The 224,297-nt window shown below is 71.7% G+C and carries 209 protein-coding genes, 2 tRNA genes, 4 pseudogenes and 1 riboswitch (1 of these 216 running past the window's edge); of the genes and pseudogenes, 102 read left to right on the forward strand and 113 right to left on the reverse strand.

Annotated elements, in window-relative coordinates; all coding sequences use genetic code 11:
* Positions 1-2,562: cyclophane-containing RiPP biosynthesis TPR protein HaaT (haaT, locus tag ACFYZB_RS06265; RefSeq protein ID WP_388754944.1), on the reverse strand; the 2,562-nt coding region annotated here is incomplete at its 3' end.
* A 628-nt stretch (positions 2,563-3,190) separates the two neighbouring features.
* Here haaT and ACFYZB_RS06270 point away from each other — a divergent pair.
* The 11 genes from ACFYZB_RS06270 to ACFYZB_RS06320 all read left to right on the forward strand — a co-directional run bounded on the left by ACFYZB_RS06270 (position 3,191) and on the right by ACFYZB_RS06320 (position 12,560).
* A complete protein-coding gene (locus ACFYZB_RS06270; RefSeq protein ID WP_388754947.1) occupies positions 3,191-3,670 on the forward strand; it encodes a hypothetical protein in 480 nt (159 codons plus the stop codon).
* Positions 3,671-5,331: 1,661 nt separating this feature from the next.
* The gene (gene mycP / locus ACFYZB_RS06275; protein WP_388754950.1) at positions 5,332-6,699 is read left to right on the forward strand and encodes a type VII secretion-associated serine protease mycosin; all 1,368 of its coding nucleotides are present in this window, start codon (positions 5,332-5,334) and stop codon (positions 6,697-6,699) included.
* 145 nt (positions 6,700-6,844) lie between these two features.
* A complete protein-coding gene (locus tag ACFYZB_RS06280) occupies positions 6,845-7,297 on the forward strand; it encodes a hypothetical protein (RefSeq protein WP_388754953.1) in 453 nt (150 codons plus the stop codon).
* 9 nt (positions 7,298-7,306) lie between these two features.
* Positions 7,307-8,023 (forward strand): hypothetical protein, encoded by a 717-nt coding sequence (locus ACFYZB_RS06285; protein WP_388754955.1) that lies wholly within the window; start codon positions 7,307-7,309, stop codon positions 8,021-8,023.
* A gap of 63 nt (positions 8,024-8,086) precedes the next feature.
* A complete protein-coding gene (locus tag ACFYZB_RS06290) occupies positions 8,087-9,157 on the forward strand; it encodes an alpha/beta hydrolase (protein WP_388754957.1) in 1,071 nt (356 codons plus the stop codon).
* Between the two features lie 113 nt (positions 9,158-9,270).
* Positions 9,271-10,101: a hypothetical protein gene (locus ACFYZB_RS06295; protein ID WP_351206165.1), complete on the forward strand. Its 831-nt coding sequence runs from the start codon at positions 9,271-9,273 to the stop codon at positions 10,099-10,101.
* Between the two features lie 281 nt (positions 10,102-10,382).
* Complete coding sequence (locus ACFYZB_RS06300; protein ID WP_351206167.1) at positions 10,383-10,763, forward strand: hypothetical protein; 381 nt, start codon at positions 10,383-10,385, stop codon at positions 10,761-10,763.
* Entirely contained in the window at positions 10,763-11,095 is a 333-nt protein-coding gene (locus tag ACFYZB_RS06305; RefSeq protein WP_388754960.1) for a hypothetical protein, read from the forward strand. Before ACFYZB_RS06300 ends, ACFYZB_RS06305 begins: the two co-directional genes overlap by 1 nt.
* Before the next feature lie 9 nt (positions 11,096-11,104).
* On the forward strand, positions 11,105-11,641 hold the full coding sequence (locus tag ACFYZB_RS06310) for a hypothetical protein (protein WP_388754963.1): 537 nt from the start codon (positions 11,105-11,107) through the stop codon (positions 11,639-11,641).
* Between the two features lie 370 nt (positions 11,642-12,011).
* The gene (locus ACFYZB_RS06315; protein ID WP_388754966.1) at positions 12,012-12,242 is read left to right on the forward strand and encodes a hypothetical protein; all 231 of its coding nucleotides are present in this window, start codon (positions 12,012-12,014) and stop codon (positions 12,240-12,242) included.
* A gap of 242 nt (positions 12,243-12,484) precedes the next feature.
* A tRNA-Arg gene (locus ACFYZB_RS06320) sits at positions 12,485-12,560 on the forward strand.
* Positions 12,561-12,615: 55 nt separating this feature from the next.
* Here ACFYZB_RS06320 and ACFYZB_RS06325 read toward each other — a convergent pair.
* The 7 genes and pseudogenes from ACFYZB_RS06325 to ACFYZB_RS06355 form a co-directional block, all read right to left on the reverse strand.
* Positions 12,616-12,779, reverse strand: a pseudogene (locus ACFYZB_RS06325) (tyrosine-type recombinase/integrase); the annotation flags it as partial.
* Positions 12,780-13,356: 577 nt separating this feature from the next.
* Entirely contained in the window at positions 13,357-14,277 is a 921-nt protein-coding gene (locus ACFYZB_RS06330) for an undecaprenyl-diphosphate phosphatase (RefSeq protein WP_351206198.1), read from the reverse strand.
* A 180-nt stretch (positions 14,278-14,457) separates the two neighbouring features.
* Entirely contained in the window at positions 14,458-15,099 is a 642-nt protein-coding gene (locus ACFYZB_RS06335; RefSeq protein ID WP_388754969.1) for a phosphatase PAP2 family protein, read from the reverse strand.
* Between the two features lie 179 nt (positions 15,100-15,278).
* Complete coding sequence (locus tag ACFYZB_RS06340; protein ID WP_388754971.1) at positions 15,279-16,223, reverse strand: M56 family metallopeptidase; 945 nt, start codon at positions 16,221-16,223, stop codon at positions 15,279-15,281.
* A 33-nt stretch (positions 16,224-16,256) separates the two neighbouring features.
* Positions 16,257-16,646 carry a BlaI/MecI/CopY family transcriptional regulator gene (locus ACFYZB_RS06345; RefSeq protein WP_388754973.1) on the reverse strand — a complete coding sequence of 130 codons (390 nt, stop codon included), beginning with the start codon at positions 16,644-16,646 and terminating at the stop codon, positions 16,257-16,259.
* A gap of 167 nt (positions 16,647-16,813) precedes the next feature.
* The gene (locus ACFYZB_RS06350; RefSeq protein WP_388754975.1) at positions 16,814-17,521 is read right to left on the reverse strand and encodes an SDR family oxidoreductase; all 708 of its coding nucleotides are present in this window, start codon (positions 17,519-17,521) and stop codon (positions 16,814-16,816) included.
* Positions 17,522-17,625: 104 nt separating this feature from the next.
* Positions 17,626-18,123, reverse strand: coding sequence for an aminoacyl-tRNA deacylase (locus tag ACFYZB_RS06355; RefSeq protein ID WP_388754977.1), 498 nt, complete (start codon positions 18,121-18,123; stop codon positions 17,626-17,628).
* A 266-nt stretch (positions 18,124-18,389) separates the two neighbouring features.
* On the opposite strand from ACFYZB_RS06355, the gene ACFYZB_RS06360 reads away from it, so the two are divergent.
* The gene (locus ACFYZB_RS06360; RefSeq protein WP_388754980.1) at positions 18,390-18,920 is read left to right on the forward strand and encodes a hypothetical protein; all 531 of its coding nucleotides are present in this window, start codon (positions 18,390-18,392) and stop codon (positions 18,918-18,920) included.
* Positions 18,921-19,027: 107 nt separating this feature from the next.
* Positions 19,028-19,876 carry a slipin family protein gene (locus ACFYZB_RS06365; RefSeq protein ID WP_388754983.1) on the forward strand — a complete coding sequence of 283 codons (849 nt, stop codon included), beginning with the start codon at positions 19,028-19,030 and terminating at the stop codon, positions 19,874-19,876.
* On the opposite strand, the gene ACFYZB_RS06370 is transcribed toward ACFYZB_RS06365, so the two are convergent.
* On the reverse strand, positions 19,800-21,011 hold the full coding sequence (locus ACFYZB_RS06370; RefSeq protein WP_388754986.1) for an MFS transporter: 1,212 nt from the start codon (positions 21,009-21,011) through the stop codon (positions 19,800-19,802). The two genes, ACFYZB_RS06365 and ACFYZB_RS06370, sit on opposite strands and share 77 nt — an antisense overlap.
* A gap of 114 nt (positions 21,012-21,125) precedes the next feature.
* On the opposite strand from ACFYZB_RS06370, the gene ACFYZB_RS06375 reads away from it, so the two are divergent.
* The 3 genes from ACFYZB_RS06375 to ACFYZB_RS06385 all read left to right on the forward strand — a co-directional run bounded on the left by ACFYZB_RS06375 (position 21,126) and on the right by ACFYZB_RS06385 (position 23,860).
* The gene (locus ACFYZB_RS06375) at positions 21,126-22,127 is read left to right on the forward strand and encodes an ArsR/SmtB family transcription factor (RefSeq protein ID WP_388755643.1); all 1,002 of its coding nucleotides are present in this window, start codon (positions 21,126-21,128) and stop codon (positions 22,125-22,127) included.
* A 266-nt stretch (positions 22,128-22,393) separates the two neighbouring features.
* Positions 22,394-22,882: a glutathione peroxidase gene (locus ACFYZB_RS06380; protein ID WP_388754989.1), complete on the forward strand. Its 489-nt coding sequence runs from the start codon at positions 22,394-22,396 to the stop codon at positions 22,880-22,882.
* Positions 22,883-22,966: 84 nt separating this feature from the next.
* Positions 22,967-23,860, forward strand: coding sequence for a MerR family transcriptional regulator (locus ACFYZB_RS06385; RefSeq protein ID WP_388755646.1), 894 nt, complete (start codon positions 22,967-22,969; stop codon positions 23,858-23,860).
* 99 nt (positions 23,861-23,959) lie between these two features.
* On the opposite strand, the gene ACFYZB_RS06390 is transcribed toward ACFYZB_RS06385, so the two are convergent.
* From ACFYZB_RS06390 to ACFYZB_RS06400, 3 genes are all read right to left on the reverse strand, one after another.
* Positions 23,960-24,151, reverse strand: a complete 192-nt coding sequence (locus ACFYZB_RS06390) for a DUF397 domain-containing protein (protein WP_351206218.1) — start codon at positions 24,149-24,151, stop codon at positions 23,960-23,962.
* A gap of 188 nt (positions 24,152-24,339) precedes the next feature.
* A complete protein-coding gene (locus ACFYZB_RS06395; RefSeq protein ID WP_351206220.1) occupies positions 24,340-25,197 on the reverse strand; it encodes a helix-turn-helix transcriptional regulator in 858 nt (285 codons plus the stop codon).
* A gap of 294 nt (positions 25,198-25,491) precedes the next feature.
* Entirely contained in the window at positions 25,492-26,247 is a 756-nt protein-coding gene (locus tag ACFYZB_RS06400) for a GPP34 family phosphoprotein (protein ID WP_388754992.1), read from the reverse strand.
* 334 nt (positions 26,248-26,581) lie between these two features.
* Here ACFYZB_RS06400 and ACFYZB_RS06405 point away from each other — a divergent pair, with 334 nt between their 5' ends.
* Both ACFYZB_RS06405 and ACFYZB_RS06410 read left to right on the forward strand, forming a co-directional pair.
* Positions 26,582-28,708, forward strand: coding sequence for a D-alanyl-D-alanine carboxypeptidase (locus tag ACFYZB_RS06405; RefSeq protein ID WP_388754994.1), 2,127 nt, complete (start codon positions 26,582-26,584; stop codon positions 28,706-28,708).
* A 224-nt stretch (positions 28,709-28,932) separates the two neighbouring features.
* Positions 28,933-30,813 carry an MFS transporter gene (locus ACFYZB_RS06410; protein WP_388754996.1) on the forward strand — a complete coding sequence of 627 codons (1,881 nt, stop codon included), beginning with the start codon at positions 28,933-28,935 and terminating at the stop codon, positions 30,811-30,813.
* On the opposite strand, the gene ACFYZB_RS06415 is transcribed toward ACFYZB_RS06410, so the two are convergent.
* Positions 30,806-31,654: a hypothetical protein gene (locus ACFYZB_RS06415; RefSeq protein ID WP_388754999.1), complete on the reverse strand. Its 849-nt coding sequence runs from the start codon at positions 31,652-31,654 to the stop codon at positions 30,806-30,808. The two genes, ACFYZB_RS06410 and ACFYZB_RS06415, sit on opposite strands and share 8 nt — an antisense overlap.
* Before the next feature lie 74 nt (positions 31,655-31,728).
* Between ACFYZB_RS06415 and ACFYZB_RS06420 the strand changes: the two genes are divergently transcribed.
* Together ACFYZB_RS06420 and ACFYZB_RS06425 are read left to right on the forward strand one after the other, a co-directional pair.
* A complete protein-coding gene (locus ACFYZB_RS06420) occupies positions 31,729-32,517 on the forward strand; it encodes an SDR family oxidoreductase (protein WP_388755002.1) in 789 nt (262 codons plus the stop codon).
* Positions 32,518-32,645: 128 nt separating this feature from the next.
* Positions 32,646-34,205 carry a sodium:solute symporter family protein gene (locus tag ACFYZB_RS06425; RefSeq protein WP_388755004.1) on the forward strand — a complete coding sequence of 520 codons (1,560 nt, stop codon included), beginning with the start codon at positions 32,646-32,648 and terminating at the stop codon, positions 34,203-34,205.
* A 13-nt stretch (positions 34,206-34,218) separates the two neighbouring features.
* Here ACFYZB_RS06425 and ACFYZB_RS06430 read toward each other — a convergent pair whose 3' ends face one another.
* Positions 34,219-35,334 carry an ADP-ribosylglycohydrolase family protein gene (locus ACFYZB_RS06430; protein WP_388755006.1) on the reverse strand — a complete coding sequence of 372 codons (1,116 nt, stop codon included), beginning with the start codon at positions 35,332-35,334 and terminating at the stop codon, positions 34,219-34,221.
* Positions 35,335-35,655: 321 nt separating this feature from the next.
* A complete protein-coding gene (locus tag ACFYZB_RS06435) occupies positions 35,656-36,180 on the reverse strand; it encodes a lactococcin 972 family bacteriocin (RefSeq protein WP_388755009.1) in 525 nt (174 codons plus the stop codon).
* A gap of 155 nt (positions 36,181-36,335) precedes the next feature.
* Between ACFYZB_RS06435 and ACFYZB_RS06440 the strand changes: the two genes are divergently transcribed.
* Positions 36,336-36,842: a DUF2165 domain-containing protein gene (locus ACFYZB_RS06440; RefSeq protein ID WP_388755011.1), complete on the forward strand. Its 507-nt coding sequence runs from the start codon at positions 36,336-36,338 to the stop codon at positions 36,840-36,842.
* On the opposite strand, the gene ACFYZB_RS06445 is transcribed toward ACFYZB_RS06440, so the two are convergent.
* From ACFYZB_RS06445 to ACFYZB_RS06455, 3 genes are read right to left on the reverse strand one after another with little or no spacing between them, the layout of a single operon-like run.
* A complete protein-coding gene (locus ACFYZB_RS06445) occupies positions 36,835-37,398 on the reverse strand; it encodes a hypothetical protein (protein ID WP_388755013.1) in 564 nt (187 codons plus the stop codon). The two genes, ACFYZB_RS06440 and ACFYZB_RS06445, sit on opposite strands and share 8 nt — an antisense overlap.
* Positions 37,399-37,457: 59 nt before the next feature.
* A complete protein-coding gene (locus ACFYZB_RS06450) occupies positions 37,458-40,043 on the reverse strand; it encodes a bifunctional FO biosynthesis protein CofGH (protein WP_388755016.1) in 2,586 nt (861 codons plus the stop codon).
* Between the two features lie 24 nt (positions 40,044-40,067).
* Positions 40,068-40,937 carry an LLM class F420-dependent oxidoreductase gene (locus ACFYZB_RS06455; RefSeq protein ID WP_388755018.1) on the reverse strand — a complete coding sequence of 290 codons (870 nt, stop codon included), beginning with the start codon at positions 40,935-40,937 and terminating at the stop codon, positions 40,068-40,070.
* 160 nt (positions 40,938-41,097) lie between these two features.
* Between ACFYZB_RS06455 and ACFYZB_RS06460 the strand changes: the two genes are divergently transcribed.
* Positions 41,098-42,615, forward strand: a complete 1,518-nt coding sequence (locus tag ACFYZB_RS06460; protein ID WP_388755021.1) for a CehA/McbA family metallohydrolase — start codon at positions 41,098-41,100, stop codon at positions 42,613-42,615.
* Positions 42,616-42,634: 19 nt separating this feature from the next.
* Here the strand turns inward: ACFYZB_RS06460 and ACFYZB_RS06465 are convergent, their stop codons facing one another.
* From ACFYZB_RS06465 to ACFYZB_RS06495, 7 genes are all read right to left on the reverse strand, one after another.
* Entirely contained in the window at positions 42,635-43,108 is a 474-nt protein-coding gene (locus ACFYZB_RS06465) for a hypothetical protein (RefSeq protein WP_388755023.1), read from the reverse strand.
* Positions 43,109-43,223: 115 nt separating this feature from the next.
* Positions 43,224-44,693 (reverse strand): aldehyde dehydrogenase family protein, encoded by a 1,470-nt coding sequence (locus ACFYZB_RS06470; RefSeq protein ID WP_388755025.1) that lies wholly within the window; start codon positions 44,691-44,693, stop codon positions 43,224-43,226.
* A complete protein-coding gene (locus ACFYZB_RS06475; protein WP_388755027.1) occupies positions 44,690-46,420 on the reverse strand; it encodes an amidohydrolase family protein in 1,731 nt (576 codons plus the stop codon). Before ACFYZB_RS06475 ends, ACFYZB_RS06470 begins: the two co-directional genes overlap by 4 nt.
* Before the next feature lie 13 nt (positions 46,421-46,433).
* On the reverse strand, positions 46,434-47,552 hold the full coding sequence (locus ACFYZB_RS06480; protein WP_388755030.1) for an LLM class flavin-dependent oxidoreductase: 1,119 nt from the start codon (positions 47,550-47,552) through the stop codon (positions 46,434-46,436).
* An 87-nt stretch (positions 47,553-47,639) separates the two neighbouring features.
* Positions 47,640-48,410, reverse strand: a complete 771-nt coding sequence (locus ACFYZB_RS06485) for an SDR family oxidoreductase (RefSeq protein ID WP_351206258.1) — start codon at positions 48,408-48,410, stop codon at positions 47,640-47,642.
* Positions 48,411-48,440: 30 nt separating this feature from the next.
* The gene (locus ACFYZB_RS06490) at positions 48,441-49,358 is read right to left on the reverse strand and encodes an LLM class F420-dependent oxidoreductase (RefSeq protein ID WP_388755649.1); all 918 of its coding nucleotides are present in this window, start codon (positions 49,356-49,358) and stop codon (positions 48,441-48,443) included.
* Between the two features lie 5 nt (positions 49,359-49,363).
* Positions 49,364-50,587 (reverse strand): amidohydrolase family protein, encoded by a 1,224-nt coding sequence (locus ACFYZB_RS06495; RefSeq protein WP_388755032.1) that lies wholly within the window; start codon positions 50,585-50,587, stop codon positions 49,364-49,366.
* 190 nt (positions 50,588-50,777) lie between these two features.
* On the opposite strand from ACFYZB_RS06495, the gene ACFYZB_RS06500 reads away from it, so the two are divergent.
* Together ACFYZB_RS06500 and ACFYZB_RS06505 are read left to right on the forward strand one after the other, a co-directional pair.
* On the forward strand, positions 50,778-53,753 hold the full coding sequence (locus ACFYZB_RS06500) for a BTAD domain-containing putative transcriptional regulator (protein ID WP_388755035.1): 2,976 nt from the start codon (positions 50,778-50,780) through the stop codon (positions 53,751-53,753).
* Between the two features lie 201 nt (positions 53,754-53,954).
* Positions 53,955-54,119, forward strand: a complete 165-nt coding sequence (locus tag ACFYZB_RS06505) for a hypothetical protein (RefSeq protein ID WP_351206264.1) — start codon at positions 53,955-53,957, stop codon at positions 54,117-54,119.
* Positions 54,120-54,208: 89 nt separating this feature from the next.
* Here the strand turns inward: ACFYZB_RS06505 and ACFYZB_RS06510 are convergent, their stop codons facing one another.
* Positions 54,209-55,840 (reverse strand): FadD3 family acyl-CoA ligase, encoded by a 1,632-nt coding sequence (locus tag ACFYZB_RS06510; RefSeq protein WP_388755038.1) that lies wholly within the window; start codon positions 55,838-55,840, stop codon positions 54,209-54,211.
* A gap of 91 nt (positions 55,841-55,931) precedes the next feature.
* Between ACFYZB_RS06510 and ACFYZB_RS06515 the strand changes: the two genes are divergently transcribed.
* Genes ACFYZB_RS06515 through ACFYZB_RS06525 form a run of 3 tightly spaced genes read left to right on the forward strand, consistent with a single transcriptional unit; the run spans position 55,932 to position 58,285 of the window.
* The gene (locus ACFYZB_RS06515; RefSeq protein ID WP_388755041.1) at positions 55,932-57,086 is read left to right on the forward strand and encodes a lipid-transfer protein; all 1,155 of its coding nucleotides are present in this window, start codon (positions 55,932-55,934) and stop codon (positions 57,084-57,086) included.
* Positions 57,087-57,101: 15 nt separating this feature from the next.
* Positions 57,102-57,512 carry an OB-fold domain-containing protein gene (locus ACFYZB_RS06520; RefSeq protein WP_351206270.1) on the forward strand — a complete coding sequence of 137 codons (411 nt, stop codon included), beginning with the start codon at positions 57,102-57,104 and terminating at the stop codon, positions 57,510-57,512.
* Positions 57,509-58,285 (forward strand): enoyl-CoA hydratase/isomerase family protein, encoded by a 777-nt coding sequence (locus ACFYZB_RS06525; RefSeq protein WP_388755044.1) that lies wholly within the window; start codon positions 57,509-57,511, stop codon positions 58,283-58,285. The genes ACFYZB_RS06520 and ACFYZB_RS06525 overlap by 4 nt, the downstream gene beginning before the upstream one ends.
* Positions 58,286-58,402: 117 nt before the next feature.
* Here the strand turns inward: ACFYZB_RS06525 and ACFYZB_RS06530 are convergent, their stop codons facing one another.
* Positions 58,403-60,754, reverse strand: a complete 2,352-nt coding sequence (locus tag ACFYZB_RS06530; RefSeq protein WP_388755047.1) for a PQQ-binding-like beta-propeller repeat protein — start codon at positions 60,752-60,754, stop codon at positions 58,403-58,405.
* Between the two features lie 179 nt (positions 60,755-60,933).
* Positions 60,934-61,719, reverse strand: a complete 786-nt coding sequence (locus ACFYZB_RS06535; RefSeq protein WP_388755050.1) for a VOC family protein — start codon at positions 61,717-61,719, stop codon at positions 60,934-60,936.
* 134 nt (positions 61,720-61,853) lie between these two features.
* On the opposite strand from ACFYZB_RS06535, the gene ACFYZB_RS06540 reads away from it, so the two are divergent.
* Positions 61,854-62,489: a TetR family transcriptional regulator gene (locus tag ACFYZB_RS06540; protein WP_388755651.1), complete on the forward strand. Its 636-nt coding sequence runs from the start codon at positions 61,854-61,856 to the stop codon at positions 62,487-62,489.
* Between the two features lie 88 nt (positions 62,490-62,577).
* Here ACFYZB_RS06540 and ACFYZB_RS06545 read toward each other — a convergent pair whose 3' ends face one another.
* On the reverse strand, positions 62,578-63,030 hold the full coding sequence (locus ACFYZB_RS06545) for an Lrp/AsnC family transcriptional regulator (RefSeq protein ID WP_351206276.1): 453 nt from the start codon (positions 63,028-63,030) through the stop codon (positions 62,578-62,580).
* 82 nt (positions 63,031-63,112) lie between these two features.
* Between ACFYZB_RS06545 and ACFYZB_RS06550 the strand changes: the two genes are divergently transcribed.
* Positions 63,113-63,730: a LysE family translocator gene (locus ACFYZB_RS06550; protein ID WP_388755053.1), complete on the forward strand. Its 618-nt coding sequence runs from the start codon at positions 63,113-63,115 to the stop codon at positions 63,728-63,730.
* A gap of 83 nt (positions 63,731-63,813) precedes the next feature.
* Here the strand turns inward: ACFYZB_RS06550 and ACFYZB_RS06555 are convergent, their stop codons facing one another.
* The gene (locus tag ACFYZB_RS06555; RefSeq protein ID WP_388755055.1) at positions 63,814-64,290 is read right to left on the reverse strand and encodes a nitroreductase family deazaflavin-dependent oxidoreductase; all 477 of its coding nucleotides are present in this window, start codon (positions 64,288-64,290) and stop codon (positions 63,814-63,816) included.
* Complete coding sequence (locus ACFYZB_RS06560; RefSeq protein WP_388755058.1) at positions 64,287-65,489, reverse strand: acyl-CoA dehydrogenase family protein; 1,203 nt, start codon at positions 65,487-65,489, stop codon at positions 64,287-64,289. Before ACFYZB_RS06560 ends, ACFYZB_RS06555 begins: the two co-directional genes overlap by 4 nt.
* 75 nt (positions 65,490-65,564) lie before the next feature.
* Here ACFYZB_RS06560 and ACFYZB_RS06565 point away from each other — a divergent pair, with 75 nt between their 5' ends.
* The gene (locus tag ACFYZB_RS06565; protein WP_351206285.1) at positions 65,565-66,734 is read left to right on the forward strand and encodes an acetyl-CoA acetyltransferase; all 1,170 of its coding nucleotides are present in this window, start codon (positions 65,565-65,567) and stop codon (positions 66,732-66,734) included.
* 17 nt (positions 66,735-66,751) lie between these two features.
* Here ACFYZB_RS06565 and ACFYZB_RS06570 read toward each other — a convergent pair whose 3' ends face one another.
* Positions 66,752-67,726, reverse strand: coding sequence for a CorA family divalent cation transporter (locus ACFYZB_RS06570; protein ID WP_388755061.1), 975 nt, complete (start codon positions 67,724-67,726; stop codon positions 66,752-66,754).
* Positions 67,727-67,861: 135 nt separating this feature from the next.
* Here ACFYZB_RS06570 and ACFYZB_RS06575 point away from each other — a divergent pair, with 135 nt between their 5' ends.
* Entirely contained in the window at positions 67,862-68,527 is a 666-nt protein-coding gene (locus ACFYZB_RS06575) for a pyridoxal 5'-phosphate synthase (protein ID WP_388755064.1), read from the forward strand.
* A gap of 82 nt (positions 68,528-68,609) precedes the next feature.
* Here ACFYZB_RS06575 and ACFYZB_RS06580 read toward each other — a convergent pair whose 3' ends face one another.
* Genes ACFYZB_RS06580 through ACFYZB_RS06590 form a run of 3 tightly spaced genes read right to left on the reverse strand, consistent with a single transcriptional unit; the run spans position 68,610 to position 70,375 of the window.
* Positions 68,610-69,476 (reverse strand): GNAT family N-acetyltransferase, encoded by an 867-nt coding sequence (locus ACFYZB_RS06580; protein WP_388755067.1) that lies wholly within the window; start codon positions 69,474-69,476, stop codon positions 68,610-68,612.
* Positions 69,477-69,530: 54 nt separating this feature from the next.
* Entirely contained in the window at positions 69,531-69,926 is a 396-nt protein-coding gene (locus ACFYZB_RS06585) for a Zn-ribbon domain-containing OB-fold protein (protein ID WP_388755653.1), read from the reverse strand.
* Positions 69,926-70,375, reverse strand: a complete 450-nt coding sequence (locus ACFYZB_RS06590; protein ID WP_388755070.1) for a DoxX family membrane protein — start codon at positions 70,373-70,375, stop codon at positions 69,926-69,928. Before ACFYZB_RS06590 ends, ACFYZB_RS06585 begins: the two co-directional genes overlap by 1 nt.
* 202 nt (positions 70,376-70,577) lie before the next feature.
* Between ACFYZB_RS06590 and ACFYZB_RS06595 the strand changes: the two genes are divergently transcribed.
* The 3 genes from ACFYZB_RS06595 to ACFYZB_RS06605 all read left to right on the forward strand — a co-directional run bounded on the left by ACFYZB_RS06595 (position 70,578) and on the right by ACFYZB_RS06605 (position 74,872).
* Positions 70,578-71,774, forward strand: a complete 1,197-nt coding sequence (locus ACFYZB_RS06595) for a flavin-containing monooxygenase (protein ID WP_388755073.1) — start codon at positions 70,578-70,580, stop codon at positions 71,772-71,774.
* 96 nt (positions 71,775-71,870) lie between these two features.
* Entirely contained in the window at positions 71,871-74,093 is a 2,223-nt protein-coding gene (locus ACFYZB_RS06600; protein ID WP_388755076.1) for an acetate--CoA ligase family protein, read from the forward strand.
* Complete coding sequence (locus ACFYZB_RS06605; protein ID WP_388755079.1) at positions 74,090-74,872, forward strand: enoyl-CoA hydratase/isomerase family protein; 783 nt, start codon at positions 74,090-74,092, stop codon at positions 74,870-74,872. Before ACFYZB_RS06600 ends, ACFYZB_RS06605 begins: the two co-directional genes overlap by 4 nt.
* A gap of 25 nt (positions 74,873-74,897) precedes the next feature.
* On the opposite strand, the gene ACFYZB_RS06610 is transcribed toward ACFYZB_RS06605, so the two are convergent.
* Complete coding sequence (locus ACFYZB_RS06610; RefSeq protein WP_388755081.1) at positions 74,898-75,824, reverse strand: hypothetical protein; 927 nt, start codon at positions 75,822-75,824, stop codon at positions 74,898-74,900.
* An 82-nt stretch (positions 75,825-75,906) separates the two neighbouring features.
* Here ACFYZB_RS06610 and ACFYZB_RS06615 point away from each other — a divergent pair, with 82 nt between their 5' ends.
* Entirely contained in the window at positions 75,907-76,500 is a 594-nt protein-coding gene (locus ACFYZB_RS06615) for a flavin reductase family protein (protein WP_388755084.1), read from the forward strand.
* Positions 76,501-76,627: 127 nt separating this feature from the next.
* On the opposite strand, the gene ACFYZB_RS06620 is transcribed toward ACFYZB_RS06615, so the two are convergent.
* Complete coding sequence (locus ACFYZB_RS06620) at positions 76,628-77,938, reverse strand: MFS transporter (protein ID WP_388755086.1); 1,311 nt, start codon at positions 77,936-77,938, stop codon at positions 76,628-76,630.
* Positions 77,939-78,009: 71 nt separating this feature from the next.
* On the opposite strand from ACFYZB_RS06620, the gene ACFYZB_RS06625 reads away from it, so the two are divergent.
* Positions 78,010-79,005, forward strand: a complete 996-nt coding sequence (locus tag ACFYZB_RS06625) for a helix-turn-helix domain-containing protein (protein ID WP_351206307.1) — start codon at positions 78,010-78,012, stop codon at positions 79,003-79,005.
* On the opposite strand, the gene ACFYZB_RS06630 is transcribed toward ACFYZB_RS06625, so the two are convergent.
* From ACFYZB_RS06630 to ACFYZB_RS06640, 3 genes are all read right to left on the reverse strand, one after another.
* Entirely contained in the window at positions 78,995-80,044 is a 1,050-nt protein-coding gene (locus ACFYZB_RS06630; RefSeq protein ID WP_388755090.1) for a Zn-dependent alcohol dehydrogenase, read from the reverse strand. The two genes, ACFYZB_RS06625 and ACFYZB_RS06630, sit on opposite strands and share 11 nt — an antisense overlap.
* Positions 80,044-81,192, reverse strand: a complete 1,149-nt coding sequence (locus ACFYZB_RS06635; protein WP_388755093.1) for an acyl-CoA dehydrogenase family protein — start codon at positions 81,190-81,192, stop codon at positions 80,044-80,046. Before ACFYZB_RS06635 ends, ACFYZB_RS06630 begins: the two co-directional genes overlap by 1 nt.
* A 97-nt stretch (positions 81,193-81,289) precedes the next feature.
* Positions 81,290-82,204: an SDR family NAD(P)-dependent oxidoreductase gene (locus tag ACFYZB_RS06640; RefSeq protein ID WP_388755100.1), complete on the reverse strand. Its 915-nt coding sequence runs from the start codon at positions 82,202-82,204 to the stop codon at positions 81,290-81,292.
* A gap of 86 nt (positions 82,205-82,290) precedes the next feature.
* Between ACFYZB_RS06640 and ACFYZB_RS06645 the strand changes: the two genes are divergently transcribed.
* On the forward strand, positions 82,291-83,217 hold the full coding sequence (locus ACFYZB_RS06645) for a cyclase family protein (protein WP_388755103.1): 927 nt from the start codon (positions 82,291-82,293) through the stop codon (positions 83,215-83,217).
* A gap of 241 nt (positions 83,218-83,458) precedes the next feature.
* On the opposite strand, the gene ACFYZB_RS06650 is transcribed toward ACFYZB_RS06645, so the two are convergent.
* The 4 genes from ACFYZB_RS06650 to ACFYZB_RS06665 form a co-directional block, all read right to left on the reverse strand.
* Positions 83,459-83,980 (reverse strand): ATP-binding protein, encoded by a 522-nt coding sequence (locus ACFYZB_RS06650; RefSeq protein ID WP_388755656.1) that lies wholly within the window; start codon positions 83,978-83,980, stop codon positions 83,459-83,461.
* Between the two features lie 553 nt (positions 83,981-84,533).
* On the reverse strand, positions 84,534-85,463 hold the full coding sequence (locus ACFYZB_RS06655; RefSeq protein WP_388755106.1) for an acyl-CoA dehydrogenase family protein: 930 nt from the start codon (positions 85,461-85,463) through the stop codon (positions 84,534-84,536).
* Between the two features lie 115 nt (positions 85,464-85,578).
* Positions 85,579-86,712 (reverse strand): acyl-CoA dehydrogenase family protein, encoded by a 1,134-nt coding sequence (locus tag ACFYZB_RS06660; protein WP_388755109.1) that lies wholly within the window; start codon positions 86,710-86,712, stop codon positions 85,579-85,581.
* The gene (locus ACFYZB_RS06665) at positions 86,712-87,905 is read right to left on the reverse strand and encodes an amidohydrolase family protein (protein ID WP_351206321.1); all 1,194 of its coding nucleotides are present in this window, start codon (positions 87,903-87,905) and stop codon (positions 86,712-86,714) included. Before ACFYZB_RS06665 ends, ACFYZB_RS06660 begins: the two co-directional genes overlap by 1 nt.
* A gap of 85 nt (positions 87,906-87,990) precedes the next feature.
* On the opposite strand from ACFYZB_RS06665, the gene ACFYZB_RS06670 reads away from it, so the two are divergent.
* Positions 87,991-89,496: a class I adenylate-forming enzyme family protein gene (locus tag ACFYZB_RS06670; RefSeq protein WP_388755113.1), complete on the forward strand. Its 1,506-nt coding sequence runs from the start codon at positions 87,991-87,993 to the stop codon at positions 89,494-89,496.
* Positions 89,497-89,507: 11 nt separating this feature from the next.
* On the opposite strand, the gene ACFYZB_RS06675 is transcribed toward ACFYZB_RS06670, so the two are convergent.
* On the reverse strand, positions 89,508-90,020 hold the full coding sequence (locus ACFYZB_RS06675) for an EF-hand domain-containing protein (RefSeq protein WP_388755116.1): 513 nt from the start codon (positions 90,018-90,020) through the stop codon (positions 89,508-89,510).
* Positions 90,021-90,196: 176 nt separating this feature from the next.
* Entirely contained in the window at positions 90,197-90,571 is a 375-nt protein-coding gene (locus ACFYZB_RS06680) for an STAS domain-containing protein (protein WP_351206327.1), read from the reverse strand.
* Positions 90,572-90,913: 342 nt separating this feature from the next.
* On the opposite strand from ACFYZB_RS06680, the gene ACFYZB_RS06685 reads away from it, so the two are divergent.
* A complete protein-coding gene (locus tag ACFYZB_RS06685; protein WP_351206329.1) occupies positions 90,914-91,486 on the forward strand; it encodes a sigma-70 family RNA polymerase sigma factor in 573 nt (190 codons plus the stop codon).
* Complete coding sequence (locus ACFYZB_RS06690) at positions 91,483-92,910, forward strand: zf-HC2 domain-containing protein (protein WP_388755120.1); 1,428 nt, start codon at positions 91,483-91,485, stop codon at positions 92,908-92,910. The genes ACFYZB_RS06685 and ACFYZB_RS06690 overlap by 4 nt, the downstream gene beginning before the upstream one ends.
* 164 nt (positions 92,911-93,074) lie before the next feature.
* Here ACFYZB_RS06690 and purU read toward each other — a convergent pair whose 3' ends face one another.
* Positions 93,075-93,953, reverse strand: coding sequence for a formyltetrahydrofolate deformylase (gene purU, locus ACFYZB_RS06695; protein ID WP_351206335.1), 879 nt, complete (start codon positions 93,951-93,953; stop codon positions 93,075-93,077).
* A gap of 46 nt (positions 93,954-93,999) precedes the next feature.
* A complete protein-coding gene (locus ACFYZB_RS06700) occupies positions 94,000-94,500 on the reverse strand; it encodes a hypothetical protein (RefSeq protein ID WP_388755124.1) in 501 nt (166 codons plus the stop codon).
* Positions 94,501-94,617: 117 nt separating this feature from the next.
* Here ACFYZB_RS06700 and ACFYZB_RS06705 point away from each other — a divergent pair, with 117 nt between their 5' ends.
* Positions 94,618-95,943: an ABC transporter substrate-binding protein gene (locus ACFYZB_RS06705; RefSeq protein ID WP_388755127.1), complete on the forward strand. Its 1,326-nt coding sequence runs from the start codon at positions 94,618-94,620 to the stop codon at positions 95,941-95,943.
* A 29-nt stretch (positions 95,944-95,972) separates the two neighbouring features.
* Here the strand turns inward: ACFYZB_RS06705 and ACFYZB_RS06710 are convergent, their stop codons facing one another.
* Positions 95,973-97,538 carry a hypothetical protein gene (locus tag ACFYZB_RS06710; RefSeq protein ID WP_388755130.1) on the reverse strand — a complete coding sequence of 522 codons (1,566 nt, stop codon included), beginning with the start codon at positions 97,536-97,538 and terminating at the stop codon, positions 95,973-95,975.
* A 199-nt stretch (positions 97,539-97,737) separates the two neighbouring features.
* Positions 97,738-99,126: a transcriptional regulator gene (locus ACFYZB_RS06715; protein ID WP_388755133.1), complete on the reverse strand. Its 1,389-nt coding sequence runs from the start codon at positions 99,124-99,126 to the stop codon at positions 97,738-97,740.
* 263 nt (positions 99,127-99,389) lie between these two features.
* Here ACFYZB_RS06715 and ACFYZB_RS06720 point away from each other — a divergent pair, with 263 nt between their 5' ends.
* From ACFYZB_RS06720 to ACFYZB_RS06730, 3 genes are all read left to right on the forward strand, one after another.
* Positions 99,390-100,055, forward strand: coding sequence for a bifunctional DNA primase/polymerase (locus ACFYZB_RS06720; protein ID WP_388755135.1), 666 nt, complete (start codon positions 99,390-99,392; stop codon positions 100,053-100,055).
* A gap of 116 nt (positions 100,056-100,171) precedes the next feature.
* The gene (locus ACFYZB_RS06725) at positions 100,172-100,948 is read left to right on the forward strand and encodes an ABC transporter ATP-binding protein (RefSeq protein ID WP_388755137.1); all 777 of its coding nucleotides are present in this window, start codon (positions 100,172-100,174) and stop codon (positions 100,946-100,948) included.
* The gene (locus ACFYZB_RS06730) at positions 100,945-102,531 is read left to right on the forward strand and encodes a transporter (protein ID WP_388755140.1); all 1,587 of its coding nucleotides are present in this window, start codon (positions 100,945-100,947) and stop codon (positions 102,529-102,531) included. The genes ACFYZB_RS06725 and ACFYZB_RS06730 overlap by 4 nt, the downstream gene beginning before the upstream one ends.
* A gap of 150 nt (positions 102,532-102,681) precedes the next feature.
* On the opposite strand, the gene ACFYZB_RS06735 is transcribed toward ACFYZB_RS06730, so the two are convergent.
* Positions 102,682-103,581 (reverse strand): alpha/beta fold hydrolase, encoded by a 900-nt coding sequence (locus tag ACFYZB_RS06735; protein ID WP_388755143.1) that lies wholly within the window; start codon positions 103,579-103,581, stop codon positions 102,682-102,684.
* A gap of 90 nt (positions 103,582-103,671) precedes the next feature.
* On the opposite strand from ACFYZB_RS06735, the gene ACFYZB_RS06740 reads away from it, so the two are divergent.
* Entirely contained in the window at positions 103,672-103,887 is a 216-nt protein-coding gene (locus tag ACFYZB_RS06740) for a hypothetical protein (RefSeq protein WP_388755146.1), read from the forward strand.
* Positions 103,888-103,965: 78 nt separating this feature from the next.
* Here the strand turns inward: ACFYZB_RS06740 and ACFYZB_RS06745 are convergent, their stop codons facing one another.
* Positions 103,966-104,658: a metal-dependent transcriptional regulator gene (locus ACFYZB_RS06745; protein ID WP_069780244.1), complete on the reverse strand. Its 693-nt coding sequence runs from the start codon at positions 104,656-104,658 to the stop codon at positions 103,966-103,968.
* 281 nt (positions 104,659-104,939) lie between these two features.
* On the opposite strand from ACFYZB_RS06745, the gene ACFYZB_RS06750 reads away from it, so the two are divergent.
* Positions 104,940-106,391, forward strand: a complete 1,452-nt coding sequence (locus ACFYZB_RS06750; RefSeq protein WP_388755149.1) for a PAS domain-containing protein — start codon at positions 104,940-104,942, stop codon at positions 106,389-106,391.
* 15 nt (positions 106,392-106,406) lie between these two features.
* On the opposite strand, the gene ACFYZB_RS06755 is transcribed toward ACFYZB_RS06750, so the two are convergent.
* Positions 106,407-107,162 carry an SIS domain-containing protein gene (locus ACFYZB_RS06755; RefSeq protein WP_388755152.1) on the reverse strand — a complete coding sequence of 252 codons (756 nt, stop codon included), beginning with the start codon at positions 107,160-107,162 and terminating at the stop codon, positions 106,407-106,409.
* 386 nt (positions 107,163-107,548) lie between these two features.
* The gene (gene pdxH, locus ACFYZB_RS06760; RefSeq protein WP_388755153.1) at positions 107,549-108,235 is read right to left on the reverse strand and encodes a pyridoxamine 5'-phosphate oxidase; all 687 of its coding nucleotides are present in this window, start codon (positions 108,233-108,235) and stop codon (positions 107,549-107,551) included.
* Between the two features lie 165 nt (positions 108,236-108,400).
* On the opposite strand from pdxH, the gene ACFYZB_RS06765 reads away from it, so the two are divergent.
* Complete coding sequence (locus tag ACFYZB_RS06765) at positions 108,401-109,501, forward strand: citrate synthase 2 (RefSeq protein ID WP_351206360.1); 1,101 nt, start codon at positions 108,401-108,403, stop codon at positions 109,499-109,501.
* 122 nt (positions 109,502-109,623) lie between these two features.
* On the opposite strand, the gene ACFYZB_RS06770 is transcribed toward ACFYZB_RS06765, so the two are convergent.
* From ACFYZB_RS06770 to ACFYZB_RS06840, 15 genes are all read right to left on the reverse strand, one after another.
* Positions 109,624-110,670 (reverse strand): isopenicillin N synthase family dioxygenase, encoded by a 1,047-nt coding sequence (locus ACFYZB_RS06770; RefSeq protein WP_388755155.1) that lies wholly within the window; start codon positions 110,668-110,670, stop codon positions 109,624-109,626.
* A gap of 233 nt (positions 110,671-110,903) precedes the next feature.
* On the reverse strand, positions 110,904-111,524 hold the full coding sequence (locus ACFYZB_RS06775; protein WP_351206364.1) for a TetR/AcrR family transcriptional regulator: 621 nt from the start codon (positions 111,522-111,524) through the stop codon (positions 110,904-110,906).
* Positions 111,525-111,528: 4 nt separating this feature from the next.
* On the reverse strand, positions 111,529-112,263 hold the full coding sequence (locus tag ACFYZB_RS06780) for an enoyl-CoA hydratase family protein (RefSeq protein ID WP_388755158.1): 735 nt from the start codon (positions 112,261-112,263) through the stop codon (positions 111,529-111,531).
* Positions 112,260-113,831: a 4-coumarate--CoA ligase family protein gene (locus tag ACFYZB_RS06785; protein ID WP_388755160.1), complete on the reverse strand. Its 1,572-nt coding sequence runs from the start codon at positions 113,829-113,831 to the stop codon at positions 112,260-112,262. The genes ACFYZB_RS06780 and ACFYZB_RS06785 overlap by 4 nt, the downstream gene beginning before the upstream one ends.
* Positions 113,832-113,852: 21 nt before the next feature.
* Positions 113,853-115,013, reverse strand: coding sequence for an acyl-CoA dehydrogenase family protein (locus tag ACFYZB_RS06790; protein WP_388755163.1), 1,161 nt, complete (start codon positions 115,011-115,013; stop codon positions 113,853-113,855).
* 7 nt (positions 115,014-115,020) lie between these two features.
* Positions 115,021-116,874: a biotin carboxylase N-terminal domain-containing protein gene (locus ACFYZB_RS06795; RefSeq protein WP_388755166.1), complete on the reverse strand. Its 1,854-nt coding sequence runs from the start codon at positions 116,872-116,874 to the stop codon at positions 115,021-115,023.
* A gap of 26 nt (positions 116,875-116,900) precedes the next feature.
* Positions 116,901-118,499 (reverse strand): acyl-CoA carboxylase subunit beta, encoded by a 1,599-nt coding sequence (locus ACFYZB_RS06800; protein ID WP_388755169.1) that lies wholly within the window; start codon positions 118,497-118,499, stop codon positions 116,901-116,903.
* On the reverse strand, positions 118,496-120,172 hold the full coding sequence (locus ACFYZB_RS06805; protein WP_388755171.1) for an acyclic terpene utilization AtuA family protein: 1,677 nt from the start codon (positions 120,170-120,172) through the stop codon (positions 118,496-118,498). The genes ACFYZB_RS06800 and ACFYZB_RS06805 overlap by 4 nt, the downstream gene beginning before the upstream one ends.
* Complete coding sequence (locus tag ACFYZB_RS06810) at positions 120,169-120,963, reverse strand: TIGR03084 family metal-binding protein (protein WP_388755173.1); 795 nt, start codon at positions 120,961-120,963, stop codon at positions 120,169-120,171. The genes ACFYZB_RS06805 and ACFYZB_RS06810 overlap by 4 nt, the downstream gene beginning before the upstream one ends.
* Positions 120,964-121,060: 97 nt before the next feature.
* The gene (locus ACFYZB_RS06815; protein WP_388755176.1) at positions 121,061-121,999 is read right to left on the reverse strand and encodes a DMT family transporter; all 939 of its coding nucleotides are present in this window, start codon (positions 121,997-121,999) and stop codon (positions 121,061-121,063) included.
* Positions 122,000-122,111: 112 nt separating this feature from the next.
* The gene (locus ACFYZB_RS06820; RefSeq protein WP_388755179.1) at positions 122,112-124,082 is read right to left on the reverse strand and encodes an ABC transporter ATP-binding protein; all 1,971 of its coding nucleotides are present in this window, start codon (positions 124,080-124,082) and stop codon (positions 122,112-122,114) included.
* Positions 124,083-124,180: 98 nt separating this feature from the next.
* Complete coding sequence (locus ACFYZB_RS06825) at positions 124,181-124,312, reverse strand: hypothetical protein (protein ID WP_388755181.1); 132 nt, start codon at positions 124,310-124,312, stop codon at positions 124,181-124,183.
* A gap of 204 nt (positions 124,313-124,516) precedes the next feature.
* Positions 124,517-125,638 (reverse strand): lipid II:glycine glycyltransferase FemX, encoded by a 1,122-nt coding sequence (locus tag ACFYZB_RS06830; RefSeq protein ID WP_388755184.1) that lies wholly within the window; start codon positions 125,636-125,638, stop codon positions 124,517-124,519.
* A 42-nt stretch (positions 125,639-125,680) separates the two neighbouring features.
* Complete coding sequence (locus ACFYZB_RS06835; RefSeq protein WP_388755187.1) at positions 125,681-126,448, reverse strand: metallophosphoesterase family protein; 768 nt, start codon at positions 126,446-126,448, stop codon at positions 125,681-125,683.
* A gap of 55 nt (positions 126,449-126,503) precedes the next feature.
* Positions 126,504-129,416 carry an FAD-binding and (Fe-S)-binding domain-containing protein gene (locus tag ACFYZB_RS06840; protein WP_388755189.1) on the reverse strand — a complete coding sequence of 971 codons (2,913 nt, stop codon included), beginning with the start codon at positions 129,414-129,416 and terminating at the stop codon, positions 126,504-126,506.
* Between the two features lie 156 nt (positions 129,417-129,572).
* Here ACFYZB_RS06840 and serC point away from each other — a divergent pair, with 156 nt between their 5' ends.
* Positions 129,573-130,691 carry a phosphoserine transaminase gene (gene serC / locus ACFYZB_RS06845; protein WP_388755191.1) on the forward strand — a complete coding sequence of 373 codons (1,119 nt, stop codon included), beginning with the start codon at positions 129,573-129,575 and terminating at the stop codon, positions 130,689-130,691.
* A 274-nt stretch (positions 130,692-130,965) separates the two neighbouring features.
* The gene (locus ACFYZB_RS06850; RefSeq protein ID WP_388755194.1) at positions 130,966-131,730 is read left to right on the forward strand and encodes an alpha/beta hydrolase; all 765 of its coding nucleotides are present in this window, start codon (positions 130,966-130,968) and stop codon (positions 131,728-131,730) included.
* A gap of 93 nt (positions 131,731-131,823) precedes the next feature.
* Here ACFYZB_RS06850 and ACFYZB_RS06855 read toward each other — a convergent pair whose 3' ends face one another.
* Positions 131,824-132,804 carry a WD40 repeat domain-containing protein gene (locus ACFYZB_RS06855; RefSeq protein WP_388755196.1) on the reverse strand — a complete coding sequence of 327 codons (981 nt, stop codon included), beginning with the start codon at positions 132,802-132,804 and terminating at the stop codon, positions 131,824-131,826.
* A 111-nt stretch (positions 132,805-132,915) separates the two neighbouring features.
* Here ACFYZB_RS06855 and ACFYZB_RS06860 point away from each other — a divergent pair, with 111 nt between their 5' ends.
* The 3 genes from ACFYZB_RS06860 (at position 132,916) to ACFYZB_RS06870 (ending at position 135,506) form a co-directional block, all read left to right on the forward strand.
* On the forward strand, positions 132,916-133,599 hold the full coding sequence (locus ACFYZB_RS06860; RefSeq protein ID WP_388755198.1) for an SGNH/GDSL hydrolase family protein: 684 nt from the start codon (positions 132,916-132,918) through the stop codon (positions 133,597-133,599).
* 88 nt (positions 133,600-133,687) lie between these two features.
* Positions 133,688-134,275 (forward strand): Uma2 family endonuclease, encoded by a 588-nt coding sequence (locus tag ACFYZB_RS06865; protein WP_388755200.1) that lies wholly within the window; start codon positions 133,688-133,690, stop codon positions 134,273-134,275.
* A 235-nt stretch (positions 134,276-134,510) separates the two neighbouring features.
* Positions 134,511-135,506, forward strand: coding sequence for an aldo/keto reductase (locus ACFYZB_RS06870; RefSeq protein ID WP_388755204.1), 996 nt, complete (start codon positions 134,511-134,513; stop codon positions 135,504-135,506).
* Between the two features lie 195 nt (positions 135,507-135,701).
* Here the strand turns inward: ACFYZB_RS06870 and thpR are convergent, their stop codons facing one another.
* Complete coding sequence (gene thpR, locus ACFYZB_RS06875) at positions 135,702-136,274, reverse strand: RNA 2',3'-cyclic phosphodiesterase (protein ID WP_388755206.1); 573 nt, start codon at positions 136,272-136,274, stop codon at positions 135,702-135,704.
* A gap of 39 nt (positions 136,275-136,313) precedes the next feature.
* Between thpR and ACFYZB_RS06880 the strand changes: the two genes are divergently transcribed.
* Positions 136,314-136,838 (forward strand): GNAT family N-acetyltransferase, encoded by a 525-nt coding sequence (locus ACFYZB_RS06880; RefSeq protein WP_388755209.1) that lies wholly within the window; start codon positions 136,314-136,316, stop codon positions 136,836-136,838.
* 33 nt (positions 136,839-136,871) lie between these two features.
* Here the strand turns inward: ACFYZB_RS06880 and ACFYZB_RS06885 are convergent, their stop codons facing one another.
* The 3 genes from ACFYZB_RS06885 to ACFYZB_RS06895 form a co-directional block, all read right to left on the reverse strand.
* Positions 136,872-138,020 (reverse strand): TIGR03118 family protein, encoded by a 1,149-nt coding sequence (locus ACFYZB_RS06885; protein WP_388755211.1) that lies wholly within the window; start codon positions 138,018-138,020, stop codon positions 136,872-136,874.
* A gap of 127 nt (positions 138,021-138,147) precedes the next feature.
* Entirely contained in the window at positions 138,148-139,494 is a 1,347-nt protein-coding gene (locus tag ACFYZB_RS06890; RefSeq protein WP_388755213.1) for an MFS transporter, read from the reverse strand.
* Positions 139,495-139,521: 27 nt separating this feature from the next.
* Positions 139,522-139,959, reverse strand: a complete 438-nt coding sequence (locus ACFYZB_RS06895) for a MarR family transcriptional regulator (RefSeq protein ID WP_351214011.1) — start codon at positions 139,957-139,959, stop codon at positions 139,522-139,524.
* Positions 139,960-140,113: 154 nt separating this feature from the next.
* On the opposite strand from ACFYZB_RS06895, the gene ACFYZB_RS06900 reads away from it, so the two are divergent.
* Complete coding sequence (locus ACFYZB_RS06900; protein ID WP_351214013.1) at positions 140,114-140,296, forward strand: ribbon-helix-helix protein, CopG family; 183 nt, start codon at positions 140,114-140,116, stop codon at positions 140,294-140,296.
* 19 nt (positions 140,297-140,315) lie between these two features.
* Here the strand turns inward: ACFYZB_RS06900 and ACFYZB_RS06905 are convergent, their stop codons facing one another.
* Positions 140,316-141,767: an NCS2 family permease gene (locus ACFYZB_RS06905; RefSeq protein WP_351214015.1), complete on the reverse strand. Its 1,452-nt coding sequence runs from the start codon at positions 141,765-141,767 to the stop codon at positions 140,316-140,318.
* Positions 141,768-141,937: 170 nt separating this feature from the next.
* Between ACFYZB_RS06905 and ACFYZB_RS06910 the strand changes: the two genes are divergently transcribed.
* Positions 141,938-142,204, forward strand: coding sequence for a DUF2530 domain-containing protein (locus ACFYZB_RS06910; protein ID WP_388755217.1), 267 nt, complete (start codon positions 141,938-141,940; stop codon positions 142,202-142,204).
* A gap of 46 nt (positions 142,205-142,250) precedes the next feature.
* Positions 142,251-144,644, forward strand: a complete 2,394-nt coding sequence (locus ACFYZB_RS06915) for an HAD-IC family P-type ATPase (protein WP_388755220.1) — start codon at positions 142,251-142,253, stop codon at positions 144,642-144,644.
* Positions 144,645-144,651: 7 nt separating this feature from the next.
* Here ACFYZB_RS06915 and ACFYZB_RS06920 read toward each other — a convergent pair whose 3' ends face one another.
* From ACFYZB_RS06920 to ACFYZB_RS06930, 3 genes are all read right to left on the reverse strand, one after another.
* On the reverse strand, positions 144,652-145,494 hold the full coding sequence (locus ACFYZB_RS06920; RefSeq protein ID WP_388755223.1) for a hypothetical protein: 843 nt from the start codon (positions 145,492-145,494) through the stop codon (positions 144,652-144,654).
* A 131-nt stretch (positions 145,495-145,625) separates the two neighbouring features.
* Complete coding sequence (locus ACFYZB_RS06925; RefSeq protein ID WP_388755225.1) at positions 145,626-146,492, reverse strand: hypothetical protein; 867 nt, start codon at positions 146,490-146,492, stop codon at positions 145,626-145,628.
* 129 nt (positions 146,493-146,621) lie between these two features.
* A complete protein-coding gene (locus tag ACFYZB_RS06930) occupies positions 146,622-149,774 on the reverse strand; it encodes a sacsin N-terminal ATP-binding-like domain-containing protein (protein ID WP_388755227.1) in 3,153 nt (1,050 codons plus the stop codon).
* A gap of 101 nt (positions 149,775-149,875) precedes the next feature.
* Here ACFYZB_RS06930 and ACFYZB_RS06935 point away from each other — a divergent pair.
* The 4 genes and pseudogenes from ACFYZB_RS06935 to ACFYZB_RS06950 form a co-directional block, all read left to right on the forward strand.
* Positions 149,876-150,037 (forward strand): annotated as a pseudogene (locus tag ACFYZB_RS06935) (hypothetical protein); the annotation flags it as partial.
* The gene (locus ACFYZB_RS06940) at positions 149,968-150,237 is read left to right on the forward strand and encodes a DUF6177 family protein (RefSeq protein WP_388755659.1); all 270 of its coding nucleotides are present in this window, start codon (positions 149,968-149,970) and stop codon (positions 150,235-150,237) included. The pseudogene ACFYZB_RS06935 and the gene ACFYZB_RS06940, both read left to right, overlap by 70 nt.
* Positions 150,221-150,838: a DUF1877 family protein gene (locus ACFYZB_RS06945; protein WP_388755230.1), complete on the forward strand. Its 618-nt coding sequence runs from the start codon at positions 150,221-150,223 to the stop codon at positions 150,836-150,838. Before ACFYZB_RS06940 ends, ACFYZB_RS06945 begins: the two co-directional genes overlap by 17 nt.
* 137 nt (positions 150,839-150,975) lie before the next feature.
* A complete protein-coding gene (locus tag ACFYZB_RS06950) occupies positions 150,976-151,590 on the forward strand; it encodes a hypothetical protein (protein WP_388755233.1) in 615 nt (204 codons plus the stop codon).
* 54 nt (positions 151,591-151,644) lie between these two features.
* Here the strand turns inward: ACFYZB_RS06950 and ACFYZB_RS06955 are convergent, their stop codons facing one another.
* Both ACFYZB_RS06955 and ACFYZB_RS06960 read right to left on the reverse strand, forming a co-directional pair.
* Positions 151,645-151,833 carry a DUF397 domain-containing protein gene (locus ACFYZB_RS06955; RefSeq protein WP_388755235.1) on the reverse strand — a complete coding sequence of 63 codons (189 nt, stop codon included), beginning with the start codon at positions 151,831-151,833 and terminating at the stop codon, positions 151,645-151,647.
* Positions 151,830-152,675: a helix-turn-helix domain-containing protein gene (locus ACFYZB_RS06960; protein WP_388755237.1), complete on the reverse strand. Its 846-nt coding sequence runs from the start codon at positions 152,673-152,675 to the stop codon at positions 151,830-151,832. The genes ACFYZB_RS06955 and ACFYZB_RS06960 overlap by 4 nt, the downstream gene beginning before the upstream one ends.
* Before the next feature lie 112 nt (positions 152,676-152,787).
* Here ACFYZB_RS06960 and ACFYZB_RS06965 point away from each other — a divergent pair, with 112 nt between their 5' ends.
* Positions 152,788-153,252, forward strand: a complete 465-nt coding sequence (locus tag ACFYZB_RS06965) for an ATP-binding protein (protein WP_388755240.1) — start codon at positions 152,788-152,790, stop codon at positions 153,250-153,252.
* 196 nt (positions 153,253-153,448) lie between these two features.
* On the forward strand, positions 153,449-154,312 hold the full coding sequence (locus ACFYZB_RS06970; RefSeq protein WP_388755242.1) for a helix-turn-helix domain-containing protein: 864 nt from the start codon (positions 153,449-153,451) through the stop codon (positions 154,310-154,312).
* 29 nt (positions 154,313-154,341) lie between these two features.
* Here the strand turns inward: ACFYZB_RS06970 and ACFYZB_RS06975 are convergent, their stop codons facing one another.
* The 3 genes and pseudogenes from ACFYZB_RS06975 to ACFYZB_RS06985 all read right to left on the reverse strand — a co-directional run bounded on the left by ACFYZB_RS06975 (position 154,342) and on the right by ACFYZB_RS06985 (position 156,988).
* Positions 154,342-155,316, reverse strand: coding sequence for an esterase/lipase family protein (locus tag ACFYZB_RS06975; protein WP_388755244.1), 975 nt, complete (start codon positions 155,314-155,316; stop codon positions 154,342-154,344).
* 250 nt (positions 155,317-155,566) lie between these two features.
* Positions 155,567-156,033: pseudogene (locus ACFYZB_RS06980) on the reverse strand (GNAT family N-acetyltransferase).
* A 28-nt stretch (positions 156,034-156,061) separates the two neighbouring features.
* The gene (locus ACFYZB_RS06985; protein WP_351214041.1) at positions 156,062-156,988 is read right to left on the reverse strand and encodes a DUF3027 domain-containing protein; all 927 of its coding nucleotides are present in this window, start codon (positions 156,986-156,988) and stop codon (positions 156,062-156,064) included.
* A 256-nt stretch (positions 156,989-157,244) separates the two neighbouring features.
* Here ACFYZB_RS06985 and ACFYZB_RS06990 point away from each other — a divergent pair, with 256 nt between their 5' ends.
* The 4 genes from ACFYZB_RS06990 to ACFYZB_RS07005 all read left to right on the forward strand — a co-directional run bounded on the left by ACFYZB_RS06990 (position 157,245) and on the right by ACFYZB_RS07005 (position 160,861).
* Positions 157,245-158,651 carry an MFS transporter gene (locus ACFYZB_RS06990; protein ID WP_388755247.1) on the forward strand — a complete coding sequence of 469 codons (1,407 nt, stop codon included), beginning with the start codon at positions 157,245-157,247 and terminating at the stop codon, positions 158,649-158,651.
* 134 nt (positions 158,652-158,785) lie between these two features.
* Positions 158,786-159,283: a DUF2771 domain-containing protein gene (locus ACFYZB_RS06995; protein WP_388755250.1), complete on the forward strand. Its 498-nt coding sequence runs from the start codon at positions 158,786-158,788 to the stop codon at positions 159,281-159,283.
* Complete coding sequence (locus tag ACFYZB_RS07000; protein WP_388755252.1) at positions 159,256-160,011, forward strand: futalosine hydrolase; 756 nt, start codon at positions 159,256-159,258, stop codon at positions 160,009-160,011. Before ACFYZB_RS06995 ends, ACFYZB_RS07000 begins: the two co-directional genes overlap by 28 nt.
* Positions 160,001-160,861: a 1,4-dihydroxy-6-naphthoate synthase gene (locus tag ACFYZB_RS07005; protein ID WP_388755255.1), complete on the forward strand. Its 861-nt coding sequence runs from the start codon at positions 160,001-160,003 to the stop codon at positions 160,859-160,861. The genes ACFYZB_RS07000 and ACFYZB_RS07005 overlap by 11 nt, the downstream gene beginning before the upstream one ends.
* An 88-nt stretch (positions 160,862-160,949) precedes the next feature.
* Here ACFYZB_RS07005 and ACFYZB_RS07010 read toward each other — a convergent pair whose 3' ends face one another.
* Positions 160,950-161,333 carry a cold-shock protein gene (locus ACFYZB_RS07010; protein ID WP_351214051.1) on the reverse strand — a complete coding sequence of 128 codons (384 nt, stop codon included), beginning with the start codon at positions 161,331-161,333 and terminating at the stop codon, positions 160,950-160,952.
* 165 nt (positions 161,334-161,498) lie between these two features.
* Between ACFYZB_RS07010 and ACFYZB_RS07015 the strand changes: the two genes are divergently transcribed.
* Positions 161,499-161,750, forward strand: a complete 252-nt coding sequence (locus ACFYZB_RS07015; protein ID WP_351214053.1) for a hypothetical protein — start codon at positions 161,499-161,501, stop codon at positions 161,748-161,750.
* Here ACFYZB_RS07015 and ACFYZB_RS07020 read toward each other — a convergent pair.
* Both ACFYZB_RS07020 and ACFYZB_RS07025 read right to left on the reverse strand, forming a co-directional pair.
* On the reverse strand, positions 161,726-162,352 hold the full coding sequence (locus ACFYZB_RS07020; protein ID WP_388755259.1) for an HAD family hydrolase: 627 nt from the start codon (positions 162,350-162,352) through the stop codon (positions 161,726-161,728). The genes ACFYZB_RS07015 and ACFYZB_RS07020 overlap by 25 nt on opposite strands.
* Before the next feature lie 70 nt (positions 162,353-162,422).
* The gene (locus ACFYZB_RS07025) at positions 162,423-163,448 is read right to left on the reverse strand and encodes a hypothetical protein (protein ID WP_388755262.1); all 1,026 of its coding nucleotides are present in this window, start codon (positions 163,446-163,448) and stop codon (positions 162,423-162,425) included.
* A gap of 133 nt (positions 163,449-163,581) precedes the next feature.
* Between ACFYZB_RS07025 and ACFYZB_RS07030 the strand changes: the two genes are divergently transcribed.
* Together ACFYZB_RS07030 and ACFYZB_RS07035 are read left to right on the forward strand one after the other, a co-directional pair.
* Entirely contained in the window at positions 163,582-166,221 is a 2,640-nt protein-coding gene (locus tag ACFYZB_RS07030) for a helicase-associated domain-containing protein (protein ID WP_388755264.1), read from the forward strand.
* A 65-nt stretch (positions 166,222-166,286) separates the two neighbouring features.
* Complete coding sequence (locus ACFYZB_RS07035; protein WP_388755267.1) at positions 166,287-167,930, forward strand: DNA repair helicase XPB; 1,644 nt, start codon at positions 166,287-166,289, stop codon at positions 167,928-167,930.
* Positions 167,931-167,934: 4 nt separating this feature from the next.
* On the opposite strand, the gene ACFYZB_RS07040 is transcribed toward ACFYZB_RS07035, so the two are convergent.
* Complete coding sequence (locus ACFYZB_RS07040) at positions 167,935-168,117, reverse strand: hypothetical protein (protein ID WP_351214064.1); 183 nt, start codon at positions 168,115-168,117, stop codon at positions 167,935-167,937.
* Between the two features lie 437 nt (positions 168,118-168,554).
* On the opposite strand from ACFYZB_RS07040, the gene ACFYZB_RS07045 reads away from it, so the two are divergent.
* The 7 genes from ACFYZB_RS07045 (at position 168,555) to ACFYZB_RS07075 (ending at position 176,090) form a co-directional block, all read left to right on the forward strand.
* Positions 168,555-168,668: a keywimysin-related RiPP gene (locus tag ACFYZB_RS07045; protein WP_351214066.1), complete on the forward strand. Its 114-nt coding sequence runs from the start codon at positions 168,555-168,557 to the stop codon at positions 168,666-168,668.
* 26 nt (positions 168,669-168,694) lie between these two features.
* Positions 168,695-170,542 carry a lasso peptide isopeptide bond-forming cyclase gene (locus ACFYZB_RS07050; protein ID WP_388755271.1) on the forward strand — a complete coding sequence of 616 codons (1,848 nt, stop codon included), beginning with the start codon at positions 168,695-168,697 and terminating at the stop codon, positions 170,540-170,542.
* Positions 170,543-170,582: 40 nt separating this feature from the next.
* Positions 170,583-170,837 (forward strand): lasso peptide biosynthesis PqqD family chaperone, encoded by a 255-nt coding sequence (locus ACFYZB_RS07055; RefSeq protein ID WP_351214070.1) that lies wholly within the window; start codon positions 170,583-170,585, stop codon positions 170,835-170,837.
* A complete protein-coding gene (locus ACFYZB_RS07060; protein ID WP_388755273.1) occupies positions 170,834-171,259 on the forward strand; it encodes a lasso peptide biosynthesis B2 protein in 426 nt (141 codons plus the stop codon). Before ACFYZB_RS07055 ends, ACFYZB_RS07060 begins: the two co-directional genes overlap by 4 nt.
* Entirely contained in the window at positions 171,256-173,079 is a 1,824-nt protein-coding gene (locus ACFYZB_RS07065) for an ABC transporter ATP-binding protein (RefSeq protein WP_388755276.1), read from the forward strand. Before ACFYZB_RS07060 ends, ACFYZB_RS07065 begins: the two co-directional genes overlap by 4 nt.
* 120 nt (positions 173,080-173,199) lie before the next feature.
* The gene (locus ACFYZB_RS07070) at positions 173,200-175,263 is read left to right on the forward strand and encodes a HelD family protein (protein ID WP_388755279.1); all 2,064 of its coding nucleotides are present in this window, start codon (positions 173,200-173,202) and stop codon (positions 175,261-175,263) included.
* A gap of 50 nt (positions 175,264-175,313) precedes the next feature.
* Positions 175,314-176,090, forward strand: a complete 777-nt coding sequence (locus tag ACFYZB_RS07075) for a hypothetical protein (protein WP_388755282.1) — start codon at positions 175,314-175,316, stop codon at positions 176,088-176,090.
* A gap of 37 nt (positions 176,091-176,127) precedes the next feature.
* Here ACFYZB_RS07075 and ACFYZB_RS07080 read toward each other — a convergent pair whose 3' ends face one another.
* Positions 176,128-176,820, reverse strand: a complete 693-nt coding sequence (locus ACFYZB_RS07080; protein ID WP_388755285.1) for a copper homeostasis protein CutC — start codon at positions 176,818-176,820, stop codon at positions 176,128-176,130.
* Between the two features lie 128 nt (positions 176,821-176,948).
* On the opposite strand from ACFYZB_RS07080, the gene ACFYZB_RS07085 reads away from it, so the two are divergent.
* Together ACFYZB_RS07085 and ACFYZB_RS07090 are read left to right on the forward strand one after the other, a co-directional pair.
* Positions 176,949-177,593 (forward strand): hypothetical protein, encoded by a 645-nt coding sequence (locus ACFYZB_RS07085; protein WP_388755288.1) that lies wholly within the window; start codon positions 176,949-176,951, stop codon positions 177,591-177,593.
* A 27-nt stretch (positions 177,594-177,620) separates the two neighbouring features.
* Entirely contained in the window at positions 177,621-178,688 is a 1,068-nt protein-coding gene (locus ACFYZB_RS07090) for a GNAT family N-acetyltransferase (protein WP_388755291.1), read from the forward strand.
* On the opposite strand, the gene ACFYZB_RS07095 is transcribed toward ACFYZB_RS07090, so the two are convergent.
* The gene (locus ACFYZB_RS07095; protein WP_388755293.1) at positions 178,670-178,948 is read right to left on the reverse strand and encodes a DUF4031 domain-containing protein; all 279 of its coding nucleotides are present in this window, start codon (positions 178,946-178,948) and stop codon (positions 178,670-178,672) included. The two genes, ACFYZB_RS07090 and ACFYZB_RS07095, sit on opposite strands and share 19 nt — an antisense overlap.
* Positions 178,945-179,328, reverse strand: coding sequence for a hypothetical protein (locus tag ACFYZB_RS07100; protein ID WP_351214088.1), 384 nt, complete (start codon positions 179,326-179,328; stop codon positions 178,945-178,947). Before ACFYZB_RS07100 ends, ACFYZB_RS07095 begins: the two co-directional genes overlap by 4 nt.
* 56 nt (positions 179,329-179,384) lie before the next feature.
* Here ACFYZB_RS07100 and ACFYZB_RS07105 point away from each other — a divergent pair, with 56 nt between their 5' ends.
* From ACFYZB_RS07105 to ACFYZB_RS07120, 4 genes are read left to right on the forward strand one after another with little or no spacing between them, the layout of a single operon-like run.
* The gene (locus tag ACFYZB_RS07105) at positions 179,385-180,290 is read left to right on the forward strand and encodes a MurR/RpiR family transcriptional regulator (protein ID WP_388755296.1); all 906 of its coding nucleotides are present in this window, start codon (positions 179,385-179,387) and stop codon (positions 180,288-180,290) included.
* A gap of 45 nt (positions 180,291-180,335) precedes the next feature.
* Entirely contained in the window at positions 180,336-181,259 is a 924-nt protein-coding gene (gene murQ / locus ACFYZB_RS07110; protein WP_388755299.1) for an N-acetylmuramic acid 6-phosphate etherase, read from the forward strand.
* 16 nt (positions 181,260-181,275) lie between these two features.
* Positions 181,276-182,661: a PTS transporter subunit EIIC gene (locus ACFYZB_RS07115; protein WP_388755302.1), complete on the forward strand. Its 1,386-nt coding sequence runs from the start codon at positions 181,276-181,278 to the stop codon at positions 182,659-182,661.
* Between the two features lie 31 nt (positions 182,662-182,692).
* Positions 182,693-182,932, forward strand: a complete 240-nt coding sequence (locus ACFYZB_RS07120; protein WP_351214096.1) for a hypothetical protein — start codon at positions 182,693-182,695, stop codon at positions 182,930-182,932.
* Positions 182,933-182,956: 24 nt separating this feature from the next.
* On the opposite strand, the gene ACFYZB_RS07125 is transcribed toward ACFYZB_RS07120, so the two are convergent.
* Complete coding sequence (locus ACFYZB_RS07125; protein ID WP_388755305.1) at positions 182,957-183,628, reverse strand: class I SAM-dependent methyltransferase; 672 nt, start codon at positions 183,626-183,628, stop codon at positions 182,957-182,959.
* A gap of 38 nt (positions 183,629-183,666) precedes the next feature.
* On the opposite strand from ACFYZB_RS07125, the gene ACFYZB_RS07130 reads away from it, so the two are divergent.
* The gene (locus tag ACFYZB_RS07130; protein ID WP_351214098.1) at positions 183,667-184,236 is read left to right on the forward strand and encodes a hypothetical protein; all 570 of its coding nucleotides are present in this window, start codon (positions 183,667-183,669) and stop codon (positions 184,234-184,236) included.
* Between the two features lie 6 nt (positions 184,237-184,242).
* Here the strand turns inward: ACFYZB_RS07130 and ACFYZB_RS07135 are convergent, their stop codons facing one another.
* The 3 genes from ACFYZB_RS07135 to ACFYZB_RS07145 form a co-directional block, all read right to left on the reverse strand.
* Positions 184,243-185,772 carry a carboxylesterase/lipase family protein gene (locus ACFYZB_RS07135; RefSeq protein ID WP_388755309.1) on the reverse strand — a complete coding sequence of 510 codons (1,530 nt, stop codon included), beginning with the start codon at positions 185,770-185,772 and terminating at the stop codon, positions 184,243-184,245.
* 78 nt (positions 185,773-185,850) lie between these two features.
* The gene (locus tag ACFYZB_RS07140; RefSeq protein ID WP_388755311.1) at positions 185,851-186,975 is read right to left on the reverse strand and encodes an NADH:flavin oxidoreductase; all 1,125 of its coding nucleotides are present in this window, start codon (positions 186,973-186,975) and stop codon (positions 185,851-185,853) included.
* Positions 186,976-187,089: 114 nt separating this feature from the next.
* Positions 187,090-187,380 (reverse strand): hypothetical protein, encoded by a 291-nt coding sequence (locus ACFYZB_RS07145; RefSeq protein ID WP_388755314.1) that lies wholly within the window; start codon positions 187,378-187,380, stop codon positions 187,090-187,092.
* Positions 187,381-187,495: 115 nt separating this feature from the next.
* Here ACFYZB_RS07145 and ACFYZB_RS07150 point away from each other — a divergent pair, with 115 nt between their 5' ends.
* Both ACFYZB_RS07150 and ACFYZB_RS07155 read left to right on the forward strand, forming a co-directional pair.
* Positions 187,496-188,335 (forward strand): Scr1 family TA system antitoxin-like transcriptional regulator, encoded by an 840-nt coding sequence (locus tag ACFYZB_RS07150; protein WP_388755317.1) that lies wholly within the window; start codon positions 187,496-187,498, stop codon positions 188,333-188,335.
* The gene (locus tag ACFYZB_RS07155; protein ID WP_388755319.1) at positions 188,319-188,528 is read left to right on the forward strand and encodes a DUF397 domain-containing protein; all 210 of its coding nucleotides are present in this window, start codon (positions 188,319-188,321) and stop codon (positions 188,526-188,528) included. The genes ACFYZB_RS07150 and ACFYZB_RS07155 overlap by 17 nt, the downstream gene beginning before the upstream one ends.
* Here the strand turns inward: ACFYZB_RS07155 and ACFYZB_RS07160 are convergent.
* Together ACFYZB_RS07160 and ACFYZB_RS07165 are read right to left on the reverse strand one after the other, a co-directional pair.
* Positions 188,504-190,120, reverse strand: coding sequence for a transglycosylase domain-containing protein (locus tag ACFYZB_RS07160; protein ID WP_388755321.1), 1,617 nt, complete (start codon positions 190,118-190,120; stop codon positions 188,504-188,506). The two genes, ACFYZB_RS07155 and ACFYZB_RS07160, sit on opposite strands and share 25 nt — an antisense overlap.
* On the reverse strand, positions 190,117-191,196 hold the full coding sequence (locus ACFYZB_RS07165; RefSeq protein ID WP_388755323.1) for a sigma factor-like helix-turn-helix DNA-binding protein: 1,080 nt from the start codon (positions 191,194-191,196) through the stop codon (positions 190,117-190,119). Before ACFYZB_RS07165 ends, ACFYZB_RS07160 begins: the two co-directional genes overlap by 4 nt.
* Positions 191,197-191,309: 113 nt before the next feature.
* On the opposite strand from ACFYZB_RS07165, the gene ACFYZB_RS07170 reads away from it, so the two are divergent.
* Together ACFYZB_RS07170 and ACFYZB_RS07175 are read left to right on the forward strand one after the other, a co-directional pair.
* Positions 191,310-191,825, forward strand: coding sequence for a SigE family RNA polymerase sigma factor (locus tag ACFYZB_RS07170; protein ID WP_351214112.1), 516 nt, complete (start codon positions 191,310-191,312; stop codon positions 191,823-191,825).
* Positions 191,815-192,498, forward strand: a complete 684-nt coding sequence (locus tag ACFYZB_RS07175; RefSeq protein WP_388755327.1) for a hypothetical protein — start codon at positions 191,815-191,817, stop codon at positions 192,496-192,498. The genes ACFYZB_RS07170 and ACFYZB_RS07175 overlap by 11 nt, the downstream gene beginning before the upstream one ends.
* Before the next feature lie 137 nt (positions 192,499-192,635).
* On the opposite strand, the gene groL is transcribed toward ACFYZB_RS07175, so the two are convergent.
* The 4 genes from groL to thrC all read right to left on the reverse strand — a co-directional run bounded on the left by groL (position 192,636) and on the right by thrC (position 196,779).
* Complete coding sequence (gene groL, locus ACFYZB_RS07180; RefSeq protein ID WP_031170937.1) at positions 192,636-194,258, reverse strand: chaperonin GroEL; 1,623 nt, start codon at positions 194,256-194,258, stop codon at positions 192,636-192,638.
* Positions 194,259-194,585: 327 nt separating this feature from the next.
* The gene (locus tag ACFYZB_RS07185; RefSeq protein WP_019057200.1) at positions 194,586-194,792 is read right to left on the reverse strand and encodes a cold-shock protein; all 207 of its coding nucleotides are present in this window, start codon (positions 194,790-194,792) and stop codon (positions 194,586-194,588) included.
* Positions 194,793-195,223: 431 nt separating this feature from the next.
* A complete protein-coding gene (locus ACFYZB_RS07190) occupies positions 195,224-195,499 on the reverse strand; it encodes a MoaD/ThiS family protein (RefSeq protein WP_159667017.1) in 276 nt (91 codons plus the stop codon).
* Positions 195,496-196,779, reverse strand: a complete 1,284-nt coding sequence (gene thrC / locus ACFYZB_RS07195; protein ID WP_388755331.1) for a threonine synthase — start codon at positions 196,777-196,779, stop codon at positions 195,496-195,498. The genes ACFYZB_RS07190 and thrC overlap by 4 nt, the downstream gene beginning before the upstream one ends.
* Before the next feature lie 17 nt (positions 196,780-196,796).
* Positions 196,797-196,948, reverse strand: a riboswitch (SAM riboswitch).
* 129 nt (positions 196,949-197,077) lie between these two features.
* On the opposite strand from thrC, the gene ACFYZB_RS07200 reads away from it, so the two are divergent.
* Both ACFYZB_RS07200 and ACFYZB_RS07205 read left to right on the forward strand, forming a co-directional pair.
* A complete protein-coding gene (locus tag ACFYZB_RS07200) occupies positions 197,078-198,022 on the forward strand; it encodes a glucosyl-3-phosphoglycerate synthase (protein ID WP_351214120.1) in 945 nt (314 codons plus the stop codon).
* Positions 198,023-198,095: 73 nt separating this feature from the next.
* Entirely contained in the window at positions 198,096-199,538 is a 1,443-nt protein-coding gene (locus tag ACFYZB_RS07205) for a trehalose-6-phosphate synthase (RefSeq protein ID WP_388755334.1), read from the forward strand.
* On the opposite strand, the gene otsB is transcribed toward ACFYZB_RS07205, so the two are convergent.
* The 3 genes from otsB to ACFYZB_RS07220 all read right to left on the reverse strand — a co-directional run bounded on the left by otsB (position 199,526) and on the right by ACFYZB_RS07220 (position 202,018).
* Positions 199,526-200,359 carry a trehalose-phosphatase gene (gene otsB, locus ACFYZB_RS07210; RefSeq protein WP_351214124.1) on the reverse strand — a complete coding sequence of 278 codons (834 nt, stop codon included), beginning with the start codon at positions 200,357-200,359 and terminating at the stop codon, positions 199,526-199,528. The two genes, ACFYZB_RS07205 and otsB, sit on opposite strands and share 13 nt — an antisense overlap.
* Before the next feature lie 142 nt (positions 200,360-200,501).
* Entirely contained in the window at positions 200,502-200,726 is a 225-nt protein-coding gene (locus ACFYZB_RS07215; protein WP_351214126.1) for a DUF3263 domain-containing protein, read from the reverse strand.
* A 47-nt stretch (positions 200,727-200,773) separates the two neighbouring features.
* Entirely contained in the window at positions 200,774-202,018 is a 1,245-nt protein-coding gene (locus tag ACFYZB_RS07220; RefSeq protein WP_388755338.1) for an extracellular solute-binding protein, read from the reverse strand.
* A 159-nt stretch (positions 202,019-202,177) separates the two neighbouring features.
* Between ACFYZB_RS07220 and ACFYZB_RS07225 the strand changes: the two genes are divergently transcribed.
* The 3 genes from ACFYZB_RS07225 to ACFYZB_RS07235 all read left to right on the forward strand — a co-directional run bounded on the left by ACFYZB_RS07225 (position 202,178) and on the right by ACFYZB_RS07235 (position 205,375).
* Entirely contained in the window at positions 202,178-203,167 is a 990-nt protein-coding gene (locus ACFYZB_RS07225) for an ROK family protein (protein ID WP_388755662.1), read from the forward strand.
* On the forward strand, positions 203,167-204,312 hold the full coding sequence (nagA, locus tag ACFYZB_RS07230; protein WP_388755341.1) for an N-acetylglucosamine-6-phosphate deacetylase: 1,146 nt from the start codon (positions 203,167-203,169) through the stop codon (positions 204,310-204,312). The genes ACFYZB_RS07225 and nagA overlap by 1 nt, the downstream gene beginning before the upstream one ends.
* 133 nt (positions 204,313-204,445) lie before the next feature.
* Complete coding sequence (locus ACFYZB_RS07235) at positions 204,446-205,375, forward strand: 1-phosphofructokinase family hexose kinase (RefSeq protein WP_388755344.1); 930 nt, start codon at positions 204,446-204,448, stop codon at positions 205,373-205,375.
* A gap of 26 nt (positions 205,376-205,401) precedes the next feature.
* Here ACFYZB_RS07235 and ACFYZB_RS07240 read toward each other — a convergent pair whose 3' ends face one another.
* The 3 genes from ACFYZB_RS07240 to cdgB all read right to left on the reverse strand — a co-directional run bounded on the left by ACFYZB_RS07240 (position 205,402) and on the right by cdgB (position 208,548).
* A complete protein-coding gene (locus ACFYZB_RS07240; protein ID WP_351214134.1) occupies positions 205,402-205,680 on the reverse strand; it encodes a hypothetical protein in 279 nt (92 codons plus the stop codon).
* A 159-nt stretch (positions 205,681-205,839) separates the two neighbouring features.
* Positions 205,840-206,772, reverse strand: coding sequence for a carbohydrate-binding protein (locus ACFYZB_RS07245; protein WP_388755347.1), 933 nt, complete (start codon positions 206,770-206,772; stop codon positions 205,840-205,842).
* Positions 206,773-206,889: 117 nt separating this feature from the next.
* Positions 206,890-208,548 carry a diguanylate cyclase CdgB gene (gene cdgB / locus ACFYZB_RS07250; protein ID WP_388755350.1) on the reverse strand — a complete coding sequence of 553 codons (1,659 nt, stop codon included), beginning with the start codon at positions 208,546-208,548 and terminating at the stop codon, positions 206,890-206,892.
* 336 nt (positions 208,549-208,884) lie between these two features.
* On the opposite strand from cdgB, the gene ACFYZB_RS07255 reads away from it, so the two are divergent.
* Positions 208,885-209,457, forward strand: coding sequence for a flavin reductase family protein (locus ACFYZB_RS07255; RefSeq protein ID WP_351214140.1), 573 nt, complete (start codon positions 208,885-208,887; stop codon positions 209,455-209,457).
* A 55-nt stretch (positions 209,458-209,512) separates the two neighbouring features.
* Here the strand turns inward: ACFYZB_RS07255 and ACFYZB_RS07260 are convergent, their stop codons facing one another.
* Together ACFYZB_RS07260 and arfB are read right to left on the reverse strand one after the other, a co-directional pair.
* The gene (locus ACFYZB_RS07260) at positions 209,513-210,373 is read right to left on the reverse strand and encodes a sigma-70 family RNA polymerase sigma factor (protein WP_388755353.1); all 861 of its coding nucleotides are present in this window, start codon (positions 210,371-210,373) and stop codon (positions 209,513-209,515) included.
* A gap of 132 nt (positions 210,374-210,505) precedes the next feature.
* Entirely contained in the window at positions 210,506-210,943 is a 438-nt protein-coding gene (arfB, locus tag ACFYZB_RS07265; RefSeq protein ID WP_388755356.1) for an alternative ribosome rescue aminoacyl-tRNA hydrolase ArfB, read from the reverse strand.
* A gap of 156 nt (positions 210,944-211,099) precedes the next feature.
* Between arfB and ACFYZB_RS07270 the strand changes: the two genes are divergently transcribed.
* Complete coding sequence (locus tag ACFYZB_RS07270; RefSeq protein WP_351029214.1) at positions 211,100-211,675, forward strand: TerD family protein; 576 nt, start codon at positions 211,100-211,102, stop codon at positions 211,673-211,675.
* Positions 211,676-211,758: 83 nt separating this feature from the next.
* Positions 211,759-211,866: pseudogene (locus tag ACFYZB_RS07275) on the forward strand (DNA mismatch repair protein MutT); the annotation flags it as partial.
* Positions 211,867-211,906: 40 nt separating this feature from the next.
* On the opposite strand, the gene ACFYZB_RS07280 reads toward ACFYZB_RS07275, so the two are convergent.
* Positions 211,907-213,298, reverse strand: coding sequence for a M1 family metallopeptidase (locus ACFYZB_RS07280; protein WP_388755359.1), 1,392 nt, complete (start codon positions 213,296-213,298; stop codon positions 211,907-211,909).
* A gap of 78 nt (positions 213,299-213,376) precedes the next feature.
* Here ACFYZB_RS07280 and ACFYZB_RS07285 point away from each other — a divergent pair, with 78 nt between their 5' ends.
* On the forward strand, positions 213,377-213,877 hold the full coding sequence (locus tag ACFYZB_RS07285; protein WP_351214150.1) for a hypothetical protein: 501 nt from the start codon (positions 213,377-213,379) through the stop codon (positions 213,875-213,877).
* 24 nt (positions 213,878-213,901) lie between these two features.
* On the opposite strand, the gene ACFYZB_RS07290 is transcribed toward ACFYZB_RS07285, so the two are convergent.
* A complete protein-coding gene (locus ACFYZB_RS07290) occupies positions 213,902-214,591 on the reverse strand; it encodes a pentapeptide repeat-containing protein (RefSeq protein ID WP_388755363.1) in 690 nt (229 codons plus the stop codon).
* Between the two features lie 174 nt (positions 214,592-214,765).
* On the opposite strand from ACFYZB_RS07290, the gene ACFYZB_RS07295 reads away from it, so the two are divergent.
* From ACFYZB_RS07295 to ACFYZB_RS07305, 3 genes are all read left to right on the forward strand, one after another.
* Entirely contained in the window at positions 214,766-215,950 is a 1,185-nt protein-coding gene (locus ACFYZB_RS07295; RefSeq protein WP_388755366.1) for an NAD(P)-binding protein, read from the forward strand.
* Between the two features lie 67 nt (positions 215,951-216,017).
* The gene (locus tag ACFYZB_RS07300) at positions 216,018-216,989 is read left to right on the forward strand and encodes a zinc-binding dehydrogenase (RefSeq protein ID WP_388755369.1); all 972 of its coding nucleotides are present in this window, start codon (positions 216,018-216,020) and stop codon (positions 216,987-216,989) included.
* Between the two features lie 89 nt (positions 216,990-217,078).
* Positions 217,079-218,593 carry an MFS transporter gene (locus ACFYZB_RS07305; protein WP_388755373.1) on the forward strand — a complete coding sequence of 505 codons (1,515 nt, stop codon included), beginning with the start codon at positions 217,079-217,081 and terminating at the stop codon, positions 218,591-218,593.
* 16 nt (positions 218,594-218,609) lie between these two features.
* Here ACFYZB_RS07305 and ACFYZB_RS07310 read toward each other — a convergent pair whose 3' ends face one another.
* Together ACFYZB_RS07310 and ACFYZB_RS07315 are read right to left on the reverse strand one after the other, a co-directional pair.
* Positions 218,610-220,016, reverse strand: coding sequence for an NAD(P)/FAD-dependent oxidoreductase (locus ACFYZB_RS07310; RefSeq protein WP_388755376.1), 1,407 nt, complete (start codon positions 220,014-220,016; stop codon positions 218,610-218,612).
* Positions 220,017-220,026: 10 nt separating this feature from the next.
* Positions 220,027-220,680: a rhomboid-like protein gene (locus ACFYZB_RS07315; RefSeq protein ID WP_388755379.1), complete on the reverse strand. Its 654-nt coding sequence runs from the start codon at positions 220,678-220,680 to the stop codon at positions 220,027-220,029.
* 357 nt (positions 220,681-221,037) lie between these two features.
* Between ACFYZB_RS07315 and ACFYZB_RS07320 the strand changes: the two genes are divergently transcribed.
* Entirely contained in the window at positions 221,038-222,936 is a 1,899-nt protein-coding gene (locus ACFYZB_RS07320; RefSeq protein ID WP_388755382.1) for a hypothetical protein, read from the forward strand.
* Positions 222,937-223,041: 105 nt separating this feature from the next.
* Positions 223,042-223,455, forward strand: a complete 414-nt coding sequence (locus ACFYZB_RS07325) for a DUF3592 domain-containing protein (RefSeq protein WP_388755385.1) — start codon at positions 223,042-223,044, stop codon at positions 223,453-223,455.
* 56 nt (positions 223,456-223,511) lie between these two features.
* On the opposite strand, the gene ACFYZB_RS07330 is transcribed toward ACFYZB_RS07325, so the two are convergent.
* Positions 223,512-223,585 (reverse strand) — tRNA-Thr (locus ACFYZB_RS07330).
* Positions 223,586-223,799: 214 nt separating this feature from the next.
* Here ACFYZB_RS07330 and msiK point away from each other — a divergent pair.
* Positions 223,800-224,297, forward strand: the 5' end (the start) of a protein-coding gene (msiK, locus tag ACFYZB_RS07335) for a diacetylchitobiose ABC transporter ATP-binding protein MsiK (RefSeq protein ID WP_351214166.1). The gene runs 639 nt beyond the window's last position; 498 of the gene's 1,137 nt are visible here — the first part of the coding sequence; its start codon is at positions 223,800-223,802; the stop codon falls past the right edge of the window.

Here is a 224,297-nt window from a genome sequence, read left to right on the forward strand (position 1 = left end):
CGTGCCTTCGTGCCTTCGTGCCTTCGTGCCTTCGTGCCTTCGTGCCTTCGTGCCTTCGTGCCTTCGTGCCTTCGTGCCTTCGTGCCTTCGTGCCTTCGTGCCTTGGTTCAGGACCTCTGCCTCACCACAGCGATCGCCGAGTTCGCGGAGGATGTCGAGGCTCTGCTCGAACGCACCGACAGCCCCGTCTCGGTCACCGACAGCCGCACGAGTGGCCCCCAGCTCGCCGAGCGCGGCGGCCTCGCCGCCGCGGATCCCGAGGGCGCGATATGCCTCCAGGCCTTCTTCAAGCTCGCGGATCGCCGTCGTCGCGTCCCCGGTGAGACGGTCCAGCACCCCGAGGTGGCGGATGCAGTTCGCGCGCCCGAACCGTTCGCCGAGTTCGGTGAAGTACTCCAGAGCCCGCGTGTGGGCTTCGCGAGCGCCGTCGAGGTCCCCGGTGAGCCGCCGTACGACGCCCAGCTCGTTGAGGGCGTACGCCTGGTGGACCCGGTCGTCGAGTTCTTCGTAGATACCGAGTGCTTCACGGTGCCGTTGCGCGGCCCGCTCGTACTCGCCCGTGAGGCTGTGCACGACGCCGAGATCCCGCAGGGAATTGGCCTCCCCGTATCGGTCGCCGAGCTCACGGTAGAGCGACAGAGCTTCGGACTGGGCCTCGACGGCCGCGTCGAAGGCGCTGGTCTGGCGTCGCACCATGCCGAGATCGGCGAGGGCGTTGGCCTGTCCGAGCCGGTGGTCGATCTCGCGGTACAGGGCCAGGGCCTCGGTTTGGGCGCGGGCGGAGGCATCGTTGTCCGCGGTCAGGTACCAGACGATGCCGAGCTGGTTCAGGGCGTCCGCCTTGCCGCAGTGGTCGCCAACCGCGTCGTACTGCGTGACGGCCTCGTTGAGGGCCTCTGTCGCCTCGGGATAAGCGGCCATGAAGCGCCGTATGACGCCGAGTTCGGTCAGTGCGTCGGCAAGTGCCCGCTGGTCGCTGGCGTGCCGGGCGGCCTCGGCGGCCGTCCGGTGCAGTGCGACGGCCTGGTCCCAGGGGCCGGCCTGCCGCAGGAAGGGTGCCATGGCCGCCGCGAGGCGGATCACCAGGTCGTACAGGGCGAGGGCGTTGGCCCGCCGGATGCAGGCCAGGATATTGGGCCGCTCGTCCTCCGGCCAGCCCAGTGCAGCCGGACGCGACTCCAAGGGCGGGGTTTCCACCTCTCCCGCATCGTCCGGCGGAGGTGGAGCGACCGCGCCGTTTCGGACGATGTGGTCGTTGGCGACGGCGAGAGCGGCCAGATAGTAGGTGCCCACATGCCGGACGGCCTGTACGTGGTCCATGCTGTCTCCTTCGTCAGCGAGACCGCGGGCGTAATCGCGCAGGAGGTCGTGAAGCCGGTAGCGGCTTCCCGGATGCTCGTCGATCAGGTGGGCGTCGTAGAGCGCGTCGAGCTGGTCGCGGGCGTCCGCCACCGTGACCGCGGCGAGCGCCGCCCCGACGTACGCGTCGAGATCCGTACCGGGGTAGTGACCGAGGGCCCGGAAGAAGCGCTGCAACTCTGCTGCGAGGTCCTGGTAGGGCAAGTCGAAGGTCGCGGCGACCGCACGCTCCCCGGCCCGCAGCTCGCCCAGCCGGTCCCGGGCTGCGACGAGCCTCGCGTGTAGATCTGCAGCACTCCACGACGGGTGATGCCGAAGCCGTGCGGCGAGCAGCGACACCCCGAGCGGCAGGTACCCGCACAGCCGCACCAGTTCCCCGAGCACGTCCCGGTCGAGTGCATCAGCAGGCCGGCCGCTGAGCCGTACGAACAGATCCACCGCGTGATCCGGGGGCAGCGCCCCCACCGGCAGCACCACCTCCTCCTGTGCGGCCAGCCGCTTGCGAGACGTCACCAGGACCAGGCATTCGTCCCCGCCGGAGAGCAGCGGTTCCAGCTGCCGGTAGCTACCCGCGTTGTCGAGAATGAGCAGCGCCTTCTTCCCCGCGAGCTGGCTGCGCCACATGGCCGCCCGGGCCTCTGTGACTGCTCCGACGTCGTCACCGACGGGGATCTGCTGCGTCGGCACACCGGCGGCGGCGAGCAGCGAGGCCAGAGCCTCGGTGGCCTGCACGGGGCTGCGTCCGGGAGTGTGCCCGTTGAGGTTCACGAAAAGCTGTCCGTCCGGGAACCGCTCCGAGAGGACGTGCCCCGCGCGCACGGCGAAGGCGGTCTTCCCGACGCCCGGCATCCCGTCGATCACATGGACCGGGAGACCTTCGCCGGCCTCCTGCGCGGCACGGACCGACTGGACCAGCGACTCCAGCTCGGCCGACCGGTTGGTGAAAGCCGAGGTGTCGCGAGGCAGCGACCGCGGCACCAGGGCGGCGCCGGGCGGGCCCGCTCCATCGTCCGCTCGGACCACTGGCTCAGGGCCCTGATGCGAGGGCGGGCGATCGTCCAGCAGAGTGAGGACCGCCGCCAGCGCGGCCGCGATCACCCCCAGGAGGACGAACGACAGCCAGGGATGCTTTTGCAGCCATCCCAACCAGGACGGCCAATGAGACTGCGCCGACACCGCGTTCGTCACCAGACCCACGAGCATCGTGGTGATGGCGCCGCCACCGGCGACGACGGCGAGCGCCGCGCCGCATCCTCATGCCGGCAGCTCCGCCGTGTCGCTGTGCGAATAGCGTCTCGGTGGCGGCGTATCCCGATCCCGTGGGGCTCCTGACCCGGGCACCCTTCGTGTCGCGGTGCGGAGTGAGCCGCGAGTTGGTCGGCACGGCACATACAGGTGCACCCAGATCACGTACACACCCCCGGATCGCGCTGATCTCGACGCCACATCGGTAGTAAGCCGACCAGCCGTAACGGACCTGGTCAAGGTCACCTCTGCGCCACCCAGTGTCGGGTATCGGCCATTCAGAACTGCCGAACGCCCGCATCTGAGTACAAGTGCTCATGCGCTTCATCACGCCGGGGTGTTGGGTGGTGGCATGCCTGATGAGTCCCTGGAACTCGTGGTTGCGAGCGGAGCGGCCCCGCATTGATGGTCTTCTCTCGGCCGCTCGCCGCTACAGGCCGTCTGTGGCCTGTCACCGCTGGTAGCTAAAGTTGCTGGTGCGGATGTGAGCGGTCGGTTGTTCTGACGATGCGGGGAGGGTGTTGTGCTTCCGAGCGATGGCGGGTCGACGTCGGGCACGTCGTCGTGGGTGTCCGGCCTGTTCGACGTGGCACGCGAAGCCGTCTCTGATGTGGCCACCGAACTGTCGTCCTTCACCACCTTCCAGAAGCGCGTCGACGCCCTGATCCACGATCTGAAGGGCTCGCAGGCGGGTCCGGGCAAGATTGGGCAGGAGCAGCTCGCACGCCATCAGTTCGGGGGCGGGGCCGGTGCGTGGGCGGAGGCGGCCGGGCTGTTCAGCACGTACGAGACGGTGATCAGCGAGCTGGAGACGCTGTCGAAGCTGCTGTCGGACTCCATGGAGGGCATGGGCATCGCGGTCATGGCCTCGCACAAGGGCTACCAGAACGTCGACCTGGACGTCCGTGACCGCATGGCGGCGATCAGCGCGGAGACGACGAAGTACTACGGCGACGGTTACGACCCCGAGAGGCCGAGCAAGGGTCACGGCGGCGGGAACGGGACGCAGGCGGGGCAGCCGTCGACGCCGGCGCCGGCGGGTCGCGACGCGGGCGGTTCGATCTGATGGACCTGGGGGAACGGACGGGGACGGGGGAGTTCTGATGCCTCGCAAAGGATCCGGGGGCGGTACGTCCTTCGAGGACATGAGCCACGAGCAGATGCTGGCGTGGCTCGACCAGGCCGACGCCGGCACGGTCCAGGCCGCCGCGGACCGACTCACCGCGGCCGCCGCGGAGATCCGCAAGATCGCCGAGGAGCTCAAGGTCCGCCCGCAGTGGGTGGAATGGAAGGGCGAGGGCGCGCACGCGTTCCGCACCTGGTCTGCCGACCTGGCCAACTCCACCTTGCGGCTAGGTGACTTCAGTGAAGGCGCTGGGAAGTGGCTGAGGGAGGCTTCCGCAGCGATCGCGGAGGCGCAGACATCCATTCCGCGCGACACCAAGGGCGCGCAGCCGAACCCGGACGCGGCAAAGGCAGCGCACAAGAGCGAGCTGGCTGCGCTGGCGGTGCACAAGGAGAGGGTCCGCCTGGAGGCAGCGGCGCAGATGCGGAAGCTGGGGCAGACCTACGAGTGGTCGGCCACGCAGATGAACAGGCTGGAGCGGCCGAAGTTTCCGCCGCCGCCGAAGGCGATTGTGCCGGGAGGAACTCAGTCGATTGACGGTGGTGGAGCCAAGGCTCGCCCCGGCGATTCCGCTCCGGGAGCCGCCTCATCCCTTGATGGCACCGCCGCCGTACACGTGACGCAAGGCCGGGAGAGTCCTGCTGGTGTTCCCGCCCCCGGCAGCGAGCGAAAGTCCCCCGTTGGGGCACCACCTGCGCACGTCGTGCCGGTGGAGCACGTCGTGCCGGTGGAGGTGGAGCACCCCACTCGGATGGGGATCGACTCCGTCACCTCGCTGCCGCAAGTGCAGCACACGCCGAACATCACGGGCGGTCTTCCGGGCGCAAGCCATGCAGATGCAGTCGCCCCACCGGCCACGCCGGCGACGGGGACGCCTCCACCGCCGTTCGCTAGCAGTCCGAGCCTGCCCTCGGGCCCGTTGAGCCCAAAAATGCCATCGGGCCGGTTGAGCCCCGGCGCGCCCTCGGAGCCAACCGGCCCGCGGCAACCAATCGGAGGCCGGACCCCGACCGTGCCCGGACTCGGAGGCCGGACCCCGGCTCTGCCTGAGCAGAGAGCAGTGACGTCCGCGCCAGGCCGTGTGCCGAGCGGTAGCCGCGGCGTCATCGGCGGCCGACCGCTTCCGTCCCCTGCGGGCAACTCGCCGGGTGCCATCCCCAGGGGGACGGTCGTGGGCGCCGAGGGACCGACCGCTAGTGGTCAGGTGGGGCCTGCCACAGGCGCTCGATCTTCGGGGCAGGTTGCAGGGCGCCAAGCAACAGGCTCGGGCGGCCGTGTCCCCGTGCCGAACAGGGGTGTGGTCGGCGCCAACACGCAGCAGCCGGGGCGTTCGGGTGCTCGTACGGCTTCCCCGGCAAGTGGCGCTGTGGAGCGAGGCGGAATCTCAGGCGGAACGCCTGCCGCCGCTACGCGAGCCGCTGGTGCGAGTAGCGGCGGCACGCCGCAAGCTCGTCAGGCGGCAGGCGCCCGACGTGAAGACTCAAGACGGAGCAGACGCAACAACGGCACCGGAAGCGACGACGAAGCACAACGGCAGAAGGACCGTCGCAACGTGCCGTCCGTGGTCGACTGACAGGTCAGTAACAGGTAGAGGGATATACATGCTCACCAGCGGAGTGCGCCACCGGCACCGTCAGGCTGCCGTATCGGCGGCCCTAGGATTGCTCTTTGTGGGCGCCGCCGCAGCACCGTCGCAAGCGGAGTCGACGCGCAGTGAACAGTGGTTCCTCGACGCCATGAAGGCCGAGCAGATGTGGCAGACCAGCACCGGCAAGGGCGTAACGGTCGCCGTGATCGACACCGGCGTTGATCCCACGAATCCCGACCTGAAGGGCCAGGTACTCAAGGGCAAGGACCTCGCCCCGAACCAGCCAGGCGACGAGCACACCGATTACGAAGGTCACGGCACCGGCATGGCCGGCCTGATTGCAGGAACCGGCGCATACGGCGGCGGAAACGGCGCCTTCGGGCTCGCCCCAGGCGTCAAAATCCTCCCCATCCGCCTGCCCAAGGGAGATTCAGCAGCCAACCAGGCCGAGGGAGACAAACGCTTCAACGAGGCTGTCGCACGAGCGATCCGATACGCCGCCGATGAGCACGCCAAGGTCATCAACATCTCCCAGGCCGCGCCGGAGGGCTCACCGCAGCTGACTGCGGCGGTCACGTACGCCCTCGAAAAGGGATCGTTGATCTTCGCCGGGGTCGGGAATGACGGAGGCGGGGCCAACGAGGTCATGTACCCAGCCGCCACGCCGGGCGTCGTCGGTGTCGCGGCCGTGGGCAAGGATCTCCACAGGACCGCCGAGTCCGAGACCGGGCCCCAGGTGGACATGGCAGCACCGGGCGAGGACATGGTTCACGCCTGCGGTAGCAAGACGGGGCTATGCGATACCCATGGGACAAGCGACGCCACCGCCCTCGCCTCGGCAAGCGCCGCCCTGATCTGGTCCAAGCACCCGACTTGGACCAACAACCAGGTCCTCCGCGTCATGCTCAACACCATCGGCGCCCCCACCAACGGTGCCAAGCGCAACGACTCCATCGGCTACGGCATCGTCCGCCCCCGCATCGCCCTGCAGAACCCAGGCGACCCCGGCCCTGCGAATTTGTACCCGCTCCCGGACTTCAAAGCAGCTACATCTCAGTCGGCTTCACCGGCAGGTTCGGGCGCCGAAGGCTCCGATGCTCAGGCAAAGGGTGGCAACTCGCCTGCGGCAGTGGCAGCGTCCGAGAGCAACAGCAACCACTGGATCACGCTGGGCGTCGGTGCCGTCGCACTTCTCGGAGTGGGGATCGCGGCTGCCATCGCCGTCCGGAAGCGTCGGACAACCTCAGCGCCGCTCCCAATGACGGCGCCCACCCCGGGCCAAGCGCACTACGCCGCCCGTGGGTTCACGCCGTCGTCGTACGCGCCCCCGGTCCCACCGGACAACGTCCCCCCGTCCGATCGAGGGCCGGGTGCTGACTGAGTACGCATACTCAGACGGGCTGGTGGCCGATACGGATGGGGCACTCGACGCAGCGTCACTACTGTGCTTCTCGACCACCACAGCGTTGCGGTCGGACGTTCACCACAAATCGGCGGCGTACAACGAGACACGGGGAGAGGCGCGCATGGCGTGGGACGAGTGGGAACAGCTCAAGGCCGCCGCAGCGGAGCGGAGCACCGGTCGGATGCAGATCGACCACTTGGCTGACCCGGTGGGTGGAGGAAGCGGCGTACCCGGCAAACTCAGGTCTGACAAGGCCGCCTGGTCCAAGACAGGTGCCGACGTCGGCGACCTGCGGGACAACATCAGCAAGGCGCTGGCAAAGCTGGAGGATGGTCAGAAGGGCCTCGGCAAGGATTCCGGGTGCCTGACCGCCGCTGCCCAGCAAGAGGTCCACACGTCCTGGGAGCGCTACGTCGGCAACGTGAGCAGCCGCTGCGAGAAGCTGTCCGGCCTGCTGGAGAAGGTGGGCAACGACCAACTCAGGACGGACGAGGCCATCAGTGCCGAGATCGCGAAGCTGAAGACCGAGTACAAGGACACGCCGGCGGTCGGCGGTCAGTCCAAGGGCCGGTGATCGGATCTCATGGACTACAAGACGCTGACGGCTTTGAAGCCGTCCGAGTACTCGGATGCGGCGAACGGGTTCCGCGCGGTGAGCGACATGGCCAGCGCGGCCAAGGACCGTATCGACATGCAGATCATCGGCGCCATGAAATCGGCCAACGAGGGTGAGGCCGCGACTGCGGCTGAGGGCCAGTTACAGGAGCTGGCGAAGAACTTCCATTACACGCAGGCCGAATGCGGCCTGATCAGTACGGCGCTCGACGGATTCGCATACGACATGGGGGCGGCCAAGAGGAAGCTGGACGCCGCCGTCGAGGACGCGCACGCCAAGAACTTCACTGTGAACTCCGACGGCTCGGTCAGCTACCCGTCGGCCGGCGAGAAGACCGACGGCAAAATCCCGGAAGGCGGTACCGTGACCGCCCTGATCGGGGACCCGGCCGCAGATGCGATCGGCCGCCAGGCAGCCAGATTCAATCCCAATCCGAACGCTCGGTACGCCCAGGAGTACGCCGACCGCATCGCCGACGCCCTCAAGGAGGCTACGGCGGCCGACGAGAAGTGGGCGCCGAAGCTGCGGGCGCTGAAGGCCGACGATGACCTGACCGTCTCCGACCGGGACTGGGTGGACGTCAAGAAGGACACCGCCGGTGTTCTCGAGGGAGCCGAGGACTACCTGCATTCGATCAAGGAGCTCCCCAAGCACGGAACTCCCAAGGAGAACGCGCAGTGGTGAAAAAGCCTTACCGACCAGCAGCGGGCTGACTACGTGGCTGTCCACCCTGACTCGATCGGGTGGATGGACGGCCTTCCCACCACTGTGCGTGATGAGGCGAACCGTACCGTGCTTGCCGAGGCTCGCGGCTCCGCTCAGGTCGACCTGGACGCCTGGATGGCGAAGGAGCCCGCCCGCTTTCAGACCATGCACCAGCTCAACCCCAACACGGGTGGAGAGGTGGACGTCCCGGTAACGACCCCTGAAAGCGAAGCCGCATGGCAGAAATGGGAAGCGAAGCGGAAGGAGTTGCAGGGGCGGATCGACGGCATGGATGCGATCCAGAACCGTTACGACGACTTCGTCGGAGACGAGAGCACTCGACCTTATCTGCTCGGATTCGACAACAAGAATCTCGGGCACGCTGTCGTCTCCATCGGAAATCCGGACACGGCCGATAATGTGGTGACATACGTGCCGGGAACTGGCTCGAACCTGAACGGCGTCGATGGTCTCATTTCAAGAGCTGAGGTGCTTCAGGACCAAGCGAGCACCACGGATCCCACGCATTCGACGGCTTCGATAATGTGGCTTGGTTACGATGCCCCGCAGAGTCTCGTGCCCGACGCGACTTACGACACCCACTGGGCCGACAATGCGCGCGCACCTCTAAGCAACTTTCTGGCTGGCCTCGATACAGCCCATCATGGAGGGCACGCGAATTCCACTCTCCTGGGACACAGCTACGGCTCTCTTGTGGCAGGCGAGACGATGCGTGACCATCCGGACCTGCCGGTGAACAACGCGATCCTGGTCGGAAGCCCGGGCACTGGGGTCAGTCACGCCAAGGACCTGCACATTCCCGCAGATCACGTTTGGGCGGCAACTGCTCAGAACGACCTGGTCAACATGGCCCCACCGGATGCCGGTCCGCTGGCGCCGCTGAACCCGAACGCATACAGGCACCTCTTTGACGACCACTCGGCCATGTATGGGACGGACCCGACATCTGACGAATTTGGTGGACGCACCTTCAAGGTTGGCAATGGACATCTTCCGGGTTGGGATTGGAAACTCATGCCTGCCCACTCCCAGTACTGGGAAGGGGATTCACTGAAAAATATGGCAAAGATCGCAACCGGAGGAACCGGGTGAAACCGAACCGAATCATGTCAGCCATTGCGTTGTTGTGCACGGCAGTCGCCATCACGGCTTGCGGGAGCCAACAGGACAGCGGGAATGGCGCAACGAAATCCAAGCAGGCCACTATGGATGAGCAGCAAGCAAGTGCACGCGCAGAGGAGATCGTTCGTCAGGCGGTGGAGGGTATGTCACCCAAGCCGACCCTCAAGCGTACTGGCCTTCGCCCTTTGGGCGCATGCATCGCCCGGGATGACGGCGGCCCAGACGACCGTGTGCAGTACCGACTCACCTATCAGCTGACCGGGGTTCCCGGTAGCGACGCCAAGACGCTGGTACGGCAGGCTCGGGACGCCTGGGTGAAGCTGGGCTACAAGTTCCAGTCACAGGATGGCAACTGGTCCGATCCGTTCCCCTCCGTCAGCATGCGTACCGAACCTGATGACTTCTGGATGACAGCTCTCACCGGTGTCGTGAATCGTGCCAAAGGCGAGGGACTCGCAGCCATCTCCGTGACTTCACCCTGCTTCGCCCCCAGTCAGGGATCCTCGGCCGACTCCACGGCCTTCCACCGCACGCGGGTCGACGAGAACGCCAAACATCTGGCTCTCGCCCACTCCAGCCGGATCTACGATGCACTCTATGTGCGACATGCCCCAGCGCAGGAGGGGGACGGAATCAGCGTTTACCAGGACGCCGAGGGCACCTATGTCCACCATGCCTGGTCGACCCAACCGCTCTCGGAGGAGGAGACAACTCAGGCGCTGGCGCGTGTGCGAACCTACTTCGAGAGTACGGGCTGGACCGTGCGTGATGTCCTGACAGAGGCCGGCGTTCCCGCGCTCGTTGCACGTAACGTCAACGATGAGAGCGTGGCTCAGGTCGCCCCATCAGCCACTGGCGCTGTGCGCGTCGCAGTGACGACGCCGGTGGCACCCGAGAAGTCCGCCAGCATCTGAATCACCAACGGGCGAGAAGCGGCCCTTTCGGAACGAACTCACAAGTCGAGTAGGAGGGGACGTCCGGGTGCCTTCGGAAACGAGGGATCGCCGGAATCGGCGGTTGCAAGTCAGGTAGTGTCCCGTCCCTGCTGTAGACGAGGTCTCTACGAGCGAGATCGTCGTCGCCGAGAGCAAAGTCCCACGGGAACCGGCCCTTTCGTTCCACCCAGCTCCACACCGGCGAAATCGGCCTGACCGCCACCACCGATCTGGATCTCGACAACTCTCGGGTCTGGGCGGTGGGCGCTGCCCGGATCACCGCCCGTTATTGCCCGCTCGAGGATCCGTGGAGCCGGGAGGTCCTCCGCCTGCGCGTCGAGTATGTCCAGCACCAGGCGAGCTGCGACCGCCCCGAAACACTCACCACGAACGGTCTCGCCCCCGCAAACCAACTGCAGTCCAGTGTGTGCACGGCCTTCGGCGAGGTCGTACGCCCCAGCGGAATCGCCCCGGAAGGCCGGTCCGCCACACCGCGGGACGTCTCCAGCTGGCTCGCTGCGAAGATCCACTCGGAAACCGGTCAGATCGCGGATGTCGCGCTGCGCCTCGGGCTCTCCTCGTTGGACCGCGCCGCAAAGCTCGCCGGCTACGAATGGCGGCCATCAGGGACGGGGGCCTGATGGGGGCGCCGAAACGACGCCCCGCCGTCTCCAAGCCCAAACCCAGAACCAAGAAGAAGCCGGACTACGTCATGGGCCCGACGCCCAAGGACGTCTTCAGCTTCAGCCGCCCCGAACCTCCCGGCCCTTCTGCCCGGCCCCTCCCCGCGCTGGAACGTCTGGAACTCCTCGTCGCCAACCCTGACCTGTACGACGTGGCGGACAAGGTCTACCCCGGACGCGCTCCGGGAACGCCAGGCCGTCGCCCCGTGTACTCCCCGTTTATCTACCTGATTCTTCTCGCCTCCATCTCGATCTTCGACACCGCCGAGATGGCCTGTGCCAACTTTTAGCTCGAGCACATGTGGAAGATCGTCCGCGAGGGCGTCCGACAGCACCGCGGCGACGCCGCAGCCGACGGCCTGCCCGAGACGGGCCCTCAGCGCCATCACTGGCACGACTTCAGGCCCAAGATGCTCGACGCGCTACAGGACCTCCGAGAAGCCAGCCGAGACGCCTGGATCAACCAGGCCCTCGCGCAGGGAATGCTCGCCAAGAAACGGCGAGGCACCCCGGTCCGCCCCCACCCCAGCCAAGTCATCACCGGCGACGGAACAGTCGTACGGCCCGCCTCGGACCAGACCGAAGAGTTCACCATTGACGAGAGGACCGGGGTGCCGCGGCGCCACCGGGTCGATCCGGACGCCACCATCCAGTTGGAGGGCGGCGATCGAGAAATCTACGGCAACAAACTCGTCTCATTCTCTATCCGCGACGAATGCTCGCCGCACAGCCGAATCATTCTCAACACGGATACCGCTCGGCACCAATCCAAGGAATTGGAAAGCCAGAGTGACCGACCGTCTCGCCATGGAGATTCGCACACGCGCCCCTGGTAACCACACACTGGTCTACGACAAAGCTTGGCGCGGCATGCACCGATCTCAGCTGATCAGAGCGGGGTTCCTGGTGTTCACGCGTCAGTACGACGGACTCAGACCCCAACCCCTGAAGAAGTATCGCTATGAAGCCACCGGATGCACCCATGACGTCTACGCGGCCGAAGGACGCGCTTGCGAGCGCCTGATCACCATGGAAGGGAAAACTCTATACACGCCGATCCCCGTTCGGGAGATCGAATACAGAAATGGAGGAGAGAGTCGTTTTTATCACGTCCTTGAGGTGCATTGCCGAAATGGTCCTCACGTGGAGAGAATTCCAGTTTACGAAACTCAGGAAGATAGATCACTGGACCCAAGGACGAAGCGCATGAGGTTCAACAGGACCGAGCACCTCCGAATCATTCCGCCAGGCACCGAAGCTGGAGAACGCCTCATCGGGTTCCGCCAGGACAGCGAATCCGGATTCTCCACCCTGGATGAGGCACACCGCCTCCGGCGGATCCCCGCGTACGGAGCCGACGGCGCTCTGCTCATCTACATCGGGTACGCCTGGGCCAAGAACTCCGTGGCCCTCGGCATCACCCGCCGGACACGGTAGCCACGAGGCCCGGTCGGTGCACGTCAGCGCACGACACACTCCGCCGGCCGGCACAAGGGGCTCGTCACACAGGGGGCGGGGCCACACAACAGCAGGGCATGACGCCTCGGTGCGCTGCCGCAACCGCTAGACTGTGCGCGGTGCACCACTCTGGTGGGGCGCCCTGTGGATGTCTGGGGCCCTCAGGGGTCGGGATTCGTCCGATGCGGGCGGATTTCCAGCACCTTTGCCCACACATCCCTGCCTTCGTAGCTCAGGGGATAGAGCACCGCTCTCCTAAAGCGGGTGTCGCAGGTTCGAATCCTGCCGGGGGCACCAGCGCAAAGGCCCCGGACCGATCATGGTCCGGGGCCTTTGGCATCCACGCGTGCCGGCTCATGGCCTCACGTTGGGTGTCCTCGACGTGGGTGTAGACGTCCATGGTGATGCTGATCTGGGAGCGACCCAGACCCCCCTCACGACGCGGGGCGCGGCTCCGGCATCCGTGAGGAGGGTGGCCGTGCCGTGTCGGGCGTCGTGCCGGCGGATGACGCGGAGGCACTCGGTGTCCGTTTCCGGGGCCCACGGTTCGCGAGGACGGCGAAGAGACCGCAATCAAGGTCCGCGTCGGCGAACTGAGCGGCGCCTAGAAGAACATGACGGGCGGCATCGAGGCCCCGGCACGGCCACGCCGCGCAGACAACCGCTCCCGGTACCCGAGGAGCGCTCTGCGCCGTGACGTCTTGCAGTCGGCCAAGGACCCAGGTCGAGCTTCTCCATGCGTGCGCGATGCGTGAGCGGACTGCCCGGCACAGAACGTCATGAGCGGGATCGAGCAGGAAGCAGCGCGGTGCTGATCAGGCAAAGCAGCACCGCGTGGCAGCATCGGTCACCACCCGGCAAGGATCCCATGAGGTGGCGCGGGCGCATGGACGTACGGCCCGGCCCACGCGAGGGGTCACGGAGGTTCACCGTGCGCGCCGCAGTCCTTCCAGCGGCTGTTCCTCTTCGCCGGCTCGGCCGAGGTGAACTCGGTGTTGCCGGGGCTCATCGGCCGGCTCCTGCGTGAACTTGTCGCAGGGGGCGAGGAGTTCCGTGCCGGCGGAGGACCGGGCGGCGGGCCTCGGTTCGCCGGTCAGCCGAGGGTGAAGTAGGCCAGGCTGCCGAGGCCGGCGAGGGTGCAGTAGACGGCGAACGGGATGAGGGTGCGGTGCTCGAAGTACCGGACCAGGTAGCGGGTCGCGAGGTAGGCCGCCACGAACGCGGCCAGGCTGCCGGCCAGCAGGGGGCCGCGCAGCCCGTTGCCCTCGGGTCCCAGCAGTGGGGGCAGCTTGAGCAGGGCCGCTCCGCCGATCACCGGGGTGGCGAGGAGGAAGGCGAAGCGTGCGGAGTCCTCGTGGTCGAGGCCGCGGAAGATGCCCGCGCTGATGGTGGAACCGGACCGGCTGATGCCGGGCAGGAGGGCGAGGATCTGGGCGGCGCCGATCGTCACGGCCTGCCGGATGGTCATCCGGGTGATCCGCTGGTCCGACAGCTCGTCCGGCGTCAGGTGCTCCTCGCCGGGCGCGGGGGCGGCGCCTGCCCGCCTGCGGCCCGTCCCGCCGCGGCGCAACTGCTCGGTGACGAACAGCACGATCCCGTTGAGCGCCAGGAAGATCGCCGTGGGAACGGGCCGGCCGAGCGTCGTACGGAACACCTTGTCGAGCGCGACGCCGGCCACGGCCACGGGGATGGTCGCCGTGATGATCAGCCAGGCGAGGCGCTGGTCCACCGTCTCGATGCGCCGCTGGGTGATGGACGTGACCAGGCCACGGATGACCCGGACCCAGTCCCGCCGGAAGAAGACGACGAGGGCCAGCGCGGTGGCCAGGTGGAGGCCCACCAGCTCGTTGAGGTAGAGGGACCCGTCGGCGGAGACGTCCAGGTCGCTCTTCCAGTGCCCGCCCAGGAGGGCGGGTATCAGGATGCTGTGCCCGAGGCTGGAGACCGGGAACAGCTCGGTGACTCCTTGCAGGAGGCCGACGCCCACGGCTTCGGGGTAGGTCAGGACGGACATGGTTGGCCTTTGGCTCGAACTGCACGCGAGGCCGGGCTCCGGACAACGCTTGCAGCAGCTCCGGCCAACCAAAACCTATGACACGCGTGTAAAACTCAGGCCAAGCATTGGGTGTGTTCACCTCGCCGCCGTGCACTGTTCATGTCCGCGGGGCGTCGGCGCCCGGAATGTCTCCGCCGCTCACCGCGCGGCGGCGGGGTGAGCCGTGAGGAGGGGCTGGAGTGCGCCGCCGGTGCGCAGGCGGGCGACCAGGGGGCGGATCAGGGCGCGCAGGACCACGCCGGCGACGAGGGCCACGGGAGTGGCGATGAGGATGGCACCGAGAACGTCGTGCGGGTAGTGGTCGCCGACGTAGACGCGGGTGAAGCCCTCCAGCACCGTGCAGACCGCGGCTATGGCGGCGAGGCGGCGGTCGAGGAGGAAGAGGGCTGCGGCAGTGGCGGCCGCGGTGGTGGTGTGGCCGCTGGGGAAGGCGTAGTCGGTGGGCGCCGGGCAGCTGTTGACGTAGAAGTCGTGCGGCAGGGCGCGGCAGGGGCGGGGCTCGGCGACCAGCTTCTTGACGACCTCGGTGACGGCGAAGGCGGCCACGACCGCCACCGGGGCGGCCAGGGCGACGGCCATGGCGGAGTCGTCGCCGCGGCGGGCCCGCCACCAGCCGATCACCATCAGGACGGCGAAGACGCCGAGGCCTAGGTTGGTCGTCAGCGCGATCGGGGCGTTGAGCCAGTGGGTGTCACGGGCGAAGTCGGTGACCGAGGTGAACAGCGAGCCGTCGATGCGGGAGCCGTCGAAGGCGAGTTGCGCCGTGGCGTGAGGGGTCATCAGGCGATGTCTTTCGGGCAGGTGGAGACCGCGAGAACACCAGGATGCGGCAAGGTGAACGGCAGCCTAACATCTACACGCGCGTAAAAAATCACGGGAGGGCTCGGGGGCTCGGGGCCTCGAGGTGGCCCTGCTGGACGTGGAGCCGGTCGCCGCGCCGCACGCGTGCGGCCGACCGCTCACGAGGCGCCGATCGTCTCCAGCAGCTTGTGAAGGTCGTGGGCGGCCTCGGCACTCGACCAGGTGGCGGTGAGCAGGACGGCGGCGGTGGCGGCGGCCAGCAGGCGATGGCGGCCGAGGGGCGGCGCGAGCAGGGCGGCCACCCGGCGGGGCACGGGACCGGCCGTCGCGAGGCGGGTGCGGCGGCGGCCGAGGATGCCCAGGGCGGCACCGGGGAGACGGGAGCGGGCAGGGGTGTCACGGGCGGCGAGTGCGGCCTTGGCGACCGCTCGCGCGACCCGGCCGCGGTCGCCCGTGACGACGGCGGCGTTCTCGTCGGCCCAGCGTTCGGTCGTGTACGTGACCGCGGTGGCCAGCGGGCGCAGCAACGGGTTGGCGGCGGCACCGAGCTGGGCGAGGGCGACGAACGCGTAGTGGTGCGCGGCCAGATGGGCCCGCTCGTGGGCGAGCAGGATGGCGTGCTCGGCCTCGTCCAGGGTGTGCAGCATGCCGGTGGAAACGACGACCCGGCCGGGCAGTCCGGGCAACGCGAAGGCGTCGGGTGCCGGGTCGTCGACGACCACGAGTCCGTCACGCGACGGCATACAGGCCGCGTCCAGCGCGGCCGCGGCCAGCGACCCGGCACGGCGCCACAGCATCCGGGCGGCCATGACCAGCGCGCCACCGAGCAGCAGCCCGGCGAGCACGGCGACGGAGAGCTCGGTGGGGTCGTCGCGCCGCGCGGTGCTCAACGACCAGTGGCCCGGCCCGGCGATCAGCGGCACGCGGGTCAGTCCCGTGACGGCCAGCAGTCCGAGCGAGAGGGTGCTCGCCACCGCCAGGACCAGCGAGGAGACGGTGAGCAGCCAGGTCGCCAGGCGCGGCTCGCACCGCTCCGACAGCTGCCGGGCACCCAGCGGGGCGAGCAGGGGCAGCAGCAGCGGGAGGTAGACGAGGATGCGCATCCGGGGCCTCTTCGGGGTGCAGCGGTCGACGGCTCAGCGACTGGCGTCGGACTCGGGGCCGAGCAGCTGCCGCAGCAGGTCGGCGTCCGTGTCGGACAGACCGTCGGCGAAGCGGGCCAGCACGGCCTCCCGGTCGGGCCGCTCCTCCAGGACGGTACGCATGCGCCGGGCGGCGAAGCCGGCGTCGTCGGTGGCCGGGGCGTAGGCATACGCCCGTCCGCGCCGTATGCGGGTGAGCAGCTGCTTCGTATGCATACGGGTCAGGATCGTCACCACACTGCTGTACGTCAGCTCACCGCCGAGGCGCTCGGTGACCTCGCCCGGGGTCAGCGCGCCCTCGGCCCGCTGCAGCAGGGCGAGGATCTCGGCTTCCCGCGCGCCGTTGGGCAGCTTGGAGCCCCGCCCGTGTGTGTCGCCGTCCATCGGGTTCGTCGTTTCCTCGTCCGTCCGTTGCCTCGTCCACGGTCACGCAGAACTTCTACGGCCGTGTAAAGGATGCCGTACGAGGAGTCTGCCATGCGGCTCGCCGGCGGATCGCCCGCCGGGCCACGGACATGCCCGTGCCGTGTCTGTCGGCGGACGGCCCGGGGTCACGGCCGGTGGGGGGATGCGGTGGTGCCGGGAGGGAGGCTCAGGGCCGCCTTGGTCTGCCGGGTGCGTTCGTCGGCGAGGACTTCCGTCCGGCCCGCCTCGACGGCGTCGAAGGTCTGTCGGGCGATGACTTCCGGGGTGTTCTTGGCGCCGGTGACATGGGCGGCCATGTCCGTGTCGATGTAGCCGCAGTGGACGCCGACGACGAGGATGCCGGTGTCGTGGAGTTCGCCGCGGATCCCGTTGGTCAGGGCCCAGGCGGCGGCCTTGGAGGCGCTGTAGGAGCCCATCGCCGGGTTGGTGAACCAGCTCGCGATGGACAGCACGTTGACGATGGCGCCGGGCGCGTTGCCGATGAGCAGGGGTGCGAAGGCGCGGCACATGGAGAGCGTGCCGAAGTAGTTGACGTCCATCTCCGTGCGGGCGGCGTCCAGGTCGGGCGCGCCCAGCAGGGGGCTGTCGGTCAGCACCCCGGCGTTGTTGACCAGCAAGGTCACGTCCGAGCACGTCCCGGCCGCCGCGGCCACCCGGGCGGGATCGGTGACGTCGAGGCGGACGGGGATCACACCGGGCTCCACGACCGTCCGCGGGTCCCGGGCCCCGCCGTAGACGCGCCGGGCGCCGCGTTGCAGGAGCATCCGGGCCATCACCTGCCCGAGCCCGCGGTTGGCGCCGGTCACCAGCGCCGTCGACCCATGGATCCGCATGCCTTCACCCCTTGCCACGCGCGGCCGAATTCAGCGATCAGTCACCGGGAACCCGGCCTGGCCGTCGATGCCGACGGCGTCCGAGGCCGCGGCGTCGCCGATGCTCATGCCCGCCCGTCCTCGGGGTTGCCGGCGATCGGGGCCGTCCTGGCCGACGGAACGGCGGCCAGGAGCTCCGCCGCTTCGATCTCGATGCTGATGTCGGGCCGACCGCTGCCGCAGTGCACTCGGCCCAGGCCGCTGACAGTCTCGTCGAACACCACCACCGCAGCCCCCTCCGCGGACACGGGGCACACCCCGCCCGGCCGCATCCCCGCCCGAGCCAGCCGGCCGGCGTCGGCGGGGGACAGATCGGTGCGGCGGAGCCCGGCGGCGCGGGCGAGGGCGCCGTACCGCAGCCGTGTGTGGCCGGGCAGTGCCGCCAGGAGGAGACGGTCCTCGGGCGTGACGAATGCCAGCGTCTTGACGGTCCGCTCCAGCGGGACACCCAACGCGGCGCACACCTCCACCGGGCTGATCACGTCAGGGTGCTCATGCAGCCGGAAGGACACGCCGAGCGCGGTGAGGACCTCCGGCGGACCGAGGGGAGCGGGAGCGTTCACCTCGCCGAGATTACCGCGCGCGGACGGGAGCTGATCGCCCATTGGCCGATCGCCCGCCGCGGTGCGGAAGCCGGCGCCACGTGCTCCACGGGCCCGATGCCTCCCCGCCTCGGGCTCATCCCGTCACACCTGAGGCATGCCCGAAATGCCAGCTATGGAAGCTCTCGGTACGTTCGTCGCAGATCGGTCGTCCGGCCGACGCCCGTGACACAGAGAGAAGTGCCATGCCCTCGCGTACTTTTGCCGTGGTCGGCGCCGGAGTCGGCGTGACCGTCCTTGCAACCGCCGGCATCACCTATGCCTCGGCCGTCGGATCCGCCCCGGCGTCCCCGGCTGTCCACCGGGCGGCCCAACCCCGCCCCGCCCACCGGGCGGCTCAGCCCGCCCACCGCGCCGCCCGGCCTGCCCGGCCGGCGGCCCAGCCTCCCCAGCAGGCCGCTGCTGCCGCCGCTTCCTCGGGTGGCAGGGGCGAGGGACGCGACGGTGGCGGGCGCGGACGGGGTCGCGGGGAGGGCGGGAGGATCTACTTCAACGAACGGACGTACTCCGCCGAAGCCGAGGGCTGCATCACCGCCGGCGGATCGGGCTCCAGCTTCAGCGTTTTCAACGACAGCCGGAAGACCGTCGAGGTCTTCCGGGGCTTCAGCTGTGACAACGGCTCTCCGGTCGCCGTCGTGGGTCCCCACGGCGAGACCAGTGGCGTGGCGCCCCGCGCCGTCCACGAGGGCCTGTTCGGTTTCGGTGACGACGGCGTGGTGGGCAGCTTCCGGGTGGTCTGCGACCACGACGAGTGGTGACGGCGGCTCCGGGAAGCTTGACGTATTCATGACGCGGGCGACCGCATCCATCCGGCCACCGCCGGTGTCCTTCCCGGTGTCCGTGCCGTTGCGAGGAATGGAGTGCCATGGAAGGCACCGTGGTGGCGGTCGTCGTGGTGGCGCTGTTGGCGCTGCTCGTGCTCAAGAGCGGGATGCGGGTGGTCAACCAGGTGGAGCGCGGGGTCGTGTTCCGGTGGGGAAAGGCGCTGCCGGGCCACCGGCAGCCGGGCATCACCTTCCTGATCCCCTTCGCCGACCGCATGCGCAAGGTGAACGTCCAGGTCGTGACCATGCCCGTGCCCACCCAGGAGGGCATCACCAAGGACAACGTGTCGGTGAAGGTCGACGCGGTCGTCTACTTCCGGGTGACCGACCCCGTGCGTGCGGCCATCGAGGTGCAGGACTACGTCTTCGCCGTCGGGCAGGTCGCCCAGTCCTCGCTGCGGTCCATCATCGGCAAGAGCGATCTGGACGACCTGCTGAGTGACCGGGAGCGGCTGCACGAAGGGCTCGCGCTGATGATCGACAGCCCGGCCGCCGGGTGGGGCGTCCACATCGATCGCGTCGAGATCAAGGACGTCCAACTGCCCGAGTCCCTGAAGCGGTCCATGTCCCGGCAGGCCGAGGCCGAGCGGGAGCGGCGGGCCCGGGTCATCACCGCCGACGGTGAGTTCCAGGCCGCGCAGCAGCTCGCCAACGCCTCCAGGATCATGTCCGACACGCCGGAGGCCATGCAGCTGCGGCTCCTCCAGACCGTCGTCGAGGTCGCCGCCGAGAAGAACTCGACCCTCGTGATGCCCTTCCCCGTCGAGCTGCTGCGCTACTTCGACCGCGCCGTGCAGAAGATCGACGCCGACCTCAGCGTGCCCCGGCAGCAGCAGGCCCCCGCCCCGACTCCGGAGAGCTCCGCTCCGGAGAACGCCGGGCAGCCGTAGCCAGGGCCAGCGTCACGCACACCGAGCCCGCCGCCATCACCGTCATGCCCGCGGCGGGCGAGGTGAGTTGGGCCACCGCGCCCGCCAGCGAGGCGCTCACGCCCTGCATCGTCAGCATGCCGGAGGAGTGCAGGCCCAGGGCCTGGCCCGCGAGTTCCCCGGGGGTCAGGTCCATCAGCCGCTCCTGCTGGACCAGACTCGCGCAGAAGCCGGCCGAGGCGATCGTCACGCACACCGTCGCCACCGGCAGCGGGGGGTGCGCCGCGAACACCAGGTACGGCGTCGCCAGCAACAGCAGGAGAGGCGTGGCCAGGCGGCGCCGTACCGCGGGCGGCAGCAGTCGGCCCACCGTCACGTCCCCCGCGAACATGCCGAAGGCCCCGCAGGCGAAGAGGGTGCCGGCGGCGTGCGGCGCGTACGACACGTACAGGGACTCGCAGCCGACGACCAGGCCGTTGGGCAGCCACAGGCCCAAGTAGGTGAGGCGGCGCGGGCGGGACGACCACAGCAGGGCGTTGGTGCGCCAGGTCGCCGACGGGGAGGGACGGCCCCCGGCGCGGGGCGGGCGGTCGGTCAGGCCGAGGCGCAGGGTGAGCGCGGCCGGCAGGTACAGCGCCGCCGACAGCAGCAGGCAGACACGCGGGGAGAGCATGCCGAGCAGGGCGCCGCCGGTGCCGAACCCGGCGATCTGCATCAGCCCGTTCATCATGTTGAACAGCGAACGCCCGGGCAGATAACCGTCCTTGGCGAGGATCTCGTTCAGCAGGCCCCAGCGGACCCCGCCGCCGAGGGAGGCCACCAGGCCCAGGAGCAGTACGACACCGAAGAGCGCGCCCGTCGGCAGGCCGGGCACCGCCTGCACGGCCGTACCGGCCGAGAAGGCCAGCGCGATCACGGACAGCGCCGTACGCGGAGGCAGCCGGTCGGCGCCGGACAGCAGGAGGGTCGCGCCGAGCACCTGGGCGAGCGACGGGCCGAACATGCTCACCGCCGACAGCAGCGGCGAGCCGGTGGCCCGGTACACGAGCGTGGCCAGGGCCAGCCCGCCGAGGGTCTGCGCGGCGGTCTGCGCGGCCGAGCCGAGGAAGAGCGGGGTGAACTCCGGGGTGCGGAACAGGGACCGGTAGCTGGACATGCGGGGAGTTTCGGCAGATCGCGGGCGGCCTCGTTATTGTTTCGCCACAGCGCGAAAGGAAGAATGCGAAAGAAACAGCGCGCAAGGTCGTACGGCCGTCCGGGGGGTGCCGAGGTGGGGCTGTGGCAGCTCAACGCGGACACGCTCGCCCTCAGCCGGTTCGTCGTCTCGCCGCTCGCCGAGACCTTCGCCGGTCTGAAGCTGCTGCACACGCAGGACGCCGCGCATCCCGGCGAGCAGCAGTGGCTGCGCACCCATCTGCCCGCCTACCGCGCCCGGCTGGCGGCGGACCCGGTGACGGCGCTGCTGGTGCGGGCCGGGCTCGGCCGGGAGTGGATCGCCGACTTCCTGACGCCGGCGCCGCGGGACGGTGAGCGGTTCGCCGACGCGGTCGGCCGGGTGCGGGCCACCCCGCCCGACGCCGCCCGCGCCCATCTGCGCACCGCCCTCGCCGGCCCGCTCCCCGCCGAACTCGACCGGGAGGACCTGCCGGAGCGGGCGGCCGTACTCCTGGAGTGGGTGTGGGAGGCGACCGTACGGCCGTCCTGGGAGCGGCGCCGGCGGGTGCTGGAGGCGGACGTGGTCGCGCGGACCGCGCAGGTGAGCCGGGGCGGCTGGGTGAGAATGCTCGACACGCTGCGGCCCGGCCGCACCCGCTGGCTCGGCGGGAACCGGCTGCAGATCAACCTGCACGCGTACCCGCCCCGGGAGATCTCCGGGGCGGAGCTGGTCTTCGTGCCGGTGACCGTGCAGCGGGCGGGCTGGGTCGCCTGGGAGGACGGGGTGCGCTACGCGGCGGTCTACCCGTGCGCGGGCGTCCTCGCCGACGCCGGCGACCGGGTCGTCCCGGCCGCACTCCGCTCCCTGCTCGGCCCTGCCCGGGCCGAGGTCCTGCTCCTTCTCGCCTCGCCCATGAGCACCACCCAGCTGACGGCGGTGACCGGGCAGGGGCTGGGCTCGGTGGGGCGCCATCTGAGGGTGCTGCGGGAGGCGGGGCTGGTGGGGCGGAGGAGGGCGGGGCGGTCGGTGCTGTACGCGAGGACGGCGGCGGGGGACGTCCTGGCGGAGGCACCGGAGTCGGTGCGGGCCGGGGGCCGGGACGCCGGCCGGTGCTAGCCGGGTGCCGCCGCGCTACGAAACCGACGGCACTGCGGCACCCTCTTGGCCGTCTAGGGCCTGTCTGACAATTCGCGTCGTCGCCCGAAGGGCGGCCGCGCGGCGTCAGGTGCGTGCTCTGGGGGTCCCCCCGGCCGAAGGCTGGGGGAGTGCCGGCCCCAGACCCTCGTACTGGGCGTACTTGGGTCTGGGGCCGGTGCGGCGAGAGTGCGTGCATGGCGTCGCGCGGCAGACGGGAATTGTCAGACAGGCCCTAGGCTCCCTGTATGACCAACGTACTGAATGTCGAAATCGGTGCCCTGCAGGGCGGCCCCGCCGACCTCGCCCAATACGCCGGCCAGGCGGTCCTCGTCGTCAACGTGGCCTCCAAGTGCGGCCTGACCCCCCAGTACACGGGCCTGGAGAAGCTCCAGGAGCGGTACGCCGACCGCGGCTTCACCGTGCTGGGCGTGCCCTGCAACCAGTTCCTCGGGCAGGAGCCCGGCACCGCCGAGGAGATCGCGGAGTTCTGCTCGGCGACGTACGGCGTGACCTTCCCGCTCACCGAGAAGGTGGAGGTGAACGGCGAGGGCCGGCACCCGCTGTACGAGCGTCTGGTGGGCGTCGCCGACGCCGAGGGGCACAGCGGCGACATCCGCTGGAACTTCGAGAAGTTCCTGATCGGGCGGGACGGCACGGTCGTCGCCCGGTTCTCGCCGCAGACCGAGCCGGAGTCGGACGCGATCGTGGCGGCCATCGAGGCCCAGCTCGGCTGAGCACGGCTTGACCTTGCCCCTGGGGCAGGGCCGAGCGTCCCTGTCACCGGGCGGCGGATCCGCCCGGTGACGGAGGATGACACGGTGGACGACGACCAGCTCACCGAGGACGGGCTCGCCGAAGGCCGACTCACCGACGACCTGCTGACCATCGGCGCGTTCGCCGCGCGGGCCCGGCTGTCGGCAAAGGCGCTGCGCCTGTACGACCGGCTCGGCCTGCTGGCACCGGCGCATGTCGACGACAGCAGCGGCTACCGCTACTACCGCGCCGGCCAGGTCGAACGCGCCCGCCTGGTAGCCCTGCTGCGGCAGCTGGACATGCCGCTGGCCCGGATCGCCGAGGTGCTCGGGGCCGAGGGGCCCGAGGCCGCCGGCCGGCTCGCCGCCTACTGGGCGGACGTGGAGAGCCGGGTCGCCGGGCAGCGGACGCTCGCCGAGTACCTCCGTGGACGGCTGTCCGGGAGGAGCTGCGAGATGTACGAGAAGTTCGTGATCGAGACCGTGGACGTGCCGGCGCAGGTGGTGATCACCGAGTCGCGGCACACGCTGGCGGACGAGCTGCCGACCTGGATCGGCGCGTCGCTGGGCCGGCTGGAGGAGGCGGCGCGGGAGTGCGGGGGCATGACGGGCGCGCCGTTCGTGGTCTACCACGCCGAGGTGTCGATGGAGAGCGACGGCCCGGCGGAGTCCTGTGTGCCGGTGGCCGACGAGGCGGCGGCGCGGGCGTGGGCCGCCGGGCGGGGGCGGGCCTGGGAGACGACGGTACGGGTGGAGCCTGCGACCCGGCTGGCCTACACACGGATCGCCAAGGCGCAGGTGGCGCATCCGCAGATCCTGGCCGCCTTCGAGGCGGTGGAGCAGTGGATGGCCGGGGAGGGCCTGGAGATGGCCGGCCCCTGCCGCGAGGTCTACTTCGCCGACTGGGACGCGGCGGGCCCGCAGGACCCGGTGTGCGACGTGGCGTTCCCGGTGCGATAGCGGGTTCAGGGCCGAGCCCTCTCGGCAAGGACGGCGACTCGTCGAGAGGGCTCTTCTGGTGGTGCGTGTGCAGTTGTCGAGATGGTCAGGGAGATCCCCTTACGCCTTGACCGAGGTCACGAAGGCGTTCCACGCGTCGGTGGGGAAGGCCAGGATCGGGCCCTCGGGGACCTTGGAGTCACGGACGGCGAGTTCGGCGGCGGTGGGCGACTTGACCTCGACGCAGGCGCCGTTGCCCGCGGAATAGGAGGACTTCATCCACGTCTCCGAAGCGCCCTGAATCAGTGCCATGTCCACTCCTGTTGCGAGTTGCGATAGTGCGGTTCACGCCAACCTTGTCGTCTGATTGGCGTGATCGACGCTACCGGGCAACCGCCTCCGCTGGAGTAGTCGTTCACTCAACCGGATGGCATATTCCAGGGGAGCCTTCCATTGAAGTGGACCTTCGGTGTACGATCCGGCGCCCTCCGTGACGGCCCTCATTCCGCGTAGAGCTTTGCCACCTTCGCAATGAACTGCCGGGATTGCTCCACATTGAGGGACTGTGCCCGCAGATGTTCGTACATCACGGCGTACTTCTGCACGTCCTGGGCCTTCTCCAGGTACAGGTCGCTGGTGACGCCCTCCAGGTACACCACGCTGGAGTCGGCCGCGTCGGCGAACTCCAGGATCGCGTACTGGCCGTTGAGCCCCGGATGCGCGCCCACCTCGAACGGCAGCACCTGCACGGTGACGTGCGGCAGCTGGGACATCTCGATCAGATGGTCCAGCTGCTCCCGCATCACCAGCCTGCTGCCCACGACGCGCTTCAGCGCCGCCTCGTCGAGCACCACCCACAGCCGGAGCGGGTTGTTCTCGGCGGTGATACGTTCCTGTCGGCGCATGCGCACCTGCACACGCTTCTCGATCTCGGCCGTCGACGTCTCCGGCAGCGCGCCCTGCACCAGGGCCTCCGCGTAGGCGCGGGTCTGCAACAGACCGGTGACCAGCTGGGGTTCGTACACCCGCAGCGACTCGGCGTCGGTCTCCAGCCCGATGTACACGCTGTAGGGGATGTCCCCGAAGGTGTGCCACCACCCCTGCTGCCGCGAGTCCCGGGCCATCTCCATCAGCGAGTCGACGATCCGCTGGTCCTCGACCTCGTACACCCCGCAAAGGTCGCGCACATCGCGCTGACTGATGCTGCGCCGGCCGTTCTCCAGCCGGCTGATCTTCGACTGCGACACCAGCAGTCGTTCCGCCACTTCCTCGGCCGTCATGCCCTTGAGCTCGCGGAGCCTGCGCAGCTCCTGGCCCAGCCGGCGCCGCCTGACGGTGGGATTGACATTGGACGCCACGGGACGTGCACCTCCGGCTGCCTGCCTGTTGCTTAACACTTTCCGTATCTGCTGCTGAGCAGACTGCCACCAAGGTGCTTTCTACCGCTGGGAAATGGTGGATATGCGGCGCGTACGCGTCAGTTCGCCACGGCTCGCCACCCGATGGGGTGCCCGGACGCGGTCGAGCGGGACGGCGAGGTCCCGGGGAAGGACCTCACCGCCCCGCTCGACCAGCGGCTCCCGAACCGGGTCTGGGGCGAACCGGGGTTACGGCTCAGAACCGGAGTTGCGGCTCACGGCCGGGTTCACGGCTCAGTGGGCCACGGCGCGTGCCATGGATCCGTGGCGCGGCTGCATCGGAACCCCGCGTGCCGGTTCCGGCGCGGACCTGGCACCGGCCGCGCCCTGCCGCCCTGTGGCGGCTGGGCCCCTGCGTGGCTGTGCGACAGCGCCGTTCTGCACGTCCATCACGGCGTGCGCGACAAGACCGCCCATGGGGTCGTGCCGGATGAGATCCCGCAACCGGGACCGGGACGAACGTCCCTCGTTCCCCGGGTACAGGTGCTTGCCGAGTCCGACGGCGTGCGCCAGGGCGGCGAGCGCCGCGGTCCGCGGGTCCGGCGGTACGCCGGTGCGGATCGCGGAATCCAGCCGGGCTCGGATCTCCCGGCTGATGGCGGTGTCCGTCGCCTGATAGCGCGTCGTCGGCAGCACCCCGCACATCTGCCCCGGTACGGCGGCGACCATGCCGCACCGCTCCAGATGCGAAAGGTACGTCTGACGGAGCCCCAGCCGGGGCCCGCCGATCCAGTGGACGGCACGCACGGGAGCGCCACGCCTTCGCAGCAACTCCAACGCGCAGTCCAGAGTCGGATCTCCAGTCGGCCGTGGCACCACCACGGCGATACGATCCCCGTCTGGGGCTATCCGTCCGGCCAGCGCCAGCTCCACTAGCTGTGCTCCGGCCAGACCGAGGTCGAGCGACTGCGGCTGCGCAGTGGTACCCGTGGCCGGGTCCAGTGCCAGCAGCAGAAGCTCCTCCGGAAGTGTTCTGCGGCTCCTGCCCATCCATGCCTCCCCGCGTGGATGAATGACAGGGTGACCCCTCTCACATTGGTCTGTCGAGGGTGCGTGACCGGTTCGTGAGGGAACCGGTAGGTATGTCGTTCTCGTCTACCGCAGGGGCCAAGCCCTCACACAGGACACTGGTACATGGTTCGGACAGGGCGCGCGCGTGGGCGGGCGCCGCACGGAGGAGGCATCGGTGGCGGGCGAGTCCCCCGACAGGTCGAAGCAGCGCGCGTCGTCGGCAGAACCGACGTCGGGGAGCGCGGGTCCGGTTCCCGAGGCACGCGATCCGCGCCTCGCCGTCTCGCGACAAAAGGATTCCTCGCCCAGCGGCGTGGACACCGCGACGAAGGTCCTGTCGGTCCGTGACATGAAGACCCCCGCCCCGGAAGCCCCGTCGGAGGACACCGACCTCCGCGAGGCGGTCTCGTCCTGGGTCCGCGACGCGGCCCCCGCAAGTCCCGAGCGGCCGACCGAGGATGAGCCGGAGGCGGAGAAGACCGGGACCGGGGCCGAGGAGGCCGAGACCGCCGACGAGAAGGCCGACGCGGACACGGAGACGAGCGCTGACGCGGCCTCGGACACGGACACGAGCGCTGACGCGGCCTCGGACACGCAGGCGGAGGCGGAGGCGGAGAGCGAGGCGGACGCCGACCAGGACGCCGGGCAGACCGACGAGCCCGAGGAGAAGGCAGCCGCGGAAGCGAAGTCCGAGGCAGATCCGGAGGCTGACACGGACGCGGAGGCCGAGGCCGACACGGACGCGGAGGCCGAGGACGCCGACGGCGGGGACGCCCCACAGGGGCCACCCGCAGCCGACGACGAGAGCCACACGGGTGGTGCGGAGGGGAACACGGACGCCGAAGGCGAAGCCGAGGCGGAGCAGGACGAGGACGGGCCCGAGGACGCCGACGGCGGGGACGCCCCGCAGGGCGACCAGCCCACCACCGTCTTCAAGGCCGTCACGCCCAAGCCGCAGGTCGACCAGCCCACGACCATGCTCAAGGTCGGCGGCAAGCCGAAGACCCCCAAGTCCCCGGAGTCCGACCCCGAGCGCACCAGCAAGTTCGTCGCGCTCAAGAACGACATGGCCCCGGCCGCGAAGCCCGCTGCCGCGCCGGACGCCACCACCCCCGTCCCCCAGGTCGGCCCCGAGCGCACCACCCAGCAGCCGCTCCCCCCGAAGCCCCCGCTGGACCTCCTGGCGGAGCTGACGAACACGCCGCCGCCTCCGGAGACCGCGGTCCGCACGATCGTGCGCCGGATCAAGATCTGGACCCCCCTGGTCCTGCTCCTGGCGATCGTCTTCGCGGTCGTACAGACCCTCCGTCCGCTGCCCGACCCCACGCTCGACCTCACCGCGAAGGACACCTACACCTTCGCCGGCGGCAAGGTCGGCATCCCGTGGCCGACCACCGGCCAGGCCGCGCTCGACGTCCAGGGCATCGGCACGTTCGGCAACTCCGGCGACCAGAAGCCCGTACCGATCGCGAGCGTCGCCAAGGTGATGACCGCGTACCTCATCCTGCGCGACCACCCGCTCAAGAGCGGCCAGGACGGCCCGAAGATCACGATCGACAAGGCCGCCGAGCAGCAGTCGGACGCGGGTCAGGAGTCCACCGTCCGCGTCACGGCCGGTGACCGGATCTCCGAGCGCGAGGCCCTGGAGGCCATCCTCCTGCCCTCCGCCAACAACGTGGCCCGGCTGCTCGCCCGCTGGGACTCCCGTTCGGAGCAGGCGTTCACGGAGAAGATGAACGCCGCCGCCAAGAGCCTCGGCATGACCAACACCAAGTACACCGACCCCTCGGGCCTGACCGCCTCCACGGTCAGCACGGCGGTGGACCAGGTGAAGCTGGCCCGGAGGGCGATGCAGCAGCCCGTCTTCCGCGAGGTCGCGGCGATGATGTCGTACGACGACTACAAGGGCGTGAACCACCCCAACTACAACCGCCTGGTCGGCCACAACAACGTCGTCGGCATCAAGACCGGCACCACGCCCGCCGCCCTCGGCAACCTCGTCTTCGCGGCGAAGCAGCAGGTCGGCGGCGAGACCCGCACCATCATCGGGGCCGTGCTGCGCCAGCCCGCCGGCGGCTTCGACCACACCATCATCAGCGGGGTCCTGGACGCGGGCGACAAGCTGATGCGGGCCGCTCAGGGCGCCCTGGAGTCGGTGGCGATCGTGAAGAAGGGCGATGTGGTCGGGTACGTCGACGACGGCCTCGGCGGCCGCACCCCGGTCGTGGCGACGAAGGACGTCACGGCGGCCGGCTGGTCGGGGCTGACGGTGAAGCTGTCCTTCACCTGGGGCAAGGTGCCGCACACCGCGAAGGCCGGCACGAAGGTCGGCTCGCTCACCGTGGGTGACGGTACGGCCGGTGCCGTCGCGGTGCCGGTGGCCCTGCAGAAGGATCTGGCCCAGCCCGGCTTCGGCGCCAAGCTGACCCGTCTGGGCTGAGTCCGCACCCGGTCGTCACCGGTACGCACCCCGCCGACGGAGACCCGCGGCGGGGTGCGTACTCCCCGGAGGCGAGCCGCGCCGGGAAAAGGCGCGCGTGCTAGCGTCACGAATCGGGGCAGGTCGCCGGTTCGGGGACAGGGCCGCGAACTGGACGGGAATCAGCCGGGAACACCGTGGAACACGGCCGAGAACAGAAGACGGGACACGGGGAGTGCCTTCAGGTGGCCACAGCCGAGCCGACACGCGCCGACGACGCCGATCCGGGCCCGGGATCCGGCCCGCGAATACGCCTGTCCGAGGCTGACCCGGACGGTCGCGAGGAGCGCACCGACCGCCCGGACGGCCGTACCGACGGTGACGGCCCCGACGCGCCCCCCGGCAGGGTCGCGCGTCTCCTCGTCTCCGCCGAGCCCCTGCGGCAACGGCTGCTCCGGCACCCCGTGCTGTCCGTGACGGCCCTCGCCGGGGTCCTGCACATCGCCTGGTTCTTCACGTTCGCGAACAGTGGTGGCGATCTCGCGGCGCAGGACGCCTGGGCGGAGTTCGTCGGCCGGCACCCGGACTCGGCGTACAACCTCGCCTGGTACGGCGGCATGCACCCGGTGTCGTACAGCGTGGTGTCGCCGTATCTGATGGCGGTCCTCGGCGTCCGTACGACGATGATGATCGCCGGGACCGTGTCGGCGGGTCTGCTGACCATGGTCCTGATCCGCAGCCGGGCGGTGCGGAACCCGCTGTGGGCCTCGCTCGCCGGGGTCGTCGCGCTGCTGTGCAACGCGATCTCCGGCCGGGTGACCTTCGGCCTGGGCACGATGTTCGCGCTCGGCGCGGTCGCGGCCGTCTTCTGCTGGCCGCACAAGTGGCGGTACAAACGCTGGGCGAAGGCCGCGGTGGCCGCCCCGCTGGCCGGTCTCTCCACCATGGCCTCGCCCGTCTCCGGCCTGTTCGTCGGGCTGGTCGCGGTGGCGCTGTTCCTGCAGAAGCGGCGGCCGGGCGCCTGGGCGCTGGGCCTCGCCCCGACGGTGGTGGTCGCCGCCTCGTACTTCCTCTTCCCGTTCTCGGGCACCCAGCCGATGACCATCGGCTCGGTGATCCTTCCCCTGGCGTACGGACTGCTGTGCCTGTTCCTCGTCCCCCGGGAGTGGGTGACGGTCCGGCTGGCGGCGGCCGTCTACAGCATCGGCGTGGTCCTGGTGTGGCTGATCAGCTCGCAGATCGGGTCGAACATCTCCCGGCTGCCGATGCTGTTCGCGGGTGCGACGCTGGTGGCCGCGCTGCCGTTCACGGTGCCGAAGTCACGCAAGTGGTACACGACCGTGCTGGCGCTCCTCGGCTTCGCCGGCTGGATCGGCTTCAAGTCGGTGGACGACATCATCCATACGACGCCGGCCGCGTCCTGGGCCCGCGAGCTCGCCCCCCTCGTGCACCAGCTGCAGAAGGCCGGTGCCGAGAAGGGCCGCGTCGAGGTGGTCCCGGCCCGCTCGCACCGGGAGGCCTCCGCACTCGCGCCGTACGTCAACCTGGCCCGCGGCTGGAACCGGCAGGCCGACATGGAGCGCAACCCACTCTTCTACGACGACACCCTCAACTCGGCGAACTACCACGAGTGGCTGCAGCGCTGGGCCGTCCACTTCGTCGTCCTGCCGAAGGACAACCCGGACGGCGACGGCGGTGAGCGCGAGCGGCAGCTTCTCCAGCGCGGCATGCCGTATCTGAAGCAGGTGTGGGGCGACGCCAACTGGCAGCTGTTCCAGGTGACCGATGCGACGCCGCTCGCCGAGCCCCACGCGGTGGTGGACCGCGCCGAGCAGGGCGAGATGACCCTTCAGGTGCGCAAGGCCGGGCGGATCCTGATCAGGATCCCCTACTCGCCGTGGCTGAGCATCGTCGACGAGCACGGCAAGAGCCTGAAGCCGCCGCAGCTGGTCTCCTCCGGTCCGCCGAAGACGTACCGGAACGTCAACGGGTGTCTGACGGAGACGCCTCAGGACGCGAACGGGGACAAGTGGACGATGCTGCTCGCTCCGCGGGCCGGCACCTACCGGCTGGCCGCGCCGTACCAGCTGCCTCGCGGTACGCCGTGCCCCGACGAGCTCAAGTAGAGCTGCGCAGCTCGGCGACGTAGGTGTCCGTGCCGGGAATGGTCGGGATGAACGGCGCCACCAGCTCCACCCTCCCCAGCCCCGACTCCGCGACCTCCGTGTCCAGGCCCGTGAAGTGCTGCTCCCAGCACTCCCGTGGGTCACGCTCCAGGAACCACAGCAGCGTCACCCGGGTGTCCACGCCCTCGACCTGCTTGACGTAGGTCATGCGGTCGCCGGGCAGCGGGGTCGGCCGGAAGACGGTGACCATCGCGGCCGGGGAGCCGGACAGCCGCTCCGGCAGCCGGCGGTCGCGCAGCCGGCGGAGCAGTTCCGCCCGCTGCCGCGGCGACTCGCTGTCGATCACCTCCAGCACCAGCCCGGCGTAGGGGTGGTCGAGGGCGTGGACGTCGCGCGGGCCCGCCGCACCGTCGCGGTAGACCGTGGTCTCGTGGTCCTGGAAGGCCGTGAAGACGTGGGTACGGTCGTGACAGACGCGGGCGTCGCGGTTCAGGCGCCTGTTGATGGCGACGGTCCACTTCATGTGGTCGTCGTAGCGGCCGGCGGTGATCCAGTAGGTGGAGAGGTAGCAGCCGGCCGTGACGGGCTGGGCGACGGCCGACTTCTCGGGGTACCGCAGGAGTTGCAGATCCCGGGTCGCGACCCAGCGGCGGCCCGCGTACATCCAGGGCATGGCCATCGCACCGGCGTAGTAGTGGTCGTCCTCGTACCAGCGGTTGTAGGCGTACTCGTGGCCGGGGTGCGGCTCGACCATGGTGATCAGGGCGTGGCCGGGCCGGACGCCGTACGGCCCTACGGCGGCCAGCTCGCCGTACACCTCGCTGCGGGTGTCCTCGCTCATCCCGTTCCCCTTTCCTGCGGTGGGCCATACTCTGACGCTCCGTCAGATAAAGCGCCATACTCCGGGAGGCACCGATGTCCCTGCTCGCAGGCAAGACAGTGGTCGTATCGGGAGTGGGCGCCGGGCTCGGCCACCAGGTCGCCGCGGCCGTCGTCCGGGACGGCGGGAACGCGGTGCTCGGGGCGCGCACCGAGGCGAACCTCGCCAAGAGCGCGGCCGAGATCGACCCGGCCGGCGGGCGTACGGCGTACCGGGCGACGGACATCACCGACGAGGCGCAGTGCGCGGCGCTGGCGGAGCTGGCGCGGGAGCGGTTCGGCGGTGTCGACGCGGTGGTCCATGTCGCGGCCTGGGACTCCTACTTCGGCGGACTCGAGGACGCGGACTTCGCGACCTGGCAGTCGGTCGTCGACGTGAACCTGCTGGGCACCCTGCGGATGACGCGCGCCTGCCTGCCGGCGCTGCGGGCGGGCGGGGGCGGGTCCGTCGTCTTCATCGGGACACAGTCGGCGGTGGCCGCGCCCTCGCAGGTGAAGCAGGCAGCGTACGCCGCCTCGAAGGGGGCACTGACCAGCACGATGTACTCGCTGGCGCGGGAGCTCGGGCCGTACCGGATCCGGGTCAACACCGTGCTGCCCGGCTGGATGTGGGGGCCGCCGGTGCAGGCGTACGTCACGTTCACCGCACAGACGGAAGGGGTGCCGGAGCAGGAGGTCCTGGCCCGGCTGACGGAGCGGATGGCGCTGCCGGAGCTGGCGACGGACGGGGACGTGGCGGACGCGGCGGTGTTCCTGTCCTCGGACCGGGCGCGGGCCATCACCGGGCAGTCGCTGCTGGTCAACGCGGGGGAGCTGATGCGGTGAGGCAACTCGCGGCCTCCAAGGAGGGTGTTCATGTGAGTGAACGACAATCAACAAGTCGAACATCTTTACTCTGACTTGACCTTACAGTTGCTTGTCGCGTTCATGCGGCCGCACCCACGATCGAGCACATGAACAGTCTCGACTGGGCCGTACTCATCGGCTACTTCGGTGTGATGGTCGCGATCGGCGTCTGGTCGCACAAGCGCGTGGACAACGTTGCCGACTTCTTCACGGCCGGCGGCAGGATGCCCTGGTGGCTCTCCGGCATCTCGCACCACATGTCGGGCTACAGCGCGGTCATGTTCACCGGGTACGCGGGCATCGCCTACACCTACGGCGTCACCTCCTTCGTCACCTGGTCCTTCCCCATCGCGCTCGGCATCGCCATCGGGTCGAAGCTGTTCGCGCCCCGCATCAACCGACTGCGCTCCAGGCTCCATGTGGCCTCCCCGCTGGAGTACCTGAAGAACCGTTACAACCTCTCCACCCAGCAGGCGCTCGCCTGGTCCGGCATGCTGCTGAAGATCGTGGACGTGGGCGCCAAGTGGGCGGCGATCGCCACCCTGTTGTCGGTGTTCACCGGGGTCACCCTGAACCAGGGCATCCTCGTCACCGGTGCGACCACCGCCGTGTACTGCACGATCGGCGGGCTGTGGGCGGACGCGCTGACCGAACTCGGCCAGTTCGCCATCCAGTTGCTGGCCGGCGTCTCGATGTTCGTCGCGGTCGTGCTGAAGCTGAACGACAGGCACATCGGCTTCTTCGACGCCTGGAACCAGCCGGCGCTGCACGGCCACGGCAAACCACTGGTCGGCCCCTACGGCACGGTGTTCCTGCTGGCGTTTTTGTTCATCAAGCTCTTCGAGTACAACGGCGGCATGCTCAACCAGGCCCAGCGGTACATGGCGACGAGCAGTGCGCACGCGGCGGAGCGGTCGGCCCGGCTGTCGTCCGTGCTGTGGCTGATCTGGCCGGTGGTGCTGTTCTTCCCGATGTGGATGTCCCCCCTCCTGGTCCACGCCCAGAAGCCGGACGGGTCCGACTCGTACGGCCTGATGACCGAACAGCTGCTGCCGCACGGTCTGTTGGGGCTGGTCGTCGTCGGCTTCTTCTCCCACACGATGGCCATGTGCTCCTCCGACGCGAACGCCATCGCGGCGGTGTTCACCCGTGACGTGGCGCCGGTGCTGTCGTCCCGGGCCCGGGGGTGGGGCGATCGCTCCGGTCTGATCGCGGCCCGGGTGACGACCCTGGTCTTCCTCGGCCTGTCCATGGCGGTGGCGACACAGGTCGACTCGCCCACGTTCAAGGACATCATCACGGTCGTCATCAAGTGGGTCGCCGGTCTGATGGGCCCGATCGCGATCCCGATGATGCTGGGCCTGCTCCGCCCGTTCCGCCGCTCCGGCCCGACGGCGGCGCTCACCAGCTGGGCGGCGGGCCTGCTGGCGTTCTGGCTGGTGAACTACCCCGTCAACTGGAACGTCTCCGGCGGGGTCCCGCTGCAGTACCAGGTCTCGGTCCCGCTGGCGGTGTCCCTCGTCCTGTACATCGGCATCGGCTGGCTGAAGCCGGAGGAGACGCCGGAACGCCTGGCGGTCATCGAGAAGGTGAACACGGACGGGGACGCGGTGGCGGCCGTACCGGTCCCCGCGGGGGCCGGCGACGACGTGGTGGGGGCGCCGTAGAGGTACCTGCGGCTCAGGCCCGCGGGTACCGGGCCAGCCACCCCGGCGACGACCCCGCGGGCCCGTGCAGAGCCGGTCCCTGGGTCATCTCCATCGCAAAGTCGTCGGCGAGTTCGAGAATCGTCGGCCGCCCTTCCAACTCGGCCAGCCATCCCGGGGGAAGGGCGGTCTCGCCGTGCAGGGCGCCCAGGAGGCCTCCGGTGAGCGCGCCGGCCGCGGCCGAGGGCCCGCTCTGGTTCACCGCCAGGCACAGCCCGTGCCGCACGTCCTCCCCGACCAGCGCGCAGTACACCGAAGCCGCCAGCAGCCCGTCGGCGCTACCGTCACCCGCCAGTTCCTCCACCCGCGTCGGGCTGGGTATCCCCTGCCGTACCGCTCCGAGGGCGTGCTGCAGGGCGTCCGAGACGGGCTGGTGGCCCGGCCGCGCCGAGAGCAGGGAGAGGGCCCGCTGCACGGCGCCGTCCAGGCTCTCGCCCCGGGCCAGCGCATGCACGATCACGGCGTACGCGCCCGCCGAGAGGTAGGCGAGGGGGTGCCCGTGGCTCTGGGCGGCGCACTCCACCGCCAGCTGCGCGACGAGCTGCGGCTCCCAGCCGACCAGCAGCCCGAACGGCGCGGAGCGGGCCACGGCCTCCGGGCCCAGCTCGCCGGGGTTCTTCGGTGCCTCCAGCGTGCCCATGGTCTCGTCGCCGAACCCGACGAGCAGCGGCCGGGTCGGATCCCGGCGGGCGTAGAGCCACTCCTCGCGCGCCAGCCAGCCGTCGTCCTTGCGGCGCTCGTCGGGTCCCCAGTCGTGCTGGGTGGCCACCCAGCGCCGATACGCCCGGTGCAGATCGGTCGGCGGGTGCCAGGCTCCGGTGTCCCGGCGTACCTGGGCCCTTATCAGCCCGTCCATGCTGAACAGGGTGAGCTGGGTGTGGTGGGTGACCGTGCCGCGCCGCCCGTGCCCGAAGGCCAGGTCGAGCAGCCCCTCGGGGCCGTACGCGGCCCGGATCTCCTCCAGGGACAGCTGGTCGGCGGGCCCGCCGAGCGCATCGCCCACGGCGGCCCCGAGCAGGGTGCCGCGCACCCGGCTGCGGTAGTCCTGCTGCTCGGCTCGGCCCCAGACGGCGCCGGTTGTCGCACTCACCCAGACCTCCCCACAGCACCCGTCCGTCCGTACGACGCTAGGCACTGTAATCGACGGGGAACGATCCGTTCACGGGGGCAAATCGCCCCCCAGGGGGCATTCCAGCTCAGCTACGACGTCCGGTCAGGCACGTTTCGGCGCCACACGGTCATGAGCCACGATCACGAGGGGGAGCGTGAGCTGGGAAGGAAAGCGATACGGCCCGGTGCGTGAGAAATTGCCGGCGACCGCGCAGACGGCCCCCAGGAGGCAGGCGACCACACACCAGAGCCCGATCCATGCCGGCGAAATAGGCCACTGCGGCATACGCCCACCCAGCACTCAACGTGACAGAGATGATCTGGCCGGCGTGCCCGTGAGCGAGCGGCAGAGACGCGCGGTCCGGCCGCCACCCCGCAGAGGGTGGCGGCCGGACCGCGAGCCATTGCACCCTGTAGGTGCCGCGTCCTGGTAGACGCCCCAGTAGGCGTCGCACGTGTGGGCTGCACCGGCCGTGGCGTACGCCTTGGCCCAGATGTCCGCCTCGCGGACGTCCTTGTCGGTGGCATTGGCGATGGAGACGCTGGCCGAATGCTTCTTCGACGGGTGGATGTAGTTCGAGTAGCAACCCTTGGAAGTGCCGTCAAGGTTGGTGCCGTAGTTCCACGTGCCGCCGCCCTTGGCCACGCTCGGGGCTATCAGGCCCTTTGCGCCCAGCTTCGCACCCAGCGGGTAGGACGCCACGCCCCACTCCTTGGGCTTCTCGCCGTGCGGGCCGATGAGCGCCGCCGGAGGCTTGTCGCCGTGGGCGGCGGAAAAGGTCCGCACCTGCACCGGGGCCGGGTCGGCCGCCGTCGTGGGTGCCACGGCGATGAACGACCCAAAAGCTGCCAGCCCCAACTCAACACCCCGGCGGCGCACCCGGCTTGGCCGGTCGAGGGCGGCGCGGGCCACACCGTGAGGCCTCAATCTGGCGCAATGCCCACGCGATAACCGGGCCTGCGGCAGGGGAGAATCCCGCCATGACCACCACCCCCACACGCAACACCGGCCTCAGCCTGGCCGCCGGCGTGCTCACCGGCATACTCGCCCTCTACATCGCCCTGGTCGCGCTCGGGAACATCACCGACTTCGGGACCAACCAGCAGTTCGTACGGCACGTACTGGCGATGGACACCACGTTCAAGGACCACGACCTGATGTGGCGGGCCGTCACCAGTACCGGTCTTCAGGACACCGCGTACGTCCTCATCATCGTATGGGAGACCGTGGCGGCCCTCGTGCTGATCTGGGGGACCGTCCTGTGGGCGTGGCGCAAGGAGGACCTCGCCCGGCGCATCTCCACCTACGGCCTGCTGATGCTGCTGCTGCTCTTCGGCGCCGGGTTCATCGCGATCGGCGGCGAGTGGTTCTCGATGTGGCAGTCCAAGACCTGGAACGGGCTGGAGGCCGCGACCCGGGTGTTCCTGCTCAGCGGAGTGGCGCTGATCGTGAATCTGCTGCCCTCCCGGCGGGATGACGCTATCTGACGACCGACACCTTCGTGTCGGTGTCGCCGAAGGCCCACAGGGCGGCGCCGTCTTCCTTGTGGAGGCGGATGCCGCCCAGCTTCTGGCCGTTGGCCGGGGGTGGCGAGGCGCCGTCCAGGGCATTGGAGAAGGCCACGTTCACGCCCTGCACCTTGGTTATGTACATGACGTGCTCGATCTCGACGCCGTCCGAGCCCTTGAGGGACTGCCGGCGCGCGATGACCGAGTAGGAGCCGGGCTGCGGACTCACCGTGCCCGGCCACACCGTGAACGTGCGGGTCGCCTTCCCCGTGGCGTCGACCAGCCAGACCCGCTTCTCGCCGAGCGAGTACACGATCCGGCGGCCCTCGCCCGACCCGTCCGGCAGCGCGTGCTGGGCCGTGGAGTGCGGCGCGGCGGAGCCGTGGGCGCTCGCCGACGCCGACGGGCGCGGCTCGGCCACGGCAGCCGTGGGACGCTGCCCGTGGTCCGCCTGCACGGCGAGGGCGACGACGGCCGCGGTCGCGCCCGCCGTCAGGCCGGTGACCCAGGCCCAGGAGGGCAGTCGGGCAGCCACGGGTACGCATCTCCTCCGCTACGGGGCCCCCGCTCGGACCGGGGGTCGGATCATCGTACTCAGTCCAGGACGGGCAGCAGCTCGGGCAGGTGGCCGTCGGAGGCCTCCGCCGCCCGCTGCCGTTCCGCCGGGACCTCGCCGTAGAGCGTGGTGCGCGGTTTCGCCGGGCGGCCGGCCGCCTCGGCCACGGCGACCAGGTCGCGGACCGACTTGTACGAGCCGTAGGACGAGCCCGCCATGCGGGAGATCGTCTCCTCCATGAGGGTCCCGCCCAGGTCGTTCGCGCCGGAGCGGAGCATCTCCGCCGCGCCCTCCGCGCCCAGCTTGACCCAGCTTGTCTGGATGTTGGGGATCCAGGGGTGGAGGAGGAGGCGGGCCATCGCCGTCACCGCCCGGTTGTCGCGCGTGGAGGGGCCGGGGCGCGCGATGCCCGCGAGGTACACCGGGGCGTTGGTGTGGATGAAGGGAAGGGTGACGAACTCGGTGAAACCGCCCGTCTCCCGCTGGATGGCGGCCAGGGTGCGCAGGTGGCCCAGCCAGTGGCGGGGCTGGTCGACATGGCCGTACATCATCGTCGAGGACGAGCGGATGCCCAGCTCGTGGGCCGTCCGCACCACCTCGATCCAGGTCGCCGTGGGCAGCTTGCCCTTGGTGAGCACCCAGCGGACCTCGTCGTCCAGGATCTCCGCCGCCGTGCCGGGGATCGTGTCCAGACCGGCCTCCTTGGCCGCGGTCAGCCACTCGCGGACGGACAGCCCGGTGCGGGTCGCGCCGTTGACGACCTCCATCGGCGAGAAGGCGTGGACGTGCATGCCGGGGACGCGCTCCTTGACCGCCTTCGCGATGTCGAAGTACGCCGTGCCCGGCAGGTCCGGGTGGATGCCGCCCTGCATGCACACCTCGACCGCGCCCACGTCCCAGGCCTGCTGCGCGCGGTCGGCGACCTGCTCCAGCGACAGCGTGTACGCGTCCGCGTCCGTGCGGCGCTGGGCGAAGGCGCAGAAGCGGCAGCCTGTGTAGCAGACGTTGGTGAAGTTGATGTTGCGGGTGACGATGTAGGTCACGTCGTCCCCGACCACCGATTGACGCACGTCGTCCGCGATGCGCGTGAGGGCGTCCAGCGCCGGGCCGTCCGCGTGCAGCAGGGCCAGGGCCTCGGCGTCGGTGAGCTGCGTCGGGTCGTCGGCCGCGGTGCGCAGGGCCTGGCGCACGTCGGTGTCGATGCGCTCCGGCGTCATGCCTGGGGCGGCCGCCTCGCGCAGCGCCGCCCAGTCGCCGTACACCTCGTCGAAGTCGTCACGCCGGTCGCCGCTGCGGCCCTCGGTGTCGATCGTGCGGTGCAGGTCGGTACGGCCGGACGGCACGAAGGCCTCCTCCGGCTCCTGCCACGGCCGGCCCTCGACGGTCGCGTCCGGGAGGGCCAGGCCCGTCTCCGGGTCGGCCAGCGCACTGACGTGCGGGCGCAGGCGCGGGTCCAGCCAGGGCTCGCCGCGACGCACGAACTCGGGGTAGACGCAGAGGCGTTCGCGCAGTTCGAAGCCGGCCGCCCGGGAGCGTTCGGTGAGTTCCTCGATCTGCGGCCAGGGCCGTTCGGGGTTGACGTGGTCGATGGTCAGGGGCGACACCCCGCCCCAGTCGTCGATGCCGGCGCCGATCAGCCGCTCGTACTCCGAGTCGACCAGGTTCGGCGGGGCCTGGAGGCAGGCGGCCGGGCCCATGATGTGCCGGGCCACGGCCACCGTGGCGACCAGGTCGTCCAGTTCGGCGTCCGGCATGCCGCGCATCGCCGTGTCCGGCTTGGCGCGGAAGTTCTGGATGATCAGTTCCTGGATGCCGTGGTAGGCACGCGAGATCTTGCGCAGGGCGAACAGGGACTCCGCCCGCTCCTCGTACGTCTCCCCGATGCCGATGAGCAGGCCGGAGGTGAACGGGACGGACGAGCGGCCCGCGTCCTCCAGCACCCTGAGCCGTACGGCCGGTTCCTTGTCCGGGGAGCCGTGGTGCGGGCCGCCGGGCTCGGACCAGAGCCGGGTCGCGGTCGTCTCCAGCATCATGCCCATGGAGGGCGCGACGGGCTTGAGCCGCTGGAAGTCGGTCCAGGTCATGACGCCGGGGTTGAGGTGGGGCAGCAGCCCCGTCTCCTCCAGGATCCGGACGGAGACGGCACGGACGTACGCGATGGTGTCGTCGTAACCGTGCGCGTCGAGCCATTCGCGCGCCTCGGGCCAGCGGTCCTCCGGCTTGTCGCCGAGGGTGATCAGGGCTTCCTTGCAGCCGAGGGCGGCGCCCTTGCGGGCGATGTCCAGCACCTCGTCCGGGGACATGAACATGGCGTGGCCGGCCCGGCGCAGCTTGCCGGGGACGGTGACGAAGGTGCAGTAGTGGCACCTGTCCCGGCACAGCCGGGTGAGGGGGATGAAGACGCTCTTCGAGTAGGTGATGACGCCGGGTCGGCCCGCCTGTTCGAGACCCGCGTCGCGCACCCGGGCGGCGGACGCGGCGAGGTCCGTCAGGGCCTCGCCGCGGGCCTGGAGCAGCACCGCCGCCTCGGCGACGTCGAGGGCGACGCCGTCCCGTGCGCGTTTGAGGGCGCGACGCATGGAGTTCTCGGTCGGGCCGGTTCCGGAGGTCGCGGAAGTCGTCATCCTTCGAGGATACGTTCGGGGTGATCAGCGCAAAGGGCTGCGCCCGGCCTGCAGAAAACTCGCGTGGTCGTCCAGCACCCGCAGCACCTCCGCCTCCCCCGCCGACGGCAGCTGGACCACCACCTCCTCGATGCCCAGGTCGGCATAGTGAGCCAGCTTGCCCGGGGTGGGCTGGACCGCGTACGGGACGACCTGGAGGGCGGCCGGGTCGCGGCCGGCGTCCGCCCAGGCCGTGCGCAGCACCGGCAGGGACTCGGTGAGACCCCGGCCGCCGATCGGCAGCCAGCCGTCGGCGTAGTCGGCGATGTGGGCGAACAGTTTCGCCCCGGCCGTCCCGCCGACGAGCGTGCGCGGGCCGACGACCCGGCCGCGCGGCTTCTGCACCGGCTTGGGGTGGGCGTGGCTGGCCCGTACGGCGGCGAACTCCCCGTCGTAGGAGGTCGGTTCCTCCGACCACAGTGCCTGCATCAGCCGCACCCGGTCCCGGACCAGTTCCCGGCGGGTGCGCCACGCCACCCCGTGGTCGGCGGCCTCCTCGACGTTCCAGCCGTAGCCGAGGCCGAGGGTGAAACGGCCGCCGGACAGGTGGTCGAGGGTGGCGATCTGCTTGGCCAGGGCGATGGGGTCGTGCTGGGCGAGGAGGGTGATCCCGGTTCCGAGGCCGAGGTGCTCGGTGACGGCCGCGGCCTGGCCGAGGGCCACGAAGGGGTCGAGGGTGCGGCCGTATGCGCGGGGCAGGTCGCCGCCGGCCGGGTAGGGAGTCGTCCGCTCCACCGGGATGTGGGTGTGTTCGGGGAGGTAGAGGCCGGCGTAGCCGCGCTGCTCGAGCTCGCGGGCGAGTCGCACCGGCACGATGGTCTCGTCGGTGAGGAAGATGGTGACGGCGATACGCATGGCCCATCTGTACCGGTCCGGGCTTCCACTGTCCATACCGACTGGTCGGCACCGCATGGTCCCGGCGACGCCCGGGTGTCGCGCACGCGAAACTCGGTTCTCGGACAACAACTCCCCTCCCTTTCACCGGAGTTCACGCCCGGGTGGGAGACTCGCCACCATGGGTGACGACACGCACGACCAGGCTCACGGCATCGGCAGACGCGCACTGTTCGTGACGGGCGCCGCCGCTGCCCTTACGTTGGGAAGCGTGAGCTTCGCAGCGGCGGACGGTCAGCGCGAGGAGACCCGGACGGTGGACGGCACTCTGCCACCGGGCTCCCCCGACTTCGTGTACGTACCGGTCGAAGTCCCCGCCGGCGTACGGGAGATCAAGGTCGCCTACACCTACGACAGGCCCTCGGTCCCGGCCGGCACCCAGGGCAACGCACTCGACATCGGCCTGTTCGACGAACGCGGCACCGAACTCGGCGGCCGGGGCTTCCGCGGCTGGTCGGGCGGCGCCCGCACGGAGTTCTTCGTCCGCGCCGACGACGCGACGCCGGGCTACATCCCCGGCCCGGTGCGGGAGGGCACCTGGTACGTCGCGCTGGGCCCGTACACGGTGGCACCGCAGGGCCTGACGTACGAGCTGACGATCACACTGACCTACGGCGAGGCGGGCCGGACCCCGCGGCCGGTGTATCCGCCCTCCCGGGCGAAGGGGCGGGGCCGGGCCTGGTACCGGGGGGACTGCCATCTGCACTCCTGGTACTCCGACGGCCGGCGGACCCCGGCCGAGATCGCGGCCCTCGCGCGGGCGGCGGGCCTGGACTTCATCAACTCCTCCGACCACAACACCCACTCCTCGCACCCCCACTGGGCGGACCAGGCGGGTGACGACCTCCTGATCATGCTCGGTGAGGAGGTCACGACCCGGAACGGCCACGTGCTGGCGCTCGGCACCGAGCCCGGCACGTTCGTGGACTGGCGCTACCGGGCCCGGGACAACCGCTGGGCCCGCTTCGCCCGGGACATCCGCCGCGCCGGCGGCCTGGTCGTCCCCGCCCACCCGCACGCCACCTGCGTCGGCTGCGGCTGGAAGTTCGGCTTCGGCGAGGCGGACGCCGTGGAGGTGTGGAACGGTCCCTACACCCCGGACGACGAGGTGACACTGGCCGACTGGGACAACCGGCTGGTCGCCTCCGTACGGCAGGGGCGGCCCTGGCTCCCGGCGATGGGTAACAGCGACGCGCACCGGGACCCGGACACGGTCGGCATGCCCCAGACGGTCGTGCTCGCCGACGACCTGACCCGGGAGGCGATCCAGGAAGGCATCCGCGCGGGACGGTCGTACGTGGCCGAGTCGAAGAACATCACCCTCACCTTCACGGCGGCGGGCGGGCGCGGGCAGCAGGCGGGCGTCGGAGAGCGGCTGGAGGTGGCCCCCGACACCCCGGTGACCGTACGGCTGGAGGTGTCGGGCGCACCGCGCTGCTCGGTGCGTTTCGTCACCGACCAGGGGGTGCTGTTCACCAGCGATCCGCTGCCGGTGTCGGGCACGGGCACGGTCGAGTGGCGCACGACTCCCGCCTACGCGGCCTACGTACGCGCCGAGCTGCGGCACGAGGCGGCGCTCGGGCCGGTGCCGGGCGCGCTGGCGGCGTTCACCAACCCCGTCTTCCTCGGAGCTGCTTGACCCCGCGTCGGGGTCCGGTTCAGCGGACCCTGACGGTGTACAGGAAGTAGGCGGCGTTGCCGTCCGGCGTTCCGGTGGCGGTGGGGACCGGGCTCGCCGAGGCCGCGGCCTGGGCGGCGCTGCTGCACCGGGCCATCGGGCAGTGCAGCAGCTTCACCGTCGTGGTGCCCTTCTTGCGCGCGGTGAAGTCGAAGTACTCGGTGCCCTTGCCGCCGCCCTCCACCCCCTTGGGGCTCCCGTGCGCGTCCTCCCACTTGCCGCGGTACCTCAGCACACGCCTGCTCGGCCGCGGGTCGGCCAGGTACCAGTGCTCGCCCAGGGCGGGATCGGCGGGCACCGAGAGGGTGAACTTGGCGCCCGCGCGGACCCTGATGGAGTGCTCCTGGACGCCGTACTCGTGGTGCCCCGCACCGCCGACGAGGCCGCAGCCGGCCAGAGCGAGGAGCAGGAGGGACGAGGCCGCGAGCCGGCGGGCCACTGTCGGTCGGTGCACGGTCAGTCCTGGTCGCTTGCGGTCGGTTCCGGTTGACGTGGACGGTGTCACCGGTGATCAAGATCGCGGAGGAGGCTAGCACGCGTCCCTCTTCACACCGAGGGCCCGGGCGGCCCTACCCCGGCCACACGATCGCCTGTACCTCGCTGTACGCGTGCAGGGCGTACACGCCCACGTCCCGGCCCACCCCGCTCTTCTTGAAGCCGCCGAACGGGGCCTCCATGTTGCGGCCGACGGTGTTCACCCCCACGCCCCCGGCCCGCAACTGCCGGGCCACCCGGAACGCCCTGGCCACGTCACCGGACCAGACGTAGTCGATGAGCCCGTACTCGGAGTCGTTGGCGAGGGCGATGCCCTCGTCCTCCTCGTCGAAGGGAATCACCGCGACCACCGGCCCGAAGATCTCCTCCCGGGCCACGCGCATGTCGTTGGCGCAGTCGGCGAGAAGGGTGGGCGAGACGTAGAAACCCCGGTCCAGTGAGGGCCGTTCGCCGCCCACGACCACCGACGCGCCCTCCTTGCGGCCGAGTTCGACGTACGACTCGACCCGCGCCCGGTGCTCCGCCGAGATCACCGGCCCGACGACCGTGTCCGGCTCCCGCGGATCCCCTACCTTCAACCTCCGTGCGTACGCGGCGAGTTGCTCGACCAACCGGCCGTACACCCCGCGCTGGGCCAGCACCCGTGTCGGTGCCGTGCAGATCTGCCCGCTGTAGAAGGAGAAGGTGGTGCCGATGCCGGCGGCGGCCGAGCCGAGGTCGGCGTCGTCGAACACGACCGCCGCGCCCTTCCCGCCCAGCTCCATCAGCTGGCGTTTCATCTCCCGCCCGCACACCTCCGCGATCCGCCGGCCGACGGCCGTGGACCCGGTGAAGCTGACCATGTCGACGTCGTCGGACGCCACCGCCGCCTCACCCACGGCCGTCTCCCGCCCGGAGACGACGTTCACCACCCCCGGCGGCGCCCCGGCCGCCTGGAGCGCCTCGGCCATCCTGTAGACGGACAGCGGATCCTGCGGGGCGGGCTTCACGACCACCGTGTTGCCCATGGCCAGGGCCGGCGCGACCTTGCCGGCCGGGTTGGCCCACGGGTTGTTGTAGGAGGTGATGCAGGTGACGACCCCGACGGGCTGCCGCAGAGCCAGCGCACCCATCACCCCGGCCCGCCCCATCGGCCCGGCCTCGTTGATCTGGGGCGCGATCGCCCACTCGGCGGGCTCCGCGCGCGCGTACCGGCGGAACCGGGCGGCGGCCACCCCGACCTGCATGGCCCGGGCGGTGCCCGTGGTCGCGCCGGTCTCCGCGCGGGCCAGCTCGGTGTAGGGCCCCATCCGCTCGAGGATGAGGTCGGCGGCCCGGCCCAGCACCGCCGCCCGCTCCTCCGGCCGGGTCCGCGACCACGCCCCCAGCGCCTCCCGGGCCGCCGCACAGGCCGCCCGGACCTGCTCCGGCGAGGCCTCCGGCGCCAGGCCCACGGTCTCCTCGGTGGCCGGGTCGGTCACCGCGTAGTACCCGCCGTCCGGCGCCACCCACTCCCCGCCGACGAACAGCCGCTGCCCGTCGCTCACCGGATCCGCCGGGCTCACCGGGTGCTCACCGTCCGCGTGTCGGTCCCCGACCGCAGCACCTTGCCCGGCACGGCACCGGTCACCACGTCGTCCCGGATCGCCTCAACGCCGTTGACCCACACGGCACGTACCCCGATCGCCCGCGAGTCCAGGCGCGGACTGTCACCCGGCAGGTCGTGCACGAGCCGGGCCCGGCCGGCGTCGATGCGCTCGGGGTCGAACAGGACGAGGTCCGCGTGCCAGCCCTCCCGCACCCGTCCCCGCTCCCGCAGCCCGAAGAGCCGGGCCGCGTCGTCGGTCAGCATCTTCACGGCCTGCTCAAGACCGACCAGCTTCCGGCCGCGCAGACAGTCCCCGAGGAACCGGGTGGTGTACGGCGCCCCGCACATCCGGTCCAGGTGCGCGCCCGCGTCGGAGCCGCCGAGCAGCACGTCCTCGTGGCCCCAGGTCTCGGCGCGCAGCGCCCAGGACGCCGGGTCGTTGTCGGTCGGCATCGGCCACAGCACCGTACGCAGCTCGTCGGCCGCGCAGATCTCCACCAGGCAGGCGAAGGGGTCCTGCCCCCGCTCCTCGGCGATGTCCTGCACGACCCTTCCCGTGAGCCCGCGGTTGGCCTCGCTGTAGGTGTCCCCGATGACGTACCGCCCGAAGTTCGCCAGCCGCCGGAAGACGCCCGCCTCCTTCGAGCGGGCCCGCCGCAGCATCTCCGCCCGGACGGCGGGGTCCCTGAGCCGGGCGATCCGCTCCGGCACCGGCAGCCCGAGGACCGGCCCCCAGCCCGGGATGAGGTTGAGGGCGCAGAACGTGCCCAGGGACATGTTCATCGGGGTGAGGATCGGCATGGTGAGCGCGACCACCCGCCCGCCCGCCTTCCGGGCCCGCTCGCTCGCGCCGAGCTGCCGCGGTACCCGCTCCGGCACGGCCGCGTCGATGGTGAGCACGTTCCAGTTGAGCGGCCGCCCGGCGACCGCGCTCATCTCCACGAGCAGGTCGATCTCGTCGTCGCTGAACTGGTCCAGGCAGCCGGCGACGATCGCCTCGATCTGCGTCCCCTCGTGCTCGCCGACGGCCTTCGACAGCGCCAGCAGCTCCGCCGGCCTGGCGTGCCGGGACGCGACGGGCTGCCCGTCCCCGTCCGCGTGCGTGCTCGACTGCGTGGTGGACAGCCCCCAGGCGCCGGCGTCCATGGCCTCGTGCAGCAACCGCGCCATCCCGGCGAGCTGCTCCTCGCTCGGCTGCCCCCCGACCGCCTCCGGCCCCATGACGTGCCGCCGCACCGCGCAGTGTCCCACCATGAAGCCCGCGTTGACGGCGATCCGCCCGTCGAGGGCGTCCAGGTACTCCTCGAAGGAGTGCCAGTTCCAGGGCGCCCCCTCCTCCAGCGCCACCAGGGACATCCCCTCCACCCTGGACATCATCCGGCGCGTGTAGTCGGCGTCCTCGGGGCGGGCGGGGTTGAGCGGCGCGAGGGTGAACCCGCAGTTCCCGGCGGCGACCGTCGTCACCCCGTGGTTGAGCGAGGGCGTGGCGTAGGGATCCCAGAAGAGCTGGGCGTCGTAGTGGGTGTGGGGGTCGACGAAGCCGGGGGCGAGGACGAGACCGGAGGCGTCCTCGGTGGTGCGGGCGTCCTCGGTGACGGTGCCGACGACGGCGATACGACCGTCCCGTAGGCCGACGTCGGCGGTGTATGCGGGCGCACCGGTGCCGTCCACGACGGTGACGCCCTTGATGAGATGGTCCAACATGCCCGGAACCCCCTCAGACGGCCTGACGGAACCGGCTGGTCCGGTGCACCGGATCCGTGTCGATCTTCGGAATCACGTGCTCCCCGATCAACCGGATCGTCTGCAGCGTCTCCTCCTTCGGCACCCCGACGGGCAGACCGAAGCTCAGCTGGTCCGCCCCCGCCTGCTCCCACCGCTTGCACTGCCGCAGCACCTCGTCGGGATCGCCGCAGATGAGCAGCTCCTCTTCCACGAGCAGCTCCACGAACTCCGGCGTGTACCGGGGCAGGGTCTCCGGCCACACGGGGAAGCCCTCGGGGCGCGGGAAGGTGTCGTGGTACCGGAAGACGAGCGAGGGGAGATAGTGCAGTCCCCCGTTCACCGCGATCTCGATCGCCTCCGCGTGCGTGGGCGCACAGATCGCGGTCGTCGTCACCATGACGTTGTCGTTGACGAAGTCCCCGACCGGTTCCGCGTTGACGATCGCCGTCTTGTACTGCTCCAGCACCCACTCCATGTCGGACACCTTCTGGATGCTGAAGCCGAGCACGCCGAGCCCCTTCTTCGCGGCCATGGCGTACGACGGCGGGGAGCCGGCCGCGTACCACATCGCCGGGTGCGACCTCCCGTACGGCTTCGGCAGGACCTTGCGCGGCGGCAGCTGCCAGTGCTTGCCCTGGAAGCCCACGTACTCGTCCTGGAGCCACATCTTCGGGAACTCGGCGATGGTCTCCTCCCAGATCTCCTTGGTGTAGTTCATATCGGTCACACCCGGTATGAACCCGAGGATCTCGTGGGACCCGGCGCCCCGCCCGCTGCCGAACTCGAAGCGCCCCTCGCTGAGGTGGTCCAGCATGGCGACCTTCTCGGCGACCTTCACGGGGTGGTTGACCTGGGCGAGGGGATTGAAGATCCCCGACCCCAGATGGATCCGCTCCGTCGCGTGCGCCAGATACCCAAGGAACACGTCGTTGGCCGACAGGTGCGAGTACTCCTCCAGGAAGTGGTGCTCGGAGGCCCAGGCGTACTTGAAGCCGGACCTGTCCGCCTGGATGACGTACTCGGTCTCCTCCATCAGCGCCTTGTGCTCGGCCAGCGGGTCGGTCTCGGCGCGCTTGCCCACGTATCCCTGTACAAAGAGCCCGAATTCCACGGTGGTTCACCGTCCCAGTCCAGGTGGTCCCTACGAGTCCTACGACTTTCTGACGTACCGTCAGATTCGTCAATAGGTGACGAACCGTCAGATCACGCTGACCCCCGACAGCCATCCGCCGTCGATCACGAACGGCTGCCCGGTGATGTACGACGAGTCCGCCGAGGTCAGGAACAGCGCCAGCCGGGCCACCTCCTCCGGCTGCCCGACCCGCCCGAGCGGCACGAGCTTGCGGTACAGCTCGTCCAGGGCCCGGCTCATCTCCTCCGGGTCGGCGTCCGGGTCGAGCCGCGCCGGGTTGGACATCGGGGTGTCGATGGCGCCCGGACAGATCGCGTTGACCCGGATGCCCCGGCCCGCCAGCTCGAGCGCGGCCACCCGGGTCAGCCCCAGCACGGCGTGCTTGGTGGCGGCGTACGTCCCGACGGCCGCCATGCCGGTCAGGGCCGTGTAGGAGGCGGTGTTGACGATGGTCCCGCCGTCGGCCAGCTCCGGCGCCACCGCCTTCATCCCCAGGAAGCAGCCGACCTGGTTGACCTGCACGACCTGCATGAACTCGTCCAGCGGGGTGTCCACGAGGGCGTTGAAGCGCAGGATCCCCGCGTTGTTCACCAGCCCGTCGATGTGCCCGTACGCCTCCTTGACCCGCCTGACGGCCTCCCGCCAGCCCTCCTCGGTGCCGACGTCGAGATGGACGTACAGCGCGCCTATCTCCTTGGCCAGGGCCTCCCCCTGCTCGTCCAGCACGTCGGCGACCGCCACCCGCGCCCCCTCGGCCCGGAAGAGCCGCGCCTCCTGCTCGCCCTGTCCGCGTGCCGCCCCGGTGACGATGACGACCCGTCCGTCCAGCTTGCCCATGCGACTCCTCCTCGGTCCGGCAGGGCTTCCTCAGTCCAGCAGGGGCGCGACCTCGGCCCCGAACATGCCGATCTGCTCGATGAGTTCGGTGCGGCTCCGGCTGCGGAACCGCACCTGGACCTGGTCCACGCCCATCGCCCGGTAGGCCCGCAGTGACTCGGCGATCTCCTCCGGCGTCCCGGTGCGGGTCCGCCGTCCGACCTCCCAGCCGGGCCGCCCGACGTACAGCGGCTCGGTGAGGGCGCCGACGGTGAACGGCCCCTCGATGCCCGCGTCCGCCCGCAGGTGCCGTATCCGGTCGATCTGCGCGGGCAGCCGCTCCCGCGGATCCCCCTGCGGCAGCCAGCCGTCCCCCTTCAGCGCGGCCCGGCGTACGGCGGCGGGCGAGGAGCCGCCGACCCAGAGGGGGACCTGCGGCTGCACGGGCCGGGGACGCTGGCCGAGCCCTGCGAAGTCGTACAGCTTCCCGTGGTGCTCGGGGAACTCCTCCGCACCCAGGGCGGCCCGCAGCGCGTCGATCACCTCGTCCAGCACGGCACCCCGCCGCTCGAAGTCCACCCCGAGTGCCTCGAACTCCTCCCGCACGTGCCCGGCGCCCACCCCGAGGACCAGCCGGCCGCCGGAGAGGTGGTCGAGGGTGGCGTACTGCTTGGCGGTGAGCAGCGGATGCCGCAGCCCCACGACGGCCACGTGGCTGAGCAGGCGCACCCGCTCGGTGACGGCGGCGAGGTGGGCGAGGGTGGCGACCGGGTCGTACCAGACCGTGCCCATGGCCTGGGCGAGCCGGCGCGGGACGGCGACGTGGTCGCAGGCGGCGAGGTAGTCGAACCCGGCCCGGTCCACGGCCCGCGCGACGGCCACCAGGTCCTCCGGCCCGGCCCCCGCCTCCCACCCCTCCGCGAACAGGGTGCTCTGCGCCTGGACGGGCAGCTGGATGCCGTACGCCAGGGCGCTCACCGCCACAGCCCCTCGGGGGTGAGCCCCAGCAGCTCGATGGCGTTGCCGCGCACGATCCGCTCGACCACGTCCGCCGGCAGATGGCCCATCTGAGCCTCACCGACCTCGCGGGACTTGGGCCAGGTGGAGTCGGAGTGCGGGTAGTCGGTCTCGTACAGCACGTTGCCGACCCCGATGGCGTCCAGGTTCCTGAGCCCGAAGGCGTCGTCGAAGAAGCAGCCGTACACGTGCCCGGCGAACAGCTCGGACGGCGGCCGGGTGACCTTCCCGGCGACCCCGCCCCACCCCCGGTTCTCCTCCCACACGACGTCGGCGCGTTCGAGGATGTACGGAATCCACCCGATCTGCCCCTCGGCGTACATGACTCTGAGGTTCGGGAACCGCTCGAACTTGCCGCTCATCAGCCAGTCGACCATCGAGAAGCAGCAGTTGGCGAAGGTGATGGTGGAGCCGACGGCGGGCGGGGCGTCGGCGGAGGTGGAGGGCATACGGCTGCTGGAGCCGATGTGCATGGCGACGACCGTGCCGGTCTCGTCGCAGGCGGCGAGGAACGGGTCCCAGTCGTCGGTGTGGACGGACGGCAGGCCGAGGTGCGGGGGTATCTCGGAGAAGGCGACGGCCCGGACGCCCCGTGCCGCGTTCCGCCGTACCTCCTGGGCGGCCAGCTCGGCGTCCCACAGGGGGATGAGGGTGAGCGGTATCAACCGCCCGTGCGCCTCGGGCCCGCACCACTCCTCCACCATCCAGTCGTTGTAGGCGCGCACGCACAGCAGCGCGAGCTCCTTGTCGGCGGCCTCCGTGAAGGTCTGGCCGCAGAAGCGCGGGAAGGTGGGGAAGCACAGGGCGGACTGCACGTGGTTGACGTCCATGTCGGCGAGCCGCGCGGGCACGTCGTACGACCCGGCCCGCATCTGCTCGTAGGTGATGACCTCCAGCTTCACCTCGTCCCTGCTGTACCCCACGGCGGTGTCGAGCCGGGTGAGGGGCCGCCGCAGGTCCTCGTAGGCCCACCAGTCGCCGAGGGGCCCGTCGGTGCTGCCGGGTTCGCCCATGACGGGCTTGAAACGCCCGCCGAGGAAGCTCATCTCCTTCAGCGGGGCGCGCACGATCCGGGGCCCGGAGTCCCGGTATTTCTTCGGCAGCCGGTCCTGCCAGACACCGGCGGGCTCAACGGTGTGGTCGTCGACGGAGATGATCAGCGGGAACTGTGTGGTCTCCATGGCCCTCACGGTAGCGCTGATCTGACGGTCCGTCAGCTCCCGTGCTCCGGCCGGATGCTTGCGAAGAGGGTGTGAGGGCTTTGTGTGCTGGAACGCGCCGCCCTGTGATCGGTGTCTCCCACGGCTGACGCAACCGCCCGGAACAAGGCAAACTGACGGGGTTGTTCGTGATGCCGAGGGGGACGAACGCATGGACGGTGGGCCGCGAGTGCCTGAGCAGCGGCGTCCCGGCTCCGTGACCGTCGCGGAGCAGGAGGCGCTGCGGTTCGGCGTGCTCGGTCCGGTACGGGCCTGGCGCGGCGAGGAGCAGCTCAGCACGGGCTCGCCCCAGCAGCGCGCCCTGCTGGCCGCCCTGCTGCTGCGCGCGGGCCGTACGGCGACGGCGGCGGAGCTGATCGACGCCCTGTGGGGCCCGGAGCCCCCCTCGCAGGCCCTGGCGGCGGTGCGCACCTACGCGTCCCGCCTGCGCAAGATCCTGCCCCCCGGCGTGCTGGTCAGCGAGTCCGGCGGTTACGCGGTGCGTTCGCTGGGCGAGGGCACCCTGGACCTGGCCGTCGCGCAGGACCTGGCGGCGGATGCGGAGAAGGCACGGGCGGCGGGCGACCTGTGCCGGGCCCGCGACCTGCTGAACCAGGCCCTCGGCATCTGGGACGGCGAGGTCCTGGCCGGCGTCCCCGGCCCGTACGCCGAGACCCAGCGGGTCCGCCTGGAGGAGTGGCGCCTGGGCCTGCTGGAGTCCCGCCTGGACATGGACCTGGAGCAGGGCTGCCACGTGGAGGCGGTCTCGGAGCTGACGGCACTGACGGCCGCGCACCCCTTGCGTGAGCGGTTGCGCGAGTTGCTGATGCTGGCCCTGTACCGCAGCGGCCGGCAGGCGGAGGCCCTGGCGGTCTACGCCGACACGCGCCGTCTGCTGGCGGAGGAGCTGGGGGTCGATCCGCGGCCCGGACTGCGGGATCTCCAGCAGCGGATCCTCCAGGCGGACCCGGCGCTGGCGGAGCCGTCGTCCCCGGCGGCGGAACCCGCGATGGTCCCGGTCCGCCCGGCGCAGTTGCCCGCGTCGGTCCCGGACTTCACGGGCCGTACGTCCTTCGTGTCCGAACTGAGCGAGGTCCTGTCCTCGGCGTCGGAGTCCCCCGACGCCGGAGGCCCGGTGATGGCCGTGTCGGCCCTGGCCGGCATCGGCGGCGTGGGCAAGACGACCCTGGCGGTGCACGTGGCCCACCGGGCGCGGGGAGCCTTCCCGGACGGCCAGCTGTACATGGACCTGCAGGGCGCGGGCCCCCGCCCCGCAGAGCCGGAGACCGTACTGGGCTCTTTTCTGCGCGCCCTGGGCACGGCGGACTCGGCGATCCCGGACTCCCTGGACGAACGGGCGGCGCTGTACCGCTCGGTCCTGGACGGCCGCCGGGTCCTGGTGCTGCTGGACAACGCGAAGGACGCGGCACAGGTACGCCCGCTGCTGCCCGGCACGGAGGGCTGCGCGGCCCTGGTGACGTCCCGGGTCCGCATGGTCGACCTGGCCGGGGCCCACTTGGTGGACCTGGACGTCATGTCGCCGGACGAGGCACTGGCGTTGTTCACGAAGATCGTCGGCGAGGAGCGGGTGGCGGCGGAGCGGGAGGCCGCACTGGACGTGGTCGCGGCCTGCGGCTTCCTCCCGCTGGCGATCCGCATCGCGGCGTCCCGCCTGGCGGCCCGCCGTACGTGGACGGTCTCGGTGCTGGCGGCGAAGCTGGCGGACGAACGCCGTCGGCTCGATGAGCTGCAGGCCGGCGATCTGGCGGTGAAGGCGACCTTCGAGCTGGGGTACGGGCAGCTGGAGCCGGCCCAGGCCCGGGCGTTCCGGTTGCTGGGCCTGGCCGACGGCCCGGACATCTCCCTGGCGGCCGCGGCGGCGGTCCTGGACCTGCCGACGGAGGAGACCGAGGACCTGCTCGAATCCCTGGTGGACACGTCACTGCTGGAGTCCGCGGCGCCCGGCCGCTACCGCTTCCACGACCTGGTCCGGCTCTACGCGCGTGCCTGCGCGGAACGGGACGAGCAGCCGCCCGGCGAGCGCGAGGCCGCCATGTCCCGCCTGCTGGACTTCTATCTGGCCACGGCGGCCCAGGTCTATGCGATGGAGCGGCCGGGGGACCGGGTCGTGGACCATCTGCAGTCGACCGAGTACCCGGGGCTCGGGTTCGAGGACCGGCACGGAGCCCAGGACTGGCTGTACGCGGAGGCCGTGTCGCTGCTCGCGTGTGTGCGCCAGTTCGCGGGACCGGGCACCCTGCTGCGCGCCATCGACCTCCTGTGGGTCGCCGTCGATCTGACCGAGTCCGGCGCCAATTCGCGCGAGTACGACGCCGCCGCCCTCGCCCTGCTCGACGCGGCGCGGGCGTGCGGCGACCGGCGCGCGGAGGTACGGGCCGCGGTGGTGCTGGCCAACGCCCACCAGCTCTCGGGGCGGTTCGCGGAAGCGGACGACGCCGCCCGCCAGGCGCTGGAGCTGGGAGAGGCACCCGACCACCCGCTGGCACGTTGCTGGGCCGAGAACTGCCGGGGTGCCATGGCCTTCTACCAGCGGCGGTACACCGACGCGGAGAAACACTTCAAGCAGGCGCTCGCGGACTTCCGGGACTGTGGGGACCGGGCCGGCGAAGCCAGTGTCCTGTGCAACCTGTCACGCATCCACGTGGTGACCGGGCGCCCGAGGAGCGCCGTGGAACTGGCCCAGCAGGGCGTCGACATGTACGAGACCCTGGGCCACGCCGTGAAGAGCGCCAACGGACGGTACGCCCTGGGCATGGCTCTCACGCAGAACGGCCGGCACGTCGAGGCGACGGAGCGGTTCCAACAGGCGCTCCAGGTCTTTCGTGAGAGCCGCCAGCGGCTGTGGGAGGGCATGACCCTGTTCCGGCTCGCGGAACTCGACCTCGAGACCCAGCGGCACGCCCAGGCCTCCGCCAACGCCGAAACCGCACTGACCGTGCTCCGCGGGATCGGTGGTGAGTGGCGCAGGGGGAACGTACTGACCGTTCTGGGCCGTGCCCTGCACGGGATCGGACAGTCCGGGCGGGCCCACGTGTGCTGGCAGGAGGCCCTTTCCCTCTACGAGGCGCTCGGTTCGCCCGAGGCCGACGCGGTCCGCGCGCTGCTGTCACCGGCCGCCACCGTGTGAGCCCGCCGCACCGTTCATCGTTCGTTTATCGCCGGGCGCCATTCTCTTGTTGTCGGACCGTCGTGTCGGGGGGCAGGCGGACCGCCGGTGAGGACGTCCCTCAACGATCTAGTGTGGGGCGACCAGTTGTTCGTCCGGCCGTCCATCGGGGGAACGGCCGGACGAACGCAGCCGAGTTCAGCACCCAGGGAGGGAAGCACCATGAGCGAGACCAAGAAGGACCAGACGGTCCAGCCGGACAACATCCACATCACCGACGCCAAGGACGACGGCACGGTGACGCCGGACAACATCCACATCACCGACGCCAAGACCGAGGCCACGGTCACCCCGGACAACATCCACATCACGTCCGAGCCCGCCTGATCCACAGGCCGACGGGGGACCGGCCGCGACGGCGCCGAGGGGGAGCCGTCGCGGCCGTCGCGTTTCCCGGTCACCGCCGGCGCTCCTCCTCACCCCCTCCCCCGCAAAACCCCCTTCACCACCTTCCCGCTCGCGTTTCTCGGCAGTTCTCCCACGAACTCCACGGCCCTCGGCACCTTGTAGTTCGCCATCTCGCGGCGGGACCAGGCGATCAGGTCGTCGGCGGTGAGGAGGGAGTCGGGTCTGCGGACGACGAACGCCTTGGCCACCTCGCCCAGGCGGGGGTCGGGGACGCCGATCACGGCCGCCTCACGCACATCCGGATGCGTGCCCAGCAGCTGCTCTATCTCCGCCGGGTAGGCGTTGAAGCCGCCGACGATGAACATGTCCTTGAGGCGGTCCGTGATGCGCAGGTTGCCCGCCCCGTCCAGGACGCCCACGTCGCCCGTCCTCAGCCAGCCGTCCGGAGAGATCGCCTCGGCCGTCGCCGCCGGGTCGTCGTAGTAGCCGCGCATGACGTTGAAGCCGCGGACCAGGATCTCGCCCGCCTCACCGGGCCGTACCGGCTCGCCCGTCGCGTCCACCAGCCGTACCTCCGTCCCCGGGATCGGGCGGCCCGACGTCGACGCGATCACCGACGGGGCGTCGCCGCGGCGGCACATCGTGACGATGCCGCTCGCCTCCGAGAGGCCGTACGCCGTGAGGACCGTCTCCACGCCCAGTTCGCCGCGCAGGCGTTCCACCAGCCGCAACGGCACGACCGCCGCCCCCGTCACCACCAGGCGCAGGGCGGAGAGGTCGTGGGCGTCCCGCGTCGGGTGGTCCAGCAGGGACTGGTGGAGGGTGGGTGGGCCGGGGAGGACCGAGATCCGTTCCGCCGCTATGTTCGCCAGGGCCGTCTCCACGTTGAACACCGGCTGCGGGACCATCGTCGCCCCGCGCATCAGACAGGCGATCACGCCGGCCTTGTAGCCGAAGGTGTGGAAGAAGGGGTTGATGATCAGGTAGCGGTCGCCCCTCCGCAGTCCTGCCAGGTCCGCCCAGATCTCGTACGCCCGGAGGGTCTGGGTGTGCGTGATCACCGCGCCCTTCGGGCGGCCCGTCGTTCCCGACGTGTAGATGATGTCCGACAGTGCCGAGCCGTCCAGCTCCCGGGACCGGGTGCGTACCTCGGTCGCCGACACCTCCTCCCCTCCCGCCAGGAAGTCCTTCCAGGTACGGAAGTCCGGTGGCGCGTCCTCCGACAGGACCACCACCTGCTCCAGGGCCGGGAGGCCGGGGAGCGGTCCCGGGCCCGTCGGCACCCCCTCCCCCGCCGCCCGGCGCAGGCTCGCCACGTACGACGCACCCAGGAAGGTGCCCGTCACGAAGAGCAGGCGGGCCCCGCTGCGGCGCAGTACGTCCGCCGCCTCCGTGCCCTTGAAGCGGGTGTTGAGAGGGACGAGGACGGCGCCCGCCGTGACCGCGCCCAGTGCGGCGGTGATCCAGTCCAGGGAGTTGGGGGCCCAGACCGCCACCCGGTCGCCGACCCGCACCCCGCTCGCCAGGCAGGCCGCCGCCGCCCGTTCCACTCGGGCGCCCAGTTCGGCGTACGTGATCCTGGTGCGGCCCTCGACCACCGCCTCCGTGTCCGCGTACCGCTCGGCGGACCATCGGACCAGATCGGGGATGGTGTCCCAGTGGCCCCGGCCTCCGTCGCCCCCGTCGCCCCAGTCGCTCATCACAGGCCCCCTGTGCCGCATAGCTGACTGACCGTCAGATTAGCTGTAATCTGACGGACTGTCAGGATGCCAGGAAGAGGGGGAGGACGGCATGGCAGCAACCGGGCTCAAGGACGCCACCGCCATCGTCGGGATCGGGCAGACCTCGTTCGCCAGGCAGCTTCCGGAGGACGAGAAGACGCTTGCCTGCCGGGCGGTGCTCGCCGCGCTCGACGACGCGGGGATCGCGCCCGGTGAGGTCGACGCGCTCGCCTCCTACACCATGGAGGAAACGGACGAGGTCGAGCTGGCCAAGGCCGTGGGGTTCGGGGATCTGACCTTCTTCAGCAAGGTGGGGTACGGCGGGGGTGGGTCCTGTGCCACCGTCAGCCACCTCGCCGCCGCGATCGCCTCCGGGCAGGCCACCGTCGGCGTCGCCTGGCGGTCGCGGAAGCGGGGCAGCGGGCCCCGGCCCTGGACCAACACCGCCGTCCAGCTCCCCACGCCCGCCCAGTGGACCCGGCCCTTCGGGCTCCTCCGGCCCGCCGACGAGATCGCCATGCTGGCACGGCGGTACATGCACGAGTACGGCGCCACCCGCGACCATCTCTTCAACGTCGCCCTCGCCTGCCGGAACCGGGCCAACCAGAACCCGGCCGCCGTGATGTACGAACGGCCGCTGACCCGCGAGATGTACATGACCTCGCGCTGGATCAGCGAGCCGCTCTGCCTCTTCGACAACTGCCTGGAGACGGACGGGGCCCTCGCCTGTGTCCTCGTGTCCAGCGAGCGCGCCCGGGACTGCGCCCAGCGGCCCGTGTACGTCCACTCCGCCGCCCAGGGGCTGCCCGCCCAGCACCACGGCATGGTCAACTACTGGAACGACGACCCCCTCACCGGCCCCGCCTGGACCGCCGCCCGGCACCTGTGGAAGCACGCCGACCTCACGCCGGAGGATGTCGACGTGGCGCAGATCTACGACGCCTTCAGCGTCCTCATACCGCTCTCGCTGGAGGGCTACGGCTTCTGCGGGAGAGGCGAGGGCGGGGCGTTCACCGAACACGGGGCCCTGGAGATCGGCGGGCGGCTGCCCCTCAACACCGGCGGCGGCGGGCTCAGCGAGGCCTATGTGCACGGCTTCAACCTCATCAACGAAGGGGTGAAGCAGTTGCGCGGGACCAGTACCGCCCAGGTGCCCGGTGCCGCCACCTGCCTGGTCACGGCCGGCGAGGGCGTGCCCACCTCCGCTCTCCTCCTCAGGAGCTGACCGAAGGAGCCGATCATGCTGACCCCCGTCACCGACACCGACGGCGCGCCCTTCTGGGAGTACGCGGCCCGCGGTGAACTGCGCGTCCAGGCCTGCGGCGACTGTCACGAACTCCGCTTCCCGCCCCGCCCCTGCTGCCCGCACTGCCAGTCCTTCTCGAGCGAGTGGCGGCTCACCGGCGGGCGCGGGCGCGTGTGGTCGTACGTCGTGCCGCATCCGCCGCTGCTGCCCGCGTACGCGGAACAGGCGCCGTACAACGTCGTCGTGGTGGAGTTGGAGGACGCCCCGCGGATCCGGCTGGTGGGAAACCTGGTCGCCCGCGCCGGCGCACCCCTCAACTCCCTTGATCCACACAGGCTCAGGGTCGGCGCGCGGGTGCAGGTCGTCTTCGGTGACGGCGGGCTGCCGCAGTGGGTGCTCGCGTGAGCGCCGTACGGGTCGACACCGACAAGGACGACGGGGTCGCCGTCGTCACCCTCGACCGGCCGCACCGGCTCAACGCCATCGACCTGGACATGGCTCACGAACTGGCCGCCGTCTGGAGGGCGTTGCGGTTCGACGACGCCGTGCGGGCCGTCGTGCTCACCGGGGGCGGGGAGCGGGCGTTCTGCACCGGGATCGACCGGGATGTGGATGTGCCGCAGCCCTCGTCGCCGTACATGCAGGACGATCCGCTGCTGACCGTCGGGCCGAAGGCCAACGACCTGTGGAAGCCGGTGGTCGCGGCCGTGCGCGGGATGGCCTGCGGAGGTGCCTTCTACCTGCTGGGCGAGTGCGAGTTCGTCCTCGCCGACCCGACGGCCGTCTTCTTCGATCCGCACACCACGTACGGCATGGTCAGCGCCTACGAGTCGATGCTGATGGCCGCGCGGATGCCGTACGGGGAGGTGGCCCGGATGGCGCTCATGGGGAACGCCGAACGGATCTCCGCCCGGCGGGCCCATGAGATCGGGCTCGTGTCGGAAGTCACGCAGGAGGGTGCGGTGTTGGCGGCCGCCGTGCGCTGTGCCGCCGTCGTCGCCGGGTATCCGCCGACAGCCGTCCAGGGCACGGTACGGGCGTTGTGGGCGGCCAGGCAGGCGGCCCTGGCCCACGCGTTCACGCAGGCCCCGCCGCTCATCGCCCTGGGCAACCTGCCGGCCGGACGGCAGGCGGAGCTGTTCGGGAACCGGGACCGCAGCGGGCCGCGGACACGGTGAGTGACCGTATGGCGGGGAACGCGCACCCGGGGTAGCGTCAGCCCTGGGACGGCCGCCGTCTGGAGCCCTTCCGTGACACACCGGTACGACGGCCGTCGCACAACTCCGGCGCGGAGCTCACGCCGTGCGGGCCGTGCCCGTGCCCTTCTCCGCGTCCAGCGCGTACACGCACCGGTCCTTGCTGCACGCGTACACCACACCGTCCTTGACCACCGGGGAGCCGGTGATCTCGCCGCCGGTCGCCAGCTTCCAGCGCAGGCGGCCGTCGTCCGCCTTCAGCGTGTACAACAAGTGGTCCGTGGAGCCGAAGTGGATGCGGCCCTCGGCCACCGCCGGGGCGCCCACCACGTCGCCGCCCGCCTGGAAGCGCCACTTGGGCGTGCCGGTGACCGCGTCCAGGGTGTACAGGCCCTTGCCGCTGCCCACGTGGACGTGGCCGGCGGCGACCAGCACCGGTTCGACGGAGGAGCGCGCCTCCGTGGCGATGCGCCAGCGGTCGCGGCCGTCGGTGGCGTCGAGGGCGTAGACCGTGCCCAGGTAGTCCGCCAGGTAGACGCCGCCGCCCGTCACCGCCGGGCCCGGCGCGAAGGCGGGCGGCCCGAGGAAGACGGCGGGGGCCTCGAAGTGCCAGCGGACCATGCCGCTCGCCGCCTCGATGGCGAGGACGCGGGTGCCGGCGGCGACGTACACATAGCCGTCGGGGGCGGGGGTCAGGCGGACCGGCACGCCGCCGCAGGAGGCCGCGTCGCCGACCGGGTACGACCAGCGCTCCTCGCCGGTGCGGGCCTCCAGGGCGCGCAGCCGGGCGTCCTGCCAGACGTAGACCGTGCCGTCGTGGACGAGGGGGCCCGCTTCCGGGGACTCGAAGTCGGTCTGGCAGCCGGCGATCTCCCACAGCTTCTGCCCGTGCGCGGCCTCCCAGGCCTGCACGCCGCCGCCGCGGGTGCCGGTGACGACCGTGCCGTGGTCGGCCTTCAGGGAGTACACCCAGGCGTCCGTGGACAGCCGCCACAGGTCGGTGCCCTCGCGGGCGTCCAGGGCGAACAGGGTCGGTCCGTCGGAGGCGTGGACACGGCCGTCGGCCACCGCCATCGACCAGGCGACGTCCCGGGTCTTGAAGCGGCGCCGGCCGGTGGCGACGTCCAGGGCGTGCACCTCGAAGGAGGTGACGTAGACCAGGTCGCCGTCGACCGCGGGGGTGCCCCAGACCTCGTTGGACATGCGGAACCGCCAGGGCCGCCAGCCGCTCGCCGTCTCCGGGGGCTGGGGCGGTGCGGGCGGGACGTTCGGGTCGGGGCCGGTGACGCCGGGGCGCGGGCGGGACCAGCTGGCGACCAGGCCGGCCTCCGGCGGCGGCGCCTTGACGGCGGCGGCACGGGCGTCGGCGACGCGCGGGCCGGGCCCGATGGGCACCTGGGCGCCGGCCAGCCGTACCGGGCCGGTGTCGGGCGCGGCGGAGGGGGCGCCGACGGGGACGGGGGCCGGGGGGTCGTACGGCGGCGGCGGGGGTACGGCCGACCGGCCGCCGCTCCTCGGGCCGCCGGCCGGGGCCGGGGAGGGCTTGGCGGCGGGGCGGCCGCCGCGGCGGGCCTCGATGAGGGCGACCGCCTTCTCGGGCAGCCAGGCGGAGGCGGTGCCGCTGTCGTCGGAGCCGGAGCCGAAGAGATGGGGCGCCAGCTGGGCCTGGAGGTCGGCCGGGGTGGGCCGGGCGGAGGCCTCCATCTGCATGCAGACCTCGATGAGCGGGCGCAGCTCGTCGGGCAGGCCGGTGAGGTCCGGGCCCTCGCGGAGCAGCATGAAGACGGTCTCGACCGGGTTGGCGCCGTGGAAGGGCGGGTGGCCGGTGGCGGCGAAGACCAGCATGGAGCCGAGCGAGAAGACGTCGCTGGCGCCGGTGACGCTGCGGGAGTCCTTGGCCTGCTCGGGGGACATGTAGGCGGGGGTGCCGACGGCGACGTTCGTCATGGTCAGCCGGGTGTTGGAGACACCCGAGGCGATACCGAAGTCGATCACCCGGGGGCCGTCCTCGACCACGAGCACGTTGGACGGCTTCAGGTCGCGGTGGACCAGCCCCGCGCCGTGGATGGACTGCAGCGCTTCCGCCACTCCCGCGGCGAGCCAGCGCACGGCCTGGGCCGGGAGCGGCCCGCAGTCGTTCACTATCTCCTCGAGCGAGGGCGCCGGGACGTAGGCGGTCGCGAGCCAGGGCACGGCGGCGCGCGGGTCGGCGTCGACGACGGCCGCCGTGTAGAAGCCGGAGACCGCGCGGGCCGCCTCCACCTCACGGGTGAAGCGGACCCGGAAGAGCTGGTCCTCGGCCAGCTCGGTGCGCACCGTCTTGATCGCCACGCGCCGGCCGGACGCCGAGCGCGCGAGATAGACCAGCCCCATGCCGCCGGCGCCCAGCCGGCCCAGCACCTCGAACGGCCCGATCCGCCGCGGATCGTGCTGCGTCAGCTGATCCACCACTTGCCTGCCACCTCCCCGTACGAGCCGCGTCACCCACATATGTACGCGACCGAAGTGCAGCGTCTCACCACCGCACCGCCGTGGCGGCACGCACCCCAGATTCTTCCTGGCCGGGCGGCTGGTTGCGAACCCGGTGATATTCGGGGTGTCTCGGTACCAATCATGGCAAAGCGGACGGATCAGCGCTGCAACAGTGCGAACGACGCCCCCTGATTGTCGGTGACGACGGCCACTCGTCCGTACGACGTCTCGAAGGGTGGCGCCTGCACCCGGCCGCCGAGTCGCTGTACGGCCCCGAGGGCGTCGTCCAGGCCGGTGACACGGAAGTGGATGAGGAAGTGCGGGGGATACTCGGCCGGAAAGACGTCGGTGACGTCGGCCCGGCCGAAGTCGGGCCGGGCACCCGCACCGAACAGGGCGTCGTGGAAGAGGCCGCCGTAGAAGGCGTTGGCGGCGGCGATGTCCCGGGTGTACAGCTGGGCCCAGACGAAGGTGCCGGGCTGGTGCCGCCGGCCGAAGCCCCGGAGCCTGCCCGGCTGCCACAGCCCGAACACCGCGCCCTCGGGGTCGGCGGCGAGGGCGGCGACCCCGAGGTCGCCCACCGGGAACGGGGCCATGACCAGCTGGCCGCCGGCCGCGGTGATCCGCCGGCCGAGGGCCACGGCGTCGGGGGTGGCGAAGGACACGGTCCAGACGGTGGGCATACGGCCGTCGATCTTGGGCGCCAGCGAGGCGACGGGCTCCCCCGCCAGCCGCGCCCACACGGAGGAGCCGTACGCACCCTCGAAGGTCCACCCGAAGAGCTCACCGTAGAACCGTTTGCCCGCCTCGACGTCGGCGAGCTGGGCGTCCACCCAGCAGGGCACACCCTCCCCGTAGCCCTCTTCAGCCTCCACCACCTCTGCATCTATCACCTCTTCCGCCTCTTCCGCCCCTTCGTGCCCGGATGCCCTGTTTTCGGCCATGCCGTCAAAGTAACCGCGCCGCACGCACCGCGCAGACCAGGCACACCACCCTCAGAGCACCCGTGCACCCCATTTGCAGTCGGCCGAATCGCGCTCCGATCACCCCTCGGTAAGCTGACGGCATGACAGGACAAGTGCGTACCGTCGACGGCCGCGTGGCCGGCCGGCGTGGGCAGGCGACCCGGCAGAAGCTGCTCGACTGCCTCAGCGAGATGCTCAGCTCCTCCCCCTACCGGGACGTCAAGGTCATCGATGTCGCCCGGAAGGCAGGAACTTCACCCGCGACCTTCTACCAGTACTTCCCCGACGTCGAAGGCGCCGTCCTGGAGATCGCCGAGCAAATGGCGGCTGAGGGCGCCGGATTGACCGAACTGGTCCAGGGTCGCACCTGGGCCGGTAAGTCGGGATGGCAGACGGCACAGGAACTCGTGGACGGGTTCCTGGAGTTCTGGCGCAGGAACGACGCGATCTTGCGGGTCGTCGACCTCGGCGCGGCCGAGGGGGACAAACGGTTCTACAAGATCCGCATGAAGATCCTGAACTCGGTGAACAACTCCCTCGTGGACTCCATCACCGAGCTGCAGTCCAAGGGCAGGGTCGACAAGGACGTGAACCCGGCGGCGGTGGCCGGCTCACTGGTCGCGATGCTCGCGGCGGTGGCGGCGCACCAGAAGGGTTTCCAGTCCTGGGGTGTGAAGCAGGCCGAACTGAAGCCCAACCTGGCGCTGTTGGTGCACCTGGGTGTGACCGGAAAGAAGCCGAGCAAGTAACACACGGGCTCGGCCCCTCACTTTTCCTGTACCCAAGTCCTGTCTGGCGGGCGGTAGTTCACTCTGCGGTGAGCCACTGCCTGCTGTGCTATGCGGGCAGCGGACGGTCCCGTACGACGTGCTTCATCACCAGCGTCGACGTCAGCCGCTGCACTCCCGGCAGGGTCGCCAGCCGCTCGTCGTACAGCCGCTGGAAGGCCGCGAGGTCGGCGGTCGCCACCCGGAGCAGATAGTCGGGCTCGCCGAACAGCCGCTGGGCGTCGAGCACGTGCTCCAGCTCGCCGACCGCCCGCTCGAACTCGGCGACCGTGTCCCGGTCCTCCTGCCGCATCGACACGAAGACCAGCGCCTCGAAGTTCAGCCCGAGCGCCCCCGCGTCCACCACCGCCCGGTAGCCCTGGATGGCACCGGAGCGCTCCAGCTCGCGCAGCCGGCGGTGACAGGGGGAGACGCTGAGGCGCACCCGGGCGGCCAGCTCGGTCACGGTCAGCCGCCCGTCCTGCTGCAGCTCGGCAAGGATTTTCCGGTCCACGTCGTCCATGAGGAAGATCTTCCCCCAGAACGGCCCCCTACGGGCAAACTTCGGGAACACTTTCGGGCCATACACGCCTAATGTCCCCACCATGGACTCGGGACTGCTCTTCTCCTTCCTCGCCGTGGACCTGCTGCTGGTGTGCGTACCGGGCGCCGACTGGGCGTACGTGATCGCGACCGCGCTGCGCCGCGGCTCGGTGCCGCGCGCGGTGGCCGGCCTGGTCTGCGGCTACGCGCTGCACACGGCCCTGGCGACGGCGGGCCTCGCGGTCCTGGTGGCGGGCTCGCCGAAACTGCTGACGGCCCTGACGGTGGCGGGCGCCGGTTACCTGCTGTGGCTCGGCTGGAGCGTGTTGCGCCGACCGGCGGTGCCGGGCGCCACGGAGGAGGTGTCCGCCGACGGGCGCCTCTTCCTCCGCGGCGCCACGATCAGCGGCCTCAATCCCAAGGGTCTGCTGCTCTACCTGTCCGTCCTCCCCCAGTTCCTCACCCTGCGCGGCACCCACCTGCCCGTCCCCGCCCAGACTGCGGCCCTCGGCCTGCTCCACATGGCCTGCTGTGCGGCCGTCTACCTCACGGTCGGTGTCCTCGCCCGGGTCCTGCTCGCCGCGCGTCCGGCGGCGGCCCGTGCGGTGACGCGTACGTCGGGGGCGGCGATGCTGGGGATCGGCGCGGTGCTCCTGGCGGAGCGGCTGGTCACGCTGTAGGTTCGGCCGTCTTTCGGCTGCGGTTTCGTCGTGGTTGCCCGCGCCCACGCGGCGGAGCCGCACATGGATACGGCCCCGCGCCCCTATCGGTGCGCCCTCGTGAGCCGGAACAGACGGATTTGCCTCGTCACCCGGGCCTGATAAGTGGCGTACGGCGGCCAGAACTCCAGGAGTGCCGTCCAGGCCTCCGCCCGCTCCTTCCCCGCGAGCAGCCGGGCGGTGACCGGGATGTCCCTGCCCTTCCAGCTGATCGAAGCCTCCGGGTGGGCCAGCAGATTGTGGCTCCAGGCGGGATGGCCGGGCCGCCCGAAGTTGGAGCCGACCAGCAGCCAGCCCTTGCCGTCACCCTCCGGCATGCAGGCCAGCGGAGTGCGGCGGGGCAGGCCGGTGCGCGCGCCGGTGGAGGTGAGGATCAGACCGGGCAACATCTGAGTGCTGAGCAGGTACCGCCCCCCGGTGAGCCGGTGGACCGCCCGGTCGAGTGCCGGGATCACATGGGGTGCGACCTTCGCGAACCCGCGCGTCGAAGACACCCTCTGCACCATCCGGACGCCGATCACACCGTCACCGCCCCACCCTCGAAGAGACCGGTGGCCTCGGCGGCCCGGTCCCGCAGCCGGTGCACGGGCCCGAAGAGCAGTTCGTCCCCGGCGGCCCGCTTGAAGTACAGCTGGGCATCGTGCTCCCAGGTGAACCCGATCCCGCCGTGCAACTGGATCCCCTCGGCGGCGGCGCACCGCAGCGCCTCCAGCGCCTGCGCGAGCGCGAGCCCGCCGGATCGCTCCGTCCGGGCACCGGCGCCGCAGGCCCACGCGGAGCAGTACGCCGCCGACCGAGCCGCCTGCACCCCCACATACACGTCCGCCAGCCGGTGCTTCACCGCCTGGAAGGACCCCACCGGCCGCCCGAACTGCTCGCGCTGCCCGACGTACTCCACGGTCCGCTCCAGGACCCGCTCCGCCGCCCCGACGGCCTCACACGCGAGCACCGCGGCGACCTGGTCCCCCAGCGCGGCGAGGGCGGGCAGTACGGCCGCCTCCCCCGCACCCTCCTCCCCGAGCAACTCACCGCGCACATCGCGCAGTTGGACGCGCCCCTGGGGTCGGGTGGCGTCGAGCGCGGTCTGCCGGGCCCGTACGACACCGGGCGCGTCCCCCGCCACCAGGAACAGCAGGGTCCGCGACCGCGCGAAGCCCCCGGTGTGCGCGGCGACGAGCAGCAGCCCCGCGCTGTGTCCGTCCAGCACCTGGTCGACCTGCCCGTACAGCCGCCAGTCACCGTCGCTGCGCCGGGCCTGGACACCTCCGGCCCGCCCACCCCCGGCGGAGAAGGCCTCGTTTCCGCAGGTCAGAGCGAGGGCCGCGGTGAGGGTCGGGCCGGGGACGGCGAGGGTGGCGGTGAGGGTGCCGGCGGCCAGGCGGGGCAGCAGCCCGGCGCGCTGGGCCTGGGTGCCGAGGGCGAGGATCAGCGGGGCGGTGAGGACGGAGGTGGCGAGCAGCGGGGAGGGGGCCAGCGCCCGCCCGGTCTCCTCGCAGGCGAGGGCCAGTTCGGTGACCGAGCAGCCGACGCCGCCGTACCGCTCGGGCAGGGCGAGCCCCGGCAGGCCGAGCCGGTCGGCGAGGGCGGACCACAGGAGGGGGTCGTGGCCGGCGGGGCTGTCGACGGCGGACCGCAGCTCCGGTGATCCGCACCGCTTGTGCAGCAGCTCGCGCAGGGTGCGGCGGATCTCGTCCTGCTCGGGGGTCAGGCGCGTGTCCATGCTCTTCCCTCTCTATCTGACGGTCCGTCATATTAGGAGTGCCATAGCGAGATGCACAGGGGGAGGAGCCCTCGTATGAGCCGTGGGAGCCGGAAGGTCGCCGTGGTCGGTGTGGCCCTGTCCGACTGCGGGCGCGTGGACGACGCGACGGCCTACGCCCTGCACGCCCAGGCGGCCCGCCGGGCCCTGGCCGACGCGGGCCTGGACCGCTCGGTGGTCGACGGTTTCGCCTCCGCCGGGCTTGGCACCCTGGCCCCCGTCGAGGTGGCCGAGTATCTGGGCCTGCGCCCCACCTGGGTGGACTCCACCTCGGTCGGCGGCTCGACCTGGGAGGTCATGGCGGCGCACGCGGCCGACGCGATCGCGGCGGGCCACGCGAACGCCGTCCTCCTCGTCTACGGCTCGACAGCACGCGCGGACATCAGGGCGGGACGCAGGACGGGCGACCTGTCCTTCGGCGCCCGCGGCCCGCTGCAGTTCGAGGCCCCCTACGGCCACACCCTGATCGCCAAGTACGCGATGGCCGCCCGCCGCCACATGATCGAACACGGCACGACCGTCGAGCAGTTGGCCGAGGTCGCCGTCCAGGCCCGGGCCAACGCGGCGCTGAACCCGGAGGCGATGTTCCGCGACCCGATCACGGTCGACGACGTCCTGGCCGGCCCGGTGATCGCCGACCCCTTCACCAAGCTGCACTGCTGTCTGCGCTCGGACGGCGGCGCGGCGGTCCTGCTGGCGGCCGAGGAGTACGTGCGGGACTGCCGTACGGCGCCCGTCTGGATCCTCGGCACCGGGGAACACGTCTCGCACGCGGCGATGTCCGAGTGGCCGGACTTCACGGTGTCACCGGCGGCGGTGAGCGGGCGGCTGGCCTTCGGGCGGGCCGGGGTGGGGCCGCGGGAGATGGACTTCGCTCAGATCTACGACGCCTTCACCTACATGACCCTGGTGACCCTGGAGGACCTGGGCTTCTGCGGGAAGGGCGAGGGCGGGGCGTTCGTGACGAAGGGCCGGCTGCTGGTGCGGGGCGGGGAGCTGCCGGTGAACACGGACGGGGGCGGCCTGTCGGCCCAGCACCCCGGCATGCGGGGGCTGTTCCTGCTGGTGGAGGCGGTGCGGCAACTGCGCGGGGAGGCCGGGGAGCGGCAGGTGCGCACGCGGGACGGGCAGCCGCCGAGGCTGGGGGTGGCTTCCGGGACGGGCGGCTGGTTCTGCTCGTCGGGGACGGTGGTGCTGGGCCGGTGAGGGTCCCGGGTCCCTCGTCACTCCTTGTCCCGCAGTGTGCGCCAGATGCGGGTGCGGTGCAGGAGGTAGAAGGAGCCGATCAGGGCGAGGATCTGCAGCCCCACGGCGAGCAGCCAGAACTCGTCCTTGGTCTCCAGCCGGTTCGTCAGGAACGTGAAGTTCATGCCGAAGAAGCCGGTCAGGAACGACAGCGGCAGGAAGATCACCGACACGATGGCCAGCCGGTTGATCACGCCGTTCTGCTCGCCCGCGACGAGCGAGGAGTAACTGGCGAAGGCCCGGCGGGTGGCGTCCTGGAGGGACTCGATGTCGGCCAGGACCAGCCTTCCGGCGTTCTGGAACCCCTGGGCACGCCGTTGCCGGTCCTCGGGGAAGGCGGGGCTCATCATCCGGCGGGTGAGGATCTCGTCGGTCGCCTGGAGGTAGGGCAGCAGGGAATGGTGCAGGAGTGCGGAGCGCCGCCGCAGCTGCGCGAGACGGTAGACGTGCTCGGTGCGCCGGTTCTCGAACATGTCGTCCTCGAGTTCCTCGGTCTGCAGCAGCTCCCGCACGGCCGCCCGGCGGAAGGTGTCCAGAGCCTCCTGGAGCAGGAGGAAGAGCAAGGCCACCGTGTCGTCGGGCCGCTCGTGCCGCAGGGCCACGGCGAGGTCCTTCGCCAGTCCGGCCTGCCCCCGGTGCACGGTGACCAGGAACCGCTCGGTCACCACCACATGGAGGTGGACGATCTCCTCCCCGTGCACCACCGGCACCACGAAAGCGGCCCGGTCCCCCAGGAACTCGGCCCGCGCGGGCTCGTCCTTGCTGCCGAACCAGTCCAGTTCCTCGCCGTCCAGGCCCAGCTGATCGGCGACCGGGGTGGCAGGCGCCGGGGCGTCCTCCGGCAGCTCGACGTCGACGAGCAGGAAGGAGGCGGCGGCCAGCCGCTCGCGCGCCTCCGACACATCCGTACGGGTGACGGCCACCTCCGGCATCGACACCACCGTTACGATCATCGCCCCTCACCGACGTTCCCGAAGCCCGTGACTCCGAGCGTCCCCGGCTTCGGGCGGTCCCGCACGCGGAGGCACTCGTGTGCGTCGCGGGACGGCTGCCGAACGGATGACGGCGCCGGTGGCGATACTCGGCACATGGAAACGGATCTCCACGCGACTCTGAGGTCGCTGCGGGTATGGGACCCGGACGTCACGGACCTGCGCTCCTTCGCCCCGGACACCGCCCCGCCGACCCCGCTGCCCCTGTTCACGAGCTGGCTGGCGGAGGCGGTGGCGGCCGGGCAGCCGGAGCCGCACACGATGTCGCTGGCCACGGTGGACGAGGAGGGCAGGCCGGACGTGCGGATCGTGATGCTGCACGGCGCCGACGCCGACGGCTGGTCCTTCGGCACGCACGCCACGAGCCGCAAGGGCCGGGCCCTGAGCGCGCACCCCTGTGCCGCCCTGGCCTTCTACTGGCCGGTGCTGGGCCGCCAGGTCCGGGTGCGCGGTCCGGTGACCGCGGCGCCGTCCCGGGAGAGCCAGGCCGACCTGCACGCCCGCTCGACGGGGGCGCTGGCCGCGGCGCTCACCGGGCGGCAGAGCGAGGAGCTGTCCTCGCTGGAGGAGCTGCGGCGGGCGTCCCGGGCCGCGTGGGAGCGGGCCCGCGAGAACCCGACCGAGCCGTCTCCCACCTGGACCCTCTACCGGGTTCACCCGGAGACGGTGGAGTTCTTCCAGGGGGACCCGGACCGGCAGCACGTGCGGCTGGAGTACCGCAGCACGGAGTTCGGCTGGAACAGGGTCCTGCTGTGGCCTTAGCCGGGCACCCACCGGCCGGGCGATCCTCGTGAGCCCGGCCCCGGCGATCGCGGCCCCGGCCGGGTTCCGGGTAGCCCGGACGTCACCTCTCGGCGCCCTCGAACGTCCACGTCGCGAAGTCCGCGACCGGGCGGTAGCCGATGCGCTGGTACAGCCCGTTGCTCGTGGGGTTGGCGAGGTCGGTGAAGAGGAGGATCTCCGCAGCTCCGGCCTCGCGGGCGGCCCGGCTCACCGCCGCCGTGGCCGCACCCGCGTATCCGCGCCCGCGCAGGCCGGCCGGGGTGTAGACGGGGGCGATGCGGATCTGGCCGGCGATCTCCGGGGTGGCCCCCGCCATGGAGACCGGGGTGCCGTCGGCCTCCTCCCAGAGGGTTGCGCCGCCCTCGGCGATACGCGCGTCGGCCCACGCGGCGGTGTCCGTGCCGACGCCGTGGCCGGTGTCCGTGTCGAACTCGGCCTTCCAGCGGCCCAGCAACGCGCGGTCCTCGGGCCCCGCGATCCGCGCGCGGCCCTGCGGCCTCGGCTCCGGTACGGTCAACTCGTCCAGCCGGTACAGCCGTTGGCGCCGGCCCGGCGCGACCGGCGTACCGGTGTGCCGCTGCCAGGCCGCCGCGAAGACCTCCGCCGTCTCCCGCGGTCCGGAGATGCCGGGCGCCGGGCGCCCCAGGTCGGCGAGCCGGACGGCCAGGGCGTCGGCCCCCTGCGCGGTGAGCCGGGTGACATGGAGGGGGAACGGCGGCGTGTGGATCAGGGTCGCGCGGACCGTGCCGTCGTCCAGGACGCCGAAGAGCGGTACCTCGGCGCTGTAGAAGTGCAGCCCGCGGCGGCGCAGCGCGTCCCCCACCGTCAGCGGGACCGTGTGCAGGGCGGGCCGGGAGCGCAGGAAGTCGCCGGCGAGGGCGAGGAACTCGTCGAGGTCTTCGGTGAGATGCCAGTCGTCAGGGCGCATACGGCCCATGATCGGCGCCAACGTCCGGGCGGCGCACCGGTTTTCCTCGCCGGCTCAGCCCTCCGGACGGAACACCGGCCTGCCGTCCGTGAACGTCACGCGCAGGGGCAGCCCGGCCCGCAGCTCCGCTTCCGCGCACTCCACCACCTGCGTCATCATCCGCGGGCCCTCCGCCAGATCGACCACCGCGGCCACGTACGGCGCGCGCTCGCGGAAGGGCGGCAGGTCGTTGCGGTGGACGGTGGACCAGGTGTAGAGCACGGCCCGGCCGCTCGCCTGCTCCCAGGTGACGTCCTCGCTCCAGCAGTGCGGGCAGAACTCGCGCGGGTAGTGGTGGGCCCGGCCGCAGGCGCGGCAGCGGCGGATCAGCAGCAGGCCCCGCTCGGCCGCCTCCCAGTAGGGGCGCGTCAAGGCGTCGGGCTCCGGGAGGTCGTGGCGGACCGCGCCCATCAGAACCATCCCAGCCATGCGTCGATCGACCAGCTCTGCCAGGCCATCGCGAAGAACCCGACGAGCGAGATCAGCGCCATCATCGAGTTCTGGCCCTGTTCCGCCCAGTCGTGGATCATCAGGACGAAGTAGGTCGCGTTCAGCAGCAGTGCGCCCAGCAGCGCGACCGGGGTCAGGAAGCCGAGGATCAGGCCGAGACCGAGGGCGAGTTCGGCGTAGGCGACGACGTACGCCATCAGCTTCGGGTGCGGTTTGACCACCGTCTCGAAGCCGGCCCGCACCGGCGCCCAGCGATGCTTCTGCGCGATCTCCGCCGCCCACGCGATGCCGCTGCCCCGCTCGAACCACGCCTTCTTGTCCTTGTGCCGCCAGCTCTCCAGCCACCACAGACCGAGACCGATCCGCAGCACCGCCAGCCACTCCGCACCGCCGAGCCATATCGAGTCCATGACATCTGACGGTACGTCAGATTCGGTGGCTTGCCGAGACCTGCGGAAGCAGGCGGGAGGAGCGGGACCGATCTCCGTACCGCCACAACCAGGTGTCCTACGTCACCGGTCCCACCCACTCCTCCTACACCCGTGATCAATCCGCAACCAATTCCGGTCTTGACCGAGACCCATCAACCGGATGCGTGGTTACGCTCCGGGCATGACCGACTCCCGTTCCGCTTCCGTGCCGCTCTCCGCCACGCCCGCCGACCGCCCGGTCTACGTCATCGGCGCCGGTCCGGGCGGTCTGGCCGCCGCGTACGCGTTGCGGGCACGGGGCATACGGGCCGTGGTGCTGGAGAAGGCCGACCGCGTGGGCGCCTCCTGGCGCGGCCACTACGACCGGCTGCATCTGCACACCACCCGGCGGCTTTCCGCGCTGCCCGGCCTGAAGATCCCCCGGAAGTTCGGGCGCTGGGTGTCCCGCGACAACGTGGTGCGCTATCTGGAGAAGTACGCCGAACACCACGAGCTGGAGATCGTCACCGGTGTGGAGGTCTTCCGTGTCGAGCGGGCCGGGGACGGCACCGGCTGGCTGCTGCACGCCTCCGGCGGGCGCGAGCTGACCGGCAGCGCGGTGGTCGTCGCCACCGGCTACAACCACACCCCGCGCATCCCCGACTGGCCCGGACTCACGGAGTACGGCGGGGAGTTCCTGCACGCGGGCGCCTACCGCAACGCCGAGCCGTACGCCGACCGGGACGTGCTGGTCGTCGGCGTCGGCAACACCGGCGCGGAGATCGCCGTGGACCTGGTGGAGGGCGGGGCGGCGCGGGTGCGGCTGGCGGTGCGCACCGTCCCGCACATCGTGCGCCGTACGACGCTCGGCTGGCCCGCGCAGTACTCCGGCGTGCTGGTACGGCATCTGCCGGTGCGGCTGGTGGACCGGCTCGCCAGATCGGCGGCCCGGCTCGGCGTGCCGGACCTGTCGGCCCACGGGCTGCCGCGCCCGGACACGGGGATGTACAGCAGGGTCCTGCAGGGCGCCGTCCCGGTGCAGGACGTCGGCCTGATCGACGCCGTGCGCAAGGGGAAGGTGGAGATCGTGGCCGCCGTCGAGTCCTTCGAGGACGGGAACCCCGGAAAGGTCGTCCTCGCCGACGGCACCCGGATCGAGCCGGACGCGGTGATCGCGGCGACCGGCTACACGCGGGCACTGGAGGGGCTGGTCGGGCATCTCGGGGTGCTGGACGGGCGCGGGAAGCCGGTCGTGCACGGCGGCCGCACGCCCGCGCAGACACCCGGCCTGTACTTCACCGGCTACACCAACCCGATCAGCGGGATGTTCCGGGAGATGGCGCTCGACGCCGGGAAGATCGCGAAAGCGGCGGCCAGGCACCTCCGCACCCGCCGGTGACTTCGCGAGGTCCGACCGGTTCCTGACACAGCGTCAGTTCAGTAATCTGACAGAGCGTCAGTTTACTTGTGCTGTCTCACAGGAGCGGGCGGACCGATGCTTGGATCAACCCACGGCACCCTCACCACCGACTCCCGCCGGGCCCGGGTCATCGCGTGCGGCGAGCAGCGGCCCGGCCCCGTCGTCCACGACCGGGTCGACGACCTGGACGTCAGCGGGCGGCCGCTGTACGCGGACGTCCCCGACCTGACCCGCTTCTTCCGGCCCGAGTCGGTCGCCGTGATCGGCGCCTCGGACGCGGAGGGACGCCCCAACACCGGGATCACCCGGCAGCTGCTGGCCTGGGCCGAGCGGGTGGGGGCGCGGGTGCATCCGGTGCATCCGTCCCGCCCCTCGGTCTTCGGCATCCCCTGCGCCGCCTCCGTCGCCGAACTGCCCCCCGGGCAGGTCGATCTGGCCGTGCTGCTGGTGGCCGACCCGCTGCCGGTGGTCGAGGAACTGGCCGACGCCAAGGTGAGGTTCGCGGTCGCCTTCGCCTCCGGCTTCGCCGAGACCGGGGAGGCCGGCGCCGAGGCCCAGGAACGGCTCGCGGACGCCGTACGGCGCTCGGGTCTGCGGCTGCTCGGCCCCAACACCAACCTCAACGCCTTCGAGCACTTCCGGGACGACCTGACCGGCCCGGCGATCGCGCTGATCACCCAGTCCGGGCACCAGGGCCGCCCCGTCTTCGCCCTGCAGGAGCTGGGCATCCGGCTCTCCCACTGGGCGCCCACCGGCAACGAGGCCGACCTGGAGACCGCCGACTTCCTCTCCTGGTTCGCCGAGCAGCCCGAGGTCGGCGCCGTCGCCTGTTACGTGGAGGGCCTCAAGGACGGCCGCGCCTTCCTGCTGGCCGCCGACCGCGCCGCCCGCCGCGGGGTGCCGGTGGTCGCGGTGAAGGTGGGCCGCACCGAGACCGGCGCCCGTACGGCGGCCTCGCACACCGGCAAGCTCACGGGCGCCGACGACGTGGTGGACGCGGCGATGCGCCAGTTCGGGGTCGTACGGGTCGACGGTCTCGACGAACTCCAGGACACCGCGGCCCTGTTGGCGCGGGCGCGGGCCCCGCTGGCGGAGGGGGTCGCGGTGTACTCGATCTCCGGTGGCACCGGTGCGCACGCGGCCGACCTCGCCACGGCAGCCGGACTCCACCTGCCCCGGCTGTCGGAGTCGAAGCAGGCCGAGCTGCACCAGTGGATACCGGAGTACCTGAGCGTGGCCAACCCGGTGGACAACGGCGGGCACCCGGTCGGCGACCACCGCGGCCGGAAGATCATCGACGCCCTCCTCGCCGACCCGTCGGTCGGCGCCCTGATCTGCCCGGTCACCGGCCCGTTCCCGCCACTGAGCGACAGGCTCGTGACGGACCTGGTCGCGGCGGCGGAGGAGACGGACAAGCTGGTGTGCGTGGTGTGGGGTTCGCCGGTGGGCACGGAGGCGGCCTACCGCGAGGTCCTGCTCGGCTCCTCCCGCGTGGCCACCTTCCGCACCCTGGGCAACTGCCTCGGGGCCGTCCGCGCCTGGCTGGACCACCACCGCTTCGTGAGCGACTACCGCTCCCCCTTCGACGAGGCCCCGCGCACCCCCTCACCGTCGTACCGCAAGGCGGAGGCGCTGATGCGTCCCGGCCAGCAGCTGAGCGAGCACGCGGCCAAGCAGCTGCTGCGCGCCTACGGCATCCGGGTGCCGCGCGAGCAGCTGGTGACCAGCGCGGCGGCGGCCGTCCGGGCGGCGGCCCAGGTCGGCTACCCGGTGGTGATGAAGGCTTCGGGCGCCCAGATCGCCCACAAGACCGAACTCGGCCTGGTGAAGATCGGTCTGACCTCGGCCAGCCAGGTCAGGGACGCCTACCGCGAGCTGACCGACATCGCCCGCTACGAGGGTGTCCCGCTGGACGGGATCCTGGTGTGCCAGATGGTCGAGCAGGGCGTGGAGATGGTGGTGGGGATGACCCACGACGACCTGTTCGGCCCGACGGTGACGGTGGGCCTCGGCGGGGTCCTGGTCGAGGTCCTGCACGACGCGGCCGTGCGCGTCCCCCCGTTCGGCGAGGACCAGGCCCGCGCCATGCTCTGCGAGCTGCGCGGCCGGGCGCTGCTGGACGGCGTCCGGGGCCGCCCTCCGGCCGACCTCGACGCGCTGGTGGAGGTGATCCTGCGGGTCCAGCGCATGGCGCTCGAACTGGGCCGGTCCGTCTCGGAGTTGGACGTCAACCCGCTCATGGTGCTGCCACGGGGACAGGGCGCGGTGGCGCTGGACGCGCTGGTGGTGTGCCGATGAGCGAACTGGAGACCGAGCGCGGCGGCCAGGTGTCGTACGTGACGTTGAACCGCCCCGATGCCCTCAACGCCCTCACTCCGGCTCTGCGGGACCGGCTGATCGACCTGCTCACGGAGGCCTCGGCCGATCCGGACGTCCGGGCGGTGGTCCTGACCGGCACGGGGCGGGGCTTCTGTGCGGGCGCGGACCTGCGGGGTGGCGTCGGCGGCGACCGGGTCCCGGGCGACGTGGCCCGCGTTCTCCGCCTCGGCGCCCAGCGCCTGATCGCGGCCGTCCTGGACTGCGAGAAGCCGGTGATCGCCGCCGTGAACGGTACGGCGGCGGGCCTCGGCGCGCACCTGGCGTTCGCCTGCGACCTGGTCCTGGCCGCCGAGTCGGCCCGGTTCATCGAGGTGTTCGTACGGCGGGGGCTGGTGCCGGACGCCGGTGGGGCGTACCTGCTGCCCCGCCTGCTGGGCCCGCAGCGGGCGAAGGAGCTGCTGTTCTTCGGCGACGCGGTGCCGGCGCCGGACGCGGAACGCCTGGGCCTGGTCAACAGGGTCGTACCGGATGCCGACCTGCCCAAGGCGGCCCGGGAGTGGGCGAACCGCCTGGCCGCCGCCCCGACCCGCGCCCTGGCCCTGACCAAGCACCTGGTGAACAGCTCCCTGGAGTCGGACCGGGCCACCGCCTTCGCGGCGGAGGCCTGGGCCCAGGAGATCAACATGACGACCGAGGACGCCCGGGAAGGACTGAGGGCGTTCGTGGGGCGCCGGGAGGCGGAGTTCCGGGGGCGGTGAGGACCGGTCCCCGGTGCGGTGAGGGTCAGTCCCCGGTGCGGTCGAGGATGCGCAGGACACCCGCGTCGGGGTCGCCGAAGAGGATGAACAGCCGGGGTGCGTCCCCGGTGCCGCTGACGGACCAGCGGGTGTCCTCGCCACAGGCGGTTCCGAGGTGCAGCAGGACGCCGTCCCGTCCGGTGTCGTCCGTGCGGGGGTCGGGCTCCCACGTGCCGGAACCCGCGCAGATCACGTAGTCCTTGTCCGGGTCCCCCCAGTCGCCCTCGGCGGGTTCGGCGGGGAGCTTGTGGGCCTCGGCCCGCCCGTCGGCGCCGAGGCGCAGCTCGGCGCCGTCGCCGTCCCGCCAGACCCCGACGAACTGGGCGCGGGTCAGCCGGGGCGGCTCGTACTGCGGGATCAGACCGGCCGCGGAGGCCGCGATCCCGCCGCCGAGCGCCAGCGCGAACAGGACGCCCGAGCCGAGCGCGGCCCGCCACCAGGGGCCCCACCGCCGCCAGGCGCGCCGGCGCACATAGGGCACGCCGAGCGTGGGCAGCAGGCCGACGGCGGTGAGCACCGGGACGGTCGTCGTGAGCGGCCAGTGCCGGAGCAGGGCCGCGAGCAGCCCCCAGAAGGCGGCCGGGCCCAGCGGCGCCAGCAGGTGGCGGAGCCGGCCGGGGCCGGGCAGCGCGCGGGCGAGCCACACGGAGGGCAGGGTGAGGACGAACGCCTGCACCACGCCGAGGAACGGCAGGATCAGCGGGGCGAAGAGGAGCATGCAGAGCAGGCCGACCACGGCCGGCGCCCCGCCGAGCCCGACGCCGTAGTCGTCACGGCTGAAGCTCTGGATCCACACCAGCACCGCCACGGCCGGCAGCTGCGCCGCGCCCAGTGCCGCGGCCGCGTTCAGATCACCGGACGCCCGGGACACACCGCTGTCGCCGGGTCTTTCCCGTTTCTTTCCCCACCCCACGGCCGCAGCTTACGGACGGCCCGTAGGGGGTCCGCCGCCGACCTTCCCATCTGATGGGCCGTCAGCTTCAATGGATGGCGTGATGGGACATGCAGGGGCGGCGGCCGCCGCCGTCCGGTATCTGGGGCGCAGGCCCGTGGAGCCGTTGCCGCGGCCGGAGTTGCGGTGTGTGCGGGAGGACGAGCGGGCGCCGGTGGAGCCGGGCGAGTTCCGGCGGGTGCTGGGGAACTTCGCGAGCGGCGTGACGGTGATCACGGCACCACCCGCCGACGGGGAACACACCCCGGCCGGCTTCGCCTGCCAGTCCTTCGCCTCCCTCTCCCTCGAACCGCCCCTGGTCTGCTTCATGGTGGGCCGTACGTCGACCACCTGGCCCCGGATCGCCCGCGCGGGAGTCTTCTGCGTCAACGTGCTCAGCGCCGGCCAGGACGAACTGTGCCGGGCTTTCGCGGTGAGCGGCGCCGACAAGTTCGCCGGCGTGCCCTACGACCCGGCACCCGCCTCCGGCTCCCCACGCCTGGCCGGCGCCGCCGCCTGGATCGACTGCACCGTCCACGCCGTGCACACCGGCGGCGACCACCTGATCGTCGTGGGCCGGGTGGCCGCCCTCGGCACAGCGGAACCGGGCGACCCGCTGCTCTTCCACCGGGGGCGGTTCGCCCGGCTCGGCCGCTGAGGCCCCAGCGGCCGGACCTGCGGGGCGGAGCCTGCGGCGGGTCGGCCCGTGCAGTTCGGGACGGGTACCGCTGCCGGCGCAGTTGGTGGACGGTGCAGTCGTTTCCACCCGACGGCAGACGACCGCTTCAGGACACGGCGACCGCCGGAATCGCAGGAGCCGTCCGGCGGATCACCAGGGACATCAGGGCCGCCGCCGCGCACAGGGTGCCGGAGGCGTACCAGACGAGGTCGTAGGAGCCGAAGACGTCGCGGGCGAGGCCGCCGAGGTAGGCGACGAGGGCCGCGCCGATCTGGTGGGAGGCGAGCACCCAGCCGAAGACGATGGCGCTGTCCTCGCCGTAGTTCTCCCGGCACAGGGCGAGGGTCGGCGGGACGGTGGCCACCCAGTCCAGGCCGTAGAAGACGATGAAGAAGAGCATCGGGGGGTGGACGGCCGGGCCCAGCAGCATCGGCAGGAAGACCAGGGAGAGGCCGCGCAGGGCGTAGTAGACGGCCAGGAGGCGGCGCGGTTCGAAGCGGTCGGTGAACCAGCCGGAGGCGATCGTGCCGGCCACGTCGAACACGCCGACGACCGCGAGCAGGGAGGCCGCCGTCGTGACCGGCATCCCGTGGTCGTGTTCGGCGGGCACGAAGTGCGTCTGGATCAGGCCGTTGGTGGAGGCGCCGCAGATCGCGAAGGTGCCGGCGAGCAGCCAGAAGGTGCCGGTGCGCACGGAGGTGGAGAGGACCTTCAGGGTGCGGCGGGCGGCGCCCGTGACCGGCGGGGGCTTGGGAACGAACTCCGTTGCGCCGTAAGGCTTCTGGCCGATGTCGGCCGGGTGGTCGCGCAGCAGGATCCAGACGAAGGGGACGACGGCGAGCGCGGCCAGGGCGACCGTCACGGCGGCCGGGCGCCAGCCGTGGTGCTCGGTCAGCCAGGACAGCACCGGCAGGAAGATCAGCTGGCCGGAGGCGGACGCGGCGGTGAGGATGCCGCTGACCAGCCCGCGCCGCTCGGTGAACCAGCGGTTGGTGACCGTCGCCGCGAACGCCAGGGCCATCGAGCCGCTGCCGAGACCGACCAGCAGGCCCCAGCACAGCCACAGCTGCCAGGCCGCCGTCATCCACACGGTCAGGCCCGAGCCGGCCGCGATCACGGTCAGCGCCACGGCGACCACCCGGCGGATGCCGAAGCGGTCCATCAGCGCGGCGGCGAACGGCGCGGTGAGGCCGTAGAGCGCGAGGTTGATGGAGACGGCCGCGCCGATCGTGCCGCGCGACCAGCCGAACTCCTGGTGCAGCGGGTCGATGAGCAGGCCGGGCAGGGAACGGAAGGCGGCCGCGCCGGTGATCGTGACGAAGGTGACGGCGGCGACGAACCACGCCCGGTGCACACGGCGGCGCCGGGCGGGCGGGGCGGCCTGGACGGGGGCTGCGGCTGGGCTTGTCTGAGTCACGTCATCGAGGGTCCGCTTTTCTTGACCGCGCATCGAGTGGCCCGGTGGACAGCATTCGCTAGGATCGGGCCATGAGTGGTTCCGAGGGTTTCCGTCCGCACCGGATCGTCGTGCTCGCCCTCGACGGGCTGCTCCCCTTCGAGCTGGGCATACCCCACCGCATCTTCGGCCGCCCCAAGGACGAGCACGGCAGGCCCCTGTACGAGGTCGTGACCTGCTCGGTACGGCCGCCCGGTCCGGTCGAGACCGACGCCGACTTCGCCGTGCACGTCCCGAACGGCCCGGAGGCCCTGGCCGGTGCCGACACGGTGATCGTCCCGGCGTCGTACGAGCTCGGTCCCGTCTTCGAGGAGGGCCGCCTCACCGAGGAGCTGTCCGCCGCCCTCGCCCGCATCCGCCCCGGAACCCGGCTCGCCTCCATCTGCACCGGCGTCTACGTCCTCGCCGCCGCCGGTTACCTCGACGGCCGCCCGGCGACCACGCACTGGGCCGACGCCGAGCGTTTCCAGCGCATGTTCCCGCGGGTCAGGCTGGACGCGGACGTGCTGTTCATCGACGACGGGGACGTGCTCACCTCGGCCGGCGTGGCCGCCGGGATCGACCTGTGCCTGCACATGGTGCGCCGCGACTTCGGCACGGCGGTCGCCAACGACGTCGCCCGGCGCACGGTCGTACCGCCGCACCGTGACGGCGGCCAGGCCCAGTACATCCACCGCCCGGTCCCGGACCCGCAGCTGGCCACGACGACCGCCGCCCGCGCCTGGGCGCTCGGCCGTCTCCACGAGCCGATCCAGCTGCGGGACATGGCCGAGCAGGAGGCCATGTCGGTGCGCACCTTCACCCGCCGCTTCCGCGAGGAGGCCGGCATCAGCCCCGGGCAGTGGCTCACCCAGCAGCGCGTCGAACGCGCCCGCCATCTGCTGGAGACCACCGACCTGTCCATCGACCAGGTGGCCCGCGAGGCGGGCTTCGGCACGGCCCAGTCGATGCGCCAGCATCTGCAGCAGGCGCTGGGGGTGACCCCCACGGCGTACCGGCGGACCTTCCGGACCGGGGTCAGAACGTGAGCACCGCCCGCGCCACCCGTCCCGCCTCCGCGTCCGCGCGGGCCCTGGCGAAGTCCTCCACCGGATGGACGGCCGTCACCAGCTCGTCGAGCAGCAGGCGGCCCCGGCGGTAGAGGTCGGCGTACAGGGCGATGTCCCGCTGCGGGCGGGAGGATCCGTAGCGGCAGCCGAGGACGGACTTGTCCAGGTAGAGGGAGGAGACGAGGAAGGACGCCTCGGCCGTGGCGGGCGGGACACCGAGGAGGATCGCCTGGCCGTGCCGGTCCAGGAGGTCGATCGCCTGCCGGATCAGCTCCACCCGGCCCACGCACTCGAAGGCGTGGTCGGCGCCCGTGGGCAGGATGTCCTTCACGCCGTCCGTGGAGGTCAGGAAGTCGGTCGCGCCGAACTGCCGGGCCACCTTCTCCTTGGCCGGGTTGGCGTCGACGGCGACGATCCTGAGCGCCCCGGCGAGCCGGGCGCCCTGCAGCACGTTCAGCCCGATCCCGCCGGTCCCGATGACGACGACGCTGTCCCCGCGGTCCACCCGTGCCCGGTTCAGCACGGCCCCGACTCCCGTGAGCACCCCGCACCCGATCAGCGCGGCGGACTCCAGGGGGATGTCCTTGGGGATCCGCACCGCCTGTACGGCCTTGACGACCGTGCGCTCGGCGAAGGCCGAGTTGGCGGCGAACTGGTGCAGGAGCGTGCTCCCCCGCGTGAACGGCTTCCCCGGGCGCCCGATGGCCTGCCGGCACATCGTCGGCCGGCCCCGGTCGCACTCCGCGCACGTGCCGCAGTTGGCGAGCGTGGACAGCGCCACATGGTCGCCGGGCGCGACATGGCCGACGCCCGCGCCGACCGCCTCCACGACCCCGGCGCCCTCGTGCCCCAGCACCACCGGCACCGGGAACGGGATGGTGCCGTCCACCACGGACAGATCGCTGTGGCACAGCCCGGCCGCCGCGATGGCCACCAGCACCTCACCCGGCCCCGGATCCCGCACCACCAGGTCGTCGACCACCCGCACCTGTGTGCCGTCGAACACCACACCACGCATCACACGGCCCCCTTGGGCTCTCTGGGCAGACCGAGCACGCGCTCGGCGATGATCGTGCGCTGGACCTGGTCCGAGCCGCCGTAGATGGTGTCGGCCCGGGAGAAGAGGAACAGGTGCTGGTCCGCGCCGAGTTCGTACGGCGCCGTGGCCGACCAGTCCACCGGCCCGACGGTGGCCGCCGCCCCCCTGACCTGCATCGCCAGCTCTCCGAGCCGCTGGTGCCAGCCCGCCCACAGCAGCTTGGCCACGCTGGCGGCCCCGGCGTCGGCCGAGCCGCCGAGGGTGCGCAGGGCGTGCCGGCGCATGGTCCGCAGCTCGGCCCACTGCCGTACGAGCCGCTCCCGTACGACGGGGTCCGTGGCCGCTCCCGTCTCCAGGGCCGTGCGTACGACCTGGCCCAACTCCTCGGCGAACCCGATCTGCTGGGCGAGGGTGGACACCCCGCGCTCGAACCCGAGCAGACTCATGGCCACCGGCCAGCCCCGCCCCTCCCCTCCCACGAGGTGATCCACGCGCGCGTACGCCCCGTCGAAGAAGACCTCGTTGAAGTCGCTGGTCCCGGTCATCTGCCGGATGGGGCGGACCTCGATGCGGCCGGGCTGGTCCATGGGGACGAGCAGAAAGCTGAGGCCGTGGTGGCGCCTGGACTCGGGATCGGTACGCGCCAGCACGAAGCACCAGTCGGCCTCATGGGCGAGCGAGGTCCAGATCTTCTGTCCGCTGATCCGGTAGCGGTCACCTTCGCGGACCGCCGACGTCCGCACCCCGGCCAGGTCCGACCCCGCCCCGGGCTCGCTGTATCCCTGGCACCACAGCTCCTCACCGGCCGCGATCGGGGGGAGGAAGCGGGCCTTCTGCTCCTCGCCGCCGTGGGCGATGAGCGTGGGCGCGAGCAGGTTCTCCCCGATGTGCCCGGAGCGCGGGGGCGCCACCGACCGGGCGTACTCCTCGGCCCAGACGACCTGCTGGGTGAGGCCGGCCGTACGGTTCCCGTAACCCGGCTCCGGCCAGCCGAGCCCGATCCAGCCGGATCGACCGAGGGTGCGTTCCCAGGTACGGCGGTCGACGGCCGGGTCCGCGTTGGCAGCCAGCCACGCACGGGCCTCCGCGCGGAACATCTCGTCCTCCGGACTGAACCCGAAATCCATGAATCCCCCTCAGCCTGAGCGCCCCGTCAGGGGCGCGGGGAACTGCGCGAGAAACCACAACGAACCCGCAGCCGCCAAAGCCACAACGCGCCCCGAGCTACCGGGCGTTCGGCCGATTACCGATCCGCGCCGCCTCTTCCATCGCCAGTAGCTGGGACAGCATCGGCATCGGATCCACTCCCACAGATCCCGGCAGAAACTCCGCGATCTTTTCCGGCGTCCAACCACCCGGGGCATACGCCGAGCGCAGCTCACGGGGCTGTGCCCAAACTGCGATCTTCGGCCCGGCGACGGTGTACACCTGCCCGGTGATGCCCAGCGCAGCGGCCCCGTCGGACAGCAGGTAGACCACCAGCGCGGCCACGTCCTCCGGCTCGCCGATCTCCGTCAGCTCCATGGGGACGTTCGCCGACATCCGGGTACGGGCCACCGGCGCCACCGCGTTCGCGGTCACCCCGTACTTGTGCAGGCCGAGCGCGGCGCTGCGGACGAGCGAGATGATCCCGCCCTTCGCCGCGCTGTAGTTGGCCTGGGACACGGAACCCTGGTGGTTGCCACTGGTGAAGCCGATCAGTGTGCCGGAGCGCTGCCGGCGCATCACCGCGGACGCCGCCCGGAAGACGGTGAAGGTGCCCTTGAGGTGGGTGGCGAGCACGGGGTCCCACTCCTCCTCGGTCATGTTGAAGAGCATGCGTTCGCGCAGGATCCCGGCCACGCACACGACCCCGTCGAGCCGGCCGTACGAGGCCAGCGCCACGTCGACCACCCGCTGCCCGCCCGCCATCGTGGAGATGTCGTCGGCGACCGCGACCGCCTCCCCGCCCGCGGCCTCGATCTCCTTGACGACGGCCTCGGCGACCTCGCTGGTGGGCGAGGCGCCGTCGACGGAGACGCCGTAGTCGTTGACGACGACCTTGGCGCCCTCGGCGGCTGCCGCGCGCGCGACCGCCCGTCCGATGCCCCGCCCGGCGCCCGTCACGGCGACGACCTTTCCAGCCAAGAAGTTCCCCACGCCCGGCCCCTTCCCGCAGTTTCTGACGGTCCGTTAGATTTTATGGCGCGCCGGACGCACGGACACAAGCCCCGGGGAGGAACCGGATGGCACTGCCGGAGGAGTTCCACGAGATCGCCAAGCGGGTGAACAACTGGGGGCGCTGGGGAGCGGACGACGAGATCGGCACCCTCAACCTGATCACCGACGAGGTCGTCCGCGAGGCCGCCGCCTGCGTCCGGGCCGGCCGCCGCGTCCCCCTCGCCCTCCCCCTTCGGCCGGACGGGGTGCAGACGGGAGTGATCCCCGGGCGGGTCAACCCGCTGCACGTCATGGTCCAGATCAACCAGGAACTCTTCGGGCCGGGCACGGTGGCGTGCAGCGACGACGCGGTGACCATGGGCCTGCAGGCGGGCACCCACTGGGACGCGCTCACCCATGTCTCGCACTCCGGGAAGCTCTACAACGGCCGCCCGGCGCACACGGTCACCGCGCACGGCGGCGCCGGGTTCGCCGGGATCGACAAGGCGCGGCACGTCGTCTCGCGCGGGGTGCTGCTGGACGTGGCACGCGCGCGTGGCGTGGACCGGCTGGCGGGGGGCCACGCGGTGACGCCGGAGGACCTGGAGCGGGCCGAGGAGTTCGGCGGGGTGCGGGTCGGGGCCGGCGACATCGTGCTGGTCCGCACCGGGCAGGTGCAGGTGTATCTGGCCGGGGACAGGCACGGGTACGGCTATCCGTCGCCGGGGCTGTCCGTCCGTACACCGGAGTGGTTCCACGCGCGCGATGTGGCGGCGGTCGCGAACGACACGCTCACTTTTGAGATATTTCCGCCCGAGTCGGAGAATCTGTGGCTGCCCGTGCACGCCCTGGACCTGGTGGAGATGGGGATGCTCCAGGGCCAGAACTGGAATCTCGAGGAGTTGTCCACAGCCTGTGGAGAAGAGCGCCGGTACGCGTTCCTGCTGTCGGCGATGCCGGAGCCGTTCGTCGGCGCGACGGGGACTCCGGTGGCGCCCGTGGCCGTTCTCTGACGACCGGCCGGCGGCGCGCCTCCCCCCACCGTCGCGCGCACGCGCCGCCCACCGGGTGCGACCCACACTCGACGAGGGCCGCCGTCACCCAAGCCCTCGTCGTCCCCTCGCGGCGAATCGTCGCCCACAAGCGTGTTCAGGCGGTCACGGGTCGTCAACGCCGGTACGGGGATTTGTTACGTACACCCTGTTCACGGCACCCGCGCACGGATGCACCCCCGGCGCACCGCCGCGCCGGGTGCTACACCGCCTCGAAGGCGAGACCCTCGTACGCGGACAGTCCGCCCCCGTACGCCATCGCCGCGCTCTCCCTGGGCTGCGAACAGCGGTCCAGTTCGCACCAGATGCTCTTGCCGGCACCTTCCGGGCGCCAGCCCCAGCGATCGGCCAGGCAGTCCACCAGGGCCAGGCCACGGCCGCCGGTGGCCTCCCCGCCGGCGCAACGCGGCACGGGGGCGCGGGAGCTGCTGTCGGCCACCTCGACGCGCACGGTGGCCGCCGCCGGTGCCTCCGGAGCCTCGGGGGCTCCGGCCGGCTCGGCCGCCGCTCCCGGCAGCTCGGCCTCGGCGCCGGGCAGGGAGAGCCGGAGCACGGCCGCGTGGCCGGTGTGCACGACCGCGTTGGTCACCAGCTCGGAGACGAGCAGGATCAGGGTTTCCGCCAGGGGCTCGTCGGCCGTTATCCCGAGCCCGGGGAGCCGCGAGAGGGCCCACCTCCTCGCCCGACCCACCTCCGTGGGGTCGGGCCGGATCTCCAGCTGCACTTGAAGCACCTGCACCGCTCACACCATCCGAACCGGCGGACACATGACCCCACGCCACCCGGCCGTCGCGGCGGCTGCGGCCACGACGGCGATCACGAGGGCCACGATCGTAGCCATTTTCTGCATGGCCAGAACAACGGCCCGAGCAAGGGTCACGGAACGTGATTCCCTTTGAAGACAGCATGGTTGACGTACAGTCACCCCAACAAGCGCTTCGGGCATATTCCAGCGCGAAGGAGTACGCGTGCGGCATACTGTGCGAGGCTCGTGCCAGGGAGTCGAACAGGCGTCGGCCGAAGCCGTTACCGCCCCGTGAGCAGCTACGCGCACCGGGCGACCCGGTGCCGCCCCAGGGGCACCGCGGGACCGGCTCGTGCTCGCAGCCACTCGCATCCCACACAAGGTACCGGAGGGGGCTCCCGACTCCGGGACGTGACGAGCCTCTTGAAGGACACAACCAGGTATCGACGCTCCGTGATACCGGCGCGCCACAATCCGCGACATCATGGGCCAAGGCTTTGTCGCCGGTGCAGTCCAGGGCGCGGTCGCCTCGTCAGGCCGCCAGCCGCGCGGCGAGCAGCTCCTCACTCTCCGTGCTCCCGCCACCGCGCCGGGCCCGCACCCACGCCCGCTTCAGATGCAGGTGCACGTCCGCCTCCCAGGTGAAACCCATGCCGCCGTGCACCTGAAGGCAGTCACGCGCCCCGCGTACGGCGGCCTCGTCGGCGAGCAGCCGGGCGGCGGCGATGTCGGCCGGGTCGCCGGTGACGGCGGCCGCGTAGACGGCGACGCGCGCGGTCTCGGTGCGCACCAGCAGGTCCGCGCACAGGTGCTTGACGGCCTGAAAGGCCCCGATCGGCCGCCCGAACTGCTCCCGTGTCCGGGCGTGTTGCACAGCCGTCTCCAGCACCCGCACGGCGGTCCCGAGCTGCTCGGCAGCGGTGAGGAGGGAGGCGAGGGGGTCGGGGTCGGGGGCGCCGGTGCTGATGCTGGTGCTGGTGCTGGTGCTGCCCGGGTGTCGGGCCTTGCGGTGGGGGGCTGCGGGAAGGCGGTGCAGGGGGGTCAGGGGGTCGACCGAGCGCAGGGGCACGGCCCCCGTCGCCTCGCCCCGTACCACGTCCGCCGGCTCCAGCCACTCCACCAGCTCCCCGTCCACCGCCGCCACCACCGTCTCCCCGGTGGCCGCACCGGGTACGGTCCCGGCGGCGAGGTGGGTGGCCACGAGCGGTCCGGGCAGCAGTGCCCGTCCCGCCTCCTCGAAGACCAGCACCGCCTCCGGGAGGCCCAGCCCGACCCCGCCGTCCGCCTCCGGCAGCCGCAGGGCGAAGAACCCCGCGTCCCCGAGCACCCGCCACAGCTCCCGGTCCAGCCGCCCCGGCGCATCCACGGCCGCCCGCAACGCCTCGCGCCCGAACCGCCGGTCCAGCAGCTCCCGTACACCTGCCTTCAACGCACGCTGGTCCTCAGTGAGTTGGAAACGCACGCTCATCTCCCTCCGACCGGACCCCACACCCGCACCGGCTCACCCGCACCCGCCGACGGCGAATCCGCCTCCCCAACCACCGGGGCCACCCGCACCCGATGCCGAGCCCGCGCCCTCATCGCCCCTTCGGCAACCCCAGGATCCGTTCCGCGACGATGTTGCGCTGGATCTGTGAGGTCCCGGCGGCGATCGTGTAGGACAGGGAGGACAGACGGTCCAGGACCCACGGCTGACGGAGGTCCAGGCCGGCCGGGCCGAGTACGTCGGCGGCGGTGTCGTACAGCTCCTGGCGGGCGTGCGAGTACCGCAGCTTGAACACCGAGCCGCCGACCCCCGGCACCCCACCGCACGCCTCCGCCTCGCTCACGTTCCACTGGGTCAGCCGCCACAGCGCCCGGAACTCCGCCTCCAGACGGCCGAGTCGGCGCCGTAGCACCGGATCGTCCCAGCGGCCGTTCTCCCGGGCCGCCCCCGCGAGCTCGGCCAGGACGCGGCGGCAGGCCACCACCTCGCCGACGAACGCGGTGCCGCGCTCGAAGGACAGGGTCACCATGGTCACGCGCCAGCCGTCGTTCTCCGCCCCCACCCGGTTCGCCACCGGCACCCGCACCTCGTCCAGGAACACCTCCGCGAACTCGGCCGACCCGGCGAGCGTGCGCAGCGGCCGCACGGTGATGCCGTCGGCGGACATGGGCATCGCGAGCCAGGTGATGCCCCGGTGCCGGGGTGCCGAGGGGTCGGTGCGGACGAGCAGTTCGCACCAGTCGGCGACCTCGGCGTGGGAGGTCCAGATCTTGGACCCGGTGACCACGTAGTCGTCGCCGTCGCGCCACGCGCGCGTGCGCAGCGACGCCAGATCCGATCCCGCGTCCGGTTCGCTGAACCCCTGGCACCACACCTCCTCGCCGCGCAGGATCGGCGGCAGCCAGCGCGTCCGCTGCTCCTCGGTGCCCTCGGCGGCGATGGTCGGTCCGGCGTGCAGCAGCCCGACGAAGCCGGCCCCGACGTACGGGGCACCCGCCCGCTCCGTCTCCTCCAGGAAGATCAGCCGGGTCGTCGGCGAGGCGTCCCAGTGGACGTCGGCGTACCCGGCCTCGTACAGCATCCGCTGCCAGCCCAGGTCGTACGCCCTGCGTGCGGGCCAGTCGTCGGGTGACGGCTTCGGCGGCAGCGTGGGCAGCACCTTGGCGAGCCACTCCCGAAGCCGGGCCCGGAACTCCTCCTCCCCGGGCGTGTACGACAGGTCCATCACCGGTCGAGGTCCAGGTCCAGCATGCGGATGGCGTTGCCCCGCATCAGCTTGTACACGGTCTCGTCGTCCAGGCCCTTCACATGGTCGAGGGCGACCTCCTTGGTGTGCGGGAAGGTCGAGTCGACGTGCGGGTAGTCGGTCTCGAAGGTGGCGTTGTCGCGACCCACCACGTCCAGCGACGCCACCCCGTGCCTGTCGCGGAAGAAGCAGCAGAAGATCTGCCGGTAGTAGTACGTCGACGGGGGTTCCGGGACGAGGTCGCGGACCCCGCCCCAGGCCCGGTGCTCCTCCCACACGTCGTCGGCGCGCTCCAGGGCGTACGGGATCCAGCCCATCTGCCCTTCGGAGTAGGCGAGTTTGAGCCGCGGGAACTTCACCAGGACCCCGCTGAAGAGGTAGTCCATCATCGAGGCCATCGCGTTGTTGAAGCTCAGCGAGGCCTGGACGGCGGGCGGCGCGTCCGGGGAGGCGGCCGGCATCTGCGAGCTGCTGCCGATGTGCATGTTGACGACCGTGCCCGTCTCCTGGCAGACGGCGAAGAACGGATCCCAGTGGCCGGAGTGGATGGAGGGCAGCCCGAGGTGGGTGGGGATCTCGGAGAAGGTCACCGCCCGGACCCCGCGCGCCGCGTTCCGGCGGATCTCCGCGACCGCCAGTTCCACGTCCCACAGCGGGATCAGGCACAGCGGGATCAGCCGGCCGCCGCTGTCCCCGCACCACTCCTCCACCATCCAGTCGTTGTAGGCGCGCACGCACGCGAGGGCGACCTCCTTGTCGTGCGCCTCGGCGAAGGTCTGCCCGCAGAAGCGGGGGAAGGTCGGGAAGCAGAGGCTGGCCTCGACGTGGTTGAGGTCCATGTCCGCGAGGCGTGCCTTCGGGTCCCAGCACCCGCGCCGCATCTGTTCCCTGGTGATGCCCTCCAGCGTCATCTCGTCCCGGTCGAAGCCGACGGCGGCGATGTTGCGCTTGTACGGGAACTTCAGGTCCTCGTAGATCCACCAGTCGGTCGGCTGGCCGGCCGGGTCCATGGTGATCTGGTACTTGCCGCCGATGTAGGCGAGCTCCCCGATGCCGGCGGTCAGCGGCTTGGGCCCACGGTCCCGGTACCTGGCCGGGAGCCAGACCTCGAAGAGGTGGGCGGGCTCGATCACATGGTCGTCGACGCTGATGATGCGGGGCAGTTCGGTCATGGGTCCCCTCCGCCGGACGGTACTTATCTGATGGTCCGTCAGATAGCATGCTACCTGACGAGTCGTCAGCCAAGGAGGGGCACACGTGAACGGCACCCCGCACGCCCTGAGTTCCTCCCGCACGCTGTGGGAGCTGGTCGTCCGCCGCGCGGCCCTCACCCCCGACCGCCCGGTGCTGCTCCAGCAGGACCGCACGCTCACCTTCGACGGCCTGCGCGCGCGTGCCGAGCGCGTGGCGGCCGGCCTGTACGGCATGGGGGTGCGGCCCGGCACGGTGGTCGCCTGGCAGCTGCCCACCCGCATCGAGACCGCCGTGCTGTCCTTCGCGCTGGCCCGCCTGGGCGCCGTACAGTCCCCGGTGATCCCCTTCCACCGGGACCGGGAGGTCGGCTTCGCGCTGCGCGCGTCGAAGGCGGAGTTCTTCGCGGTCCCGGGCGTGTGGCGGGGCCACGACCACACGGAGATGGCGCGCCGGCTCGGCGCGAAGGGGATCTTCGAGGCGTACGACGCCCTCCCCGACGGCGACCCGTCCGTCCTCCCGGCCCCGCCCGCCGAGGGCACCTCGGTCCGCTGGATCTACTGGACCTCCGGCACCACCTCCGACCCCAAGGGCGTGCTGCACACCGACCGCTCCCTGATCGCCGGCGGCTCCTGCCTCGCCCACGCCCTGCGCCTGACGCCGGACGACGTCGGTTCCATCGCCTTCCCGTACGCCCACATAGGCGGTCCCGACTACCTGGTGATGCTCCTGCTCCACGGCGTCCCGGCGGTGATGTCCGAGCACTTCGCGCTGCCGGACGCGCTGGCGGAGTACCGGCGGCACCGGGTGACGGTGGCCGGCGGCTCCACGGCGTTCTACTCCCTGTTCCTGGCCGAACAGCGCGGACGGCCGGGCGAGAAGCTGATCCCGTCCCTGCGCCTGCTCGCGGGCGGCGGCGCGCCCAGGCCTCCCGGGCTCTACCACTCGGTGGTCCGCGAGATGGGCGTCCAGCTCGCCCACGGCTACGGCATGACCGAGGTCCCGATGATCACCATGGGCGATCCGGAGGACAGTGCCGAGAACCTGGCGACGACCGAGGGCCGCCCGCCGGCCGGCATGGAGATCCGGGTCGTCGACGGCGAGATACGGCTGCGCGGCGAGGCCGTCTGCCAGGGCTATCTGGACCCCGCCCAGACGGCCGCCGCCTTCGACCCCGACGGCTTCCTGCGCACCGGCGACCTGGGGCATGTGACGGACTCCGGCCACCTCGTCCTCACCGGCCGTCTGAAGGACGTCATCATCCGCAAGGGCGAGAACATCTCGGCCAAGGAGATCGAGGACCTCCTCGCCGCACACCCCTCGGTGGCGGACGTGGCGGTGATCGGCCTGCCGGACGCCGAACGGGGGGAGCTCGTCTGCGCGGTGGTGGAACAGCCCCCGGACGCGGCCGGGTTGACCTTGCCGACGGTCGTCTCCTACCTGCGCTCAGCGGGCCTGTCCGTGCACAAGCTGCCGGAGCGGCTGGAGGTGGTGGACGCGCTTCCCCGCAACGACACCCTGCGCAAGGTGCTCAAGTACAAGCTGCGGGAGCGGTTCACCGACCGGCCCTGACGAGGGCCGAGCTACTCCGCGACCGTGAAGTACTGGGCGAACGCCGGGATGATGTCCGGTTCGGTGATGGCGCCGTCGGTGTCGGTGTCGAGGGCGGCGGCGACGGTGCCGGCGAGCTCGGCGGGGACGTGCAGGACGCGCAGGACACGGGCGGCGGCGGCGACCGTGACGCGGCCGTCGGCGTCCGTGTCCGCCACCGCGAGGGCCGCGTGCAGGAAGGGGCGGGCGATCTCGGCGAAGCGTTCGGGGTTGTCGCGCAGCCGCTTGACCGCGCCGCTGACGAACTCCTCGCGGGTGATGCGCTGGTCGCCGTCGCGGTCGGCGATCCCGGCCATGCCCTGCCAGAACGCCTCCGCGCCGGCGTACAGCGCCTGCCCCTTGTCGGAGCGTGCGGTCACGGCGAACTCGGCGAGGAGCGCCTTGGCCGCCGCGCTGAAGTCCTCGCGGTCGATCCAGCCGTTGCCGTCCTGGTCGAAGGTGGCGAACCGGGCTGCGATCCTGCGCTCGTATTCGGTGCTGACCATGTCTTTCGGGCCGCCTTAGGTGTGCGTCGTCCGGGTTCCCACGGGTGTGTGCGGGACCTGGCAGGGAGCGTATGACGCGGGTGGCCGTCGGAAGGCGTCAATCCGGCGGTTGTGCCGAAACCGGGGGAATTCTGCGACAACTGTGTGGCTGTGTCGCGAAGGAGCGGGGCGGCGCATCAGGCCGACAGGGGTCCCGCCTCGTCCGTGGTCGCGGAGGCGACGTCGGGGCAGACGTCGAAGAGCCGGCGCACGCCGAGCGCGCCGAGGACCCGGTTGACGTGCGAGCCGTCGTCGGCCCCCCGGTCGGGCAGGATGAGCCGGAGCCGGCCCTGACAGGAGCGGATCAGCCTGCGGGCGGCGACGAGGACGCCGACCCCGCTGGAGTCGCAGAAGAACACGTCGGAGAGGTCCACGACGAGGCTGTGGTGCCCCTCGGCGACGACATCGTGCACACGTTGACGCAGAACCGGCGAGGTCATCAGGTCCAGTTCCCCGGACACCCGGAGAACGGCCCACTCGCCCTGTTCGACGCCGGTCACCTTGAAGGCCACGTCCCTGCCCCTCCGCTCGCCGGAACTCCCGGAACCGCCCGGAAACGGAAGCAGTTCCTACGCTTGCATCCGCGCGGCTGCCCACCGGCCGTTCCCTGAAACGTCGAGCGACAAACTACACGTGATCAACAAGGGGCTTTTTTCGGTCACTATCGGTCCTGTCCGATCAGAGATGCACTCAAGTCGTGTGAAGATTGCGTGAAGAGGGCACTATCACCTGCAGCCCTTCCGGGGGCGCGCATTGACACAAAGGGGCGTGCGCTGTCACAGGTGCCGACTACATTCGAGAAGACGGTGCAGACAGGCTGGACACGCCGGACACGGGTGAGGGGAGGGGACCGCATGGCCACGAAGGACGTACCGCCCCGCTGGGACCGCAGGATGCAGCAGCGGCTCGCCCGTGGTGAGGCGGCCGCCCTCGGCGAGCTGTACGACCGCTTCGCCTCGCTCGTGCACGGCCTCGCCCACCGCGTCCTCGGCGACGAGAAGGCCGCCGACACCCTCACCCGGGAGGTCTTCGCCCACCTCTGGGAGCACCCCGAGACCTACGACCCCAAGGAGGGTCCGCTGCGCACCTGGGTGGCCGACGTCACCAACCGGTTCGCCGTGCAGCGGCTGCGCGACAGCGAGGCCGCCGCACTGCCGCAGGGCGGCGCGGGTTCCCTGGCGGAACTGGAGCGCAAGGTCCGCCGCGCCTCGGTCGCCGCCCGCGCCGACTACATCGTCCACTCCATGCCCGCCCCGCTGCGCCGCGCCCTCGACCTCGCCTACTTCCAGCGCCGCGACTACCGCCAGACCGCCGCCGACCTCGGTGTCACCGAGGACGAGGCCCGCCGCCGGCTCCGCCTCGGCCTGCAACTGCTCTCCACCGCCCATGACGCCGGAACACCGCCGGGACACGGGGGTGCGGTGTGAGCGGAGCGGGAGGATTCGGGGCACCCGACGGGCACGGCGAGCACGAGGGGCCGGGAGACGAGGAGCGGCGCACGGGGCAGCCGTACGAGGGTGACGGCAGCCGGGGTGACGGCAGCCGGGGCAACAGCGGCCGGGGTACGGGCGGCCACCCCGGCGAGGGCGCCGACGCCGATGGCGGTGGCTCCGGGCAGCACCCGCGCCAGGCCGGCGGCCCCGAGCCGGACCGGCCGGCGCGCATACCGACGCCCCGCGCCTCCGTCGAGGACAACGGGCGTCCACTGCCCGACCTCGCCGATCCGGGGGACCTCCCGCACGACGTCCTGAAATCGCTCCTCGGTGCCTGGGCGCTGGCCGCCTGCTCGGCCGCGGAGACCGCGGCCGTCGAGGACCACCTGGGCTCCTGCGGAAGCTGCGCCGACGAGGCCCGCCGGCTGCGCGAGGCGGTCGGCCTGCTGCACCAGCCGGAGAGCCTCGACCTGGACCCGGGACTGCGCACCCGCGTCCTGCAGAGCTGCCTGGAGCGCCGGCCGCCGCGCATCCCGGTCCCCGAGTGGGCGGCGCCGTACGACGCCGAGACCGCGCGCCTGGACGCCCTGCTGCAGGACTTCGGGGACGCGGAGTGGCACGCGCCGGTGCGGCTGCGGTGGTTCGAGGCCGACGCGGCGAAGAGCCGTCGTACGACCGTGGCGGGGGTGATCGCACACCTGCTGTCCGTGGACGGGCTGATCGCGCTCGCGCTCGGCCTGGACGACCCGCTGGCCGAGGTCGTCGACAAGGCCGAACGGGACGCGTCGGGCCCGCAGGGGCGCACCGAGGCGTACTGGCGGAACTCCCACTTCCCGCCGACCCGCTCGGTGCGGGGGCCCTGGCGGGAGCAGAGCCACGGCCTGGTGCGGACGGTGTCCTTCACCGGCGGGCACGCGGGCGGGCTCGCGGTGTCGTACGGCGACTTCGAGCTGCCGCTGCACGACGCCATGCTGGACCGGGCCTTCGAGTGCTGGGTGCACGCCGAGGACATCGCGGAGGCGGTGGACTACCCGTACCAGCCGCCCGCGCCGCGCCACCTGAACGGAATGATCGACCTCGCGGCCCGCCTGCTGCCCGCTGCACTGGCGGAACGCCGGCAGGCGGGGCTGGCCTCGCCCGCCCGCGGCCGCCACCTCGGCCTCGCCGGCGAGCCCGGCCGCAGCCTGCGGCTGGAGATCGAGGGTTCGGCGGGCGGCGAGTGGCTGATCCCGCTGGACTCCCCGGCGGCGCTGGGCTCCGCGGACCTCGAGGTGGCCCATGTGGCGCTGGACGGCGTGGAGTTCTGCAAGCTGGCCGCCGGCCGGGTCTCGCCGGAGGAGGCCGCGGTGGGGCAGGTGGGCGACCGCGCGGCGATCAGGGACGTACTGTTCGCCACGGCGGGACTGAGCCGGCTGTAGGGGCGGGTTGCGGTTTCGCGGGCGGCCCGAGCCGCTAGGCCCTGTCGTCAAACTCCCTCCCCCAGCCTTCGGCCGGGAGGTGCCCCCAGCCCCGCGACGCCATGCACGCACTCTCGCCGCAGGGCCCGCCCTTCGGGCGGACGACGGGAGTTTGACGACAGGGCCTAGGCGAACACCACGGTCCGTCGGCCATTCAGCAGAATGCGCCGCTCCGCATGCCACTTCACCGCCCGCGCCAGCGCCTGGCACTCCACGTCGCGGCCGATGGCCACCAGCTGATCCGGTGTCACATCGTGGCCGACCCGCTCGACCTCCTGCTCGATGATCGGGCCCTCGTCCAGGTCCGCGGTCACATAGTGCGCGGTCGCCCCGATGAGCTTGACCCCCCTGGCGTGTGCCTGGTGATACGGCTTCGCGCCCTTGAAGCTCGGCAGGAAGGAGTGGTGGATGTTGATGATCCGGCCGCTGAGCTGCTTGCACAGGTCGTCGGAGAGGACCTGCATGTAGCGGGCGAGTACGACCAGTTCCACGCCCTCCTCGCGCACGATCTCCAGCAGTTTCGCCTCGGACTGGGACTTCGTGTCCTTCGTCACCGGAATGTGGTGGAAGGGGATGTTGTAGGAGCCCACCAGCTCCTCGAAGTCGGTGTGGTTCGAGACCACGCCCACGATCTCCACCGGCAGCGCGCCGATCCGGGCCCGGAACAGCAGGTCGTTCAGGCAGTGCCCGAACTTGCTGACCATGAGCAGGATCCGCGTCTTCTCGTCGGCCCGGTTGATCTGCCAGTCCATGTGGAAGGAGTCGCCGATCGCCGCGAAGCTCGCCCGCAGCTTCTCCACCGTCACCGGCGCCTCGGCCGAGAAGTGGACGCGCATGAAGAACAGACCCGTGTCGTGGTCGCCGAACTGCTGGCTGTCCTCGATGTTGCAGCCGGTCATGAAGAGGTAGCTCGACACGGCGTGCACGATGCCCTGCTTGTCCGGGCAGGACAGGGTGAGGACGTACTGGTCGGCCGGGGCGGCGGGCGCGGACTGCTCGTTCATGCACCACAGGTTCTCACGTCCGGGCCGCCCCCGGCGCTGTGGTCCGCTACGCGGACCTCGTCATGATCCGCAGCACTTCCAGGCTCTTCGGCGGCGTGTCCGGGTCCTCCCCGTCACTCGCCGCCATCCGGACGTGCGCGTCCCGCGCCGCCCGCACCGCCTCCGGCCACCCCTGGTGGTCGAGGTAGGCGGCGACCGGTGCGTCCGGGCCGACCTGGTGCATGATCCGCAGTACCCGCAGTACGGCGGTGTCCACGAGCGCCGCCTCCTGCGAGTCGCGGAATATCGTGCCGACGTACTTCTCCGCGGACCAGTTGTCCAGCCAGGTGTCCTCCACCAGCCGGTAGACGGCGTCGGTGACGTCGCCGTACCCGTCCACGCCGGCCAGCCAGACGTCCCGCTGGAACACCGGGTCGGAGAGCATGTGCAGCGCCGAGCACACATTGCTGCGCCAGCGCCACCACGGCATGTCGCTTAGGGGCATGCCGCCCATGGTGGAGGAGCGACGGCCACGACGGGAAGAGTTCTCCGTACCTTGCACGGTCATCGATCGTACGTTCCCCGCCACACCAGCCTCACCGGCCCCCGCAATTCACCTCGCTGTCACCTTTCGTTGACCCAGGGTCACTCGCCGGTTAGTGGTGTGAGGGAATCGTGCTTACACATGACCGGCAGGCGACGCGCGATCAGTACTTTCCTCCATTCCTCCCTCCGCCCCGGCAGAGCCACCGCCCTGACCGCGGGCGCCGTGGCCCTCTGTGCGTCGCTCACCGCCGGATGCGGGGTCATCCCCGGTGCCACGGGGGGCTCCGGGGGTGACCCGATCAAGGTCATGACCTGGGCGCCCGAGGGGACCGACGCCACCAACAAGCCCGGCATGCCCGCGATGGCCCATGCCTACGCCAAGTGGATCAACGCGCACGGCGGCGTGGGCGGCCGCGAGCTCCAGGTCCTGACCTGCAACGACCACAACGACAGCGTGGGCGCCGCCAAGTGCGCCAAGTACGCGGCCGACGAGAACGTGGTCGCGGTCGTCGGCTCCTACAGCCAGTTCACCGACTCCTACTCCGCGCCGCTGGAAGGCGCCGGCATCCCCTACATAGGCGGCTACGGCGTCACCAACGACGAGTTCACCGGCCAGATGTCCTACCCGGTCAACGGCGGCCAGCCCGCCCTGCTCGCCGGCCTCGGCAAGGCCCTCGCGGCCGCCTGCGGCAACATCTCCCTGGTCCGCCCCGACAGCATCGCCGGCGACGAGCTGCCCGTGCTGCTCGACTCCGGGCTGAAGGCGGGCGGGCACGCCAAGGCGGGCGACCAGCTCGCCGAGGAGGCCGCCACCGACTACGGCGGCCAGGCCGACCAGGCGCTGCGGTACGCCGGCCGGGACCTCACGAAGAAGGGCTGTGTGGTCCCCGCGCTCGGGGACCGCACCGACACCTTCATGGACTCCTTCCGGCGGGAACGCGAGAGCTTCCCCTCGGTACGGCTCGCGACCGTGCTCGGCAGCGTCGACCAGACCGTGATCAACGCCACCGGCGGGGCGTCGGGGCCGTACGAGGGGGCGTACATCACCGGCTGGTACCCGCCGGCGTCGGACGCGCGGTGGGACCCGATGAAGAAGGTGATCAACGAGGAGGCCTTCGGCGACACCCGCATCGACCCCGCGGACGCCGGAGTGCAGACCACCTGGATCGCCTACACCGTGCTGAAGGCCGTCCTGGACAAGATCGGCGACGGTGACGTGACCGCCGACTCCGTGCGGCGCACCCTCGACGACGGCCTGCGGGTCTCCACCGGCGGGCTCACCCCGACCCTGCACTGGACCTACTCCAGCACACTCGGCGCGGTCGGCTTCCCGCGGATGGTCAACGCCGACGTCACCCTGCAGGTGGTGCAGGACGGCAGGCTGGTCGACGCCCGCAGGGGCATCGGCGGATTCGACGGCGCCACCGACATGACGCAGACGCTGGAGAGCGCCGACGTGCAGTGACGCCCGCCGGCGCGTCCCCGGCCCGCCGCTCAGAGCTGGGTGGGCTGGCGCTGGGTGAGGCCGTACTTCTGGGCGATCGCGTTCCACAGCGCCGCCGCCTTGACCTTCTGCGCGCTGGCGGTGCCGCTCGCCCGGTTGCCGGCCTGGGTCTCGCCGGTGGTGCGGGCGTGGCCCTTGCGGCAGACCTTGTGGTCCTTGGCCTGTCCGGCCCAGGCCGCGTAGTGGTTGTCGGCCGCGGCGGACGCCTGCCAGGCCTTGGTCAGCGCGGCGGTGAGCTCGCCGTTGTTCGGCAGCTTGTCGACGGACAGCCGGCCGAGCTGGGTGACCAGGTCGCCCCGCTGCTGGGCCGCGGCGCGCAGGTCGGTCGCGGCTCCGTCGAGGTTGTCGCAGTTCTTGACGTCGGCGACCGCCTTGATCACCGAGGCGCGGCTGCTGCCGCTGTCGGCGAGCAGCTTGTCCAGCGCGACCGCCTGCTGCCGGGCCGGATCGGCGGGCGAGCCGGAGCTCTGGCCGGGCGCCGCGGACGTGGCCGCGACCGGCCTGCCGTCGGCGGCCTGGCCATTGCCGCCGCCGCTGAGCAGCGCGCCGGCGCCCACACCGATGACGACGATGCCGACGCCGATCGCGGCGATCAGCGGCACCCGCGACCGGCCGCGCGGCTGGTCGTGGTCGTCGTCGTGCGCGGGGGCGTACGACGGCTGCTGCGCGCCGTACGAGGGCTGCGTGGCGCCGTACGGCTGCTGGACGCGCGGCATCTGCTGGGTGGCCCCGGACGGGCCGTCCCCGCCCGCCGGGCCGCCGCGGAAGAGGCTGTCGAACTCGGCCGGCGGCTGCCGGTCCGCCCCCTCGGCCTGCGCGGCGTAGGGCGGTATGTACTGGGTGGCCTCCGCGTCGCCGGGGGCGGGCGCGGGCGCCTGCTGCGGGACGCGGCCGAGGTAGCGGGTCTCCTCGCCGCCCGACTCGGGCGGCAGCGCTCCGGGCGCCACCGGCGGGATGTACTGGGTCGCGCCCTCGTCGACGGGGGCGGCCGGCACCGGCGGGAGGTACTGCGTGGCGCCCTCGGCGGGGGCCGCCGCCTGCACCGGCGGTATGTACTGCGTCGCACCCTCGTCCCCCGCGGGCAGCGGGGCGGGGGCGGCCGGCGGCTGCGGGTACTGCTGCTGCGACTGCGGCAGGGACTGCTGCTGCGGCTGCTGGTACGGCTCGGGTGCCGCGCCGTACCCGGGCTGCTGACCGGCGCCGTGGCCGGCGCCCTGCGCGCCGCCGTGGTCGTACGACGGCATCTGGCCGTACGACGGGGCCGGGGCGCCCTCCGGGGGCAGCGGGCCGGGGTTCGCGGCGGGCGGCTGCTGGGCCGGGGCCTGAGGGCTGTGCCACTGCTGGGCCTCCGCCGGGGGCCAGCCCTGGCCCGGCTGGGGCGGCTGCTGCTGCTCGGGCCCCCAGGAGCCACCCCAGGCCTGCCCGCCGGCCGGGGCGGCGGGGGCGGGCGCGCCGGTCATGCCCGGCAGCAAGGGCTCGCCTCCGTCGGAGGGCAGCACGATGCCTTCGCGCGCGGGCCGCGCCGAGGGCTCCTCGCCCTGTCCACTCTGCGTCACCGGGACTCCTACTAATGGGGGACCTTGTGAATCGGGCTCACGCTACCGGGTCCCCCGAGCCGGGTGCCATGCAGCTCAGGGCGAGACCTCCTTCCCTGTGACGGCGGTAACAAAACTGCCCCGCGGCGCGCTGATATAAGGCACCCTTCCGCCCCCGCGCGCCGTTCGCCGTGCGTTCACGCGACCGGGAGGCCGGTGTTCACGCGGCGGCCTGCTGGAGATCGAGGCGCGCCCCGAACTCCCGTACCACCGCCTCCTCCCGGAAGGGTTCCAGGCGCTGCTGGAGATCCTCCAGATACTCGGCGCCCCGGTTGGAGCGGAGCGTCTCCAGCAGCTCCACCGCCTTCAGGCCGGTGCTGCAGGCCTGTTCGACCTCCCGCCGCTGCACCTGGGCCGTGGCGAGCAGCACATAGCCGATGGCCCGCCGGCGGACCCGGGTCTCGGGGTGCCCGGCCAGCGACTGCTCCGCGTACCGGGCCGCCTGCTCGCTCTGGCCGAGATCGCGGTGGCAGTGCGCCAACTCGTCGGCGAGATACGCCTCGTCGAAGTGGCGGATCCACACGGGGTCGTCACCGGAGGAGTCGTCCGCCTGTTCCATCGCCGTCACCGCCCGCCCGATGGACGCCTGCGCCGCACGCCCGTCGCCGAGCAGGGCGTGCCCGCGCGCCTCGGCCGCGTGGAACATCGCCTCCACACGCGGGGTCACCCGCCCGCGCGCCCCCTCCTGCGCCGCCCGCGCCAACTGGGCGATCTCCCGCGGGTTTCCGAGCTGGGCGGCGAGGTGGCTCATGGACGCGGCGAGGACGTAGCCGCCGTACCCGCGGTCCCCGGCCGCCTGCGCGAGCCGCAGCGACTGGATGTAGTACCGCTGGGCCAGCCCCGGTTGCCCGGTGTCCACGGCCATGTACCCGGCGAGCTCGGTCAACCGGGCGACCGCGGCGAACAGTTCCCGCCCGACCGTCTCCCGGTACGAGCCGGCGAGCAGCCCGGAGACCACGCTGTTGAGGTAGTGCACGACGACCGGGCGCACATGTCCGCTGCCGTACTGGTGGTCCAGGTCGGTCAGCGCCTGCGTCATGGACCGTACGGCCGCCACGTCGGCCTGCCCCACGCGCGGGCCCGCCTGCCGGGCCACCTGGGCGTCCGGCGCCGAGATCAGCCAGTCGCGGCTGGGCTCGACCAGCGCGGAGGCGGCGACGGAGGAGCCGGACAGGAAGTCCCGCCGGCCCACGTCGCTGCGCCACAGCTCGCAGACCTGCTCGATGGCCCCCAGTACCGTCGGCGAGAACTGGAGACCGACCCCCGAGGCGAGGTTCTTGCCGTTGGCCATGCCGATCTCGTCGATCGTGACCGTACGGCCGAGCTTGCGCCCGAGCGCCTCCGCGATGATCGCCGGGGCGCGGCCCCGTGGCTGCTGTCCGCGCAGCCAGCGGGCCACGGACGTCTTGTCGTAGCGCAGGTCGAGGCCGTGCTCGGCGCCGCACATGTTGACCCGCCGGGCCAGCCCGGCGTTCGAACACCCCGCTTCCTGGATGAGTGCCTGCAGCCGTTCGTTGGGCTGCCTCGCCACGAGAGGCCTTGCGGCCATGTGCTACCCCCTGCGTTGCGATCCCCTGGGCGTAACCGTTCCGGGAAGATCACTGCCCAGCTGACATACCGTCAATGCGCGACATGTGCCGTTTGCCGGGGTAACGACGGCTGCCAACCCCACCCCTGGCTACCCACCCCACGCCCTGCTTCCCCCCGCGCGCCCCCACCCGTGCACCCATGCGCCCCGACTGCCGAATCGATGCGCCATCCCCGCGCGCGCTATGGCCGTAACCCGAGGTGGGTGCGGGAGTTGAGAGGGGCGTGGAAGAGACGATCGCGGGCGCCGAAAACACTCAGATTGCCGGTCAGATTCCGCAGCAGCGCGGGGAATCGCTGCTGGAGACCGCCGTACGCTACGCCGAGGAACGCCACTGGGACGTGTTCCCGGGCACCTGGCTGGTAGCGGTCGACGGCAGGCAGCGATGCTCGTGCGGCGACGCCACCTGCCCTGCGCCGGGTGCGCACCCCGCGCGCCCCGACTGGGCGACCCAGGCGACCGGCAGCGCGACCGTCGCACGCCGGATGTGGCAGAAGCAGCCCACGGCCTCGATCCTGCTGCCGACGGGGCGGACGTTCGACGCGCTGTCCGTCCCGGAGAGTGCGGGGTTCCTCGCTCTGGCCCGCATGGAGCGGATGGAGCTGACGCTCGGGCCGGTGACGTTGTCTCCCGACCGTCGCATGCAGTTCTTCGTGCTGCCGGGGGGTGCCGTGAAGGTGCCGGACCTGGTGCGCAAGCTGGGCTGGTCGCTCACTTCCCTCGATCTGGCCGCGCTGGGCGAGGGCGCGTACGTGGCCGCTCCTCCCACGCGTTTCGGATCGCGCGGCGCCGTGCAGTGGGCCTGCCGGCCCACCCCGGCGAATCGGTGGTTGCCGGATGCGGAGGAGCTGATCTCGTCGCTGGCGTATGCGTGCGGGCGGGACCGGTAGCCGTTCGCCGTCCCGTCCGTGTGGTCTCGGTGCGTCGGCGGGTGCGTGCTCAACCGCGGTTGCTCACGCAGTTCCCCGCGTCCCTCAGGTGGACATCGCCGCCGTAACCTTCATGCATGACCGAAGTTGCAGTGCGGGTACGGGGGCTCTGGAAACAGTTCGGGCAGCAGGTCGCTGTCGGCGGGATCGATCTCGAGCTGCCCGCCGGGAAGTTCATCGGGCTCGTCGGGCCGAACGGAGCCGGAAAGACCACGACCCTGTCCATGGTGACCGGGCTGCTGCGGCCCGATGACGGCATGGTCGAGGTCGTCGGTCATGACGTATGGCGGGACCCCATAGCCGTCAAGGCGCGGATCGGTGTCCTTCCCGAAGGGCTGAGGCTGTTCGAGCGGCTGTCGGGGCGGGAGCTGCTCGGGTACTCGGGGCGGCTGCGCGGACTGCCGGGGCCCGAGGTCGACAAGCGGGCCACGCAGTTGCTGGACGTCCTCGACCTGGCCGGCGCCCAGCACAAGCTCGTCGTCGACTACTCCACCGGCATGCGCAAGAAGATCGGGCTCGCCGCCGCGCTCCTGCACAATCCCGAGGTGCTCTTCCTGGACGAGCCGTTCGAGGGCGTCGACCCGGTGTCCGCGCAGACCATCCGGGGCGTCCTCGAGCGGTACACCGCCTCCGGCGCCACCGTCGTCTTCTCCTCCCACGTCATGGAGCTGGTCGAGTCGCTGTGCGACTGGGTCGCCGTCATGGCGGCCGGGCGGATCCGCGCGACCGGTACGCTCGCCGAGGTGCGCGGCGCGCATCCGACGCTCCAGGGGGCGTTCCTGGAGCTCGTCGGGGCGAGCGGACGGGACGCCGGCTCCGATCTGGACTGGCTGGGCGGCGGAGCGGCCCGATGACGAACCTCACCTCCACCGTCGTACGGCTGAAACTGTCCCTGCTGCGGAACGGGCTGCGGCAGTCCGGGGGCCGGCGGGCCGCGTTCGTCGTCTCGGCGGTCGTCGCCGTGCTGTTCGCCCTGCTGCAACTGCTCGGGCTGCTCGCCCTGCACGGGCACGCGCACGCCGACGCCGTCGCCGTCCCGGGTACGGCCGTGCTGGCGCTGGGCTGGGCGGTACTGCCGCTGTTCTTCCCGACCGGCGACGAGACGCTGGACCCCACCCGGCTGGTGATGCTCCCGCTGCGCCCCCGCCCGCTGGTCCGGGCGCTGCTCACGGCCTCCCTGATCGGCATCGGCCCGCTGTTCACGCTGCTGGTACTGGTGGGCTGCACGCTGTCCGTCGCACAGGGCGCCGCCGGCGGCACCGTGGCGGTGCTCGGCGTCTGTCTCGCCCTGCTGATCTGCGTGGCGCTGGCACGGGCCGTCGCCACCGCCAACGTACGGCTGCTGAGCAGCAGGAAGGGCCGCGATCTGGCCGTGCTGAGCGGGCTGGTGATCGCGGTCGGGGCGCAGCTGGTCAACTTCGGGGCGAGGGAGCTGGGTTCGGCCGGGCTCGGACAGCTGCAGCCGGTCGCGGACGTACTGTCCTGGGTACCGCCGGCGTCGGCGGTGGCGGCGGTACGTTCGGCGAGCCAGGGCTCGTACGGCGTCGCTGCCGCCCAACTCGTCGTTGCCGCAGCCGGGTTGGTGGCACTGATCACCGTGTGGGCGCGGAGCCTGACCCGGCTGATGACCGCGCCCGACGCCTCCACGCTGCAGCCGGCCGACGCGGCAGACCGCGGCCGCTCGGCCGCCGGACTCGGCCGGCTGCTGCCGCAGGGCCGCACGGGCACGGTCATGGAGCGCAGCCTGCGCTACATCTGGCGGGACCCGAAGACCAAGGCCGCCTGGGTGACCTCGCTGGCGATCGGGCTGATCGTGCCGGTGTTCAACGCGGTGCAGGGCACCGGGTCGATCTACTTCGCGTGCTTCGCCGCCGGAATGCTCGGCATCCAGATGTACAACCAGTTCGGGCAGGACACCTCCGCATTCTGGATGGTGGCCATGACCATCTCCTCACCCCGGGACGCCTACGCCGAGCTGCGCGGCCGTGCCCTGGCACTGCTGCTGGTCACCCTGCCGTACGCGGCGCTCGTGACGGTGGTGACGACGGCCCTGCTGGACGCCTGGCCCCGGCTGCCGGAGGTACTGGGCCTGTCCCTGGCCCTGCTGGGCGCGATGCTCGCCACCGGCGCCTGGACCTCGGCCCGCTTCCCCTACTCCATCCCCCAGGAGGGCCACAAGAACGTCGTCCCCGGCCAGGCGGGCCTCGCCTGGATCTCCATCTTCGGCGGCATGATCGCAGCCGCCCTGCTGTGCTCCCCCGTCATCGCCCTCACCATCTGGCTCCACGTGAGCGCAGGCGGGGAGACGTGGAGGTGGCTCCTCCTGCCGGTGGGCGCGGCGTACGGCGCCGGGCTGACCCTGGGGGGCCTACGCCTGGCAGCTCCGCGAACAGCAGCACGGTTGCCGGAGATCCTGACGGCGGTGAGCAAGGGGTAAAGGATTTCCGTCCTTGACAGGCGCCGGGAACTGCAGCTCCCCAAGGGTCGCGGGGCTGTGTCTGATATGCGGCTCCGCCGCGTGGGCGCGAGAACCCACCACGCACCCGCACTCGCCGACGAAAGCCCGACCCGGCAGACGAACAGGCACTCAAACCCCGAGCACCCGATCAAGAAACGGCGAGACAGCCCCCCGCCAAGCCAACGGCAGTTCATAGTGCGCAAGGTGCCCCGCATCGGAAACCTCCGCGTACTCCCCCGCCGGCAGCACCCGCACCATCTCCTGCGCCTCCGCCCGCCCCAGCTCCCCGTCCACCCCACGCACCACCAGCGTCGGGCACCGCACCTGGGCCAGCTCCTCCCAGTGCGCGTCGTACACCCAGGTCTCCCGGGACCTGAGCATCTGCTCCGGCTCGAACACGGGCCGCCAGCCGTCGGCACCCTCGTGCATCACCTCGGCGTAGAACTCCCCGCGCGCCGGATTCGGCCGCTCCACCCAGGGATCGTCCTCACCGAACCACTTGCGCACGTCGGCCAGCGTGGCGAAGGGGACGGGCCAGGCCTGGAACCAGTCGGCCCACTCCCGCTGCGAGGCGGCGCCCAGGGCCGAGGCCCGCATGTCGCAGATGATCAGGCCCCGGACCAGTTCGGGGCGTTTCGCCGCGAGCTGCCAGGCGGTCAGCGCGCCCATGGCGTGGCCGATGAGGAGTGCGGGGGCGAGGCCGAGCTGTTCCAGGGCGGCCTCGGCGTCCTCGACATAGGCCTCGCGGGTGTAGGCGGCCTGTCGGGGCTTCTCGCTCTGGCCGTGCCCGCGCTGGTCGAGGGCCACGGCACGGTGGCGTGCGGCGAGCCAGCGGGCGGTCGAGGCCCAGTGGGAGGCACGGCCCATCAGGCCGTGGAGTAACAGCACGCCCGGGGCGCCGGGCGCCGCGTCCGCCCAGCCGTCCACCTGATCGTCCGCCGGGTCGAGGCCCGTCTTGGGCGGGTCGGCGAACTCCCAGGCGGCCAGGCGCACCCCGCCCGCTCCCGTCACGTCGATACGCCGTGCCATGGGCCTGGCACCCCCCAGCTCCGCCTGACTCGTACCGGTGTACTGCCGTACTCGCTCGTACTCGCTGCTGTCGCTGTCGTGCTAGTGGTCGTGCTCGTCATCGTGCAGATCGCCGCGCACATCGCCGAGCACATCGTCGTGCATGTCCTGCCGCCGCAGACTATCGAATACCCATTCGAAAAATCCGTCTCTGCGGACAACACCCCTCATTCGAGTGACACCCCTCAAGGAATGATCGCCGCCATCGAGGGGATCTCTTCTGGCGGGAGGCGGACCGCTCGGGGAAAAACGGTCCGAGGGGGATGACCCTGAGAGCTCGGGGCTCCGGGTCAGCACAGGGGAGGACAGGCCCCGGCGCCACAAGGCGCCGGGGCCCTCTCCTGCTCAGCGCTTGGCGACGAACACATGCGAGGCGACGTCCGCCTCCAGCTCGGCCGCCTCACCGCCGCTGCCCACCAGGACACCGCCCGCCGACTCCGTCACGCTCACCACGGAACCGGGCTGCACACCCGCGCGCCGCAGCGTGTACATCAGCTGCGCGTCCGTCTGGATCGGCTCGCCGATGCGGCGGACGACGACCGTCTTGCCGTCCGCGCCCGCGTCCAGGTCGGCCAGCGAGACCATGCCCTCGTCCAGGAACGGATCGGCGCCGTCCTTCTCGCCCAGCTCCTCCAGGCCCGGGATCGGATTGCCGTACGGCGACTCGGTCGGGTGCCGCAGCAGCTCCAGCACCCGCCGCTCGACGGCCTCGCTCATCACGTGCTCCCAGCGGCACGCCTCCGCGTGCACCTGCTCCCACTCCAGGCCGATCACGTCGACGAGGAGACACTCGGCCAGCCGGTGCTTGCGCATCACCCGCGTGGCGAGCCTGCGGCCCTCGTCCGTCAGCTCCAGATGACGGTCACTGGCGACGGAAACGAGCCCGTCACGCTCCATCCGCGCCACCGTCTGGCTCACCGTCGGCCCGCTCTGGTCGAGCCGCTCCGCGATGCGGGCGCGCATGGGGACGACGCCTTCCTCTTCGAGCTCGAGGATGGTGCGGAGATACATCTCCGTGGTGTCGATCAGTCCGGACATACGTGCCCCTCGATTACCTCTGCCGGCAGCCCGGCGCGTGCGCTGGCCCTGGCACCAATTCTGCCGGATCCGACTGACAAGCGGGGGCCTCCGGCGGAACGGGCCGGTACGGGGACCACCGTAGGGGGTTCCGCCCGCCGCCGGGCGCGGCGGACGCGTTCAATCTCGTGCCACCAATCTTGCGGGAACAGGATGTGGGGTGGGTCACGTTCCAGTTGAATGAAGACCACTGAGCGAACCGTGCGCCGCATACGCGCCGACGCAGCCTGCAGGGGGTCCAGGTGAGTGCTTCCCGGCGGAGTGGGACCACCGACGAACTGGGGCCGGACGAGCCCGGTGAGTCGGGGGGATCCGACCTGCTCGCCGCACTGCTCGACGGCATGGACGCGGCCCTGTGCGCCTTCGACGCCGACGGGGTCGTCACACACTGGAACCGGGAGGCCGAGCGGATCCTCGGGTGGACGGCCGCCGAGGCGGTCGGACGGCACGGCTTCGCCGGATGGGCCGTGCGCAGCGCCGACGCCGAGGAGGTGCAGGCCCGGCTGATGTCGGCCATGCACGCACCCGGCCGGCAGGTGCACGAGTTCGCGCTGGTCACCAAGGACGGCGGGCGAGTCCTCGTACGGACGCAGTCCGCCGCCGTGCGCGGACCCGACGGAAAGCCCGCCGGGGTGTACTGCGCGTTCAGCGAGGTGCACGCACAGATCGACCTGGAGCGGTCGATCGCGCTGAGCGAGGCGCTGTTCGAGGACGCGGCCTGGGGAGTCGTCCTCATCGACGCCGACCTGCGGCCCGCCGTCGTCAACGCGCACGCGGCCCGTGCGCTCGGCATCGGGCGCACGTCCGCGCTGGGCCGGCCGCTCGGCGAACTGCTCGCGCAGGGCGTGGAGGAACTGGAGGCCGCGTTCACCCATGTGCTGGCCGAGGGCGCCCCGCCCGCGCCCGCCGACATGTGGGTGACCGTGCGCACCGCCCGGGGCGAGGAACGGCGCTGCTGGCGCAACGGCTTCGTGCGGCTGGCCTCACCCCTCGCGGAGGAACCCGTGCCGCTCGGCGTCGGCTGGCTGTTCCAGGACGTCACCGAGGGCAGGCAGGGCGAGCAGGAGGCGGCCCTGCTGCGGTTCCGCACCAACCAGCTGCACCGGGCCGCGCGCGCCGCCGCCGAGTGCGAGGACCCGGCCGAGGCGGCCACCGTCCACCTCGACTTCGCCCTCGCCGGCTTCGCCGACCACGCGTTGATCGACCGGGTGGTGCCCTCCCCACGCTCGAAGAATCCGCAGGATTCGCAGGGTTCGGAGGATTCGGGGAGTTCAGGGGGCTCGGAGGGCTCGGGGGGCGAGGAGGCGGCCGCACGGCTGGTACGGCTCGCCGCGACGCCCGCCGGAGCGCCGGGACCCAGCCTGCTCACCGGCGCGGCCGGGCTCCCCGTGCGCTACGAACCGGGCCATCCGGCGCTGCAGTGCGTGGCCCGGGCCGGGGCCGTGCGCGCGGACGCCGGGTCGGTCCCGGCGCAGCGGGCGCGGGAATGGGCACTGGCCCGGCAGTGGCCCGGTGACGCGGTGCACGCCCTGTGCGCGGTGCTGCGCAGCCGGGGTCGGACCCTCGGCGTGGTCACCTTCCTGCGCGGCTCCGGCCGCAGCCGCTTCGAGCGGTCCGACACGGCCTACGCGGAGGACGTGGCGGTCCGCATCGCGGCGGCACTGGACCTGGCGGACGCTCTGCGGGGCGAATGAGCGGGCCGCGGCGGCTCAGTGCCGGTAGAAGATCCGGTCGCCGTACTCCCGCATCACGCGGCCGTTCCACTCGTGCCCGCCGTCGACGTTGCCCGAGCGCAGGAGCGGGGGTTCGATGCCCCGGTCGGCGAGGGCGGCCGCGGTGGTCGCCATGACGGCCTGCATCAGGGCGGCGGTGACGACCGTGGAGGCCGGGGCGAAGGGCGCCGGGATGGTGTCCAGGGTGAGCTCCGCGTCACCGACGGCGATCTTCGAGTCCAGGACGACGTCGCAGTGGTCCTTCAGGAAGCTGCCGGAGGAGTGCCGGGACGTGGTCTGCGCGGCGTACGCGACCGAGGTGACGCCGATGACCTTCACACCGAGGGCGCGGGCGCTCAGGGCCATCTCCACGGGCAGGGCGTTCCGGCCGGAGAGGGAGATGATCACGAGAGCGTCGCCGGCACGGAGCGGTGAGGTGTCGAGGACGGCACTCGCGAGACCGTCGACCCGTTCGAGGGCGGAGCCCAGAGTGGCCGGGGTGACGTCGACACCCACCACGCCGGGGACGGCGAGCAGGTTCATCAGAGCGAGGCCACCGGCACGGTAGACGACGTCCTGTGCGGCCAGGGAGGAGTGCCCCGCGCCGAAGGCGAACAGCCGGCCACCGGCGGCAACGGTGTCGGCAAGCAGGGTCCCGGCCGCGGCGATCGCCCCGGCCTCCTCCTCACGCACCCGTTGCAACAGCCCGATCGCGGCGTCGAAGAACAGGTCGGCAGGCGTGCCGTCGCTCATGCGGTGCCCCTTCGCAGCGTCTGTGTCGCGGATCACCGTGCGGTCTGGACCAGTGTGGTGTCAATACGGGCGTGTGGGCCCGCCAGGATCTCCGAAAAAAACAGTTGAGCGCCGTCCATCGGCTTCCTAAGGTGTGGAGCACACGAGAAGGGAGGTGGTTCGGCAGATGTATGAATACCGGACGCGTGAGGTGGCTGCGGGCTAGCGGTCCGCCACCACATCCAGTGCGGTGCCGGACCAGCACGTGACAGACGCGTGCAGCCGGCCCAAATCCCAAGCAGTCACCCGACCCGCGGGCTGCCGGTACGTCCGGCCGGCTCCTCCTTGAGGAACCCAGCCCGCGGGTCGTCTGCGTTTTCCTGCGTTCTCCGGCGTTTTCCGGCTCCTCAGGGGGCCAGGCGCTCGACCTGCCAGGTGCCGTCCGGCCGGGCGGTGTAGCGGAGGCGGTCGTGCAGGCGGTTCACCCGGCCCTGCCAGAACTCGATCGTGTGCGGGGTGATGCGGAAGCCGCCCCAGTGCGGGGGGACCGGGACCTGTTCGTCCTCGGGGTAGCGGGCCTGGAGGTCGGCGTAGGCGGTGTCCAGTTCGGTGCGGGAGGCGATGACGGTGGACTGGGCGCTGGCCCAGGCGCCGAGCTGGGAGCCGTGCGGGCGGGTGCGGAAGTAGGCGGCGGTCTCGTCGCGGCCGGTGCGGTGGGCGGTGCCGGTGACGATGACCTGGCGGGCCAGTGGGTGCCAGGGGAAGAGCAGGGAGATGTACGGGTTCTCCGCGAGGTCGCGGGCCTTGCGGGAGTCGTAGTTGGTGTAGAAGACGAAACCCTCGGTGTCGAACTGCTTCATCAGGACCGTGCGCGAGCTGGGGCGGCCCGCCGCGTCCGCCGTGGAGACGACCATGGCGTTGGGCTCGTAGATGGTGCCGTGCAGCGCCGCTCGGGCGGCGTCCTCGAACCACCGGGCGAACTGGTCCATCGGGTGTGCGGCGAGGTCCTGTTCGGCGAGGCCTTCCGCCCGGTACTGCTTGCGCATGGCGGCGGGATCGAGGACGGGGTCCAGGAGCGGGTCGCGGTCGGTCACGCGGTCATCTTGCCGTATCGAACGCCACTGGCACTGAGTGTCGTACGGACTCCCCAAGTCTGGCACGGGGGGTTATCGTGCTGGTCCCTTGCGGTTTGGGTGACCACCGGTCGAACGGGGCATCACCGGGGTGACCGCCGCCGAACCATCTCAAGGAGCCGCCTGATGTCCGATTTCGTACCCGGACTCGAGGGAGTCGTCGCGTTCGAGACGGAGATCGCCGAACCGGACAAGGAGGGGGGCGCCCTGCGGTACCGGGGCGTCGACATCGAGGACCTGGTCGGTCATGTCTCGTTCGGGAACGTGTGGGGACTGCTGGTCGACGGTGCCTTCAATCCCGGGCTGCCGCCCGCCGAGCCCTTCCCGATCCCGGTGCACTCCGGTGACATCCGTGTGGATGTGCAGTCGGCGCTGGCCATGCTGGCCCCGGTGTGGGGGCTGAAGCCGCTGCTCGACATCGACGAGCGGCGCGCGCGGGACGATCTTGCGCGGGCCGCGGTGATGGCGTTGTCGTACGTCGCCCAGTCGGCGCGCGGGCAGACGCTGCCGATGGTGCCGCAGCGGGAGATCGACAAGGCGAAGTCGGTGGTGGAGCGGTTCATGATCCGGTGGCGGGGTGAGCCCGATCCGAAGCATGTCGCCGCTGTGGATGCCTATTGGACGTCCGCGGCCGAGCACGGGATGAATGCCTCCACCTTCACCGCGCGGGTCATCGCGTCCACGGGTGCGGATGTCGCCGCGGCGCTGTCGGGGGCGGTCGGGGCAATGTCCGGGCCGTTGCACGGGGGTGCACCCTCGCGTGTGCTCGGGATGATCGAGGAGATCGAGCGGACGGGGGACGCGGAGGCGTACGTCAGGCAGGCGCTGGACCGTGGTGAGCGGCTGATGGGGTTCGGGCACCGGGTGTACCGGGCCGAGGATCCGCGGGCGCGGGTGCTGCGGCGTACGGCGCGGGAGCTGGGTGCTCCGCGGTTCGAGGTCGCCGAGGCGTTGGAGAAGGCGGCGCTGGAGGAGTTGCACAGCCGTCGGCCTGATCGGGTGCTGGCCACCAATGTGGAGTTCTGGGCCGCGATCGTGCTCGACTTCGCCGAAGTTCCGGCGCACATGTTCACGTCGATGTTCACGTGCGCCCGTACGGCTGGGTGGTCCGCGCACATTCTTGAGCAGAAGCGGACGGGTCGGCTTGTGCGGCCCTCGGCTCGGTATGTGGGGCCTGGGCCGCGGAGGCCGGAGGACATCGAGGGGTACGGGGAGATCGCCCACTGAGAGGGGTGGGCGGGGCGCGTGGGCGGCTGCGGGTGTCTCGTGGCTTGTCGCGCCCACGCGGCGGAGCCTCATAGGACACGGCCCCCGCGCCCCTGAAGGACGGCCCCTTCGGGGCCCGTCTTTCATGCTGCCGCTGGCAAACCTGCATGGTGCCTCTCCGCCACCAGCGGATGTGCCCTGAGCTTGCCCTTGAGTTCGTTGTAGCCGTACTCGGCGTACAGGGGGTTGGCCGGGTCGGTCGTGATGCCCGGGGCCTTCGACGCGTGGGGGAAGGGCAGTGGCTCGACCCTGGCGTCGAGGCGTGGGTTGTAGAAGAACGGGACGGAGAAGCGTTCCGTCGCTCCCGCGGGGCTGACGACGCGGTGGTTGGTGGCGAGGAGGTAGCCGTTGGTGGCGACTTCGAGGAGTTCGCCGAGGTTGACGACGAAGGCGCCGTCGATGGGCGGGACGTCGTGGAAGTGGCCGTCCTCGCGCTGGACCTGGAGGCCGCCGACGGTGTCCTGGAGGAGCAGGGTCAGGAAGCCGTAGTCCTTGTGGGCGCCCACGCCCTGGTCGGTGCCGTCGCCGGCGCTGCCGGGGTAGCGGACGAGCTTGAGGTGCGGGTGGGCCTGGGTGCCGAAGATCGGGTCGTAGAAGTCGGCGGGGGCGCCGATGGCGGTGAGGAGCTCGTGCAGGAGGCGGTCGGCCACCGCGCTGAGTTTGTCGATCCAGGCCAGGGCTGCCGTGCGCAGTTCGGGCAGGGCGGTGGGCCACTGGTTGGGGCCCTGGAGCCACCAGTAGGGGGGTTCGCCGGGGGCGGGGACGCGGGCGGGGCGTTCGGCGCCTATGTCGAGCTGGTCGCGCCAGTCGCGGGCGCCGGCGGTGCGTTCGTCGCCGGTGCGCGTGTAGCCGCGGAAGTGGGGGGAGTTGATGTTGTCGAGGGCGAGGCGGTCGGCTTCGGGGAGGGCGAAGAAGGCGCGCATGGCGGTGAGCAGCGCGTCGGTCTCTGCCTGGGTGACGCCGTGTCCGACGAGCTGGAAGAAGCCGACGTCGTGGGCGGCGCTGTGCAGCTGGGCGTGGAGCAGGGCGCGGGCCTGGGGGCCGCGGTCTGCGGCCGACAGGTCGATGATGGGGAGCTGGTCGTACGACGGGGTCGTCGTGGGGTGCGTCGATGCGGTGTGCGTCGTCATGGGTGCGTCCACGGGGTGTGTGGGCCACGGGCAGGCCGCCGCAGGTGTGGGAGGCGTCGCCCCGGATGCCGTTAGAAGATGCCGTAAGAAGGCGGGAGAAAAGAGGCTGAATCAGGCCGAAGGCCGACAGCTCATGCTCGTGACGCGCACGTAGTCCACGTGGCGGCGGCGGACGAGCATCGGAGGCATGGGGCAAGGGTACTGCGCGGCGCGGCAAACGCCTGTGGCCCGGTTCACTTGCCGGGAATCGCGTGTTCCAGCAGGTCGGACCACTGGGCGACGACGCGTGCGCGGCGGGCGGTGTCGTCGGTGAGGAGGTTGGCGAGGCCGAGGCCGCGTGCCATGTCCAGGAGGCCCTGGACGGTTTCGCGGACGCCGGGGCGGGTCTCGTCGGCGCCGAGGAGGTCTACGGCGATGCGGTGGGTCTCGCGGCCGACGCGGGCCTCGAGCTCGGTCACGCGGGTGCGCAGCTGGTCCTCGTTGGAGGCGGCGACCCACAGGTGGAGGGCGGCGCGGAAGAGGGGGCCGGTGTAGAGGTCGACGAGGGCGGTGACGACGGCGCGGCGGTCGGCGGGTCCGGCCGGGAAGAGGGCCCGCAGGGCGGTGGAGCGTTCTTCGGCGACGTATTCGACCGCGGCCGTGAACAGGTCCTCGCGGGTGGGGAAGTGGTGCTGGGCGGCGCCGCGGGAGACTCCGGCGCGTTCGGCGACGACGGCGACGGTGGAGCCCGCCCAGCCGTGTTCGGCCAGGCAGGCCACGGCGGCCTCGAGGAGCCGCTGCCGGGTGGCGCGGCTGCGGTCCTGTTTGGGCGCGCGTTCTCTGGCCACGCGGTCGCGTTCCGCCGTCGTACTCATCCGGTCACACCACCCATGCCGCGTCGCGTCTTTCCAGGAAGGCCGTCATCCCCTCCCGGGCCTGGGCGGAGGAGAACAGCCGGGCCGAGAGCGCGGTCAGGTCCGCCGCGTCCCGGTCGAATGTTTCCAGCACCCTAGCCGTGAGCAGCTGTTTCGTCTCGGCCAGGCCCTGGGGTGAGGAGCGGCGCAGGCCGTCGAGGATCGGGGAGAGGGTGTCGTCCACGTCGTCGCCGGTGACGGTGAGGAGTCCGACGCGTACGGCCTCGGGGGCGTCGAAGCGTTCGCCGGTGAGGAAGTAGCGGGCGAGGGCGCGGGGGTCGGCGCGCGGGATCACGGGGAGGGAGATCACCGCGGGGGCGACGCCGATGCGGACCTCGGTGAACGCGAAGGTGGCCTCGGTGGAGGCGGCGGTGATGTCGCAGGCGGCGAGGAGGCCGAGGCCTCCCGCGCGGACGTGGCCGGTGACGCGGGCGACGACGGGTTTGCGCAGTTCGAGGACCTGCCGGAGCAGGCCGGTGAGCGCATCGGGGTGCGGTGGGTCGCGCAGGTCGGCGCCGGCGCAGAAGGTGGTGCCGGTGTGAGTGAGGACGACGGCGCGTACGTCGGGGTCCTTGCCGCAGTCGGTGAGGGCGTCGGCGAGTTCGGAGACGAGGGCGGCCGAGAGTGCGTTGCGGGTGGCGGTGGCGTCGAGGCTGAGGGTTTCGACGGCACGCGCGCGTGTGCGGCTGATCAGTGTCACGGCAGCTCCCTCAGTTCCCGGCGCAGGATCTTTCCGGAGGCGGCGCGGGGGACGGTGTCGATGAAGGTGATCCGGCGGATGCGTTTGTAGGGTGCCACGCGTTCTGCGACGTAGAGCATGATCTCGTTCTCCGTCGGCTCCTCGGCGGCGTCCGCGCGGCGGACGACGAAGGCGTGCGGGATCTCGTTGCCGTCGTCGTCGTAGGAGCCGATGACGGCGGCGTCGGCGATGCCGGGGTGGGTGAGCAGCAGGGCCTCGAGTTCGGCGGGGGCCACCTGGAAGCCCTTGTACTTGATGAGTTCCTTCACGCGGTCGACGACGAAGAGCCAGCCGTCCTCGTCGACGTGTCCCACGTCCCCGGTGTGCAGCCAGCCGTCGGTGTCGATCAGGGCGGCGGTGGCGTCGGGGCGGCCGAGGTAGCCCTTCATGACCTGGGGGCCACGGATCAGTATCTCGCCGGACTCGCCGGTGCCGAGGTCCTTGTCGGGGTCGTCCAGGGACACGATGCGCATCTCGGTGCCGGCGATGAGCCTGCCGACGGTGCCTGCGGGGGCGTCGTGGAGCCGGTCGAGGGGGACGACGTGGGTGCCGGGGGACAGTTCGGTCATGCCGTAGGCCTGGCCGATCGGGGGCAGGCCGAGCCGCTGGGAGCAGGCGCGGGCGAGGTGGGCGTCCAGGGGGGCGGCGGCGCTGATGACGTACTTCAGGGAGGAGAGGTCGTAGCGGGCGACGGCCGGGTGCTTGGCGAGGGCGAGGACGATCGGCGGGGCGACGTACAGGCCGGTGATGCGGTGGTTCTCTATGGCGGCGAGGAAGGTCTCCAGGTCGAAGCGGGGCAGGACGACGACGGTGGCGCCCTTGCGCAGGGGCGCGTTCATCAGGGCGGTGAGGCCGTAGATGTGGAAGAACGGCAGGACGGCGAGGATGCGGTCGCCGGGGGCGGCCGGTACGGCGGGTTCGAGCTGGGCGAGGTTGGTGGCGATCTGCCGGTGGGTGAGCATCACGCCCTTGGGGATGCCGGTGGTGCCGGAGGAGTACGGCAGCGCGGCGATGTCCTCGGCCGGGTCGAAGGCGGGCTGGGGCTCGGGGGCGGTGGTGGCGAGCATGTCGATGAGCGAGCGGTGTCCGGGGGCGCTGTCGCAGACGAAGATCTCGCGTATGCCGCCGGAGAGTTCGGCGGCGCGGCGGGCGGTGCCCAGCAGCGGTGAGACGGTGATGATCCAGCGGGCGCCGCTGTCGCCGAGCTGTTTGGCGAACTCCTCGGGCGTGGCGAGCGGGTGGACGGTGGTGACGGAGGCGCCCGCGCGTGTGGCCGCGTAGAAGGCGGTCGGGAAGGCGATGGTGTTGGGGCTGTGCAGGGCGAGGACGTCGCCCTTGCGCACGCCCGCGTCGGCGAGTCCGGCGGCGGCGCGCCGGTGGAACCGGTCCACCTGCTCGTACGTGAGCGTGGTGCCGTCCGTGCCGTCGATCAGGGCGGGGCGGTCGCCGAATGCGGCGGCGTGGCCCAGGACGGCCTCGTGGATGGGGAGGCTCACGGGCGGGACGTCTGCGTACTCGCTGTGGAACACGGTTCCTCCAAGCGGCTGGACTCAGTACGACTTGGGCAGGCCCAGGGTCTGATGGGAGACGTAGTTGAGAATCATCTCCCGGCTCACCGGAGCAATACGAGACACGCGTGCGGCCGTTATCAGCGAGGCGAGCCCGAACTCGCGGGTGAGTCCGTTGCCGCCGAGGGTGTGCACGGCCTGGTCGACGGCCTTCACGCAGGCCTCCCCGGCCGCGTACTTGGCCATGTTGGCGGCCTCGCCTGCACCGATGTCGTCGCCGGTGTCGTAGAGATGGGCCGCCTTCTGCATCATCAGCCGGGCCAGTTCCAGGTCGATGTGGGCCTGCGCGAGGGGGTGGGCGATGGCCTGGTGGGCGCCGATCGGGGACTTCCAGACGGTGCGGTCGCGGGCGTACTCGACGGCCTTGGCGAGGGCGTACCGGCCCATCCCGATGGCGAACGCGGCGGTCATGATCCGTTCGGGGTTCAGGCCGGCGAACAGCTGCAGCAGGCCGGCGTCCTCGTCGCCGACGAGTGCGTCGGCGGGCAGTCGTACGTCGTCCAGGACCAGCTCGAACTGCTTCTCGGCGGCGCCCAGTTCCATGTCGATCGGCCGTTTCTGGAAGCCCTCGGCGTCCGTCGGGACGATGAACAGGCAGGGCTTGAGGCGTCCGGTGCGGGCGTCTTCGGTACGGCCGACGATGAGGACGGCGTCCGCGATGTCGACACCGGAGATGAAGACCTTGCGGCCGGTGAGCAGCCAGTCGGCGCCGTCGCGGCGGGCGGTGGTGGTGATGCGGTGGCTGTTGGAGCCGGCGTCGGGTTCGGTGATGCCGAAGGCCATGAGGCGGGTTCCGTCGGCGATCCCGGGGAGCCAGGCACGCTTCTGTTCTTCGGTGCCGAAGCGGGAGATGACCGTTCCGCAGATGGCCGGGGAGACGACGAGCATGAGGAGGGGGGAGCCCGCAGCGCCCAACTCCTCCAGGACGATGGAGAGTTCGCTGATGCCGCCACCCCCGCCGCCGTGCTCCTCCGGGAGGTTGACGCCGAGGTAGCCGAGCTTGCCCGCCTCGGACCAGAGTTCGGTGGGGGGTTTGCCCGCGGCGACGGTCTGGACCAGGTAGTCGCGGCCGTAGCGTTTGCCGAGGGCGGCTACCGCCGAGCGGAGGGCTTTGTGCTCTTCGGTTTCGATGACGGGAGACATGGGGCTCCTAAGAAGAGGTTTCCTGCACGACGGCGAGCAACGTTCCTGGTTCCACCTGCTGGCCGGTCCTGGCGTGCAGCGCGGTCAGCGTTCCTGTGACCGGCGCCGAGATCTGGTGCTGCATCTTCATCGCCTCCACCCATACGAGGCCCTGACCGGCCTGAACCGTTGCCCCTTCCGCCAGGCCCTCGGCGATGCGTACGACCGTGCCCGGCATCGGTGCGAGCAGGGAGCCCGGGGCGTGCTGGGCGGTGGGGTCGGGGAAGCGGGGCAGGGCGGTGAGGCGGGTGGCGCCCACGTACACCTCGTCGCCGTACGCCGTCACCGTGAACCGGCGCTCCACGCCGTCTACTTCGAGGACGACCGTGCGCGCGTCGGCGTGCACGACGCGCACCCCGTCGGCCGCGAGGCCGTCCCGGGTGTGCCGGTAGCGGACCTCGTGCTCCTCGCCCGCCACCGCGTATCGCTTGACCTGCGGTTGTGAGGGAACGTTGCGCCAGCCGCCGAAGCGGGAGCGGCCGCGGGCGTCGGCGAGGGCGGCGGCGAGCGGGGCGAGCGGGTCGGGGGCCGGGGCGGTCAGGGCGGGCAGGTGGCGGTCGTAGAAGCCGGTGTCCATGCGGCCGCCCGTGAACTCCGCGTGGCGCAGTGAGCGTACGAGGAGGTCCCTGTTGGTGACCGGGCCGTGCAGGTCGGCTCGCTCCAGGGCGCCGGCGAGACGGCGGATCGCCTCGGTGCGGGTGGGTGCGTGGGCGACGACCTTGGCGAGCATCGGGTCGTAGTGGACACCGATGGTGTCGCCGTCGGTGTAGCCGGTGTCCAGGCGGGTGCCGGCCGGTACGGCGAGGTGGTGCAGGGTGCCGGTCTGCGGGGCCCAGTCGTGGGCAGGGTCCTCGGCGTACAGGCGGGCCTCGATCGCGTGGCCACGCGCGCGTGGCGGGTTCTTCTCCAGGGCCGCGCCCTCCGCGATGCGGATCTGTTCGGCGACCAGGTCGATGCCGAAGACCTCCTCCGTCACCGGGTGTTCGACCTGGAGGCGGGTGTTCATCTCCAGGAAGTGGGCGCGGCCGTCGGCGACCAGGAACTCGACGGTGCCGGCGCCGACGTAGGCGACGGCGCACGCGGCCTGTGTGGCGAGCGCGTACAGGTCCTCCGTGAGCGACTCGGAGAGGCCGGGTGCGGGGGCCTCCTCGATGACCTTCTGGTGGCGGCGCTGCAGGGAGCAGTCGCGGGTGCCGAGGGGCCAGATCGTGCCGTGGGTGTCGGCGAGGATCTGCACCTCGACATGGCGGCCGTGTTCCAGGTAGGGCTCGATGAACACCTCGCCGTCGCCGAAGGCGCTCGCGGCCTCGGCGCGCGCGCCGGCCAGCGCGGCGCTCAGCTCCTCCAGGCGGCGCACGATCCGCATCCCGCGGCCCCCGCCGCCGGCGGCCGCCTTCACCAGCACCGGCAGATCGGCCTGGGTGACGTCGGCCGCCTCGAGGGGCGCGAGACCCATGAGCTCCTTCGCGCGGGTCTTGGACGCCATCGCCTCGATGGCCTCCGGCGGCGGGCCGATCCAGGTCAGTCCGGCGTCCAGGACGGCGCGGGCGAAGCCGGGGTTCTCGGAGAGGAAGCCGTAGCCGGGGTGCACGGCGTCCGCGCCCGCGGCGAGGGCCGCCTTCACGATCAGGTCGCCGCGCAGATACGTATCGGCGGGCGCCGCGCCCGGCAGCCGTACCGCGCTGTCGGCCACGCGCGCGTGGAGCGCGTTCTCGTCGGCGTCCGAGTGCACGGCGACCGTCCGGATTCCCAGCTCATGGCAGGTGCGGAAGATCCGGCAGGCGATCTCGCCCCGGTTGGCGACCAGCAGTGTCGTAATCACGGAACCCCTCATATCCGTCATGGCCGTCACATCCGGAAGACGCCGAAGCCGCCGCGCGCGCCCTCGTAGGGCGCGGTGTGGATCGCGGACAGACACAGGCCGAGGACGGTGCGGGTGTCGCGCGGGTCGATGACGCCGTCGTCGTACAGCCGCCCGGACAGGAACATCGGCAGCGACTCGGACTCGATCTGCTGCTCCACCATCGCGCGCAGGGCGGCGTCCGCGTCCTCGTCGTACGGCCGGCCCTTCGCCGCCGCCGACTGGCGGGCGACGATCGACAGCACGCCGGCGAGCTGCTGCGGGCCCATGACGGCGGACTTGGCGCTGGGCCAGGCGAACAGGAAGCGGGGGTCGTACGCCCGCCCGCACATGCCGTAGTGACCGGCGCCGTACGACGCCCCCATGAGCACGGACAGGTGCGGAACGCGGCTGTTGCTGACCGCGTTGATCATCATCGAGCCGTGCTTGATGATCCCGCCCTGCTCGTACTCCCGGCCGACCATGTAGCCGGTGGTGTTGTGCAGGAAGAGCAGCGGGATGTCACGCTGGTTGGCGAGCTGGATGAACTGGGCGGCCTTCTGCGACTCCGCGCTGAACAGAACCCCCTGGGCGTTGGCCAGGATGCCGACCGGGTAGCCGTGCAGGGCCGCCCAGCCGGTGACCAGGCTGGTCCCGTACAGCGGCTTGAACTCGTCGAAGTCGGAGGCGTCGACGATCCGTGCGACGACCTCGCGCGGGTCGAAGGGGGTCTTCAGGTCACCGGGGACGATGCCCAGCAGCTCCTCCGGGTCGTACTTGGGCGGCTCGGCGGGGCCGGGATCCGGGTAGGCCTTGCGGTGGCCCAGGCGGGCGACCACCCGGCGGGCCTGGCGCAGCGCGTCCGGTTCGTCCACGGCGAAGTAGTCGGCGAGCCCCGACACGCGCGCGTGCATCTCCGCGCCGCCCAGGGACTCGTCGTCGCTCTCCTCGCCGGTGGCCATCTTCACCAGCGGCGGCCCGCCGAGGAAGACCTTCGCCCGCTCCTTGACCATGATCACGTGGTCGGACATGCCGGGGATGTAGGCACCGCCGGCGGTGGAGTTGCCGAAGACGACGGCGACGGTCGGGATGCCGGCGGCGGAGAGCCGGGTCAGGTCGCGGAAGATGGCGCCGCCGGGGATGAAGATCTCCTTCTGGGACGGCAGGTCGGCGCCGCCGGACTCCACCAGGGAGATGCAGGGCAGCCGGTTGGCGAGCGCGATGTCATTCGCCCGCAGGGCCTTCTTCAGGCTCCACGGGTTGCTCGCGCCGCCGCGCACGGTCGGGTCGTTGGCGGTGATCAGGCACTCCACGCCCTCGACCACGCCGATGCCGGTGACGAGCGAGGCGCCGACCGTGTAGTCACTCCCCCAGGCGGCGAGCGGGGACAGCTCCAGGAAGGGCGTGTCCGGGTCGAGCAGCAGCTCGATCCGCTCGCGGGCGAGCAACTTGCCGCGCTCGCGGTGCCGTTGCACGTACTTCTCGCCGCCGCCCGCGAGCGCCTTGGCGTGCTCGGCATCGAGTTCGGCGATCTTGGCGAGCATGGCCTCGCGGTTGGCCCGGTGGTCGGGGCCGGCCGGGTCCAGGGCCGAGGTCAGGATGGTCACAGGAGGGCCTCCGGGATGTCCACGTGGCGGGAGCGCAGCCATTCGCCGAGGGCCTTGGCCTGCGGGTCGAAGCGGGCCTGCGCCGCGACGCCCGCGCCGAGGATGCCCTCGACGACGAAGTTGACCGCGCGCAGGTTCGGCAGCAGATGCCGGGTGACCGGCAGGTCCCGGCTCTCGGGGATCAGCTGCCGGAACCTTTCGGCGGTCAGCTCGTGCGCGAGCCACCGCCAGGCCTCCTCGGTACGGGCCCAGACACCGACGTTCGCGCTGCCGCCCTTGTCCCCGCTGCGGGCCCCGGCGACCAGCCCGAGGGGTGCGCGGCGGGTCGGACCGGGCGGGAGCGGGTCGGGGAGGACGGGTTCCGGTACGGCCTCCAGGGGGCGCGTTTCCTGGGGCGGCGGCACGGGGACACGCCGTCCGTCATGGAGGACCGCCACATGGTCCACGGCACCATGGGGTACAGCCACATCCTCGAAGACCCCATAAGGCGAGCCCTTTCCCGGTGGGGAGAGCACATGGAAGCCCGGATAGCTGGCCAGCGCCAGCTCCACGGCGGCCCCGCTCAGCGCCCGTCCGACGACCCGCTCGTCCGGGTCGCGTACGACGAGCCGCAGCAGGGCGCTCGCGGTCTCCTCGGTGTCGGCGTCGGCCCGGTCGGTGCGGACCAGCTCCCAACGGACCTCGGCGGGCGGCGATTTCGCGAGCGCGTCGGTGAGCTGTGCCCGCACCAGTTCGGCCTTGGCCTCGATGTCGAGTCCGGTGAGGACGAAGACGACCTCGTTGCGGAAGCCGCCGAGCCGGTTGACGCCGACCTTCAGGTCCGGCGGTGGCGCCTCGCCCCGCACGCCCGCGATCCGCACCCGGTCCGGCCCGTCCTGGCCCAGCCGTACGGTGTCCAGCCGGGCGGTGACGTCGGGCCCGGCGTACCGGCCGCCGCCGGTCTCGTACAGCAGCTGCGCGGTGACCGTGCCGATGTCGACCAGGCCGCCGGTGCCGGGATGCTTGGTGATCACGCTGCTGCCGTCGGCGTGGATCTCGGCGAGCGGGAAGCCGGGCCGGCGTACGTCCCCCTCCTGGAAGAAGGCGTAGTTCCCGCCGGTGGCCTGCGTCCCGCACTCCAGCACATGCCCGGCGACGACGGCGCCCGCGAGCCGGTCGTACTCCCCCGGCTGCCAGCCGAAGTGGGCCGCGGCGGGACCGGTGACCAGGGCCGCGTCGGTCACCCGCCCGGTGACGACGATGTCCGCGCCGGCCCGCAGACACCCGGCGATGCCGAAGCCGCCGAGATAGGCGTGGGCGGCGAGGGCGCCGGGGTGGGTGGCGGTGAGGTCGTCGCCCTCGACGTGGGCGACCTTGGCCGGGATCCCGAGCCGGTCCGCCGACTGCCGTATGGCTGCGGCGAGTCCGGCGGGGTTCAGCCCGCCCGCGTTGGTGACGATCTTCACCCCGCGCTCGTGGGCGAGGCCGAGGCAGACCTCCAGTTGGCGCGGGAAGGTGCGGGCGTATCCGGCGCCGGGGTCCTTCAGCCGGTCGCGGGCGAGGATCAGCATGGTGAGTTCGGCGAGGTAGTCACCGGTGAGGACGTCGACCTCGCCGCCGGTGAGCATCTCGCGCAGGGCGTCGGACCGGTCGCCGTAGAAGCCGGAGAAGTTGCCGATGCGCAGGGCGTTCACCGCTCGGCCCCCTTCGGCGGGCGGCCTCCGCCGGACGGGCCCGCGAAGGCCTGCGCGATGTCCAGCCAGCGGTCGGCGTCCGGTCCGACGGCGGTCAGGGCGAGGTCGCGGCGGTGGGCGCGCTGGGTGACGAGGAGGCAGAAGTCGAGGGCGGGGCCGGTGACGCGCTGCGGGGCGTTCTCGGGGCCGTACGCCCACACCTCGCCGGTGGGTGCGGCGAGTTCGACGCGGAACTCCTCGGCGGGCGGGGTGAGCCGGTGGACGGTGTAGGCGAAGTCGCGGGTACGGACCCCGAGCCGTGCCACATGCCGGAGCCGTTCGGTGGGGGTTCGGACCACATCCAGGGCGTCGGCGATGTCCAGGCCGTGGGCCCAGGTCTCCATGAGGCGGGCGGTGGCCATGGAGGCGGCCGACATGGGCGGGCCGTACCAGGGGAAACGGGCGCCGGGTGGTGCGGCGCGCAGTGCCCGGTCGAGGGCGGCGCGACCGGCGCGCCAGGCCGACAGCAGTTCGGCGGGCGGGAGCCGGGCGCCGTCCTCCGCGCCCTCGTCCACGAAGGAGTCCGGGGCGGCCAGTGCCTTCTCCACCCGTGCGTGGAAGGCGTCCGCGTCGGTGACGGCCAGCAGGGCCGAGCGGTCCGTCCAGTGCAGATGGGCGATCTGGTGGGCGATGGTCCACCGGGGCGCGGGGGTGGGGAGCGTCCACCGGTCAGGTGCCAACTCGGCTACGAGTCGGTCCAGTTCGTCGCTCTCGGCACGCAGGTCGTCGATGACGGGCGTCGGGTCGGCCATGGGGGCGAGCATGGCAGTGGCGCCAGAAACAATCAAGCATGCTTGCATGAATTTGGCGGGAGGGCCGCCCGGGGCGGGATGCAGGGCATGGGGCCCGTCAGGCCTCCGGGGCCGGTTCCACACGGACTCCGCCCCGGCCCACCTGGGTACGAACCGCACCGATGCTCGCCGCGATGACCAGGGCGATGGCGGCGGCTTCCGTCGGGGACAGGGACTGGCCGAGGACCAGGAAGCCGGCCGTTGCCGCCATCGCCGGCTCCAGGCTCATCAGGATGGCGAAGGTGGAGGCGGGCAGGCGGCGCAGGGCCAGGAGTTCGAGGGTGTAGGGGAGGACCGAGGAGAGCAGGGCCACCGCCGAGCCGAGCGCGACGGTGGTGGGGTTCAGGAGGCGGGCGCCGGCCGAGGCGACGCCGATGGGGAGGAAGAGGAGGGCTGCGACCGCCATGGCCAGCGCCAGGCCGTCCGCCTGGGGGAAACGGCGGCCCGTACGGGCGCTGAAGAGTATGTAGATCGCCCACATGGCGCCGGCACCCAGGGCGAATGCGACACCTGTGGGGTCGAGACCGCTGAAGCCTCCGCCGCCCAGCAGGAAGACGCCGAGCAGGGCCAGGCCCGCCCACAGCGCGTTGATCGCGCGGCGGGAGGCCAGGACGGACAGGGAGAGCGGCCCCAGGACCTCCAGGGTGACCGCCGGGCCGAGCGGGATGCGGGCGACCGCCTCGTAGAAGAGGCCGTTCATCGCGCCCATGGCGATGCCGAAGGCGATCACCGTGCCCCAGTCGGCGCGGGAGTGGCCGCGCAGCCGGGGGCGGCAGACGAGGAGGAGGACCACGGCCGCCGCCAGGAGGCGGAGGGTGACGACGCCCGGCGCGCCGGCCCTCGGCATCAGGGTCACCGCCAGCGCTCCGCCGAACTGGACCGAGATGCCGCCGGCCAGCACCAGGCCCAGGGGGCCGAGCGAACCGAAGCGGCTCTGCCCGCCGACGGGAGCGGGAGTGACCGGGGTCGGCGTTGTGGTGCTGGAGGTGGCGGTCATCGGGCGGTCCTGTGCTTGATCGGGTTCGTTCATCTCGATGTACTAGCAGGTCCAGGGTAATGGACTCTGACAGGTGCGTGAACCCTTTAAGGGACTGTCCCGGATGCTGGAATCAGATGCCCGGCCACGCCTCCTGGTCGCGGAAGAGGGGGCGACCGTCGGGCAGGGCGGTGGGATGGCCGGTGGGGAGGGGGGCGGCGTAGGCGTCGTGACCGTACGGCTGCTGGCACGCCGGCGCCTGCCCGTACCCCGGCGCCGGCGCCTGCTGCTCCTGCCACAGCGGCATGCGCAGCTCGCCGGTGTCCATCACCGCGTTGTTCTGCGAGCGGTGCAGCCGGGAGTACGCGCCGCCCCGGACGAGGAGTTCGTCGTGCCGGCCGGTCTCCACGATGCGGCCCCGGTCGACCACCAGGATGCGGTCGGCGTCGGGGGCGAGGTTGAGGTCGTGGGTGATCATGATCGTCGTACGCCCGGTCATCAGGCGGCGCAGGGGTTTGACGACGCGACGGGCGGCCATCGCGTCCAGTCCGGTCGTCGGCTCGTCCAGGACCAGGACGGGGGCGTCCCGCAGGATGGCGCGCGCGATGGCCAGGCGCTGCAGCTGACCGCCGGAGAGGCGGGCCGAGTGGGGGTCGACCCTGGTGTCGTAGCCGTCGGGCAGTCGCGAGATGAACTCGTGCGCGTCGGCCGCCCTCGCCGCCTGCTCGATCGCCTGGTCGCCGGCGCCGGGCCGGCCGCAGGCGATGTTGGCGCGGACCGTGTCGCGCAGGACGAGCATCTCCTGCGGGAGCAGCGTCACGTACTCGCGGAGGCGGGCCAGGGGGAGGTCCCGCAGCGGCACGCCGTCCAGGAGGACGTCCCCGCAGTCCGGGTCGTAGAACCGCAGCAGGAGCTTGGAGACCGTGGACTTGCCCGCGCCGCTCGGGCCGGTGACGATCACGAGCTCGCCGGGGCCGACCGTGAAGGAAAGGTCCTGCACGGCGACCCTCTCGGCGCCGGGGTAGCGGAAGGTCACGCCCCTGACCTCGACCCTGCCGTCGGGGCGGCCGCAGTCCGCAGGGCGACGCGGGTCGGTCACCGAGGGGCGGACGTCCAGGATCTCGATGAGCCGCTCGGCGCCGGCCGTGGCGGCGTTGACGGTGAGGCCGAGCTGGGCCAGGCCGCGCACCGGTGGATAGAGGTAGCCGAGGAAGGCGGCGAAGGCGAGGAGCCGGCCGATGGTCATGCGGCCGGTGGAGATCTCCCACGCGCCGATGCCGATCACCGCGAGCACGCACACCGTCTCGATGACCTGGACGAGCTGCTCGTACGCCTCGTTCAGGCGGGTGGAGCGGACCGAGGCGCGGAACCAGGCGTTCGCCTCCTCGCGCAGCCGGCGGCGCTCGGCGTCCCGGCGGCCGTAGGCCTGGGTGAGCACGATGGTGCCGAGGGACTCCTCCACCACGGAGGTGATCGCGCCGTCGGCGACCCGCCCCTCGCGGGAGACGTCCTTGATGGAACCGGAGAAGCGGCGCGCGGTCAGCCAGAACAGCGGCGCGAGGACGAAGGTGGCGGCGGCCAGGTCCCAGCGCAGCCAGAACGCGGCGGCCGCGTAGAAGAGGGCGGAGAAGGCGGCCGAGGCGGCGCCGACCAGCCCGGACACGACCATCGTCTCGATCGACTCGACGTCGCTGGTCAGCCGGGAGAGCAGATCGCCCTGGCGGTGACGCTGGAAGAAGTGCGGCGGCAACTGCTGGACGTGGTCGAAGACGTGCTCGCGCAGCCGCATCACGAACCGCTCGGTCACCCAGGCGGCAAGGGAGTTGCCGGCGTAGGCGACGATCGCGCCGACCACCGCGATGGCCAGCCACTGGCCCGCCGGGCTCCAGAACGCGGCCAGTGAGCCCTTCTGCAGGGCGTGGTCGGTGAGGTCGCTGAACAGCAGAATGGCCCCGGTCTCGGCGAGCGCGGCGAGGACCGTGCACAGCCAGACGATCAGCAGCCACTTTCTGAGCCCCTTGGTCAGCGGCCAGAAGCGGCGGAATGCGGTACGGGCCGGAATGGCCGGGGTGTCGTACTCGAATTCTTCACCCTCTTCACCCATCACGGATTCCCTTCTGAATCACCGTCCCGAACGAAAACGAAAAAAGGGGCCGACGGTGCACCATCGGCCCCTTTCAATTCACTACTCGCTCAGCCGGTTCAGTGGTCCTGGCCGGGCAGCGGCTTGGGCAGCGGCTTCGGAGCGTGCTTCTTCTTGGGCTTCGGCGGGGGCGGGGGCGGGAGCTGCTTCTTCGGCTTCGGGGGCAGCGGGGCGAGCTTCTTGAGGCTCATTCCGACTCCTAGTGTTTCGCAGTTCTGTGGTCCGGGAATTCCGCGTCCGGCGTTCCCGACACCGAAGAAGCTACACGCCGTCCGAGCGACCGAAGAGCAAAAATGGCAAAGGGGCGCTGTGAATAGCTTGGTGAATCCTGAGGGGTCGGCCCCGAAGCTGAGAGTTCCCTTGAGAACCTGAGAGCCTCCTGATGAGTGCGACGCTCAGCGCCGGGCCATGTAGAGGTCAAGTGCCTTGTGCAGCAGACGGTTCAGCGGGAAGTCCCACTCGCCCACGTACTCCACGGCCTCGCCGCCCGCGCCCACCTTGAAGCGCAGCAGGCCGAGGAGGTGGTCGGACTCCTCCAGGGTGTCGGTGATGCCCCGGAAGTCGTAGACGTGCGCCCCGAGTTCGTGGGCGTCGCACATCATGCGCCACTGCATGGCGTTGTTGGGCTGCACCTCGCGCCTGCGGGCGGTGGAGGCGCCGTAGGAGTACCAGACGTGCCCGCCGACGATCAGCATCGTGGCCGCCGCGAGGACGTCGCCGTCGTGCCGGGCGAGGTAGAGGCGCATCCGGTCGGGGTCCTCGGCGGTGAGCGCGGTCCACATGCGCTGGAAGTACGGCAGCGGACGCGCGATGAACCGGTCGCGCCGGGCGGTCTCGGCGTACAGCTCGTAGAAGGCCGGCAGGTCCTCGTAGCCGCCCCGGACGACCTTCACCCCCGCCTTCTCGGCCTTCTTGACGTTGCGCCGCCACTGCTGGTTGAGCCCACGGTGGAGGTCGTCCAACGACCGTCCGGCGAGCGGCACCTGGCAGACGTACCGGGGCTGGCCGGCGGCGAAGCCCTCCTCGCCGCCGGGCTCGGCCTGCCGCCAGCCCATCCGGCGCAGCCGGCCGGCCAGGTCCGCGGCGCCCGGCTCGGACGAGGTCGGCGGCGCGTCCCGCAGCCGGTGCGCGGCCGGGTCGGCGATCGCGGCCTTGACCGCCTCGGGACTCCAGCGCCGGGCCACCACGGGCGGGACCATCTTCACCGAGAACGCGCCCAGCCCCCTGAGATGGGACAGCATCGGCTCCAGCCAGCGCTCCAGCTCGGCCGAGTCCCAGTCGATGACCGGCCCCTCGGGCAGATAGGCCAGGTACCGCCTGATCCTCGGCAGCGGCCTGAGCAGCACCAGCCCGGCCCCGACGAGCCGTCCGTCCGGCTCGAACCACCCGAGGCTCTCCGCCTTCCAGTCCGCCTTGACGTCCCCCCACGACGGCACCTGCATATGGCTGACGGAGGGGCGGCCCGCCACGAAGCCGAGATGCTCGGCGCGGGTGATGGTCCGGAGGGTGAGGGACATGCGCGCTCCTTCGCAGATCGCGAGATCACCGATCGCCTCACCCTACGAACCACCCCGCCCGTCCCTCGGTCCCCACGCCTGGAGCACCTCCGTGTCGGTCGCCCGCGCGTACAGAAAGTAGTCGGCCCACTCGGCGATCTCCGGGTAGGCGCACTCCGCCGTGAGCCGGGCGACGGCCGCCGGGATGTCGTACGGCGTCACACGCAGGTCGGTGCCGGGGCCCAGGAGGCACCAGTGGGCGCCGGGGCGGCCGTACGGCATGCCGACACTGCCGGGGTTGACCACCAGACGGCCGTGCGCGAGGCGGACGTACGGCATGTGGGTGTGGCCGCAGACGACCGTGCCGATGGCGGGGTCGAGGCCGGTGAAGACCTCCGCCCAGCGGTCCGGGCGGGAGTCCACCAGCACCAGTTCCTCGTCGTCGCGCGGGGTGGCATGGCAGAACAGGACCGTGCCGAGGCCGCGGACGCGCAGGGTGAGCGTCCGGGGCAGGGCGGCGAGGAAGTCGACCTGGTCCTCTCTGAGGGCCCGGGCCGCGTGCGGGCCGATGGGGTCGGGGATGCCGGTGCGCTCGCCGCGCCGGTACTCCACCAGCTCCCGGTCGGCGTTTCCCGCGAGCCACAACACCCTCTCGCCCAGCTCCCGCAGCAGGTCCAGCACCTCGGCCGGCTGCGGGCCCGCCGTGATGTCGCCGGTCAGGACGATCCGGTCGGCCGCCGCCACCTCGGGTTCCGCCAGCACCGCCTCCAGGGCGGGCAGCACGCCGTGGATGTCGGACAGAACGGCCAACCGGCGGTATTCCTCGGTCACTTCGTGCCCCCGTGACGTGTGTCCGTCGCCTCCGCCGGACACCGGCGCAGCACGATCACTCCGAGCCTCCGGTCTCCTGGTCCAGCGCCTGAGCCAGCACCTCCGCCAGATGCCTGCCCCGCACCCCGGCCAGTTGTTCCAGCTGGGTGCGGCAGGAGAAGCCGTCGGCCAGGAGAACGGTCTGCTCCGATGCCGCGCGGACCGCGGGCAGGAGCTGTTCCTCCGCGCAGGCCCTGGACACCTCGAAGTGGCCTTTCTCGAAGCCGAAGTTGCCCGCCAGGCCGCAGCAGCCGCCGCTCAGCTCGCCGGTGAGACCCGCGGCCTCACGCAGTCGGTGGTCGGGGGTGTCGCCGAGCACCGCGTGCTGGTGGCAGTGGGTCTGGCCGGCGACCGGGCGGTCCACGGCGGGCGGGGTCCAGTGCGGGGCGTGCCGCTCAAGGGCCTCGGCGAAGGTGACGACGGCGGAGGCGAGCCGGGCCGCGCGCGGGTCCTCGTGCAGCAGCTCGGGCAGGTCGGTGCGGAGGGCCGCGGCACAGCTCGGTTCCAGGACGACGACCGGGGCCCCGGCCCGCAGCACCGGCTCCATCAGGTCCAGCGTGCGCCGCAGGACCGTGCGGGCGCGGTCGAGCTGGCCGGTGGAGAGGTAGGTGAGGCCGCAGCAGACCCGGGCCCGGCGGGCGGTGAGCAGCGCGGCGGCCGACCTGGTCCGGCCGCCGCCGGTCCCGCTTCCGCCGGTCCCGCCGCCGATCCTCCCCCCGCGCGGCAGCAGCGCCGGTGGCAGCGCCACCCGCAGTCCGGCGGCCTCCAGCACTCGGACGGCGGCCCGGCCGACGGACGGGGACAGATGCTCGGTGAAGGTGTCGGGCCACAGCACCACCAGCCTGCCGCTGCCGCCCTCGGCAGGCCGCCGGCCGCCCCACCAGCCGGTGAACGTCCGTGTGGCCAGCCGGGGAATCCCCCGCTCCGCCGCGATCCCGCCCACGCGTTTGCCGAACCGGGCCAAAGGCCCCGTCGAGGCGAGGGCGTTGAGCAGCGGGGCCGTGCGCGTGGCGGCGATCCAGCGCAGCCACTGCGGCAGCCGGCCCATGGTGAGGTGGGCGGCGGGGCGGCGCCGGCCGGCGTAGTGGTGGTGCAGGAACTCCGCCTTGTAGGTGGCCATGTCGACGCCGACCGGGCAGTCGGAGCGGCAGCCCTTGCAGGACAGGCACAGGTCGAGGGCGTCACGGACCTCCGTCGAGTGCCAGCCGTCGGTGACCAGGTCGCCGGCCAGCATCTCGTGCAGCAGCCGGGCCCGCCCGCGCGTGGAGTGCTCCTCCTCGCCGGTGGCCCGGAACGAGGGGCACATCACGGCGGGGCCGGACGCCGTGGTCGTACGGCACTTGGCGACGCCGACGCAGCGGCGGACGGCGGCCCGGAAGTCGCCTTCGTCGGCGGGGTAGCCGAAGGCCACGTCGACGGGCTTCGCCGGCAGGACGGAGAAGCGGAGGTTCGCATCCAGCGGGGCCGGGCGGACCAGCATGCCGGGGTTGAGCAGGTCGTCGGGGTCCCAGACCGCCTTGGCGCGCTCGAAGAGCCGGACCGTCTCCGCGCCGTACATGCGCGGCAGCAGCTCCGCGCGGGCCTGCCCGTCGCCGTGCTCCCCGGACAGGGAGCCGCCGTGCTCCACCACCAGGTCGGCCAGTTCCTCGGAGAAGCGGCGGAAGCGGCCGATTCCGGCCTCGGTGAGCAGGTCGAAGTCGATGCGGACGTGGATGCAGCCGTCGCCGAAGTGGCCGTAGGGCGTGCCCCGCAGGGCGTGGGAGGCGAGCAGGGCGCGGAAGTCGCGGAGATAGGCGCCGAGCCTCGCGGGCGGCACCGCGCAGTCCTCCCAGCCGGGCCAGGCCTCGCTGCCGTCCGGCATGCGCGTCGCCGTGCCGCTCGCGTCCTCGCGGATGCGCCACAGGGAGCGCTGCGCGGCCGGGTCCGTCACCACCAGGGAGTCGGTCACGTGGGCCGCGCGGACGATGTCCTCCGCACGCGCGCGTGCCTCGCCCGCCGACTCCCCTCCGGTCTCCACGAACAGCCAGGCGCCCCCCTCGGGCAGTCCGGCAGGCGCGCGCACCAGGTCGGCCGCCATGCCCTCCACCGTCAGCGGACCGAGCGGAAGGAGTGCGGCCGCGGCCTCGGCGGCGGCGCTCTCGTCGCCGTACGCCAGCACGGCCAGGGCACGCGCACGAGGGGCCTGAACCAGCTGGACGACGGCCTCGGTGAGGATGCCGAGGGTGCCCTCGGAACCGCAGAAGGAGCGGGCGACATCGGCGCCCTTCTCGGGCAGCAGCGCGTCCAGCGCATACCCGGAGATCCGGCGGGGCAGCTCCGGGAAGCCGGTGCGCAGCCGCGCCAGTTCCCCCTCCGCCAGCTCGCGCAGCCCGTCCGGCGCCCCGGCCCAGTCCCGGCCGAGCCGCAGCCGGCGCCCGCGCGCGGTGACGACGGACAGCTCCCGCACACTGTCCGCGGTCGTGCCCCAGGCGACCGAGTGCGAGCCACAGGAGTTGTTGCCGATCATGCCGCCGAGGGTGCACCGGCTGTGGGTGGACGGGTCGGGGCCGAAGCGCAGGCCGTGCGGGGCAGCGGCCTCCTGCAACCGGTCGAGGACGAGCCCCGGTTGGACGACGGCCGTACGGGTGGCCGTGTCCAGCTCCAGCAGGCCGTTCATGTGCCGGGTGAAGTCCAGCACCACGCCGGTGCCGGTCGCCTGCCCGGCGATCGACGTGCCCCCGCCCCGCGCCACCACCGGCACCCCGCGCGCCCGGCAGACCTCCAGCACGGCGGCCACGTCGTCGGCGTCTCTGGGGGCCACGACGCCCACCGGGACACGCCGGTAGTTGGACGCGTCCATGGTGACCAGCGCCCGGGAGGTGGTGTCGAAACCGACCTCGCCCCGGACGGCGCCGCGCAGCTCCGCTTCGAGACCCGAGTGATCCGTCATGCGTCCAGGATGCATCCGCTCACGGACAGTCACCGAAAGTTTTCCACAGCCGCACACATATCGTCGTACGAATTCACGAGTCCGGTGCCCGGTGATCTCGTCTCATCGGACGGACACGGTTCCGCCCGGTTTCGCCCACCGGATACCCTCCGACTCGTGGCCGACATCCAGATTCCCGCTGACATCAAGCCCGCCGACGGACGTTTCGGCGCGGGCCCCTCCAAGGTGCGTACCGAGGCGCTGGACGCCCTCGCCGCGACCGGAAGCTCCCTGCTCGGCACCTCCCACCGCCAGGCGCCCGTCAAGAACCTGGTCGGCAAGGTCCGCGAGGGCATCTCCGAGCTGTTCTCCCTGCCCGAGGGCTACGAGGTGATCCTCGGCAACGGCGGCTCCACCGCCTTCTGGGACATCGCCACCCACGGCCTGATCGAGAACAAGTCCCAGCACCTGAGCTTCGGCGAGTTCTCCTCCAAGTTCGCCAAGGCCGCGAAGCTCGCCCCGTGGCTGGCCGAGCCCACCGTCATCGCCGCCGACCCCGGCACCCACCCCGAGGCGCGGGCCGAGGCGGGCGTCGACGTGTACGCCTTCACCCACAACGAGACCTCGACGGGCGTCGCGATGCCCATCGAGCGGGTCGAGGGAGCCGACTCCGGTTCCCTCGTCCTCGTGGACGCGACGAGCGGTGCCGGCGGCCTCCCGGTCGACGTGTCCGAGACGGACGTCTACTACTTCGCCCCGCAGAAGTCCTTCGCCTCCGACGGCGGCCTGTGGATCGGCGTCTTCTCCCCGGCCGCGATCGAGCGCGCCGAGCGCGTCCACGCCTCCGGCCGCCACGTCCCGGAGTTCTTCTCGCTGCCCACGGCGATCGACAACTCCCGCAAGAACCAGACGTACAACACCCCGGCCCTCGCCACCCTGTTCCTGCTGAACCAGCAGCTGGAGTGGCTCAACGGCCAGGGCGGTCTCGCCTGGTCCACCGCCCGCACCAAGGACTCCTCGACGCGCCTGTACGCCTGGGCGGAGGAGTCCAAGTACGCCACCCCCTTCGTCACCGACCCGGCCAAGCGCTCGCAGGTCATCGGCACGATCGACTTCTCCGACGAGATCGACGCCGCCGCCGTCGCCAAGGTGCTGCGCGCCAACGGCATCGTCGACACCGAGCCGTACCGCAAGCTCGGCCGCAACCAGCTGCGCATCGCGATGTTCCCGGCGATCGACCCGGCGGACGTCGAGGCGCTGACGAAGTGCGTGGACTACGTGATCGAGAAGCTCTGACCGGTCTCTGACCGGTCACCCGGTACGGGAATGAGGGGCGGCCCGCGGAGTACCGCGGGCCGCCCCTCACGCGTCCTGGCGCCACAGCCGAAAAGGGCTGGATGGATGATCACCGGGCTGGTAGCTTTCGGTTGTCCGTGACACCGCCCGAGGAGGTGAGACCCATGAACGCTGTACCGACGTGGGTGCTCCCCCTTTCCGTCACGGCCGACGACTGACGCAGGTGTCGCCGGGAGCGCCTGGACAACAGGGCACTCCCGAAAGGCAACACGCCATGTACTCTTTCAAGTTCACTTCCGAGTCGTCGTCGAACGGCATGGTCGAGCGCGACTTCACCGTGGGCGACGTCCCCGGAGTCCTCTGGTCGCCGGAGTCCGGCGCCGATCGCGCGCCCCTGGTCCTGATGGGCCACGGCGGCGGCAACCACAAGAAGCACCCGGCGATGTCCGGCCGCGCCCGCCTCCTCGTGACCGGCTGCGGCTTCCACGTCGCCGTCATCGACGCGCCCGGTCACGGCGACCGGCCGCGCTCGGCGCACGACGAGGCGGAAATCGCCGAGCTGTTCCGGGCGAGGGCGGCGGGCGAGCCGGAAGGCCCGATCGTCGTCCGCTACAACGCCCACCTGGCCGAGCTCGCCATGCCCGAGTACCGGGCGACCCTGGACGCCCTCCAGGAACTGCCGGAGATCGGCGGCGACGGGCCGGTCGGCTACTGGGGCATCAACATGGGCACCGCCATCGGCGTGCCGTTCGTGGCGGGCGAACCCCGGATCACGGCCGCGGTCTTCGGCCAGCACTGGCCCGAGGTCCTGGCCGAGCAGGCGAAGCGGATCACCATCCCGATCGAGTTCGACCTGCAGTGGGACGACGAGCACATCTCTCGCGAGGAGGGGCTCGCGCTGTTCGACGCCTTCGCCTCGAAGGAGAAGTCGTTGCACGTGAACTCGGGCAGGCACAAGGAGCTGCCCCGGTTCGAGGCCGACAGCGCGGTCCGCTTCTTCGCCCGGCACCTCGGCCGAGCGGTCACCGCGTCGGCCTGACGTACGCGGCCGCGGCGCCCGGCTCACCACCGGGCGCCACAGCCGCGGCCTCGGGGCGCAGGGACAAGAGCCCCCGCAGGACGGACGACCTCGTCACCCCCGCCGCCGCAGCCACCGCAGCCCGAACAGGGCCGCCAGCCCGGCCGCGACGACGGCCGCACCGAGCTTCAGGCCGCTGCCCCCGCCCCCGGACGCGGCCGCGGCCGAACCGCCGCTCGCCGACGGCGACTTGGACCCGGGCAGGCCCGGCACGTCCTTCGCGACGACCTCGCTGTCCACCCCCTCGCTGCTGTACAGCAGCTTGGTCCCGTCGACGGAGTACGAGACGCCCTCCCCCTGTTCCTGCAGGGGCACGTCGAGCTGGCCCTCGCGTTTGATCCGGCCGCCGCTCCAGTCGTAGTAGATCCCGCCCAAGTACCCGCGGACGGCGAGCTGTCGCCCGTCCGGCGAGAAGGCCGCGTCCGTGGCCCAGAGGTCGACGGCGGCGATCGGCCGGAAGATGTTCGTGCCGGAGGTGGACAGGGTGGCCGGGCCCTCGTACAGGTGCCCGCCGTCCTCCTTCTTGTTGATGATGTAGACCCGCCCGGTCTTCGGGTGGACGACCAGCGACTCGGCGTCGCGCGGCCCGTTCGCGTACTTCACGACGTACTGCGTGGCGGTGACCGTCTGGTCCTTCAGCACCTTCGGCTCGGGCAGCCGGTAGATCCACACGTACGGCCACTTCCCGCCGAGGTTGTCGCCGATGTCGCCCAGGTAGATCTCGTTGTGCGGCCCGATGGAGATGGCCTCCGCGTCGCGCGGGGCGCCGATGCCGCGCAGGGTGATCCGGGCGACGGTCCTCCCGGTCCGGCTGTCCACGGCGTAGACGTACGGCCCGTCGCCGCTGTCGTTGTGCGTCCAGTAGATGCCGGGGTGGAGGCGGGAGGCGGCGAGTCCGCTGGACTCGGTGATCCGCGGGTCCTTGATGGTGAACCCCTGGTCGCCGTCCCCGCTCCCGCCCCCGGCGGCGGAGGCGGGCAGCGCGCAGGCGCCGGCGAGCAGCAGGGCGGCGAGGACGGCGGACGGTCGGCGCATGGCCCAAGAGTGCCATTCCCTCCGGGGGTTCACGGCTGGGCCCGTGCCGGACCCCTCGGACGTGGTGGGCCTCACACCCCACCGGTGTGCGAGATCGTCCATCATGAGCGGATGCTTAGGTTCATGCCCGTGGGTGACTCCATGACGATCGGGAGCGCGGGCGAGCACACATGGCGTTACCGGCTGTGGCGGCACCTGCGCGACACGTACGACGGCCCGTTCACCTTCGTCGGCCCCCGCGAGGAGCTGTACGACAAGGCCACCGGCGCACCGACGTCGTACGACTACGCCGACCCCGACTTCCCCCGCCGTCACCTGGCCGGCTGGGGCGAGGGCTGGCTGCACATGGCCCCGCTGATCGGCGAGGCGGTGCGGGAGCAGCGGGCCGACGTGCTGCTGGTCTCCCTCGGGCTGATCGACCTGGGCTTCTACACGAACCCCGAGCAGACGGCGGAGAACGTGCGGGCCTTCGTCGCGGGGGCCCGTCAGGCCCGGCCGCGCATCCGCATGGTGCTGCTGCCGGTGATCCCGAACGTCCGGGCCGAGGTCGACGCGCCCTTCGCCGCGCAGGTGGACCTCTTCAACGTCCTGCTGGCGAAGACGGCCGCCGACCTGGACGAGCCCCGGTCACCGGTTCTGCTGGCCTCGCGGCCGGAGTCGTACGACATCCACGCCGACACCTACGACGGCACGCATCCCAACGCGAGCGGGGAGCACCGGATCGCGGGGGCCTTCGCGGGGGCGATGTGGGAGGCGTGGGGGGTCGGACGGGCGTACGCGGCTGGAACAGATTGACCGAATTCCGGCGTCTCCTGGTCACGGTGCGTATCGTTGAAGTGCGCGGCTGCTCCTGTCCGTGGGGCAGCTGGGGAGGAGCGCCACGATGACCGTCCTTGAAGACAGGATCGCGATGGCCGAGTGCGACAACGAGAGCATGCTCGACGAGATGTTCGACCGGCTTGAGCCCACCCCCGAGGGATACAAGGTCGAGATCGTCGAGGGGACTGTCTACATGTCGCCGCAGCGGGACACTCATTGGCACATCACCCTGGACCTCATCGAGCAGCTGCGACGCAAGTACCCGCGGGGGCGGTTGAAGTCCGATGTCCGGATCGACTACCCGGGTCGCCTCAACGGCTTCGCGACGGACGTGACAGCCATCAGGGAAGGTGCGGCCCAGACCGAGAAGGGTCGCTGGCGCTACGAAGACGTCGAGTTCGTCGCCGAGGTCATCTCCAAGGGCACCGCAGCCAACGACTACGGCCCGAAGAAGACCGCATACGCCGCCGCCGAAGTCCCGGTGCATCTCATCGCCGACCCCTACAAGGGCATGTGCTACGTCTACACCCAGCCCAAGGAAGGCGATTACATCACGAGGACGAAGGTCGACTTCGGCAAGGACATCGACCTGACCGGCACCGTGGTCAACCTCACCCTCAAAACCGACGAGTTCCCCCGCGACCGCCCATGACCTCCGCCGGGTCACCGAGGTCTGGCGGAGCAGGGAACACCACGACGCCTCGCTGCAACTGCCGGAGGCCCGCGCGGCGATCGCTCGGGCCATGCCCATGCTGACGGGCGAGTTCACCCAGCAGGAACTGGCGATCGCGGGCGGACTCGGACTCTGACGATCCCGGTCCGCGAAGCTCGCGTTCACCCCGAAAGCCCTTGCTTCGAGCGCACTTGAAGCCGTTGGCTAGAGAACCATGAAGTACACGCAGCTTGGACGCACGGGACTCAAGGTCAGCCGGCTGGTCCTCGGGACGATGAACTTCGGGCCGCAGACCGACGAGGCCGACAGCCACGCCATCATGGACGCGGCGCTGGACGCCGGCATCAACTTCTTCGACACCGCCAACGTGTACGGCTGGGGTGAGAACAAGGGGCGCACCGAGACCATCATCGGCAACTGGTTCGCCAAGGGCGGCGAGCGCCGGGACAGGGTCGTCCTCGCCACCAAGGTCTACGGCAACATGGGCGCCGACGGACAGCCCGCCTGGCCCAACCACGACAAGCTCTCCGCGCTGAACATCCGCCGGGCCGTGGACGCCAGCCTCAAGCGTCTCCAGACCGACCACATCGACCTCTACCAGTTCCACCACATCGACCGCAGCACCCCGTTCGAGGAGATCTGGCAGGCGATCGACACCCTGGTCCAGCAGGGGAAGATCCTCTACGCCGGCTCCTCCAACTTCCCCGGCTACAAGATCGCCCAGGCCAACGAGATCGCCGCCCGCCGCGGCGGCACCATCGGCCTGGTCAGCGAGCAGTGCCTGTACAACCTGGCCGAGCGCCGCGCCGAGATGGAGGTCATCCCGGCCGCGCAGGAGTACGGCCTCGGGGTCATCCCGTGGTCGCCGCTGCACGGCGGTCTGCTCGGCGGGGTCATCAGGAAGGAGGTCCAGGGCGGGCGCCGCGCCACCGGCCGGGCCGCCGACACCCTCAAGGACCCGGCCGCCCGCGCCCAGATCCAGGCGTACGAGGACCTGGTCGACAAGCACGGCCTGGAACCCGGCGAGGTGGCCCTGGCCTGGCTGCTGACCCGCCCGGGTGTGACGGGGCCCATCGTCGGTCCGCGTACGGCACAGCAGCTGGAGTCGGCGGTCAGGGCTTCGGAGCTGGAGCTGAGCGAGGAGCTGCTGGCGGGCCTGGACGAGGTCTTCCCGGGCCCGGGGCCGTCCCCGGAGGCCTTCGCCTGGTAGCTCCGGGTGGGGCGAGCGCCCCGTAGGGGCGCGGGGAACTGCGCGACCAGCCACGACGGGCTCGCAGCCGAAGAACCGGCCGCAGTTCCCCGACGCTCCTACCTGAGGGCCGCCGAAACAGCCACCACCACGAACATCAAAACAAGCACACCGGCCATGATCCGGTTCCGTGTCTTAGGGTCCACGTCATCGAGCCTAACCGGCCCCGCCCAGGGACCAGCGGGCGACCGCCTCGTACCGCGGCTGCTCCCCCACCGCCCCCGACCGCGGCAGATTGCTCCGCACAAGCACCAGCTCGTTCACCGTCCAGGTCCTGCTGGTGAACGCGCGGAGCAGATCGACGTACGGCCGTACGTCCACCGAGTCCCGGCTCCGCGCCACCGTCAGGTGGGCCTTGTACCGCCGGTGCTCCCCCATCGGCACGCCGGCCTTCCGCGCCGCCGACTCCGCCCGGTCGGCCAGCAGCCGCATCGCCTCCACCTCACCGTAGGCGCCGGTCCACAGGGCCTTGCCGTGCCCGAACTGGCCGCCGCCGGAGAGGGAGAGGTCGAAGGGCGCCGTACGGTGGGCCGCGCGGGCCAGGCGGTCCGACAGGTCCGGTACGAGGTCGTCGGCGACCTCGCCGTAGAAGGCGAGGGTGAAGTGCCAGCCGGGCCGGTTGGTCCAGCGCAGCCGCTCCGCACCGGGCAGCCGCTTCAACTTGGCGACCTCGACGGCGAGTTCATGGACGACGGGCTCCGGAGGCAGCACCGCGGCGAAGAGTCTCATGCCTTCACCTTCGCAGACACCGCTGGGCATGATGGGGCAATGACGATCACCATTCGCGAGGGCGGCCCCGAGGACATCCCCGTGATGCTGGCCATGCTCGACAGCAGTGTGGAGTGGCTGGTCTCACAGGGCCGCACCGGCCAGTGGGGAGCCGAGCCGCTGTCGGAGAACCCGAGGGTGGCGGAATCGGTCGCCGGGTACATGGACAAGGGCCGCACGTACATCGCCGAGGTGGACGGCGTACCGGCCGCCACGCTCACCCTCAGCGACGGTCCCGGTGACTATCTGTCCCATCTTCCGCCGCCCGGCGAGCCCGAGCGGTACATCCACTGGCTCGCCTCCGACCGCCGTTTCAAGGGTCACGGCGCCGGAGCCGCGCTGCTCACCCACGCGGCCGAGGTGACCCGGCGGGCCGGAATCAGCCTGCTGCGCGTGGACTGCTACGCGGGTGACGACCGCAAGCTGGTCGCCTTCTACGAGGCCAACGGGTTCGTCCCGACGCAGACGTACACCGTCGGCGAACAGAACGACTGGCCGGGCCAGGTGCTCGCCCGGCGGCTGTGACCGCCCGGCGGGCACCCCGGTGGGACCGGCGGATCAGCGTTCGGGGCGCAGGGTGCCGAGCAGCCCGTGCTGCTCGTCCTCGATTCCCGCCGCGAACCAGACGCTGTCCGTGCCGCCGGACCGGGCGGTGCCCCGCTGCAGCCCCCACAGACCCTCGATCACGACCGGCGTCCCGTCGGGGCACCTCAGGGTCCCCTCGAACCGGCCGGTCCTGAGGTCGAAGGCGTTGATGCGGCCGTCGCCGAAGTTGCCGACGAGCAGGTCGCCGGCGAACTTCCCGAAGCCCTTGGGAGCCGTCTCCAGGCCCCAGGGCGAGTTGAGCACCCCACGGCCGGCGAAACGCTGGAGCAGTCTGCCCCCGGTGCTGAACACGTCGATGAAACCGTTGCCCGGACCTGCGACGTCGTCGTGCTTGGCCGCGTCCTGCTTGGCATAGGTGACGAAGATCCTGCCGCCGATGTTCTTGACGTCGAAGGGCGCGAACCCCTTGGGGATCCGGCGGTCCCGGAACGCGCCGGCGGCCTGCTTCACCAGCTTGAAGCGGGCGTTGAAGACGTCGATGCGCGCGTCACGGAAGTTCGCGACGAGGAGGCGCGCCCGGCGCCGGTCGGCCTTCGTGGCCTTCCGGTCACCGTCCACGAGGGTCAGGCCCTTGAAGACGGCGTCGTCCTCCTGGGCGACCTGGACGCCGTTCGTCGGGCGCACGTTCGCGTTGAAGGCGAAGAGGCCGCCGTTCTCCCCGGCGAAGACGTACCGCGCCGGACCGGAGCGCCCGGAGGCGGTGAAGCGGAAGTCGGCGCCGTCGTTGCGCACGATCCCGGTCGGGTCGGCGGAATCGGGGAGGTGGATGACGGGGGAGAGGAAGGTGACCGGCCGGCCGTCCCGGGCGCCCGAGTACACCGTGGACGTGCTGGTGCCGTTGTTGGAGACCCTGATCGCCCCGCTCGCCGTGCGCACCAGCCCCCAGGGGTTGACCAGGTTCTGGTCCCGCCGCTCCGCCCTGCCCGCGAGGTCGGAGACGAGGTCGCGCTCCTGGAAGCCGTGGCCGGCCTTGTGCGGCGCGGCGGCGGCCCCGGGCGGCGTGGCGGCGGCGAGCGCGCCGACCGTGCCCAGGGCCAGCGCGACCGCCGTCAGCCGCCGTACGCGGGGGCGGGACCTCGGGGTCGATGCCTGTGATGCCATGCGGATGCTCCTGTTCCCAAACCGGCCCCGAAAGGGGCGTATTGGAAGAAGTCATCTCATGAGATGCCAATCACACTGCGATCGACACGCAGACACGCATCCGTACGGGCACACGCCACGGTGATTCCTACGCCGCCGTCGCCAGCTGCTCCCGTTCCCTCGGCACGAAGCGGACCCGCGGATGCCCGCGGTGCCACCCCACGGCCAGTCGCAGACCGCCGACGCGGGCCAGGACCAGGCCGATCGCAGCGGCGGCCGCGGCCGAGACGACGCCGCCGAGGGCGAAGCCGACCCGCGCGCCGTAGGTGTCCGTGATCCAGCCGACGACCGGCGCGCCCAGTGGCGTACCGCCCATGAACACCATCATGAACAGGGACATCACCCGGCCGCGCATGGCCGGGTCGGTGGCCATCTGCACGGCGGTGTTCGCGGTGACGTTGACCGTCAGGCCGAAGACCCCGATCGGGACCATGAGCAGCGCGAACAGCCAGTACGACGGGGCCAGCGCGGCCACCACCTCCAGGGTGCCGAAGGCGAGCGCAGCGGCGATCAGGATGCGCAGCCGGGCCGTGCCGCGCCGGGCGGCCAGCAGGGCGCCGCACAGGGAGCCGACGGCCATCAGGGTGTTGAAGAGGCTGTAGGAGCCGGCGCCGGAGTGGAAGACACCGTTCGCGTAGGCCGACAGCCACACCGGGAAGTTGAAGCCGAAGGTGCCGATGAAGCCGACGAGGACGATCGGCCAGATCAGCTCGGGGCGGCCGGCCACGTACTGCAGGCCTTCGCGCAGCTGGCCCTTCCCGCGCGGCGCACGCTGCACCTCGTGCAGTTCACGGGCGCGCATCAGCAGCAGGCCGGTGATGGGCGCGACGAAGGACAGGCCGTTGGCCAGGAAGGCCCAGCCGGTGCCCACGCCGGTGATCATCACACCGGCGACGGCGGGGCCGACCAGCCGGGCGGACTGGAAGTTCGCCGAGTTCAGGCTGACCGCGTTCTGCAGCTGCTCGGGGCCGACCATCTCGGAGACGAAGGACTGGCGGGCCGGGTTGTCGACCACCGTGGCGAGGCCGACGGCGAAGGCGGCGACGTAGACGTGCCAGACCTGGACCTGCCCGGTGAGGGTCAGCGCGGCGAGCGCGAGACCGGTGACGGCCATCGAGGCCTGCGTGACCAGCAGGGTGGGGCGCTTGGGGAGGCGGTCGACCAGGACTCCGCCGTAGAGGCCGAAGAGGAGCATCGGCAGGAACTGCAGAGCTGTCGTGATGCCGACGGCCGCGGAGGAGCCGGTGAGGCTGAGGACGAGCCAGTCCTGGGCGATGCGCTGCATCCAGGTGCCGGTGTTGGAGACGACCTGGCCGATGAAGAAGAGGCGGTAGTTCCGGATCTTCAGCGAGCTGAACATCGAGCCCTTGCGGGCGGTGGGGGTAGTGGGGGTGGTCGGTGCGGGGGCGGAATCTTTTCCGGGTCCCGTACTCAAAAGGGTTCGCCTCCTCCTTGAAACGGCTTACAGGTGTGCGAGCTTCTCCAGCACGGGGGCGGCGGCGCGCAGCTTGGCCCACTCGTCCTCGTCGAGGCCCTCGACCAGGCCGGCCAGGAACGCGTTGCGCTTGCGGCGGCTCTCCTCGAGCATCGCCTCCGCCTGCTCGGTCTGGGTGACGACCTTCTGGCGCCGGTCCTCGGGGTGCGGCTCCAGCCGGACCAGCCCCTTGGCCTCGAGCAGCGCGACGATGCGGGTCATCGACGGCGGCTGGACGTGCTCCTTGCGGGCCAGCTCGCCCGGCGTGGCCGAGCCGCAGCGGAAGAGGGTGCCGAGCACCGACATCTCGGTGGGGCTCAGCGACTCGTCGACCCGCTGGTGCTTGAGCCGACGGGACAACCGCATCACGGCGGAGCGGAGGGCGTTCACGGCGGCAGCGTCGTCGCCATGGGTGAGGTCCGGCATGTTCTTTAGAGTAACTCATTACTCTGGCTAAGGAACACTGCGACACGCCCGAATGCCCGTGATACCCGCCACTGAACCCTTCGATCACCCATATGAGTGAGTCGGCTCCGGAAAGTGACGCACCGGGTGGCCGGATGTGGCGACCCTCGTAGACATGGGGACCACAGTGCTCAGCCTGCGGATAGACGGGGAGCTGCTCGAAAGGCTCCGCCGGCACGCGGCGAAAAGAGGAATGAGCGTGCAGGACTATGTGGTCCGCACGCTCATCCGGGACGACTTCGACGAGCGGTTCCAGGCCGCCGTCGAGGAGACGGAGCGGTTCTACGGCGTCACCTGACGCCGTGGCCGCAGAGGGCTCAGGTCAGGCCCAGGGCCGGCATCAGGTAGTAGAAGGCGAAGACCGCCGAGACGACGTACATGGGAACCGGGATCTCCCGGCCCCGGCCGGCGGCCAGGCGCAGCACCACGAAGGTGATGAAGCCCATGCCGATGCCGTTGGTGATCGAGTAGGTGAACGGCATCATCAGCATCGTCACGAACGCCGGGATCGCGATCGTGTAGTCGGCCCAGTCGATCTCCTTGATCGAGTTCGACAGGATCAGGAAGCCGACCGCGATCAGCGCCGGGGTCGCCGCCTGGGACGGGACCATCGTGGCGACCGGGGTGAGGAACAGCGCGACGGCGAAGAGGCCGCCCGTGACGACGTTCGCGAGGCCCGTTCGGGCGCCCTCGCCGACACCGGCCGTGGACTCCACGAACGCCGTGGTGGCCGAGGAGGAGCTGGCGCCGCCCGCCGCGACCGCGAGGCCGTCGATGAAGAGGACCTTGTTGATGCCCGGCATGTAGCCCTCGGCGTCGGTCAGCTTGGCCTCGTCGCTGACGCCCATGATCGTGCCCATCGCGTCGAAGAAGCACGACAGCAGGACCGTGAAGACGAAGAGGACGCCGGTCAGCACGCCGACCTTGGAGAAGCCGCCGAACAGGCTGACGTGGCCGACCAGGCCGAAGTCGGGGGTGGCGACCGGGTTGCCCGGCCACTTCGGGACCGTCAGGCCCCAGGACGGGATCGTGGTGACCGCGTTGAGGATCACCGCGAGGACGGTCATGCCGACGATCGAGATCAGGATCGCGCCCGGCGTCTTGCGGACGATCAGCGCGAAGGTGAGCAGCACGCCGAGGATGAAGACCAGCACCGGCCAGCCGTGGAGGTGCCCCCCTACGCCGAGCTGGACCGGGACGGTGGTCTGCGCGGCGTCCGGCATGCGCGTGATGAAACCGGAGTCGACCAGGCCGATCAGCATGATGAACAGGCCGATGCCGATCGAGATCGCCTTGCGCAGCCCGAACGGCACGGCGTTCATCACGCGCTCGCGCAGACCCGTGGCGACCAGCAGCATGACCACGAACCCGGCCAGGACGACCATGCCCATCGCGTCCGGCCAGGACATCCGGGGCGCCAGCTGGAGCGCGACGACCGAGTTCACGCCGAGGCCGGCGGCGAGCGCGATCGGGACGTTGCCGATGACACCCATGAGCAGCGTGGTGAACGCGGCCGTCAGCGCGGTCGCCGTCACCAGCTGGCCATTGTCCAGGTGGTGCCCGTACATGTCCTTCGCGCTGCCGAGGATGATCGGGTTCAGCACGATGATGTACGCCATCGCGAAGAAGGTGGCGAAACCGCCGCGGATCTCCCGGGCGACGGAGCTGCCGCGCTCGGAGATCCTGAAGTAGCGGTCGAGGGCGCCCTGAGCGGGCGTACCACCCGGGATTTCGGGGGTGGGGACCTTGGCGGGTGCCGAGGTGGACATGCGGTCTCCATCGCCAACGGGGTTCCCCCGAGCCTCGTTGGAGTTTCATACGAACAGAAGTGGACACAGACAAACGGTTTCAGTATGAACGTATGAGTTCGAGATCGCTATCTCCGCGCGTAGAACGATGGGAGAGCGGCAGGCAAGCGGTCGCCTCGTAAGCTGTGCCCATGGCCAAGTGGACCCCCAAGCACGAGGCGCCCGAGCCCCTGGAGGGCCCCGTGGTCGCCACCATCACCGGCGGCACGATCATCTGGTTCCTCCTCTTCCTCGTGCAGCTGCCCTTCTACGGCTGGTTCGAGGACCACGGGCATCTGTGGTGGCTGTGGACCTGCCTGGCGGGGGGCGGACTGGGCCTGATCGGGATCTGGTACGTCAGGAAGCGGGACGCGGCGATCAAGCGGGCGTCGACGCTGGAGTCGACGTCGGCCGAGTAACTCGTAAAGCGGGCAAGCGGGCACATACGCACGTACCGTCGATGACATGAGCCATATAGACGCGGGTGCCGAACTCGACCCCGTGCATCCCGTGGCCCTGCCCGTGACCCCGTCGATCGGACTGACCGGCGCCGAAGTGGCGGAGCGGCTTTCCCGCGGCCAGGTCAACGACGTACCGGTGCGCAGCAGCCGGTCACTGGGCGAGATCGTCCGGGCGAACGTCTTCACCCGGTTCAACGCGATCATCGGCGTGCTCTGGCTGGTCATGCTGTTCGTCGCGCCGATCCAGGACAGCCTGTTCGGCTTCGTGATCCTCGCCAACACCGGCATCGGCATCGTCCAGGAGTGGCGGGCCAAGCAGACCCTCGACTCGCTCGCGGTGATCGGGGAGGCCCGGCCGACCGTGCGCAGGGACGGGACGGCCGTCGAGGTCGCCACCCATGAGATCGTCCTCGACGACCTGATAGAGGTCGGACCCGGGGACAAGGCCGTGGTCGACGGGGTCTGCGTCGAGGCCGACGGGCTGGAGATCGACGAGTCGCTGCTCACCGGCGAGGCCGACCCCGTCGTCAAACGCCCCGGCGACCCGGTCATGTCCGGCAGCTTCGTCGTCGCGGGCGGCGGCGCCTTCCAGGCGACCAAGGTCGGCCGCGAGGCCTACGCCGCCCAGCTCGCCGAGGAGGCCTCCCGCTTCACCCTGGTCCACTCCGAGCTGCGCACCGGCATCTCCACGATCCTCAAGTACGTCACCTGGATGATGGTCCCGGCGGCCGTCGGACTGGTCATCACCCAGCTCGTCGTCAAGAGCACCGGCTTCAAGGACTCCGTCGCCCGCACGGTCGGCGGCATCGTCCCGATGGTCCCGGAGGGGCTGGTCCTGCTCACCTCGGTCGCCTTCGCCATCGGGGTCATCCGGCTCGGCCGGAAACAGTGCCTGGTGCAGGAGCTGCCGGCGATCGAGGGGCTGGCCCGCGTCGACACCGTCTGCCTGGACAAGACCGGCACGCTCACCGAGGGCGGCATGGACGTCACCGAGCTACGGCCGCTCGACGGGGCCGACGAGGGGTACGTGCGCAAGGTGCTCGGCGCTCTCGGCGAGTCCGACCCGCACCCCAACGCCTCCCTGAAGGCGATCATCGACGCCTACCCGGACAGCGAGGACTGGCGCTGCGTGGAGTCGCTGCCGTTCTCCTCGGCCCGCAAGTACAGCGGGGCCGCGTTCAGCGAGGCCGACGGCGAGATCAGCACCTGGCTGCTGGGCGCCCCGGACGTCCTCCTCACCGACGGCGACCCGGCCCTGGCCGAAACCGAGCGCCTCAACGAGCAGGGCCTGCGGGTGCTGCTGCTGACCCGGGCGAGCCGCGACCTGGACGACACCGAGCCCGCCCGCGGCGCCCGCCCCACCGCCCTGGTCGTCCTGGAACAGCGGCTGCGGCCGGACGCCGCCGACACCCTGCGCTACTTCGCGGACCAGAACGTGCGCGCCAAGGTGATCTCCGGCGACAACGCGGTGTCGGTCGGCGCGGTCGCCGCCAAGCTGGGCCTGGCGGGTACGACGCTGGACGCCCGGCACCTGCCCCCCGACCGGCCGGGAATGGCCGACGCGCTGGAGCGGGGGACGGTCTTCGGGCGGGTCACCCCGCGGCAGAAGCGGGACATGGTCGGGGCGCTGCAGTCGCGCGGGCACACGGTCGCGATGACCGGCGACGGCGTGAACGACGTGCTCGCGCTGAAGGACGCCGACATCGGGGTCGCCATGGGCTCCGGCTCGGAGGCGACGCGGGCGGTGGCGCAGATCGTGCTGCTGGACAACAGCTTCGCCGGGCTGCCGTCGGTGGTCGGCGAGGGCCGCCGGGTGATCGGCAACATCACGCGGGTGGCGACGCTGTTCCTGGTGAAGACCGTCTACTCGGTGCTGCTGGCCGTCCTGGTGGTGTGCGCGCAGGTGGCGTATCCGTTCCTGCCCCGGCATCTGACCCTGCTGTCGACCCTCACCATCGGCGTCCCGGCGTTCTTCCTGGCCCTGGCGCCCAATAAGGAGCGGGCGAAGCCGCACTTCGTGCGCAGGGTCATGCGGTACGCGATCCCGGGTGGCGTGGTGGCGGGGGTGGCGACCTTCGTGACGTATCTGATCGCCCGTGCCTCCTACACGGGCGATCAGCTGGGCGCCGAGACGAGCGCGGCCACGCTGACCCTGTTCCTGATCTCCATGTGGATCCTGGTGATCGTCGCCCGCCCCTACACCTGGTGGCGGATCCTGCTGGTGGCGGCGATGGGCCTGGCGTTCGTGTGCATCCTCGCCGTGCCGGCCCTGCAGAGCTTCTTCGCGCTGAAGCTGGAGGGCATGGCCATGCCCTGGACCGCCGTGGGCATCGCGGTGGTGGCGGCGGCCGCCCTGGAGTTCCTCTGGAAGTGGGTCGACCGCCGCTTTCCCGGCTAGGGGGTGACTACTTCGCGCCCACGTAGACACCCGTGGCGCTGACCGCCGGGGTGGTGGACGTGCCCGCGAAGGAGTAACGCCAGTAGCCGCTGGAGTTCACGGTGACCGTGGTCTTCAGATTGCCGTAGGAATCGGTGTTCACCGTCTTGACCGTGGTGTACGTGGTCGTGCCGGCCTTGCGGAACTGGAGCTTGACCGGCTGGCCGGTGTAGCCGTGGTACTGGTGGTCCTCCCAGTTGGCGCGGGAGAGCTTGCCCGACACCGTGACGGTCTTGCCCTTGTAGACGGACGTCGAGCTCACGGTCGTCGTCAGCGTGGAGTTGCGCTGGACCAGGGTGGTGCCGAGGCCGCTCTGGTCCTTGTAGCCGACCTTGCTCATGTCGGGGTTCTGCTGGTTCTGGCCGTTGAAGGCGACGGTCTCGGCGGCCACGCTCCAGCTGCCGGCCCAGGCGTTCAGCAGGCCGCCGTCGGTCGAGGAGTTGGCCGGGTAGATGTTGACGGAGCCCTTGCAGGTGGCCGTCGTCGAGGTGACGTCGGTGCAGGTCGCCGGGTTGTCGCCGTACAGCTCGGGGGCCGTGTCGCTGTAGGTGCCGTGGTAGAGGAAGGCGTCGGTGTAGAAGTCGCTCGCGTGGATGTTCACGTCCGAGCCGTGCGTGAGCGTGTACGAGTACGAGACGCTGACCTCGTTGGTGGTGCCGACCTTGACCGCCTTGGCGATCGAGACGGTGGAGAAGCTTGCGTTCAGCGTGTACGGGGCGCCCGAGTCGGTGACGGCCTGCGCGGCCGGGACTGCGAGGGCGGTGAGGACCAGGGCGCCGGAGACGGCGGCCACGGTGGCACGTATGCGCATGTGCGTTTCCCCTGGAGGGAGAAGTGATCGTGGAGTCGGTTGACTCAAGCGATCAGATCCGCGGGGGTCGCCGCTGGTTGTACGGCCGTCGCCCCCCGCGGACCAGATTTTGCGCCGGGCTTACTGATCGATTACTTCACGTCGACGAAGTCACCGGTGGCGTTGACCGCCGGGGTGGTCGTGGTGCCCGCGAAGGAGAAGCGCCAGTAGCCGTCGTAGGTGGCCGTGGTGGTGGTCTTCAGGTTGCCGTACGAGTCCGTGTACACCGTCTTGACCGTGCTGTACGTGCTCGTGCCGTACTTGCGGAACTGCAGCTTGACCGGCTGGTTGGTGTAGCCGTGGTACTGGTGGTCCTCCCAGTTGGCCCGGGAGAGCTTGCCGGTGACCGTGAGGGTCTTGCCCTTGGCGACCGGCTCGGGGCCCGCGTTGACCGTCAGCTTGGAGTAGCGCTGGACGTTGGTGGTGCCCAGGCCGCTGCCCACCGAGCTGTCCCCGGTGCTGTACTGCAGCGCCAGCGCGCCGGCGTGCCAGGTGCCCGCATCGGAGTTGAGCAGCTGGTCGTCGGCGGGGTAGATGTCGATGAGGCCCGTGCAGTTGGCGGTCGTCGACGAGGTGGCGGTGCAGTGGGCCGGGGCGTCGCCGAACGCGACGTTGGCCGCGGTGTGGGGCGAGGAGCCCTTGTAGATGAAGGGGCCGCTGGCGAAGTCGTCCGACGAGATGCCGTAGTTGGCTCCGTGGGTCAGCTTGTAGGTGACCGTGGTGGAGACGTGGTTGGTCGTACCGACCTTGACCGCCGAGGCGATCTTGAGGTTCGAGAAGGTCACGCCGAGGTCCGCGCCCTCGGCGGTGCTGAACGCGGACCTGCCGGACGCGTGGAGCGCCTTCGCGGCCTCCGTCTGGTACGACGGGGCGGAGCCGGCGGCCTGGGCGGCCGGCACGACGAAGGCGGAGAGGGCCAGGGCGCCGGAGACGGCGGCCACAGTGGCACGTATACGCATGTGTTCCCCTGCGTGCAGAGTGATCGGAGAGTCTGGTGACTCCGCCCGATGAGACTCGGCACGCAGGGGAACGGTTGTACGTAGTTGAACTTCTCGTAAGAGAATTGTGGAGCTGGTCGCATTGCGGAGCTAGTCGAACCAGCGGTCCCGGGCCAGCTCCTCCGTCCGGGTCGGGTCCTCCAGCAGGGCCGCCACCTCGAAGCGCCGCGGCCACTGGCCGGCCGCCCAGGCCAGGCCCGCCGCGACCCCCTCCAGCGTGGCCGCGTGCAGCACCCCGTCGTCGGTGAGCCGCCAGTCGATCTCCACGCCGTCCACGACCAGTTCCTCGTGCTCGACGTACGTCTCGGGCGTCCGCGGCCCGAGCAGCACCCGCACCGACTCCGGCACCTCGTGCCCGGCCCCCTCGGAGTGCACCTCGCCGGTGACCGACTCGCTCAGCCGCCGCACCTGGAACAGCTCCGCCAGCTCGGCGGCCCGCGCCGGCCGGACGGGCAGCAGCGGCACCCCGGAGGTGAACGGCAGCAGGTCGGGCGAGTCGACCACGACCGCATCGGCCGCGTCCACGACCTCCACCCGGCCGTCGACCACGGCCCGCAGCTCGTCCGGCAGGGTCACCTGCTCCGGATCCAGCTCCGCCAACGCGCCGTACAGACCGTGCAGTTGAGCCGAGGAGACGGGGCGTGCCGGGTCGGCCAGCCGGTCCAGCAGCTCGGCCGCGCCACCGGGCTCGTCCAGCAGGGCCGCGACGGAGGTCCGTACGCCCAGGGCCCGCAGCACCTGCTCGTCCTCGAACCCGGTCGCGTCGGCCTCGTCGTACAGGCCGCGCAGCAGCGGATCGCCGCCGGCGGCGAGCAGACCCGCCGGGCGGCGGCCGTCGAGCACCGGATGTCCGCGCAGCCACCAGGCCGTGTACGGCCGGACGATCTCGTGCGTGCCGTCGGGCAGCAGGACGCGGACCGGCTGGGTGAGGGCGTCCCGCAGCGGCGGCTGCGCGAGCAGCGCGAGCGCCTCGGGCCAGTGCTCGTCGTCCACCAGGTCCAGATCGCGTACGGCGACCAGCTCGGTGGCGACCGGGGGCACCGGGCTGTCCGGGAAGCGGTCGAGGATGTCCTCGCACCACACGTCGACCGCGTCCAGCAGCCCGGCGTCGTCGGGCTCGGCGAAGTCGCCGTCCCGGGGCTCCAGTTCGTCCGGGTCGAGGACGACGTCGGCGGCGCGGACCAGCGCGAAGTTCGCGAGCACACCACACGCGGCCAGCGGCTGCTCGCCCCACTTGTCGGCCAGGTCGTGGTCCACGGCGGCGAGTTCGCCCTCGCGGAGCACGCGCGCGAACGGGCTGCCGGGCAGGACGAGTTCACCGGCGGGGGCAAGTTCCCCGTCCTCGTCGGGCAGTGCCAGGGCCCCCAGCCAGGGTTCGTCCCCGGGCTCCAGGCCCGCGTCCCGGACCAGCGAGAGCACGGTGTCGGCCAGTTCCTCCGCGTCCGGCGCGTCCTCCTCCCAGCCGACCCCCTCGTCCTCCAGCGAGGCGGCGACGGCGGCCCGGACCTGCGGGGTGGTGAGCACCGCGCGCGGGGTGGCGGGCAGCGCGCCCAGCTTCTCCAGCAGCGGGTGCGCGGCGTCCTCGTGGGCGACCTTCAGCCCGAGCCGGCCGAGGACGTCCGGGTCGATCCGGGCGGCGTCCGCGGTGGGGAGGAGGACCTGACGGGGCCCGATGGTGGTCCGCCCGTCGGCGAGCGGCACCGGCAGCCCGGACAGCCGGTCCGGATCGACCCCGGCGAGGCTGTCGTAGAGCCGCCACCACCAGTCGGGGTCCTTCTCGAGACCGGCGAGCCGGTCGACGGCATCGGCGAGCCGCAGCCGGGCGACGCCGAGGGTGCGCAGCTCGGCGCGCCGCTCCAGACCGGCGGGCAGCAGGGTGGGCAGCACCTCGGCGAGCACCCGCACGGTGTCCGCCCCGGCACCCTCCACGACCTCGGCGTCCCGGGGCCGGAGGGCTTCGGGCAGGCCGGTGTCGTGCCCTTCGGGCGTCACGGCGGGCGGCAGGAAGGCCGGGTGGGCGGGTGGGAGGAACTCAGTACGGGGCAGCCGCTCCAGCACGGCCTGCCGCAGCGCCCCGTCCAGCTCGCCCTTGCCGAGGGGCCCGGGGACGAGGTCGATGATCCCCTCCGTCACCGGCCGCCACTCGGCGAGCAGTTCGGTGTAGAGGTCGGCGGCGCGCTGCACCAGGAAGTCGGTGAGGGGGCCGGGAGCCGTGTGCCGGCGGGTGGTGTCGAGGGGGAAGGAGGCGATGAGGAGGGCCGGGACGCCGAGGGGCTCGTCGCTCGGGGTGGGGGCGTGCACGACGGGCGTGGTCCGAGGACGCACGGGCCGCCCCCGGTCATCCTCCGGTACGGCCCAGGTCACCGACCAGTGGGACCGCAGCCGCTCCTCCACCGGCCGGTCGGCCAGCAGGTCGGGGGTGAGCGCCCCGTGGGCGGACGCGGTACGCCACCGCGTGGCACCCGCCCGCGAGTCCTCCACGACGATGACGCCGCCCTCGGTACGACGCCGCAGCGTGCGCGGCTGATCACCGTTGACCTCGATCACCACTTCCTCCAGCCCCGGCAGGGCGAGGAGCAGCGCGTCGTCGACGGCGTTCAGCAGCCGCTCGGCGAGATCGGCGGCGGCCGTGTCCCTCAGGGGCAGGATGACGGCGGTGTCGTACGGGTCCGGGGCGGTGCCCTCCGCGGCGAACGGCAGCCGGAGCAGCGGCACGTGCCCGTCCCGGCGCCGGACCTCGTCCCCGAGGCCGGGGCTGTGCCGGGCGATCTCACCGGCCAGCTCCCGCGCCTCACCGAGCGACCACCGGACACCCCCGTGCCGCCCCACGATCGCGGGTTCGTCGGTCACCGCGAGTACGGCGGCGAACCCGACCCCGAAGCGTCCGACGGCACCCTGGGTGACCTCGGCGTCCCGCTTGGCCGAGGCGCGCAGCGTGGACAGCGACTCGACTCCGGCCGCGTCCAGCGGGGCACCGGTGTTGGCGGCGACGAGGACGCCGCCCTGGAGGGTGAGCCGCAGCCGGCCGGGCGTCCCGGCCCGGGCGGCGGCATCGGCGGCGTTCTGGGCCAGCTCGACGACGAGCCGGTCCCGGTAGCCGCCGAGGACCAGGTCCTCCTCGGCGTTGGCGTCCTCGCGGAACCGGGCGGGGCTGGTGGCCCAGGCGTCGAGGACACCACGGCGCAGCCTGGCCGTCCCGAAGGGATCGGCACCCTCGGCCGCCGGCCGCACGTACTTGCTCACGTTCACACTCCTCGTCGACGACGACTGAAGGTACCGCGCCGGGGGAGGCGCCACACCTTGGCCGGAAGCCCGTTGGTTCCGCGCCGACCAGGTTGATAGAGATGAAGATCGTGTTGTCAGTGGTGTGTGCGAGGCTGACCGCAGTGACAGAAAACGTATCGACCAAGGGATGTACGGGGGTTCTTGTGACGGGGTGGGACATCTCGCCCGGGGGTGTGCGGTCGGTGATCTCCAAGGTCCGGGACGCCGCCGGCGACATGAACGCCGGGATCACGCTGTACGGACGGAGCGTGCAGGGTGCGATGGAGGCTGCGGACGCCTCGGCCCGACGGCACGCCCCGCCCTGCACTACTCGCTCGGCGACGGCACCGACTTCACTTCCTGGCAGCGTCTCGAGCAGCTCAATGACCACCTGAAAGCCGCCGCAGACCGACTCGCTCGCGAGGGTGAGGATCGAGACTGACATGGGTTATTGGATGGGCATCACCCGGCATGAAGAGTCGGAGATCTTGGCCCTGCTCGACCATCCGGAGGGACCGGAATCAGGCCGGGAACAGGTGCGCAACGAGTGGTACGACGACGCGGAGTATCCACGGCCGGGATCACGGCTGCGGACCTTGGAGTCGGTCTACATCACGCGTACCTGGGACGCGATCCATGTCCTCCTCACCGGACGCGAAAACATCGATGAAGTCGACTTCGCGCCGCCCACAGGAGAGCCACCTGCGTGTGACGTCATCATGGGCGGATCCATCCTCAACTACCGAGGTCGTGGGCACGCCCTGCGGATGAACAACCTCCTGCTCCTCATGCCGGACGAGGTCCAAGCGGTCGACGCGTTTCTCAAGGGCATCGACCTGGACTGCCTGATCCGGGAGCGAGGGCATCTCTTGGAGGAGCTGGACGTGTACTCCTTTTACATGACCGTCGAGCTGCCGGACGGCCGTAAGGAGTACATGAACATGCTTGAGGACGGCTCGCTCGTAGAGGATTTAGGCGTTCTCCGTGACTTCTACGCCCGCGCCGCAGCATCGGGAAACTGCGTCATCAAGGACATCTCCTAGAGCGCGTTCTGTGACCCTTTGCCGGGTTCTACCTTCTATTGGGGGACCGGGGCAGTTGGTGCGGCATGGTGAGGCGACCGGTCGGAGCAGCGAAAATGCCGTTGAAGTAGCGAGGGGGCGTCCGCAAGGGTGCCGACATGGGTTCCCCGAACTTCACCGCGCCGGCGCCCGATCCAGAACCGCCGGCCGTCGACGCCTTCCTCTCTGCCGTCGACCACGCGATGAACAGCAACACCTTGCAGCTCACAGTGGACTGCGATGCGCCCGTCACAGCCGGGAACCGCCAGGATGTCCTGCACGCTTTCCTGCGCAGTGCCCTGTTCGAGCAGCTGATGCGTGCCGCAGACGTGCGCCGCAACTGGTACAACCTGTCGGACGAGTACGACAGCGAGCCCTTCGGGCGTCCGCTCCTGCGCGAGGGCTTCCGCGCCACGGTCAGCCCGCTCGACCATGCGGGCTTCCTGGCACGGCTGCGCTGGATGCTGTGCGAGGCGTTCAGCCCCTACGGCCACCACTACCCGGCGGTGGACGCCGAGCGATTGGTGCGCGGCTTCGCCCGGGAACTGCTCGGCGCAGACGGCTCGGCATGGTCCTTCGCCGCTGTCAGCCCCGATTTCCTGCGCTCCACCGGCTACTACAGTGGCGAGGAGCCGCAGCCGCCGGTGTACTTCGATGGCAGCAGCTCCGACACCGCGTCGTTCGTCTACCGGGGCCGTACCTTCCATCTGCTGCTGACGAACGGCTCGCCTTGAGAACCTCTCCCCGTCCGCGGGTTCGAATCCCGCCGGCACCGCAGCCGATCAGTGTCAGTCCCCCACCGCGTACGACACGAAATCGACCCAGGCCTCCGGCGCGAGTGCCAGCTGGGGGCCGTCGGTCTGCTTGGAGTCGCGGATGTGGATGGTGGTGGGGGTCATGTTCCAGTCCAGGGCCACTTCGACGCAGGAGTCAGGGTCGCTGCTGCTGCTGTAGCTGCTCTTGAACCAGCGCATCATGTCTCTCCCAGCAGGTGTTCAATGAAGGCCAGCGACTCCCGCGGAGAGAGTGCCTGCGCCCGGATGATCCCATACCTCAGTTCGAGGATGCGGAGATGCCTCGGCTCAGAAACCGGACGGCCGTTGGCCACAGCCGGAGAGCGCCCGACCGCCGAGCCGTCCGCGAACTTCAGCACCTCGATACCGCCCTCAACACCAGCATGCTCCGGGTGGTCAATCGGCATCACCTGGATTTCGACACCGCGCAACTGCCCCAGCTCCAGGGTGTGTTCGAGTTGCTGTCGTAGCAGTGCCCTACCACCCAGGGGGCGCCGAAGCACCCACTCCTCCAGGACGAAGCTGAGTTCGGGCGCCGGATCCCGCTCGAACACCGCCTTCCGGGACACTCGCGCCTTCGCGGCCCGTTCGATGTGATCCTGCGTGAGAGCCGGTCGGTGCATGGCGAACAGGGCCCGTGCGTACTCCGGTGTCTGCAACAGCCCGTGGATGTTCAAGGGGTCGTAGAGCTGTAGCTCAACCGCCTTCCCCTCCATCTCCGCCAGCTCCCGAACCTTCTTCGGATACCGGACCTTCTCCACGTCCTCCTTCATCGCGGCGAGCAGCCCGCCCGCGTTCAACACCGTGTCCGCCTTGTCGAGGTACTCCGGCCTCGGGATCCGCTTGCCGGACTCCAGCTTGTAGACCATGTCCTCGCTGTAGCCCAGGGCCTTGCCGAAGTCGGCGGCCCGCATGCCGACCGACTCGCGCCGCAGCTTCAACTGCCGTCCCACCATGGCGATGACGGCCACACCCCACTCGTCGTCCGGGTCGACCTCCCACCCCGGCTCCTCTTCCTCGCTCACGCCGCGCCCCCTTTCCGACAGACTGGACACCACCGGACAACCCCAGGACAGTGACCGTACGCAACCGCGTCGTCACTATTCACAGGTAGCAGGCGCGGCCACGCTGAGTGATGTGAACCAGGAAATCTCCACCCCCATCCCGAACTTCACCGCTCAACTGTCCTCCACACCTCGCGGCGCCCGTCTCGCCCGGCTGCTCGCCACGGAACAACTCCGCTCCTGGGGAGTGCCGTTGGATCCGGCGGAACTGATCGTCGCCGAGCTCGCGGCCAACGCGGCCACCCACGGCCGGGTCACCGGCCGGGACTTCCGGCTGACGCTGTACGCCGTCGGCGGCACCCTCCGTATCGAGGTGACGGACACGCGCGGTGACCGCCTCCCCCGGCCCACGCGTCCCGCCCCCGACGCCGACTGCGGCCGGGGTCTCCTCCTGGTGGAGGCGCTGGCCGACACATGGGGTGTCGCGCCGGGGTTGGCGCCGCGCAAGACGGTGTGGGCGGAGATCCAGCTGCCACCGGAGCACGGGGATCGGTGCTCCGGCGGTGGGGGTGGTCTTTCCCAAGGAACAACCAGGTGAAAGAACCTCACCAAGCCCCACCCCACCCTCCCGCGGCGCAAACTCACTCAGGAGGGTGAAAATCGCCAACGCGGCTGGCGTGTCGGCCTGTTGTGCGTTCTACGCTCAGCGCAACAACCCGGACATACGACGGCCCTCGCAGGGACTAGCACTCCCGTTGCGAGGGCCTGACCACCCAGGAAGAAAGCCCTTCCCGATGGATACCCAGAACCCTAGCGCGTCCGCGCGCGCCCGGTCCCGGCTTGGCGCAAACAACCACCCGAACCGGCGGTGTGAATCCGGCGCGGGCGGCCTGGTGCACGACAACTCGCGGCACGCCTCCCATTTCACGGTGATCGGCAACCACCTCGCCCAGCACCCGGAGCTGTCCGGGCTCGCGATCGGGCTCGGTGTGTACATCCAGTCGCTTCCGGCGGGTGCCCAGGTCGACATCAAGACCCTGGCGGCCCGCTTCCCGGAGGGGGCCACCCGGATCGCCGCCGCGCTGCGGGAGCTGGAGGCGCACGGCTATCTGCGCCGGGAGCGGCAGCGGATCCCGGGCGGCCGTATCGTCACGCGCACCGTCTCCTGCAATCAGCCGGGGCGCCGTACCCGGGACGGCCACGAGCCCGACGCCGTACCGAGGAAGAGGGAGCGGGCGCCCCGCAAGCAGTTACCCGCGGTACCGCGCCCGGCCTGTCCGTCCCCCAAGCTCCTCCAGATGGCCACGGACCTGCTCGCGGATCTCCGCCGTCACGACTCCCGGCTGCTGCTCAGCGAGTGTGATGCGGATCACCTGGCGCCGGGGGTCGCCGCCTGGCTGGAACGGGAGGTGGGCCCGGCGGCCGTACGCCGGGCCCTGACGGCCGACCTGCCGGCCGAGCCCCTGCACCGCCCGGCAGCCCTTCTCGCCCATCGCCTGGCCGCGCACCTGCCTCCGCCGCCGCCTTTCCGCGCCCCGGTCGCACCCCCACCGATCCGGCACCCCTTCCAGAACTGCGACGACTGCGACCGTGCCTTCCGCTCACCAGCTCCAGGACTCTGCCGTGACTGCCGCACTCCCCTTGCCTCTGCCGCCTGAGCCTGTTCCGTCCGGGCGACAGACCACGGTCAGCCGCCCAGTACCGGCAAGGTCAGGCCGCAGCTGACGGGCTCCGCGTGGGCCGGGTCGAGGGCGTTGCGGACGAGTTGGGCGGCGTTGGAGTCGTATGCGATCGAGAGGTGTTCGGAGGCATCCGCGCGGCAGATGTCCTGGATCGTGATGTTCTTGACGGTCGCGCCCGGTCCCGCGGTCAGGAACTGGTGGGTGTAGGGGGTGACGACCTCGTCGAACCTGGTGGCGATGACGGTGTAGTCGACCCCCGGCTGCGTGTCCCCGTCCCGGTCCAGCGTCGTGTTCACCTCGGAGCCGACCATCTGGTCCGAGTACGCCTGTCCGGCGAGGAGAGACACCGCCGGGTTGAGGCCCAGCTTCGTGGTCAGGGTGCCGAGGCCGGAGGCCGTCGTGCCATGGTTGGACGGCGCCAGGCCGATGAGGCCGTGCACCTTGTTGCTTTCCGGGTGCCCGGGGTCCGTGCCGCCGGCGAACCGCAGGTACCAGCGGGGCGTCAGACCGCCGCCCTGGGAGTGCCCGACGAGGTCGACCTGGTGGGCGCCGGTGGCCTTGAGCACGCGGTCGACGTAGGCCGCGATCTGCCGGGCGGAGTCCGGGACGTGCGCGGTGGCCTTGACCGGGTTGCCGGGCGCCCCGCCGTACTCGGCGGCGAAGACGCAGTAGCCCAGCTGCTTCAGGTACGGGGACATCAGGCCCCAGTCGTCGTAGGCGTTCGCCCAGGTCCCGTGCAGCAGGACGACCGGGCGAGGATGCTCACGCGTGGGCTTGCAGCTCCAGTCGTCGGCACCCGCCGGCGGCGCGTCCGGGTGGAGGAGGCCCCCGGCCGCGGCCAGCGGGAAGGAGAGGATCCTTTTCGGTGCCGGGGGCACGGGGTCGCCCGCCGCGGTCGCCGTGCCGTGGCCCACGCCCAGCGCCAGGGCCAGCCCGGCACAGACGGCGGCCCACCTCCTGGAAAGTCTCCGACCCGCCATCGGACCACTCCTCGCCTCGAGGCCGGCCGAGCGCCGACCCGGCGATGATCAAGGAGCGGGGTCCCGGCGGGGCTCGACGACGGGGCCGGCACCTCTTATGGAGCAGCCGGTTTCATCCGGTCAGCCGGAGGGCGGCGTACGACCCATGTACGAGCCGTGTACGGCCCAGGTACGGTCCGAAGGGCGTCCGGACGAGGAGGCTCCACCGGCAACTCCGTTCCCGCGAGCTCCCGTTGGCGCAGGCGGGGGCTCAGGCCGGGAGCGTGCGGCGGTAGACCTGCCGGGAGCCGCCCTCCGGGCCGGGGCGGCCGGTTCGGCCGGGGTGAAGCCGAGGCGTTCGTAGAACGCGCGTGCGCCGCTCGTCACCGCGCCGGGGTGGTCGGGGCCGAAGGTCACCACCTCGACGGTGCCGGGGCCACCGCCGAATCGGCGGGTCGCCTCGGACAGCAACGCGCGGCCGACGCCCCTGCCCCGGGCGGATTCCGAGACGACCAGCCAGTGGACCTTGTGGACGGGGGCCGTTCCCCCGAAGAGAAGGGCCCCGAGCAGATCCGGTCCGGGTTCCTGGGCGACCAGTGCCGTGGAGCGGCGGATGTTCTTCTCCACGGCACCGGTGAAACCGGGGTCGTCCGCCATCGGGCCGAACCAGTGCTCGACCTGGGCGGCGAGCGCGAGGAACCCGGGGAGGTCCTGCCGGGTCGCGAGTCTGACGATCACTCCCGCAGTCTCCCAGGGAAGATCCGGTTCAGGAGTGGCCCAGTTCCGCCGTCTCCTCGTCGCCCGCCTCCGGGACCGAGCCCGAGTCGCGGGCCGGGCGCAGGGGGAAGGGGTCCACCCGGGTCTCGTCGATGACCGGCGGGGCCGGCTGCGGGGGCTTCGGCATGACCGCTGCCTCCGAGTGGCCGCCACAGCCGTAGGCCAGGGAGACCACACGGCCGTCGGCGGGGGAGAACTCGTTGGCGCAGACGCCGAAGGCCTGGCCGAGGGAACCACCGATGGGGTTGAGGAAACCGCAGGTCATACAGGTGGCCGGGGCCGCCTGGGCCATCGCGGTCTTCGGGCCGTACGACTCCTCCCAGCGGTCCGCGGCGATGTGCAGGCCGTAGCGGGAGAGGACCCGGGCCCGGCGCATGCCCAGTTCCTCCGCCACCGCCGCGATCGAGCCACGGGAGGGCACCGTGGGCTGCACGGCAGGGGTGCCCGGAGTGACGTCGGCGTCCTCGGCCTCCGCCAGTTCCTCCATCTCGTGCGAGACCAGCGACTTCGGCGAGGGCTGCTCCTCGCCGGTGTAGCCGGGCTCCAGGCGCAGGTCGTCCTGGTCGGTGGGGAGCAGGTCGCCGGGGCCGAGGTCGCCGGGGCGCAGCCGTTCGCTCCACGGCACCCACTCCGGGGCGAGCAGGGCGTCGGGGCCGGGGAGGAGGACCACCTCGTCGAGCGTGACGATCTTGGCGCGGGAGGCGCGGGCCACGGTCACCGCCCAGCGCCAGCCGCGGTAGCCCAGCTCCTTGCACTCGAAGAGGTGCGTGACAACGCGGTCGCCCTCGGAGGCGAGGCCGACGTGCTCTCCGACCACACCGGGGGCCGCGGCCTCCTCGGCGGCGGCGCGGGCGAGGTCGACCGCCTCGGCGCACAGGCGGTCGGGGGTGCGGCTTCGCGTTGTCGCTGCGCTCACAGGTATCGCTTCTCTCCTACGCCGTCTCGTCGAGTGCGGCTGCCTGACGGCGGGTCTGCCGACGGAGCGGACCGGAGGACCGCATCGACGTCTGCATCCGCGCGCTGGGCGCACCTCTGCCATCCATTCTGCGTTATGGCTGAGACACGCACGCTACACCGAACAAGATTCTTCGCCGCCACGCGGCATTCTTTCCTGCCCGCGCACCCGCCTCTTCCGCGCCATACCGCATTATCGGGCCGCGTCTCAGGGCACTATGAAGCACGTGGCGACCGCGGACAGGCGTGGTGTTCGGGGTGGCGGTGCGAGCCGGGTCGGTGGCGCCGTCCGTTCCGTCGGGCGTGCCCTGCACTTTCCGGTCACCGGGGCCGCGCGCGGGATCCGGAAGGCCACGCACGCGCACGGGGCGGGCGAGTCGGGGCTCGGGAAGCTGATCGAGCTGCATGCCGTCAACGGGGCGGGTGACGTGATGATCACCGTGGCGCTCGCCTCCACCGTGTTCTTCTCCGTGCCGACCGACGAGGCGCGGGGGCGGGTGGCGCTGTATCTCGCCATCACCATGGCGCCGTTCACCGTCCTGGCCCCGGTCATCGGCCCCCTCCTGGACCGGCTGCCGCACGGCCGGCGCGCCGCGATGGCCGGGGCCATGCTGGCCCGTGCCCTGCTCGCGCTGGTGATCTCGGGCGCCGTGGCGAGCGGCAGCCTGCAGTTGTATCCCGCGGCGCTGGGGGTGCTGGTCGCGTCGAAGGCGTACGGGGTGGTCCGCAGCGCGGTCGTGCCCCGGCTGCTGCCGCCCCGGTTCTCGCTGGTCAAGGCCAACTCACGGGTCACCCTGGCGGGGCTGCTGGCCACCGGGGTCGCCGCGCCGGTCGCCGCGGGCCTGCACAGGGCCGGCGATCCCTGGCCGCTGTACGGCGCCTTCGTGATCTTCGTCGGGGGAACGTTCCTGTCGTTCTCCCTGCCGCCCAAGGTGGACTCGGCCAAGGGCGAGGACGTGGCGCTGCTCGCGGCCGACGAGCAGCATCTGCACGGGCCGCAGCGGCGCAGGGAACAGGTGAAACGGCCGGGGCTGCGGACCGTGGGCCCCGCCGTCACCCACGCGCTCGGCGCCAACGCCGCCCTGCGCTGTCTGTCCGGCTTCCTGATCTTCTTCCTCGCGTTCCTGCTCCGCGAGCACCCGCTGACCGGCGCGAGCGCGGCGGTCTCGCTCGGGATCGTCGGTGTCGCCGCCGGTGTGGGCAACGCGCTGGGTACGGCCGTCGGGGCCTGGCTGCGCTCCCGTGCCCCGGAGATCATCATCGTGACCGTCGTGGCGGTGGTGCTCGGTACGGCGATCGTGGCCGCCCTGTTCTTCGGGGCGTTCCTGATGGCCTGCCTCGCGGCCGTCGCCGGGTTCGGCCAGGCGCTGGCCAAGCTGGCCCTGGACGCGCTGATCCAGCGGGACGTGCCGGAGCTGGTGCGCACCTCGGCGTTCGCCCGCTCGGAGACGCTGCTGCAGATGGCCTGGGTGTTCGGCGGCGCCGTCGGCATCGTGCTGCCGCTCGACGGCACCGTCGGCCTGCTGGTCGGCGCGGTGTTCGTGGCGGTCGGCTGGCTGACCACGATGAAGGGCCTGATCGCCTCGGCCCGCCACGGCGGCCGTGCACGGTCCCGGGTGGCCTGACGCCCCGGCCCGACCTGCTCCGGCATAACGAAGCGGACACGGTTTCCCGGAACGCGGGCACGGCTGGCGTAACGAAGCGGGCACGCCGCACCCCACGTGGCCGGACGCCTCGAAGCGCCCGATAGCCTTCGGCCATGACCACGTTGCCCCGCGGCGAAGCCGCTGATGTACACCGCGTTGTGCGACGCCGCCGCGCCATCGCCGCCGCCGGCGCCGTATCCGCCGGACTGCTCCTGCTCTCGGCCTGTGAGAAGCCGACGCCCGTCGCGACGGTCACCGTCGGCGACAGCTCGGTCAACTCCGAGGCCATGTGCTACAACGACGGCAACGCGCTGGACGCCAAGTCGCTGGCGACGTGCGTCAAGAACGTCGACAAGGCCAAGTCGATCAAGGTCGACCAGGACGAGACGGTCCGCTTCGGTGTCGACCCGAAGATCGCGGACGCCGGCTGGGTCCTCCTGGTGAACGGCCAGCAGTTCACCGACGTCAGCAGGAAGACCTACCGCACCATCCCGGGCAGCGCGTTCTTCAACCAGCAGTACGGCACCCAGGGCGACACCAACACGGTCACGATCCGCATGGGCGACAAGGCCAACCAGGGCATGTGGTCGTTCAAGCTGAAGAAGGCCTGACCACGGCTTCCGTGCGCGCACGACGAGTCCTCGTGGCCACCGCGGTCCCGGCAGAACGGGACGCGGTGGCACGGGCGTTCGCCTCGCCGGTGGAGCAGGTCCGGCTGCCCGGCGCGGGTCTGACCCGTACGGCCGACGGCTGGGATCTGCTCGACGCGGGTGTCGGCCCGGCCCTCGCCGCGGCCTCCGTGTCCGCCGCGCTCACCGCGGCCCGTCTCGCCGGCACCCCGTACGACCTGGTCGTCTCGGCCGGGATCGGCGGCGGCTTCCAGCCGGGGGCGCCCGTCGGCTCGCTCGTCGTCGCCGACCGGATCACCGTGGCCGACCTGGGCGCGGAGACCGCCGACGGCTTCGTCCCGGTCACCGAGCTGGGCTTCGGAACCATCACCCACCACCCGCCGGGACCACTGGTGCGGGTCGCGTGCCAGGCCACCGGCGCCCCGGCCGGCACCGTCCTGACCGTCTCCACCGTCACCGGCACCGCCGCCCGCGCCGCCGAGCTGCGCGCCCGGCACCCGCGGGCGCTCGCCGAGGGCATGGAGGGGTTCGGGGTGGCGGAGGCGGCCGCCGTGCACGGCACGCCGGTGCTGGAGATCCGCGCGGTCTCCAACGCGGTCGGCCCGCGCGACCGCGCCGCCTGGCGCATCGGCGACGCCCTCGACGCCCTCACCGAGGGCTTCGGGAAGCTCGCACCGGCCTTGGAGAGTTGGACACCGTATGACCAGTGACCAGTTGGACCGTTTGCGGATCGCGTACTCCCCCTGCCCCAACGACACGTTCGTCTTCGACGCCCTCGCCCACGGCCGGGTCCCCGGCGCCCCCGCGCTGGACGTGACCTTCGCCGACATCGACATCACCAACGGCATGGCCGAGCGCGGCGAGTTCGACGTACTGAAGGTGTCGTACGCCGTCCTGCCGTACGTCCTCGGCGAGTACGCGCTGCTGCCGTGCGGCGGTGCACTGGGGCGGGGCTGCGGGCCGCTGGTGCTCACGCGCGAGCCGGACCTCGACCTCACGGGCCGTACGGTCGCGGTGCCCAGCGAGAAGTCGACCGCGTACCTCCTCTTCCGCCTGTGGGCGGCGGACACGCTGCCGGACGGCGGCGTGGGCGAGATCGTGGTCCTGCCGTTCCACGAGATCATGCCCGCCGTGCGGGACGGCAAGGTGGACGCCGGACTGGTGATCCACGAGGCCCGGTTCACCTACCGGAACTACGGGCTGCACAAGCTCGCCGACATGGGCGAGCACTGGGAGCGGACCACCGGGCTGCCGATCCCGCTCGGCGCGATCGTCGCCAGGCGCTCCCTGGGCGAGGAGGCCCTCACCCGGCTCGCGGACTCCGTCCGCGCCTCCGTACGGGCCGCCTGGGACGATCCCGAGGCGTCCCGGCCGTACGTCATGGCCCACGCCCAGGAGATGGACCCGGCCGTGGCGGACCAGCACATCGGGCTGTACGTCAACGAGTTCACCGCCGACCTGGGCGAGGAGGGCTACGCGGCGATCCGCGGCCTGCTCACCCGCGCGGCGGCCGAGGGACTGCTGCCGGCCCTCGCACCCGAGGCCCTCTCGTTCCCCTGACGAGCGACGCGTTGCCCTGAGACCGACGGCGGCCGAGGGGCTGGTGGTGCCCCTCGGCCCGGGTGTGCTCGTGTTCCCCCGACGGGGGCTAGACGTCCAGCTGGTCGGCGACCGCCCGCAGCAGGCCCGCGATCTTCTTGCCGGAGGCCTTGTCCGGGTACCGGCCCTTCTCGAGCATCGGCGTGATGTTCTCGAGAAGGGTCGTCAGGTCCTGCACGATGGAGGCCAGCTCGTCCGGCTTCTTGCGCTGGGCGGCGGCGACGGACGGCGTCGGGTCGAGCACGACCACCGACAGGGCCTGGTCACCGCGCTGACCGGCGACGACTCCGAACTCCACGCGCTGTCCCGGCTTGAGTGCGTCGACTCCGGCGGGGAGAACCGAGGAATGGACGAAGACGTCACCGCCGTCGTCGCGGGAGAGAAAGCCGAAGCCCTTCTCGCTGTTGAACCACTTGACCTTGCCGGTAGGCACGTCTGTCCTCGTCCTCGTACTCGTTGGGAAAACTACTTCGGAAACGGCTCTTGATAGCACTAGAGCGGGTCGACCGTGACCCGCTGCCACCAAGGCTAATGGTCTTGGGGCCGGTGACAAGACGTCCCCCGGTTGTTCTCTCGCGCTGGGAACTACCCTGGTCCGGTGCGTGACAAAACCCAAACGAATTCCGCCGGGCCCGGTGACCGGCTGATCCGCGCCGGTGCGATCGTCTTCTTCATCGGTGCCGTGGCCACGCTCGTCACGGTGGCCCCGCTCTTCCTCGGCGCAAAACCTTTTCCGACGTACATGTTCGGTTTGAGCATGCTCATGGCCGTCGGTTTCCTGGTCGCCGGCGCGGGGGTCCTGCGGTCGATCGCCGCGGGCCGCCGTCAGGCGCGGGGCGCCTCACGGTAGGCGGCAAGCCACGCCGGGAAGGCCGACAGGTCCGCCAGGACGACGTCCGCGCCGGCGGCGTGCAGTTCGTCGGCGGGGCAGGGTCCGGTCGCCACGGCCACCGACAGTGCTCCCGCCGTACGGGCCCCGCGCACGTCCCCGACATGGTCGCCGACGTACACGCCGGCCCGGTACTCGCGCAGCGCCTGCGCCTTCTGCTCGGCCCACAGGTCGCCCACGACCACGTCCGGCTCGATGCCGAGGTGGCTCAGGTGCAGCTTGGCGTTGGGCTCGTACTTCGCCGTGACCACCATCGTCCGTCCACCGGCCGCCCGCACCGCGGCCATCGCCTCCCGGGCGCCCGCCATGGCGGGGGTCGCGGCGATGGCGATCGCCGGGTACATCTCCCGGTACAGGTCCGCCATCGCGGGCACCTGCTCCTCGGGGAACCAGTTGACCAGCTCCTCCGCGAGCGGCGGTCCGAGCCGGGTCACCGCCAGGTCGGCGTCGATGTACGCCCCGGTCCGCTCGGACAGCGCCCGGTAGCACGCGTGGATACCGGGCCGGGAGTCGATCAGGGTCATGTCGAGGTCGAAGCCGACGGTGAATGTCATATGGGTCATTGTGCCGGGTGCCTCCGGCGGTTCGGCCAGGCTTTTCTTCCGGCTGGGGTCGCCTGCAAGGCGCGCCCGTTCACCGGCTCCTCTGCGACCGCCACACCAGGAACAGCGCCGAGGCGACGGCCGCCCCACGGACCACCCACGGCCACGTACCGGCGACCGCCTCGTTCATGTGCCCCTGCGCGATCGGCTGCCCCCAGCGGCCGTTGGCCCTCCCCCACAGCCACACCACCCCGGCGGCGACCGCCGTACCGGGCAGAACCATGACCGCCCACTTGCTCTCTGCGGGGGTCAGCCGCCGCGAGCCGTAGGCGATCACCCAGCCGAGGAGCAGGGCGAACCAGTTCCCCAGCACCGCACCGGCGACCAGGGCGGCGGCAGCCAGCAGCAGGAGCGGGTTGGTCCAGCCGGCGGCGGGGCGGGGGAACAGGTGCCGGCGCGGGGCGGCTTCGGCCTCGGTGGCCTCCGGTTCCGGTGCGGCCGGGTCGGGGGCCGGCTCGGCCTTCTGCTCCGTCGGCTGCGGCGGCCGCCGCAGCAGCTCCGGGATCTCCACACCACCCACGAACCCCGGCACCGAGTCAGTCTCGGCGGCGGCACCCGGGGAACCACCCCCCACCCGCCACCAGTCGGGCTGTACGGCGCTGTCCCCGAGTTCGTGCGCGGCGGCGAGATGCGGCGGGGAGGGGCCGTCGGCACGGGCGGGGGTGGCCTCGGCTGCGGCGGGGCGTGGGCGGGGGACGACCCGGCGCAGGCCCTTCCGCCGTTCCCCGTTGCCGCCCTTGTCCCCGTCCGCCGGCACCGGCTGCACGGGCACGGCGGCGGGCGGCTGCGGAGCCCGGCCGGTGCCGTGCACACCGGGGGATGTGCCGGACGTGCCGCCCGCGGCTGCGACGACCTCGTCCGGGGTGCCCAGCCGGTCCAGGATGCGGCGGACCGCGGCGGGACTGTCGACCGTCGCCTTGGCCCGGTGCCGGTCGATCTCGTTGCGCAGCTCCGACACGAGCCGCATCCGCGTGGCCGACGGCAACTGCCGTTGCTGAGCGATGTCTCCGACACGGCTCAGGTACTCGTAGACGACCTGGTCGCTCTCGATCCCCAACGGAAACCCCTCCGGGGCGACGGCGGTGAACCCCGTGAGGACGGTAGCGCAGAGTCGCCTCGCCGATGCGGTACCGGGGTCGGGCCCGACGGGAGCACGCCTGTCGGGGACGGCACCCGCTACCGTGGGTCAGATGAGCCAAGCGGCCCACCCAGCACCCCGTTCCCTCGCCGAGGCGCTCCGCGCGCGGGACGACGTCTCCCTGGCCGCGCTGCTGCGCAGCCGCCCCGACCTCATCACGCCGGTCCCGTCCGACCTCACCCAGCTGGCCACCCGCGCCGGCACCCGCGCCTCGGTGCTGCGCGCGCTGGAGCGGCTGGACCGGTTCGCGCTGCAGACGGCGGAGGCCCTGGCCGTGGCCCCGGACCCGGCGTCGTACGACACGCTCCTCGCGCTGATGGCCGGGGACGCCGGGGACGAGACGGTCTCCGCCGCGCTGCCGCATGCCCTCGCCGGCCTGCGCGAGCAGGCGCTGGTGTGGGGCGACGACGAGCGGCTGCGGCTGGTGCGGACCGCCCGTGAGCTGCTCGCGCCGTCCCCGCAGCACCCCTCCCCGACCGGGCTCGGGCCCTCCGTGCAGGAGGCCACCTCGGGCATGTCGCCGGGCCGGATCCAGGAGATCGTCACGGCGGCCGGGCTGCCCTCGACGCACGACTCGGTGTCCGCCGTGACCGCGCTCACCGCGCTGTTCAACCACCGGAAGAAGATGGGCAGGCTGCTGACCGGGGCCCCGGAGCCCGCCCGCGAGGTGCTGGCGCGGCTGGTGTGGGGGCCGCCGTACGGTCAGGTCACCCCGGAACCGGCGGCCCATCTGCGCTGGCTGCTGGACCGCGGCCTGCTGCTGCCGACCGCGCCCGGCACGGTCGTCCTGCCGCGTGAGGTGGCCCTGCATCTGCGTCAGGGCCGCGCGCACCAGGTGCCCGAGCCGCTGCCGCCCGCCGTGGAACCGGCCGCGGCCCACGGTCCGCAGGTGGTGGACGCGACGGCGGCCGGGCAGGCGTACACCGCGCTCGCCACGGTCGAGGAACTGCTGAAGGACTGGGACGAGGGCGGCCCGGCCGTGCTGCGGGCCGGCGGTCTGAGCGTCCGTGACCTGAAGCGGACCGCCGTCGCCCTGGACGTGTCCGAGCCGGTCGCCGCGTTCTGGGTGGAACTGGCCTACGCCGCCGGTCTGATCGCCTCCGACGGCGAGGCCGACGAGCGGTACGCGGCCACGCCCGCCTACGACGAGTGGCTGGAGCGGCCACCCGCCGAGCGCTGGTCCCAGCTGGCCGAAGCCTGGCTGACGGCCACCCGGACGGCGGGGCTGGTCGGCGGGCGGGACGCGAAGGACCGTGCGCTCGCCACGCTCGGCCCGGGCCTGGACCGCTCGGCCGCGCCCGAGGTACGGCACCGGGTGCTGACGCTGCTGGCCGGGCTGCCGGCGGGCGCGGCACCGGACACCGAGTCGGTGCTGGCCCGGCTGCGCTGGGAACGGCCGTTGCGCGGGCCCCGGAGCCGGGACGGCGAGGAGGACCTGCGCTCCCGGCTCGCCCGCTGGACCCTGTCCGAGGCGGAGCTGCTGGGCATCACGGGACGGGGCGCACTGTCGGCGCACGGGCGCGCGCTGCTGGGCGCGCCGGCACCGGGGACGGGCTCGCGTGCCGCGTCCGGCACCCCGGGAGCGATCCGCTCCGCGGCCTACGCCGCCGACACGTCCGCCGGTGGAGGCGCCACCATCGGCCCGACCGAGCCCTCCGAGCCCACCGGCCCCGGCGACAAGCTCCCCGTCCACCATCACCCCCGCCCCACCCCCGCCCTCGCCCCGCTCTCCCCCGCCGAACAGTCCGTGGCAACGGCCGCCGCCGCCCGCCTCCTCGCGCCGCTGCTCCCCGAGCCGCTGGACCACGTTCTGCTCCAGGCCGACCTGACGGCCGTGGCTCCCGGCCCGCTCAGGCGCCCGCTCGCCGATGTGCTGGACGTGCTCGCGGACGTCGAGTCCAAGGGCGGCGCGACCGTGTACCGCTTCACCCCGGCCTCGGTACGCCGCGCCCTGGACGCCGGCCGCACCGCCACCGACCTGCACGCCTTCCTCGCCGAGCACTCCCGCACCCCGGTGCCGCAGCCGCTCGCGTACCTGATCGACGACGTGGCCCGCAAGCACGGCCACCTCCGGGTCGGCGCGGCCTCGGCGTACGTACGCTGCGACGACGACACCCTGCTGAACGAGATCCTCGTCGACAAGCGCGCCGCGTCCCTGCGCCTGCGCCGCCTCGCCCCGACCGTGCTGGCCGCCCAGTCGGACCCGGCCACGCTGCTGGAGGGCCTGCGCGCGATGGGCTACGCGCCCGCCGCGGAGTCCGCCGAGGGTGACGTCCTGATCGCCCGCGCCCACGCCCACCGCACCCCGCCGCGCACCGCCCCCGAGCCCGTCCCGGACGGGCCGCCGCCGCCCGACGCCACGCTGCTCTCAGCGGCGATCCGCGCGATCCGCGCCGGTGACCTGGCCGCCACCGCCCCGCGCCGGCCCGCCGGGTCCGGGGCTGCGCCCTCGGGCGGTGAGCTGCCCCGCACCTCCTCCGCCGAGACCCTGGCCACCATGCAGGCCGCCGTCCTGACCGGCGAGTCCCTCTGGATCGGCTACGTCAACGCCGAGGGCGCCGCCAGCCAGCGCGTCATCGCCCCGGTCAAGGTGGAGGGCGGTTTCGTCACGGCGTACGACCACACCGCGGACGAGGTGCGCACGTATCCGCTGCACCGGATCACGGGGGTGGCGGAGCTGGCGGAGGACTGACGGTGATCGTCGGCGTTTAGGGCACACTGGACGTTTGGTTGTTATGGAAAGGGTGTGTGCCGTACGTGAACGGACCGCTGATCGTCCAGTCCGACAAGACCCTGCTCCTGGAAGTCGACCACGAGCGGGCCGACGACTGCCGGCGTGCCATCGCGCCGTTCGCCGAGCTGGAGCGGGCGCCCGAGCACATCCACACCTACCGGGTCACCCCGCTCGGGCTGTGGAACGCGCGTGCCGCCGGGCACGACGCCGAGCAGGTCGTGGACGCGCTGGTGCAGTACAGCCGGTATCCGGTGCCGCACGCGCTGCTCGTGGACATCGCCGAGACGATGGACCGGTACGGGCGGCTGACGCTGAGCAAGCACCCCGCGCACGGGCTGGTGCTGACCACCACCGACCGGCCGGTGCTGGAGGAGGTGCTGAAGTCCAAGCGGATCGCCCCCCTGGTCGGCGCCCGCATCGATCAGGACAGTGTCGTCGTGCACCCGTCCGAGCGCGGGCAGATCAAGCAGGTGCTGCTGAAGCTGGGCTGGCCGGCCGAGGACCTCGCCGGGTACGTCGACGGTGAGGCGCACCCGATCGAGCTGCTGGAGGACGGCTGGGCCCTCAGGCCGTACCAGAAGCAGGCCGTGGAGAACTTCTGGCACGGCGGGAGCGGCGTGGTCGTGCTCCCGTGCGGTGCCGGAAAGACGCTGGTCGGCGCCGGGTCCATGGCGCAGGCGAAGTCGACCACGCTGATCCTCGTCACCAACACCGTCTCGGCCCGGCAGTGGAAGCACGAGCTGGTGAAGCGGACCTCGCTGACCGAGGACGAGATCGGCGAGTACAGCGGGACGCGGAAGGAGATCCGCCCGGTCACCATCGCCACCTACCAGGTGCTGACGACCAAGCGGAAGGGCGTCTACCCGCACCTGGAGCTCTTCGACTCCCGGGACTGGGGCCTGATCGTCTACGACGAGGTGCATCTGCTGCCGGCTCCCGTCTTCAAGTTCACCGCCGATCTGCAGGCACGGCGCCGGCTCGGCCTGACGGCCACGCTGGTCCGCGAGGACGGCCGCGAGTCGGACGTGTTCTCCCTCATCGGGCCGAAGCGGTTCGACGCGCCGTGGAAGGAGATCGAGGCGCAGGGCTACATCGCGCCGGCCGACTGCGTCGAGGTCCGGGTGAACCTGACGGACTCCGAGCGGCTGGCGTACGCGACGGCCGAGACGGAGGAGAAGTACCGCTTCTGTGCGACGACGGACACCAAGCGGAAGGTGACGGAGGCGATCGTCCGCCGTTTCGCCGGCCAGCAGATCCTGGTGATCGGTCAGTACATCGACCAACTCGACGAGCTGGGCGAGCACTTGAACGCGCCCGTCATCAAGGGCGAGACCTCCAACGCCCAGCGAGAGAAGCTCTTCGACGCCTTCCGCGAGGGCGAGATCAGCGTGCTGGTGGTGTCGAAGGTCGCGAACTTCTCCATCGACCTCCCGGAGGCCACGGTCGCCATCCAGGTGTCCGGCACCTTCGGCTCCCGCCAGGAGGAGGCCCAGCGCCTCGGCCGTGTCCTGCGCCCGAAGGCCGACGGCCACCAGGCCCACTTCTACTCGGTGGTCGCCCGGGACACCATCGACCAGGACTTCGCCGCCCACCGCCAGCGCTTCCTCGCCGAGCAGGGCTACGCCTACCGGATCGTGGACGCCGACGAGATCCTGGCGGGCGGCTGAGAGGTCACTTACGGCGTATGCCGGCTTCCTCGCCGTACTCGCCGAGGATCAGGACGCCGAACGCCGCCTCCGCGAACACCTTGACGGCGCGCAGGGCGTTGCCGAGCCAGTGGTGGTGGGGGCCGTCGACGGCTGTGGCGCCGGTCGGCGGCCGGACGGGGCCGGGAGAGATGGTTGCTGCGCTCATGCCTTCATAGTCGCTCTCGCACCGTCCGGCCGGAATCGGTCTCCAGAGCCAATCTCCACCGTCTTCGCGTACCTCTCCGGGCGGAGCGCTCCCCCTACACCCGGCGGTTTCGCCCCCTAGGGGTCCTCATCCGGAATCACGGCCGGAACCGGAGTGCGCCCTCCCGACCCCTCCCGCGCCGGTTCCCGGGCCGGGCCCCGCCACCACGCCACTGTCCACCTGGAAACGTTCCTCCGGCACAGGCCAACGGCACCTGCCGGGCACGGGAAACGGCCGGACAGACGCCCGTTCAGCGCTCGAACGAACCATCAACGGGCAGATTTGGCAGACAATCCGACTGTTCTTCTCCATCTTGCCGGGTCGCTCCGCTGCCCGGCTAGCTGATGCCAGGCCGCCCTCGGGGGCGGAACGGACTCCCCGTGAGGAGAAGCAAGGTCATGAAGAAGGCCTACGAAGCACCGACCCTCGTCCGACTCGGTTCCTTCCGCAGGGAGACCGGGCTGCTGCAGCGGCACGGCAACGACCGGCTCATCCTGAGCAAGAACGGCTGAGGAGCGACGGCCGACGACCCGACGTCATGACTGATCTGCACGCAAGTGCGGGGACGGGTCACGGCGACGCGCACTTCGCGGTCTTCGCCGACCGCGCGGACGCGGCCGCCGTGGCCCGCTCCTTCGCCCGCCCCGGCAGCCGCACCCTCGATCACGCCTCGGGCCGGCCCTGGCTCGTGGGCCGCTGGCACGACCAGGAGATCGTCAGCGCCCGTGTCGGCCCCGCCGCCCTCGCCCTCGTCGGCTGCGTCCCCGTGGACGCCACGGAACTGCAGCGGGTCGCCGGCTCCCTGCGCGACCTCGCCGCACTGGACGCCTGGGCCCGTTCGCTGCCCGGCAGCTGCCACGTCGTCGCCGCACTCGACGGACGGATCCGGGTGCAGGGCACGGCCTCCGGTCTCCGTCTGGTCTTCCACGCCCCGGTGCGCGGCACCCGGGTGGCCGCGACCCGGGCGGACGTCCTGGCCGCCGCGCTCGGTGCCGAACCGGCGCCGGAACGCCTGGCCGTACGGCTGCTCTGGCCCGTCCCGCACCCGCTGCTCGACGAACCGCTGTGGCCCGAGGTCACGGCCGTCGCCCCGCACGAGGCACTGGTCCTCGCGCCGGACGGACAAGGCGCCCGCCACACCCGCTGGTGGACGCCCCCGGAACCGGTCGTCCCGCTGCGCACGGGCGCGCCCCTGGTCCGCGAGGCCCTCACCGAGGCCGTCCACACCCGCACCCGGCAGGGCGGCACGGTCAGCTGCGACCTGTCCGGCGGCCCCGACTCCACCTCCGTCTGCTTCCTCGCCGACCGCTCACCGGCCCGCGTCGTCGCCTCCACCTGGCCCGGACGCGACCCCGCCGACACCGACCTGCACTGGGCGAAGCGGGCCGCCGCCGCCCTGCCGGACGTCGAGCACGTCATCTGGGACGCCGGGGCCTCGCCCCTCGTCTACGACGGTCTGCTCGGCATCGACGACGTCCTGGACGAACCCACCATCGGGGTCATGGACCGCGCCCGGGTCCTGCACCACCTGCCGGCCATGGCCGAACGGGGCAGCCGGGTGCATCTGACGGGCATCGGCGGCGACCACATCGCCTGGTGCTGCGAGGCGTACTACCACCGGCTGGCCCGGCGCCGCCCGCTGTTCGCGCTGCGGCAGCTGCGCGGCTTCAAGGCGCTGTGGCAGTGGCCGCTCGGCCCCCTGCTGGGTGCCCTGGCCGACTCCCGGCCCTACGGCACCTGGCTGGCGGACGCGGAGCACCGGCTGCGCGACCCGCTGGCCCCGACGGTCGCCACCAGCCTCGGCTGGGGCATGAGCCCGCGCCTGTTCGAGTGGATGACACCGGAGGCCGAGCACCTGGCCCGCAGGGCACTGCGCACGGCCGCCCGGCAGGCCCGGCCGCTGCACGCCGACCGGGGACTCCACGCCGACCTGGAAGGGATCCGCAGCTGCACCCGCATCATCCGGCAGTGGGACCACATGGCGGCCCGCTGCGGACTGCCCATGGCCTCGCCGTTCCTCGACGACCGGGTCATCGAGGCCGCCCTCGCCGTCCGCCCCGAGGAACGCGTCTCGCCCTGGCGGTACAAGCCGCTCCTGACCGCCGCCATGCGCGGCGTCGTGCCCGAGGAGTGCCTGCGCCGGACCGACAAGGCCACCGCCGCGAGGGACGCGGCCGACGGGCTGCGCGAGCACCGCGGCGACCTGAAGGCGCTGTGGGAGGACTCGCGGCTGGAACGGCTGGGGCTGGTGGACGGCGCGATGCTGCGCCGCCTGGCGGAGCGCCCCGCCACCCGGCACCTGCGGGAAGCCGTCCTGTACTCGACCATCTCGGTCGAGGTGTGGCTGCGCGCGCTCGGCCGTGCGCGGCACGACGTACCGAAGTGACCCATCGGACAGACAACCCACGGGACAAAGGAGAGCCGTCATGGCATTGCGGTTCGGTGCCGACGTCTGCACCGCGAAGACCGACTACGGCACCGTCCTCCTCGACCAGCGCTCCGGCGAGTACTGGGAGCTGAACCCCACCGCGACCCTGGTGGTCGACACGCTCATGGCGGGTGGTGACGAAGCGGCCGCGACGGAGGCGGTGACGGAGGCGTTCGACGTCGACCCCGACCGCGCACGGGCCGACGTCGACGCCCTGGTGAAGCAGCTGCGCGCCGGCGGTCTCGCCGAATGACCACACCCAGTGCCCTGGAGCGGCCGTACGGGGTTCCCCTCGGCCGCCGGCTCGCCGCCCGCGCGATCCTCGTACCGGCGGTCGTCCTCTCACTGCTGCCGCCGCGCCGTATCCGCGCGGTCCTCGGCCTGCTGCGTCGCGGCGGCGCCCCGGCGACCGGGGCACAGGCCCTGCGCGCCCGCGACGCCGTGTGCGCGGTGAGCCTGCGCTGCGCCGGGCCCAAGGGCTGCCTGCCCCGCTCCCTCGGGGCCGCCCTGCTGTGCCGGCTCGGCGGCACCTGGCCGACCTGGTGCACCGGCGTCCGCGTCGTACCGCCGTTCACCGCACACGCCTGGATCGAGGCGGAGGGCCGGCCGGTCGGCGAGGACGCGCCCGACGGCTACTTCGCCCGTCTGATGGCCGTCGGCCCGGTACGGCGATGACGACGGCGACGACCGCCGGTGAGCAGGACGCCCGCGGCGAGGAGGACACGGACCGGTCCACGCGGGCCGCGGTCCTCGCCGTGTACCGGCTCACCGCCCGCCACCGCGGCGCGATCGCCCTGGCCACCACGCTGACCCTCGTGGCGTCCGCGCTGGGGCTCGCCCAGCCGTTGCTGGCCAAGCGGGTGGTGGACGCGAGCGGCGGACAGCAGCCCCTCTGGCCGCCGCTGCTGCTGCTCACCGCCCTGTTCGCCGCCGAGGCCGCCACCGGCTCCGCCGGCCGGTTCCTGCTGGAGCGGACCGGCGAAGGCGTCGTACGGCAGCTGCGCCACACCCTGGTGGGGCGGCTGCTGCGGCTGGAGATGCGGGAGTTCGACCGGCAGCGCGGCGGCGACCTGATCGCGCGGGTGACCGCCGACACCACCCTGCTGCGCGAGGTGGTCGCCCAGGCGCTGGTGGACCTGGTCACCGGGGCGATGGTCGCCGGCGGCGCGCTGGCGCTGATGGCGTGGCTCGACCCGTTGCTGCTGCTGCTCGTCACGGCGACCGTGGCGATCTCGGCGGCCGTGGTCGCCCTGCTGCTCCAGGGCATCCGCGCCGCTTCGGAGCGCCTGCAGTCGTCCGTCGGCGCCGTCGCGGCCGACCTCGAACGCGCCCTGGGCGCCCTGCCCATGGTCCGGGTGTACCGGGCCGAGCGGCGTGAGGCGGCCCGCATCGGCGCCCGCGTCGACGAGGCCTGCGCCGCCGGAGTGCGGACCGCGAAGTACGCCGCCGTCATGAGCTCGGCCGTCGAACTCGCCGTCCAGGGCTCCTTCCTCCTGGTCCTGGTCGTCGGAGGCCTGCGCGCACACGGCCACGGGCAGTCCCTCGGCGACCTGGTGGCGTTCCTGCTGTACGCCTCCTATCTCGTCGTCCCGCTGTCCTCGGTGTTCCGCGCGGCCGGTCTGATCCAGCGCGGCATGGGCGCCCACCTGCGGATCGAGCAGACCCTGAACCTGCCCGTCGAGCCCACCGGCCCCGCGGGCCCGCCCGTCCGGCCGGCACCTCCGCACGTACCGGCCCTCGAAGTGGAGGACGTCCACTTCGCCTACCGGCCCGGGCGGCCGGTGCTGCGCGGGGTCTCCTTCACGGTGCCGCAGCGCCGGCAGGTCGCCCTGGTCGGGCTCTCCGGGGCGGGCAAGAGCACCGTGTTCGCGTTGATCGCACGGTTCTACGAGCCCGACGCGGGCCGGCTCCGCTTCCACGGGCGCCCCGCCGTGGAACTCGGCCGCGACGCCGGGCGGGCCGGACTCGCGATCGTGGACCAGAACAGCCATGTGGTACGCGGCACCCTCCACGACAACGTCGTCTACGGCCGCCCGGACGCCTCGGAGGAGGAGGTACGCCGGGCCCTGAAGCTGGCCCGCCTGGAGGAGGTGGCCGAGCGGCTGCCCGGCGGCGTGCACGGCACCGTCGGGGAACACGGCGCCACCCTGTCGGGCGGCGAGCGCCAGCGCGTCGCCCTGGCCCGCGCCCTGCTCACCCGCCCGGCGCTGCTGCTCCTCGACGAACCCACCTCCCACCTCGACGCCCTCAACGAGGCCGCGCTCACCGCGGCTCTGAAGGACATCACCGAAGAGTGCGCGGTCCTCGTCATCGCACACCGGCTCTCCACCGTTCAGCACGCGGACCGGATCGTCGTCCTGGACGAGGGCCGGGTCACCGCCTGCGGCCGTCACGAGGAACTGCTCACGGCCAGTTCGGTGTACCGGCGGCTGGCGGCGGCGCAGACGGTCCGGCCCGCGAGTGCGGCCGGGAACAATTCATTGGCCCGTCCCTGAGGGTCTGCTCTAAAATCTCCGCTCTTGCCCGCCTCCCTTCATGGAGAGCCGCCGCCCGGACGGAAACCGGGCGGCCCCGTCATGCCCCAGTCATGAACGAGCAGATCCGGAGGCACCCCCTTGTCCGCGCCCGCCCACGAACCGCTGAACGACCCGCTCGCCGACCCCCTCGCCCGAGAGCGCTCCCACCTCGCCGCCTCCCGTGCCGCGCTGCGCGCCATGCGCGAGGACGTGGAGTCGCTGGACATCCGGGACGTCACCGCGAACTGGGTCAACGCCGAAGTGCTCTCCCGCCAGATCGACGAGCGGATCAGGGCACTGGCCGACCTCAGCGACACCCCGCTGTTCTTCGGCCGGCTGGACTTCCTGCACGCCCCGGGCGCGGATCGGGCCGAGGGCGCGGAAGGGGAGCAGTTCTACATCGGGCGGCGGCACGTGCACGACGCGGACGGCGACCCCATGGTCATCGACTGGCGTGCCCCGGTCTCGCAGCCGTTCTACCGGGCCTCCAAGAAGGACCCGATGGACGTCGGGCTGCGCCGCCGCTTCGGCTACACCGGCGGCGACCTGACCGCGTACGAGGACGAGCACCTCTCCGACCCGGCGGAGTCGGCGAGCACCAGCAAGCTGCTCCAGCAGGAGATCGAGCGGCCGCGTGTCGGTCCCATGCGGGACATCGTCGCCACCATCCAGCCGGAGCAGGACGAGATCGTCCGCAGCGGGCTGGGCGGCACCGTGTGCGTGCAGGGAGGCCCCGGCACCGGGAAGACGGCCGTCGGCCTGCACCGGGTCGCCTACCTCCTGTACGCCCACCGGGAGCGTCTCGCCCGCACCGGCACCCTCGTCATCGGGCCGAACAGGTCCTTCCTGCACTACATCGAGCAAGTGCTCCCCGCCCTGGGTGAGTTGACCGTGCAGCAGGCCACCGTGGACGACCTGGTCGCCCACGTCGAGGTGCGCGGCACGGACGACGCGGCCGCCGCCGTGGTCAAGGGCGACGCCCGGATGGCCGGGGTGCTGCGCCGGGCCCTGTACTCGCACGTGACCATGCCGGCGGAGGCGGTCGTGGTGGTGCGCGGCTCGCGGCGCTGGCGGGTGCCGTCGTACGAACTGGAGGAGATCGTCCGGGAGTTGCTGGAGCGGGACATCCGTTACGGCGCCGCCCGTGAGGCCCTGCCGCAGCGGATCGCGCACGCGGTGCTGGTGCAGATGGAGCGCTCGGGCGAGGCGCCGGACGACCGGGTGCAGGACGCGGTGGCCCGCAACAGCGCGGTGAAGGCGGCCGTGAAGGAGATCTGGCCGGCCGTGGATCCGGCGAAGCTCGTCCTGCGCCTGCTGACGGACGCGGACTTCCTCGCCGAGCACGCCGCGGGTGTGCTGGACGAGGACGAGCAGAAGACGATCCTGTGGGCCAGGCCGGTGCGCAGCGTGAAGTCGGCCAAGTGGTCGGCGGCGGACGCGGTGCTGATCGACGAGGCGGCGGACCTGATCCAGCGCACGCACTCGCTCGGCCACGTGGTCCTGGACGAGGCACAGGACCTGTCCCCCATGCAGTACCGGGCCGTGGGCCGCCGCTGCACCACGGGCAGCGCGACGGTGCTGGGCGACCTGGCCCAGGGCACGACTCCCTGGGCGACCCGCAGCTGGGACGAGGCGCTGGCCCATCTCGGCAAGCGCGAGGGGGTCGTCGAGGAGCTGACGGCCGGTTTCCGCGTCCCCACGGACGTCATCACCTACGCCTCCCGTCTCCTCCCGCACATCGCCCCCGGCCTCACCCCGGTGGCCTCCGTCCGTGAGAACCCCGGCTTCTTCGAGGTCCGTACGGTCGCGGAGGCACCGGAAGTCGTCGCGGCCTGCGCGGAGTTGCTGCGCAACGAGGGCTCCACCGGCCTGATCGCCGCCGATGCCCGCGTACCGGCCCTGGCCGAGGCCCTGACGGCGGCGGGCCTGCCCTACCTCGCCCCCGGCGAGGAGACCACCCAGGAGACCCGCCTCACCCTGGTCCCGGCGTCCCTCGCCAAGGGTCTGGAGTACGACTACGTGGTCCTGGACGAGCCGCGGGCGGTGGTGGACGGCGAGCCGGACGAACGCACCGGCCTGCGCCGCCTGTACGTGGCGCTCACGCGTGCGGTGTCGGGCCTGATCGTCACGCACTCGGCCCCGGTACCGGACCAGTTGGCGTGACGGCCTAGGGTGCTCTGCGGTTCCGTCACGTCCCCAGGGAAAGGCCTCCGTTGAGCACTCCACCGTCCCCGTACCCCGCGTACCAGCAGAACCCCGGGCCGTACCAGCAGACTCCCGCGGGCTACCAGCAGGCACCGGCGGGCTACCCGCAGGCTCCCGCGGGCTACCAGCAGGCGCCGGGGTCGTACCAGCAGGCGCCGGGGTCGTACCAGCAGGCGCCGGGGTCGTACCAGCAGGCCCCGGCGGGCTACCCGCAGGCCCCCGGGTCGTACCAGCAGGCTCCCGCGGGCCACCCGCAGCCCTCCGGGCCGTACGAGCAGGCCCCGTACGCGCAGGCGCCGGGCGGGTACGGGCAGCCCTCGTACCCGCAGGCCCCCGGCGGCTACGGACAGGCCGGGTACCAGCCGGCCCCCGGCGCCCACCCGAACGCTCAGGGCGCCGGGTGCGACGTGTGCGGCGCGGCTCCCACGGCGGAGGTGACGGTCCGCGGCCACCAGGGCATGGTGGTGATCATGCGGCAGCTGCACCGGCGCGGCGTCTTCTGCCGCACCTGCGCGCTCGCCGTCTTCCGGAAGATGCAGTCGGACACCATGGCGCAGGGCTGGTGGGGTCCGATGTCGATGCTCATCACGCCCGTCGTCCTGCTGATCAACCTCTTCACCCTGGCCAAGATCCGCAAGCTCCCCGAGCCGGTCGCCGCCCCGCGCCCCGGACTGGACCCGGGCCGCCCGGTGCTCGCACGGCCGATGGGAATCGTGGGCATGTTCCCCCTCACCGGATTCGCGCTGTTCGTGCTGGTGGTGCTCGTCGGGATGGCGGCCGGATAGCGGCACCGGCGGGGTCCGCGCCCCGAGAGGGGCGGCGCTACTCCCCGTCCAGCACCCTCCGCCACTGGGCCACGGCTCCCTCGGAGACCGGCCCGGTCCACCCGGCGGTGCGCGCCGCGCCGCCGATGTGGAAGGCGTCGATGCCGGCGTCCCGCAGCGCCCGCACATGCTCCAGCCGCAGCCCTCCGCCCACCAGGAGCGTCTGGCCGTACCCCGGCTCGCCCCGCCGCCCGGCCTCCGCGACCAGTGTCGGCACCCCCTCGTCCACCCCGCCGGCGGCGCCCGCGGTGAGGTAGGTGTCGAGGCCGGGGAGGTCGGCGAGCTGCTTGCGCAGGGCGTCGCGGTCGGCGGCGCGGTCGATCGCCCGGTGGAACGTCCACGCGCAGCCGTCCAGCACGCCGAGCACCCGCTCGACGGCGGCCATGTCCACCCCTCCGTCCACGCCGAGGAAGCCGAGGACGAACTGGTCGGCCCCGGCCTCGCGCAGCTCGCCGGCCGTCCGGACCAGACGGTCCACGTCTCCGGCGGCGAACCCGTCCGCGAGGCGGAGCATCACGCGCAGATCGATGTCGACGGCGGCCCGGATCCCGGCGACGGTGGCGGGCGCGGGGCTGAGCCCGTCGGCCGCCATGTCGGTGACCAGCTCCAGGCGGTCCGCGCCTCCGGCCTGGGCGGCGACCGCGTCCTCGACGTCGAGCGCGATCACCTCCAGGACTGCACGCTTGCTCATGGCACCCCATTCGTCCGTCGTCCCGTACAGGTCTAGTCCAATTCCAAGAGTACGCCTGCACGAGGGCGCCCCCCACCCCGACGGCACGCGGCACGCGGCACGCGGGCGCGGCGCGGAAGAATGGGGCCATGGCCGACCTCGATGCCCTGCGCCTCCGTTTCGCCCGTGCGCTGGAAGCAGCCCGTGCCCCCGGTGGCGGCCCCGATCCCGGGCCGTACGCCGACAACCTGCTCGCCCGCTGGCAGGAGCCGCAGCGCCGGTACCACACCGTGGCCCACCTCACAGCGGTCCTCGACCGCATCGACGTACTGGAGAAGCACGCCGCCGACCCGGACGTCGTCCGCCTGGCCGCCTGGTTCCACGACGCCGTCTACCTCCCGGAGCGGTCCGAGAACGAGGAGCGCTCGGCCCGGCTCGCCGAACGCGCGCTCCCCGAGGCCGGGGTCCCGCAGGAGACGACGGCCGAGGTGGCCCGGCTGGTGCGGCTCACCGTCACGCACGACCCGGCCGACGACGACCGCGACGGCCAGGTGCTGTGCGACGCCGACCTCGCGATCCTGGCGGCGCCCCCGTCGGCGTACGCGGCCTACACCGCCGAGGTGCGCGAGGAGTACCACTTCGTGCCGAACGATGCCTTCCGCGAGGGCCGTTCGGCGGTTCTGCGCCAACTCCTGGAACTCCCCCGGCTGTTCAGGACCCCGTACGGCCAGGAGCACTGGGAGTCCACCGCCCGCTACAACCTCGCCTCCGAGCTGGAAATGCTGTCGACCTGAGGGGGCGGCCGCCCTAGGGTTCGCCTCATGCGACCGATCAACGGGGATGACGTGACCGAGGCCGTGGCGGGCTGTACGGCGACGCTGCGGGCGGCGGTGGACCGGCACTGGCGGGCCGTACGGGCCGGGCGGGTGGAGTGGGACTGCCACACCACCGCCGTCCATGTGGCCGACGACCTGATCGCCTACGCGGCCAACCTGGCCGGACGGGCGCAGGACGCCTACGTCCCCTTCGAGCTCACCCTCGACGAGGGCACCGACAACGCGGGCCTGCTGCACGTCATCGAGACGACCGGCGCGCTGCTGGCCGCCGCCGTCCGCACCGCCCCGCCCGGCGCCCGCGGCTTCCACCCCTACCCGTTCCGCAGCGCCGACGCCGAGGGCTTCGCGGCGATGGGCATCGCCGAAGTGCTGCTGCACACGCACGACATGGCCGAAGGGCTGGGCATCGCCTACGCGCCGCCGGCCGAGCTCGTCACCTCCCTCCTGGCCTGCCTCTTCCCGCACGTCCAGCCCGGCCCCGCCCCCTGGCCGACCCTGCTGTGGGCCACCGGTCGCGGCGAGCTGCCCGGCCGCGCCCCGGTCACCGAGTGGCGCTGGAACAACAACCTCGTCATCCCGGCCGAGCGCGTCACCCTGACCGGCCTGCGCCCGGCCGCCGCCAAGGACCTGCGCCTGGGCGGGGACGGCGGCTTCGAGTGGATCGCCTCAGGGCCGTACGAGGGCACGCGGGACGCGGCGGGGATGCTGCTGAAGGCCTACGAAGCGGGGGTGCACCGGCCGGAGTTCGGGGTCTTCGCCCTCGTCCGGCAGGAGGACGGCCGTGCGATCGGCGGCATCGGCTTCCACGGCGTCCCGGACGAGGACGGCCGGGTGGAGATCGGCTACGACCTGGTCGAGGGCGCCCGTGGTCAGGGGTACGCCACCGAGGCCCTGTGCGCGCTCGCGGACTGGGCGCTGGCCCGCGACGACGTCGGCTCCCTGTTCGCAACGGTCGAACGGGGCAACACCGCCTCGCAGGCGGTGGTCACCCGGGCCGGGTTCACTCGGGTCAGCGACGAGGGCGCCGAGTTCGCCTACGAACTGCGCCGCTGAACAAGCCCCTTGCGCCGGCGCAGTCCCGAGGCGTGCAGCAGCCGCACCACCTCGCGGCTGCTGACCTCCACCGCGCCGGCGGCCACCGCGTCCGCGTACCGGTGCGACGGGAGGTCGTAGTGGTCGCGCTCGAAGGCGCGCCTCGGGACGCCCAACCGCTCGGCGAACGCGTGGAGTTCGTCGTAGGAGACATCGCTGACCACGTGCGACCACATGCGGCCGTGCCCGGGCCAGGCGGGCGGGTCGATGTACAGCGTCACGACGAGGCCAGTCCGCCCGTGGCCGAACCCAGCGAGCCCAGCGCCGCGACCTTCACGCCCGCCTTGTGGCACACCCAGTGCGGGTCGGGGCCCAGTTCGGGCTCCACGTCCAGCGCGTGCGGGTCGCCGGAGCCGCACACCGGGCACAGCGGCCAGCGGCCGTACCGGTCCAGCAGCGCGTCCTGTACGTCCTGTGCGACCAGCCCGGCGACATAGGACGCGCCGTCCGGCCACTGCTCGATCCACCAGCGGCGCTCCGCGACGGAGTCCTCGACCAGCGAGACCACGTCCGCCTCCGCCACCTCGCCCGCGATCAGATCGGCGAGCACGAGGGCGCGCGCGGCATGCAGGGCCTGCTCAAGGGGACTGATGGGCTCCATGGAACCCATTGTGCGCACTCTTGACCCCGGCGCCGAACCGAAAATATCTTTCATATGTGACCCAGGACGTGAAGGAAATTTTCGGCAGCCCTGGCGGTTCCCTCGCCGCCAAGGTGCGCACCCTCGGCCCCTCCATGACCCGCTCCATGCAGCGCGTCGCGGAGGCCGTCGCGAGCGACCCGGCCGGCTGCGCCGCCCTCACGGTCACCGGCCTCGCCGAGCTCACCGGCACCAGCGAGGCCACGGTCGTCCGCACCGCCCGGCTCCTCGGCTACCCGGGCTACCGGGACCTGCGCCTGGCCCTGGCGGGCCTGGCCGCACAGCAGCAGTCCGGCCGGGCGCCCGCGATCACGACCGACATCGCGGTGGACGACCCCATCGCCGACGTCGTCACCAAGCTGGCCTACGAGGAGCAGCAGACCCTCGCCGACACGGCCGCCGGACTCGACACCGTCCAGCTCGGCGCGGCCGTCGGCGCGTTGGCCGCCGCCCGCCGCACCGACGTGTACGGCATCGGGGCGTCCGGGCTCGTCGCCCAGGACCTCACCCAGAAACTGCTCCGCATAGGCCTCATAGCCCACGCCCACAGCGATCCGCACCTCGCCGTGACCAACGCGGTGCAGCTCCGTTCGGGTGACGTGGCGATCGCCATCACCCACTCCGGCTCGACGGGGGACGTCATCGAGCCGCTGCGGGTCGCCTTCGAGCACGGGGCCACGACCGTGGCCATCACCGGCCGGCCCGACTCGCCGGTCACCCAGTACGCCGACCACGTACTGACCACGTCCACCTCACGGGAGAGCGAGCTGCGACCGGCCGCCATGTCCTCGCGGACGAGTCAACTGCTCGTGGTGGACTGCTTGTTCGTGGGAGTGGCCCAGCGGACATACGCGACGGCGGCGCCCGCGCTGGCCGCGTCGTACGAGGCGCTGGCCCATCGGCATCGGAGTTCTTCGAGATAGACCGCAGGGAATCGCACGCCCCCGCACTGGAGAGAGCCGCCCCCCATGACCTCGCACGACCTGCGCCGGCAGTTGGCTTCCCTGACCACCGAAGCCTTCCGCCCCGAGCTCGCCGGCATCGACCGCCTTCCCACCCTCGACATCGCCCGCCTGATGAACGGCGAGGACGCCGCCGTACCCACCGCCGTGGCGGCTCAGTTGCCCCGGATCGCCGCCGCCATCGACGCCGTCGCCGAGCGCATGGCTCGCGGCGGACGGCTCGTCTACGCCGGCGCCGGCACCGCGGGCCGGCTCGGCGTCCTGGACGCCTCCGAGTGCCCGCCCACCTTCAACACCGACCCCGCGCAGGTCGTCGGCCTGATCGCGGGCGGCCCGCAGGCGATGGTGACCTCCGTCGAGGGCGCCGAGGACTCCGGGGAGCTGGCCCGCCGCGACCTGGACGCGCTGGGGCTCACCGCCGATGACACCGTCGTCGGCATCTCCGCCTCCGGCCGCACCCCCTACGCGATCGGCGCCGTCGAGCACGCCCGTGCGGTCGGCGCGCTGACCGTCGGCCTGGCCTGCAACGAGCACAGCGCGCTCGCGGCCGCCGCCGAGCACGGCATCGAGGTGGTCGTGGGCCCCGAGCTGATCACGGGCTCCACACGCCTGAAGGCGGGAACGGCCCAGAAGCTGGTCCTGAACATGCTGTCGACCATCACGATGATCCGCCTCGGCAAGACCTACGGGAACCTGATGGTCGACGTCCGGGCCTCCAACGACAAGCTGCGGGCCCGCTCCCGCCGGATCGTCTCCCTCGCCACCGGCGCCTCCGACGAGGAGATCGAGAAGGCCCTCACCGAGTCCGGCGGCGAGGTGAAGAACGCGATCCTCGCCCTCCTCGCCGGTGTCGACGGCCCGACGGCCGCCCGCCTTCTGGAGGAGTCCGGCGGCCATCTGCGTGCCGCGCTGGCGCACGCGGAGGGCTGACCCGCACGCTCGGGACGTGCACAACGACCCCGCCTCCACCGCCACCGCCGTCCTCCACCGGGTCGGCGGCCCGGCCAACGTCGTCTCCGTGGCCCACTGCATGACCCGCCTCCGGCTGACCCTCGCCGATCCGGCGGCCGTGGACGAGGAGGGGCTGCGGGCCCTGCCCGGTGTGCTGGGGGTGGTGTCCGACGGGCCCACCCGGCAGGTCGTGCTCGGGCCCGGAGTGGTCGACGAGGTCACGGCGGAGGTGGAGGCACGGGTCGCCGCCGCCGGCCGGCCCGAGCCCGCCGCCACCCGGCCGGGGGAACGGACGACGCCGGTCAGGACCGCCGTGCGCCGGGTCGCGAACGTCTTCGTCCCGCTGATCCCCGCCCTGATCGGCTGCGGCATCCTGTCCGGCGTCAACGGCCTGCTGCTGAACACCGGTCTGCTGCCGGCCCTGACCCCGGCCCTCTCCGCCATCGCCGCCGCCTTCCTGGCACTGATCGCGGTGTTCGTCGGCCACAACACGGCGAAGGAGTTCGGCGGCACGCCCGTGCTGGGCGGCGCGGTCGCGGCCGTGGTCGTGTATCCGGGCGTCGCGAAGGTGACGGCGTTCGGCACCCACCTCGCCCCCGGTCAGGGCGGGGTGCTCGGGGCGCTCGCTGCGGCGCTGCTGGCGACCCGCGTGGAGAAGTGGGTCCGGGGCAGGGTGCCGGACGCGCTGGACGTCCTCCTCACCCCCACGGTCACCGTCCTCGTCTCCGGCCTGGTGACGCTGTACGGCCTGATGTACACGGCCGGCGCGGTGGCGACGGCGGTCGGCACCGCGGCGAACTGGCTGCTGGCCACCGCCGGCGCGGCCGCCGGACTGCTCCTCGGCGGCCTCTTCCTCCCCCTGGTCATGCTGGGCCTGCACCAGGCGCTCATCCCCGTCCACACCACCCTCATCGAGCAACAGGGCTACACCGTCCTGCTCCCCCTGCTGGCCATGGCGGGCGCCGGCCAGGTGGGCGCGGCGCTGGCGGTCTACGTCCGCCTGCGCCACGACGCGTCCCTGCCCACGCTCTCCCTGCGTACGACGATCCGCTCGGCCCTTCCGGCGGGCCTGCTGGGCGTGGGCGAGCCGCTGATCTACGGGGTGTCGCTGCCGCTGGGCCGCCCGTTCCTGACCGCGTGCGCGGGCGGGGCGGCGGGCGGGGCGTTCGTCGGCTTCTTCGCGATGCTCGGCACGAAGGTGGGCGCGACGGCGATCGGGCCCTCGGGCTGGGCCCTGTTCCCACTGCTCACCGGGAACAGGGGGGCGGGGGCGGCGGTGGCGGTCTACGGCGGTGGGCTCCTCACCGGCTACCTGGTGGGCTTCCTGGCGACCTATGTCTTCGGCTTCCCGCGCCGCCCCCGAGTGGGCGCACCCGCGTGACGTACCGCACCGGCCGGTCGTTCCCCCGGGCATGATGAAGAAGCTCCTGGTCACCGCCGTTCTCACGGCCTCCGCCGCGGCCCTCGCCGCCCCCGCCCACGCCGACGACCGCAGCTCCGACGCCGGGGCCGTCAGGTGTGCCGAGAACCTCGCCACACTGCCCGCGCTCGTTCCCGTCGTCCCCCTCTCACCGCTGTCACTCGCGGCCGGCGCCCTCGCCGCCGCCCCCGCGTGCGGGGCGCAGGGCGTTCTCGAGCGGGTCAACGGCTGACGACCGGGCCCGCCCGCCGGGCCCTCAGTGGCCCGCCGGATCGCCAGGGGCGCGCCAGACCAGGGTGTACCGCCAGAAGAGCCGCCGCCGCAGCCGGGCGCCGGGGAGCAGATGCCGCGCCTCCCGGGTGATGTCGGCGAAGGTCATCTTCGGTTCGCGGGTGGGCGCGGTCATGGACACGGGCCGGTGCGCCGCGGCCCTCCCGCGGTTCTTCACCCACCCGGTCAGCACGTTCAGCGGGAGGGAGACCAGCCCCAGCATCCGCTCGACGGCCGTCTCGTCCCGCGCGCAGCCCACGACCACCAGCGTGCCGCCGGGCGCCAGCTCCTGCCGGAGCCGGGTGAGGGTCGCGGCGAAGGGCAGGTGGTGCAGCACGGCGACGCAGGTGATGACGTCGTACGGGCCGGGCGGAAGACCCTCCGGGGCGGCGGCGAGGGTGTAGGTGACGGGGGCGTCCGGGTCCGTCAGCTGCTGTGCCTTCACCAGGATCCCGGGGTCGGCGTCGACCCCGACGACCCGGTCCGCACGCCGGGCCAGCAGCCGGACCAGATCGCCGCTCCCGCACCCGACGTCCAGGGCCGTGCGCGGGCGGCGGGGCAACTGCCGCAGCAGCCACGGGTGATGGTGCGCGTTGTGGTCCCAGGGGTGGGCGGCGTTGAAACGGTGAAGGGCCTCGACCAGCCGGCTCGGCAGCATGGCCAGACCCTACGACCGCTCTCGTACCCTTGGGGAGCATGAACCACGTCCAGCTCGCCGCCCTGGGAAGGGCCCTTCGGCTGCTCGGGGAGCACGGGGAGGCCCTGACCGCCGACACCCCGGACGCCCGGCTGCACGAGGTCAAGGCCGATCTGCGCCGGGCGCTCGACCTCGTGGAGGAGAGCGCCGGGGGCAGCGCCCCCAGCACCCGGTGTCCCGAGCATCCGCAGGGCCCCGTCGACGAGAGCGCACCCGATCTGTGTCTGCTCTGCGAGACCCGGCGCCGGGCCGCCCGTCGGTCGGAGTTCCAGGGCAGGCCCGCTCCCGCCGAGCCGGTGGCCACCGCGCCCTCCCGTTACGGGGTCCGGGCCGACCGGCCCCAGCCCCAGCAGCGGTGGCTGCCGGAGGCGTGGAACGGGCAGGAGTGGCAGCTGTGCGGAACACCGAGGAGGGACCGGCGGGAGGCCGAGGCGTATCTCGCCGCCCAGCGGCGGTCGTCGCGGCCCGCGATGGCCTACCGGCTCGTGCACGAGTTCACCGACTACGAGGTGCTGCGGGTGTGGGGCACCCCGGTGCACGTCGACATCGAGCCGATGGGCAATCTCTAGGTCCTGTCAGCCCAGCAGGGGCAGCGGCGCGAAGTCGTACCCCTCCCATATGCGTCTGCTCCGCTCCTCCGGGTACGGCGCCACCGTCGGCTCCGCGTCCAGGACCTGCACCGGGCGGGAGGCGGGGTCGTAGGCCGGCCAGCCGGGGTCGCCGGTGCGGGCGAACGACGTCCAGGCAGCCCTCATGAACGTGGTGAGCCGCTCCGCCTCCGGTGTGGGCCGGCCGCCGGGGAAGAGGAGAGCGCCGAGGTCCGCGCCGTACGTGCCGAAGAGCAGCGGGACGTCCAGGGCGTGGCAGGCGCCCAGCGGGCCGTCGCTGTCGGGGCCCGGCCAGGTCAGTTCGTAGACGTGGGCGCGGCCGCCGCCCCTGTGCTGGGCCTCCGCGAGGCGCAGGGTCGGTATCGCGAACAGCCAGTCGGTCTGGACGCGTTCGAAGAGCCGGGTGGGGGAAGCGTCCGGGAAGGCCGCGCGGTAGGCCGCCTCGCCCCTCTCGCCGCCCGGTGCGTACCGGCGCAGGGTCGCCGTCGCCAGGTCGTCCGTGACCTTGCCGTCCAGGCCCGCCATGACCAGGAACAGGCGGTACTCGTCGCGGTTGTGGCCGACCAGAAGGTCCACCTCCCGCGCCGCGCCCGAGGCCAGCGCCGCCCAGGGGGTCGTCGGCAGCACGTCGCCGTCGACCACCGGGGCGAAGGGGACGGTCGTCGGGGCCGCCTGGCCCCAGCGGTCGGTGTACTGGAGCATCGTGGTGCCCAGCGCCGCGCCCGCCTCGGTGAGGCGGTGCGGGGCGACCGTGGACAGGTCGGCCGCCGTGGGGCTGCGGCCCGCCTCCGCGGCCAGTGCCGCCGCCATGTCGCGGGCCAGGTCGGCGGAGAAGAACGTGCCGGGCACGCTCTGGGCCACCGCACGCCGGAACAGGCCCCGCGCTCTGGGCATCGCCAGCAGGGAGGCGATCGAACCCGCGCCCGCCGACTCGCCGAACACCGTCACCCGGTCCGGGTCGCCGCCGAACGCGGTGATGTTCTGCTGGACCCATTCCAGGGCCGCGACCTGGTCCAGCAGGCCCCGGTTGGCCGGTGCGCCCGCCCAGAGGGCGAAACCCTCCATGCCCACGCGGTAGTTGAAGGTGACGAGCACCGCGTCGCCGGCGCGGGCGATGTGCTGGGGGTCGTAGCCCGGCTGCCCGCCGTGGCCCAGTTTGAAGGCGCCGCCGTAGATCCACACCATCACCGGGCGGGCGGCGGACGGGTCCGCGTCGGGCGTCCAGACGTTGACCGTGAGCCAGCCGTTGTCCTGCGGGGCGGGGAGCCGGGCCGTGCGGCCCAGGAAGCCGGGCTCCTGCGGGGGCGGCGGGCCGAACGCGTACGCCTCGCGGACGCCGTCCCAGGGGCGCGGCGGGCGCGGGGCCTGGAAGCGGTTGGCTCCGACGGGGGGTTCGGCGAAGGGGATACCCCGGAACACCGACAGACCCTGCTCGGCGCGGCCGCGCACCGCGCCGGAGGCGGTGCGCGCCACGGGACCGGACTCGCTCTTCGTCATCGCTCGCTCCCCTGACTTCGATCTCACTGATCGTCAGGGGAACGTGCGGGGACGATCACAAGTGCCCGAAGAGGGCTGTCAGCTGAGCGTCTTCAGCGAAGCCGCGTCGTACGGCTTCAGCTCGTCGAAACGGTCGGCGAGCACCTTGGCCGCCCACTCCGGGTCCTGGAGCAGCGCGCGGCCGACGGCGACCATGTCGAACTCGTCGGCCTCCAGGCGGTCGAGGAGGTTGTCGATGCCCTGGACCGGGGAGCCCTCGCCCTTGAAGGCGTTCACGAAGTCGCCGTCGAGGCCGACCGAACCGACGGTGATGACCTGCTTGCCGGTGAGCTTCTTCGTCCAGCCGGCCAGGTTCAGGTCCGAGCCGTCGAACTCCGGCAGCCAGTAGCGGCGGGTGGAGGCGTGGAAGACGTCGACGCCGGCCGCCGCCAGCGGGGTGAGGATCGCCTCCAGCTCCTCGGGGGTCTCGGCGAGGCGGGCCGTGTAGTCCTGCTGCTTCCACTGCGAGTAGCGGAAGATGACCGGGAACTCGGGGGACACCGCCGCGCGGACCGCCGCCACGATCTCCGCGGAGAACTTCGTGCGGGCCACCGGGTCGCCGCCGTAGGCGTCGGTGCGGCGGTTGGTGCCCTCCCACAGGAACTGGTCGAGGAGGTAGCCGTGGGCGCCGTGCAGTTCCACGCCGTCGAAGCCGATGCGCTCGGCGTCCGCGGCGGCCTGGGCGAACGCGGCGACGACGTCGTCCAGGTCCTTCTGGGTCATGGCCCTGCCGGTGGGCTCGGCGCCCGCCGTGACCAGGCCGGAGGGGCCGACGGCGGGGGCGTCCGGGTAGGGCGCGTCGCCCTGGTTGCGGACCATGCCGATGTGCCACAGCTGCGGGACGATCGTGCCCCCGGCCGCGTGCACGTCCTCGGCGACCTTCGCCCAGCCCGCGAGCTGCTCCTCCCCGTGGAACCTCGGCACCCGGTCGCTCTGGCCCGCCGACTCGTGGCCCACGTAGGTGCCCTCGGTGACGATGAGGCCGACCCCGGCGGCGGCACGGCGGGCGTAGTACGAGCGCACGTCCTCGCCGGGAATGCCGCCCGGGGAGAACATGCGGGTCATCGGCGCCATCACGATCCGGTTCGGGACGGTGAGACCGTTGAGCGCGATCGGTCGGGACAGGATCTGGGCCGCGCGGGAGGCGGGCGTCGTGACGGTCACGTGGGGGCTCCTCGTGAGGGACGGAGTTAACCGGTCGGTATGTGAATACGCATTGTTGCAACTCCTTAAGTAATCGCCTATGGGCTGCCCCACATTCCGCCTCCGGAAAAGCCGTTACGTGATGCCGCTCACACTCTCCCGGTTCAGCCGCCGCACCCGCTCCCGCAGCACCTCGTCCGGCGCCGCCGGCTCGGCCGACTCCGGCGGACAGTCCCACTCCCGCCCGCCACCGATGGGCCGCAGCTGCACATAGCCGCCCACGCGGCCCATCACCTCGCCGAGCCGCCCGCTGCGCGTGTCGACGGCGTACTCGCACGTACGGTTCAGAGCCGCGCGCAGCCGCTCGACGGCTTCCCCGGCCGTCCGGGCGGGCCTGTCGTCGGCGTTCGTTTCCTTCACTTCCATTGCGCCATTTCCTCCACGCTGAGTGTTCCCTTTCACCACACAGCGTGGTCGTCGGCGGCCTAACCTGGCCAGATACGGCGTCCCAACAACGTTGTTCGTAGGACGAGGAGTTGCCATGCCGGGACCGAAGGACCTCGACCCGTCGTCATCACCACGCGCTCTGCTGGGCGCCGAGTTACGTCACGCCCGCGAGCGGAAAGGGCTGAGCCAGGAGGAGCTGGGCCGACGGCTGTTCGTGAGCGGATCGTTCATCGGGCAGCTGGAGGCGGGGACGCGGCGGATGCAGCCGGAGTTCGCGCGGATGCTGGACGAAGTCCTGGAGACGGATGGCTTCTTCACGCGGAACTGCAAGGCGGCGGCCAGGTCGAAGTATCCGGAGCACTTCGCAGAGGTGGCGGAGGTGGAGGTTCAGGCCACGGCGATCAGGCAGTACACGCCGCTCCTGATCCCCGGGCTGCTGCAGACGCCCGCGTACGCACGGGCCGTGAACCGCGGCTACGACCCGACGACACCGGAGGAGACCATCGAAGAGTGGGTGGAAAACCGGATGGCGCGGGCCCGGGTACTTGACCACCCAACAAAGCCGTTGTTTTGGGTGGTGCTTGACGAGGCAGCGTTGCGCCGGACGGTCGGTGGCCGGGCGGTGATGGCGGAGGCCCTGCGCCACATCGCCGGACTGGCTGGCCGGAACCGCGTCATCATGCAGGTGCTGCCGCTCAGCGCGGGTGCGCACACGGCAATGGAGGGAGCCCTGAGGTTGATGGACTTCGCGGACGCCCCTCCTCTGGTCTACCTGGAAGGAGTGCGTACCGGACGGCTGGAGGACGACCCCGGCACCGTCGCCCAACTCAGGTTCGTGTTCGATCTCCTCGTGGCCTCCGCGCTCTCACAGGAGGAGTCCCTGGCCCTGATCGAGGCGTTGGCGGAGGATTACACCCATGAGGAACATCCCTGACCACGACCTGAGCACAACCGTATGGCGCAAGTCCAGCTACAGCGGCAACGCCGACAACTGCCTGGAAGTCGCCGACGCCCACCCCACCCTCATCCCCGTCCGCGACTCAAAGACCCCCCACGGCCCGAAGCTCGTGTTCCGGCCGACTACCTGGTCCGCCTTCGTCGATCACCTCAAGCGCCCCCAGAGCTGAGTCGCCGTCTGTTCCGTGAACGCCGTCGGTGAGGGATCCGTCGGCAGCTGCGCGGGCACCGTCGTGTCCTTCTTCCTGCCCGGCTTGTCGGCGAAGAGGGCGACGGTCAGGGTGAGCCGGGTGTCGTAGGCGACGGTCCACACCGTGCGGCGGGTGATGCCGCCGCCCGCGCCCGCCGTGAACCGGACCGGCGCGGCCACCACGCGGGCCGCCGTCTCCGGCAGGACCCGGTGGCGGTCGGCGTGCGCGGAGTAGACGGTCCGGCCGTCGCGGGTGATGCGGGCGACGGTGTACGGCGCGGCGTAGATGCCGTCGGCCGCGACCGCCGCGTACGCCGACGTGAGCTTCAGCGGTGTGGGCGCTGTTGTCTTCGGGAACCCCGTGAGCGGCGCCCCGAACCGCAGGCCCGCCAGCGGCGTCATCACCGTACCCGCCTCCACCGCCCCGCTCACCGCGTCGTTGAAGGGTTGCCGGGCATAGTCCGACCCCCCGTACAGCACCCGCACCGCGCCGTCGCCGGGCTCGATGCCCACGACGGCGGTGTGCAGCCGTATCCCCTTGCCGGCCTTCTCTCCCTTGACCAGTTCCGCGGCGGAGTCCTGCAGGGTGAGGTCGAAGGTGGTGCGCACGGTGTAGCCGCCGCTCGCCAACTGGTCCTCGGTGATGCCGAGCCGGTCGGCGGCCTCCTTCGCCGCGGCGTCGATCAGGTACTGCCGCTGCCCCTCGGTGGCCCCCGGTGGATAGAACCGGAACGCCGGGAAGCGGGCCTCGGCCCGCTGTTTCGCCGTGATGTTCCCGCTCGCCGCCATCGCGTCCAGTACCCATTCCCAGCGGTGTTGGAGCGTCGCCGTCACCTTCGGGTCCGAGCCGGCCTTCTCGTAGTAGGAGGGGAGGTTGATGATGGCGGCCAGGGCCGCGCCCTGGGAGACGGTGAGGTCCTTGGTGTCGACGTCGAAGTAGTTGCGCGCGGCGGCCTGGACACCGGCGGCGCCCCGGCCGAAGTACACGGTGTTGAGGTAGCCCTGGAGGATCTCGTCCTTGGTGCGGGTACGGTCCAGCTTGACCGCGATCAGCGCCTCACGCGCCTTGCGCGACAGCGACTGCTCGGGGCTGAGCAGCGCGTTCTTGACGTACTGCTGGGTGATGGTGGAGCCGCCCTGCCGTTCGCCGCCGGTCAGCGCCGCCGCGACGGCACGGACGAGGGCCTTCGGGGAGACTCCGGAGTCGGTCCGGAAGGAACGGTTCTCGGCGGCGATCACCGCGTCCTGCACATACCGCGGCACCTGCGACAGGGGTACGTCCTGGCGGTCGACCGGACCCCGGCGGCCCAGGTAGGCGCCCTTCTCGTCGAGGAAGACGGTGCTCTGGACGACGGTGTCCGGGTGCGGATCGGGGATGACGGTGAGCTTGTACGCGACGACGACCGCCCCGCACAGCAGGGTGATCAGGACCAGGAAGGCGGCCAGCAGCCGACGCGCGATGCGGCCCCGGTTGCGGCGCAGGCGGATGCGGAGCGGAACGCGCCGCGAACTCGCGGGCGAAACGGGGTTCTTGGGCTCCTTCTTGGGCTCCTTCTTGAGCTCCGGGGTCATGCCCGCCACCCCCCGCTCCGCAGCCGGGCCTCGACGGCGCCCGCGGCGTCGTACACCCTGACGCCGTCACCGCCGTCACCGCCGACGCCGCCGACGCCGCCGACGCCCTCGACGATGAGCGTCTTGGTGTCCCGCGCGGACAGCGGCGTGCTCGCGTACCAGACGCCCCAGCCGGGGCTGCCCGCCAGGGTGAGCACGTTGGCGGCGACCTGGCCGTGGCCGGTGCCCAGCTCGACACGTCCCGGGTCCCCGGTGACGCCGTAGTACAGCCCGGACAGGAAGTACCCGCCCTTCACCGGCTCCGCCTGCACGGACACCCCCGGCTGGTGGCGTGGGCAGGTGTCCAACCCGCGGAACTGGTTGGCCTGTTCCGGCGTCGACCAGTGGCTGCCGTCCGCGGTCAGCCACATCTCCACACCGGGCGCCGCCTGCACCCGTTCCCCCGGCGCCACGATCCGTACGGAACCCGCGTCGCGGCCGGCCACCGTACCGGACGACGAACCGCTGCCGGCCCCGCCGACCAGGCCGGCGGCGACGAAACCCCCGGCCGCCAGCACCGCCGCACAGCCGGCGGCGGCCACCGCGGCCCGGCGCCGTCGCAACGCCCGCCCCCGCACGGTCACCGCCGCCAGCGGAACCGGGCCGGGAACCACGTCACCGGCCGCTGCGGCGCAGGCCGCGCGCAGCCGCTGTTCGTCACCCCCGGCCGCCTTCACCCCACGCCTGGCGACGTGGCGCACCGCGCCCGTGGAGATGCCGAGCAACTGACCGATCTGCGCGTCCGGCAGCCCCTCGCCGTACCGCAGCACCAGCACGGCCCGTTGCCGGTCGGCGCGCCGCCCGAGCGGCCACGGCCGCCGCAACCAGCTCCGCACGAGGTGACGCCGTACGTGGAAGTCCACGTCGTTGCGCGGAACGCGGCGCCAGCGCGCGTACACCCGTGCCAGCGTCCTCCTCGCCAGATCGTCCGCCTCGGCCAGATCTCCGGTGAGCTTCAACGCGGTGAGAAGGAGCCGGGGCCAGCAGGCGCGCGCGTAGGCGGCGAAGTCGTGATGGATCCGGGCACCCGTCCGCATCGTCTTCTCCTTGGGTCACATGTGTTTCGATGTACGCCGCACACGCGGCCCACGGGACCTGTACGCACGGGCGGGGCAGGCGGGTTGCACCGGAAACGAAAGACGCGGAGGGCATGACCGAGGACGAGTTCGACGCTTTCTACGCGGCCGCGTTCCCCCGCCTGACCGGGCAGCTCTACGCCTTCACCGGAGACCACGGCGAGGCCCAGGACGTGGTGCAGGAGGCGTTCGTACGCGCCTGGGACCGGCGGAAGTCCTTCCTGGCCGACAGCGCCCCGGAGGCCTGGATCCGCACGGTCGCCGTACGGCTGGCGGTCAGCCGCTGGCGGCGCGCCAGGCGCTGGCTGGAACTGGTACGGCGGCACACGCCGCCCGAGTCGACCCCCGGCCCCGGCCCCGAACACACCGCGCTGGTGGCCGCGTTGCGCGCGCTTCCCCCGGCGCAGCGGCTGGCGATCGTCCTGCACCATCTGTGCGACCTGAGTGTCGAGCAGGTAGCCTCCGAGACCGGCGCGCCCGTGGGCACGGTCAAGGCCCGGCTGTCCCGGGGCCGGGCGGCACTGGCGAAGCAACTGGGCACGGACGAGGCCGAGGAGCCGGTACGGAAGGAGGGCCGCCGTGTCGGATGACCTCACCGCGCATGAACTGGCCACCGCACTCCACGAGTTGGCCATGGCGAACGAGACCCAGCCACCCGTCTCCGCTGCCGGGATCCGCCGCCGCGCCGTCCGCCGGAGCCGCCGCCGTCGCACGACGCTTGCCCTCGGCGCGGGCGCCACGGCCCTCGCCCTGGCGGCATTCGCCGTGTCCCTGAAGACGGGTGGCACTCCGGAACACCGTCAGCCCCCGGCCGCCACCGCTCCCCGCCTCCCGTCCCCCTCCCCCTCCGCTTCCCCCTCCCCCTCCTCCTCTTTTCCCGGCCCTCCCCCGACTGCGACCCCGACGGGGATCGCGATCGCCGGAACGGTGAACCTGGGCAAGCAGACCCTGACGATCGACGGCCGGGTCATGCCCATCACCTCGGGTTTTCCGACCCTCGTCGCCGCCGGCCCGCTGACCGTCGTCGCGAAACTCGACCTCGGCCGGGGCTCCGTCGATCAACTCCCTGAGGCCTCCTGCAAGGTGGCGGAACCGTACGCGGTCGAACTCCGCGACACCAACCGGAACAGCATCTACGTCGGCTCCCTCGCCTGCAGCGCCCGAACCGGCAGCTGGATCGGCCTCGACCCCAAGGACGCCGTCTGGCTCTACAACAGACTGACCCCGGGCGACACGCTGTCGGCGGTCACGCCGAAGGCCTAGGCGCGGCGCGCCTGGGCACCGAGGAACTCAAGGACTACGCCGACTGACCTCGACAAACGCCCGAGGGCGGCACCCCCAGCCAGAAGCTGGGAGCACCGCCCTCGGTACGAAGGACAGGCGATCAACCCTCAGGTCGATCAGAAGTCCATGTCACCGCCCGGCATGCCGCCGCCGGCCGGCGCGGCGGCCTTCTCCGGCTTGTCGGCGATGACGGCCTCGGTGGTGAGGAACAGCGCGGCGATGGAGGCGGCGTTCTGCAGGGCGGAACGGGTCACCTTCGCCGGGTCGATGATGCCCTCGGCGACCAGGTCGACGTACTCGCCGGTCGCGGCGTTCAGGCCGTGGCCCGGGGTCAGGTTGCGCACCTTCTCCACCACGACGCCGCCCTCGAGGCCGGCGTTGACGGCGATCTGCTTCAGCGGGGCCTCGAGCGCGATGCGCACGGCGTTGGCGCCGGTCGCCTCGTCACCCTCGAGCTCCAGCTTCTCGAAGACCTGGGAGGCCTGCAGCAGGGCCACGCCACCACCGGCGACGATGCCCTCCTCGACGGCGGCCTTCGCGTTGCGGACGGCGTCCTCGATGCGGTGCTTGCGCTCCTTGAGCTCCACCTCGGTGGCGGCACCGGCCTTGATGACCGCGACACCGCCGGCGAGCTTCGCCAGGCGCTCCTGCAGCTTCTCGCGGTCGTAGTCCGAGTCGCTGTTCTCGATCTCGGCGCGGATCTGGTTGACGCGGCCGTTGACCTGCTCGGAGGAGCCGGCGCCGTCGACGATAGTGGTCTCGTCCTTGGTGATGACGACCTTGCGGGCGCGGCCCAGGAGGTCCAGGGTCGCGTTCTCCAGCTTGAGGCCGACCTCCTCGGAGATGACCTCGCCGCCCGTGAGGATGGCGATGTCGCCGAGCATGGCCTTGCGGCGGTCACCGAAGCCCGGGGCCTTGACGGCGACGGACTTGAAGGTGCCGCGGATCTTGTTGACGACCAGGGTCGACAGGGCCTCGCCCTCGACGTCCTCGGCGATGATCAGCAGCGGCTTGCCCGACTGCATGACCTTCTCCAGGAGCGGGAGCAGGTCCTTGACGGAGCCGATCTTGGAGTTGGCGATGAGGATGTACGGGTCCTCGAGCGACGCCTCCATGCGCTCCATGTCGGTCGCGAAGTAGGCGGAGATGTAGCCCTTGTCGAAGCGCATGCCCTCGGTGAGCTCGAGCTCGAGGCCGAAGGTGTTGCTCTCCTCGACGGTGATGACGCCTTCCTTGCCGACCTTGTCCATGGCCTCGGCGATCAGCTCGCCGATCTGGGTGTCGGCGGCGGAGATGGACGCGGTGGAGGCGATCTGCTCCTTGGTCTCGACGTCCTTCGCCTGCTCGAGGAGAGCGGCGGAGACGGCCTCGACGGCCTTCTCGATGCCGCGCTTGAGAGCCATCGGGTTGGCACCCGCGGCTACGTTGCGCAGGCCCTCCTTGACCAGGGCCTGGGCGAGCACGGTCGCGGTGGTCGTACCGTCGCCGGCGACGTCGTCCGTCTTCTTGGCGACTTCCTTGACCAGCTCGGCGCCGATCTTCTCGTACGGGTCCTCGAGCTCGATCTCCTTGGCGATGGAGACACCATCGTTGGTGATCGTGGGGGCGCCCCACTTCTTCTCGAGGACGACGTTGCGACCCTTGGGGCCGAGCGTCACCTTGACGGCGTCCGCGAGCTGGTTCATGCCGCGCTCGAGGCCGCGCCGCGCCTCCTCGTCGAACGCGATGATCTTGGCCATGTGAAGTGGTCCCTCCAGGACTGGGGGTGATTCCTTCGGACCGCGCCCGCGCCCGCGACGGACGGCTCGCCGGCCTCGTGGTTCCTTGCCCCACTTGGCCTGCGGGCCTCACCGACCCGGTCCTTCACTGTCACTCTCACCTTCAGAGTGCTAACGCCAATGATTAGCACTCGGCATGGTCGAGTGCAAGCGCCCGGGGGTGTACGGCACCCCCGTCAGCCGCCCGCGAACACGGGCACCCCGGGCATGGCGAAGGGCCCGCACCCCGAGCGGGGTGCGGGCCCTTCGAAGAAACAGTAGAACGTCGCTGTTCAGTCGACGCGTGCTTCAGCTGGTCGCCAGCCGGACCATGTCCGCCTGCGGGCCCTTCTGGCCCTGCGAGATCTCGAAGTCGACCCGCTGCCCCTCTTCCAGGGTGCGGTAACCGTCCATCTGGATCGCGCTGTAGTGGACGAAAACATCCGCACCACCGTCGACCGCGATGAAGCCGTACCCCTTCTCCGCGTTGAACCACTTGACGGTGCCCTGAGCCATGCCTAACTCCCCTATTACTGGCCCTTGCACAGATCCACACTTCGCGGATCCGGGTCAGACCTCACCCCCCATTGGTCGGGGGCGTGCGCCGGAACGCGTCGACCGCGGCTGAATGTATCTGTCCAACTGCCGTCTGCAACAGGTCAATCGGACGAGAATTCTGGACGGGAACGGTCCGGAATGTGGTGAGAAATCACCCGACTTCAGGGCAAGTCGGGCCCCTCAAACCTCACAAAAGCCGCATAAAACCCGTCGACTTTGGCTGCTTCTTGTCGGGCGTCCGGCATGAATACCGGGCCCTCGACCGGTCGGCCCGTGAGCGCGTTCCCCAACTCTACCGCGCTCAATCACACAGAATTGCCTCCTCCGCTTCTCTCACGGAGGAGGCAATTCGATGAACAATGCGTAACCGAAGTTACCCAAGGTAACGATCAGCCGCCGGCGACGGCCGGAATGATGGAGACGCCGGCGCCGTCCGGGGTGGCGGTCTCAAGGCCCTGCTCGAAGCGGACGTCGTCGTCGTTGACGTAGACGTTGACGAACCGGCGCAGCTTGCCCTGGTCGTCCAGGACGCGCGCGGCGATCCCGGTGTGGTTCTTCTCCAGGTCGGCGATGACCTCGGCGAGGGTCGCGCCCTCGGCGCTGACCTCGGCCTGACCGCCGGTGTAGGTGCGCAGGATGGTGGGGATGCGAACGGTCACGCTCATGCGAGGCCAGCCTCTCGGAAGGAGTCCAGGTTCGGGCGGATGGTGGCGGTGAGCCCCGTACCGGCCACCGCGTCCAGCGTCTTCAGGCCGTCGCCGGTGTTGAGGACCACCGTGGTCTTCGTCGGGTCCAGGACGCCGTCCTTGAGCAGCTTGCGGGTGACGCCGACGGTCACGCCGCCCGCCGTCTCCGCGAAGATGCCCTCGGTGCGGGCCAGCAGCTTGATGGCGTCGACGACCTCCTCGTCCGTCACGTCCTCCACGGCACCGCCGGTGCGGCGCGCGATGTCCAGGACGTACGGTCCGTCGGCCGGGTTGCCGATGGCGAGGGACTTGGCGATGGTGTTCGGCTTCTGGGGCCGGACCACGTCGTGCCCGGCCTTGAAGGCGGTGGACACCGGCGAGCAGCCCTCGGCCTGCGCACCGAAGATCTTGTACGGCCTGTCCTCGACGAGACCGAGCCTGATCAGCTCCTGCAGACCCTTGTCGATCTTCGTGAGCTGCGAGCCCGAGGCGATCGGGACCACGATCTGGTCCGGGAGCCGCCAGCCGAGCTGCTCGCAGATCTCGTACGCCAGGGTCTTGGAGCCCTCCGCGTAGTACGGCCGCAGGTTGACGTTGACGAAGCCCCAGCCCTCGCCGGCCGGGTCGCCGATCAGCTCGGAGCAGAAACGGTTCACGTCGTCGTAGTTGCCCTCGATGCCGACGAGGTCGCCGCCGTAGATCGCGGCCATGACGATCTTGCCCTGCTCCAGGTCGTGCGGGATGAAGACGCAGGAGCGGAAGCCGGCGCGGGCCGCCGCGGCGCCCACCGCACCGGCCAGGTTGCCGGTGGAGGAGCAGGACAGGGTCGTGAACCCGAAGGCGCGGGCGGCCTCCAGGGCCTGGGCGACCACGCGGTCCTTGAAGGAGTGCGTCGGGTTGCCGGAGTCGTCCTTGACGAACAGGCCGCCGGTGACACCGAGTTCGCCGGCGAGGTTGTCGGCCTTGACCAGCGCGGTCCAGCCCGGGTTCAGGTTCGGCTTGTCGGCCACGTCGGCCGGGACCGGCAGCAGCGGCGCGTACCGCCAGATGTTCGCGGGGCCTGCCTCGATACGGCGGCGCAGCTCTTCGGTGTCGTAGGCGGAGAAGTCGTAGGCGATCTCCAGCGGGCCGAAACACTCCTCGCAGGCGAACACCGGGCCGAGCGGAACGCGGTGCCCGCACTCACGACAGCTCAGGGCCGCGGCCGGGCCGAGGTCGACGGTGGAGTCGGTGGAGCTTGCAACTGTCTGCACAGCCATGGAGGCGAGGCCCTTTCTCCTCATCTTCCTCACGACGCATCTCGCCGTGAGACGGATTTGGCACCTTCCCTAGCCGGGAGCCTCGCGAGCGATCATTGATCCACGAGTACCGACTGGAGGGTTGCCGGGGCTTCATCGGGCCGTGTCCCTCTGCCCCTCTGGATGAGCGGTATGCGGTTGTGAACGCGTGCTGACCCCCGACATGCGATGGTCATCGGCGTTGTTCAAGACTGTAACCGAAGGCCTGGACAGTTGAGATAGTCGTCCGAACCGCGAGACACGTGAGGAGCCGCTGACTGTGCTGGAAGAAGTCGAGCGCTGGCTGGCCATCCGCTCCTGGTCCGTGGCCGATCGCCCGCTGCACAAGATCCTGGCGGCCAAGCAGCGCACGGGCCAGTCGGTCTCCGTCGTGCTGCCCGCGCTCAACGAGGAGGAGACGGTCGGCGACATCGTCGCGGTCATCCGCCACGACCTCGTGGAGCAGGTTCCGCTCGTCGACGAGATCGTGGTGGTCGACTCCGGCTCCACCGACCGCACCTCCGAGGTCGCCGCCGCCGCGGGCGCGCGGGTCGTTCACCGGGACGAGATCCTGCCCCGCATCCCCGCCGTCCCCGGAAAGGGTGAGGTGCTGTGGCGCTCGCTCCTGGTCACCACCGGGGACATCGTCTGTTTCATCGACGCGGACCTGAGGGAGTTCTCCTCCGACTTCGTTGCAGGGATCGTCGGCCCGCTGCTCACCGAGCCGGGCGTGGACCTGGTCAAGGCGATGTACGACCGTCCGCTCGCCGGGTCCGCCGGCCAGGGCGGCCGGGTGACCGAGTTGATGGCCCGCCCGCTGCTGAACATGCACTGGCCGCAGCTGGCCGGATTCGTGCAGCCGCTGGGCGGCGAGTACGCGGCCCGGCGCAGCCTGCTGGAACAGCTCCCCTTCCCCGTCGGGTACGGCGTGGAGCTGGGCATGCTGGTGGACGCCCTGCACCTGGTGGGACTGGACGCGCTGGGGCAGGTGGACGTGGGCGTGCGCAAGCACCGCCACCAGGACGGGCAGGCGCTCGGCCGGATGGCCGCCGCGATCTACCGCACGGCCCAGCTGCGGCTGGCCCGCGGCCATCTGATCCGCCCCTCCCTCACCCAGTTCGAGCGCGGCGAGGACGGTTTCGAGCCGCGCACCTACTCGGTGGACACCGAGGAACGACCGCCGATGGTGGAGATCACGGAGTACGCCGAGCGCAGGGTGGCCTGAGTTCGTATACGGCTGCCGGCCCATGTCGCGGCCGTACGTTTGAGCGTTTCCGGGCCGGGCTAGGTTGAGGACCATGGCTTCCACGCAGGGTGCTGCCGAGAGAGCTCAGGTGCTGGTCGCGTCCAACCGCGGCCCGGTTTCGTACACGGTGGACGACAGCGGCTCGCTGCACGCCAGGCGGGGCGGCGGCGGGCTGGTCTCCGGGCTGTCGGCCATCGGGCCGGACGCGGACTCCCTGTGGGTGTGCGCGGCGCTCGGCGACGGGGACCGGGAGGCCGTACGGCGGGCCGGCGGCGGGCTGCTGCCGGGCGAGGACGCCGGCGGGCAGCGGGTGCGGATGCTGGACATCGAAGCGCAGGTCCACTCGGACGCCTACAACGGCATCGCCAACTCGGTGCTCTGGTTCGTCCACCACATGCTCTACCAGACCCCGCTCGAGCCGGTCTTCGACGCGGGGTTCCGGCGGCAGTGGGCGGCCTACGAGGCCTACAACCGGGCGTTCGCCGAGGCGCTGGCCGAGGAGGCGGCCGAGGGGGCGGCGGTACTGGTCCAGGACTACCACCTGTGCCTGGTGCCCGGGATGCTCCGGGAGCTCCGCCCCGACCTGCGGATCGGCCACTTCTCGCACACGCCCTGGGCGCCGCCGGAGTACTTCCGTCTGCTGCCCGACGACATCGCGGCCGCCCTGCTGAACGGCATCCTCGGCGCGGACCGGGCGGCGTTCCTGACCCGGCGGTGGGCGGACGCGTTCACCGCGTGCTGTACGGCGGTCCTGGGTCCCGGCAGTCTCCCGGGTACGGCGATCGGGGTGCACGGGCTCGGCGCGGACGGGGACTTCCTGCGCAAGCGGGCCCACGAGCCGGACGTGGACGAGCGGATGGCGGCGCTGCGCGAGGAGATCGGCGAGGGCCGCCGGACCGTCGTCCGCGTCGACCGCACGGAGCTGTCCAAGAACATCGTGCGCGGCCTGCTGGCGTACCGGCAGCTGCTGGAGGAGCACCCCGAGTGGCGGGAGCGGGTGGTGCATCTCGCGTTCGCGTATCCGTCGCGGCAGGACCTCGCCGTGTACCGGGACTACACGGCCGCGGTGGAGCGGGTCGCCGAGGAGATCAACTCGGCCTTCGGCACGGCCGGGTGGACCCCGGTCGTGCTGCACGTCAAGGACGACTTCGCGCGCTCGCTGGCCGCGTACCGGCTCGCCGACGTGGCGCTGGTCAACCCCATCCGGGACGGCATGAACCTGGTCGCCAAGGAGGTGCCGGTCGTCTCCGACCGGGGCTGTGCGCTGGTGTTGTCCCGGGAGGCCGGGGCGTACGAGGAACTGCGCGCCCACGCGTTCGTGGTGAACCCCTACGACGTGCTGGAGACCGCGCGCGCCCTGCACGAGGCGCTGTCCCTGCCACCGGAGGAGCGGGCGGACCGCACCAAGAGGCTGGCGGCGGCGGCCACCGCGCTTCCCCCGGCCCAGTGGTTCCTGGATCAGCTGCAGGCGCTCAGGGACCTTCAGTCCAGCTGAGCGGCGAGGGTCCGCAGCAGGCGGACGACCCCGGCGGGGCCGTCGACCACGATGTCCGCGCGTTCCGCCAGTTCGGTGACCTCGGTGCTGCCGCTGCAGACCAGGAGGCCGGGGACGCCGTCGGAACGGAGTTCGTCGACGGCGGCGAAGGCGGGGAGGTCGCCGAGGTCGTCACCGGCGTAGAGGACGGACTCGGCGCCGGTCCTGCGGACGTGGTCGGCGAGCGCCACGCCCTTGTCCATGCCGGGTGGGCGCAGCTCCAGGACCAGGCGGCCCGGTTCGACGACCAGGCCGTGGCGGGCGGCGAGGTCGGTGAGGGGGCCGCGCAGGGCCTCGAACGCGGCCTGCGGGTCGTCGGCGCGGCGGGTGTGCACCGCGACGGCCCGGCCCTTCTCCTCGATCCAGGTGCCGTGCCAGGCGCCGGCGCGGTCCAGTACGCCCGGCAGCTCGGCGCGGACCGCCGCGACGCCGGGGTGCGGGGCCGGGGCGGTGACGGTGCCGGTGGCCGCGTCCCAGCGTTCGGCGCCGTAGTGGCCGAGGACGGTCAGGTGCTCCAGGCCGGGGACGCCGGCGAAGCCGCCGTAGCGGACCGCGACCCCGGCGGGGCGGCCGGTGATCACGGCGACGGAGGCGACCTTCGGGGCGAGTGCGGACAGGGCCGGTACGGCGTCGGGGTGGGCGCGGGCCTGCTCGGGGTCGGCGACGATGGGGGCGAGGGTGCCGTCGAAGTCCAGGCCGACAAGCGCCGCGGTCGGCTTCGCCAGGAATGCGGCGAGTCCGTCCCGGCCGGGCTGGGTCTGCGGGGTCGGCAGAGGGTCCATACCGCGACACTATCCAGCGCGGGCCGCCGTCACGCCTGGGGCTCCGCCCCAGACCCCGAAGGGGGCTCCGCCCCCGGCCCCCGTTTCCCACGCGCCCACCCGACTCGGCCGGCTGCAGGGGCACCCTGCCCCCGCAGCCGGTTCAGCGCTCCGTCCGCCGGGAGTCCCGTACCCTCCGCAGGCGGTTCACCGTCACCGGGTCCGAGGACAGTGCGCGCTCGTCGTCCAGCAGGGCGTTCAGGAGCTGGTAGTAGCGGACCGGGGACAGGCCCAGTTCCTCGCGTATCGCTCGTTCCTTGGCGCCGGGGCCGGGGAAGCCGCGGCGCTCCAGCGCGAGGATGGCCTGTTCGCGGGGGGCGAGTTCCATGGGAGTCACGGTAGCGCCGGGCACTGACAGCCGGCGGTCGGCGGTGGTCAGTTCCTGGCGCTGCTGTCCGCCGCCGTCGCCGTCGCCTGGAGTCGGGTCAGGACGCCGGCGGGGTCGCCGCCGGGGGCGAGGGCCTGGCCGATGTTCTGCTTCACGGCGGCGCTGACCGTCGCCCAGGAGGTCTTGCCGACGGGGTACAGCTCGGAGGTGGGCAGCTCGTCGAGGAAGGGGTGCAGGGCCTTGTCGGGGGTGGAGTCCGACGCGCTCATGGCGTTGGAGGCGGAGCCGGTGACCGGCAGCAGGCCGTATTCGCGGGAGAAGTCGAGGACGTTCTTCTCGCTGTAGACGAAGTTGAGGAAACCGCCGATCTGGTCGCGGTGCCCGTTCTGCTTGAAGGCCATCATCCAGTCGGCGACGCCCATGGAGGCCCTGGCCCGGCCGGTGGGCCCCGGCATCGGCACCATGCCGAACTTCACGCCCTTCTTCTCGGCCTGCTGGATCAGCGTGGGATGTCCGTTGAGCATGCCGACCTGGCCGTCGGCGAAGGCGGCGAAGGCGGTCGCGCGGTTGAGGCTGCCGGGCGCGACCGGACCGGTCAGGCCCTTGTCGACCAGGTCGTTCTTGAGCCAGCTGAAGGTCTGGACGTTCTGCGCGGAGTCGATGGTGTAGGTGCCGACGTCGTCGGTGTAGCCGGTGCCGCCGTTGCCCGCGCTGCTGCCGCTGAGCAGCCACTGCATGGTCTCGGCCTGGGCCTCCTCGGGGCCGAGCGGCAGCGCGAAGGGGTACTTGACGCCCTTGTCCTTGAGCGCCTTGGCGTCGGCGGCCAGCTCGTCCCAGGTGGTGGGCGGGTTGATGCCGGCCTTGGCGAACAGGGTCTTGTTGTAGAAGAGCACGCGCGTGGAGGCGGCGAAGGGGATGCCGTACTGCGTGTGGTTCCACTGCCCGGCCTCGGAGAGCTGGGAGAGGAAGTCGGCCTGGGTGGGGATGGAGAGCAGGTCGGAGGCCGGGTAGAGCTTGCCTGCGGCCGCGTAGTCGGCGTAGGCGCCGATCTGGGCCAGGTCGGGGGCGTGGCCGGCGGCGACCATGTCCTTGACCTTGGCGTCGACGTCGTTCCAGGAGTACACGCTGACGTCGATCTTCACCCCGGGGTGCTGGGACTCGTACTCCTTGACCAGGGTGTCCCAGTACTTCTGGGAGCTGTTGGCGGGAGAGTCGCCGTAGTCGGCGGCGACGAGTCTCAGGGTCACGTCGGAGGAGCCCGTGCTTCCGCAGCCCCCCAAGATCAGTGTCATGCCCATGGCAGACGCTACCGCGACCGATCCTGCCGTACCCCGACGCACCCTCAACGCCCCAACCCTGCTGTCTGACCGTTCAATATGTGGACACATAAGGTCTACACCACGTGAGTGGACTAGACCTCTCGCGGGTAGGGGGTCACACTAGGGCCCGTGGTGAGACATGTCATCGCCCTGGACGTGGGCGGTACCGGGATGAAGGCCGCCCTCGTCGGCGACGACGGCGAGCTGCTCCACCGCGCCCGCCGCGCCACCGGACGCGAGCGCGGACCGGACGCGGTGGTGGCGACGATCCTCGACTTCGCCGCCGAGCTGCACGCGTACGGCGCGGAGCACCACGGCGCGGCCGCCGCAGCTGCCGGCATCGCGGTCCCCGGCATCGTCGACGAGGAGCGGGGCATCGCCGCCTACGCCGCCAACCTCGGCTGGCGGGACGTGCCGCTGCGCGCGCTGCTCGCCGAGCGGCTCGGCATCCCCGTCGCCCTGGGTCACGACGTGCGCACCGGGGGCCTCGCCGAGGGCCGGATCGGCGCGGGCAGGGGCGCCGACCGGTTCCTGTTCGTGCCGCTCGGCACCGGGATCGCGGGCGCCATCGGCATCGACGGCCGGGTGGAGGCGGGCGCACACGGCTTCGCGGGCGAGATCGGCCATGTCGTCGTACGGCCCGGCGGGATCCCCTGCCCCTGCGGGCAGCACGGCTGCCTGGAACGGTACGCCTCCGCCTCCGCCGTCACCGAGGCCTGGGCGGCGTCCTGCGGGGACCCGGACGCGGACGCCGCCGACTGCGCCAAGGCCGTCGCGTCCGGTGACCCGAACGCCGTCCGGGTCTGGCAGGAGGCGATCGACGCGCTCGCCGACGGCCTGGTCACCGCCCTCACCCTGCTGGACCCACGCACCCTGATCATCGGTGGCGGTCTCGCCGAGGCGGGGGAAGTGTTGTTCCAGCCGCTGCGGGAGGCCGTCCGGCGGCGGGTCACCTTCCAGAGGCTGCCGGCCATCGTGCCCGCCGCCCTGGGTGACACGGCCGGCTGCCTCGGCGCCGGGCTGCTCGCCCGCGACCTGCTCACTCCCGGCCCGCTCGACTCCACCGACCCACTCGACTCCACCGACCCCGACTCCACCGACCCCTCGGAGGTAACCGCCTGATGGCTCCCAGCTTGGTTCTCGCAGGTGCTCGGGTGGTGCTGCCCACCGGGGTCGTGGACGACGGGCGCGTGGTCGTCGAGGGTACGAAGATCGCGGCCGCCGCTCCCGCGAACGCCGACGTGATCGACGTGAGCGGCCACTGGCTGGTCCCGGGGTTCGTCGACCTCCACAACCACGGCGGCGGCGGGGCCTCCTTCTCCGGTACCCCGGACCAGATCATGACGGCCATCCGCACCCATCGCGCCCACGGGACCACCACCCTCGTCGCCTCGACCGTCACCGACGAGATGGACCTGCTGGTCCGCCAGGCGGGGCTGCTGAGCGAGCTGGCCGAACAGGGCGAGATCGCCGGCATCCACTTCGAGGGGCCGTTCATCTCGCCGTGCCGCAAGGGCGCGCACTCCGAAGAACTGCTGCGCGACCCGGACCCGGCCGAGGTCCGCAAGCTGATCGACGCGGCGCGCGGCAGGGCGGCGATGGTCACCCTGGCGACCGAGCTGCCGGGCGGCATCGACTCCGTACGGCTGCTCGCCGAGCACGGCGTCATCGCGGCGATCGGGCACACGGACGCCACGTACGAGCAGACGGTCCAGGCCATCGACGCGGGCGCCACGGTCGCAACCCACCTGTTCAACGCCATGCCGGCCCTGAACCACCGCGCGCCGGGCCCCATCGCCGCCCTGCTGGAGGACGAGCGGGTCACGGTCGAGCTGATCAACGACGGCACGCATCTGCACCCCGCCGCCCTGGAGCTGGCCTTCCACCACGCGGGCGCCTCCCGCGTGGCCTTCATCACGGACGCGATGGACGCGGCCGGCATCGGCGACGGCCGTTACATGCTGGGTCCGCTGGAGGTCGAGGTGAGCGAGGGGGTGGCCCGGCTGGTGGAGGGCGGCTCGATCGCGGGCTCCACGCTGACGCTGGACCGCGCGTTCCGGCGGGCGGTGACCGTCGACGGGCTGTCGGTCGAGGACGCCGTACAGGCCCTGTCCGTCAACCCGGCCCGCCTCCTCGGCCTGTTCGACCGCATCGGCTCGCTGGAGCCCGGCAAGGACGCCGACCTGCTGGTGCTGGACGCGGACTTCGGGCTCAAGGGCGTGATGCGGCGGGGCGAGTGGGTGGCGATCCCGCCGCAACTGGCCTGATCTGCCCGTCTTTTCCCGCGACGGCGGCCGACTCGTGACTGGGCCGGCCGCCGTCTGTTTGGCATGATCGGGCCCCGGAAAACGATGACAGGCGCGATGGCAGCCGCACGGACTTCGAGGGAGGTCGGCCGGGGTGATCCTCACGGTCACGCTGAACACCGCTCTCGACCTGACCTATCGGGTACGGTCGCTGCGACCGCACGCCTCGCACCGGGTCTCGGAGGTCATCGAGCGGCCCGGCGGCAAGGGCGTGAACGTGGCCCGGGTGCTGGCGGCGCTCGGGCACGAGGTGACGGTCACGGGGCTGGCGGGCGGCGGGACCGGACGGGCGATACGCGACCGGCTGGCCGAGGTCCCCGGTCTGACGGACGCGCTGGTGCCGGTCGCCGGGGCGACCCGGCGCACGATAGCCGTGGTGGACGAACTCTCGGGCGACACCACCCAGTTGAACGAGCCGGGACCGCAGATCACGCCGGCCGAGTGGGGCGCCTTCCTCGACCGCTACGAGGAGTTGCTGGCCGGGGCCTCGGCGGTGGCCCTGTGCGGCAGTCTGCCGCCGGGCGTACCGGTGGGGGCGTACGCGAACCTGGTCCGCGCGGCCCGGTCCGCAGGGGTCCCCGTCCTCCTGGACACGAGCGGTGAGCCCCTGCGCCGCGGGGTGGCCGCCCGCCCCGACCTCATCAAGCCGAACGCCGACGAACTGGCCGAACTCACCGGCTCCCACGAGCCGTTGCGCGCCACCCAGGACGCCCGCCGCCGCGGCGCCCACGCGGTCGTCGCCTCCCTCGGCTCGGCCGGCCTGCTCGCCGCCGGCCCCGAGGGCCACTGGCAGGCCACCCCGCCCACCCGCCTGCACGGCAACCCGACCGGCGCGGGCGACTCGGCGGTCGCGGGCCTGCTGTCGGGACTCGTGGAGCGCCTGCCGTGGCCGGACCGCCTGGTCCGCGCGGTCGCCCTGTCGGCGGCGACGGTGGTGGCCGCGGCGGCGGGCGAGTTCGATCAGTCGGTGTACGAGGGGCTGCTGAGGGGGATTTCGGTGACGGGGGACATCAGCGCGGCGTGATCACGCCCCCGCTGGGGACGCCGGCCTCACCGTGCCCCTTTCGCGGGACCGACACGATCGAAGAGTTCACCTGCGATGGTGTTGAGCAGACCTTCCTCCGCCTCGTCATCGGCAGACTCTCTGCTCTCGCCGGCCTTCTTGTCGGCATGAGGCTCGGACTGCGTGGCCGACTCCCCCATGGTGGGGATGGGCTTGTCAATACCGGGAGTGGGCTTCGCAACCGCCGCCGCCGCACCGGTCATTCCGATCGTGGCAAGCAGGACAGGAGCGGCGATCGCGACGGCCAAGACTCTACGTACACGCATGGTTTCCACCTCGTCTGGGACACAGGTCAACGTCACCGCGAAGCTATCCAGGCAGTCATTCCGAATAACCGCTCACCGGACCAACCACTCGTACGGCCGAGTCCGTGCCGGCCCCTTGCCGGGGCCGGCCAGGCGTAGGCGGTGCCCTGTCCGCGCGGCTCAGCCGTTCCGCGTGTGCTGGCCCTGCTGGAGCCAGAGCTGGTCGATCAGTGCATTGCACTGATCGCCGGCCCCGCAGGAGATCGAGATCGTGTTGGAGCCCTTGTTGAGGGTGGGCCACACGTAGGTCGTCGTCCAGCCGTGGACGAAGTCGCCGTTCTGGGCGTGCGCGTAGTTCTTCAGCGGCAGCCCTGGGGAGAACGGCTTGCCGTTGATGCTGACCGACATCTGCTGGTCCTGGCCGGGCACACTGAAGTGCGCGAACAGGGTGTAGACGCCGTCCGAGGGAACGTTGTTGACGGTCCAGGTGATCGAGGCACCGGCCTGGTTCAGCCCGCCCACGTACGAACCGTCGGAGGTCTGCGCGCCCTTGACGTCCGTGGCCTTCGCGGCCCCGCCGGCCAGCTGGAGGGCACCCGCATCGGTCTTCAGCACACCGCTCGCCGACGAGCTGCTGCTCGACGGGCTGGGAGACTGGCTCTGGGACTGGGTCGGGGTCGAACCCGCCTCGTTGCCGGTCTTCTTGTCGTCGGGGCCGTTGAGCATGGCCACGCTGATGCCTATGACGACCGCGGCGACCACCGCGATCGCGCCGATCAGCAGGCCCTTGGTGTTCGGGCCGCGGCGGCCCGGCGCGGGCGGCGCGGACCGGGGGCTGCTCGGCGGGGCGCCGCCGGGGAGGGTCTCGGGGGCCTGGTAGTGGGCGGTCGGCTGGCCGTAGCCAACCGGCTGCTGCGGCACGGTCGGCTGGCCGTACTGCGCCTGCTGCTGGCCGTACTGGCGCTCGCCGACCGCCCGCACCCTGCTGACCGAGTTCGGGTAGCCGTAACCGCCGGACGGCGGCTGGGCCCCTCTGGCCTGGCCGTCGGCATACAGATAGCCGAACGGGTCGTCGTCCTCGGGCGTGCTCGGGCCGTTTTCGCCGGGCGTCATCCCTTGGTCTCCTCAGCGGGTGCGGGTGGATGCGGTACAGGTCTGGAATGGCGAGCCTACCCGCTCCGGCTGGCCCAAACGGGTGACTCGCGCCGCATCAACTCGCTGACCTGGGAATCACCCGGCGCGTCGGTGCTGTTTGGGACGAGATCGTTTCTCTACGTACATACGCTCGTCGGCTGACTTCAACACTTCGTCCGCCGTCATGCCGCAGTGCGCCCACCCGATACCGAAGCTCGCGCCCACCCGGACGGCCCTGCCCTCGGCCCGGATCGGCTGGATGATCTCGTTGCGCAGCCGTACGGCGAGGTCCTGGGCGTCGGCCCGGCCGAGGCCGTCGGCGAGGATCACGAACTCGTCGCCGCCGAGTCGGGCCACCGTGTCGCCGTCCCGTACGCCCCTGGTGAGCCTGCGGGCGACCTCGATGAGCACCGCGTCGCCCGCGTTGTGCCCGAAGCGGTCGTTGATCGACTTGAAGCCGTCGAGGTCGCAGAAGAGGACCGCGAGGCCCTTGGTGCCGTCGTCCCGGCCGTCCTCGGGGGCGACGGTGTGGACGTGGTGGTCGAAGGTGTCGTACGCCTCGGCGCCCGGCCGGAAGTCGAAGCCGTGGGTCACCACGGTGGTGTCGAAGGCGGGGTGGCCGTAGGCCGCGTCCAGGGACTCCAGCTCACCGGCGTGGGCCGGGCGCCGGCACAGCCGCGCGGACAGCCGGGAGCGCAGCTCGGCGGAGTTCGGCAGGCCGGTGAGCGAGTCGTGGGAGGCGCGGTGGGCGAGCTGCAGCTCGCGGCGCTTGCGTTCCTCTATGTCCTCGACGTGGGTGAGGAGGAACCGGGGGCCGTCGGCGGCGTCGGCGACGACGGAGTTGCGCAGGGACACCCAGACGTAGGTGCCGTCGCGGCGGCCCAGGCGCAGTTCCGCGCGGCCGCCCTCCGCCGAGGTCCGCAGCAGCGTGCCGATGTCCTCGGGGTGGACGAGGTCGGAGAAGGAGTAGCGGCGCATCGCGGACGCGGGGCGGCCGAGGAGCCGGCACAGGGCGTCGTTGGTGCGCAGGATGCGGCCGTGCTGGTCGCCGCCCATCTCGGCGATGGCCATGCCGGAGGGGGCGTACTCGAAGGCCTGCCTGAAGGATTCCTCACTCGCCCGCAGGGCCTGCTGCTCGCGCTCCAGGCGGACCAGGGCGCGCTGCATGTTGGCGCGCAGCCGGGCGTTGCTGATCGCGATGGCGGCCTGGAAGGCGTACATCTGCAGGGCCTCGCGGCCCCAGGCGCCGGGGTGGCGGCCGTTGCGCGGCCGGTCGACGGAGATGACCCCGAGCAGCTCACCGCAGGAGCCGCCCTGCCCGCCCGGGGTGTACATGGGGGCGAAGAGGCGGTCGGAGGGGTGCCACTCGTCCTCGAAGCGAGGTGCGGGGCCGTCCGTGTACCACTGGGGGACGTCGTCGTCGTCGAGGACCCAGCCCTCGGTGTGCGGTATGAAGACCAGGTCGCCCCAGCGCTCGCCCATGGTCAGCCGCCGGTCCCAGGACTCGCGGGAGCCGACCCGGCCGGTGATCAGGGCCTCGGCGGCGGAGTTGCCGGAGAAGGCGGCGACGACGAGATCGCCGTCGGGGCGTACGAGATTCACGCACGCCATCTCGTACCCGAGGGCGCCCACGGCGCCGTCGGCGACGGTCTGCAGTGTGTCCGCCAGGCTGCGTGCCGTGTTCATGTCGGCCATGACCTGGTGCAGCTGTCGCAGGGACGCAAGACGGACATACGGCTCCGACTCGGTCTCCATGCTCGCCCTCCCCCCGAGACCTCGCAGCGAATCAAGGGTTGTCTTCGGCGCTACTTAAGGGTGCCTCTTACGGTGCGTTCCAGTTTCCCAGCCACTGAATCACAGCGCGCTGCCCACTCGGTACACAGGGTCAACAATTCCTGGCCCTTGTGACTCAAGTCACAGATGAACATGAACAATTGAGTGGAGTTTCTGCGTTTTCCCCGTGTGTTTACTGAACGCAAGGTTTTGGGGTCGGTTCACATGACGCGCACAGTGGTCCTCCGTTGGTCCTAGGACCCGGCTCGGCCGGAGGCCCGATGCGGCCCGTGCGGGGCGCAGACTAGCGTTTCCGGCGTGCTGAAGACTCCCTCACCCACCGCTCCCGCCGCTTCCGGGCATGCTGAGGGGGTGAGCAACGACGAGTTCCGGGCCGCGATGTCCCGACTGGCCGCCGGAGTGGTCCTGGTGACCGCGCAGGAGCCGCCGCTGGACCCGGACGACCCGGGCGCGCCGGGCACGGAGGACGTCGGCATGACCGCCACCGCGTTCATGTCCGTCTCCCTCGACCCGCCGTTGGTCCTGGTCAGTCTGCGTACGGGCGCCCGCATGGACGACCTGCTCGACGAACAGCCCCTGTGGGCGGTGTCGGTCCTCACCGAGAGCCAGCGGCACATCGCGGGCCGCTTCGCCATGAAGGGCCGCATCAGCGACCGTCTGCTCTTCGAGGACATCCCCTACGTCCGCGGCGAGGCCACCGGCGCCCCGCTGGTGGGCGGCGCGCTGGCCACGCTGGAGTGCCGCACCGAGCAGCGGGTGACGGCCGGCGACCACACCCTCGTCATCGGCCGTGTCCTGACCGCGCACGTCCCGAGCGCGGAGGGCGGCCCGCTGCTGTACTTCCGCGGCAGGTACCGGCAGTTGGGCTGAACTCCGACAGCCGGGGCGGGCGAACCCACCCCGGCCGGCCCCGACGACCGCCCCGCTACGCCGGTTCGACGGTCAGCTCGGACAGGTCCTCCGGGTTCGTCACGACGTCGATGGAGGTGATGCGGTCGGCGACGAAGGTGAACGTCAGGACCCGCTCCAGGCGACCGTCGGCGTACACGACCAGTGCCGTCGCCCCGTCGACCAGCGCGGGACGCGCCACGCGGGCCAGATGGGCGAAGCTCTTCGCGCCGGAGGCGACCCTCACCGCGCCGGCGGTCACACCCGCCTCGCCGCGCGCCACCACGTCTGGGTCGAGCACCTCCAGCAGGCCGTCGAAGTCCCCCTCCCGCGCGGCCGCCAGGAACGCGTCGACCACCTCGCGCTGCCGTACCAGGTCGGCCTCCGGCGCCTCGGCGCCCCGCACCCGGCGCCGCGCCCGGCTGGCCAGCTGCCGTGCCGCGGCCGGGCTGCGCCCGAGGATCCCGCCGACCTCCTCGAACGGCACCCCGAACAGATCGTGCAGCACGAACGCCAGCCGCTCGGCCGGCGACAGGGTGTCGAGGACGACCAGCAGCGCCACCCCGACCGAGTCCGCGAGCACCGCGTCCTGCGCGGGGTCCGGCTCGGCGGAGGCGCCGGGACGCCAGGTGTCCAGGGGCTCCTCGCCCCGCGAGCGCCGGGAGCGGAGCATGTCGAGGCAGACCCGTCCGACGACGGTCGTCAGCCAGCCCCCGAGGTTGCCCACCTCACGCGTGTCGGACCGGCTCAGCCGGAACCACGCCTCCTGCACGGCGTCCTCGGCCTCCGCGGCCGAGCCCAGCATCCGGTAGGCGACGGCCCGCAGATGCCCCCGGTACGCCTCGAACCGCTCGGCGAGAAACGCGTCGTCGCGGTGGTGCTGCTCGTTGTCGCTCATCGGGGTCCCCGGCCTCTCCGTCGCCCTGGTTGGTCCGCTACCCCACTGACGAACGGCGGGCCCCGGATGTGACGGCGCGGCGGCACCCGGCAGGCCGTGCGGGTGAGGGGCGCCGTCCCGCGCCCGCCGGGCTCACGCCCAGTCCCGGCCCGAGCGGCCCCGCTTCCGCTCCGAGCGCTGCTTCTTCTCCCGCAGCCGGCGTTCATTGATGCCGCGCGGGATCCGGGTCGGTCTGCGCGGCTTGGGCGGGGGCGCGCAGACCTCCGCGAGGAGGGCGGCGAGGCGTACGGCGGCGGCCTCGCGGTTGCGCCACTGGGAGCGGTGCTCGGAGGCCCGTACGGTCACCACGCCGTCGACGAGGCGGCCCGCCAGCCGCTGCAGTGCCCGCTCCTTCCAGACCGGGGGCAGCGCCTCGGTGCGGGCGAGGTCGAAGCGCAGCTCCACCTGCGTGTCACTGGTGTTGACGTGCTGCCCGCCGGGCCCGGACGACCTGGAGAAACGCCACATCAGCTCGGCCTCGGGCAGCGAGACGGAGCCACGGATGACGTAAGGACCAGACATGCGTTCCATGTTCCCGGTCGCACCGGGCTCACGTCACCTGGATTTCCGACTTGGTAAAAAAGGTAAAGGGATCCGGAACCGCGGGGACCCCCCTCGACGTTCTTCCCGGTGACGGTAGCTTCAACGGCACTGCACCACACATATCCAAGGGAAGGGACTCCCAACATGGCTGTAAGCCTGTCCAAGGGTGGCAACGTCTCGCTCACCAAGGAGGCTCCGGGCCTGACCGCCGTCACCGTGGGCCTCGGCTGGGACGTCCGCACCACCACCGGCACGGACTTCGACCTGGACGCCTCCGCGATCGCGGTGAACGCGCAGGGCAAGGTCTACTCGGACGCGCACTTCGTCTTCTTCAACAACAAGCAGACCCCGGACAACTCCATCGTCCACACCGGCGACAACACCACCGGCCAGGGCGAGGGCGACGACGAGGCGATCAACGTCAACCTGGCCGCGCTCCCGGCCGACATCGACAAGGTCGTCTTCCCGGTCTCCATCTACGACGCCGAGAACCGCGGCCAGAACTTCGGCCAGGTTCGCAACGCCTACATCCGCATCGTCAACCAGGCCGGCGGCGCCGAGATCGCCCGCTACGACCTCTCCGAGGACGCCGCCACCGAGACGGCGATGGTCTTCGGCGAGCTGTACCGCAACGGCGCGGAGTGGAAGTTCCGCGCGGTCGGCCAGGGTTACGCCTCGGGCCTGGTCGGCATCGCCAAGGACTTCGGCGTCAACGTCTGACGGACGCCGCGCCGGGCTCCGGCCGCTCGTGGAGCCTCCGGTCGTGGTGAGCGGCGGCCTCCCGCCGCTGCCGGCCCCGGCCGGAGGCCCCGAGCGAGGGCGCCCTGCGCGAGCCGGCCGAGGAGACCGGCTGGACCGACCTGGAGCCGGGCCCGCTGCTGTGCACCTGGGAACACGACTTCACGCGCATGGTGGACGCGGCGAGAACTGGCCGCGGCAGCCGAGCCGGCGTCACGGACGGGCCGGCTTGCCGTCTCCGTACAGCCAGTCCTTCCAGATCCCGGTGAAGTCCTTGTGCGGCGCCTTCTTCTCCACGTACGCGGTGAAGTCGGCGGTGCTCACGTTGCCGCCTCGATGGTCGGTGACCCAGCCCTGGACGATGTCGTAGAAGGCGTCGTCGCCGACCTTCTGCCGGATCTTCTGCAGGACCATGGCGCCGCGCTGGTAGACCGGGCTTTCGGAGATGTGGGCGGCGCTCGACGGCTTCGCGGGCGGGTAGGCCCAGATGCTCTTGTCGTCTCCGTTGTAGTAGTCCATGAAGGTCTGCTGGGCGCTCTCGCCGCCGTGGTCCTCCCAGTAGAGCCACTCCGCGTAGGTGGCGAAGGCCTCGTTGAGCCACATGTCCTGCCACGACTTCGGGGTGACCGAGTCGCCGTACCACTGGTGGGCGAGTTCGTGCACGAGGGTGCCGGTGTCCGGGGCGCCGGGGAAGACGGGCCGGGTCTGGGTCTCCAGGGCGTAGCCGGCGTCGTCGGGGCGGTCGACGATCGCCCCGGTGGAGGAGAAGGGGTACGGCCCGAAGTTGATCTCCTCCCACCTGATGATGCCGGGGAGCTGCGCGAGCACCTTCTCGCTCGCCTTCGCCTGGGTGGGGTCGACGGCGGTGAGGATCGGCAGTCCGTGCGGGCCGGTGCTGCGGGTGAGGTCGAAGTGGCCGACGGCGACGGTGGCGAGGTAGCTCGCCATGGGCTGCGCGGTGTGCCAGTGCCAGCTCGTACGGCCGCCCTTGGTGGACCGGCCCGCCAACTCGCCGTTGGAGACGGCCTGGAGGCCCTCGGGGACGGTGACGGTGATGTCGTAGGAGGCCTTGTCGGAGGGGTGGTCGTTGCCCGGGAACCAGGCCATGGAGCCGACGGGTTCGCCGAGGGCCAGGGCGCCGTCGGCGGTGGGCAGCCAGCCCTCCTTCGAGCCGTCGGGGTCGGTGAGGGTCTGCGGGGTGCCCGAGTAGCGGACCGTGGTGCGGAAGGTCTCGCCCCTGCTCAGATCGTCGTGCGGGCGGACGGTGAGTTCCTGGCCGGCCCGGTTGAAGAGGGCCGGCCTGCCCTCGACGTCGACCGAGTCGACGTGCAGCCCGACGAGGTCGAGGTCGAAGGCGGACAGGTCCTGGGTGGCGCGGGCGGTGATGACCGCCGTCCCGGTGAGACGGCGGGTGGCGGGGGTGTAGTCGAGGGTGAGGTCGTAGTGCCCGACGTCGTAGCCGCCGTTGCCGGCCTTCGGGAAGTAGGGGTCGCGTACGCCGGAGCCGCCCGGGGTGCCGTGCACACCGCCGTCGCACGCGGTGGCGGTGAGGGCGAGGGCGAGCAGGGCCGCTGCGGCCGGCACAGGGCGTACGGATCTGGACATGTCAGCGATCTTAAGTGCCGGTGTTCGAGTGATCCGAGTGTCGTCGGGCCCCCGCCGGGGCGTGACACCATCTCTCACGTGCTCGACATCGGATACGCCCTCTCCAACCGGTTCCCGGACCCCCCGCAGACCGACTACCGCCGCGCGGACGTCCACGCGCTGCGGCACGACCTGTTCTGCGGTGACGTGTATCTCGCGGACACGAAGACGGACCGGGAGCTGTCCACAGCCTGGGGATGGGTACCGGTACTGGACTTCGCGTGGGCGCTGTGCGACATCGTGGAGCGGCTGGACCGGGACCCGATGGGCTCCCGCGCCGCCCGGCCGCAGCGCGCGGAGCTGGACTTCACCGAGTCGACCGACCGGATGCTGTTCGAGCGCCGTTTCGGCTGGGTGGACATCGAGGCCGACTGGATGCCGGCCGAGGAGGCACCGCTCACCTTCTCCCACTCCGAACTGCGCCGCGAGGCCCGTGACTTCCTGCACGACCTGATCGCGGACCTCACCGACCTCCACGAGGACCTGGCGGAGAACCCGGCGATCTGGACACTGCAGGCCCGCTTCCCCCGACTGTCGTAGACCGCCTCCCCCGGTGCCGTAGGGCTACTCCACGCGGATCCCCAGCTCCGCCGCCAGCACCGGCGCCAGATCCAGCAGTTGCCCGGTGCTGATCACCGCCCCCGACAGCCGGTCCAGCCCCCGCACGATCTCCAGTGGAGCCGCCCCGCGCAGGTCCACGTCCTGGAGTGTCGCGCTGCCGAAGTCGGCCTCTCTCAGCGCGCAGTCGACGAACTCCACCCGCTCCAGGGTCGCGCCCGCGAAGTCCGGCTCGACCAGGACGCAGGACTCGAAGACGACGTCCTTCAGACGGGACTCGCGCAGATTGAGGTAGTCGATCTTGCCGCCGCGGACCACGACCCGCTCCAGCACGGCGCCGTGCAGCTGCGTGCCGCCCAGCCGGGCGTCGATCAGCTCGACGTCCCGGAACGTGGACTCGGCGAGATGCGTGCCCACACCGCGCACCCCGGTCAGGACCGAGTCCAGCACTCTGGCCCGGCCCAGCGCCGTACCGTCCAGCACGCAGCCGGTCAGTGCGCAGTCCATGAACCGGGCGCCCACGCCGTCCTGCCCGGTCAGGTCGGCGTCCTGGAAGTCCAGCCCGTCGTAGTCCCCGTCCGGCGCCAACTCCCCGTCCGGCCACGGCCGAAGGGGTGGCAGCCGCAGCTCCGGCCGTCGCGCACCCTTCACCCCTGCCCGGCCCGCCGCACGGCCGCCCGTCGCTCTCCTCGCCATGCCCCCATGCTGCACCCCACCACTGACAATCCCCCCTGGCCTGGGAAAACCCGGGCGATGTCACATTCGGCCCCGCCCATCAGTCCTCTTCACGGAGCGGTAGTCGTCCTCACGTCACGGGCCGGCAGCCGCACGCACGAACCAGGTGTCCCGATCCGAGGGAGGGCCCACCCCATGCACCACCCCCTGCACCGCCCCAAGCCCCGCATCACCGTCATCGGCGGCGGCTTCGCCGGACTCACCGCCGCGATCACCGCCGCCGAGGCGGGCGCCGAGGTCACCGTGTACGAGGCCCACCACACCCTGGGCGGCCGGGCCCGTACCGCCGAGGGGCCGTACCGCACCAACGAGGGCCCGCACGCCCTCTACAACGGCGGCCCGCACTGGACCTGGCTCAGGCAGCGGAACCTGATCGGCCCGCTCGCCCCGATCCCGGCCCTGGAGGCCGCCCGGCTGCGGCTGCGCCACCACGGCGCGCTGCGCCGCACCCCGCCCTTCGGGATGCTCAAGCTGCTGCGCCCCGGCGTCCGGCGGGCGCCCGTCGACGCCGACTTCCTGAGCTGGGCGACCGGTATGGCCGGCGAGGAGGGCGCCCGCGCCGCGGCCAACTACGCGGCCGTGGCCCTGTTCCACCACGACCCCGGCGCCCTGTCCGCCGCGTTCGTGCAGGAACGGCTGCGCCGGGCCACCAAGCTGCCGCCGGAGGCGCACTACCCGGTCGGCGGCTGGGGATCCCTGATCGACCGGATGGCGGCACGGGCCTGGAACCTGGGCGTACGGGTCGAGACGCTGTCCCGTGTCGACACACCGCCCACCGACACCCCCCTGGTCGTCGCCACCTCGCTGGCCGCCGCCCGGCGGCTGCTCGGTGACGACTCACTGACCTGGCCGAGCGGCCGTACCGTCCTGCTCGACCTCGCCGTACGCGCCCGGCGCGGCGACCCCTTCGTCCTCTCCGACCTCGACTCGACCGGCTGGCTGGAGCGGTGCACGGCGCCGGACCCGTCCCTCGCCCCGGCGGGTGAGCAGCTGATCCAGGGGCAGGTCCCGATCGGGCCGGGTGAGTCCCGCGCCGACGGTGTCGCCCGCGCCGAGGACCTCCTCGACCTGGGCTTCCCGGGCTGGCGGGAGCGGCTGACCTGGCGGCGGGCGGCCGTCGCGGACGGCCGTACGGGGGCCCTGGACCTGCCGGGGAGCAGCTGGCGGGACCGGCCGGCCGTGGACCGCGGCGACGGGGTCTACCTCGCCGGTGACCAGGTGGCGGCGCCGGGTGTGCTGTCGGAGGTGTCCTTCAACAGCGCGGTCAGCGCGGTGTCCCTGATCCTCGGCCGGCCCGTCCTTGACCTCAAGCGCGCTTGAGGCCGGAGCGTGGGACCCGGAAGGCCCGACGGGCCCGATGAGCCAACCGTTCTCCTGGAGGTCACCCATGCACGCCGTCCGTCTGTACGCCTTCGGTCCCGCCGAGAACCTCAGTTACGAGCAGGTGGCCGCTCCGGTCCCCGGCCCGGGTCGACTGCGGATCGCGGTCGCCGCGGCCGGGGTGCACCTGCTCGACACCGCCCTGCGCGCCGGGCACCGGGGCCCGCTGCCCGAGCGGCCCGCCCTGCCGACCGTGCCGGGCCGCGAGGTCGCGGGGGTCGTGGACGCGCTCGGCGACGGCGTCGACGGGCTGTGGCTGGGCAGGCGGGTCGTGGCCCACCTCGGCTTCGCGCCCGGAGGGTACGCCGAACTCGCCGTCGCCGACGTCGACCGCGTGCACGAGATCCCGCGGAACCTGGACTTCGCCTCGGCCGTCGCCATGATCGGCACGGGGCGTACGGCGCTGGGGATCGTGCAGTTCGCCGAGCCGGGGCCGGACGACGTGGTCGTCGTACCCGCCGCCGCCGGAGGGATCGGCACCCTGCTCGTGCAGTACGCCAAGAACGCCGGCGCCACCGTCGTCGGACTCGCGGGCGGCGCCGCGAAGACCGCCCGCGTCCGGGCGAACGGCGCCGATCTCGCCGTCGACTACACCGACACCGCCTGGCCCGCGAAGGTCCGGGCCGACCTCGGGGCCAGGCCGGCCTCGATCGTCTACGACGGCGTCGGCGGCGAGGCGGCCCGGCAGGCCGTGGCCCTCCTCGGGCCCGGCGGGCGGCACCTGGTCTTCGGCTGGTCGGCGGAAGGCATCGCAGAGGGCACGGGCCACTTCGTCGAGGGCGTCTCCCGGTCCGTGCTCGGCCCCGACATGCTCCGCAGGGCGGGCGGCCTGCGCGCCCTCGAACTGCGCGCGCTCGCCGAAGCCGCCCACGGCCGGCTGCGCCCCGCCGTCACCCGCTTCCCCCTCGCCCGGGCGGCCGCCGCCCACCGCGCGCTCGAGAACCGCGACACGATCGGAAAGGTGGTACTGGAACCATGAAACGCCCGCGGAAAACCATGCAGGAAGCCCCGAACAGCCGGAACGCACACACGGGTGCAATACGCCCTGTTTCGTGGTCTTCTGGCCAGATGAGTATCGGCCGAACGAGTGAAGCCGAGCCCCCTCGACAGGCTCCCGAGGGGACCGATCCGCACCGCTGGTGGGGCCTCGTCGTCATCGCCCTCGCCCAGCTGATGGTCGTCCTGGACGCGACGATCGTGAACATCGCCCTCCCCTCCGCCCAGCGCGCCCTGCACATGTCCGACGGCAACCGACAGTGGGTGATCACCGCCTACACCCTCGCCTTCGGCGGTCTCCTCCTGCTCGGCGGCCGGGTCGCCGACCTCGTCGGACGCAAACGCACCTTCGTCATCGGACTCATCGGCTTCGCCGTGGCCTCCGCGTTCGGCGGTGCCGCCACCAGCTCCGGCATGCTCTTCGGCGCACGCGCGCTGCAGGGCGCCTTCGCCGCCGTCCTCGCCCCCTCCGCGCTCTCCCTGCTGACCACGACCTTCACCGACCCCCGCGAACGCGGCAAGGCCTTCGGCATCTACGGCGCCCTCGCCGGCAGCGGCTCGGCGATCGGGTTCATCGTCGGCGGCCTGCTCACCCAGTACCTCAACTGGCGCTGGTGCCTGTACGTCAACGTGCCCATCGCCGTCCTCGCCGTCCTCGGCGCCTTCGCCCTCCTGCACGACCGCCCCGGCCACCGCGAGGCCCGCCTCGACGTGCCCGGCGTGCTGCTGGGCTGCGGCGGCCTCGTCGCGATCGTCTACGGCTTCAGCGAGGCCCAGCCCCGCGGCTGGTCCGACCCCCTGGTCCTCGCCCTCTTCACGGCCGGCGCGGCCCTGCTCACCGCGTTCGTGTGGTGGCAGAACCGCGCCCCGAGCCCCCTGCTCCCGCTGCACATCATCAAGGACCGCAACCGCGCCGGCTGCTTCCTGACCATGATGCTCGCGACGATCGGCATGTTCGGCCTGTTCCTGTTCATGACCTACTACCTGCAGACCGTCCTCGGCTACTCGCCGGTCCGGACGGGCCTGGCCTATCTGCCCCTCACCGCGGCGATCATCACCGGCTCCACGCAGATCTCCGCCCGGCTGCTGCACCGGGTGGCCCCGCGCATGCTCATGACCCCCGGCATGGTCCTCGCGGCGGGCGGCATGACGCTCCTCACCCGCATGACGGTCCACTCCTCTTACACCACCGACATCCTGCCCGCCCTGCTCCTGATGGGCCTCGGCATGGGCCTGACCTTCATGCCCGTGTTCGCCACCGCGACCTCCGGTGTCGCCGCCCGCGACGCCGGCGTCACCTCCGCGACCGTCAACACCTCACAACAGGTGGGTGGTTCGATCGGTACGGCCCTGCTCAACACCATCGCCACCACCAGCAGCGCCGCCTACATCACCGCCCGCCTGCGCACCGGCGCGCCCAAGGCCCTCGTGGTGCCGGCCGGCGTCGTGCACGGCTACACCATCGCCATCTGGTGGGCGGCCGGCGTGATGCTCCTGGCAGGCCTGACCGCCGGCCTGATGGTCACGGCCAGGGCCCCGAAACACGCGGCACCGGCCGACGCCCCGGTGCCCGAATCAGTGACCTGACCCCGCCGCCGCCCGTTCAGTGCCGCCCGGCCACCCGGTCCGCCGCCTTCGCCAGCCGCGAGGACTCCGTGCCGGGGCGGAGACGTTCCCGCCGGTCGGCGGTGCGATAGGTGGCGTACATGCCATGGACGCCGAGCCAGCGGAAGGGCTCGGGTTCCCACTTGCGGACCTTGTGGTTGACCCAGGGCAGGTCCGTCAGCTCGGTGCGGCCGCCCTGACCGGAGTCCTGCTGGACCAGGTCGCGCAGGGTGCGGGCGGCCAGGTTGGTGGTGGCGACGCCGGAGCCGACGTAGCCGCCGGCCCAGCCGAGGCCCGTCGAGCTGTCGAGCGTCACCGTGGCGCACCAGTCGCGGGGCACCCCCAGCACACCGGACCAGGCGTGCGTCACCCGCACCCCGGCCAGGGCCGGGAAGAAGCGGGTCAGGATGTCGTGCAGGGCCTCGACGGTGGCCGCCTGGGTACGGCCGTCGTTGTCCGTCCTGGACCCGAAGCGGTAGGGAATCCCGCGGCCGCCCAGCGCGACACGGCCGTCGGCGGTGCGCTGGGCGTACATGTAGGCGTGGGCCATGTCGCCGAGCGTCTCGCGGCCGTCCCAGCCGATGGACGCCCACTGTGCCTCGGTCAGCGGCTCGGTGGCGATCATCGAGGAGTTCATCGGGAGCCAGGTGCGCCGCTGGCCCTTCAGGGAGGCGGTGAAGCCCTCGGTGCAGCGCAGGATGTACGGGGCGCGAACCGTGCCGTAGGGGGTGACGGCGTGCTGGGGCCGGATCTCGGTCACCGGGGTCGACTCGTGGATCGTGACGCCCAGGGCCTCCACCGCCGCCGCGAGCCCCTTGACCAGCTTCACGGGGTGCAGCCGGGCGCCGTGCGGGGTCCAGGTGGAGCCGACCGCGTCGGCGACCCGGATGCGTTCGGCGGTCTCCCGCGCGCCGTACAGTTCCCGGTCCTTCTCGCCGTACGACAGCTCGTGCTCGTGGAAGGCCTTGAGGCGGGCCAGTTGGGCGGGGGTGGTGGCCACTTCGAGGACGCCGCCGCGGTGGATGTCGGCGTCGATGCCCTCCGTCTCGGCAACCGCGATCACCTCGGTGACCGTGTCGTTCATCGCCCTCTGCAGGCGTACGGCGGCGTCACGGCCGTGCAGCTTCGCGTACCGGTCGCGGCCGGCGATGCCGTTGTAGAGCCAGCCGCCGTTGCGGCCGGAGGCGCCGTAGCCGCAGAACTTCTGCTCCAGCACGGTGATGCGGAGGAAGGGGGCGGCCTTCTTCAGGTAGTACGCGGTCCACAGGCCGGTGTAGCCGCCGCCGATGACCGCGACGTCGGCGGTCGCGTCCCCGGGCAGTGGCTCGCGTACCGCGGGAAGGCCGTCGTCGGCGTACCAGAAGGAGATCCCGCCGTTCACGACACTGCTGTGCGAGCTGCTCATGGCCGGGACGCTAACCCCTGGGAGCGCCCGGTGTCTCCTTCGGATTCCATGCTTTTCCGCGGCCCCGGGTGAGCGGATAGCAGGCCAGACCGATCAGGACGGAGGCGAAGTGGCCGAGGTCGGTGAAGGTCGGCCCCTCGGTCAGCGGGAGCCCGAAGATCACGAGTACCACCAGCAGGTACGCGTACCGCCACGGCGCGGCGAACCGGTAGGCGAGCACTCCGATCACCCCGGCCAGCGCGTAACTCACGCCGACGTCAAGCGTGTTGACCGCCGAGTGCGGGGCGATGCCGTCGCGGATCGCCTTGAGCAGGGCGCCCTCGCTGGTCAGCGTGGCGAGCACGTGCGCCAGCGCGCACACGGCGAGCCAGCGGGCGGTACCGAGCCAGCGCTCGACCGGCGCCTGGAACACGGTGTACAGCAGGACGTACGGCAGCCAGCGGCCGCTGTCGATCCACAGCGCGCTGGCCACGAGGACCCGCACCGGGTTGCGTGACAGCTCGTGGATGTTGGTCGACCGCTGCCGCAGGAAGTGCTGCTCGAACGCCGGCGACATCTGGTGCAGCGCGACGGTCGTGACGAACAGGACCGCCAGCCACACATACGTGCCGGGAGCACTGCGGATGTACGCCCATACGCCGCCGAGGCCCCGGAGAATTCGCATGAGCCGATTCACGCACGCCGGTACCGTCCGGCCCGTGATTGACATCCCCGGCGCTCCCGCCGGTCAGGAGTGCTGCCGAGCGCCCTCCAGCGGCGCGGGCCGTATCGACATGCGACTCCGCCCGTCGAGGAACACCAGTTGGCGATCGGTCGCCGGCTCCGCACCCGATTCTGATCAAGCCTTTACTTGTTTCTCATTGCCCCTGGCCGAAAAGCATCGGCAGCATTCGAAGGTCATGGTCAGACCACCCGGTCTCCAACGCCACCACTCCAGAAGGGCACTTCCTTGCTCTCAGGCAGACACCGGGCGGCATCCACCGCCGCCCTGCTGTCCACCACGGCACTCATATCTGCCGGGATGTCCACCGGATGGCTCACCGCCACCGCCTTCGCCGCGCCACCACCCCACGCGGCCGCCCACATCAAGCACCTCTGCGCGCACGCCACCACCCCGGGCCATGTCGCCTGCCTCGCCGAGGCCCGCACCGACATCGTCCAGCACCGGACCGTCAGCCCGGCCACCACACCGTCCGGCTACGGCCCCACGGACCTCCAGAGCGCCTACAACCTGCCGTCGAACACCGCCGGTTCGGGCCGGACCGTCGCCATCGTCGACGCCATGGACGACCCCAACGCCGAGTCCGACCTGGCCGCCTACCGGTCCCAGTACGGCCTTCCCGCCTGCACCACGGCCAACGGCTGCTTCCACAAGGTCAACCAGACCGGCGGCACCACCTACCCGAGCCCCGACTCGGGCTGGGCCGGCGAGATCTCCCTCGACCTCGACATGGTCAGCGCCGTCTGCCCGCAGTGCCACATCACGCTCGTCGAGGCCTCCTCCGCCGGCATGACCGACATCGGCACGGCCGAGAACGAGGCCGTCGCCCTCGGCGCCAAATACGTCTCCAACTCCTTCGGCGGCACCGAGGACCCGGCCGAGACCACCGCCGACGTCCAGTACTTCAACCACCCCGGCGTCGCCGTCACGGTCAGCGCCGGCGACAGCGGCTACGGCGTCGAGTACCCGGCCTCCTCCCCCTACGTCACCGCGGTCGGCGGCACCTCGCTCACCCGGTCGAGCAACAGCCGCGGCTGGAGCGAGTCGGTGTGGTCCACCAGCAGCACCGAGGGCACCGGCTCCGGCTGCTCCGCCGACGAGGCCAAGCCCACCTGGCAGACCGACACCGGCTGCACCCACCGCACCGTCGCGGACGTCTCCGCCGTCGCCGACCCGGCCACCGGCGTCGCCGTCTACGACACCTACGGCGCCGGCGGCTGGGACGTCTACGGCGGCACCAGCGCCTCCTCGCCCATCATCGCGGCCACCTACGCCCTCGCCGGCACCCCGGCCGCGAACAGCTACCCGTCCACCTACGCCTACGGCCACACATCGGCCCTGAACGACGTCACCACGGGCAGCAACGGCACCTGCTCCCCGGGCTACCTGTGCGCCGCGGGCACCGGCTACGACGGCCCCACCGGCCTCGGCACCCCGAACGGCACCGCCGCCTTCGCCGCCGGCGCGAACACCGTCAACTCGCTCCAGCCCGGCCAGAAGCTGACCTCCGGCCACCGGCTGAGCAGCGCGAACATCACGCTGACCATGGGCAGCGACGGCAACCTGGTCGCCTACCTCAAGACCAACGGCGCCGGCGGCAGCGGGCCGGCGATCTGGTCCACCGGCACCTCCGGCCACTCCGGCGCCTACGCCTACATGCAGACCGACGGCAACCTGGTCGTCTACTCCAGCACCGGCACCGCCCTGTGGTCCACCCACACCAACGGCCACAGCGGCGCCTACTTCCTCGTGCAGGACGACGGCAACATGGTGGTCTACGGCTCCGGCGGCGGCCCCAGCACCGGCGGCTCCCTGTGGTCGGACGGCACCTACGCGCGCTCGGCGACGATCGGCTCCGGCCAGAAGCTCAAGGGCGGCTGGTGGACCCAGTCCAAGTACACCCGCCTGACGATGCAGCCCGACGGCAACTTCGTGATGTACCGCAAGCACGACGGCAAGGCCATCTGGTCCACCGGCACCTCCGGCCACTCCGGCGCCTACGCCTACATGCAGACCGACGGCAACCTGGTCGTCTACTCCAGCACCGGCACCGCCCTGTGGTCCACCCACACCTCCGGCCACAGCGGCGCCTACGCGGACATGCAGAACGACGGCAACTTCGTCGTCTACAGCTCCACCGGCGGCCCGGGCAAGGGCGGCGCCCTGTGGGCCAGCAACACCACGTCGTACGTGCCCTGACGCACCTGACCCGAAAACACCGCCGACCTGGGGGAAACCCCAGGTCGGCGGTGTTTCGGAGACGCGTGATCCAATGGGTCCGGGCGACGAGGGGGGTTCGCGGTCATGGGCGCATGGATCGGGGCGGGTGTTCCCCTGCTGATCGGGACGGTCTTCACGGCCGTCGGCCTCGGCATCCTGCGCCGCGCACGAAGGCTGCGGCAGGAGGGGGCGATGGCGCGCGGGAGGGTCGTCCGGCTGGAGACCCGGCGTGACAGCGACACGCACAGCACGATGTACCACCCGGTGGTCCAGTGGGTGACCGGCGACGGCCGGACGGTCGAGGCCGAGTCCTCGATCGGCAGCAACAGGGTCGTCTTCCGCCGGGGCGCGGAGGTGACCGTCTTCTACGACCCGGACAAGCCGAAGCGGATGCTCATCGACGGCTACGACGGCCGCGCGCCGGCCGTCGTCTTCTGCGCGGTGGGAGCCGTGTGCCTGACGGCCGGTCTCCTCGTCGCCGCGTTCCTCGTCCTCTGACGGGCGGCGCACCGCCGTCCCACCTGGTAGAACCCCAGGTGGGGGCGGCTTTCCAGAGCCCCCTGTCGGATTCGAACCGACGACCTTCGCTTTACAAGAGCGGCGCTCTGACCAGCTGAGCTAAGGAGGCCTGCGCATGGGCGCCCGTGCAGTGTACCCAGGTATCGGCCGGCTCCTGTCGAAAATTTCCGCGAAGTTCACAGTCGCCCAGGTACTGACAGACCAGTGAACGCCGGGTACCGTCCTGAGCCAGTTCGCGCAGTTCACCTGTGTGGACTACACCAACCACCTTCCTACAACGGATCGTCCGGCACGTTCCTGCCGGTAGAAGGGGGCCCATCACCATGGCCACTGTCACGTTCGACAAGGCGACCCGGATCTACCCGGGTTCCACCAAGCCCGCCGTCGACGGTCTCGACATCGCGATCGAGGACGGCGAGTTCCTCGTCCTGGTCGGCCCGTCGGGTTGCGGAAAGTCCACCTCGCTGCGGATGCTCGCGGGCCTGGAGGACGTCAACGGCGGCGCCATCCGCATCGGTGACCGCGACGTCACGCACCTGCCGCCCAAGGACCGGGACATCGCCATGGTGTTCCAGAACTACGCGCTGTACCCGCACATGACGGTCGCCGACAACATGGGCTTCGCGCTCAAGATCGCGGGCGTCAACAAGGCGGAGATCCGGCAGAAGGTCGAGGAGGCCGCGAAGATCCTCGACCTCACCGAGTACCTGGACCGCAAGCCGAAGGCGCTCTCCGGTGGTCAGCGCCAGCGTGTCGCCATGGGCCGCGCCATCGTGCGTGAGCCGCAGGTCTTCCTCATGGACGAGCCGCTGTCCAACCTG

The organism is Streptomyces sp. NPDC001852 (assembly GCF_042891825.1).
Lineage (GTDB): Bacteria > Actinomycetota > Actinomycetes > Streptomycetales > Streptomycetaceae > Streptomyces.

Bases quoted from the DNA above. Each gene is read 5' to 3' on its own strand.
- ACFYZB_RS07280 (WP_388755359.1), bottom strand. From the start codon at position 213,298: ATGTCCAGATCCGTACGCCCTGTGCCGGCCGCAGCGGCCCTGCTCGCC.
- ACFYZB_RS06510 (WP_388755038.1), bottom strand. From the start codon at position 55,840: ATGAGCGACTGGGGCGACGGGGGCGACGGAGGCCGGGGCCACTGGGAC.
- ACFYZB_RS06745 (WP_069780244.1), bottom strand. From the start codon at position 104,658: ATGTCCGGACTGATCGACACCACGGAGATGTATCTCCGCACCATCCTC.
- ACFYZB_RS06305 (WP_388754960.1), top strand. From the start codon at position 10,763: ATGGGGGCGCCGAAACGACGCCCCGCCGTCTCCAAGCCCAAACCCAGA.
- ACFYZB_RS06995 (WP_388755250.1), top strand. From the start codon at position 158,786: ATGACCACGTTGCCCCGCGGCGAAGCCGCTGATGTACACCGCGTTGTG.
- ACFYZB_RS06485 (WP_351206258.1), bottom strand. From the start codon at position 48,410: ATGGGCAAGCTGGACGGACGGGTCGTCATCGTCACCGGGGCGGCACGC.
- ACFYZB_RS07215 (WP_351214126.1), bottom strand. From the start codon at position 200,726: ATGGAACTCGCCCCCCGCGAACAGGCCATCCTCGCGCTGGAGCGCCGC.
- ACFYZB_RS07090 (WP_388755291.1), top strand. From the start codon at position 177,621: ATGCGACCGATCAACGGGGATGACGTGACCGAGGCCGTGGCGGGCTGT.
- ACFYZB_RS06380 (WP_388754989.1), top strand. From the start codon at position 22,394: ATGACCAACGTACTGAATGTCGAAATCGGTGCCCTGCAGGGCGGCCCC.
- ACFYZB_RS07270 (WP_351029214.1), top strand. From the start codon at position 211,100: ATGGCTGTAAGCCTGTCCAAGGGTGGCAACGTCTCGCTCACCAAGGAG.
- ACFYZB_RS06775 (WP_351206364.1), bottom strand. From the start codon at position 111,524: ATGAGTACGACGGCGGAACGCGACCGCGTGGCCAGAGAACGCGCGCCC.
- ACFYZB_RS07185 (WP_019057200.1), bottom strand. From the start codon at position 194,792: ATGGCTCAGGGCACCGTCAAGTGGTTCAACGCGGAGAAGGGGTACGGC.
- ACFYZB_RS06520 (WP_351206270.1), top strand. From the start codon at position 57,102: ATGCTGACCCCCGTCACCGACACCGACGGCGCGCCCTTCTGGGAGTAC.
- ACFYZB_RS07135 (WP_388755309.1), bottom strand. From the start codon at position 185,772: ATGACGAAGAGCGAGTCCGGTCCCGTGGCGCGCACCGCCTCCGGCGCG.
- ACFYZB_RS07020 (WP_388755259.1), bottom strand. From the start codon at position 162,352: ATGACCCATATGACATTCACCGTCGGCTTCGACCTCGACATGACCCTG.
- ACFYZB_RS07190 (WP_159667017.1), bottom strand. From the start codon at position 195,499: ATGAGCGTGACCGTTCGCATCCCCACCATCCTGCGCACCTACACCGGC.
- ACFYZB_RS06645 (WP_388755103.1), top strand. From the start codon at position 82,291: ATGGCACTGCCGGAGGAGTTCCACGAGATCGCCAAGCGGGTGAACAAC.
- thpR (WP_388755206.1), bottom strand. From the start codon at position 136,274: ATGAGACTCTTCGCCGCGGTGCTGCCTCCGGAGCCCGTCGTCCATGAA.
- ACFYZB_RS06950 (WP_388755233.1), top strand. From the start codon at position 150,976: ATGGGTTCCCCGAACTTCACCGCGCCGGCGCCCGATCCAGAACCGCCG.
- ACFYZB_RS06590 (WP_388755070.1), bottom strand. From the start codon at position 70,375: ATGGACTCGATATGGCTCGGCGGTGCGGAGTGGCTGGCGGTGCTGCGG.
- ACFYZB_RS06810 (WP_388755173.1), bottom strand. From the start codon at position 120,963: ATGGCCGACCCGACGCCCGTCATCGACGACCTGCGTGCCGAGAGCGAC.
- ACFYZB_RS07085 (WP_388755288.1), top strand. From the start codon at position 176,949: ATGGCCGACCTCGATGCCCTGCGCCTCCGTTTCGCCCGTGCGCTGGAA.
- ACFYZB_RS06685 (WP_351206329.1), top strand. From the start codon at position 90,914: ATGGCCACGAAGGACGTACCGCCCCGCTGGGACCGCAGGATGCAGCAG.
- ACFYZB_RS06310 (WP_388754963.1), top strand. From the start codon at position 11,105: ATGTGGAAGATCGTCCGCGAGGGCGTCCGACAGCACCGCGGCGACGCC.
- ACFYZB_RS07240 (WP_351214134.1), bottom strand. From the start codon at position 205,680: ATGCGTGTACGTAGAGTCTTGGCCGTCGCGATCGCCGCTCCTGTCCTG.
- ACFYZB_RS06400 (WP_388754992.1), bottom strand. From the start codon at position 26,247: ATGGGCAGGAGCCGCAGAACACTTCCGGAGGAGCTTCTGCTGCTGGCA.
- ACFYZB_RS06790 (WP_388755163.1), bottom strand. From the start codon at position 115,013: ATGTCTCCCGTCATCGAAACCGAAGAGCACAAAGCCCTCCGCTCGGCG.
- ACFYZB_RS06850 (WP_388755194.1), top strand. From the start codon at position 130,966: ATGTACTCTTTCAAGTTCACTTCCGAGTCGTCGTCGAACGGCATGGTC.
- ACFYZB_RS07080 (WP_388755285.1), bottom strand. From the start codon at position 176,820: ATGAGCAAGCGTGCAGTCCTGGAGGTGATCGCGCTCGACGTCGAGGAC.
- ACFYZB_RS07170 (WP_351214112.1), top strand. From the start codon at position 191,310: ATGACCGAGGACGAGTTCGACGCTTTCTACGCGGCCGCGTTCCCCCGC.
- ACFYZB_RS06560 (WP_388755058.1), bottom strand. From the start codon at position 65,489: ATGGACACGCGCCTGACCCCCGAGCAGGACGAGATCCGCCGCACCCTG.
- ACFYZB_RS06725 (WP_388755137.1), top strand. From the start codon at position 100,172: ATGACCGAAGTTGCAGTGCGGGTACGGGGGCTCTGGAAACAGTTCGGG.
- arfB (WP_388755356.1), bottom strand. From the start codon at position 210,943: ATGGAACGCATGTCTGGTCCTTACGTCATCCGTGGCTCCGTCTCGCTG.
- ACFYZB_RS07320 (WP_388755382.1), top strand. From the start codon at position 221,038: ATGTCCACCGGATGGCTCACCGCCACCGCCTTCGCCGCGCCACCACCC.
- ACFYZB_RS06390 (WP_351206218.1), bottom strand. From the start codon at position 24,151: ATGGCACTGATTCAGGGCGCTTCGGAGACGTGGATGAAGTCCTCCTAT.
- murQ (WP_388755299.1), top strand. From the start codon at position 180,336: ATGACCTCGCACGACCTGCGCCGGCAGTTGGCTTCCCTGACCACCGAA.
- ACFYZB_RS06870 (WP_388755204.1), top strand. From the start codon at position 134,511: ATGAAGTACACGCAGCTTGGACGCACGGGACTCAAGGTCAGCCGGCTG.
- ACFYZB_RS07040 (WP_351214064.1), bottom strand. From the start codon at position 168,117: ATGAGCGCAGCAACCATCTCTCCCGGCCCCGTCCGGCCGCCGACCGGC.
- ACFYZB_RS06920 (WP_388755223.1), bottom strand. From the start codon at position 145,494: ATGCGCATACGTGCCACCGTGGCCGCCGTCTCCGGCGCCCTGGTCCTC.
- thrC (WP_388755331.1), bottom strand. From the start codon at position 196,779: ATGGCTGTGCAGACAGTTGCAAGCTCCACCGACTCCACCGTCGACCTC.
- ACFYZB_RS06900 (WP_351214013.1), top strand. From the start codon at position 140,114: ATGGGGACCACAGTGCTCAGCCTGCGGATAGACGGGGAGCTGCTCGAA.
- ACFYZB_RS06865 (WP_388755200.1), top strand. From the start codon at position 133,688: ATGACCGTCCTTGAAGACAGGATCGCGATGGCCGAGTGCGACAACGAG.
- ACFYZB_RS06735 (WP_388755143.1), bottom strand. From the start codon at position 103,581: ATGGCACGGCGTATCGACGTGACGGGAGCGGGCGGGGTGCGCCTGGCC.
- ACFYZB_RS06335 (WP_388754969.1), bottom strand. From the start codon at position 15,099: ATGACCCCTCACGCCACGGCGCAACTCGCCTTCGACGGCTCCCGCATC.
- ACFYZB_RS06460 (WP_388755021.1), top strand. From the start codon at position 41,098: ATGGGTGACGACACGCACGACCAGGCTCACGGCATCGGCAGACGCGCA.
- ACFYZB_RS06425 (WP_388755004.1), top strand. From the start codon at position 32,646: ATGAACAGTCTCGACTGGGCCGTACTCATCGGCTACTTCGGTGTGATG.
- ACFYZB_RS06840 (WP_388755189.1), bottom strand. From the start codon at position 129,416: ATGACGGATCACTCGGGTCTCGAAGCGGAGCTGCGCGGCGCCGTCCGG.
- ACFYZB_RS06880 (WP_388755209.1), top strand. From the start codon at position 136,314: ATGACGATCACCATTCGCGAGGGCGGCCCCGAGGACATCCCCGTGATG.
- ACFYZB_RS06755 (WP_388755152.1), bottom strand. From the start codon at position 107,162: ATGAGCGACGGCACGCCTGCCGACCTGTTCTTCGACGCCGCGATCGGG.
- mycP (WP_388754950.1), top strand. From the start codon at position 5,332: ATGCTCACCAGCGGAGTGCGCCACCGGCACCGTCAGGCTGCCGTATCG.
- ACFYZB_RS07305 (WP_388755373.1), top strand. From the start codon at position 217,079: ATGAGTATCGGCCGAACGAGTGAAGCCGAGCCCCCTCGACAGGCTCCC.
- ACFYZB_RS06885 (WP_388755211.1), bottom strand. From the start codon at position 138,020: ATGGCATCACAGGCATCGACCCCGAGGTCCCGCCCCCGCGTACGGCGG.
- ACFYZB_RS06475 (WP_388755027.1), bottom strand. From the start codon at position 46,420: ATGTTGGACCATCTCATCAAGGGCGTCACCGTCGTGGACGGCACCGGT.
- ACFYZB_RS07065 (WP_388755276.1), top strand. From the start codon at position 171,256: ATGACGACGGCGACGACCGCCGGTGAGCAGGACGCCCGCGGCGAGGAG.
- ACFYZB_RS07205 (WP_388755334.1), top strand. From the start codon at position 198,096: ATGGCTTCCACGCAGGGTGCTGCCGAGAGAGCTCAGGTGCTGGTCGCG.
- ACFYZB_RS06415 (WP_388754999.1), bottom strand. From the start codon at position 31,654: ATGAGCGAGGACACCCGCAGCGAGGTGTACGGCGAGCTGGCCGCCGTA.
- ACFYZB_RS07005 (WP_388755255.1), top strand. From the start codon at position 160,001: ATGACCAGTGACCAGTTGGACCGTTTGCGGATCGCGTACTCCCCCTGC.
- ACFYZB_RS06330 (WP_351206198.1), bottom strand. From the start codon at position 14,277: ATGTCCGTCCTGACCTACCCCGAAGCCGTGGGCGTCGGCCTCCTGCAA.
- ACFYZB_RS06715 (WP_388755133.1), bottom strand. From the start codon at position 99,126: ATGGCCGCAAGGCCTCTCGTGGCGAGGCAGCCCAACGAACGGCTGCAG.
- ACFYZB_RS07150 (WP_388755317.1), top strand. From the start codon at position 187,496: ATGCCGGGACCGAAGGACCTCGACCCGTCGTCATCACCACGCGCTCTG.
- ACFYZB_RS06730 (WP_388755140.1), top strand. From the start codon at position 100,945: ATGACGAACCTCACCTCCACCGTCGTACGGCTGAAACTGTCCCTGCTG.
- ACFYZB_RS06585 (WP_388755653.1), bottom strand. From the start codon at position 69,926: ATGGGCGCGGTCCGCCACGACCTCCCGGAGCCCGACGCCTTGACGCGC.
- ACFYZB_RS06820 (WP_388755179.1), bottom strand. From the start codon at position 124,082: ATGGGTGAAGAGGGTGAAGAATTCGAGTACGACACCCCGGCCATTCCG.
- ACFYZB_RS07050 (WP_388755271.1), top strand. From the start codon at position 168,695: ATGACTGATCTGCACGCAAGTGCGGGGACGGGTCACGGCGACGCGCAC.
- ACFYZB_RS06605 (WP_388755079.1), top strand. From the start codon at position 74,090: ATGAGCGAACTGGAGACCGAGCGCGGCGGCCAGGTGTCGTACGTGACG.
- ACFYZB_RS07145 (WP_388755314.1), bottom strand. From the start codon at position 187,380: ATGGAAGTGAAGGAAACGAACGCCGACGACAGGCCCGCCCGGACGGCC.
- ACFYZB_RS06545 (WP_351206276.1), bottom strand. From the start codon at position 63,030: ATGGACGACGTGGACCGGAAAATCCTTGCCGAGCTGCAGCAGGACGGG.
- ACFYZB_RS07325 (WP_388755385.1), top strand. From the start codon at position 223,042: ATGGGCGCATGGATCGGGGCGGGTGTTCCCCTGCTGATCGGGACGGTC.
- ACFYZB_RS06315 (WP_388754966.1), top strand. From the start codon at position 12,012: ATGAGGTTCAACAGGACCGAGCACCTCCGAATCATTCCGCCAGGCACC.
- ACFYZB_RS07165 (WP_388755323.1), bottom strand. From the start codon at position 191,196: ATGCGGACGGGTGCCCGGATCCATCACGACTTCGCCGCCTACGCGCGC.
- ACFYZB_RS06615 (WP_388755084.1), top strand. From the start codon at position 75,907: ATGGGACATGCAGGGGCGGCGGCCGCCGCCGTCCGGTATCTGGGGCGC.
- ACFYZB_RS06565 (WP_351206285.1), top strand. From the start codon at position 65,565: ATGAGCCGTGGGAGCCGGAAGGTCGCCGTGGTCGGTGTGGCCCTGTCC.
- ACFYZB_RS06915 (WP_388755220.1), top strand. From the start codon at position 142,251: ATGAGCCATATAGACGCGGGTGCCGAACTCGACCCCGTGCATCCCGTG.
- ACFYZB_RS07220 (WP_388755338.1), bottom strand. From the start codon at position 202,018: ATGACACTGATCTTGGGGGGCTGCGGAAGCACGGGCTCCTCCGACGTG.
- ACFYZB_RS07160 (WP_388755321.1), bottom strand. From the start codon at position 190,120: ATGACCCCGGAGCTCAAGAAGGAGCCCAAGAAGGAGCCCAAGAACCCC.
- ACFYZB_RS06580 (WP_388755067.1), bottom strand. From the start codon at position 69,476: ATGCGCCCTGACGACTGGCATCTCACCGAAGACCTCGACGAGTTCCTC.
- groL (WP_031170937.1), bottom strand. From the start codon at position 194,258: ATGGCCAAGATCATCGCGTTCGACGAGGAGGCGCGGCGCGGCCTCGAG.
- ACFYZB_RS06815 (WP_388755176.1), bottom strand. From the start codon at position 121,999: ATGACCGCCACCTCCAGCACCACAACGCCGACCCCGGTCACTCCCGCT.
- ACFYZB_RS06440 (WP_388755011.1), top strand. From the start codon at position 36,336: ATGACCACCACCCCCACACGCAACACCGGCCTCAGCCTGGCCGCCGGC.
- ACFYZB_RS06285 (WP_388754955.1), top strand. From the start codon at position 7,307: ATGGACTACAAGACGCTGACGGCTTTGAAGCCGTCCGAGTACTCGGAT.
- otsB (WP_351214124.1), bottom strand. From the start codon at position 200,359: ATGGACCCTCTGCCGACCCCGCAGACCCAGCCCGGCCGGGACGGACTC.
- ACFYZB_RS06350 (WP_388754975.1), bottom strand. From the start codon at position 17,521: ATGCGGATCCATGGGTCGACGGCGCTGGTGACCGGCGCCAACCGCGGG.
- ACFYZB_RS06450 (WP_388755016.1), bottom strand. From the start codon at position 40,043: ATGACGACTTCCGCGACCTCCGGAACCGGCCCGACCGAGAACTCCATG.
- ACFYZB_RS06700 (WP_388755124.1), bottom strand. From the start codon at position 94,500: ATGACCGTGCAAGGTACGGAGAACTCTTCCCGTCGTGGCCGTCGCTCC.
- ACFYZB_RS06420 (WP_388755002.1), top strand. From the start codon at position 31,729: ATGTCCCTGCTCGCAGGCAAGACAGTGGTCGTATCGGGAGTGGGCGCC.
- ACFYZB_RS06765 (WP_351206360.1), top strand. From the start codon at position 108,401: ATGTCCGATTTCGTACCCGGACTCGAGGGAGTCGTCGCGTTCGAGACG.
- ACFYZB_RS07045 (WP_351214066.1), top strand. From the start codon at position 168,555: ATGAAGAAGGCCTACGAAGCACCGACCCTCGTCCGACTCGGTTCCTTC.
- ACFYZB_RS06955 (WP_388755235.1), bottom strand. From the start codon at position 151,833: ATGATGCGCTGGTTCAAGAGCAGCTACAGCAGCAGCAGCGACCCTGAC.
- ACFYZB_RS06905 (WP_351214015.1), bottom strand. From the start codon at position 141,767: ATGTCCACCTCGGCACCCGCCAAGGTCCCCACCCCCGAAATCCCGGGT.
- ACFYZB_RS06825 (WP_388755181.1), bottom strand. From the start codon at position 124,312: ATGAGCCTCAAGAAGCTCGCCCCGCTGCCCCCGAAGCCGAAGAAGCAG.
- ACFYZB_RS06550 (WP_388755053.1), top strand. From the start codon at position 63,113: ATGGACTCGGGACTGCTCTTCTCCTTCCTCGCCGTGGACCTGCTGCTG.
- ACFYZB_RS07310 (WP_388755376.1), bottom strand. From the start codon at position 220,016: ATGAGCAGCTCGCACAGCAGTGTCGTGAACGGCGGGATCTCCTTCTGG.
- ACFYZB_RS07125 (WP_388755305.1), bottom strand. From the start codon at position 183,628: ATGCTGCCGAGCCGGCTGGTCGAGGCCCTTCACCGTTTCAACGCCGCC.
- ACFYZB_RS07295 (WP_388755366.1), top strand. From the start codon at position 214,766: ATGCACCACCCCCTGCACCGCCCCAAGCCCCGCATCACCGTCATCGGC.
- ACFYZB_RS06855 (WP_388755196.1), bottom strand. From the start codon at position 132,804: ATGCGCCGACCGTCCGCCGTCCTCGCCGCCCTGCTGCTCGCCGGCGCC.
- ACFYZB_RS06970 (WP_388755242.1), top strand. From the start codon at position 153,449: ATGGATACCCAGAACCCTAGCGCGTCCGCGCGCGCCCGGTCCCGGCTT.
- ACFYZB_RS06600 (WP_388755076.1), top strand. From the start codon at position 71,871: ATGCTTGGATCAACCCACGGCACCCTCACCACCGACTCCCGCCGGGCC.
- ACFYZB_RS06770 (WP_388755155.1), bottom strand. From the start codon at position 110,670: ATGACGACGCACACCGCATCGACGCACCCCACGACGACCCCGTCGTAC.
- ACFYZB_RS06675 (WP_388755116.1), bottom strand. From the start codon at position 90,020: ATGGTCAGCACCGAATACGAGCGCAGGATCGCAGCCCGGTTCGCCACC.
- ACFYZB_RS06455 (WP_388755018.1), bottom strand. From the start codon at position 40,937: ATGCGTATCGCCGTCACCATCTTCCTCACCGACGAGACCATCGTGCCG.
- ACFYZB_RS06575 (WP_388755064.1), top strand. From the start codon at position 67,862: ATGGAAACGGATCTCCACGCGACTCTGAGGTCGCTGCGGGTATGGGAC.
- ACFYZB_RS06630 (WP_388755090.1), bottom strand. From the start codon at position 80,044: ATGCGTGGTGTGGTGTTCGACGGCACACAGGTGCGGGTGGTCGACGAC.
- cdgB (WP_388755350.1), bottom strand. From the start codon at position 208,548: ATGGAGACCGAGTCGGAGCCGTATGTCCGTCTTGCGTCCCTGCGACAG.
- ACFYZB_RS06860 (WP_388755198.1), top strand. From the start codon at position 132,916: ATGCTTAGGTTCATGCCCGTGGGTGACTCCATGACGATCGGGAGCGCG.
- ACFYZB_RS07290 (WP_388755363.1), bottom strand. From the start codon at position 214,591: ATGGCGAGGAGAGCGACGGGCGGCCGTGCGGCGGGCCGGGCAGGGGTG.
- ACFYZB_RS06625 (WP_351206307.1), top strand. From the start codon at position 78,010: ATGAGTGGTTCCGAGGGTTTCCGTCCGCACCGGATCGTCGTGCTCGCC.
- ACFYZB_RS06595 (WP_388755073.1), top strand. From the start codon at position 70,578: ATGACCGACTCCCGTTCCGCTTCCGTGCCGCTCTCCGCCACGCCCGCC.
- ACFYZB_RS06705 (WP_388755127.1), top strand. From the start codon at position 94,618: ATGACCGGCAGGCGACGCGCGATCAGTACTTTCCTCCATTCCTCCCTC.
- ACFYZB_RS06495 (WP_388755032.1), bottom strand. From the start codon at position 50,587: ATGGAGACCACACAGTTCCCGCTGATCATCTCCGTCGACGACCACACC.
- ACFYZB_RS06290 (WP_388754957.1), top strand. From the start codon at position 8,087: ATGGACGGCCTTCCCACCACTGTGCGTGATGAGGCGAACCGTACCGTG.
- ACFYZB_RS06665 (WP_351206321.1), bottom strand. From the start codon at position 87,905: ATGACCGAACTGCCCCGCATCATCAGCGTCGACGACCATGTGATCGAG.
- ACFYZB_RS06830 (WP_388755184.1), bottom strand. From the start codon at position 125,638: ATGTCCCTCACCCTCCGGACCATCACCCGCGCCGAGCATCTCGGCTTC.
- ACFYZB_RS07130 (WP_351214098.1), top strand. From the start codon at position 183,667: ATGAACCACGTCCAGCTCGCCGCCCTGGGAAGGGCCCTTCGGCTGCTC.
- ACFYZB_RS07120 (WP_351214096.1), top strand. From the start codon at position 182,693: ATGATGAAGAAGCTCCTGGTCACCGCCGTTCTCACGGCCTCCGCCGCG.
- ACFYZB_RS07055 (WP_351214070.1), top strand. From the start codon at position 170,583: ATGGCATTGCGGTTCGGTGCCGACGTCTGCACCGCGAAGACCGACTAC.
- ACFYZB_RS06635 (WP_388755093.1), bottom strand. From the start codon at position 81,192: ATGGATTTCGGGTTCAGTCCGGAGGACGAGATGTTCCGCGCGGAGGCC.
- ACFYZB_RS07315 (WP_388755379.1), bottom strand. From the start codon at position 220,680: ATGCGAATTCTCCGGGGCCTCGGCGGCGTATGGGCGTACATCCGCAGT.
- ACFYZB_RS06370 (WP_388754986.1), bottom strand. From the start codon at position 21,011: ATGTCCAGCTACCGGTCCCTGTTCCGCACCCCGGAGTTCACCCCGCTC.
- ACFYZB_RS07260 (WP_388755353.1), bottom strand. From the start codon at position 210,373: ATGAGCGACAACGAGCAGCACCACCGCGACGACGCGTTTCTCGCCGAG.
- purU (WP_351206335.1), bottom strand. From the start codon at position 93,953: ATGAACGAGCAGTCCGCGCCCGCCGCCCCGGCCGACCAGTACGTCCTC.
- ACFYZB_RS06365 (WP_388754983.1), top strand. From the start codon at position 19,028: ATGGAAGGCACCGTGGTGGCGGTCGTCGTGGTGGCGCTGTTGGCGCTG.
- ACFYZB_RS06990 (WP_388755247.1), top strand. From the start codon at position 157,245: ATGAAGCACGTGGCGACCGCGGACAGGCGTGGTGTTCGGGGTGGCGGT.
- ACFYZB_RS06535 (WP_388755050.1), bottom strand. From the start codon at position 61,719: ATGGCCGAAAACAGGGCATCCGGGCACGAAGGGGCGGAAGAGGCGGAA.
- ACFYZB_RS06345 (WP_388754973.1), bottom strand. From the start codon at position 16,646: ATGGACGGCGACACACACGGGCGGGGCTCCAAGCTGCCCAACGGCGCG.
- ACFYZB_RS07030 (WP_388755264.1), top strand. From the start codon at position 163,582: ATGAGCCAAGCGGCCCACCCAGCACCCCGTTCCCTCGCCGAGGCGCTC.
- ACFYZB_RS06570 (WP_388755061.1), bottom strand. From the start codon at position 67,726: ATGATCGTAACGGTGGTGTCGATGCCGGAGGTGGCCGTCACCCGTACG.
- ACFYZB_RS06910 (WP_388755217.1), top strand. From the start codon at position 141,938: ATGGCCAAGTGGACCCCCAAGCACGAGGCGCCCGAGCCCCTGGAGGGC.
- ACFYZB_RS06975 (WP_388755244.1), bottom strand. From the start codon at position 155,316: ATGGCGGGTCGGAGACTTTCCAGGAGGTGGGCCGCCGTCTGTGCCGGG.
- ACFYZB_RS06925 (WP_388755225.1), bottom strand. From the start codon at position 146,492: ATGCGTATACGTGCCACTGTGGCCGCCGTCTCCGGCGCCCTGGCCCTC.
- nagA (WP_388755341.1), top strand. From the start codon at position 203,167: ATGGCTCCCAGCTTGGTTCTCGCAGGTGCTCGGGTGGTGCTGCCCACC.
- ACFYZB_RS06500 (WP_388755035.1), top strand. From the start codon at position 50,778: ATGGACGGTGGGCCGCGAGTGCCTGAGCAGCGGCGTCCCGGCTCCGTG.
- ACFYZB_RS06895 (WP_351214011.1), bottom strand. From the start codon at position 139,959: ATGCCGGACCTCACCCATGGCGACGACGCTGCCGCCGTGAACGCCCTC.
- ACFYZB_RS06505 (WP_351206264.1), top strand. From the start codon at position 53,955: ATGAGCGAGACCAAGAAGGACCAGACGGTCCAGCCGGACAACATCCAC.
- ACFYZB_RS06280 (WP_388754953.1), top strand. From the start codon at position 6,845: ATGGCGTGGGACGAGTGGGAACAGCTCAAGGCCGCCGCAGCGGAGCGG.
- ACFYZB_RS06295 (WP_351206165.1), top strand. From the start codon at position 9,271: ATGGATGAGCAGCAAGCAAGTGCACGCGCAGAGGAGATCGTTCGTCAG.
- ACFYZB_RS06340 (WP_388754971.1), bottom strand. From the start codon at position 16,223: ATGCGCATCCTCGTCTACCTCCCGCTGCTGCTGCCCCTGCTCGCCCCG.
- ACFYZB_RS07245 (WP_388755347.1), bottom strand. From the start codon at position 206,772: ATGACGCCCGGCGAAAACGGCCCGAGCACGCCCGAGGACGACGACCCG.
- ACFYZB_RS07155 (WP_388755319.1), top strand. From the start codon at position 188,319: ATGAGGAACATCCCTGACCACGACCTGAGCACAACCGTATGGCGCAAG.
- ACFYZB_RS06515 (WP_388755041.1), top strand. From the start codon at position 55,932: ATGGCAGCAACCGGGCTCAAGGACGCCACCGCCATCGTCGGGATCGGG.
- ACFYZB_RS06660 (WP_388755109.1), bottom strand. From the start codon at position 86,712: ATGGACCTGTCGTACACGCCCGGGGAGGAGGAGTTCCGGGCCCGGCTT.
- ACFYZB_RS07300 (WP_388755369.1), top strand. From the start codon at position 216,018: ATGCACGCCGTCCGTCTGTACGCCTTCGGTCCCGCCGAGAACCTCAGT.
- ACFYZB_RS07060 (WP_388755273.1), top strand. From the start codon at position 170,834: ATGACCACACCCAGTGCCCTGGAGCGGCCGTACGGGGTTCCCCTCGGC.
- ACFYZB_RS07100 (WP_351214088.1), bottom strand. From the start codon at position 179,328: ATGGAGCCCATCAGTCCCCTTGAGCAGGCCCTGCATGCCGCGCGCGCC.